The organism is Metabacillus schmidteae (genome assembly GCF_903166545.1).
GTDB classification, from domain to species: Bacteria; Bacillota; Bacilli; order Bacillales; family Bacillaceae; genus Metabacillus; species Metabacillus schmidteae.
The window spans coordinates 658,185-888,870 of sequence record NZ_CAESCH010000001.1 but is presented as its reverse complement, the minus strand read 5'-3'; the positions used below and the strand labels follow the sequence as shown (position 1 = coordinate 888,870).

General features: G+C 36.6%; 211 protein-coding genes, 16 tRNA genes, 3 rRNA genes, 2 pseudogenes and 2 riboswitches (1 of these 234 running past the window's edge). Of the genes and pseudogenes, 59 read left to right on the top strand and 173 right to left on the bottom strand.

Translation table 11 applies throughout. The annotated features are described in order from the left end of the window. Positions 1-278 precede the first annotated feature (278 nt). From HWV59_RS04370 to HWV59_RS04325, 10 genes and pseudogenes are all read right to left on the bottom strand, one after another. Positions 279-1,055 carry an AraC family transcriptional regulator gene (locus HWV59_RS04370; protein WP_175638165.1) on the bottom strand — a complete coding sequence of 259 codons (777 nt, stop codon included), beginning with the start codon at positions 1,053-1,055 and terminating at the stop codon, positions 279-281. A 17-nt stretch (positions 1,056-1,072) separates the two neighbouring features. Beyond that, entirely contained in the window at positions 1,073-1,648 is a 576-nt protein-coding gene (locus HWV59_RS04365) for a LysE family translocator (protein ID WP_175638164.1), read from the bottom strand. Between the two features lie 90 nt (positions 1,649-1,738). Continuing rightward, positions 1,739-3,238: a sodium:solute symporter family protein gene (locus tag HWV59_RS04360; RefSeq protein ID WP_175639976.1), complete on the bottom strand. Its 1,500-nt coding sequence runs from the start codon at positions 3,236-3,238 to the stop codon at positions 1,739-1,741. Beyond that, on the bottom strand, positions 3,238-3,441 hold the full coding sequence (locus tag HWV59_RS04355) for a DUF3311 domain-containing protein (protein ID WP_175638163.1): 204 nt from the start codon (positions 3,439-3,441) through the stop codon (positions 3,238-3,240). Before HWV59_RS04355 ends, HWV59_RS04360 begins: the two co-directional genes overlap by 1 nt. Positions 3,442-3,634: 193 nt before the next feature. Next, positions 3,635-3,958 carry a hypothetical protein gene (locus tag HWV59_RS04350; protein ID WP_175638162.1) on the bottom strand — a complete coding sequence of 108 codons (324 nt, stop codon included), beginning with the start codon at positions 3,956-3,958 and terminating at the stop codon, positions 3,635-3,637. Positions 3,959-4,135: 177 nt separating this feature from the next. Then, positions 4,136-4,465: a hypothetical protein gene (locus HWV59_RS04345; protein WP_175638161.1), complete on the bottom strand. Its 330-nt coding sequence runs from the start codon at positions 4,463-4,465 to the stop codon at positions 4,136-4,138. Between the two features lie 7 nt (positions 4,466-4,472). Further along, on the bottom strand, positions 4,473-5,861 hold the full coding sequence (locus HWV59_RS04340) for a hypothetical protein (RefSeq protein ID WP_175638160.1): 1,389 nt from the start codon (positions 5,859-5,861) through the stop codon (positions 4,473-4,475). A 51-nt stretch (positions 5,862-5,912) separates the two neighbouring features. Continuing rightward, a pseudogene (locus tag HWV59_RS04335) lies at positions 5,913-6,556 on the bottom strand (DUF6792 domain-containing protein); the annotation flags it as partial. Positions 6,557-6,614: 58 nt separating this feature from the next. After that, positions 6,615-7,187 (bottom strand): hypothetical protein, encoded by a 573-nt coding sequence (locus tag HWV59_RS04330; protein WP_175638158.1) that lies wholly within the window; start codon positions 7,185-7,187, stop codon positions 6,615-6,617. Positions 7,188-8,131: 944 nt separating this feature from the next. Then, the gene (locus tag HWV59_RS04325; protein ID WP_175638157.1) at positions 8,132-9,100 is read right to left on the bottom strand and encodes a tRNA dihydrouridine synthase; all 969 of its coding nucleotides are present in this window, start codon (positions 9,098-9,100) and stop codon (positions 8,132-8,134) included. A gap of 384 nt (positions 9,101-9,484) precedes the next feature. Here HWV59_RS04325 and HWV59_RS04320 point away from each other — a divergent pair, with 384 nt between their 5' ends. Continuing rightward, a complete protein-coding gene (locus tag HWV59_RS04320) occupies positions 9,485-9,763 on the top strand; it encodes a YrhK family protein (RefSeq protein WP_175638156.1) in 279 nt (92 codons plus the stop codon). A gap of 89 nt (positions 9,764-9,852) precedes the next feature. Here HWV59_RS04320 and HWV59_RS04315 read toward each other — a convergent pair whose 3' ends face one another. Beyond that, positions 9,853-11,418, bottom strand: a complete 1,566-nt coding sequence (locus HWV59_RS04315) for a bifunctional metallophosphatase/5'-nucleotidase (protein WP_102228791.1) — start codon at positions 11,416-11,418, stop codon at positions 9,853-9,855. A 966-nt stretch (positions 11,419-12,384) separates the two neighbouring features. Here HWV59_RS04315 and HWV59_RS04310 point away from each other — a divergent pair. Beyond that, the gene (locus HWV59_RS04310; protein ID WP_102228790.1) at positions 12,385-12,660 is read left to right on the top strand and encodes a hypothetical protein; all 276 of its coding nucleotides are present in this window, start codon (positions 12,385-12,387) and stop codon (positions 12,658-12,660) included. Positions 12,661-12,675: 15 nt separating this feature from the next. Next, the gene (locus HWV59_RS04305) at positions 12,676-12,897 is read left to right on the top strand and encodes a recombinase family protein (protein ID WP_268921777.1); all 222 of its coding nucleotides are present in this window, start codon (positions 12,676-12,678) and stop codon (positions 12,895-12,897) included. A gap of 722 nt (positions 12,898-13,619) precedes the next feature. Here the strand turns inward: HWV59_RS04305 and HWV59_RS04300 are convergent. The 23 genes from HWV59_RS04300 to HWV59_RS04190 form a co-directional block, all read right to left on the bottom strand. Continuing rightward, positions 13,620-14,339 (bottom strand): hypothetical protein, encoded by a 720-nt coding sequence (locus HWV59_RS04300; RefSeq protein WP_102228787.1) that lies wholly within the window; start codon positions 14,337-14,339, stop codon positions 13,620-13,622. Positions 14,340-15,054: 715 nt separating this feature from the next. Continuing rightward, the gene (locus HWV59_RS27230) at positions 15,055-15,303 is read right to left on the bottom strand and encodes a tyrosine-type recombinase/integrase (protein ID WP_268921745.1); all 249 of its coding nucleotides are present in this window, start codon (positions 15,301-15,303) and stop codon (positions 15,055-15,057) included. Positions 15,304-15,340: 37 nt separating this feature from the next. Further along, positions 15,341-15,556 carry a hypothetical protein gene (locus HWV59_RS27490; protein ID WP_407941534.1) on the bottom strand — a complete coding sequence of 72 codons (216 nt, stop codon included), beginning with the start codon at positions 15,554-15,556 and terminating at the stop codon, positions 15,341-15,343. A gap of 636 nt (positions 15,557-16,192) precedes the next feature. Further along, positions 16,193-16,274 (bottom strand) — tRNA-Leu (locus tag HWV59_RS04285). Positions 16,275-16,292: 18 nt separating this feature from the next. Then, positions 16,293-16,381 (bottom strand) — tRNA-Leu (locus HWV59_RS04280). Positions 16,382-16,394: 13 nt separating this feature from the next. Then, positions 16,395-16,468: transfer RNA gene (locus HWV59_RS04275), tRNA-Cys, on the bottom strand. An 8-nt stretch (positions 16,469-16,476) separates the two neighbouring features. Continuing rightward, positions 16,477-16,551: transfer RNA gene (locus HWV59_RS04270), tRNA-Gly, on the bottom strand. A gap of 60 nt (positions 16,552-16,611) precedes the next feature. Continuing rightward, positions 16,612-16,686: transfer RNA gene (locus HWV59_RS04265), tRNA-Gln, on the bottom strand. Positions 16,687-16,867: 181 nt separating this feature from the next. Then, positions 16,868-16,943, bottom strand: a tRNA-His gene (locus tag HWV59_RS04260). 14 nt (positions 16,944-16,957) lie between these two features. Beyond that, a tRNA-Trp gene (locus HWV59_RS04255) sits at positions 16,958-17,031 on the bottom strand. A 26-nt stretch (positions 17,032-17,057) separates the two neighbouring features. After that, positions 17,058-17,141, bottom strand: a tRNA-Tyr gene (locus HWV59_RS04250). Positions 17,142-17,153: 12 nt separating this feature from the next. After that, a tRNA-Thr gene (locus HWV59_RS04245) sits at positions 17,154-17,226 on the bottom strand. 24 nt (positions 17,227-17,250) lie between these two features. Next, positions 17,251-17,323, bottom strand: a tRNA-Phe gene (locus HWV59_RS04240). Positions 17,324-17,504: 181 nt separating this feature from the next. Continuing rightward, positions 17,505-17,581: transfer RNA gene (locus HWV59_RS04235), tRNA-Asp, on the bottom strand. Positions 17,582-17,587: 6 nt separating this feature from the next. Further along, positions 17,588-17,664 (bottom strand) — tRNA-Met (locus HWV59_RS04230). A 10-nt stretch (positions 17,665-17,674) separates the two neighbouring features. Beyond that, a tRNA-Val gene (locus tag HWV59_RS04225) sits at positions 17,675-17,750 on the bottom strand. Positions 17,751-17,758: 8 nt separating this feature from the next. Then, positions 17,759-17,833, bottom strand: a tRNA-Glu gene (locus HWV59_RS04220). An 18-nt stretch (positions 17,834-17,851) separates the two neighbouring features. After that, a tRNA-Ser gene (locus HWV59_RS04215) sits at positions 17,852-17,942 on the bottom strand. 4 nt (positions 17,943-17,946) lie between these two features. Next, positions 17,947-18,021: transfer RNA gene (locus HWV59_RS04210), tRNA-Asn, on the bottom strand. A 9-nt stretch (positions 18,022-18,030) separates the two neighbouring features. Then, positions 18,031-18,146, bottom strand: a 5S ribosomal RNA gene (rrf, locus tag HWV59_RS04205). A gap of 120 nt (positions 18,147-18,266) precedes the next feature. Next, a 23S ribosomal RNA gene (locus HWV59_RS04200) occupies positions 18,267-21,195 on the bottom strand. Between the two features lie 213 nt (positions 21,196-21,408). After that, positions 21,409-22,958, bottom strand: a 16S ribosomal RNA gene (locus HWV59_RS04195). The 16S, 23S and 5S rRNA genes sit together here with 16 tRNA genes alongside, the layout of an rRNA operon. A 266-nt stretch (positions 22,959-23,224) precedes the next feature. Further along, on the bottom strand, positions 23,225-24,097 hold the full coding sequence (locus HWV59_RS04190) for a nucleotidyltransferase-like protein (RefSeq protein ID WP_175639975.1): 873 nt from the start codon (positions 24,095-24,097) through the stop codon (positions 23,225-23,227). Between the two features lie 185 nt (positions 24,098-24,282). Between HWV59_RS04190 and HWV59_RS04185 the strand changes: the two genes are divergently transcribed. Next, positions 24,283-24,636: a YgzB family protein gene (locus HWV59_RS04185; RefSeq protein ID WP_102233033.1), complete on the top strand. Its 354-nt coding sequence runs from the start codon at positions 24,283-24,285 to the stop codon at positions 24,634-24,636. Between the two features lie 279 nt (positions 24,637-24,915). Here the strand turns inward: HWV59_RS04185 and HWV59_RS04180 are convergent, their stop codons facing one another. The 9 genes from HWV59_RS04180 to HWV59_RS04140 all read right to left on the bottom strand — a co-directional run bounded on the left by HWV59_RS04180 (position 24,916) and on the right by HWV59_RS04140 (position 33,618). Next, the gene (locus tag HWV59_RS04180) at positions 24,916-26,505 is read right to left on the bottom strand and encodes an IS1182 family transposase (RefSeq protein ID WP_175638155.1); all 1,590 of its coding nucleotides are present in this window, start codon (positions 26,503-26,505) and stop codon (positions 24,916-24,918) included. A 401-nt stretch (positions 26,506-26,906) separates the two neighbouring features. After that, positions 26,907-27,344 carry a peroxide-responsive transcriptional repressor PerR gene (perR, locus tag HWV59_RS04175; RefSeq protein WP_102233034.1) on the bottom strand — a complete coding sequence of 146 codons (438 nt, stop codon included), beginning with the start codon at positions 27,342-27,344 and terminating at the stop codon, positions 26,907-26,909. 132 nt (positions 27,345-27,476) lie between these two features. Further along, positions 27,477-28,430 (bottom strand): D-2-hydroxyacid dehydrogenase, encoded by a 954-nt coding sequence (locus tag HWV59_RS04170; protein WP_175638154.1) that lies wholly within the window; start codon positions 28,428-28,430, stop codon positions 27,477-27,479. Between the two features lie 394 nt (positions 28,431-28,824). After that, on the bottom strand, positions 28,825-29,934 hold the full coding sequence (locus tag HWV59_RS04165) for an aminopeptidase (protein ID WP_175638153.1): 1,110 nt from the start codon (positions 29,932-29,934) through the stop codon (positions 28,825-28,827). A gap of 18 nt (positions 29,935-29,952) precedes the next feature. After that, on the bottom strand, positions 29,953-30,423 hold the full coding sequence (gene bcp / locus HWV59_RS04160) for a thioredoxin-dependent thiol peroxidase (protein ID WP_102233037.1): 471 nt from the start codon (positions 30,421-30,423) through the stop codon (positions 29,953-29,955). Between the two features lie 68 nt (positions 30,424-30,491). After that, positions 30,492-30,890, bottom strand: a complete 399-nt coding sequence (locus HWV59_RS04155) for an ion channel (protein WP_102233038.1) — start codon at positions 30,888-30,890, stop codon at positions 30,492-30,494. 120 nt (positions 30,891-31,010) lie between these two features. After that, a complete protein-coding gene (locus HWV59_RS04150; protein WP_175638152.1) occupies positions 31,011-31,796 on the bottom strand; it encodes an ABC transporter permease in 786 nt (261 codons plus the stop codon). Positions 31,797-31,800: 4 nt separating this feature from the next. Continuing rightward, a complete protein-coding gene (locus HWV59_RS04145) occupies positions 31,801-32,592 on the bottom strand; it encodes an ABC transporter permease (protein ID WP_175638151.1) in 792 nt (263 codons plus the stop codon). A gap of 9 nt (positions 32,593-32,601) precedes the next feature. Continuing rightward, positions 32,602-33,618 (bottom strand): ABC transporter ATP-binding protein, encoded by a 1,017-nt coding sequence (locus HWV59_RS04140; protein ID WP_175638150.1) that lies wholly within the window; start codon positions 33,616-33,618, stop codon positions 32,602-32,604. A gap of 155 nt (positions 33,619-33,773) precedes the next feature. Between HWV59_RS04140 and HWV59_RS04135 the strand changes: the two genes are divergently transcribed. Continuing rightward, complete coding sequence (locus HWV59_RS04135) at positions 33,774-35,063, top strand: glutamate-1-semialdehyde 2,1-aminomutase (RefSeq protein ID WP_175638149.1); 1,290 nt, start codon at positions 33,774-33,776, stop codon at positions 35,061-35,063. 234 nt (positions 35,064-35,297) lie between these two features. Beyond that, on the top strand, positions 35,298-36,365 hold the full coding sequence (locus HWV59_RS04130) for an FUSC family protein (RefSeq protein WP_175638148.1): 1,068 nt from the start codon (positions 35,298-35,300) through the stop codon (positions 36,363-36,365). Positions 36,366-36,410: 45 nt separating this feature from the next. On the opposite strand, the gene HWV59_RS04125 is transcribed toward HWV59_RS04130, so the two are convergent. The 5 genes from HWV59_RS04125 to fabL all read right to left on the bottom strand — a co-directional run bounded on the left by HWV59_RS04125 (position 36,411) and on the right by fabL (position 40,816). After that, positions 36,411-38,153 carry an ABC transporter ATP-binding protein gene (locus HWV59_RS04125; protein ID WP_235991663.1) on the bottom strand — a complete coding sequence of 581 codons (1,743 nt, stop codon included), beginning with the start codon at positions 38,151-38,153 and terminating at the stop codon, positions 36,411-36,413. Positions 38,154-38,441: 288 nt separating this feature from the next. After that, complete coding sequence (ntdP, locus tag HWV59_RS04120) at positions 38,442-38,972, bottom strand: nucleoside tri-diphosphate phosphatase (protein ID WP_102233075.1); 531 nt, start codon at positions 38,970-38,972, stop codon at positions 38,442-38,444. 271 nt (positions 38,973-39,243) lie between these two features. Next, positions 39,244-39,498: a YgaB family protein gene (locus tag HWV59_RS04115; protein ID WP_175638147.1), complete on the bottom strand. Its 255-nt coding sequence runs from the start codon at positions 39,496-39,498 to the stop codon at positions 39,244-39,246. 302 nt (positions 39,499-39,800) lie between these two features. After that, positions 39,801-39,983: a gamma-type small acid-soluble spore protein gene (locus tag HWV59_RS04110; RefSeq protein ID WP_175638146.1), complete on the bottom strand. Its 183-nt coding sequence runs from the start codon at positions 39,981-39,983 to the stop codon at positions 39,801-39,803. An 80-nt stretch (positions 39,984-40,063) separates the two neighbouring features. Next, the gene (gene fabL / locus HWV59_RS04105) at positions 40,064-40,816 is read right to left on the bottom strand and encodes an enoyl-[acyl-carrier-protein] reductase FabL (protein ID WP_175638145.1); all 753 of its coding nucleotides are present in this window, start codon (positions 40,814-40,816) and stop codon (positions 40,064-40,066) included. Between the two features lie 129 nt (positions 40,817-40,945). Here fabL and HWV59_RS04100 point away from each other — a divergent pair, with 129 nt between their 5' ends. Continuing rightward, a complete protein-coding gene (locus HWV59_RS04100) occupies positions 40,946-41,170 on the top strand; it encodes a hypothetical protein (protein ID WP_102233048.1) in 225 nt (74 codons plus the stop codon). Between the two features lie 707 nt (positions 41,171-41,877). On the opposite strand, the gene mutY is transcribed toward HWV59_RS04100, so the two are convergent. Further along, positions 41,878-42,972: an A/G-specific adenine glycosylase gene (gene mutY, locus HWV59_RS04095; protein ID WP_175639973.1), complete on the bottom strand. Its 1,095-nt coding sequence runs from the start codon at positions 42,970-42,972 to the stop codon at positions 41,878-41,880. A gap of 252 nt (positions 42,973-43,224) precedes the next feature. Here mutY and HWV59_RS04090 point away from each other — a divergent pair, with 252 nt between their 5' ends. Next, complete coding sequence (locus HWV59_RS04090) at positions 43,225-44,205, top strand: metal-dependent hydrolase (RefSeq protein WP_175638144.1); 981 nt, start codon at positions 43,225-43,227, stop codon at positions 44,203-44,205. 45 nt (positions 44,206-44,250) lie between these two features. Here the strand turns inward: HWV59_RS04090 and HWV59_RS04085 are convergent, their stop codons facing one another. Further along, positions 44,251-44,520 (bottom strand): YfhJ family protein, encoded by a 270-nt coding sequence (locus HWV59_RS04085; protein WP_175638143.1) that lies wholly within the window; start codon positions 44,518-44,520, stop codon positions 44,251-44,253. 111 nt (positions 44,521-44,631) lie between these two features. Between HWV59_RS04085 and HWV59_RS04080 the strand changes: the two genes are divergently transcribed. Next, a complete protein-coding gene (locus HWV59_RS04080; protein WP_102233051.1) occupies positions 44,632-44,796 on the top strand; it encodes a small, acid-soluble spore protein K in 165 nt (54 codons plus the stop codon). 34 nt (positions 44,797-44,830) lie between these two features. After that, positions 44,831-44,992 carry a YpzG family protein gene (locus HWV59_RS04075; protein WP_175638142.1) on the top strand — a complete coding sequence of 54 codons (162 nt, stop codon included), beginning with the start codon at positions 44,831-44,833 and terminating at the stop codon, positions 44,990-44,992. 25 nt (positions 44,993-45,017) lie between these two features. Here the strand turns inward: HWV59_RS04075 and HWV59_RS04070 are convergent, their stop codons facing one another. Together HWV59_RS04070 and recX are read right to left on the bottom strand one after the other, a co-directional pair. Next, on the bottom strand, positions 45,018-45,344 hold the full coding sequence (locus HWV59_RS04070) for a YfhH family protein (RefSeq protein WP_175638141.1): 327 nt from the start codon (positions 45,342-45,344) through the stop codon (positions 45,018-45,020). A 12-nt stretch (positions 45,345-45,356) separates the two neighbouring features. Continuing rightward, complete coding sequence (recX, locus tag HWV59_RS04065; protein ID WP_175638140.1) at positions 45,357-46,160, bottom strand: recombination regulator RecX; 804 nt, start codon at positions 46,158-46,160, stop codon at positions 45,357-45,359. Between the two features lie 336 nt (positions 46,161-46,496). Between recX and HWV59_RS04060 the strand changes: the two genes are divergently transcribed. From HWV59_RS04060 to HWV59_RS26975, 7 genes and pseudogenes are all read left to right on the top strand, one after another. Beyond that, positions 46,497-47,396: a TIGR01777 family oxidoreductase gene (locus HWV59_RS04060; protein ID WP_175638139.1), complete on the top strand. Its 900-nt coding sequence runs from the start codon at positions 46,497-46,499 to the stop codon at positions 47,394-47,396. Positions 47,397-47,441: 45 nt separating this feature from the next. Continuing rightward, the gene (locus tag HWV59_RS04055; RefSeq protein WP_175638138.1) at positions 47,442-48,566 is read left to right on the top strand and encodes an amidohydrolase; all 1,125 of its coding nucleotides are present in this window, start codon (positions 47,442-47,444) and stop codon (positions 48,564-48,566) included. 415 nt (positions 48,567-48,981) lie between these two features. Next, on the top strand, positions 48,982-49,539 hold the full coding sequence (locus HWV59_RS04050) for a GNAT family N-acetyltransferase (RefSeq protein ID WP_102233056.1): 558 nt from the start codon (positions 48,982-48,984) through the stop codon (positions 49,537-49,539). A 262-nt stretch (positions 49,540-49,801) separates the two neighbouring features. Further along, positions 49,802-49,930 (top strand): YfhE family protein, encoded by a 129-nt coding sequence (locus HWV59_RS04045; protein WP_102233057.1) that lies wholly within the window; start codon positions 49,802-49,804, stop codon positions 49,928-49,930. 77 nt (positions 49,931-50,007) lie between these two features. Further along, a complete protein-coding gene (locus HWV59_RS04040; RefSeq protein WP_175638137.1) occupies positions 50,008-50,208 on the top strand; it encodes a YfhD family protein in 201 nt (66 codons plus the stop codon). 269 nt (positions 50,209-50,477) lie between these two features. Then, a pseudogene (locus HWV59_RS26980) lies at positions 50,478-50,978 on the top strand (peptidoglycan recognition protein family protein); the annotation flags it as partial. Next, on the top strand, positions 50,961-51,551 hold the full coding sequence (locus HWV59_RS26975; RefSeq protein WP_235991793.1) for a peptidoglycan-binding domain-containing protein: 591 nt from the start codon (positions 50,961-50,963) through the stop codon (positions 51,549-51,551). The pseudogene HWV59_RS26980 and the gene HWV59_RS26975, both read left to right, overlap by 18 nt. A gap of 1,043 nt (positions 51,552-52,594) precedes the next feature. On the opposite strand, the gene HWV59_RS04030 is transcribed toward HWV59_RS26975, so the two are convergent. Together HWV59_RS04030 and HWV59_RS04025 are read right to left on the bottom strand one after the other, a co-directional pair. Beyond that, complete coding sequence (locus HWV59_RS04030) at positions 52,595-53,728, bottom strand: DEAD/DEAH box helicase (protein WP_102233060.1); 1,134 nt, start codon at positions 53,726-53,728, stop codon at positions 52,595-52,597. Between the two features lie 364 nt (positions 53,729-54,092). After that, a complete protein-coding gene (locus tag HWV59_RS04025; RefSeq protein ID WP_328824183.1) occupies positions 54,093-54,614 on the bottom strand; it encodes a P-loop NTPase family protein in 522 nt (173 codons plus the stop codon). A gap of 139 nt (positions 54,615-54,753) precedes the next feature. Here HWV59_RS04025 and HWV59_RS04020 point away from each other — a divergent pair, with 139 nt between their 5' ends. Beyond that, the gene (locus tag HWV59_RS04020) at positions 54,754-54,951 is read left to right on the top strand and encodes a hypothetical protein (RefSeq protein ID WP_102233062.1); all 198 of its coding nucleotides are present in this window, start codon (positions 54,754-54,756) and stop codon (positions 54,949-54,951) included. 52 nt (positions 54,952-55,003) lie between these two features. Here the strand turns inward: HWV59_RS04020 and HWV59_RS04015 are convergent, their stop codons facing one another. From HWV59_RS04015 to HWV59_RS03970, 10 genes are all read right to left on the bottom strand, one after another. Next, entirely contained in the window at positions 55,004-56,200 is a 1,197-nt protein-coding gene (locus tag HWV59_RS04015) for a class I SAM-dependent rRNA methyltransferase (protein WP_175638134.1), read from the bottom strand. Between the two features lie 291 nt (positions 56,201-56,491). After that, a complete protein-coding gene (locus HWV59_RS04010) occupies positions 56,492-57,460 on the bottom strand; it encodes a sugar phosphate isomerase/epimerase family protein (RefSeq protein WP_175638133.1) in 969 nt (322 codons plus the stop codon). A 45-nt stretch (positions 57,461-57,505) separates the two neighbouring features. After that, a complete protein-coding gene (locus HWV59_RS04005; RefSeq protein WP_175638132.1) occupies positions 57,506-58,528 on the bottom strand; it encodes a Gfo/Idh/MocA family protein in 1,023 nt (340 codons plus the stop codon). A 5-nt stretch (positions 58,529-58,533) separates the two neighbouring features. Beyond that, complete coding sequence (locus HWV59_RS04000; protein ID WP_175638131.1) at positions 58,534-59,565, bottom strand: Gfo/Idh/MocA family protein; 1,032 nt, start codon at positions 59,563-59,565, stop codon at positions 58,534-58,536. Between the two features lie 67 nt (positions 59,566-59,632). After that, positions 59,633-60,355 carry a ThuA domain-containing protein gene (locus HWV59_RS03995; protein ID WP_102233067.1) on the bottom strand — a complete coding sequence of 241 codons (723 nt, stop codon included), beginning with the start codon at positions 60,353-60,355 and terminating at the stop codon, positions 59,633-59,635. A 101-nt stretch (positions 60,356-60,456) separates the two neighbouring features. Continuing rightward, on the bottom strand, positions 60,457-61,482 hold the full coding sequence (locus HWV59_RS03990; protein ID WP_175638130.1) for a LacI family DNA-binding transcriptional regulator: 1,026 nt from the start codon (positions 61,480-61,482) through the stop codon (positions 60,457-60,459). A 154-nt stretch (positions 61,483-61,636) separates the two neighbouring features. Beyond that, a complete protein-coding gene (locus HWV59_RS03985) occupies positions 61,637-62,668 on the bottom strand; it encodes a LacI family DNA-binding transcriptional regulator (RefSeq protein WP_175638129.1) in 1,032 nt (343 codons plus the stop codon). 418 nt (positions 62,669-63,086) lie between these two features. Then, entirely contained in the window at positions 63,087-64,205 is a 1,119-nt protein-coding gene (locus HWV59_RS03980) for an NAD(P)/FAD-dependent oxidoreductase (RefSeq protein ID WP_175638128.1), read from the bottom strand. 302 nt (positions 64,206-64,507) lie between these two features. Next, on the bottom strand, positions 64,508-65,218 hold the full coding sequence (locus HWV59_RS03975) for a VCBS repeat-containing protein (RefSeq protein ID WP_175638127.1): 711 nt from the start codon (positions 65,216-65,218) through the stop codon (positions 64,508-64,510). Between the two features lie 277 nt (positions 65,219-65,495). Beyond that, on the bottom strand, positions 65,496-66,764 hold the full coding sequence (locus tag HWV59_RS03970) for a hypothetical protein (RefSeq protein ID WP_175638126.1): 1,269 nt from the start codon (positions 66,762-66,764) through the stop codon (positions 65,496-65,498). Positions 66,765-66,872: 108 nt separating this feature from the next. On the opposite strand from HWV59_RS03970, the gene HWV59_RS03965 reads away from it, so the two are divergent. The 6 genes from HWV59_RS03965 to HWV59_RS26960 all read left to right on the top strand — a co-directional run bounded on the left by HWV59_RS03965 (position 66,873) and on the right by HWV59_RS26960 (position 69,453). After that, complete coding sequence (locus HWV59_RS03965; protein ID WP_175638125.1) at positions 66,873-67,349, top strand: hypothetical protein; 477 nt, start codon at positions 66,873-66,875, stop codon at positions 67,347-67,349. Further along, the gene (locus HWV59_RS03960; protein ID WP_175638124.1) at positions 67,346-67,828 is read left to right on the top strand and encodes a hypothetical protein; all 483 of its coding nucleotides are present in this window, start codon (positions 67,346-67,348) and stop codon (positions 67,826-67,828) included. Before HWV59_RS03965 ends, HWV59_RS03960 begins: the two co-directional genes overlap by 4 nt. Before the next feature lie 145 nt (positions 67,829-67,973). Next, positions 67,974-68,279 carry a DUF2642 domain-containing protein gene (locus HWV59_RS03955; protein ID WP_175638123.1) on the top strand — a complete coding sequence of 102 codons (306 nt, stop codon included), beginning with the start codon at positions 67,974-67,976 and terminating at the stop codon, positions 68,277-68,279. Positions 68,280-68,441: 162 nt separating this feature from the next. Further along, positions 68,442-68,642: a DUF3231 family protein gene (locus tag HWV59_RS26970; RefSeq protein WP_235991662.1), complete on the top strand. Its 201-nt coding sequence runs from the start codon at positions 68,442-68,444 to the stop codon at positions 68,640-68,642. Next, a complete protein-coding gene (locus HWV59_RS26965) occupies positions 68,563-68,967 on the top strand; it encodes a DUF3231 family protein (protein WP_328824181.1) in 405 nt (134 codons plus the stop codon). Before HWV59_RS26970 ends, HWV59_RS26965 begins: the two co-directional genes overlap by 80 nt. 54 nt (positions 68,968-69,021) lie before the next feature. Beyond that, a complete protein-coding gene (locus HWV59_RS26960) occupies positions 69,022-69,453 on the top strand; it encodes a DUF3231 family protein (protein WP_235991661.1) in 432 nt (143 codons plus the stop codon). A gap of 61 nt (positions 69,454-69,514) precedes the next feature. Here HWV59_RS26960 and ant(6) read toward each other — a convergent pair whose 3' ends face one another. From ant(6) to HWV59_RS03905, 9 genes are all read right to left on the bottom strand, one after another. Next, on the bottom strand, positions 69,515-70,390 hold the full coding sequence (gene ant(6) / locus HWV59_RS03945; protein WP_175638122.1) for an aminoglycoside 6-adenylyltransferase: 876 nt from the start codon (positions 70,388-70,390) through the stop codon (positions 69,515-69,517). 160 nt (positions 70,391-70,550) lie between these two features. Further along, the gene (locus HWV59_RS03940; protein ID WP_175638121.1) at positions 70,551-71,912 is read right to left on the bottom strand and encodes a TrkH family potassium uptake protein; all 1,362 of its coding nucleotides are present in this window, start codon (positions 71,910-71,912) and stop codon (positions 70,551-70,553) included. A 169-nt stretch (positions 71,913-72,081) separates the two neighbouring features. Beyond that, positions 72,082-72,232, bottom strand: a riboswitch (cyclic di-AMP (ydaO/yuaA leader). A 251-nt stretch (positions 72,233-72,483) separates the two neighbouring features. Continuing rightward, positions 72,484-72,801 carry a hypothetical protein gene (locus HWV59_RS03935; protein ID WP_235991660.1) on the bottom strand — a complete coding sequence of 106 codons (318 nt, stop codon included), beginning with the start codon at positions 72,799-72,801 and terminating at the stop codon, positions 72,484-72,486. Positions 72,802-73,026: 225 nt separating this feature from the next. Continuing rightward, positions 73,027-73,494 carry a GreA/GreB family elongation factor gene (locus HWV59_RS03930; protein ID WP_175638119.1) on the bottom strand — a complete coding sequence of 156 codons (468 nt, stop codon included), beginning with the start codon at positions 73,492-73,494 and terminating at the stop codon, positions 73,027-73,029. A gap of 250 nt (positions 73,495-73,744) precedes the next feature. Then, complete coding sequence (locus tag HWV59_RS03925; protein ID WP_175638118.1) at positions 73,745-74,191, bottom strand: hypothetical protein; 447 nt, start codon at positions 74,189-74,191, stop codon at positions 73,745-73,747. Beyond that, positions 74,188-74,520: a hypothetical protein gene (locus tag HWV59_RS03920; RefSeq protein WP_175638117.1), complete on the bottom strand. Its 333-nt coding sequence runs from the start codon at positions 74,518-74,520 to the stop codon at positions 74,188-74,190. The genes HWV59_RS03925 and HWV59_RS03920 overlap by 4 nt, the downstream gene beginning before the upstream one ends. Positions 74,521-74,549: 29 nt before the next feature. Then, the gene (locus tag HWV59_RS03915) at positions 74,550-74,858 is read right to left on the bottom strand and encodes a hypothetical protein (protein ID WP_235991659.1); all 309 of its coding nucleotides are present in this window, start codon (positions 74,856-74,858) and stop codon (positions 74,550-74,552) included. Between the two features lie 108 nt (positions 74,859-74,966). Next, positions 74,967-75,140 (bottom strand): hypothetical protein, encoded by a 174-nt coding sequence (locus tag HWV59_RS03910; RefSeq protein ID WP_175638115.1) that lies wholly within the window; start codon positions 75,138-75,140, stop codon positions 74,967-74,969. Further along, positions 75,133-75,516: a hypothetical protein gene (locus HWV59_RS03905; RefSeq protein WP_175638114.1), complete on the bottom strand. Its 384-nt coding sequence runs from the start codon at positions 75,514-75,516 to the stop codon at positions 75,133-75,135. Before HWV59_RS03905 ends, HWV59_RS03910 begins: the two co-directional genes overlap by 8 nt. A 928-nt stretch (positions 75,517-76,444) precedes the next feature. Here HWV59_RS03905 and HWV59_RS03900 point away from each other — a divergent pair. After that, the gene (locus HWV59_RS03900; RefSeq protein ID WP_175638113.1) at positions 76,445-77,998 is read left to right on the top strand and encodes an ABC-F family ATP-binding cassette domain-containing protein; all 1,554 of its coding nucleotides are present in this window, start codon (positions 76,445-76,447) and stop codon (positions 77,996-77,998) included. A gap of 489 nt (positions 77,999-78,487) precedes the next feature. Here HWV59_RS03900 and rlmD (HWV59_RS03895) read toward each other — a convergent pair whose 3' ends face one another. The 5 genes from rlmD (HWV59_RS03895) to HWV59_RS03875 all read right to left on the bottom strand — a co-directional run bounded on the left by rlmD (HWV59_RS03895) (position 78,488) and on the right by HWV59_RS03875 (position 83,873). Continuing rightward, on the bottom strand, positions 78,488-79,879 hold the full coding sequence (gene rlmD / locus HWV59_RS03895; protein WP_175638112.1) for a 23S rRNA (uracil(1939)-C(5))-methyltransferase RlmD: 1,392 nt from the start codon (positions 79,877-79,879) through the stop codon (positions 78,488-78,490). Positions 79,880-79,896: 17 nt separating this feature from the next. Further along, positions 79,897-80,763, bottom strand: a complete 867-nt coding sequence (locus tag HWV59_RS03890; RefSeq protein WP_175638111.1) for a DNA-3-methyladenine glycosylase family protein — start codon at positions 80,761-80,763, stop codon at positions 79,897-79,899. A gap of 89 nt (positions 80,764-80,852) precedes the next feature. Beyond that, entirely contained in the window at positions 80,853-81,653 is an 801-nt protein-coding gene (gene pdaA, locus HWV59_RS03885) for a delta-lactam-biosynthetic de-N-acetylase (protein WP_175638110.1), read from the bottom strand. Positions 81,654-81,867: 214 nt separating this feature from the next. Beyond that, on the bottom strand, positions 81,868-83,406 hold the full coding sequence (locus HWV59_RS03880; RefSeq protein ID WP_175638109.1) for a fumarate hydratase: 1,539 nt from the start codon (positions 83,404-83,406) through the stop codon (positions 81,868-81,870). A 278-nt stretch (positions 83,407-83,684) separates the two neighbouring features. Beyond that, complete coding sequence (locus HWV59_RS03875; RefSeq protein ID WP_102230948.1) at positions 83,685-83,873, bottom strand: SE1561 family protein; 189 nt, start codon at positions 83,871-83,873, stop codon at positions 83,685-83,687. A 153-nt stretch (positions 83,874-84,026) separates the two neighbouring features. On the opposite strand from HWV59_RS03875, the gene yfkAB reads away from it, so the two are divergent. The 3 genes from yfkAB to HWV59_RS03860 all read left to right on the top strand — a co-directional run bounded on the left by yfkAB (position 84,027) and on the right by HWV59_RS03860 (position 86,583). Continuing rightward, entirely contained in the window at positions 84,027-85,148 is a 1,122-nt protein-coding gene (gene yfkAB / locus HWV59_RS03870) for a radical SAM/CxCxxxxC motif protein YfkAB (protein ID WP_175638108.1), read from the top strand. Between the two features lie 9 nt (positions 85,149-85,157). Then, positions 85,158-86,006, top strand: coding sequence for a mechanosensitive ion channel family protein (locus HWV59_RS03865; RefSeq protein ID WP_175638107.1), 849 nt, complete (start codon positions 85,158-85,160; stop codon positions 86,004-86,006). A 262-nt stretch (positions 86,007-86,268) separates the two neighbouring features. Beyond that, positions 86,269-86,583, top strand: coding sequence for a hypothetical protein (locus tag HWV59_RS03860; RefSeq protein WP_175638106.1), 315 nt, complete (start codon positions 86,269-86,271; stop codon positions 86,581-86,583). Here the strand turns inward: HWV59_RS03860 and HWV59_RS03855 are convergent. From HWV59_RS03855 to HWV59_RS03830, 6 genes are all read right to left on the bottom strand, one after another. After that, the gene (locus HWV59_RS03855; protein WP_175638105.1) at positions 86,573-87,511 is read right to left on the bottom strand and encodes an IS3 family transposase; all 939 of its coding nucleotides are present in this window, start codon (positions 87,509-87,511) and stop codon (positions 86,573-86,575) included. The two genes, HWV59_RS03860 and HWV59_RS03855, sit on opposite strands and share 11 nt — an antisense overlap. After that, positions 87,454-87,912 carry an HTH domain-containing protein gene (locus HWV59_RS03850; protein ID WP_175638104.1) on the bottom strand — a complete coding sequence of 153 codons (459 nt, stop codon included), beginning with the start codon at positions 87,910-87,912 and terminating at the stop codon, positions 87,454-87,456. The genes HWV59_RS03855 and HWV59_RS03850 overlap by 58 nt, the downstream gene beginning before the upstream one ends. A gap of 149 nt (positions 87,913-88,061) precedes the next feature. After that, positions 88,062-88,856 (bottom strand): YfkD famly protein, encoded by a 795-nt coding sequence (locus tag HWV59_RS03845; protein WP_175638103.1) that lies wholly within the window; start codon positions 88,854-88,856, stop codon positions 88,062-88,064. Positions 88,857-88,995: 139 nt separating this feature from the next. Beyond that, positions 88,996-89,601, bottom strand: coding sequence for a YczE/YyaS/YitT family protein (locus tag HWV59_RS03840; RefSeq protein WP_102230952.1), 606 nt, complete (start codon positions 89,599-89,601; stop codon positions 88,996-88,998). 319 nt (positions 89,602-89,920) lie between these two features. After that, positions 89,921-90,982 carry a calcium/proton exchanger gene (cax, locus tag HWV59_RS03835; RefSeq protein ID WP_175638102.1) on the bottom strand — a complete coding sequence of 354 codons (1,062 nt, stop codon included), beginning with the start codon at positions 90,980-90,982 and terminating at the stop codon, positions 89,921-89,923. Between the two features lie 217 nt (positions 90,983-91,199). Beyond that, positions 91,200-91,583 carry an OsmC family protein gene (locus HWV59_RS03830; RefSeq protein WP_102230954.1) on the bottom strand — a complete coding sequence of 128 codons (384 nt, stop codon included), beginning with the start codon at positions 91,581-91,583 and terminating at the stop codon, positions 91,200-91,202. Positions 91,584-91,719: 136 nt separating this feature from the next. Between HWV59_RS03830 and HWV59_RS03825 the strand changes: the two genes are divergently transcribed. Both HWV59_RS03825 and HWV59_RS03820 read left to right on the top strand, forming a co-directional pair. Next, positions 91,720-92,904: an MFS transporter gene (locus HWV59_RS03825; protein WP_102230955.1), complete on the top strand. Its 1,185-nt coding sequence runs from the start codon at positions 91,720-91,722 to the stop codon at positions 92,902-92,904. A 124-nt stretch (positions 92,905-93,028) separates the two neighbouring features. Continuing rightward, positions 93,029-93,178, top strand: coding sequence for a BH0509 family protein (locus HWV59_RS03820; protein ID WP_175638101.1), 150 nt, complete (start codon positions 93,029-93,031; stop codon positions 93,176-93,178). Between the two features lie 245 nt (positions 93,179-93,423). Here HWV59_RS03820 and HWV59_RS03815 read toward each other — a convergent pair whose 3' ends face one another. The 3 genes from HWV59_RS03815 to HWV59_RS03805 are packed head-to-tail and all read right to left on the bottom strand — an operon-like array spanning position 93,424 to position 95,076. Continuing rightward, a complete protein-coding gene (locus tag HWV59_RS03815; RefSeq protein WP_407941533.1) occupies positions 93,424-94,242 on the bottom strand; it encodes a YihY/virulence factor BrkB family protein in 819 nt (272 codons plus the stop codon). Positions 94,243-94,261: 19 nt separating this feature from the next. Continuing rightward, complete coding sequence (locus HWV59_RS03810; RefSeq protein ID WP_102230958.1) at positions 94,262-94,588, bottom strand: YtxH domain-containing protein; 327 nt, start codon at positions 94,586-94,588, stop codon at positions 94,262-94,264. Between the two features lie 17 nt (positions 94,589-94,605). Next, a complete protein-coding gene (locus HWV59_RS03805) occupies positions 94,606-95,076 on the bottom strand; it encodes a low molecular weight protein-tyrosine-phosphatase (RefSeq protein ID WP_102230959.1) in 471 nt (156 codons plus the stop codon). A gap of 136 nt (positions 95,077-95,212) precedes the next feature. Here HWV59_RS03805 and HWV59_RS03800 point away from each other — a divergent pair, with 136 nt between their 5' ends. Then, on the top strand, positions 95,213-95,437 hold the full coding sequence (locus HWV59_RS03800; RefSeq protein WP_102230960.1) for a DUF1128 domain-containing protein: 225 nt from the start codon (positions 95,213-95,215) through the stop codon (positions 95,435-95,437). 59 nt (positions 95,438-95,496) lie between these two features. Continuing rightward, positions 95,497-95,646, top strand: coding sequence for a hypothetical protein (locus tag HWV59_RS03795; protein WP_175638100.1), 150 nt, complete (start codon positions 95,497-95,499; stop codon positions 95,644-95,646). Between the two features lie 61 nt (positions 95,647-95,707). Here the strand turns inward: HWV59_RS03795 and HWV59_RS03790 are convergent, their stop codons facing one another. After that, complete coding sequence (locus tag HWV59_RS03790) at positions 95,708-96,226, bottom strand: type 1 glutamine amidotransferase domain-containing protein (RefSeq protein WP_175638099.1); 519 nt, start codon at positions 96,224-96,226, stop codon at positions 95,708-95,710. Positions 96,227-96,755: 529 nt separating this feature from the next. On the opposite strand from HWV59_RS03790, the gene HWV59_RS03785 reads away from it, so the two are divergent. The 5 genes from HWV59_RS03785 (at position 96,756) to HWV59_RS03765 (ending at position 102,294) form a co-directional block, all read left to right on the top strand. After that, positions 96,756-98,558: an ABC transporter substrate-binding protein gene (locus HWV59_RS03785; protein ID WP_175638098.1), complete on the top strand. Its 1,803-nt coding sequence runs from the start codon at positions 96,756-96,758 to the stop codon at positions 98,556-98,558. Between the two features lie 81 nt (positions 98,559-98,639). Next, positions 98,640-99,650 (top strand): ABC transporter permease, encoded by a 1,011-nt coding sequence (locus HWV59_RS03780; RefSeq protein WP_102230963.1) that lies wholly within the window; start codon positions 98,640-98,642, stop codon positions 99,648-99,650. A gap of 1 nt (position 99,651) precedes the next feature. Then, positions 99,652-100,488, top strand: a complete 837-nt coding sequence (locus tag HWV59_RS03775; RefSeq protein WP_102230964.1) for an ABC transporter permease — start codon at positions 99,652-99,654, stop codon at positions 100,486-100,488. A gap of 5 nt (positions 100,489-100,493) precedes the next feature. Then, positions 100,494-101,501: an ABC transporter ATP-binding protein gene (locus HWV59_RS03770; RefSeq protein WP_175638097.1), complete on the top strand. Its 1,008-nt coding sequence runs from the start codon at positions 100,494-100,496 to the stop codon at positions 101,499-101,501. After that, positions 101,491-102,294, top strand: a complete 804-nt coding sequence (locus HWV59_RS03765) for an ABC transporter ATP-binding protein (RefSeq protein WP_102230966.1) — start codon at positions 101,491-101,493, stop codon at positions 102,292-102,294. The genes HWV59_RS03770 and HWV59_RS03765 overlap by 11 nt, the downstream gene beginning before the upstream one ends. A 400-nt stretch (positions 102,295-102,694) precedes the next feature. Here HWV59_RS03765 and HWV59_RS03760 read toward each other — a convergent pair whose 3' ends face one another. The 3 genes from HWV59_RS03760 to HWV59_RS03750 form a co-directional block, all read right to left on the bottom strand. After that, positions 102,695-103,618, bottom strand: a complete 924-nt coding sequence (locus tag HWV59_RS03760) for an alpha/beta hydrolase (RefSeq protein ID WP_102230967.1) — start codon at positions 103,616-103,618, stop codon at positions 102,695-102,697. Between the two features lie 122 nt (positions 103,619-103,740). Next, positions 103,741-104,391 carry a hypothetical protein gene (locus HWV59_RS03755; protein ID WP_102230968.1) on the bottom strand — a complete coding sequence of 217 codons (651 nt, stop codon included), beginning with the start codon at positions 104,389-104,391 and terminating at the stop codon, positions 103,741-103,743. A gap of 377 nt (positions 104,392-104,768) precedes the next feature. Beyond that, positions 104,769-105,140, bottom strand: coding sequence for a DnaJ family domain-containing protein (locus HWV59_RS03750; protein WP_102230969.1), 372 nt, complete (start codon positions 105,138-105,140; stop codon positions 104,769-104,771). 108 nt (positions 105,141-105,248) lie between these two features. On the opposite strand from HWV59_RS03750, the gene HWV59_RS03745 reads away from it, so the two are divergent. Together HWV59_RS03745 and HWV59_RS03740 are read left to right on the top strand one after the other, a co-directional pair. Then, positions 105,249-106,523 carry an MDR family MFS transporter gene (locus HWV59_RS03745; RefSeq protein ID WP_102230970.1) on the top strand — a complete coding sequence of 425 codons (1,275 nt, stop codon included), beginning with the start codon at positions 105,249-105,251 and terminating at the stop codon, positions 106,521-106,523. Positions 106,524-106,759: 236 nt separating this feature from the next. Continuing rightward, positions 106,760-106,891: a YflJ family protein gene (locus HWV59_RS03740; RefSeq protein ID WP_102230971.1), complete on the top strand. Its 132-nt coding sequence runs from the start codon at positions 106,760-106,762 to the stop codon at positions 106,889-106,891. Positions 106,892-107,014: 123 nt separating this feature from the next. On the opposite strand, the gene HWV59_RS03735 is transcribed toward HWV59_RS03740, so the two are convergent. From HWV59_RS03735 to HWV59_RS03720, 4 genes are all read right to left on the bottom strand, one after another. Beyond that, the gene (locus tag HWV59_RS03735; protein ID WP_175638096.1) at positions 107,015-108,598 is read right to left on the bottom strand and encodes an IS1182 family transposase; all 1,584 of its coding nucleotides are present in this window, start codon (positions 108,596-108,598) and stop codon (positions 107,015-107,017) included. 359 nt (positions 108,599-108,957) lie between these two features. Then, positions 108,958-110,049 (bottom strand): nitric oxide synthase oxygenase, encoded by a 1,092-nt coding sequence (locus tag HWV59_RS03730; RefSeq protein WP_175638095.1) that lies wholly within the window; start codon positions 110,047-110,049, stop codon positions 108,958-108,960. A gap of 68 nt (positions 110,050-110,117) precedes the next feature. Beyond that, complete coding sequence (locus HWV59_RS03725; protein WP_102230973.1) at positions 110,118-110,834, bottom strand: 5-formyltetrahydrofolate cyclo-ligase; 717 nt, start codon at positions 110,832-110,834, stop codon at positions 110,118-110,120. 139 nt (positions 110,835-110,973) lie between these two features. Then, positions 110,974-112,869: an ABC-F family ATP-binding cassette domain-containing protein gene (locus HWV59_RS03720; RefSeq protein ID WP_175638094.1), complete on the bottom strand. Its 1,896-nt coding sequence runs from the start codon at positions 112,867-112,869 to the stop codon at positions 110,974-110,976. A gap of 209 nt (positions 112,870-113,078) precedes the next feature. Between HWV59_RS03720 and HWV59_RS03715 the strand changes: the two genes are divergently transcribed. From HWV59_RS03715 to HWV59_RS03705, 3 genes are read left to right on the top strand one after another with little or no spacing between them, the layout of a single operon-like run. After that, positions 113,079-113,468: a GntR family transcriptional regulator gene (locus tag HWV59_RS03715; protein ID WP_175638093.1), complete on the top strand. Its 390-nt coding sequence runs from the start codon at positions 113,079-113,081 to the stop codon at positions 113,466-113,468. After that, a complete protein-coding gene (locus HWV59_RS03710; RefSeq protein WP_175638092.1) occupies positions 113,461-114,363 on the top strand; it encodes an ABC transporter ATP-binding protein in 903 nt (300 codons plus the stop codon). Before HWV59_RS03715 ends, HWV59_RS03710 begins: the two co-directional genes overlap by 8 nt. Continuing rightward, entirely contained in the window at positions 114,338-116,335 is a 1,998-nt protein-coding gene (locus HWV59_RS03705) for an ABC transporter permease subunit (RefSeq protein ID WP_175638091.1), read from the top strand. Before HWV59_RS03710 ends, HWV59_RS03705 begins: the two co-directional genes overlap by 26 nt. Positions 116,336-116,385: 50 nt before the next feature. Here the strand turns inward: HWV59_RS03705 and HWV59_RS03700 are convergent, their stop codons facing one another. The 4 genes from HWV59_RS03700 to HWV59_RS03685 all read right to left on the bottom strand — a co-directional run bounded on the left by HWV59_RS03700 (position 116,386) and on the right by HWV59_RS03685 (position 122,265). Next, entirely contained in the window at positions 116,386-116,541 is a 156-nt protein-coding gene (locus HWV59_RS03700; protein ID WP_175638090.1) for a hypothetical protein, read from the bottom strand. A gap of 113 nt (positions 116,542-116,654) precedes the next feature. Next, entirely contained in the window at positions 116,655-118,109 is a 1,455-nt protein-coding gene (locus tag HWV59_RS03695) for an alanine/glycine:cation symporter family protein (RefSeq protein WP_102230978.1), read from the bottom strand. A 618-nt stretch (positions 118,110-118,727) separates the two neighbouring features. Further along, positions 118,728-120,554, bottom strand: a complete 1,827-nt coding sequence (locus HWV59_RS03690; RefSeq protein ID WP_175638089.1) for an ABC transporter ATP-binding protein — start codon at positions 120,552-120,554, stop codon at positions 118,728-118,730. Next, complete coding sequence (locus tag HWV59_RS03685; RefSeq protein ID WP_175638088.1) at positions 120,535-122,265, bottom strand: ABC transporter ATP-binding protein; 1,731 nt, start codon at positions 122,263-122,265, stop codon at positions 120,535-120,537. The genes HWV59_RS03690 and HWV59_RS03685 overlap by 20 nt, the downstream gene beginning before the upstream one ends. Positions 122,266-122,533: 268 nt before the next feature. Between HWV59_RS03685 and HWV59_RS03680 the strand changes: the two genes are divergently transcribed. The 3 genes from HWV59_RS03680 (at position 122,534) to HWV59_RS27365 (ending at position 125,815) form a co-directional block, all read left to right on the top strand. Further along, positions 122,534-123,076 (top strand): CBO0543 family protein, encoded by a 543-nt coding sequence (locus HWV59_RS03680; protein ID WP_102230981.1) that lies wholly within the window; start codon positions 122,534-122,536, stop codon positions 123,074-123,076. Between the two features lie 131 nt (positions 123,077-123,207). Next, positions 123,208-124,449, top strand: coding sequence for an MFS transporter (locus HWV59_RS03675; protein WP_102230982.1), 1,242 nt, complete (start codon positions 123,208-123,210; stop codon positions 124,447-124,449). A 166-nt stretch (positions 124,450-124,615) separates the two neighbouring features. Beyond that, positions 124,616-125,815, top strand: coding sequence for a 3D domain-containing protein (locus tag HWV59_RS27365; protein ID WP_102230983.1), 1,200 nt, complete (start codon positions 124,616-124,618; stop codon positions 125,813-125,815). A gap of 87 nt (positions 125,816-125,902) precedes the next feature. Here HWV59_RS27365 and HWV59_RS03665 read toward each other — a convergent pair whose 3' ends face one another. From HWV59_RS03665 to HWV59_RS03655, 3 genes are all read right to left on the bottom strand, one after another. Continuing rightward, complete coding sequence (locus HWV59_RS03665; protein WP_175638087.1) at positions 125,903-126,586, bottom strand: Na-translocating system protein MpsC family protein; 684 nt, start codon at positions 126,584-126,586, stop codon at positions 125,903-125,905. Between the two features lie 47 nt (positions 126,587-126,633). Then, the gene (locus tag HWV59_RS03660) at positions 126,634-127,026 is read right to left on the bottom strand and encodes a hypothetical protein (RefSeq protein WP_102230985.1); all 393 of its coding nucleotides are present in this window, start codon (positions 127,024-127,026) and stop codon (positions 126,634-126,636) included. A 258-nt stretch (positions 127,027-127,284) separates the two neighbouring features. Then, positions 127,285-127,983 (bottom strand): Na-translocating system protein MpsC family protein, encoded by a 699-nt coding sequence (locus HWV59_RS03655; protein WP_175638086.1) that lies wholly within the window; start codon positions 127,981-127,983, stop codon positions 127,285-127,287. 324 nt (positions 127,984-128,307) lie between these two features. Between HWV59_RS03655 and HWV59_RS03650 the strand changes: the two genes are divergently transcribed. Together HWV59_RS03650 and HWV59_RS03645 are read left to right on the top strand one after the other, a co-directional pair. Beyond that, positions 128,308-128,532: a hypothetical protein gene (locus HWV59_RS03650; RefSeq protein WP_102230987.1), complete on the top strand. Its 225-nt coding sequence runs from the start codon at positions 128,308-128,310 to the stop codon at positions 128,530-128,532. A 14-nt stretch (positions 128,533-128,546) separates the two neighbouring features. After that, a complete protein-coding gene (locus HWV59_RS03645) occupies positions 128,547-128,684 on the top strand; it encodes a hypothetical protein (RefSeq protein ID WP_175638085.1) in 138 nt (45 codons plus the stop codon). A gap of 53 nt (positions 128,685-128,737) precedes the next feature. Here HWV59_RS03645 and HWV59_RS03640 read toward each other — a convergent pair whose 3' ends face one another. The 13 genes from HWV59_RS03640 to HWV59_RS27225 all read right to left on the bottom strand — a co-directional run bounded on the left by HWV59_RS03640 (position 128,738) and on the right by HWV59_RS27225 (position 142,232). Next, the gene (locus HWV59_RS03640) at positions 128,738-129,712 is read right to left on the bottom strand and encodes a carbohydrate kinase family protein (protein WP_175638084.1); all 975 of its coding nucleotides are present in this window, start codon (positions 129,710-129,712) and stop codon (positions 128,738-128,740) included. Positions 129,713-129,865: 153 nt separating this feature from the next. Continuing rightward, on the bottom strand, positions 129,866-131,227 hold the full coding sequence (locus tag HWV59_RS03635) for an aspartate kinase (RefSeq protein WP_175638083.1): 1,362 nt from the start codon (positions 131,225-131,227) through the stop codon (positions 129,866-129,868). A gap of 295 nt (positions 131,228-131,522) precedes the next feature. Then, a complete protein-coding gene (locus tag HWV59_RS03630) occupies positions 131,523-132,245 on the bottom strand; it encodes an amino acid ABC transporter ATP-binding protein (RefSeq protein WP_102230990.1) in 723 nt (240 codons plus the stop codon). Next, positions 132,242-132,898, bottom strand: coding sequence for an amino acid ABC transporter permease (locus tag HWV59_RS03625; protein WP_102230991.1), 657 nt, complete (start codon positions 132,896-132,898; stop codon positions 132,242-132,244). The genes HWV59_RS03630 and HWV59_RS03625 overlap by 4 nt, the downstream gene beginning before the upstream one ends. A 307-nt stretch (positions 132,899-133,205) precedes the next feature. Next, a complete protein-coding gene (locus HWV59_RS03620; protein WP_175638082.1) occupies positions 133,206-134,033 on the bottom strand; it encodes a basic amino acid ABC transporter substrate-binding protein in 828 nt (275 codons plus the stop codon). A gap of 400 nt (positions 134,034-134,433) precedes the next feature. Further along, on the bottom strand, positions 134,434-134,988 hold the full coding sequence (locus HWV59_RS03615) for a thioredoxin family protein (RefSeq protein ID WP_175638081.1): 555 nt from the start codon (positions 134,986-134,988) through the stop codon (positions 134,434-134,436). A 62-nt stretch (positions 134,989-135,050) separates the two neighbouring features. Next, complete coding sequence (locus tag HWV59_RS03610; RefSeq protein ID WP_102230994.1) at positions 135,051-135,758, bottom strand: ABC transporter permease; 708 nt, start codon at positions 135,756-135,758, stop codon at positions 135,051-135,053. Then, complete coding sequence (locus HWV59_RS03605) at positions 135,755-136,603, bottom strand: ABC transporter ATP-binding protein (RefSeq protein ID WP_102230995.1); 849 nt, start codon at positions 136,601-136,603, stop codon at positions 135,755-135,757. The genes HWV59_RS03610 and HWV59_RS03605 overlap by 4 nt, the downstream gene beginning before the upstream one ends. A 129-nt stretch (positions 136,604-136,732) precedes the next feature. After that, positions 136,733-137,758 carry a LytTR family transcriptional regulator DNA-binding domain-containing protein gene (locus tag HWV59_RS03600; protein WP_102230996.1) on the bottom strand — a complete coding sequence of 342 codons (1,026 nt, stop codon included), beginning with the start codon at positions 137,756-137,758 and terminating at the stop codon, positions 136,733-136,735. A 169-nt stretch (positions 137,759-137,927) separates the two neighbouring features. Then, positions 137,928-138,932 (bottom strand): ABC transporter permease, encoded by a 1,005-nt coding sequence (locus HWV59_RS03595; protein WP_102230997.1) that lies wholly within the window; start codon positions 138,930-138,932, stop codon positions 137,928-137,930. 1 nt (position 138,933) lies between these two features. Then, positions 138,934-140,439 carry a sugar ABC transporter ATP-binding protein gene (locus HWV59_RS03590; protein WP_175638080.1) on the bottom strand — a complete coding sequence of 502 codons (1,506 nt, stop codon included), beginning with the start codon at positions 140,437-140,439 and terminating at the stop codon, positions 138,934-138,936. A gap of 120 nt (positions 140,440-140,559) precedes the next feature. Then, positions 140,560-141,687, bottom strand: a complete 1,128-nt coding sequence (locus tag HWV59_RS03585; protein ID WP_175638079.1) for a sugar ABC transporter substrate-binding protein — start codon at positions 141,685-141,687, stop codon at positions 140,560-140,562. 133 nt (positions 141,688-141,820) lie between these two features. After that, positions 141,821-141,932: riboswitch (SAM riboswitch) on the bottom strand. 174 nt (positions 141,933-142,106) lie between these two features. Further along, on the bottom strand, positions 142,107-142,232 hold the full coding sequence (locus HWV59_RS27225) for a hypothetical protein (RefSeq protein ID WP_268921744.1): 126 nt from the start codon (positions 142,230-142,232) through the stop codon (positions 142,107-142,109). Positions 142,233-142,494: 262 nt separating this feature from the next. Between HWV59_RS27225 and HWV59_RS03580 the strand changes: the two genes are divergently transcribed. Beyond that, positions 142,495-144,171: a glutamine--tRNA ligase/YqeY domain fusion protein gene (locus tag HWV59_RS03580; RefSeq protein ID WP_175638078.1), complete on the top strand. Its 1,677-nt coding sequence runs from the start codon at positions 142,495-142,497 to the stop codon at positions 144,169-144,171. 40 nt (positions 144,172-144,211) lie between these two features. On the opposite strand, the gene HWV59_RS03575 is transcribed toward HWV59_RS03580, so the two are convergent. From HWV59_RS03575 to HWV59_RS03535, 9 genes are all read right to left on the bottom strand, one after another. Beyond that, positions 144,212-145,999, bottom strand: coding sequence for a sensor histidine kinase (locus HWV59_RS03575; protein ID WP_175638077.1), 1,788 nt, complete (start codon positions 145,997-145,999; stop codon positions 144,212-144,214). An 11-nt stretch (positions 146,000-146,010) separates the two neighbouring features. Further along, a complete protein-coding gene (locus tag HWV59_RS03570) occupies positions 146,011-147,024 on the bottom strand; it encodes a BMP family ABC transporter substrate-binding protein (RefSeq protein ID WP_235991658.1) in 1,014 nt (337 codons plus the stop codon). Positions 147,025-147,248: 224 nt separating this feature from the next. Continuing rightward, entirely contained in the window at positions 147,249-148,214 is a 966-nt protein-coding gene (locus HWV59_RS03565; protein WP_175638076.1) for an alpha/beta hydrolase, read from the bottom strand. Between the two features lie 84 nt (positions 148,215-148,298). Next, complete coding sequence (locus tag HWV59_RS03560) at positions 148,299-148,529, bottom strand: excisionase family DNA-binding protein (protein WP_102231003.1); 231 nt, start codon at positions 148,527-148,529, stop codon at positions 148,299-148,301. Between the two features lie 160 nt (positions 148,530-148,689). Further along, complete coding sequence (locus tag HWV59_RS03555) at positions 148,690-150,009, bottom strand: 2-hydroxycarboxylate transporter family protein (RefSeq protein WP_235991657.1); 1,320 nt, start codon at positions 150,007-150,009, stop codon at positions 148,690-148,692. A gap of 193 nt (positions 150,010-150,202) precedes the next feature. Continuing rightward, the gene (locus tag HWV59_RS03550) at positions 150,203-151,426 is read right to left on the bottom strand and encodes a Ger(x)C family spore germination protein (protein WP_175638075.1); all 1,224 of its coding nucleotides are present in this window, start codon (positions 151,424-151,426) and stop codon (positions 150,203-150,205) included. After that, positions 151,419-153,026 carry a spore germination protein gene (locus HWV59_RS03545; protein WP_102231006.1) on the bottom strand — a complete coding sequence of 536 codons (1,608 nt, stop codon included), beginning with the start codon at positions 153,024-153,026 and terminating at the stop codon, positions 151,419-151,421. Before HWV59_RS03545 ends, HWV59_RS03550 begins: the two co-directional genes overlap by 8 nt. Continuing rightward, positions 153,023-154,147, bottom strand: a complete 1,125-nt coding sequence (locus tag HWV59_RS03540) for a GerAB/ArcD/ProY family transporter (RefSeq protein ID WP_102231007.1) — start codon at positions 154,145-154,147, stop codon at positions 153,023-153,025. Before HWV59_RS03540 ends, HWV59_RS03545 begins: the two co-directional genes overlap by 4 nt. 4 nt (positions 154,148-154,151) lie before the next feature. After that, entirely contained in the window at positions 154,152-154,385 is a 234-nt protein-coding gene (locus HWV59_RS03535; protein WP_102231008.1) for a hypothetical protein, read from the bottom strand. 364 nt (positions 154,386-154,749) lie between these two features. On the opposite strand from HWV59_RS03535, the gene HWV59_RS27220 reads away from it, so the two are divergent. After that, a complete protein-coding gene (locus tag HWV59_RS27220) occupies positions 154,750-154,920 on the top strand; it encodes an aspartyl-phosphate phosphatase Spo0E family protein (protein ID WP_328824178.1) in 171 nt (56 codons plus the stop codon). 153 nt (positions 154,921-155,073) lie between these two features. Here the strand turns inward: HWV59_RS27220 and megL are convergent, their stop codons facing one another. The 3 genes from megL to HWV59_RS03515 form a co-directional block, all read right to left on the bottom strand. After that, entirely contained in the window at positions 155,074-156,258 is a 1,185-nt protein-coding gene (megL, locus tag HWV59_RS03525) for a methionine gamma-lyase (protein WP_102231009.1), read from the bottom strand. Between the two features lie 91 nt (positions 156,259-156,349). Further along, complete coding sequence (locus HWV59_RS03520; protein ID WP_102231010.1) at positions 156,350-157,159, bottom strand: Fpg/Nei family DNA glycosylase; 810 nt, start codon at positions 157,157-157,159, stop codon at positions 156,350-156,352. 83 nt (positions 157,160-157,242) lie between these two features. Further along, a complete protein-coding gene (locus tag HWV59_RS03515; RefSeq protein WP_102231011.1) occupies positions 157,243-157,860 on the bottom strand; it encodes a class I SAM-dependent methyltransferase in 618 nt (205 codons plus the stop codon). 119 nt (positions 157,861-157,979) lie between these two features. Between HWV59_RS03515 and HWV59_RS03510 the strand changes: the two genes are divergently transcribed. After that, complete coding sequence (locus HWV59_RS03510; protein WP_102231012.1) at positions 157,980-158,501, top strand: YpiB family protein; 522 nt, start codon at positions 157,980-157,982, stop codon at positions 158,499-158,501. A 31-nt stretch (positions 158,502-158,532) separates the two neighbouring features. Here HWV59_RS03510 and HWV59_RS03505 read toward each other — a convergent pair whose 3' ends face one another. From HWV59_RS03505 to HWV59_RS03450, 12 genes are all read right to left on the bottom strand, one after another. Continuing rightward, positions 158,533-159,768, bottom strand: coding sequence for an ATP-binding protein (locus tag HWV59_RS03505; RefSeq protein WP_102231013.1), 1,236 nt, complete (start codon positions 159,766-159,768; stop codon positions 158,533-158,535). 219 nt (positions 159,769-159,987) lie between these two features. After that, entirely contained in the window at positions 159,988-162,723 is a 2,736-nt protein-coding gene (locus HWV59_RS03500) for a glycosyl hydrolase 53 family protein (protein ID WP_175638074.1), read from the bottom strand. A gap of 138 nt (positions 162,724-162,861) precedes the next feature. Continuing rightward, positions 162,862-164,925, bottom strand: a complete 2,064-nt coding sequence (locus HWV59_RS03495) for a beta-galactosidase (protein WP_102231015.1) — start codon at positions 164,923-164,925, stop codon at positions 162,862-162,864. Positions 164,926-164,949: 24 nt separating this feature from the next. After that, positions 164,950-165,801, bottom strand: coding sequence for a sugar ABC transporter permease (locus HWV59_RS03490; RefSeq protein ID WP_102231016.1), 852 nt, complete (start codon positions 165,799-165,801; stop codon positions 164,950-164,952). Between the two features lie 3 nt (positions 165,802-165,804). After that, positions 165,805-167,061, bottom strand: coding sequence for a sugar ABC transporter permease (locus HWV59_RS03485; RefSeq protein WP_102231017.1), 1,257 nt, complete (start codon positions 167,059-167,061; stop codon positions 165,805-165,807). 108 nt (positions 167,062-167,169) lie between these two features. After that, a complete protein-coding gene (locus HWV59_RS03480; RefSeq protein ID WP_102231018.1) occupies positions 167,170-168,453 on the bottom strand; it encodes a sugar ABC transporter substrate-binding protein in 1,284 nt (427 codons plus the stop codon). 178 nt (positions 168,454-168,631) lie between these two features. Then, complete coding sequence (locus tag HWV59_RS03475) at positions 168,632-169,624, bottom strand: LacI family DNA-binding transcriptional regulator (protein WP_102231019.1); 993 nt, start codon at positions 169,622-169,624, stop codon at positions 168,632-168,634. Between the two features lie 294 nt (positions 169,625-169,918). Further along, positions 169,919-170,773 carry an HAD family hydrolase gene (locus HWV59_RS03470; RefSeq protein WP_175638073.1) on the bottom strand — a complete coding sequence of 285 codons (855 nt, stop codon included), beginning with the start codon at positions 170,771-170,773 and terminating at the stop codon, positions 169,919-169,921. Positions 170,774-170,895: 122 nt separating this feature from the next. Further along, positions 170,896-172,281, bottom strand: coding sequence for a 23S rRNA (uracil(1939)-C(5))-methyltransferase RlmD (rlmD, locus tag HWV59_RS03465; protein WP_175638072.1), 1,386 nt, complete (start codon positions 172,279-172,281; stop codon positions 170,896-170,898). A 186-nt stretch (positions 172,282-172,467) separates the two neighbouring features. Beyond that, entirely contained in the window at positions 172,468-173,940 is a 1,473-nt protein-coding gene (locus tag HWV59_RS03460) for a protein adenylyltransferase SelO (protein WP_175638071.1), read from the bottom strand. 102 nt (positions 173,941-174,042) lie between these two features. Continuing rightward, positions 174,043-176,415, bottom strand: coding sequence for a polyprenyl synthetase family protein (locus tag HWV59_RS03455; RefSeq protein ID WP_407941531.1), 2,373 nt, complete (start codon positions 176,413-176,415; stop codon positions 174,043-174,045). Between the two features lie 318 nt (positions 176,416-176,733). Beyond that, complete coding sequence (locus HWV59_RS03450; protein ID WP_175638069.1) at positions 176,734-178,443, bottom strand: methyl-accepting chemotaxis protein; 1,710 nt, start codon at positions 178,441-178,443, stop codon at positions 176,734-176,736. Positions 178,444-178,749: 306 nt separating this feature from the next. Here HWV59_RS03450 and sstT point away from each other — a divergent pair, with 306 nt between their 5' ends. Next, positions 178,750-179,991, top strand: a complete 1,242-nt coding sequence (gene sstT, locus HWV59_RS03445; RefSeq protein ID WP_175638068.1) for a serine/threonine transporter SstT — start codon at positions 178,750-178,752, stop codon at positions 179,989-179,991. 417 nt (positions 179,992-180,408) lie between these two features. Here the strand turns inward: sstT and HWV59_RS03440 are convergent, their stop codons facing one another. The 9 genes from HWV59_RS03440 to HWV59_RS03400 form a co-directional block, all read right to left on the bottom strand. Then, the gene (locus tag HWV59_RS03440) at positions 180,409-181,368 is read right to left on the bottom strand and encodes a sugar ABC transporter substrate-binding protein (RefSeq protein ID WP_175638067.1); all 960 of its coding nucleotides are present in this window, start codon (positions 181,366-181,368) and stop codon (positions 180,409-180,411) included. A 131-nt stretch (positions 181,369-181,499) separates the two neighbouring features. Then, the gene (locus tag HWV59_RS03435) at positions 181,500-183,503 is read right to left on the bottom strand and encodes a PAS domain S-box protein (protein WP_175638066.1); all 2,004 of its coding nucleotides are present in this window, start codon (positions 183,501-183,503) and stop codon (positions 181,500-181,502) included. Further along, complete coding sequence (locus HWV59_RS03430; RefSeq protein WP_407941610.1) at positions 183,469-184,305, bottom strand: CheR family methyltransferase; 837 nt, start codon at positions 184,303-184,305, stop codon at positions 183,469-183,471. The genes HWV59_RS03435 and HWV59_RS03430 overlap by 35 nt, the downstream gene beginning before the upstream one ends. 18 nt (positions 184,306-184,323) lie before the next feature. Continuing rightward, on the bottom strand, positions 184,324-187,074 hold the full coding sequence (locus HWV59_RS03425; protein WP_175638065.1) for an ATP-binding protein: 2,751 nt from the start codon (positions 187,072-187,074) through the stop codon (positions 184,324-184,326). A 441-nt stretch (positions 187,075-187,515) separates the two neighbouring features. Next, positions 187,516-187,752 carry a hypothetical protein gene (locus tag HWV59_RS03420; RefSeq protein WP_175638064.1) on the bottom strand — a complete coding sequence of 79 codons (237 nt, stop codon included), beginning with the start codon at positions 187,750-187,752 and terminating at the stop codon, positions 187,516-187,518. A 108-nt stretch (positions 187,753-187,860) separates the two neighbouring features. Beyond that, positions 187,861-188,388 (bottom strand): DUF3231 family protein, encoded by a 528-nt coding sequence (locus tag HWV59_RS03415; protein WP_175638063.1) that lies wholly within the window; start codon positions 188,386-188,388, stop codon positions 187,861-187,863. Positions 188,389-188,460: 72 nt separating this feature from the next. Continuing rightward, complete coding sequence (locus HWV59_RS03410) at positions 188,461-190,164, bottom strand: GMC family oxidoreductase N-terminal domain-containing protein (protein ID WP_175638062.1); 1,704 nt, start codon at positions 190,162-190,164, stop codon at positions 188,461-188,463. Next, positions 190,164-190,817, bottom strand: coding sequence for a hypothetical protein (locus HWV59_RS03405; protein ID WP_175638061.1), 654 nt, complete (start codon positions 190,815-190,817; stop codon positions 190,164-190,166). Before HWV59_RS03405 ends, HWV59_RS03410 begins: the two co-directional genes overlap by 1 nt. Before the next feature lie 225 nt (positions 190,818-191,042). Further along, a complete protein-coding gene (locus HWV59_RS03400) occupies positions 191,043-191,330 on the bottom strand; it encodes a DUF4386 domain-containing protein (protein ID WP_235991656.1) in 288 nt (95 codons plus the stop codon). Between the two features lie 514 nt (positions 191,331-191,844). Between HWV59_RS03400 and HWV59_RS03395 the strand changes: the two genes are divergently transcribed. Next, positions 191,845-193,338 (top strand): peptide MFS transporter, encoded by a 1,494-nt coding sequence (locus tag HWV59_RS03395; RefSeq protein WP_175638059.1) that lies wholly within the window; start codon positions 191,845-191,847, stop codon positions 193,336-193,338. A gap of 67 nt (positions 193,339-193,405) precedes the next feature. Here the strand turns inward: HWV59_RS03395 and HWV59_RS03390 are convergent, their stop codons facing one another. The 9 genes from HWV59_RS03390 to HWV59_RS03350 all read right to left on the bottom strand — a co-directional run bounded on the left by HWV59_RS03390 (position 193,406) and on the right by HWV59_RS03350 (position 203,725). Beyond that, positions 193,406-194,932 (bottom strand): glycine betaine uptake BCCT transporter, encoded by a 1,527-nt coding sequence (locus HWV59_RS03390; protein WP_175638058.1) that lies wholly within the window; start codon positions 194,930-194,932, stop codon positions 193,406-193,408. Positions 194,933-195,717: 785 nt separating this feature from the next. Further along, positions 195,718-198,054, bottom strand: coding sequence for an ABC transporter permease (locus tag HWV59_RS03385; RefSeq protein WP_235991790.1), 2,337 nt, complete (start codon positions 198,052-198,054; stop codon positions 195,718-195,720). A gap of 10 nt (positions 198,055-198,064) precedes the next feature. Beyond that, positions 198,065-198,826: an ABC transporter ATP-binding protein gene (locus HWV59_RS03380; RefSeq protein WP_175638057.1), complete on the bottom strand. Its 762-nt coding sequence runs from the start codon at positions 198,824-198,826 to the stop codon at positions 198,065-198,067. Between the two features lie 366 nt (positions 198,827-199,192). Continuing rightward, a complete protein-coding gene (locus HWV59_RS03375; protein ID WP_175638056.1) occupies positions 199,193-200,458 on the bottom strand; it encodes a HAMP domain-containing sensor histidine kinase in 1,266 nt (421 codons plus the stop codon). Next, positions 200,455-201,144, bottom strand: coding sequence for a response regulator transcription factor (locus HWV59_RS03370; RefSeq protein WP_175638055.1), 690 nt, complete (start codon positions 201,142-201,144; stop codon positions 200,455-200,457). Before HWV59_RS03370 ends, HWV59_RS03375 begins: the two co-directional genes overlap by 4 nt. Positions 201,145-201,512: 368 nt before the next feature. Further along, positions 201,513-202,070 (bottom strand): signal peptidase I SipW, encoded by a 558-nt coding sequence (sipW, locus tag HWV59_RS03365; RefSeq protein ID WP_321197595.1) that lies wholly within the window; start codon positions 202,068-202,070, stop codon positions 201,513-201,515. 1 nt (position 202,071) lies between these two features. After that, a complete protein-coding gene (locus HWV59_RS03360; protein ID WP_102231039.1) occupies positions 202,072-202,422 on the bottom strand; it encodes a hypothetical protein in 351 nt (116 codons plus the stop codon). A 40-nt stretch (positions 202,423-202,462) separates the two neighbouring features. Next, positions 202,463-203,029 (bottom strand): TasA family protein, encoded by a 567-nt coding sequence (locus HWV59_RS03355; RefSeq protein WP_175638054.1) that lies wholly within the window; start codon positions 203,027-203,029, stop codon positions 202,463-202,465. A 114-nt stretch (positions 203,030-203,143) separates the two neighbouring features. After that, positions 203,144-203,725, bottom strand: a complete 582-nt coding sequence (locus HWV59_RS03350) for a CalY family protein (protein ID WP_102231041.1) — start codon at positions 203,723-203,725, stop codon at positions 203,144-203,146. 870 nt (positions 203,726-204,595) lie between these two features. Here HWV59_RS03350 and HWV59_RS03345 point away from each other — a divergent pair. From HWV59_RS03345 to tatC, 3 genes are all read left to right on the top strand, one after another. Continuing rightward, positions 204,596-206,044: an alkaline phosphatase PhoX gene (locus HWV59_RS03345; protein ID WP_235991655.1), complete on the top strand. Its 1,449-nt coding sequence runs from the start codon at positions 204,596-204,598 to the stop codon at positions 206,042-206,044. Between the two features lie 29 nt (positions 206,045-206,073). Then, positions 206,074-206,313 (top strand): twin-arginine translocase TatA/TatE family subunit, encoded by a 240-nt coding sequence (locus tag HWV59_RS03340; protein ID WP_102231042.1) that lies wholly within the window; start codon positions 206,074-206,076, stop codon positions 206,311-206,313. 66 nt (positions 206,314-206,379) lie between these two features. Beyond that, on the top strand, positions 206,380-207,129 hold the full coding sequence (gene tatC / locus HWV59_RS03335; RefSeq protein WP_175638053.1) for a twin-arginine translocase subunit TatC: 750 nt from the start codon (positions 206,380-206,382) through the stop codon (positions 207,127-207,129). Positions 207,130-207,230: 101 nt separating this feature from the next. Here the strand turns inward: tatC and HWV59_RS03330 are convergent, their stop codons facing one another. The 4 genes from HWV59_RS03330 to HWV59_RS03315 all read right to left on the bottom strand — a co-directional run bounded on the left by HWV59_RS03330 (position 207,231) and on the right by HWV59_RS03315 (position 212,217). Then, the gene (locus HWV59_RS03330) at positions 207,231-207,560 is read right to left on the bottom strand and encodes a DUF2085 domain-containing protein (RefSeq protein WP_102231044.1); all 330 of its coding nucleotides are present in this window, start codon (positions 207,558-207,560) and stop codon (positions 207,231-207,233) included. Positions 207,561-207,583: 23 nt separating this feature from the next. Then, complete coding sequence (locus HWV59_RS03325; protein WP_175638052.1) at positions 207,584-207,910, bottom strand: hypothetical protein; 327 nt, start codon at positions 207,908-207,910, stop codon at positions 207,584-207,586. A gap of 2,005 nt (positions 207,911-209,915) precedes the next feature. Then, on the bottom strand, positions 209,916-210,836 hold the full coding sequence (locus HWV59_RS03320) for a nuclease-related domain-containing protein (RefSeq protein WP_175638051.1): 921 nt from the start codon (positions 210,834-210,836) through the stop codon (positions 209,916-209,918). Between the two features lie 538 nt (positions 210,837-211,374). Further along, the gene (locus HWV59_RS03315; protein WP_235991654.1) at positions 211,375-212,217 is read right to left on the bottom strand and encodes an HAD-IIB family hydrolase; all 843 of its coding nucleotides are present in this window, start codon (positions 212,215-212,217) and stop codon (positions 211,375-211,377) included. Positions 212,218-212,299: 82 nt separating this feature from the next. Between HWV59_RS03315 and HWV59_RS03310 the strand changes: the two genes are divergently transcribed. Further along, the gene (locus HWV59_RS03310; protein ID WP_175638049.1) at positions 212,300-213,292 is read left to right on the top strand and encodes a LacI family DNA-binding transcriptional regulator; all 993 of its coding nucleotides are present in this window, start codon (positions 212,300-212,302) and stop codon (positions 213,290-213,292) included. A 132-nt stretch (positions 213,293-213,424) separates the two neighbouring features. Here the strand turns inward: HWV59_RS03310 and istB are convergent, their stop codons facing one another. The 4 genes from istB to HWV59_RS03290 all read right to left on the bottom strand — a co-directional run bounded on the left by istB (position 213,425) and on the right by HWV59_RS03290 (position 218,738). Further along, the gene (istB, locus tag HWV59_RS03305) at positions 213,425-214,150 is read right to left on the bottom strand and encodes an IS21-like element helper ATPase IstB (protein ID WP_026562898.1); all 726 of its coding nucleotides are present in this window, start codon (positions 214,148-214,150) and stop codon (positions 213,425-213,427) included. Further along, positions 214,147-215,571, bottom strand: coding sequence for an IS21 family transposase (gene istA / locus HWV59_RS03300; protein ID WP_034333605.1), 1,425 nt, complete (start codon positions 215,569-215,571; stop codon positions 214,147-214,149). The genes istB and istA overlap by 4 nt, the downstream gene beginning before the upstream one ends. A 776-nt stretch (positions 215,572-216,347) precedes the next feature. Then, complete coding sequence (gene rlmD / locus HWV59_RS03295) at positions 216,348-217,736, bottom strand: 23S rRNA (uracil(1939)-C(5))-methyltransferase RlmD (protein WP_175638048.1); 1,389 nt, start codon at positions 217,734-217,736, stop codon at positions 216,348-216,350. Positions 217,737-217,826: 90 nt separating this feature from the next. After that, positions 217,827-218,738 carry a diacylglycerol kinase gene (locus HWV59_RS03290; protein WP_175638047.1) on the bottom strand — a complete coding sequence of 304 codons (912 nt, stop codon included), beginning with the start codon at positions 218,736-218,738 and terminating at the stop codon, positions 217,827-217,829. A 235-nt stretch (positions 218,739-218,973) separates the two neighbouring features. On the opposite strand from HWV59_RS03290, the gene HWV59_RS03285 reads away from it, so the two are divergent. Continuing rightward, positions 218,974-219,735 carry an AAA family ATPase gene (locus tag HWV59_RS03285; RefSeq protein ID WP_175638046.1) on the top strand — a complete coding sequence of 254 codons (762 nt, stop codon included), beginning with the start codon at positions 218,974-218,976 and terminating at the stop codon, positions 219,733-219,735. Positions 219,736-219,777: 42 nt separating this feature from the next. Here HWV59_RS03285 and gatB read toward each other — a convergent pair whose 3' ends face one another. The 3 genes from gatB to gatC are packed head-to-tail and all read right to left on the bottom strand — an operon-like array spanning position 219,778 to position 222,983. Beyond that, positions 219,778-221,208, bottom strand: coding sequence for an Asp-tRNA(Asn)/Glu-tRNA(Gln) amidotransferase subunit GatB (gene gatB, locus HWV59_RS03280; RefSeq protein WP_102231054.1), 1,431 nt, complete (start codon positions 221,206-221,208; stop codon positions 219,778-219,780). Between the two features lie 13 nt (positions 221,209-221,221). After that, positions 221,222-222,679 (bottom strand): Asp-tRNA(Asn)/Glu-tRNA(Gln) amidotransferase subunit GatA, encoded by a 1,458-nt coding sequence (gatA, locus tag HWV59_RS03275; protein ID WP_102231055.1) that lies wholly within the window; start codon positions 222,677-222,679, stop codon positions 221,222-221,224. Between the two features lie 13 nt (positions 222,680-222,692). Then, positions 222,693-222,983 carry an Asp-tRNA(Asn)/Glu-tRNA(Gln) amidotransferase subunit GatC gene (gene gatC / locus HWV59_RS03270; RefSeq protein ID WP_102231056.1) on the bottom strand — a complete coding sequence of 97 codons (291 nt, stop codon included), beginning with the start codon at positions 222,981-222,983 and terminating at the stop codon, positions 222,693-222,695. 52 nt (positions 222,984-223,035) lie between these two features. Between gatC and HWV59_RS03265 the strand changes: the two genes are divergently transcribed. Beyond that, on the top strand, positions 223,036-223,209 hold the full coding sequence (locus HWV59_RS03265) for a hypothetical protein (RefSeq protein ID WP_175638045.1): 174 nt from the start codon (positions 223,036-223,038) through the stop codon (positions 223,207-223,209). A 12-nt stretch (positions 223,210-223,221) separates the two neighbouring features. On the opposite strand, the gene HWV59_RS03260 is transcribed toward HWV59_RS03265, so the two are convergent. Continuing rightward, on the bottom strand, positions 223,222-223,602 hold the full coding sequence (locus tag HWV59_RS03260) for an Hsp20/alpha crystallin family protein (RefSeq protein ID WP_175638044.1): 381 nt from the start codon (positions 223,600-223,602) through the stop codon (positions 223,222-223,224). A 162-nt stretch (positions 223,603-223,764) separates the two neighbouring features. Beyond that, a complete protein-coding gene (gene putP, locus HWV59_RS03255; RefSeq protein WP_102231059.1) occupies positions 223,765-225,237 on the bottom strand; it encodes a sodium/proline symporter PutP in 1,473 nt (490 codons plus the stop codon). 560 nt (positions 225,238-225,797) lie between these two features. Here putP and HWV59_RS03250 point away from each other — a divergent pair. Then, on the top strand, positions 225,798-226,211 hold the full coding sequence (locus HWV59_RS03250; RefSeq protein ID WP_102231060.1) for a hypothetical protein: 414 nt from the start codon (positions 225,798-225,800) through the stop codon (positions 226,209-226,211). 58 nt (positions 226,212-226,269) lie between these two features. Here the strand turns inward: HWV59_RS03250 and HWV59_RS03245 are convergent, their stop codons facing one another. The 3 genes in view from HWV59_RS03245 to pcrA are tightly spaced (at most 51 nt apart) and all read right to left on the bottom strand, a layout consistent with a single transcriptional unit that may run on beyond the window. Then, entirely contained in the window at positions 226,270-227,454 is a 1,185-nt protein-coding gene (locus HWV59_RS03245; protein ID WP_102231061.1) for a CamS family sex pheromone protein, read from the bottom strand. A gap of 51 nt (positions 227,455-227,505) precedes the next feature. Next, positions 227,506-229,512 carry an NAD-dependent DNA ligase LigA gene (gene ligA, locus HWV59_RS03240; RefSeq protein ID WP_102231062.1) on the bottom strand — a complete coding sequence of 669 codons (2,007 nt, stop codon included), beginning with the start codon at positions 229,510-229,512 and terminating at the stop codon, positions 227,506-227,508. A gap of 34 nt (positions 229,513-229,546) precedes the next feature. After that, on the bottom strand, positions 229,547-230,686 hold the 3' portion of the coding sequence (gene pcrA / locus HWV59_RS03235; RefSeq protein ID WP_175639966.1) for a DNA helicase PcrA. It continues 1,080 nt past the right edge of the window; only the last 1,140 of its 2,220 coding nucleotides appear in the window; the start codon falls outside the window, past its right edge; its stop codon occupies positions 229,547-229,549.

Genomic DNA, 230,686 nt, shown 5'->3' with positions numbered 1-230,686 from the left:
AGCTCATAAAAGTTTTGTACTATATAGTACGTTTTTGTTAATCGAAATTAACGTTGGCACGCTTGGTTTTGTTTAGTTTTCAAAGATCATTTACTAGTCATTTGCGACTAGGTATTTATCATACCACCTACAGTTTATGAAGTCAACAACATTTTTCAAAAAATATTATTTTGAAATATCATTTCTTCCTGCTTTTTGTGGCAGAAATTTATAATAACTGATATTTACTCAACAGTCAAGCTAATTTCTTTCATATTTTTTAAAATCAGTAACGTTTCCTATTTTAAATGTGTCATATACTCAAATGCTGTCGTTCCATATACCTTTTTAAAATGCTTATTTAAATGAGCTAAGTCTACAAATCCACACTCAACTACAGCTGAATAAATATCTTTGTTTTTTTCTATCAATCTCTTTGCCCGTTCAATCTTGCAGTTAAGAAAGTATTGGTATGGAGAAATTCCCGTATGAGCCTTGAATAATCGAATAAACTTATATTTTGATAAATTCAGTTCTTTGCTAATCTCATCAAGTTTCAGTACTTGATCTAAGTTCGCGTGCAGCATATCCTTCGCTTTTTTAATGAAGGTATTATCTTTCTTATAAGATGTAGAAAGATCAGGTTGAATTAGGATATCTGTGAGGGATAAAAGCAATTCACTGCACAAATCCTCATCTTTCCCACTTAATATTGCATTAGAAAGTCTTAATATACTTTGTTCAAGTCTATGGTCATATACAATAGGACTTGAAAAACATACTATCTCCTTTTTCTCAGCAACCTCTAAAAGCATTTGCGGCTCTATATATAGCATCACATAATCCAGTCCAGTCTTATCATGAGCCATTCCATCATGTGGCTGTTCCGGATTAAAAAGCATAACACCATTTGGATATGATAATTGCAAACTGCCATCAAGTGTATATTGCTGAATACCACGCAACGTTACACCAACTGCATACTCCTGATGCGCATGCTTTTTATACGTAAAATCTATCATACTAGCTGACAACGCAGTAACACCAACCGATTTTTTATAGATAAATTTCTCCATTACATTCACCTCTTACACTACATCCAGATCATAATTCCAGAATACGCTAAAAATAATGCCATGAATACATTCACAATTTTATTATGCTTCTGCAAAAACTCCTTAAAGATTGTCCCGAATAGAACCCATGTTAAAAATGCTAAAAATCCAATGAGAGTTATTGCGAAAACACCGATTGTTACTGCAGGTATTGCCTTATAGTGAGGCATAATAAAGGTTGGTATGACAGTCATGGTAAAAAGGATCACCTTCGGATTTAAAAACTGCATGAGGAATCCTGACATGAAGGATCCATCCTTTTTTACAGTCAACTTTGATTTATCCGCTTTATAAATTTGATACGCGAGATAGAACATATACATGCTTCCGATAATTTGCATAACCATTAAAATTTTCGGTAAGACTTCCACAAGCACAGCATTCAACATAGCTGAAATAAATAGTAATAAACCAAACGCAATCGTGGCACCATACGTATATTCCATCGCCCTTTTAGTCCCCATGTTATGGACTGTGGATAAAATGACAATATTCGTCGGCCCCGGCGTGAAGGTCACTATAAAACAGTATAATAAAAAAGATATAATATTCATGAGATAACTCCTTTTTAGGTTCTTCTCATTGAATATTACATCTTAAAATTTAATTACTATAGTATATTATTGCAGCATTGCTCTTTAATGCTATGCACCTTTCTGTGTTTTCATAAGCGAGTCTTGCTGTCCCGGAAACAATTCATCAATCACAGGATTCGTTTTGTTCATTGCCTTCTTAACAAAAATAGGATTTAGAACTGCAAGTGTAATGACATTTGCGAGTAACCCCCAGAATCCTTCATAAATACCAAAAGAGTTTCCAGTTGCGTAAACAGTAAAGGTAACAATAAGTCCAATGATTAAGCCCATTATAGTTGCTTCCTTCGTTTGTTTTCTCCAGAACAAACTAAAAACAATGGCAGGGAAGATTTGAACCATTCCTGAAACACCAAGAAGCTGAAGCGATACAAGTGCAGTCGGGAAGATCATGCCAAAAACTAAGGCTAGTCCAATAACAACAAATACCATCGAACGGGTAATCAATGTTAATCTTTCCGGTTTTACCTTAGGATTAATAAAATCACGGTAGATATTATTTGCAAACAGGTTTGAAGCACCAATTGCCATGATCGAACAAGGAATAAGTGATGCCAATGCAATTGTAGAATATGCCAGTCCTTGAACCACTCCACCATAAGACATTTGAATTAAATTTAATAAAGCAAAACGTGGATCGCTTCCTTCCGGCAGTACATGAAATGCAACAAAGCCAAGGAAAATAACAAGAATCAACACAATATTATAAAACGGCAAAAAGATCGCATTTTTACGAAGTGCATCAGCACTTTTAGCAGTAAATACACCAGTTGCAGCATGAGCCCACATAAATAATGCTAATCCTGATACTAATGATGCCGTGATAAACCATGGATAACTTTTGGGTCCTGATGTAGGGATCGTTAGTAGCTGGGGAGATTCTACGACAAGTTTATCCATCATTGAACCCCAGCCTCCAAAGTGAATGATGGGAAGTGAGACAACAAGGAATAACATAATAACCCAAACCAAAATATCTTTGATGATCGCTGTATAGGTCGGTCCCTTGATACCACTAAAGAATGTATAAAGGGCTACTAATAAGAATGATAAAACAACAACAACTTTAACATTAATAAATCCTGTCCCCGCTACTGTCAGCGTATCTTGGATCCCCGCTAACTGTAAATCAATATAAGGAATTAACATTAAAACACCAACAACGGCGATTAATAATGATAAAAACTTACTATCAAATCGTTCCTTTGCATAATCCGCAAGTGTTGTTAACTTACGATTCTTCGAAACCTTCCAAAGCTTTGGAAGATAGAAATAAGACGTAAAGAAAGCAATAATTGTATAAGGAATCGCAAAAAACGCAAGGCTCCCGCCAGTATAAGCTGTACTAGTTAACCCTAAAAATGTATAAGCCGTATATAAATCCGCACCTACTAAAAGCCAAACCAGTAATGGTCCAAATCGTCTGCCACCAACAGACCACTCTTCTACAGAACTTCTACTAGCTTTATTTCGTCCTGCAATAAACCCGATTAAAACCACAGTTAAAACAATAAAACTTGTGATTAACAAAGCTGTTAAATTCCCTTGCATCATTCAATACTCCCTTCTGACTTTTGTAATCGATAAATTACATACGAACATATTGGAGTAATAATCATTCCTAAAAATAGCCAAAAATGAAAAAATGGCAACCCTAGAATAATAGGATCAATTCGATTTACAAAAGGTAATGCTCCAAGCATAAGGATAAAAGGCAAAATGACTAAGATAATAATTGTAAATTTTTTGCCCATATGTTGTCCCCTTCTTTCTTTTAGTTATTTCAGAATATTAATAATTTAATAATATTATCAGTTAATTCACAGTAATACAAGTGAGTTTTTATGAAAGTTTAAATATCAGAAAAATAAAATTGTATATAAGTGAAAACATGATAATTAAAAAAGACCTTATCGGTTTAATCGATAAAGTCTTTCCTTTGGAATATTATTCTTTCATATCAATGATATCCGGTTTTTTATCCTGACTTGCTGCATCCAAAAGAATAAATATCGCCGATAATATATGCATAATCATACCGACAATAGGGATCCATCCGATAGCTGATGTGACGATTCCAAGTATATTACCGTTCGCTTTAACTCCAACATTTTTCGCAAATATCAATACGACGATATGAAAAACCAACATAATTATTAATGGCGTCCACGCGAACCCTAATACAATACTTCCTCCTATAATCGGTATACCTAGAAGAGCTTCAAGTCCACCCGATATCCACTTTAATGTTTTGACTGTTTGTCTATTCATGTTGACCACCTTTTTTTAGGGTTTATAATTAGTTCTTCCTATTATACGTACAAATATGATATAAGTTTCAAAAATTAGAGATAATAAAGAAGCAACCTAATTTTGAGACCTAAGTACTTTATGAACCGATTTTTATGCAACATAAAAAGGACTACCTTAAGTAAGTCCCCCACGAAATTAACCTTCATCGAAAGCATTAAATGTATAATAAAGTGTCACATCCTGTGTTCGCCTGTCATTTACATAATTTGTATAGTTGTTTGCCATAGCGGTTAAGGCATCTTCACAGTGATCCAGTATAAGATTATGATTGCGATGTTGGTTGACTATTTCTTGAATAATAGCGTCGACTAGTTCTCCGTTTTCTTGTTCCATTTCTTTTTTCATAAATGTAGTAAAGTCAGTCCCTAAATGACGTATTTCTTCAATTGTACTTTTAAAAGGGGTAACTTTATAGCTCAGTTCTTTTGATTCTGCAAAGTTATGGCTTATTGTAAAAGAACCCATAAAATTGTTAACCTCCATAATGATAATCAAACATTTTAGATATTCTTTCTTCTTCTGAAAATAAATCTTCAATAGAATCTCTAATTTTTTTCACAAGCAATTTTTCTTTCTTAATTTCAGCCTCAATTGTTTCGATCATTTGCGAAAATGATTGATGAAATGTTGCCGGCAATGGCGGAAGCTGTTCATTGACATTCATTTTCGTTAATTCGTAATACCCGCCTACCGGATATGAAAAGGTCTGTGTTAATAGGTATGAATACTGTTTTGGATTCGATTCCATCATATGAATTTTTTCCATGATGTGCTGCATTCTTTCATCATAATCATCCATATATTCACTGGTAAACAACGTTTTTAATCTATTAACATTGCTTTCTTTTTCCTGAGAGATTGCTAGACCTTTTTGGTAAATACGAACCGATGAGGAAATATTGACTTTAATCTCATCACTTCCAGCAGATGACATGTACATATCATTGTTTACATAGCTGATATTTTTATCCTGTGAAAGTCCATTGACAACAGCATCAAGCCCATGTGCATGGGCACTTCCACTAAAGTGCTCCATAAAACTAGTATCTACATTTTTTAATCCTTCAAGAGCTTCTTTTATATCACTTACTTCAGCATTAATCGTTTGCAAGGCAGCAATAATCTTCGCAATCTCCTTCATTTGATTCATCGGATCCTTTGAGTTTAAAGCTGAAAGCGTTGAAGGATCTAGGAATTCATCAAGTGTTGCTTGAATGGTTTCTAAACTCGTTTCAATTTCTTTAACATAAGAAATGATCTTATCTTTTTCAACCTGACTGATAAAGCCAACATCAACAAAGGCTTGAAGAATCGGATCAAAGTTCTGGTATAACACTTTCACATTGCTAATAAGCTTAGGCAGTTTCTCAGCCATATCAATGATCATCGGAACAGCCTCAACAATTAGTCCCGTTAAGTTTCCGACTGTTTGAAAAAAGCCAGTTAGTACCTCTTTTTGAAGGTTTAGGTTTTCACCTAAGAAATCTAATGGAAGCGTCAAATATTCTTTTGTAAACGACAAAAAAGAATCCGCATTCGTTACATCAGTAAATGGCTTCTCTAACCCATCTACCGACTTCTGAATTTTTTCAACTGTTTCGGAAAATTCATTTGAAGAAGTAAGAATTGAATCAACAACAGTCGGGTTAAATCCGGTAAGACCTCTCAAAAAACCATCGATCCCTTCCGTGTTATATGTTGTTGAGTAATTTGAGAGAAACATTTGAATCGACCGTAAATCTTTATTAGGGATTTTATCAATTAACTCACGAATGCCTTTATAACGTGGATCTGTATCGAGAAAGCCATCGCGATCTCCGATTTCAAGAAAACCCCGAACACCGCTTACTCCGTATAACATATCCTCTTCAGCTGTAAGGTGGTTGATGGTTGTTTCGTCGATTTTGTTTTTGTAGTATTCTTCGGTGAAGGCTTTTAGTTCGTTTTCGGGGATGTTGTAGATGTCTTCGTCATTATCTATTTGGAATTCCGTTCTTATTATGCTCTGAATTCATTGTCTATTACTGCAAGTTGATATGCTGAAGGTGCGGCATCATTAATAGCATATACATCTTTAAATCTTAAATCATTTTCATCCCTCGACATCAGTTGTAAAATTGTTATATTATTACCTCCCAAAGAATGGCCGTATCCATACTTCTCTAAGCTAGGTAAATTATTATTTCTATTCTGAATAATACTATGAACATCATCATAAAATCTTTTTGCATCTGAATACTGATTATCAGTCCCTCCAACAAAAATGCCCATTAAATTATATGTCCAATCAATTGGCCTCCAAGTGTCCTTTTCTCCTAGTTCACTTCCCCTAGTTATTGTAATTGACTGATTAATTTTTTGCTCTTCATTTTGGAAGTGTATAATTGTTCCATCAAATCCACTATCTATCTCGTTTTTTCTTTGGTCTTCGAGGATGTCATCTGAACGATATATAGTCACATTAGTCGTTAACTTTTTCCCAGTTTCCTCATAATAAATACGCCTTATTTCACTTTCAACTTCTTTGTTAGTTAGATTTTCATATTCCAAATCCATAACCCTTGCTCTGAGAATATCAGTGTTTAGTAATTCTTCATTACTCATTTTGCTACCTCTATTCATCCTTATTGAATTTTACTGATTTCATATAATGTAAAGCCTTCTCTTCTTCTTTTTTAATATCAATATTACAATTAGACTTAGAGCTATCTATACACTCTGCTGAAAAAACATATTCTAACCCTTTCTGACTTTCTTTCGAAGTAATGTAACCAAAGAAGAAATAAATTGTTGAACCCTTATAAGTAAGTTCAGATTTTGCGTAATAAATACGAGTTTTTTCTGTTTCGATTTTTTCGTATTCGCCATTGTAACCAACTGAATCACTCAAAAGGCCTAGGCTGGAATCAATTGCACTCTCACCATATGTTGAATAGGTTGTGCTAAATGAGGCCCTATAATTTTCTTTTTCATTTCTGTCATAAAATATAATTTTTTCGAAGCTATCTTTTGTTCTCTGATAAAATGGTGGTCCGTCTGTTACCGCATTTTTAGGCCAAAGCATGAAATATCCACCTGTATCTGATTCTAATAAATAGTGACCTTCTTCGACTTCCTCAGTTGAATCTAACAAACTACTTGTAAACTCATCCTGAAACGCTGCTGTATTTGGTAATTCTTTTTCCATACTACATCCTCCTACAAATACCAGTGTAAATATTAGGGCATAGATAAGCCATGAACGCATTAGTGTGACCCCTTTCGATTTCCTTTACCACTTCATTATTATCATATATTTCCAGTAGATTAAATGATGAAATTGAATGTTTGAAAATTGAGGAGTTATTTACTATTTAGATTATAGGTATCACGTATCAAATGTGGATATTTATTACCAGTTGGGTATAAGGCAAGCTATAAGCGAATTCTCATTTAAGAATTACAGCAATCATACCGTTACATTTGACACCAATTTTTATGGCACATATCCATTCAAAGAAGATGTAAAAATGATTTAACCCTAGGAATGAACGCACCCTACAAGGTAAATATGAAGGCTAAAGAAAGGTAAAAATTGAGAGGATGATTGATGTTTCAAATATAAAAAGTCATGTGGAAAATGGCACATCATCATACAGGCAGGAGATAAGATTAGGAGGTTATAAAAAGAGGTGATTTTTTTTGGATATTGCATTTATGATCTTCATTGTGATTATGTACTTCAATTAAATATTTATTAAAGCTGAAAAAGACGACTGGAGCAGGAATATGAATTTTCTCCAATTTTCATTTTCTCCAATTTTCATTTTCTCCAATTTTCATTTTCTTCTTCTTCTTTGGATTTATAAACATAAAACCAATCCCATCAAGAAATATATATCAAAGATAATGACAATAAAGATGAATATCATTGTCCGAATTGCAAGTAGCAGGCTAAGGTTTTATGTATCAGTGTGTGCAAGAATTTGAATGTGTGAAAATGACTTCAGTTACAAACCTTGATGACCGTTTGACAACTAAGGTAGAAATTTTGGAAGGCGCATAAAACAAAAATTGGCCGGAATGAGTCTAGTTCCATACCAAACTCACACCAGCCAATTAACTCTAACTCTAGGGGTCACAGCCATCTCATTAATCTTCTTTTAACTCAAAGTTATCAAGCAATGCACGCACGTCATCTGTTGAATCTGTGTTCATCAATTGATTTCTTAACTCACCCGCTCCTCTAAATCCTTTGACATATATCTTAAAAAAGCGATGAAGAGCTTTAAACGGACGTGGCTCTAATTCTGTTGAATATTTATCATGAAGATCAAGATGCAATCTTAAGAGATCAAGCAATTCCTTACTGCTATGATCTTTCGGCTCTTTTTCAAACGCAAATGGATTTTTAAAGATACCACGCCCAATCATAACGCCATCAACACCATATTGATCAACAAGCTTCAAGCCAGCTGCACGGTCAAGAATATCCCCATTAATCGTCAAAAGTGTATCCGGTGCTATCTCGTCACGAAGTTTTTTAATCTCCGGAATCAGTTCCCAATGAGCATCTACTTGGCTCATTTCCTTTCTTGTTCGCAGATGGATAGAAAGATTAGCGATGTCTTGTTTCAATATATGTGTTAGCCAGTCCTGCCACTCGTCCACTTCTGTGTAACCAAGCCTTGTCTTCACACTTACAGGCAATCCGCCCGCTTTCGCTGCTTGTATTAGTTCTGCAGCTACTTCCGGACGAAGGATAAGACCGCTTCCCTTCCCTCTGGATGCCACATTAGGTACAGGACAGCCCATATTGATATCAATACCCTTAAACCCAAGTTCCGCCATACCAATACTCATTTGTCGGAAATACTCGGGCTTATCTCCCCATATATGTGCAACCATTGGTTGTTCATCTTCTGTAAAAGTCAAACGTCCACGCACACTTTGTTTTCCCTCTGGGTGACAATAGCTCTCCGTGTTTGTAAACTCTGTAAAAAACACATCAGGTCTAGCTGCTTCACTCACCACATGGCGAAAAACAACATCTGTCACATCTTCCATTGGAGCAAGTACAAAAAATGGTCGTGGTAAATCACGCCAGAAATTATCTATCATATTAAAATTCAATTCCTCTCTTGATGTAATACTAAGTAAAACTTCAGTCGCAAAATTAAAAGTAAAAAAATTTTTTTCTTTAACTTTTATACCATGCTTAAGCAATTTTTATCAAACTATAGAAAATTTTAAACATTATTAACCTTAAGTGCAATGAAAACAATATGGAAAAGGCAGTTTTGGTCTAGGGGAAGGTACTTATTTTCTACTTTAGATTGGTAGAAATGTATTTTTAATAAATGGAGATGAAAATACTTTGTTGTTCAAAAAGTAGATACTCCACATAAATTATTTGAAACTTGTCCCCCCTTGTAATAAGAAAGTAAATACCGATGTTTTTACGCGATTCACACCGGGAATAATCCTTACAAGGGAGTTGAAAGTGTGAAACAATTTAAAGTAGATAATGAGCCTAATTATATTGACGTACAATTTGGTCAACACGAAATTACTATTAATGAGCGTTATGAGTTCTTTTATAACATTAATGATGTTTTGATAGCCCTCTGTTTTTTAATTGGTAGTGTTCTCTTTCTTTGGAAACCATTAGAAACATATGCGATTTGGATGTTTATCGTGGGAAGTGCACTATTTTTAATTAGGCCTATGATTCAATTTATCAAGCGATTCCATTTGAAAAAAGTTCGTAATCCTGAATCATAGTTAAAAGACTCTTAAAAAACTATTTCCTATAAGACGAAGAAACCATGATAGCCAAGGTTTCTTCTTTTTGATCGCATTTTTATAAAATTCTATTTTGCAGTTCTTTGCCCCTTTATTAACTCAGCAAATGCTTCAACATCTAAAGGTCCTTCACCTATTGCTTTTCCCTCTTCAAACGATGTAAATCCATCTCCACCAAAGGACAAGTAGTCAGTTATAGCGACGGTGTATGTTTTATCAGGATCAATGATATCTCCGTTTGTTTCTTTCAATGACTTTATTTTGTTTCCAATGGGAGCCTGTTTGACATACGTATAAGAAAGACCCGAGACTTGCAATATGTTTTCTTTTTCATTTAATCTCCATTGCTGTTCAAGAACTTTTTTTATTTGTTCTCCAGTGATGGAAGTGGATACGAGTTTGTGTCCAAAAGGTAATACGGTTAGGAGATCTTCCATTTTTACTGTCCCTTTGTTAAGGCTTTCTCGCAGACCCCCTTGGTGGACAAAAGCAAAGTCTGTATTCATGCTTGCTTTGTATGAATCTGCGATCATGTAACCTAAAGGGGAAAATCCATCCTTGTTTTTCCTTTTTGAGACTGCATCAGGTAAAGTACCAACAACTTGATTTACGTAGGTATCTGTTTTTTCTTTGTATTTATGAATAAGTTCAATTGCATCTGGGTCTGGTTTGATTCGTTCGTGATCAGTAAGAATAATATTTGCTTTTTTATGAATAATGTCTTTTGAATTTTTATCGATACCTATGTTGATATGGGAGAACGCTTTTCCATATGAGTAGGCTTGAACAATAAGCTTATTGTCTACAACCGTATTTGTGTACTGATGGTTATGCGCACCAAAAAGAATATCTACTTCGTCATCAATATCAGGAGCCATTTTAGCAAGATCCTCATCTGGATTGGTGCCATCGGAATTTGACTTGGAAGATATATGACCAAGAACAACTATCGACTTAACTCCTTGTTTTTTTAAATCATCAGCTGCTTTATTGATTGCTTTTACTTCGTCGGTGATTTTTATTGAATCAAGATTTTCAGGGAGAACATATAAATTTGTTTTGGTTGTGACCACACCAATAAAGCCTATTTTAATCCCGTCAATTTCTTTAATCAAATATGGCGGAAACACATGCCTATTTGTTTTTTTATCGATGATATTAGCAGATATATAGGGGGTTTCTGATCCTGGGAAGTAGCCAGTAATTGGATGAGAACCTCCAGATAGGAGTCGTTTCATTTCATCGATACCCTCATCTAGTTCATGGTTCCCTATTGTTCCTACATCAAACTGTAAGAGATCTAAATACTCCATAGTTGGTTCATCTTGAAGAAGCGAGGAGATTGGTGGACTGCCTCCAATCATATCACCAGCATGAATAATAAGAGTATGCTCATTTTCCTGGCGATATTTATTAAGATAAGCAGCCAAATAGTCTGCTCCGCCAACCTTTTTCCCCTTGAATTGATCATATGTATCAAGGTGACCATGTAAATCATTCACACCTAATAACTGCACTTGTAGTGAATCAGTTGAATCATGATCGATCGAAGTAGCAGCATAAACAGAACCCCCTACAATAAATAATACAAATAATAAAAGAAGTAACACTTTCTTCACGTGCAATGAATACATGAATCAGTTCCCCCTTTCGAATACTTTTATCGTAGCATTTGTCCGTTAATGCAATCTTAAAGGAGGGTAAAGTTTTATTAAGGTTTTGAAAATCATATTAATTTTGCATGTATGATACTTCTTTACTTTGAAAAATAAGAGTTGGGTTTGTAGGCTTTAAAAGTGAAGATGATAAAAAAGAAGAAATAATTTATGCACAACAGTATTCGGTCACTTCAACGTCGATACTTGAGCAAAATAAAATTTATGCACAATAACCATTACATTTTTTATGGCAACTGTATTTTAAATTAGGAGATATGAAAGATTTGTTGTGCAAAATTTCTAACTACTACTAAAGATGCTTAATATTTTTTCACTTTTCTTCCTTGATAGCTTTTCTCACCCGCAATAAAAAATAATAACTATAATTTGACCTCATTAAAAGCAATATTTATTCACAACCCTCTTTATAAAATTATAACAGCCCAATTTTAATCTTTATTCAGATTTCAACACAATAATAAGACTTAGACCTACAACAAACAAAGTATTATCAAGCAATACAACCATTTATTGTTTACTTTTATGGATAATAGTTAACAACAAAAAGTGGAAAACGATAGTACAATTTAATAAAAAGGGGCGTTTATTATGGATGAGGTCATTGCATATGTCCGAGTGTCTACTGAGACTCAGGTGAAAAAAAGACAGGGCATTGAGGACCAAAAAAAGAAAATTATTGATTATTGTAAATAGAACAGATTGAAGCTGATAAGAATTTTTGAAGATGGCGGTCAATCAGGTAGAGAAGACTATGAAACGGATGATGAAGACCTATTCAAAAATAGAGAAGACCTGCATTCTATGTAAAAAGAATTAGAAAATTATAAAATCTGTATTATTTACAATACAAACAGACTGTGGAGAAATGATCTGGCTAAAGTGTACATTAAAAGAAAATTCATAAAAGCAGGGGCGAATATTTTGAGTTTGGAACAACCAAGCTACAGTGTTTATACTAAAGACCCGAATGAATTTTTAATTAATGGAATGATGGAGCTCTTGGACCAATACGACCACATGAGTATTACTAAAAAATTAGCAAATGGAAGAAGAACAAAAGTTAGAAAGGATACAATAAAGGGATGTGGTGTTGCTCCGCTTGGTTATAGGTGGCAGCATGAAGGAATGGACAAGCCTATTATTATTATTATTGAAGAATCCGAAGCTAAGATTGTAAAATATATTTTTAAGAAATAAGCAGAATTAGGCAGTATACGGAAGATACTTCGATGGATGAAGCAAGAAGGAATTAAAACTAGAAAAAGCAGAGAATTTACACCAGCTTCAATTAAAAAGATATTAAACAATTCCTTCTATACAGTAAAATTGGTTTGGGGAGACGAAGTGACTATTGGGAACCACGAACCATTAATAAATAAAGTTGCTTTTGGAAAAACACAAGCACAATTAAATAGAAATAAAAAGAGGAATTGAAACTAATATAATTAATACACGCATACCAATTATATATTAAACATCTGTAAGATAATAATATTGAAAATAGATAGTAGTATAAGCAATACTATTCTATAATTTAAACCTTCAGGATACTAAATTCAAGTAAGACAAAAAGTTATCAACTTAAAGGAAAAGATAACCCAGAATATTTAATAAATGTCCATGAAGAGCTTATGGATGAAGAAACTTAAAAAGCTACAATTAACTTGCATTCGCTACCTATTACATATTTAAAACAGGAAACGATTTCCACATCCATTAATAAAAACTTCTCTAATACTTATCAAAAAATTTTTATCTTCTCGATTAGAAAACAAGTAATTTTTATAAAATATTCTAGAATTCAAAACCAAGTATACGTTATACTTGGTTTTGATATTAAAGTTATTTGTTTCCTTCAACTTTCTTGCCAAATTTTCTGTGAATGAAAGTAAAAATAGTAATAATAGCACCTAGTCCCATTGTTACATTTAAAATAATATTCAAAGTGAAATCGTCGTTATTATATTGTAACAATATGGCCTTACCTAACAACGATACAATAAGTATTGCAAAACCTAACCACTCTAAAAACTTATGATTCAATTAAAAACAACCCCTTTCCTTACTTTTTATTATAAAGATTTCTTATTGGAAATATATGATAAAAAAGTACGAAAAAAAACAAAAGGACCGCATAGCAGCCTTTTGTCTTTTTGTTATCGCACTAACTCCGCATTTCCGTATACCATTCCAATATATCCTGTGTAGTCATGGTATTTATATACCTTCATAACCTTTCTTTTATAAAGTTTTCCATTCATATAGCGTGTCTGCACTGTAACTTTATACCAAGCTTTAGGTAAATGATAACTATAAACCGCAGAGGCAATTGTCACGATTACACCGGCAACAGGAGACAGTGAGACTACACTTGCAAAAATACCCGCAATCGCAGAAGTGTTAATTCCTTGCACTTCTTTACTCCCCTTATAAGAATAATAGTTTGCCCAAGATGTATTTTTAGGGACATTATCATATAAGCCATAATGAACCTCGATAGGTTTTCCTGTGAAGGGGTGTTTCTCGGTAGAAATATATCCAAGCTCATCATTACTCAACACTTCAGCTTTTGATAATTCTAATACAATCTCTTCTTCGGCATTAGTAACAATAACATTTTCATCATCAGAGTTTATATACAATACATTCCCGTCAGAATCAGTAGACGTATATTTATAATTTCCATTTACTAATTCACCTTCTAAGTATTCAACAGTTCCATCTTCATTTGTTATTTTTACTTTTTCATACGAATCTGTAGCTTCTAAAACCTCATATTTTGGACCGTTATTAATTGTTGTCCTCTCTGCGAATGCACCAGTAGCCCCGCTAAATAGCATAAAAACAGACATTAATAGAATCAAAGTTTTTTTCATCTTTTCCTCCTTGGATTTGTTTTTAGTACATTTAAATTCTACGTTATATAATTCTGGATTAATATAGAACAATTGGTATATATTGTAATTTTATGATAGGTATATAGTTTTGTTTTTTGAATAAACTGCAAAAAATAATTAAATGTAAAAAACAAGAATTCGCGGAAAGGTATTATTACTACTATTTTAATACTCCATTTTAAAGTGTATTGTTTATAACCCCATCCATCTATAATCTTATACAATTAATGGTATATATTGAAAAATGTGTCTCTAACGCAAAAGCAACAATCTATACGAAAATAGCCTTGTAAAAAGAAATATATAAAAGTGATTTTTATAAGTATAGTGCCTACCCTACCACTAGGGGGAGAGTTCTAAAATGTTATGTTTGCAAAAGTTGTAGTGATAAGCCTTATGGTAATATATAGTATCCAATTATAGTTTATAATGAAAAATGTGAAATAAGTATTCGTAGCTATGTTAGAGAGTTAAGAGATAGCCGATATTTTAATATAACGAGGGTCCAAAAACGTTGGTACAAGCTATGCATATTTAAGTAAAAATAGTAAGAGCATGAGAAAAAATATCGGTTTATTAATGAGTAGGTTTTATTTAGACACATAATTATTATTATTTGAAATCATACAAAAAAGAGTGAGAAAATTTCTTCCACTCCATTTTGATATTATTCATTGCAAACTTACATGATGTATTAGAATTTTCTTATCCGGCTTTTCTTCTTAGGAATTAGATTATTAAGAGGACTAGCATGTTGATGGACTTCGCGTAAATCCTGACCAGTAATATTCAGATATCTTTTAGTCATGTCCATATTTTCGTGCCCCATCACTTTCCGCAATGAAAAGGCATTTCCCCCATTTCGTAAGTACATAATCGCAAAAGCATGTCTAAGGTCATAGGGTCTTATTTTTAAAAAAATTTCCTTACTATAGCCATCCATACGTGTACTCCACTCCTTGCGATTTAAGGTTTCACCATCAACTATTACAAAAAACAGGAACGTCCTCATCCCAATCATGAGGTCGAACTCGCAACAACTTTTTCAAAACTTCAGATGTATGAGGTAGTATAGGTAACGTTCTAGCCTTTCGAGTTTTCGAGACTTCCTCAGGGATTGTAACAGAAAAACGAGGTAAATCAAAACTCAATTTGTTTAACCTTGTTGCATCACTAGGTCTTGCACAAGTATCCAAGGTAAATAATATTAATGCATAATCTCTCAGACCTCCATATGTTGGTATTTCAACAATCCTTGGGTGTGCTTTTCATTTTTTATAACCCTTTAATGGGTTTTTAAATACTAATCCTTCAGAAATACACCAATCGAAAAAAACTCTTAAATATACTAAACGAAAGTTTGTACATTGCCGGCTTAATGTCTTCTGCCATATGTGTAAGAATAGCTTGCTTTGTTTTTTCTACATTTTCCCAAAACTCTTTAGAATCTTTTAAAAAGTGATTAATGTGGTTTGAATACCCTTTTAAGGTAGTCTCACTAATACCTTGAGCTTTTTTCCAAAATAAAAAACTTTTTAATACACTCTTCCATGTTGTTTCATCTTTGTTTTAATTGCAAATGAGTCTTCTTCGGGTAACAAATCCGGAATCCTTGTTCTTGTTTTTCCTGTCTTCTTTTCTGACATAATAAAAAAATCCTCCGTTTCTTTTCAACGAAGGATAAGATGTTTCCGAGAAGTCGAGTCATCCTAAATGAAATATTTTTAGGGTGACTCGCCCATGCCAATCTGACACCGATTTTTTATGATTTTTGACCAATAAAAAAAACCGCTGTATATCAGCGATTTCCCTTGTCGTTACTGTATTTCAGATACCAGTGGTCGGGGTCGAACCGACACTCCCGAAGGAACACGATTTTGAGTCGTGCGCGTCTGCCAATTCCGCCACACTGGCAAAGGATTAAGTACATTATGGTGCCGAGGACCGGAATCGAACCGGTACGGTAGTCACCTACCGCAGGATTTTAAGTCCTGTGCGTCTGCCAGTTCCGCCACCCCGGCAAGGGTGTTAAAATGGAGGCGGCAACCGGATTTGAACCGGTGATAAAGGTTTTGCAGACCTCTGCCTTACCACTTGGCTATGCCGCCATTTTAAATGGAGCGGAAGACGGGATTCGAACCCGCGACCCCCACCTTGGCAAGGTGGTGTTCTACCACTGAACTACTTCCGCGATCTTACTTTATTTATATGATTTAGCCTATGCACTAGAACTAAAAATGTGTCAAGAAAATGGCTGGGCTAGCTGGATTCGAACCAACGCATGTCGCAGTCAAAGTGCGATGCCTTACCGCTTGGCTATAGCCCATTGAATAATCTTCATGAATAAGCTTCTTCGAGTCTTCTTCATGAAATCTCATCGCAAGAGGATATTTTGTGTTATTTCTGACAGGAAATAACGCGAAATATCGCCGACAACCAAGTGCTTTTTTTGATCTATAATTCAAGATCGACTGATCTAATGTATCCTAATTACTTAGCTATATAAATGGGGCGGCTGATGGGAATCGAACCCACGAATGTCGGAACCACAATCCGATGCGTTAACCACTTCGCCACAACCGCCACTATATTCAAATTGGCAGGGGCAGTAGGAATCGAACCCACACCAAAGGTTTTGGAGACCTCTATTCTACCGTTAAACTATGCCCCTAAATGTAGGTTTACTTTAAAAATAAATGGTGGAGGGGGGCAGATTCGAACTGCCGAACCCTAAGGAGCGGATTTACAGTCCGCCGCGTTTAGCCACTTCGCTACCCCTCCATATTTAGAGAGTGCCGGCGAGAGGACTTGAACCCCCAACCTACTGATTACAAGTCAGTTGCTCTACCAATTGAGCTACACCGGCGTATTTACTTATCAAAATAAAAGGTGGCTCGGGACGGAATCGAACCGCCGACACATGGATTTTCAGTCCATTGCTCTACCAACTGAGCTACCGAGCCAAAATAGTTTACGGCTTCCACTAAGCTTCGAATCTCTTCATCAGCTCCATCGCTCACATCCTCACGTATTAACAAACGCTCCGGTGCTCGCTCAGTCGCTTCTTCGACCTTCTCGCTTATTGAAACCCTCTTACTCTATATTCTGGCTAGAGTAAGTACTGATTTTGAATTACATATATAATGGCGGTCCGGACGGGACTCGAACCCGCGACCTCCTGCGTGACAGGCAGGCATTCTAACCAACTGAACTACCGGACCATTATTTGGTTGCGGGGACAGGATTTGAACCTGCGACCTTCGGGTTATGAGCCCGACGAGCTACCAGACTGCTCCACCCCGCGATAATATATATGGTGGAGGATGACGGGATCGAACCGCCGACCCCCTGCTTGTAAGGCAGGTGCTCTCCCAGCTGAGCTAATCCTCCGATTTAAATGGTGACCCATACGGGATTCGAACCCGTGTTACCGCCGTGAAAGGGCGGTGTCTTAACCGCTTGACCAATGGGCCATGTATGAAAAGTAAATGTGGCGGAGAGCAAGGGATTTGAACCCTTGATACGCGGTTAGCGTATACACGATTTCCAATCGTGCTCCTTCGGCCACTCGGACAGCTCTCCAAAATGGCTCCGCAGGCAGGATTCGAACCTGCGACCGATCGGTTAACAGCCGATAGCTCTACCACTGAGCTACTGCGGAATAATCACAGCCTGGCAACGTCCTACTCTCACAGGGGGAAACCCCCAACTACCATCGGCGCTGAAGAGCTTAACTTCCGTGTTCGGCATGGGAACGGGTGTGACCTCTTCGCCATCATTACCAGACATTTGTGACAAAAATTATTATACTATATTACAAGAATATTTCAAGTGTTTTTTTACTTTTATATTCCTTCAAAACTAGATAACGATTCACAATTCAATTCACTAAGCTTACGCTTTTATTAGGTTAAGTCCTCGATCGATTAGTATCAGTCAGCTCCACACGTCACCGCGCTTCCACCTCTGACCTATCAACCTGATCATCTTTCAGGGATCTTACTCACTAGTGTGATGGGAAATCTCATCTTGAGGGGGGCTTCATGCTTAGATGCTTTCAGCACTTATCCCTTCCGCACATAGCTACCCAGCTATGCCTTTGGCAAAACAACTGGTACACCAGCGGTGCGTCCATCCCGGTCCTCTCGTACTAAGGACAGCTCCTCTCAAATTTCCTACGCCCACGACGGATAGGGACCGAACTGTCTCACGACGTTCTGAACCCAGCTCGCGTACCGCTTTAATGGGCGAACAGCCCAACCCTTGGGACCGACTACAGCCCCAGGATGCGATGAGCCGACATCGAGGTGCCAAACCTCCCCGTCGATGTGGACTCTTGGGGGAGATAAGCCTGTTATCCCCGGGGTAGCTTTTATCCGTTGAGCGATGGCCCTTCCATGCGGAACCACCGGATCACTAAGCCCGACTTTCGTCCCTGCTCGACTTGTAGGTCTCGCAGTCAAGCTCCCTTGTGCCTTTACACTCTACGAATGATTTCCAACCATTCTGAGGGAACCTTTGGCCGCCTCCGTTACATTTGAGGAGGCCACCGCCCCAGTCAAACTGCCCACCTGACACTGTCTCCCAGCCCGATCAGGGCTGTGGGTTAGAATTTCAATACAGCCAGGGTAGTATCCCACCGACGCCTCCACCGAAGCTAGCGCTCCGGCTTCTCAGGCTCCTACCTATCCTGTACAAGCTGTACCAAAATTCAATATCAGGCTACAGTAAAGCTCCACGGGGTCTTTCCGTCCTGTCGCGGGTAACCTGCATCTTCACAGGTACTATAATTTCACCGAGTCTCTCGTTGAGACAGTGCCCAGATCGTTACGCCTTTCGTGCGGGTCGGAACTTACCCGACAAGGAATTTCGCTACCTTAGGACCGTTATAGTTACGGCCGCCGTTTACTGGGGCTTCGGTTCAAAGCTTCGCTTGCGCTAACCTCTCCCCTTAACCTTCCAGCACCGGGCAGGCGTCAGCCCCTATACTTCGCCTTGCGGCTTCGCAGAGACCTGTGTTTTTGCTAAACAGTCGCCTGGGCCTATTCACTGCGGCTTTTCCGGGCTATTCACCCTAAAAAGCACCCCTTCTCCCGAAGTTACGGGGTCATTTTGCCGAGTTCCTTAACGAGAGTTCTCTCGCTCACCTTAGGATTCTCTCCTCGCCTACCTGTGTCGGTTTGCGGTACGGGCACCTCTCACCTCGCTAGAGGCTTTTCTTGGCAGTGTGGAATCAGGAACTTCGGTACTATAGTTCCCTCGCCATCACAGCTCAGCTTATGTGACAACGGGATTTGCCTCGTTGTCAGCCTAACTGCTTGGACGCGCTAATCCAACAGCGCGCTTACCCTATCCTTCTGCGTCCCCCCATTGCTCAAATGGTGAGGAGGTGGTACAGGAATTTCAACCTGTTGGCCATCGCCTACGCCTTTCGGCCTCGGCTTAGGTCCCGACTAACCCTGAGCGGACGAGCCTTCCTCAGGAAACCTTAGGCATTCGGTGGAGGGGATTCTCACCCCTCTTTCGCTACTCATACCGGCATTCTCACTTCTAAGCGCTCCACGAGTCCTTCCGGTCTCGCTTCACAGCCCTTAGAACGCTCTCCTACCATTGTTCGTAAGAACAATCCACAGCTTCGGTGATACGTTTAGCCCCGGTACATTTTCGGCGCAGAGTCACTCGACCAGTGAGCTATTACGCACTCTTTAAATGGTGGCTGCTTCTAAGCCAACATCCTGGTTGTCTAAGCAACTCCACATCCTTTTCCACTTAACGTATACTTTGGGACCTTAGCTGGTGGTCTGGGCTGTTTCCCTCTTGACTACGGATCTTATCACTCGCAGTCTGACTCCTGAACATAAGTCTTTGGCATTCGGAGTTTGACTGAATTCGGTAACCCGATGGGGGCCCCTAGTCCAATCAGTGCTCTACCTCCAAGACTCTCATTTCAAGGCTAGCCCTAAAGCTATTTCGGAGAGAACCAGCTATCTCCAAGTTCGATTGGAATTTCTCCGCTACCCACACCTCATCCCCGCACTTTTCAACGTGCGTGGGTTCGGGCCTCCATTCAGTGTTACCTGAACTTCACCCTGGACATGGGTAGATCACCTGGTTTCGGGTCTACGACCACGTACTCTTTCGCCCTATTCAGACTCGCTTTCGCTGCGGCTCCGTCTTATCAACTTAACCTTGCACGGGATCGTAACTCGCCGGTTCATTCTACAAAAGGCACGCCATTACCCATTAACGGGCTTTGACTACTTGTAGGCACACGGTTTCAGGATCTCTTTCACTCCCCTTCCGGGGTGCTTTTCACCTTTCCCTCACGGTACTGGTTCACTATCGGTCACTAGGGAGTATTTAGCCTTGGGAGATGGTCCTCCCTGCTTCCGACGGGATTTCACGTGTCCCGCCGTACTCAGGATCCACTCTGGAGGGAACGAAGTTTCAACTACAGGGTTGTTACCTTCTTTGACGGGCCTTTCCAGACCTCTTCATTTACTCCGTTCCTTTGTAACTCCGTATAGAGTGTCCTACAACCCCAAGAGGCAAGCCTCTTGGTTTGGGCTAATTCCGTTTCGCTCGCCGCTACTCAGGAAATCGCGTTTGCTTTCTCTTCCTCCGGGTACTTAGATGTTTCAGTTCCCCGGGTCTGCCTTTATTACCCTATGTATTCAGGTAAAAATACTACTCCATTACGAGCAGTGGGTTCCCCCATTCGGAAATCTCCGGATCAAAGCTTACTTACAGCTCCCCGAAGCATATCGGTGTTAGTACCGTCCTTCATCGGCTCCTAGTGCCAAGGCATCCACCGTGCGCCCTTACTAACTTAACCTTCGACATCGAAGATGTCATTTACTTCATTAATAAGAGAATCACTAAACTAAGCGTTTAAACTCAGTGAATTACTTGAATTGTTATCGTTATCTAGTTTTCAAGGAACATAAAGCACAGGATATTTATATCCTATGTGTTTTATTACTTATATTGAAAGATCCAATGATCTCTCAAAACTAAACAAAATACCAAGCGTACCTCATATCCTTAGAAAGGAGGTGATCCAGCCGCACCTTCCGATACGGCTACCTTGTTACGACTTCACCCCAATCATCTGTCCCACCTTAGGCGGCTGGCTCCTTACGGTTACCCCACCGACTTCGGGTGTTACAAACTCTCGTGGTGTGACGGGCGGTGTGTACAAGGCCCGGGAACGTATTCACCGCGGCATGCTGATCCGCGATTACTAGCGATTCCGGCTTCATGCAGGCGAGTTGCAGCCTGCAATCCGAACTGAGAATGGTTTTATGGGATTGGCTTGACTTCGCAGTCTTGCAGCCCTTTGTACCATCCATTGTAGCACGTGTGTAGCCCAGGTCATAAGGGGCATGATGATTTGACGTCATCCCCACCTTCCTCCGGTTTGTCACCGGCAGTCACCTTAGAGTGCCCAACTGAATGCTGGCAACTAAGATCAAGGGTTGCGCTCGTTGCGGGACTTAACCCAACATCTCACGACACGAGCTGACGACAACCATGCACCACCTGTCACTTCGTCCCCCGAAGGGGAACCTTCTATCTCTAGAAGTAGCGAAGGATGTCAAGACCTGGTAAGGTTCTTCGCGTTGCTTCGAATTAAACCACATGCTCCACCGCTTGTGCGGGCCCCCGTCAATTCCTTTGAGTTTCAGTCTTGCGACCGTACTCCCCAGGCGGAGTGCTTAATGCGTTTGCTGCAGCACTAAAGGGCGGAAACCCTCTAACACTTAGCACTCATCGTTTACGGCGTGGACTACCAGGGTATCTAATCCTGTTCGCTCCCCACGCTTTCGCGCCTCAGCGTCAGTTACAGACCAGAGAGTCGCCTTCGCCACTGGTGTTCCTCCACATCTCTACGCATTTCACCGCTACACGTGGAATTCCACTCTCCTCTTCTGCACTCAAGTTCCCCAGTTTCCAATGACCCTCCACGGTTGAGCCGTGGGCTTTCACATCAGACTTAAGAAACCGCCTGCGCGCGCTTTACGCCCAATAATTCCGGACAACGCTTGCCACCTACGTATTACCGCGGCTGCTGGCACGTAGTTAGCCGTGGCTTTCTGGTTAGGTACCGTCAAGGTACCAGCAGTTACTCTGGTACTTGTTCTTCCCTAACAACAGAACTTTACGACCCGAAGGCCTTCATCGTTCACGCGGCGTTGCTCCGTCAGACTTTCGTCCATTGCGGAAGATTCCCTACTGCTGCCTCCCGTAGGAGTCTGGGCCGTGTCTCAGTCCCAGTGTGGCCGATCACCCTCTCAGGTCGGCTACGCATCGTCGCCTTGGTGAGCCGTTACCTCACCAACTAGCTAATGCGCCGCGGGTCCATCTGTAAGTGACAGCCGAAGCCGTCTTTCAATTTCGAACCATGCGGTTCGAAATGTTATCCGGTATTAGCTCCGGTTTCCCGGAGTTATCCCAATCTTACAGGCAGGTTACCCACGTGTTACTCACCCGTCCGCCGCTAATCGTTGGGAGCAAGCTCCCTCAGATTCGCTCGACTTGCATGTATTAGGCACGCCGCCAGCGTTCGTCCTGAGCCAGGATCAAACTCTCCAATAAAGTGTTTGATGTAGCTCATAAAATTTTGTACTATATAGTACGTTTTTTGTTAATCGAAATTAACGTTGGCACGCTTGGTTTTGTTTAGTTTTCAAAGATCATTTTTCGTCGTTTGTCATAAGCGACTTTCTTAATATATCATTTCCATCAGTGATCGTCAACAGTTTTTTAAAAACTTTTTTTGATCTAGTTGGAGACAAAATCATCGCCGCTGAGTACATAAGTAACAGCGACGAATAATAATATAACATCTACAAAAAACTAAGTCAACACTTTTTATCAACAAAATATACTCTATGAAAAACTCCTTTACCTTTTGTTTGTTGTCTTTCTATAGATACATACTTTTTCTCCACTAAGAATTCCAATAAAACACTTAAATCCACAGAGTAATGTTGCAGTTCGGGATGCTGATACAATTCATGGAAGTACCATGAGTCTCTTTCTGCCATAAGAGATAAAATATGACTTGCCCCAATTTCTGTTTTTGAATGGATGAGAAAATCGCTTGCTAAGAAAAGAAGCTCTAGTCTTTTTTCAAGAGATTCTTCTCCTTCGATTAGTTCTTTATATAACTTATAAATCTGCGGCTCAATTTGTTTAACCTGATTCCAAACTGTTACTTCAGGATAAAAGCCCCTATCAATGACTTCTAATCTGGCTAAGTGATGCAAGGCATGAACAATATGGTTGTATGTATCTAATAATTGATTTGATTCAAAAAATACTTTACCTTCCAAATAACGCCGAATGAGCTTTGCAAATTCAATCCCCATTTTCATTTTTCTTTCCGAAAACGGAAAGGTTCTTAGTCTATCAACTAATTCAGCTATGTATTCATTACGGTCAAAGAGGACCTTTCCATTTAGAATCCAATCAACCATTCTTCGATTTGTCCCTAAAAGGATGGACTTGTTTACATCATGCTTTGACATAACGGTTAATGAAGCTTTTTTATCTTCAAACTCGTAATGCTTTACATATAAAGGCTGATCTAGTTCATTCACAATAACTAGAAGAGCTACATCAAGATTATCTGTTAAAGGTGATGTTTGGTTTCTTTTTTCAATCATTACGATTGCTAATGTATTTGGGTGGCTTGCGCGTTCTTGATAAATTGGACGGAGAATATCTTCCATCATCATCATCCTCCATTATATGGGCTTTAATATTGTTTCTACATCATTCTTTAAAAACCCTCTTCAATTTGAGTGAGTTTCTATTCTTACTATTATAAAACTAGTACAAAAAAAATATCATTTCTGATACTATTAATAAGCATAGAAAGCGCTAAACTCGCTTCATCGTTATGAGGAGGTCAAAAATGGCTCGTAAATATACTAGTAAGATCAATAAAATCAGAACCTTCGCTTTAAGCTTAATTTTTGTAGGATTTATCATTATGTATATCGGTGTTTTCTTTCGCACGAATATGTGGGTTATGACGATTTTTATGATGTTGGGTATGCTGTCGATCATCGCAAGTACGGTTGTTTATTTCTGGATCGGTATGCTGTCAACAAAGGCTGTTCAAGTAACATGTCCAACTTGTGGAAAGCATACAAAGATTTTAGGGCGTGTTGATATGTGTATGTATTGCAAGGAACCTCTCACATTGGACAAGGACCTTGAAGGAAAAGAATTTGATGAGAGCTATAATAAAAAAAGCTTAAAATAACATTAGAAAAGCGTAAGCGCCTTGATCAGCCTAGGGCAAATAAGGCGATTTGGAATTGAAGGTGTTGTTTACCTTCAATTCCAAATTGACTTATGACCTCGAGGGGTAGGCGCTGGAGCTAGACACTAAAACAAAGTACAATACCTATACACTTTCTAATAACACACAGAAAAGAGGGTGACTCAAAAGGTCGTTAAATGACAACCTTTTGAGCACCCTTTTCTTATGTGTTTTTATAAGAATCCAAATAGTGGGATTTTTCAATTAAAAGGGCTATTCCTAACCCTTATTGGTATCAATTTTCCTCATTTCTTTATTTCTTTTTATCGCTTTCTGCATTTTTTTACAGTTATGTGCAACGCAAAGAAGCCCCCATTCAATCGTATTTTTTTGGAGACCCCGCATTGAAAACCGTCTGAACTGTTGATTGTGTTTTAACTGTCCAAATACACTTTCCACATCGCATTTTCGTTGACTATATAATTTCCGGCCTTCCTCACTCTGAAGACGTTCACGAATCTCTTTTCTTTGCCTTTGATTTTCTAGAGATATTGTAATTGTTTTTTGTTCTTTCCCTTTGGCACAAGTTATTTGGAATGGGCAGCCGGTACATTCAAAACAAGAATATCTTCTTTTAATTGATACATATTCATTATCTGATGTTCTTGTGGTTTCATACTGAAAAATAAGGCGTTGCTTGTTTGCACAAATAAACTCATCTACCTCCTCATCGTACTCCATATTTTCTACACGATCGATTTTCTTTTTCCAGCTCTTTTTTTGTTCTTGATCAAACGTATTATATTTTATGTATGCTGTTCGTCCTTCTCTTTCGAGAAAATCATAGTTTTCCTCACTACCATAGCCAGAATCGGCAACTATTTTTTGGGGTTTCACTCCGTGCACCTCCAAGTGTTTGAGGTGAGGGATTAAGCAACTTGGATCACCTGCTCTTTGATGAAGTGAGAAGCCCGTAATAAACTGACCTTCTGTCCCTGTTTGTACATTATATCCTGGTTTTAATTGCCCATTTCGCATATGATCTTCCTTCATTCTCATAAAGGTCGCATCAGTGTCTGTTTTCGAGAAACTGTTTCTTCCATTGAATAGTCGATTTTGTTCTTCATATTTCACTTTACGAGGAAGATAATCTTTTTTTAGTAATCGAACAACTTTTTTCGCCTCTTTATTTTTGGGTTCTGTTTCTAAATGTTTTTCTAACTTTTTAATACTATGTTCAATCTGTTCTGAAGTAATCGGTGTTTCTTTCAGCTTTTCTTCTAGCCCCGCGGAAGGGGCGGACTTTTCCTCTTCTTCAAGGATTTGCTCAATTTGGAAAGCGAGTTGACGATATTTGTCATCTAAACTTTTATCATATTTTTCTGTCGCTTTTCTCCAAACAAATGTATATTGATTTGCATTTGCTTCTATCTTAGTCCCATCAACAAAATAGTGCTCCAGCTTTACCAATCCTTTTTCACGTAGTAACTCTACAATTGAAAAGAAGACTTGATAGATAATATCTTTCATTCGCTCGGATCGAAACCGATTGATTGTACGAAAATCAGGAGTTTGACTACCACTTAACCACATAAAGTAGATATTTTCGGTTAGTAACTTTTCCATCTGTCTTCCTGAGTAAACTTTTTGTGTATAAGCATAAACGATGACTTTAAGTAACATTTTTGGATGATATGATGGGCGTCCACCACCTTTGTAGGGTTGAAATAACAATGTATCGTCTAGCTTTTCTACAGCTTCATGGACAATGGTAGATAAATGATTTTGAGGGATGAGAATTTCAAGGTCTAATGGAAGAACTAACTGATTCATGTTATAATTAACGAAAGAGATATGATCATATTTCATAAAAAATCGTTCCTTTCTTGGATAATTTGGTGTGGTAACTTAATTATACAAAATGGGGCGATTTTTTTGTTGTTTAATTACTCTTTAAAAAAGACTGTTTTCGTAGGGGTTTTGCTTCTATGAATATAATTTTAGATCGATAGTGGAATGGAGCGTAAGACACTTGACTCCTGCGGGAAGTGAGGAAAGGCTGAGACCCCACAGCCGAAGGCGAGGAGGCTCAGCTTCCTCCCCGCGGAAAGCAAGTGTCTGGAGCGCAATGGAACGTCTCGGTTTTTACGTTAACTGAATTAAAAAAATAAAAGTATGAAAAAAGGCTAACCCAAGGTCTAAAATCTAGACTTTTGGGTCGGCCCCTTTTTTACATTCATACAAAAACAAGCTATAAATTCCAGCTTGTTTTAATGTGTTTCTTTCTTTTCACAACTTGGGCACAAACCGTATATCTCCATACGGTGGTGACTAACTTTAAATCCCGTTACATGTGCAGCTAAAGCCTCAACCTCATCAAGTCCTGGATAAGAGAAATCAACAATCTTTCCACAGCCTTCACAAATGACGTGATAGTGATCAGACGTTATGAAATCAAAACGACTTGATGCATCGCCATACGTTAATTCCTTAACAAGTCCAACTTCACGAAATACCCTTAGGTTGTTATAAACAGTAGCAACACTCATATTAGGGAATTTGCCTTCTAATGCTTTATATATATCATCTGCTGTAGGGTGTGTCATGGAATCGACCAAGAATTCTAGTATAGCATGACGTTGAGGTGTAATCCGTACTCCGGTTTGCTTCAGGGTATCTAATGCATCCTTTAATTGATGTTCAGACATCCGCCATGCACCTCACTTCTATAAAAATTCTTACATTATAATGTTTATAATTAGTGTACATTGTAACTACGACTTTTGTCAAACGTTCTTTATACAATGTATTATTTACCGCAAATTTTCATTCATGCTTGTTTAGTATCTTTTGCTAAGTAAAATCTTATTTTGCATCTCTGCAAGTTCATTGTTTAAAAAATAACCTAGATTGGTTTTGGCAATCTCCATCGCTCTAGGCAAATATCTTCTTGTAATCCCGGATAAATGAGGAGTTACCGTGACATTTTCCATATCCCAAAGCGGATGCGTCTTTGGCAGTGGCTCTGTCTCAAATACATCTAAAACGGCATGCAAAGAACGGTTTGCTTTCAGAACTTCCATCAAATCCTTTTCAACAACTGCGTCACCTCTGCCAATATTGATAAACACCGCATCGTCCTTCATATTCTCGAAAAACTCTTTATTTAATAGACCTTTTGTATGATCTGTGCTTGGAAAAACAGAAATAACAAAATCAGCATGGGATAGTGGGTCTTTTACCTCACTCATTTTATAGGTACTGTCAAAATGCTTAATAGCTCTTCCATCACTGTTTACACCCGATACATTCATACCGAACGCTTTGGTTAGTTTCGCAGTCGCCGATCCTATTGCTCCTGTCCCAAGAATAAGCACTGTTTTCTCATATAATTCTTCCATTCTCACACGACGATCCCATTTATGTAACCGCTGGTGTTCAGTCAATACCTCTGCTTGTCTTGAAACCTGCAGCATCATAGCGATACAATACTCCGCCATGGGAATAGCATGCACACCTTTTGAATTTGTAACCAAAATATCACGCTTTTCAAGCGCATCAAATGGAAGCTGATTAATACCAGCAGACGTAACCATAACCCATTTTAGGTTTTTCGCTGCATTAATATGTTCCTCTGTTAAATCCTCTCCATACGTAAAGATAATATCCACCTCTGGTAACAAATCATGTGCCTCATCTATTTTCCTATCATGATAAAACGTTACATCCGGAAAAGAATGATCTATATCCTCTCTCAAATATTCTGGTAGCTTCACTGTAGATAATACCTTCATGTTTGTGTTCCCCTTTATGTAAATTCTAAGAATGATAAAAAATAGGCTGGTTAAAAGTTTCTTTTAAGTTCTAAAAAAACAATTTAGGTTGATTGAAGCGGAAGGTGCGAGACTCCTGTGGGAGTAGCGTGACAGGTGAGATCCCACAGGCGCCTGCGCCGAGGAAGCTCACCGCACGCCCCACGGAAAGCGAGCAACCTGGAGCTTCAATCAACCACCCTCTAGCCTAATTATATAGCAACTTAGTTTTCCCAAAATAAAAAGAGTGCGAACCTAAGTCCGCACTTCCAATCCGGCGCTAACATTTGAGGAGGTAATGCCTTCCCTAATAATCTACGCACAATCTATAAATTTGGCTGGACGTTTGCCTTACGTTTTAAAAATAGGCTCTAAATTACTTTAGATTATCTTGATTCAAACCTGTTAACTCTGGAAGAACAAATTGACCATCTTTTCGGACAAGAACATCGTCAAAATAAATTTCTCCTCCACCATACTCAGGTCTTTGAATTAATACCATATCCCAATGAATCGCCGATTTGTTTCCATTATTTGCTTCTTCATATGCCTCTCCAGGTGTAAAATGAAAGCTTCCGCAAATCTTTTCATCAAACAAAATATCACCAATCGGTTCTTCAATATAAGGATGGAACCCTAATGCAAATTCCCCTATATATCTTGATCCCTCATCAGTATCAAGGATTTCGTTCAGTTTTTCCGTTTGATCGGAAACAGCATCAACAATTTTGCCATTTTCGAACGTGAGCTTTACATCGCGGAACGTCATTCCGTGATATGGACATGGTGTATTGAATGAAATAGTTCCATTTACTGAATCTTTGATTGGGGCCGTAAAAACTTCTCCATCTGGCACATTCGCTTCACCTGTACAAGGAACTACTGGAATGCCTTTAATGGAAAACTGCAGATCTGTACCAGGTCCTGTAATTCTGACACGATCTGTTTTTTCCATCAATTCCTTTAACGGTTCAGCAGCACTTGCCATTTTGTCATAATCTACTGTACATACATCGAATAGATAATCTTCAAATGCACTTGTACTCATTCCCGCTTTCTGTGCCAAGCCCTTCGTTGGATAATTCAACAGCACCCACTTACGATTATTTACATAGAATTCTGAAACAGGCTTCATGATTTCTCCACGGAGCTTATGCTTTTCTGCAGGAACCTCTGCCATCTCCGCATCATTTTCTTCCCCTATAATAACGATAACAGCATCTACATCTTGATAGATTTGCATTGACCATTTTGCTTGTGTTTCCAGTTGAGCTTTTTGATAGTTTTTAGCCAAATGGAGCGTAATCTCATCATCGAGTATTTCCACATAAGGATATGCTCCTATTGCATACGTTTGATCGATAATTTCCGTTATAAGAGGTTTTGCATTTAAATGACCTCTAATTAACACTTTTTCCCCTTTTTCCACTTTCACAGAGTGATTCAATAAAACCGCAGCCAGTTTCTTTATTCTCTCATCTCTCATCAAGACACCTTCTACTCTTTAAGATTGAATTTCTTTTATGTAATTCAGAGCTTCCTCAACATGATCTTTTACTTTTACCTTTCTCCACTCCTTGATGATTTTTCCGTCAGGATCAATAATAAATGTAGATCGTTCAATTCCCATATATTCTTTTCCGAAGTTTTTCTTTAGCTTCCAAACGTCAAAAGCTTCAGCTAACTGATGTTCGTCATCAACTAATAGTTGAAAAGGTAAGTCATGTTTTTCTTTAAACTTTTGATGTTTATCCTGAGGATCAGGACTTACCCCGACGATAACCGCATTTACATCTGCAAAGCTTTGGTGCTGGTCTCGAAAATCACACGCTTCAGTTGTACAGCCTGGTGTCATATCTTTTGGGTAAAAATATAAAACAACATATTTCCCCTTATAATCAGTTAAACTCACTTTTTCTCCATTGTCTGCTACCAATTCTATAGCAGGTACCTCATTGCCAATTTCAATTGTCATATATATCCCTCCAAGCATATGTTCACTATATAAGCGTAACCAACTTTTTGTCATCCTACAACTCTGAACTATTTATCAATGCCAATGACGGTTCTCGCTAAGAAAACAGCTGGAAGTACATATCCAATTAATGATTCGATAACAGCTAAAAATCTGCCGATTCCCACTGGAACAACATCTCCATACCCTAAGGAAAACAATGTCACTGCACTAAAGTATAAAGATGTAAACAGGTTATCAAAATAGTCTCCGGTTGTGATGTTTCCGGCTTCCTGCAAAACTGGAATACTGCTCTGCATACAAATCAAATAAATGACCCCAAACCCCAAAAGCAGGGAAACATATAGATACATAATCATAATAATCGTATCAACTGACAAAAAATTCTTTTGAAAGCAAACCATCACAACATATCTAAAACTCATAAAGATACATATGACAATACATATAGCAAACAGAAGGCCCACATACACCCCACCCTATTTAAGGTTGTCCATAATCCAATATATACGGCCACATGCTCTGTTATGAAAAAATATAGAAAAAAGACTTAGCGTCAAATAGCTAAGCCTTGATAATTTTACATATTAATTCCCTGCACCTCTATACCTTTTTACCCCTTGGTTCCATAAAAACACAGAGAGTGTAAAGAACACAATTCCCATTACAGGGGTCAAAAACGAATACACATACCATTCTTCTTTATTAAGAAAATAAGCTGCCGGATACACACCAACAAATGCAAATGGCAGGATCCATGTTAAAACGAACCGAATAACCGAGTTATAAATATCAACTGGATAACGACCATAATTCCCGATATTATACATCATTGGCATGAGTGATGTACGGGCATCTGACCAGAATCCGATGCTTGCTAATGAAATGAAAATCCCTGCATATACAAGGGCCCCACTTATGACAAAAATGATAAAAAAGATAATATCAAACCAATGAAAACTTAAACCGAGTTGAACCGAAGCATATCCCATAATAATGATCCCGGTTATCGCCCCAAACAAAGATTCAAGCTCCATTCGTTCTAAAATCACTTGAAAGAGACTGTGAATCGGTCTAGTCAAGATCCTGTCCATTTCTCCTTTCACGATATACCGCTCATTAAAATCCCAAATGTTAAAAAACGCACCAAATACAGCAAAAGGAACTAAGAAAAAGCCATAAATAAAAATAATTTCATCACGAGTCCAGCCACTTAAAAACTGAGTATGACCAAACACAACAAGAATAAAGACTAAATTTGTTACTTGAAACAGCATATCTGACAGCAATTCCACAACCATATCAGCTCTGTATTGCATTCTTGTTTTCATATATTGTCCTATATATTGGGTGAACATTGAAAAATAAAACATCTCATCATCCTCCCTGAATGATCATTCGTTTTTTTGCGATAACCCATATAACCTGAATCGGGAGGAGCAGCACAATCGCCCAAAAGCCTTGTAGTAAAATGGCCTGCAGGACTTCATTCCCTTTAATTCCTTCTGTAAAAATCATACTTGGAATATAGCTGATTGCCTGGAATGGAAAATACATCATTATATCCTGAGCCCACCCCGGGTAAAAGCTAATTGGCAAAAGGAGCCCTGAAAACAAATCAATAATCACTCGTTTTGCTCTCATTAGTCCGTCATTATTAAACAAGAAGAATGTGAGCATTCCGGTAATTAAGTTGATTTGAGTATTGATGATAAAACTAAACACAAGTGAACTTGCGAATAAGAGCCATGTCAGTCCATTCGTAGAAAACTCCATCGGAAAGACAAGAGCGACAATAACCATCCCGGGAATCGAGAAAAATACTAATCGAAAAATCCCTTCACCAAAAGCCTGCATAGTTTTCATTCCAAGGTAGTTATAAGGTCTTATGAGTTCAACCGCCACTTTCCCCTCTTTAATCTCAAGGGCAATTTCACGATCAATATTGTTAAAATAAAAAGCTCTCGCCATCCATGAGACAGCTATATATGTTGTCATTTGAACAGCCGACAATCCTTCGATCGATTCTTTCCCGCCGTAAATCGCTGTCCATAAAAAATAATAGGCACCTATATTAATGCTATAAATCAAAATTCCGCTGTAATAATTCGTTCGATACGCAAGCATCATTAAAAAGCGGATTCTTATCATTTCAATATATTTATCCATGTTTTCACCTCAGCTTGAAAGGACCTCTCCTTTTTCATAAATATTACGAATGACTTCTTCAGTAGAAATTTCTTTTACGCTCAAATCAGTAATTTGATGAGTCCCTACTACTCGACCAATAAGTTCGGACATTTGTGCTTCCTTATCACTTACAAGAGCATTCCAAGTAAGCAATTTATCTCCCTTTTGCCATACAACATCAAGATCCTGCGTTAAGAAGCTAAGCTGTTCTTCAAGCACTTCCTGCTCAAATTGAAATTCTATTTGCTTTCCTTCACCCCAATGTGAACGCAGCTTCGCTAATGCTCCATCATAGATAACCTTGCCCTCATCAAGCATAATGACCCGCTCACAAAGTGCTTCAATATCAGAAAGGTCATGGGTTGTTAACAGAATCGTTGTTTTATATTTTTCATTCATTTCTTTTAGGAATTGGCGGATTTTCAGCTTTACAAGAACATCAAGACCGATCGTCGGTTCATCTAAAAATAGTAGTGGAGGATTGTGAATAAGTGCTGCAGCCAGTTCACATCTCATTCTTTGTCCAAGTGACAGCTTTCTAACAGGCTTATCTAGCAATGGACCGATATCCAGCGTTGAAATGACATGCTCCATATGCTCGTTATAATCTTTATCTGATACTTTATATACTTTTTTCAATAAACGAAATGACTCTTGTACCGCGATATCCCACCATAGCTGTGAACGCTGGCCGAAAACAACGCCTATTGATCTGACAAATTGTTCACGCTCTTTATGAGGATTCATGCCATTCACTAACACTTCACCTGAAGTGGGCGTTAAAATCCCTGTTAGCATTTTAATTGATGTTGACTTCCCTGCTCCATTTTCACCAATATACCCAACCATTTCCCCCTGACCCACAGTAAACGATACGTCATTCACAGCAGGAATCGTTTTGTATTGTCTATTTAATAAATCACGAAAAGCACCTTTTAAGCCTTGTCTGCTCGAGTATGACTTAAATTCTTTGCGCAATTGTTTTACCTCAATGATGTTTGTCATTTTTCTCCCTCCTAGTCTCGTCACAACTTACTAGTTTATCTAAAATGAGAAGATTCAACAAATGGTAAGCACCTAATTTCAAATTTTTTAGATTCACAGATTCATGTTAGAATAAACGATAGTCTATTCATGTTTTACATAGTAGGAGGATACTGATGAATTTTTCAAAATCACAACAATTACACGAAGAAGCATTACAACATATTGTAGGTGGGGTAAACTCTCCTTCCCGTTCTTATAAAGCAGTTGGCGGCGGATCACCTGTCGTGATGGAAAGAGCAAAAGGAGCCTATTTCTGGGATGTTGACGGCAATCAATATATCGATTATTTGGCTGCATACGGACCGATTATTACAGGTCATGCTCACCCGCATATTACAGAGGCCATCACGAAGGCAGCTGAAACCGGAGTTCTTTACGGTACTCCAACTCCTCATGAAATAACATTCGCAAAAATGGTAAAAGAAGCGATGCCTGCGATGGATAAAGTTCGCTTCGTAAACTCCGGTACAGAGGCTGTCATGACAACGATCCGTGTAGCACGCGCCTACACAGGCCGAACGAAAATCATTAAATTTGCAGGCTGCTACCACGGCCATTCAGATCTTGTCTTAGTTGCAGCCGGATCCGGTCCTTCTACATTAGGAACTCCTGATTCTGCTGGTGTACCAAAAAGCATCGCCCAAGAAGTAATTACTGTCCCATTTAACGAAATCGAACCATTAAAAGATGCGTTAAAGAAATGGGGAGACCAAGTAGCTGCTATCCTTGTTGAACCAATCGTTGGAAACTTCGGAATCGTTGAGCCGAAGCCAGGTTTCTTAGAGGAAGTAAATGAAGTTGTTCATCAAGCAGGGGCATTAGTTATTTATGATGAAGTTATTACAGCGTTCCGTTTCATGTATGGAGGAGCTCAAGATCTGCTAGGTGTGTATCCTGACTTAACAGCACTAGGGAAAATCATCGGCGGCGGGCTTCCAATCGGCGCTTATGGTGGTAAAAAAGAAATTATGGAGCAAGTCGCACCATTAGGACCAGCTTATCAAGCTGGAACAATGGCCGGTAACCCTGCGTCTATTCTCTCCGGAATTGCTTGTCTTGAAGTGCTAAAGCAAGAAGGTGTTTATGAAAAGCTTGATAAATTAGGTGAAATTCTTGAAGCAGGAATATTACAGCACGCTCGTACATATAATATTCCGATCACGATCAACCGCCTTAAAGGTGCGTTAACTATCTATTTTACAAACGAAAAAATATCCAACTACGAACAAGCTGAAAACACAGACGGTGAGATGTTCGCAAAATTCTTTAAGCTCATGCTTAACCAGGGAATCAACCTCGCTCCTTCCAAATATGAAGCCTGGTTCTTAACAACAGCACATACTGAAGAAGATATTCAAGTCACATTGAAAGCTGTTGAACAGGCATTCCGTCAATTACTATAATCATTCTTTTTGATATGTAATAGAAGAGGATGACTCCTTTTATGGGTACAACCCAAGAGTCATCCTCTTCCTTTTCTATACAGATATATTTTTCAGAAAATATGGACGATTTACATTTTCGTAAAATAGGGTAAATACTTCTTGTAATAGGGAATAAAAGGCTGTATAGTACGATATTGATTTTAATATTAATGAGTTGTTATTCGAAAAACGAAAGGAATGTTTTAAGCATACATGAAACTAGGTGCACGCATCCTTAAAACAGGGATAGCCATTACACTAGCTTTATTTTTAGCAATAGCATTGGAATTGCCTTCTGTTGCTTTCGCAGGTATTTCAGCGATTTTTGCCATTCAACCAACGATTTACCGCTCTTATCTTTCTATTATTGAACAGGTTCAAGCAAATGTCATTGGTGCCGCTTTAGCAATTACCTTTGGATTAATCTTTGGCTCAAATCCGATTATCATTGGTCTCACAGCCATCATCGTCATTGCCATCAATATTAAACTCAAGGCTGAAAGCACAATTCCTGTTGCTCTCGTCACGGTTATTGCCATATTAGAAAGCCCTGGTGACGACTTTGTTGAAATTGCTCTGATTCGCTTTCTTACCATCCTACTCGGTGTATTTGCAGCCTTTATCGTCAATTTAGTGTTTCTACCGCCGAAATACGAAACAAAGCTTTACAACCGAATTGCCGAAAACACAGAAGATATTATTAAATGGACCAGAGTCAATATCCGTCATGCGTCTGAGCATAATGTTTTGAAAGATGATATTGAAAAATTAAAAGAAAAAATGATCAAGCTTGATCAGCTTTATTTAAATTTTAAAGAAGAACGAAATTACTTTAAGCGGGAAAGCTACGCAAAATCGAGAAAGCTTGTTCTTTTCCGACAAATGATTGTCACAACAAATAAAGCACTGGAAACATTAAAAAAATTACATCGCTTAGAAAATGATTTAAACCAAATGCCGGAAGATTTTCAAAGAAACCTTGTGACAGAGTTAGATTATCTTCTTTATTTCCATGAAGAATCTCTGCTTCGATTTATCGGAAAAACAAAGACTCAGCCATCTACAGAGCTGGCTGAAGAAGGTAAATTCAACAAAGAACAACTGATTTCAGTGTTTATGCAATTTCATGAACAACATGAATCTGATTGCTTCTATTCACTGTTGCCGCTCATTTCATCGATCATCGATTATAGTGAGCAACTAGAGCATTTAGATACTCTTATTTACAGCTTTCATCATTATCATAAAGAGGATAATGAGATTAAGTTATCTGAGGAATAGGAAAAAGGCACATATCTCCTTTAGGAGGTATGTGCCTTGTTTGGATTAATCCAGCTGCTGAATTTGAAACAGCTTATAGTAATGACCTTCTCTTTCCATCAATTCATGATGTGTGCCTTGTTCAACTATTTTTCCGTCCTCAATTAGAACAATTTTATCAGCGTGTGTAATTGTTGAAAGGCGATGAGCCACAATAAAGGTTGTGCGATTTTTTGCAAGCTTTTCAAGCGCTTCTTGGATAAGGTGTTCACTTTCTAAATCAAGTGCTGATGTAGCTTCATCCAGAATGAGGATTGGCGGGTTTTTCAAAAATACCCTTGCAATCGATACCCTTTGCTTTTGCCCCCCTGAAAGCTTCACACCTCTTTCACCAACTCTTGTGTCATATCCATTTGGTAATTTTGTAATAAATTCATGAGCGTTTGCTGCCTTGGCTGCTTGAATAACTTCATCCTCTGTTGCATCAGGCTTTCCAATCAGAATATTCTCTCTTACCGTATTACTAAACAAAAACGTATCTTGAAGGACCATACCAATTTGCTCTCTCAAACTTTGCGCTTCATAATCACGAAGGTCTATATTATCTAATAGAATTTGACCTTCTGTTACATCATAGAAGCGAGGCAATAAGCTGACAAGTGTGGATTTTCCTCCGCCACTCATTCCTACAAGAGCAACTGTTTCTCCCCTATTTACACGCAAAGAAAGGTTTTCAATTATAAGCGACTCTTTTTCCTGGTAGCGGAATGAAATGTTTTTGAATTCAATTTCACCTTTTACATGTTCCGCTTTTTTCGCATTTGGCTTATCCTCCACTTCATATGGCACATCAATAAATTCAAATACACGGTCCATTGACGCAAAAGCCTGTGTTAATGTTGTGGATGAATTAATGAGTCTGCGAAGCGGATTGTATAGCTGCTCAATATAGGCAATAAAGGCAACCATTGTCCCAATTGTTAATTGTCCTTGAATAACCTGGTAACCCGCAAATGTAATGACAATAAGCGGCGCAATATCTGTTAATGTATTAACAATTGCAAAGGTTTTTGCATTCCAACTTGTATGATCAAGGGCTTTTCCAAGAAAATTTGAATTTTCCTTTGCAAATTGCTCTTGTTCAAAGTCTTCTGTTGCAAAACTGCGAATAACAGGCATACCCTGAACTCGCTCATGCAAATGCCCCTGTACTTCAGCAAGAGCCTGAGAGCGTACTCTTGTTAAATGTCTTAATTTCCCGTAAAAATACTTCACTGACAATCCATAGAATGGAAAAAGAACGATTGATACCAACGTCAGCTTCACATTCATCGACATCATAATACCTACAGCAATTATGATCGTAACGATATCCAGCCATACATTCATCAATCCTGTGATAACAAAGTTCTTTGTCTGCTCAACATCATTGATCACACGAGAAATAATCTCACCTGCCCGTGTATTTGCATAATAACGTAAGCTTAATTTTTGAAGATGGGTAAATAATTGATCCCGAATATCATATAAAATTTTACTTGCAGTCCACTGTGCAAAATATTGTCGGTAATATTCCACAGGTGGACGAATCACCACAAATAATACAAACATAAATCCCATAATGGTCAACAATTCTTTTGTCTTTTCAGCATCTGAACCGGTGCCGCCAATAATATTATCCACTACATGCTTAATTAACAAAGGCAATAGCAATGGAATCGAAAACTTGATGACACCAATTATAATCGTTCCTACAATTTGTAGGCGATAAGGCTTTACAAAAGCCATATATCGTCTAACTGCCCCCAAATAAATCCCTCTTTTCTGAAATGCGTAAGCGCCTTGGTCAGCCTCAACATGCATAAGACGATTTAAATTAGAAGGCGTTCTTTGCCTTCAATTCTAAATTGGCTTATGACCTCGAGAGGCTAGGCGCTGAAGCTAGACACCAACACTAAGTATAGTACAAATTGCTGTGTTTTCTATTAAAAGCCTAAGCTCCTTGGTCGTCTCTCCCTTTAATAATGTGAAAAAGGCTGACTCATCATTTACTCAACTTTGAGTAAGCACGAGAAGTCACCCTTGCCACCGGTACAATTATTTTACGTATGTTAAATAGCGTTCATACCACTCATCGATAAATTCAGGTGCAAAGGGCCCTTTCTTTTGGCGAATCCATCGGAGCAGCGTGTCCAAATTCTTCCTTAAAATAAGATCAATTACTTCAGGATAGTTCATCATTTTGCTATGAAGTTCATATTCATCTTCATCTAATATGGTATACGTCATATCAGGGTATACTTTTACATCAAGATCATAGTCAATATATTTTAGAGCTTCGTCATCCCAGACAAATGGTGAGCTAATATTACAGTAGTAATATACTCCATCTTCTCTTAGCATACCAATAATATTAAACCAATGTCTGGCATGAAAATAGCATATTGCCGGCTCTCTTGTCACCCAGGTTCTACCGTCCGATTCGGTTACAATTGTTCGGTCATTTCCACCAATAATACAATGCTGAGACCCTTTTAAAACAGTTGATTCTTCCCAGACTCTATGGATGTAGCCATTATGCTTATAACTATGAATTTGTATTTTGTCTCCTTCCCTGGGAAAGCCCACTTTTCTCCCCTTCTTTCTTCGTGAAACCTCTTTCACAAACGTATTCACCTATTATAGTTGTCCTTATTATAACGTTTGTGATTAAAAAAAGTAAAGAAAACTAGCCGACTGGCGAGACTGGAAGGGCGAAGACAAGGGCGTAGTTGCACTTATACTTAATACTTAAAAATAGCCACTACGTCGATTAATCTTCTCTGCTGCTAATTTATTATTTCATAATGTAAAAATAAAAGAGTCATTTCTAGAAGAAATGACTCTTGGTCTTGCTCATTTACGAAACCGTTTCGAATTTTTGATCCTCATAGGATTTAATCACTTCTTGTGTTTGTTTTTCAAATACCTGCTGGATCATTGTTAATTCATTTTTCATATTCTCTATTTCATCCTGAATGGATTCCAGTTTCGCTTCATCTTGTAAAATATCCAATTGACTCTTAAGATCTTGACATCTTTCAATTTCCGACTGTAAATATAATAATTTATCCATCGTTTTTAATTGCTCTCCTACCAATTGATCAAAATTCATTCTTACTCTCCTTTCCACTAAGAGAAAACAAAAGTTTGTGTTTTTATTAACATTCTCCATTTGCTGATTTGATCCTTTGACTACTTATGTAGATGAAACAGAAGTTTTGTCGTTTATGGGTCTTGGTGTTGGGGTAGACCTTGTTTGTTATGTCGTTGTTTTCAGCCAAAAAAGTCTCGCACTTTTCGCTCCAATCAACCTAAATAGTTTATGGTCAAAAGCCTTAGTAAATACCACCTTTTTAAAAAAAATAAAAAAAGACACCCTCCTGATATAGAAAGGTGTCTTTTCCGCTAAGCTAATTAAGAGTTTTGACCTTTGTTAGCTTCAGCTTGTTGGTTGTATTTTTTTACATGTTGAACATCAGTTTCGCTTGCAAACTCAGTACCAAATTGACCAGCTTGGCCAGCTTGAGCACTTTGAGCGTTTTGTTGTTTTACGTGTTGGATGTTTGTACCTGATTGTGTTTTGTTGTTTTGTGCCATTCGATATCACCTCCACGAAATATAGATTGTCCCAGAGGTGATTTTTATATCCAAAAAAATTCAAAAAAAATTTTATTTATTTAAACAAGCAAAGAACGGCCACCATCAACGATGATTGTTTGACCTCTGATCATAGAAGCTTTATCTGTTACTAAAAACTCAATCGCATTTACCATGTCTTCTATTTCAACCATTCGTCCTGCAGGCGTATTTTTCTTCGCATCCTCAAGCAGCTCTTCACGATTTGGGAAGTGCTTTAGGGCATCTGTGTCGACAGCTCCACCTGATACTGCATTTACAATGATATTTTTTGGAGAAAGCTCAACAGCTAAATATCTAGTAAGAGCTTCTAAGGCTGCTTTTGAAACGCCAACTGTTGTGTAATTTTCTAAATAACGGATAGAACCTAAAGAGCTCGTGCTAACGATAAAGCCTCCGCCATTTTTCTCCATAAGCTTTGCGGCTTCTTGTGCGCAAAACAGCAATGCTTTGCTGTTAATATTCATCGTCCAATCCCAGTGACTTTCTTCAAGCTCCATTGCAGGTTTTTGAACACCGGACGCTGCATTACTTACAAATACGTCCAGTCTCCCAAACTCTTCCTCAATTGCTGCGAAAAGCTCTTTAATTTTGTCCGGTTTTCCAACATTTGCTTTGACGGCAATTGCTTTTACGCCCAGCTTTTCAATTTGCTCCACAACCTCTAATGCAGCTGTTTTACTTCTAGCATAATTGACAACTATGTCATATCCTTTTTCAGCTAAACGAAGGGCCGCAGCTTTTCCTATTCCACGGCTGCTTCCTGTAATGAGTGCTACTTTATTTTGGGTCATTTTGTCAGCTCCTTATATGTATCTAATCGCATAGATGTCATCATTGTATCAGATAATATAGTGAAACTTCTATGTTATAGATGTTTCGGCTCTTATTATGTACAACTCGGCACTTAGAGGAGGATGTATATGTACGTAGGTCGTGATATGACAGAGTTATCAATGATGCCGAAGAACGAGTGGAAAAAGGAAGAACTCGCCTATTTCCATCACTCTCTCCAACAAATGGTTCCTTACCTTAATGTCGAGGGTCAAACCATTCACCGTGAAATCGTAAAAGAAATCACTTCCCGTGGTGGATTAAAGCGTAATGAAGCAGATTATACGCATGGTACCATGGTGACTTATGATTAATTAAAAAAGGGCGATATTAAAGGACAGAACTAATATCGTGTACTTTCGAAATGTCCTTCATTTATGGTGTGAAAGACAAAAAATGTTTCCGGCTTTTCGGAAATATCCTTCATCACTTGTATGAAGGACAAAATCAGTTTCTTGCTTTCCAAAAATGTCCTTCATCATTTGTATGAAGGACAAAAAAAGTTTCCGGCTTTTCGGAAATATCCTTCATCACTGGTATGAAGGACAAAATCAGTTTCTTGCTTTTCAAAAATGTCCCTCTTCACTTGTATGAAGGACAAAAAATGTTTCCCGCTTTTCAAAAATGTCTTCATCACTTGTATGAAGGACAAAATCAGTTTCTTGCTTTTCAAAAATGTCCCTCATCACTTGTATGAAGGACAAAAAATGTTTCCGGCTTTTCAAAAATGTCCTTCATCTCTTGTATGAAGCACAAAATCAGTTTCTTGGTTTTCAAAAATGTCCCTCATCACTTGTATGAAGGACAAAAAATGTTTCCCGCTTTTCAAAAATGTTCTTCATCACTGGTATGAAGGACAAAAAATGTTTCCGGCTTTTCAAAAATGTCCTTCATCTCTTGTATGAAGGACAAAATCAGTTTCTTGCTTTTCAAAAATGTCCTTCATCTCTAGTATGAAGGACAAAAAATGTTTCCGGCTTCTCAAAAATGTCCTTCATCACTAATGTGAAGAACTCTCATATTAACTTTCACACCCTTGGAACATTTTATAGATTTTCTGATGTGAAACAGGAAAAGCATATTTTTTCATTTCTTCTTCAGTTACAGGTAGTAAATCTTTAGTAGAGTTCTTCGTTACTTTTCCTAAAAACACAGAAATATTCCAAATCAAATGAGAAAAGACATGTTCAACAGTTCCCATTAATTCAGATATCTCAGCTTCTACTTGATACTCCTCTTTCATAAACAGTTTTACTTGTTCACGGTAAGATTCTTTCGTATCAGCTTTGATCTCCATATTAGGAAATTCCCAAAGATTTGCTAATAGTCCAGTACTTGGGCGCTTATGAATATACAGCTGCCCTTGGTCATCATAAAGAACAACTGCAGCCATTTGTAATGGTCTTGGCTTCTTTTTTTTACTTTTTACAGGAAGCTCTGCTTGTACTCCCTCCGCAAAAGCTGAACAATATTCTCGCACCGGACATAATAAGCAAGAAGGAGATGTTGGTGTACATATTAATGCACCAAGTTCCATCACAGCTTGATTAAAGGACGATGGATCTTCTTTGGATATCAGTTGATATGTTGCATCCTCAAAGGTCTTCCTTGTCTTCGGCTTGGCAATATCCTCCCAAATTGATAATATTCTCGAGAATACTCTCATAACATTTCCATCAACTGCCGGCTCCGGAATATTGTACGCTATACTTAGGATCGCACCTTTTGTATATGGTCCAACACCCTTTAATTTTGAAATTTCTTCAGGTGTATTTGGAACAATACCTCCGTAAGATTCCTCTACCTCTTTAACAGCTGAATGGAGATTTCTTACTCTAGAATAATACCCAAGTCCTTCCCAAGCTTTTAAGACTTCTTCCTCATTTGCGTTTGCAAGTGCTTCTATAGTAGGAAATTTCCCTATAAATGCATTAAAATAAGGAATAACAGTATCAACTCTTGTTTGCTGAAGCATGATTTCTGATACCCAAATTTTATATGGATCTTGGTCTTTCCGCCAAGGTAAATCTCTTTTTTCATGCTTGTACCATGATAATAAATCATGCTGAAACTCTTTGGTTGGAAAGCTTTCGAGCTTATCTTTTACTTCATTTATCATTTATTTTTTTCCTCCGGATGTTAAATTACTTTATAATCGGGAAAATATAGGAGTAAGCCGCTTTTAAAAATAGTACAAGTTCAATTACAGATAAAGACTTGATGTTTAAAAATGAACATAAATGTTCACATTGGACATTATTACATCATATATTTTCATGGAACTTAGATTATCTTTAAGAACAATTCAAACAAGCTTATATTATCACACCTTACATCCTCGATGTTATAAAACAAGGAGGTACATTCATTGGATACTGGAACACATGTGGTCATGGGCATTGCTCTAGGCGGGTTAGCAACACTCGATCCGGTTGTTGGCATTGATACTCCCACAGCAACGGCTGTAATGTTTGGCACAATTATCGGTTCACAAGCCCCTGATCTTGATACTATTTTAAAGCTAAGAAATAATGCAAAATATATACGAAATCATAGAGGGATTACTCATTCGATCCCGGCTATTATTATATGGTCGTTTTTAATTACAGGGATGCTGACCATTTTTATCCCTGAAAGCAATCTTCTTCATCTTTACCTTTGGACATTGCTAGCCATTGTTCTTCATGTATTTGTAGATATTTTTAACGCGTATGGCACGCAGGCGTTACGGCCGTTCACAAAAAAGTGGATCGCCTTAGGAATAATCAATACATTTGATCCTTTTATCTTTTTCATGCATATTATCGGAATTGCCATTTGGATATTCGGCGCTCATCCAGGATACACATTTATAGGCATTTATATCATTTTGATTGGCTATTACCTTATTCGCTTTGCTATGAAAAGAAATATCGTCAGACGTTTACACAAAATCATCCCTGATATTGAGCAGGTGATTATTTCGCCAACCATGAGATTTCGCCATTGGCATCTTGCCATTATGACTGACAAAACCTTTCATGTGGCCCGTTCTGTTAACGAGGAGATTATTCTTTTAGATGAGTTTGAGCGTGTTCCTGTTCCACAGACAGATGTCATTAGGGCTGCAGAAGAAGATGACAATATATCAGCCTTTTTATCTTTTTCTCCGGTTTATCGCTGGGAAGTTGATGAATTCAGTGATCATTATGAGGTTCGGTTTATTGACCTTCGTTATCGAAGTAAAGGGTATTATCCTTTTGTCGCCATTGTCCAATTGGACACGGACTTAAATATTGTCAGCTCTTATACAGGCTGGATTTTTAGTGAAGAAAAGCTGCGTAAGAAACTTGAGCTTATTCCGGAATAAAATATGAAAGAGGATGACTTTTGAGAAGAAGTCATCCTCTTTGTTTTAGTGTTTTAAATAGTCATCCTTATTTAGCAAGTCACGATACTTCGGATTCGTTGCAATAAAATCATGCAATTTGTCTCCATAATGGGTTATTAATTGCCTTACAACTGTCTCTGTTACTTCTTTTCCTTGATACGTATTCCCTGTTTTCGCCTGGGTTGATTCAAAGTCTTCCCAAAGCAGTTCTACCCATGTTCGGGCTTGGGCATAGGATAAACTGTTATTTTTACTAAGCAGCTCATTTGTTAATCGTTCAAAATAATCTTCCATTATTCTCACCTCTAGGCAGGATTCTCTACTTATATTTCACTCAATAGCAACCATACTATAAGTACGCTTCATTTAATGAAGCTAATAAATGATGATTTGGAGGGGATTGTGTTGCGTAACAAAGCATCAGGATTTCCAAATATGAGCAACAACAAGTTTGAAGGCGAACCAAGAGCTAAAGATGAATTTGCTTCAAAAAGAGCAAATGGGACAATTAATTCTCACCCGCAGGAGCGGATGAGGGCATCTGGTCAACGTGAAAATCCTTACTCTTAAAACGCGTTTACAAACTTGTGGAGGTGCTTAAAAAATGGGTTCACACAGTCATAAAAAATTTTACGACAATATGTACTCAAATCCATTCAATCAGCCTTGGGCTAATCCAAAGCATGCACATGCTCAAGTAAACGGGCAAACACAACAATCCCAAGACCTCATCATTTTAAAAAGACAAGTTAGAAAGCAATCGTAACAACTTAGGGTGGCTCAATAGCTCTCTATTGAGCCACCTTTTTGATTAACATAGATATCGGTAATGCTTCCTCATGATTAGGTGTTGACATACGATATCCCCACGCAAAGATGCCATTCATATAGTTAATTTTAAATGACTCACCTGGTGCTCCATCAATTTCATATACTTTCTCAGGTTTATAATCATTAGGATCCAACAAATAGGATTTCGCCATTGTAATTTTTCTTTCTAAAACTGCGAATTCATTTATTATCCCCAACTGTTCTGCTTTTCTCGCTTTTTCCTTAAGTCCTGCGATTTCATTTTTTAGTTCATATTCTGTCATTTCACTATACCGCTTTGTTTCCATGTGATATCCCCCTTATTCTTGTTCATCCAAAAACTTCTCAATTAATTCAATAGAAAATCCTTTTCTATATAGAAATTGTTTCATTTTTACTTGATATTGATAAGAATCTTCGTTTTGGTATTTTCTTTGAGCTTTTTCAGCATGCTTAACAAGGGCTGTCCATTCTTCTGATTCGTCTTGTTCGTATTGAACCTCATCAAGTACTTTAGAAATAATATCATAAGGAAAACCCTTCCTCATAAGATGCTGTTCAATTTTTTGTTTAAGTTGGACTGTGGAGATCTTGTTATTCTTTTTTAACAACTTTTCTGCATGCCGGGTAGCCTCTTGGAGCTGGTCATCATCGTTATACTCTAACAGTGCCTGCTCGATAAAATCCGGATTAATGCCCTTTCCAATTAACTCTCTTTTTAAGACGCTGGGCCCTTTTCCATTTGTTTGTTTTTGGGTCCGAACATATGCAGTAGCGAATTCCAGGTCATCAACATAGTTGTATTCTTTTAGCTTGTAGATAACATCCTGAATAATGGTATCAGTAAATTCCTTTTTTGCTAAATGTTCAGCTACTTCTTTTATTGAACGCATACGATAACTTAAGAACTCCAAAGCTTTATTATAAGCTTTTTTACTAAGATCACCATATTGGAGCTCCTGGATATCAAGTTCATCAATTTCTTTACCTTTTTGGAGGTTGTATTTGATAAGAATATCTTGATCAACACTAAACGCATATTTTTCCCCCTGGCCATCATCTAGATATATATTGAAACGTTCTATTGACTGCTTTTGGGTTGTAATTTTTGTTATGATTGCCATTCTTGTTTTCACCTACTTCTTTTTTTGTCTGTTTTTACAAACTTGTTGCTATGTAATAATATACCTGCTTAATAGGGTTGATTGGAGCTCCAGGATGCTCGCTTTCCGTGGGCGGACGGTGAGCTTCCTCGGCGCATGCGCCTGTGGGATCTCACCTGCCCCGCTGTTCCCACAGGAGTCTCGCACCTTCCGCTCCAATCAACCAATTATTCATCTCTAAAAATTAACAAGTAAAAATTTTATATTTTATAAACATAACACATTCAAAAGAGGATATTTCCAAAAGATAGGGTATTAATGAGATAAGAAATTATACAAAACAAGGATGTGTTTGTATTGAAAATTGTCATCTCAGGCGGTACCGGTTTTATTGGTAACCATTTATCACAATATTTACTAACAAAAGGTCATGATGTATATATTTTAACACGTAGCAAAAAAACTTCTTCTGAAAAGAACTTACACTTTTTACAATGGCTTACAGAAACTTCTGATCCTGCCAGATCTCTTGAGGGTATTGATGTCATTATCAATTTAGCTGGAAAATCAATTAATGACCGCTGGACTGAAGAAGCGAAAAAACAAATTTTCGAAAGCAGAGTTGAGTCAACAAAAGCGATCTATAAGATCATTCAATCTTTAAGCCAAAAACCTAAAGTATTCATTAATGCAAGTGCAATCGGTATTTACGGGACATCTGAAACAGGAACTTTTACAGAACAGTCAACTGAAATTGGGTCTGATTTTTTAGCAAAAACAGTTGATGTATGGGAAAAGGAAGCAAGCAAGGTACAGGAGCTTAATGTTCGGACTGTTTTCACTCGATTCGGGATTGTGTTGGGTGAACAAGGGGCATTATCCAAGATAGTGTTGCCGTACAAACTGTTTGCAGGTGGAAGTCTTGGATCCGGTCAACAATGGGTTTCATGGATTCATGTGATGGATCTCATTCGCCTGATTGAGCATATAATATATTCCAACATTTCAGGACCGGTCAATGCGGTTTCACCAAATCCCGTTACAATGAACGAATTCGGGAAAACAATCGGAAAGGTACTCCACCGGCCACATTGGCTTCCGGCACCTTCCTTTGCATTAAAATTGGTTTTAGGTGAGATGAGCCTGCTAATTCTTGAAGGACAAAAGGTACTACCTGAAAAAGCTTTGGAAGATGGTTTCACATTTACTTATCCACATCTGGATAAAACTTTACAAGATATTTTAACACCATCTTAAAATTATGAAAAATCTTTAAAAGTAAAAAATAAGGAGTATTGAAGGATGAAATCAACACTTTTTAAACAAGCAACCGTTTATCCTATAACCTCTCCTCCTATTTATGAGACAGATGTTCTTGTTGAAAACGGGAAAATTAAAACAATCGGAAAAAATTTAGAGCCAATTGAATCAACAGAAATAATTATATGTAAAGATAAATACCTATTCCCCGGCTTTATTGATGTTCACACACACTTAGGTCTCTATGATGAAGGAACTGGCTGGGCAGGCAATGATGCAAATGAAACAATCGAGCCCATTACCCCACACATCCGGGCACTAGATGGTGTCCATCCTCTGGACCCGGCATTTAAAGATGCTATTAAATATGGAATTACAACCGCACATGTGATGCCTGGAAGTGCAAATGTAATCGGAGGAACCACTTCTGTTATTAAGACATATGGTATTAATGTTTCAAAGATGATACTGCAGGAAACCGCAGGACTTAAAATAGCTCTTGGAGAAAATCCTAAACGGATGCATAGTCATGGTAATAAGGAATCCATTACTAGAATGGGCATAATGGGAATGCTGAGAGAGGCGTTTTACCAGGCAAAGTATTCTGATGATAAAGAGGATTTTCGTTCAATTCCTATTAAAAAAGCACTGAAGCGGGAAATTCCGGTACGAATCCATGCCCACAGAGCAGATGATATTATGAGTGCAATTCGATTGGCAGAGGAATTCAGCTTAGACTATCGAATTGAGCATTGCACAGAGGGACATCTTATTGCAGATGAATTAATAGGGAAACAAGCCAAAGTATGTGTTGGACCAACATTAACCCGCAGATCAAAGATTGAATTAAAGAATAAAACATGGGAAACCTACCAGGCCCTTTCTGAGAGAGGTGTCGAAGTCTCTATCACTACCGACCATCCTTACACTCCGATTCAATACTTAAATCTATGTGCATCTCTAGCAGTGAGAGAAGGCTTTGACGAACAAAAAGCTTTGGAAGGAATCACAATTACAGCCGCACGTAATCTGAGAATTGATGAAAGAGTTGGTAGTATCGAAGTCGGTAAGGATGCCGATCTTGTGATATGGAATTACCATCCTTTCCACTATCTAGCCAAGCCTGAATTAACCATGATTAACGGTGATATCGTGTATAGAAAGTGACAAAAAAATATTATTTTACTATCACTTTGTCTTTCGTTAAACTTCTTTAAAACTCTTTTGATTTAACGTACTAAAACCTTGTATTTTAGTATGTTTTTCTAACAGAATAATTTACCAGGCGAACAGAAAGTCCGCTAAACCAACAACTATTTTACGATAAAAAAAATATTTTTGAATTCGACAAAAAAGGAGTATCTTTTTCATTTAAAATACCGTATGATACTTCATGGAAGTAGTACTTAAAAAGACAATTTAATCTAGTAATGGGAAGGCAAATGGTGCGCCACCAGCTTTACTGGTTCTAGTGGGTTCGATTCCCACCCCGAAATTTTTTGAAGGTAAAGTTAACATAAAAAATTTCGAGGGTGGAGACGACATATCACGTGGAGTCTGCCCTCAGGTTGGAGGGATCCAGATGCTAAAAAAACGTGATATTTACGATAGTCATGCACTTTATGAACACATGGTTCACCCTGATGTCTTCCCATTTGTGCGCCATAAAGCAAATTCTTTTGAAGAATATTTATTCCTAACGAAACAAACGATTGAGGCTGAAGAACGAGGTGAATTAATTTCACGTACCATTTTAGATGAATGGGGATCTCCAATCGGTACAATCAGTTTGTTTGATATCCAGGACAAAGCCGGCTTTCTAGGCACCTGGATTGGCAAACCGTATCACGGCAAAGGCTATAATAAGCTGGCAAAAGATGCTTTCTTCAATGAACTATTCTATGAATTAGATATCGAAACCATCTTTTTACGAATTCGTAAGCAAAATGTTCGTTCAACAAAAGCAGCTGAAAAACTACCATATGTTATGAATGCAAACGAAACAAGAGCACATTTACTAGAACAAATTAACAATGGCGAAGACATCTTTAATTTGTTTGAAATTACTAGAGACCAATATACAATTTATAAATACCATAATGCCGATGAAGTTGATGATCAGCAGCTGAAAGAGGCTTAAAATTAGGAGGGATTCTGTTGAATCCCTCCTTTTTTATTTGGGCGATATAGGTTTATCGAGATTCATGTGGTTTACCTGCAATTCCTTTAGAGAGTTACCCGGATTCTTGAATATTTATCTACGATTCCTATTGTTTTATCTTCGATTCTGCTGTTTTACCCTTTCACTACATTATTTAATGAAATTCACACCCATTTGTATGAATCCCTCCCCTCTTGTCAAAACTAATTCCTGAATACTATATTTTGGAAGGATGATCATGATGGCAGCAGATAAGAAAAGAAAAGATAAATCAAAAAGTACACTTTCCAGTATGCAGGAAGTAACATATTCTAGAGAATTCAAAAATGCTGATCGTGCTGGTGGATACATAAGTAATAATAGACACTAACTTCCAACATGAAATACTAGAAATAAGCCATCCTAATATTGAACTTGAAGTTCAATATCTTTAAGGGGGCTTTTTTCATGGGCAGAGGACATCAACATAACCATAAAGCACGTGATACGAACTCAACAACTCTTCCACAAACACCTAAGAACTTAAAAAGAGACGGTGTGGATGAGGAATTCTCAAGAGAATTAGCAGATCAAGCTGATTTAGAGGCTCAAGCTAGAGCAAATGCTGCTAATCAACGACAAAGCACAAACCGTAATAGCAATTTATAGGAAGAAAGGAAGTGGACAACTCCACTTCCTTATTTTTTGTTGATAAGTATGTGGATAATTCAACGATAAAATTGTGGATAATGTGGATATACCTGTTAGTATCTCTAAAATAAGGATTATATTATCCACAACCGCGATAGTTATATTAAATCTCTCCCCTGTGTATAGTGTGGAAGCTGTTGATAACTTTCTAGGTCAACATTCCATAAAAAAAACATATAATACAGTGTATTACTTTGTATTAAAAATAGACAGGGGTGTTAACATAGATGGCTTATGAAATTACACAAGATTATATTCGTACCGGAAATTCCCGTCCAGGACAACGAATAAGTAACGTACGATTCATTGTAAGTCATGACACTGGAAACCCGGGATCTACAGCTTATGGAAATCGTAATTATTTTGATAGACAACAACCATCAGCATCTGCTCACACTTTTATTGATGATAAATATATTTTAGAAATAATCCCCTTAAATGAAATAGCCTACCATGTCCGCTCCAATGTTACAGCAGATAACAGACTTTACGGGGCAAATGCAAACAGTGCTGCTATCGGGGTAGAATTATGTCACGGCGGCAGAATAGATTTTGATGCTGCTTATGACAGATACGTTTGGTATCATGCGTATTTATGTGACAGATTTAATCTTAACCCTAACGATGATATTGTCGCTCATGCTACTCTTGATCCTTCAAGAAGAACAGATCCAATCGGCATCCTGAGAACAAACGGGATTTGCTGGTCAATGTTCATTGATGATGTCGCCGAAGCGCTTCGGAACTTTGATGGTGCAAGTCCACCTAGTCAACCAAGTGCTAGACCACAAACAGCCCCCGCACCAAAACGGGTTACAAAAGGAACTTCTGTGAAATTACCAATTGGAGAAGGTGCTTCAGGACCTTTCGTTCGGGATATTCAAAATCAACTTATTAAAGCAGGCTACAGATTACCTCGCTATGGTGCAGATGGTGTGTTTGGAGAAGAAACAGAAAATGCCGTTATGAGGTTCCAAAGAAACTATAACTTAGCAGTAGATGGTTTAGTTGGTTCAGTCACCTTATCAAAATTGCAGCAAGTGAATCAGCAACGAGTATCAGCCCCAGACTTCCCTCTGCCAAATGGAGTTTTAAGACGTGGAGATCAAGGAGAATCAGTAAGACAGCTGCAAAGAGCCCTTAAACAAATTAACTTTAATCCAGGTACTGTTGATGGGATTTACGGACCTCAGACAGAAGATGCTGTAAGGAGATTCCAGTCTATGTACGCAGCTCTCGGTGATGACGGAATATACGGTCCAAATACTAGAAAATATATACGAATGGAATTAGATGACTAGGTATCTCCAAAACCCGGTGAAATTTTTGTACTTTGTTTTATATAAAAAATGTATAACTATTCCTTCTACAACATAAAGTATTATTACATCACAGTGCTCACATCATGAAGCGAAAAAGCACGTTGCTCATATAGAGTGGCGTGTTTTTTTTTTTAAAATTCCACATCAATAACTAGACAAATATCTAATTTAGCCTCGCTATTACTGACCTCAATAAAAACCATTCGTAAATTCAAAAAGGAAGGAATAAGTCCAATAGCAACATAATTTGTAATAATTATCCAGTTGCGTATCTTTTTTATCGAGAACAGTAATAAAAGCATTCGTAAAACAGAATTGTGCATGCTTTTACTTAGATCTTCAGTTTAAAACCATTCACAAAATCCATAAAAAGGTAGAAATAAGTCCAATAGCAACATAATTTGTAATAATTATCCACGTGTGTATCTTTTATACCGTTAAATGTAATAAAAGCATTCGTAAAAACAGAATGTGCATGCTTTTACTTAAATCTTCAGTTTAAAACCATTCACAAAATCCATAAAAAGGAAGAAACAAGTCCAATAGCAACATAATTTATAATAATGATCCACGTGTGTATCTTTTATACCTTTAAATGTAATAAAAGCATTCGTAAAACAGAAATGTGCATGCGTTTACTTAGATCTTCAATTTAAAACCATTCGTAAAACTCAAAAAAGAAAGCAATTATTCCCATAGCAGTTTAAATTGATATAATTACCAACTCGTTTATCGCTTATAAGGCAAAAAGGTGATAAACGGATATATAAATTTATATGTGAATACTACACTTTTTTTTGCTAAATAAAACATTTGTAAAACACAACCTAATGTAAATTAGTCTACATTTCAGAAAAATCATCCTCAATAAACACCAAAAAGGTAATCTCCATGGTGTTTATTTTGCTACATATTTTATATATCGATGAATCAGAAAACAGACCTCTTCATAGAAAAGGTCTGTTTTCATTAAATATTTTTGAAGATTTAGTTTAGGCATTAACTAAAATTCCTTAAAAGTCTTATTTCTCAACCAATTCCCCTCTGTATAATTCATTCTTAACAAGTGTAATATCCAGCTCTTTGGCCAGTTTCTTTAATTCTCTTTCTTCCCGTTCTGTTACAATAGAAAGTACTGTACCTGCTGCCCCCTGGCGTCCTGTTCTGCCTGATCGGTGAATATATTGAGAAGCATTTGCTGGCAGGTCGTAGTGGATAACATGTGATAGCTCTGCAATATCCAAGCCTCTAGCTGCAACATCTGTTGCAAGCAAAAGTCCCTGTTTGTCTGATCGAAGGCTTTTTAAGGCTGCCTCACGTTCTTCTTTCTTTGTATCACTATGTAATAGATGAACATCGACTCCATTAAATTCAAGCTTTTCTCCTAATACAGTTAAGTTTCCGATATCCTTTACAAACCCTAAAGCTTTCATCGGAATATTTTTAACAACTCTTTCAAGGATGTGTGCTTTTTCTCTTTGTTCACAAACAAGATACACATGATCTACTTGTCCTACTGGAACTTCATCTCTGCTCACCTTAATGATTTCCGGATTCTTTTTCATAAGATCTCTGGCCCTTGATTCTGTGCTTTCATTTGAGGTAGCAGAAAACAGGACAACTTGGCGTTCGTTTAGGGTTGATTTAATGATCTCTTGTATCGTTTTTTTATGTTCCGGTGTTAGAAGTTGGTCTCCCTCATCTAATACAACGGTTTTTACAGCATGCATTTTCAGCTTTTTCATTTTAATTAGTTCTTGTATCCTTCCAGGTGTACCAAGGATTACTTGAGGACTTTTCTTTAATTTGTCTACTTGTCTTTTTATATTTGCTCCCCCAATAAAAGAGGCACTTGTGATGGGACTGCCTGCAGACCATTTTTTCACTTCTTCAAAAATTTGCATCACAAGTTCTCTTGAAGGTGCTAGGATGACGATCTGTGCTGCCTTTTTGCTAACATCAATTTTGTTTAGTAGCGGCAAAACATATGCCAGGGTTTTGCCTGTCCCTGTTGGGGATTCAGCGATAACGTCTTTTCCTTCTAGGATTGGAGGGATTGCCTTTAGCTGGATGGCGGTAGGCTCTTGAAAATTAGCGTTTTCCCAATTCGTTTGGATAAAAGGTTCTAGTTGTTGTAAAAAGTTATTTTCTGACATGTTTTTTCTCCTTCACTAACATATATTCCTGTTTAATAATTCATTTTTCTCAATGTAATTTGATATTTTCCAATTAACTAAATGTAAAAATAGGTTCGTTCCATTACGCTCCAGATACAAGACTCGCCGGGGAGGAAGCTGAGCATCCTCGGCTTCGCCTGCGGGGTCTCAGCCTTGCCTCTACTTTCCGCAGGAGTCAAGTGTCTTCCGCACATTCCACTAACGTGATTAACATAGAATTCTAAAATAACACTCTTTATGAATAGCCTTTAGCGAAGAACCTTTCTCATTACTATAGTATAGCTAATTTCCCCCAAGTGTAATATACGAATCAATAATTCGTCATATTTCCCCAGAAATAATCTTAATTCGCTATCGTTCGAAGAAAGTCCTCAATTTCCTTATCGTTCGTAAGAATAAATACTTGTTTAGTAGATTCCAGCTGATGAAGTTGTTGTCTCGTTCTTTTCTTGCGTTGAGAATAAGTTGTGCATATAAATTTGATGAAGGCCATATCTATTTTCTCGTTACAGCCAATGGCTCGGTCAGGACGGTCTTTTCCAATGTTTGTTAGCCATCGTTTGATGACCCGATATAGACAGACTGTTAATGGCTTTTCTAAATAAATAATTGTATCGGCCTTTTCTACTCTCATATCAAAGGTATTGCGGTAATTTCCTTCCATTATCCATTGTGGGTGATTGATAATAACCTTTTGTTGTCTTGACTTAAAATCTTCAAATGATGCTTCAATCCACCCAGGCTCCCAGAACATTGTGTCCAGATGGTATACATCTATTTGGAGAACTTCTGATAATTTTCTAGCAAATGTCGATTTCCCTGCACCAGCTGAAACCCCGATAACCATTATTTTTTTCAAGATCATTTTCCCCTTAGCAAAATATTATTATTTTTATGTTTACGTATGAATTTTTTAGGGTAATACCTAATTAGAATCTAAAAAGTAACATATTGTCAGCTTTCCGTATCAGATTAGAGAGACATTAGCTGAAAGGTGGTTCCCTATGGTTACGCATGTTCATATTAAGAAATTAAATGAAATTAATAATGAATTATCAGCTATTTCGAGAGAATGTGAGCGTGCATTTTCTGAGTGGGTTAAAGATAGAAGCAATACAAATTTATTAAGAGAATATAAAGCACTTCTTGGAAAACGTCAGGATATCATTAAAGAATATAAGTCCTATTTAATTATCAATTAGAGAAAAGCAAACTGAAAAGAGCTGACATTCCAAAGAGTGTCAGTCTTTTCTTTTACAGTTTCTTTATGATGACGACTTTTAAATAGTTTCCTTCTTTAAATTCCTTTATTGTTTTAAAATCTTTCGGCAAACTAAATTCTTCAAGAATTTTATACGTTTCTCCTGTTTCTTGAAATGCCTTTTCGATAAATCCTTTAAACTTTGGCATTCCGAATGTACTGCAATTAGAGGAAGCAACGATGATTCCCTGCCTCTCGGTTAGTTGAATGGCTTGTTTCAATAGCTCCGGATAATCCTTTCCCGCACTAAAAGTATGCTTCTTTGATCTAGCGAAGCTTGGAGGATCAAGGATGACCATGTCAAATGACAGCTGTTTACGAACAGCATATTTAAAATAATTAAATACATCTTCAACGATAATATCTTGTGCTTCATAATCCAGTTGATTAACGCTAAATTGTTCAATGGTTTTTGCTTTACTTCGATTCGCAAGATCAACACTTGTTGTTTTCGTTGCTCCGCCAAGGGCAGCTGCTACAGAAAAAGCCCCTGTATATGAAAATGTATTTAGCACGTTTTTGCCTTTTGCATATTTATCACGGATCGCTTTACGAACATCTTTTTGATCGAGGAAAACCCCTACCATTGCTCCGTCATTTAGGTAAACTGCAAATTTAATTCCGTTTTCCTTCACAATAAGCGGAAAGTCGGCCCTTTCCCCTATTACAAAGTCATCATCCTCTATATATGTACCCTTTACATCAAACCGTTTCTTTTCATAGATTCCTTTATAGTCTACAATATTGCTTAAGGACTTGATAATTTCTTCTTTAAAAGAGTAGATTCCTTCACTATACCAGGTTAATACATAATAACCTTCTTCATAGCAATCAATGGTTAATCCGCCAATGCCGTCTCCCTCTCCATTAAAAACACGAAATGCAGTTGTATCATTGTCTTTATAAAAGGACTGACGTGCTTCCACCGCAGCTTTTAGTTTCTTTGTAAAAAAAGCTTGATCAATCACCTCTTTTTGATTATGACTTAACACCCAGCCTCTGCCTTTATTTTGTTTTCCATAGTATCCTTTGGCTAGAAATTGATTCTTATCATCAAAAAGATCAATAATGGTTCCTTCTTGTTTAAGGACATCACTGTTTTTGATTGCCTCTTTATCGATTAGAGGATATCCTGTTTTGAATAATTTTACATAGTTTGGTTTTACTTGTATTTTGATGGAATTTGCCATCTTTTCACCTATTCTTCTTTTATTTCCGTCAAAACGAATCTATCCTCCATGATACAGATTTTTCACAAAAAAAGAAAACCCCTCTTTGCTTAGAGGGGCTCAGACTGTTGACAAACGCTCGCTTTCTTCGTTACTCACCTTGCTGCGGTGCTCATTACCAACCCCGGTAACTCCGCTCCTCACAAGGCTTCGTGCCTTGAAAGCAAGCGTTAGCAATCAGTCTGAAGGGCTAGCAATTTTACTTTGTCTTCACACACTGAACCTATCTTTACATAGAGAGGCTGACTATTCTTATACCCACCACATTTGAGATGGCTGGTCATTGATTAGTACAGTTTTTAGGTTTGTTACCGCACGTTCAAATCCTTCGTCAATCGACATGATTGGATCTTCATGCTCAATACTTACAACATAATCGTAGTTGTATGTGCGAAGGGCACTCATGATATCGTTCCATTCTGTTAAGCTGTGTCCACAGCCGACAGATCTGAAGGTCCATGCTCTTGTTTGAACTTCGCCGTATGGCTGCATGTCTGTTAATCCATACATGTTTACATTGTCTTGGTCAATGTATGTATCTTTTGCATGGAAGTGGTGAATGGCATTTGCTTTTCCTAAAATCTTAATCGCTGCTACCGGATCAATTCCCTGCCACCAAAGATGACTTGGATCTAAGTTAGCGCCGATCGCGTCACAAGTTTCTTCACGTAATTTTAGTAATGTATATGGAGTGTGAACTAAGAATCCACCGTGTAATTCCAGACCGATCTTCACATTATGCTCTTGTGCATATGCTCCGACTTCCTTCCAATAAGGAATTAGTTTTTCTTCCCATTGCCACTTTAACACATCACCATATTCATTTGGCCATGGTGTGACTGGCCAGTTTGGATATTTCGCGTCTTCACTGTCACCTGGTGTTCCTGAGAACGTGTTAACAACAGGTACATTCATTAATGAAGCTAGTTTGATTGTTTTCATGATCGTTTCATGATGGTCTTTTGCCATTTCTTTGTCAGGTGAAAGCGGGTTTCCGTGACAGCTGAATGCGCTGATGATGAGGTCACGTTCCTGAACTTTTGCTAAGTACTCATTTCGCTTTTCTTCACTTTCCAGTAATGCATCAAGATCGCAATGCGATCCCCCGGGATATCCGCCTGTTCCGATTTCTATTGCGTGAAGACCTGATGCTTTCACATGATCTAACATTTCTTCAAAGGATTTGTCATTAAAAAGTACTGTAAATACGCCTAATTTCATGGGAATTCCTCCTATAGTTTGGATTAAGGTATTAACTCAGCTAATTTACCCTTTTAATCTTTCAGCAGATCGATAGATATCATCTATAATCTGTGAAACTTGTAATGCTTCTTCTGGTTTTACGACCAATTCTGCTTCTCCACGACATGCATCAATGAAATTTTTCACTTGAGCAATTCCAGGGTTATCTTCACCTTGTACCCAAGCAGCTTGGCTATTCATTAGCATCCCATTTTTGGCTGTGTAGAGTTCAAGAGGAAATACGCTTATTCCCCCACCTGATCCTGAGATACTGACATGTTCCTGATCGTCTAGAATATTTGCTGCCCAAGATGTTTCCAATAATAGTGAAGCACCATTTTCAAACTTAATGTATGCTGTCACATGATCGTCTACATCAAAGGTTTCATGATCAAAGCTCCCCCATTGGTTTACACCATTCGGCGTTTTGCTTAACACATTATATGTGCTGCCGTTTACTTCAACATGCTTTGGACTTCCCATTAACCAAATGGCTAAGTCCAGCAGATGACAGCCATAGTCTATTAAACTTCCTCCACCTTGAAGGGATTTATTAGTAAACACACCCCAGCCAGGCACCTTTCTTCTTCTCAATGCTTGAACTCTTGTTACTAGTGGAGTTCCCACTTCTTCCATTAATTGTTTTGCGGCTTGAGAGTTTTTCATAAACCGATAGTGATAGGCAATCGCTAATACGTTGCCTGTACGCTTTGAGGCTTCAAGCATTCTTTCACATTCATCTGAAGAAAGTGCCATTGGCTTCTCACAAAGAACATGCACTCCTGCTTCTAAAGCTGCAATTGTTATTTCTGCATGAAACTTGTTTGGAGTACAGATACAGACTGCATCCACGTGTTGAAAAATTTCCCGATAGTCTTCTACTACATGTTCTATTTTGTGTGTTGTTGCAACTTCCTGTGCTCTCTCTAAATTCACATCGCTTACTGCTGTAACTACACAGTCATCAGTGAAGTTTTGAAAGGCAGGAATGTGACGGCCTTGTGCAATTCCGCCAACACCGATGATTCCGATACGTAATTTACTCATTTTTATCACTCAAATACTTTAGCAATTGTTTTTGTTTCATTTGATTTAATAGCAGCCAGGATTACAGCCAAAGACTTCATACCTTCTTCACCATTAATTGGCGGCTCTGTATTTTCAACAATTGATGTGACAAAGTTATCAATCACATGAGTTGTATTTTGGCCACCCTCATCATTCGATTGAATTTTACCTAATTCATAGTTCACAACTTCACCATTTGTGTATTGAACAACTAATGAATAAGTTGGATTATCTTCTAAGCGAAGAATTGCTTTTTCTCCATAGATAATCGTTGAGTTATCTTCTTTAGCTGTGTAAGACCAGCTTGCTGCAAGAGTTCCAATAATTCCACTTTCTGTTTTAAGTGCACAAACAGCTGTGTCATCAACATCAGCAAAATCTTTTGCCGTTGTTTCAATAAATGCACCAACCTCAACGATTTCCTCTCCAAGTAAATAGCGGAGTAAATCTGTTTTGTGAACACCTAAGTCACCCATTGCACCGATATATGCTTTTTCTTTTTCGAAGAACCAGCTTTCTCTTCCATCAACACTCCAGCCTTCTGGTCCTGGATGACCGAATGCTGTACGGAAGCTGTAGATTTTCCCAATTGTACCGCTTTCAATTATTTGGCGGGCAAGCTGGTGTGAGCGTACAAAACGTTGATTATGGGCAATCATTAGTTTTTTGTCATTCTTTTTCGCTGCTTCGATCATGGCATCTGCTTCTTCCTGTGAAGTAGCCATTGGTTTTTCACACAATACGTGAAGACCATTGTTTAATGCTTCAATTGAAATAGGTGCATGAAGGTAGTTTGGAGTACAAACACTTACTACGTCTACTTCACCGCTGCCAATAAGCTCTTTATAGTCAGTAAATGCTTTAGCACCGTATTTATTTGCGATTTCTTTTACCCGGTCTTCAACGATGTCACATACAGCTACTAATTCAACGTTCTTGTTTGCTGCATATTCCGGAAGATGACGGTATTGCGCAATACTTCCACATCCAATAACTCCAACTCGTAATTTACCCATTTTACATTCCTCCATAGAAGGGGATAACTTCCCCTTCTTATTTAATAATTTCATAGTGTTAGTAAGATTATTTCGCCGAAATTGCCTCAAGTGGTTTTGCATTTCCATACACTGGACGTTTGCGGTTGACAGGGCTTACATATTTTACGCCATTTTTAATAACAAGCTGAACTTGCTCATTATGATACGTAGGATATGTTTCATGACCAGGTCGGAAGTAGAACACCTTTCCGTTTCCACGTTTAAACACACATCCGCTTCTGAAAATTTCTCCACCTTCAAACCAGCTGGTAAAAATTAATTCGTCTGGAGCTGGTATATCAAAGTGCTCACCGTACATTTCTTCTTTTTCAAGTTCAATGTATTCTCCAACACCATCAGCAATTGGGTGGCTTGGATCAACAACCCATAGACGTTCTTTTTCATCTGCTTCACGCCATTTTAAATCACAGCTAGTACCCATCAGTTTTTTGAAAATCTTAGAGAAATGTCCTGAATGTAAGACAACAAGTCCCATTCCATCCAACACTCTTTGTTGAACCTTTTCTACGATCGAATCATCGACTTCATGATGAGCTAAATGTCCCCACCATACAAGTACATCTGTATTCTCCAGAACTTCATCAGTTAGTCCATGTTCAGGTTCGTCTAATGTTGCTGTTCTAACCTCATAATTGTCTTCTTGTAAAAATTCGGCAATCGCACCGTGAATTCCTTTAGGATAAATGTCACTTACTACTGGATTCTTTTGTTCATGTCTATTTTCATTCCATACTGTTACGTTTGTCATTTATTTCACCCTAATCAAAAGTTTTTTTGTTTATTATAGTGAACCGGTTAACTATTCATAATTACACAATGAGATTAGATGTGTTCACCTCCTTAAAATGGTTATTTTCTCTTCGTCGATCCTCTGACTACTAATTCAACAGAAAGCATAATTTCTTCTGTCTTAACAGCTTCATTTTCAATTGCATGAATGGCCGTTTCGGCTGCAACTGCACCTTTACGAAAAACATCCTGGCGAATGGTTGTTAAGCTTGGTGATGAATAGCGACTGATCATTAAATCATCAAAACCGACAATTGACAGATCATCAGGAACACTAACACCCTGATCATTCGCAGCTTTCATAATCCCTAATGCTGTAATATCTGATGAAGTGAAAACTCCTGTCATATTTTTGTTATTCACCAGTTCTTTTCCGATTAAATAACCATTTTCAAAGGAATTGTATCTTCCCTCAACTATCATATCTTCTTTAAACGGAATATTACCTTCTGCTAACGCCCGCTTAAATCCTAGAAATCTTTGACCATCTACTGCATAGTCAATTTTTCCGTTAGGAATAAAGCATATATCCCTATGGCCCAATTCTATTAAATGCTTTGTACCCAGATAACCACCCAGTTCATCATCTATTCGTATATTATGATACTGATTTGTATAATCTTCGAAAGAGTCGATAAAAACCAATGGTGTAGATAGCGTTTTCATTTCTTCGAATAAAAATAAAGGAAATTTCCCTAAGACGATTAATCCATCTAGATTTCTTTTCATAATCCAATTTTTACATTCTTCAGCCTTGGAAATGCCGGATATGACAAAATCATAACCACTTTTACGACAGATATATTCGACCCCGCTTAGAAGCTCACTAAAATAAGGATTCTCCTTAAAAATAGGTGCGAGCGTATCTCCTACGAGCGGCATAATAACACCAATCATATTAGATTTTCTTTTGGATAAACTGATCGCCGTGAAATCAGGCTGATAGTTAAGCTCACTAATAGAAAGCAGAACTCTTTCCTTCGTTTCTTCTGATACCTTATTAATTCCATTGAGAACATAGGAAACAGTCGCTGGCGAAACCCCGGCATGTTTTGCTACATCTCGTATCGTTGTTTTCTGATTCATTTTGCCTCCGGTTAAACGGTTAACTAACTTTGATGCCATTATATAATGAATGGTATAGAAGATCAAGAACAATCCTTATTTTTCCTAATAAAAACTTCTAAGAATATATGAAAGAGCCTCTAGTATTATGACGTAAGGAGGCTCTTCCATCTGTTTATTTTTTTGGTGCTGAGGAACTTTCTCTTATAACTAATTTTGTACTTAGAACCGCCTTAATCGGAATTTCTCTCCCTTTCAAACGGTCGTATAAAAGTTTTACTGCCGTTTTTCCCATTTCATCGGTGTGAATTCTAACCGTTGATAATGGAGGATTCAGAAATTCTGCTGCCTCTATGTCGTTAAAGCCAATAATAGATAGATCTTGCGTTATGTTAATATTTGCTTCATGTAGTGCTCTCATTGCCCCGATGGCCATTTGATCACTTGCACAGACTAGTGCAGTTGGGAGTGTTCCGGCTTCTATTACCTGTTTCATGAGCTGATAGCCTCCTGTTGGTCCCCATTCACCAATTTTAACCAACTCCGGCTGATACAGATTTTTTTCTCTCATGACTTTCTCATATGCTACATTTCGTATATCAAGGATTTCTCCCATCATTTGATTATCATATAATCTGTTGTACATATCGTATCCGCCGATAAAGCCAATTTTCGTATGTCCTATTTCCGTTAAATAGTTCAGGACATCTTCTGTCGCTTTATCCAAGCCTGATGCGACAACATCATATTCACCTGATTCTGGTAAATGGTTGATGAAGACAATATTATTATGGTCCTGACAATATTGTTGAACAGATGAAGGTTCTATTCCTCCAATAACGATAACACCATCTACCTGCTTTAGTTGATCAAATGAAGTGCTGTTCCCAGCATAGATCATCGTTTTTATTTTAAAAGGTAGCTTTGAACATGCCATTTCAATCCCGAGACGAATCGCCATAAAATAAGGGTCCTGAACCTCGTCCTCTTGTGAAATTGCAGAGACTATGCCAATCTCATAAAAATGCGTCTCTTCTTTATTTGTCTTTCTTCTTCGTGTTGGTTTATAGTTTAGGTTGGCTGCCGCCTCTAATACTCTCTTTCTTGTCTCTTCTCCAACAGACAAGCTTGAATCATTGTTTAAAATTCTTGAAACTGCTGCTGGTGATACTCCTGCTTTTTCTGCTATATCTTTTATCGTTGCCATGAATTCACCTGTATTTCTTTTTAGTATATTTAGCATTTTTTTGTGGTATCTTTTTCTTATTTTTCAGACTGGCTTCTTAAATTTCCGCTTGGTTATTTTACTAAATATTATACGTTTACATTGTTAATTTTACTAGTTAATCAGTAATATTTTTTCTTAATCCTATCAATCATAAAATTTTCTAGATTCTAAAAGTATAAAAAAATTTAATTTGACAATACTGCTATTATCTTACTAGATTGTGAGGGTTATATGATGATTAAAAGTATTGTACCGGCTATCTTTTTGGTTTTCTTCACATTTGTAGCGTTTAGCGTTTATTTTCTCTATCAATTAAGTATTTTCACTGTAAAAGTGATGGTTTATGCGATGTAATAAATAAGAAAAGGATGAGCATAAACTTCAGCTCATCCTTTTCTTATTCGATAGCATTTGCGATTTCATAAAGACTCAAGTCAAGATCTACTTCCTGTCCTAATGCAAGATTTGCGAGCTCCATGCCAAGGTACGGACCACTTGTTAAACCTGAAGCACCTAGTCCGTTTGCCAGAAGGAGTCCTTCAAAATCAGGTAGCGGTCCTATGACAGGTAAAAATCCTGGTGTAAATGGACGGAATCCTACTCTTGTTTCAAGATGGGTGCTTTCACGCAAGCCCGGGGCAATTTCTAATGCTTTTGTTAGGATCTCTTGAAGTCCACCTGCCGTAACACGCTCATCAAACCCTGCTTCATCTTCATGAGTTGCTCCGACCACAATTCTTCCATGTTCAAATGCCAATATATATTGATTATTTGGAGGCATGACAACAGGCCATGAGCCTGTATCTTTATTAGAGATTTCAAGATGGACAATTTGAGCTTTTTGTGGTGTTACTAAAAATTTCTTACCTAGCGGCTGAATTAATTCGTTTGACCAAGCACCGCCGGTTATAATAACCTGTTCAGCCTGCAGTGTATCGTTCTCCACCTGTACTCCAATTATGTTCTTACCTTCACGAATTAACGAAATGGCATTTTCTTCAATAAACGTTGCACCATTCTTTTTAGCTCCTTGAATTAAGGCATTTCGAAGGGCTCTCCCGTTGACTCGTGCTCCCCCGCTAACATACACAGCACCATATTCAGGTGATAGAGGAGGGAATAATTCATTTGTTTCTTCAGGAGTTAAAATAGTAATATCGCCGATTTCCGGTGCTTCTTCCCGCCGCTTTCGAGCACGCTCAGCCATTTTTTCTAACTTTTCAGGATCCTGATGTAAACTTATCGTACCTACTCGACTATATCCGGTTTCTCTTTCTCCATCTTCTTCGAGTTTTTTTATTAACTCAGGGTAGTAACGGGCACCATTTTTCACGAGATGATACCATGCTTTATTACGTCGCTGTGATAGCCATGGACAGACAATTCCAGCAGCTGCATCTGTTGCTTGTCCCCTATCCTTTCGGTCAATGACTGTAACTTGTGCACCAGCCTTTGCTAAATGATAAGCAGTAGAAGCTCCAAGAATACCCGCTCCAATGACAATAACTTTTTTCAAATTCAAACACCTTTTCTTCGTTTAACATTTGTCTTTTATTTTACTTTACATTGAAGCAGGATACAATTTATGTAACATTTAAAAAAGAGGATACTAAATCGCATCCTCTTTATGTCCGTGTCCTATTTAATATGTGAATACAGTTCTAACTGTCAAGATTATAAATGTGATAAAGCCAACTCTGGATTTTTTCATGTCAACAGCCCCTTTACCTTTTTGTTATCTTAACTATATAAAAGATAAAAGAGGTATTCTACATCCATGTTATATTTCATAACATAGTTTTTTAAAGATTCAAATTTTTAAACCCCAAATATAGCTACTTGCTGATTTTGCAACCGAAACATGTTGTTTTTCCATCCTAATGTATTCAATACATACCCTAAAGAATCTGCATTATATCTTCCGGCAATTTTTTGATAAGCGAGTAATTCATATACAGAATTATAATCAAAATCTACCGGATATAAGCCACTTAACGGGTTTACAAAACCTGTAATGGCATTTTTCAACTTTCCGTTAGCATCATATATTTCATTTAGATATTCAGGATCTCTCATCGAGATATCGATCAAATATGTTTGGTTATTTTTCTGGCTGACCACCTTAACTTTGTAATAATCCTGATACGTAACTTCGTATTTATATTCTTCATTATATTTGTTGGCATCAAAGAGGATGTTTGCCTTGTTATTTAAAAAGGAATAAAGATAATGATACATAATACCTCCACTTCCACCTGTAGCTATGCTAATGAAAATATCGGCAACACCATTTCCGGTAAAATCACCTAAAAATAAGGTAGGATTGTACCCTGCATTTGCATCTTTAGGCAGCGGAACACTTGTTACTTTACCTGATCCCCCATCTTGAACATGAAGAGTGATTTGTTGAATAAACGGACTATCAGGTGTCTTTGTTCCTGTTAAAAAGACATGATCCGGCACCTTGTCACCAGTTACATCACCTACTCTATATGCCACAACATTCTGATTCGTTCTATATACATACATGTACACCGCCCCTTTTCATGATGATCTTATATCATACATCCTATGGGCGTTTGGGAATCTTGCTACTCACTCTTTGGGAAGGTAACTTACTTATTTTTTACAAGGACATGTGGATGATGAATATTTACTTCTTCATCATGAAAGTTAACTTCATAACTCACATCCTTTCTTGTATATGGAAGTGAGTCAATTAATGGTATGAAGCTGCAGACTAAATATAAAAACCGAAGTGTAACTGATTCAGTTCAGATAACTCCGGTTTTATCCATAGAAACTATCACAAATCATTTAACGCTATCACTTCTCCTGTTGCAGCGTTTACACCGTAATCACAGTCTACTTTCCCACATAAAACATACTGTTTTTTATCAAAATCATAAACATGATAAGGTTTTAACATGAACAAATCTTTTAATTTATCAAAGGCTTCTTCTTTTTCTATCATGATTTTTTCTGGTTCTTGAAATTCGTTGAACATCTCAAGCATGAATAGGTTATCCATATAATTAACAGCGTGAAGGTGCTCAGCATCAATCATCACCATTAACTTCCTTTGAAACACACGCTTATCTTGTTTATTTGCTCTTAATGCAGCGTGGATGTACCCTTTTTCACGGTGGAGTGTTTTTAGGATCCATTTACCCGTTTCATTCGGGTATTTCTGACGTAATAAGTCTCTAACAGCTTCGATACATTTCTCTTGTTCTTCGTTTGTTATCGGAAAAGAATCAGGAGATGGCTCAGATGCATATGCTTGTTCTACCGTTACCTCTTCAGTCAGATTCAGTTCTTTTCGATCAAACGTTTGTTTAAGTGGTTCATCCCAGTGAATCGGTTGTTCTATTTTCTTATAGGAGTTTACATCAGCAAAGAATTCAAATGGAATGGTATAGGTTTGATCATTGCGAATATAAATCTCTTCTACTGCAAAAATAGGAAATAATCGTTTCTCCTCATGAGAAGGATATTCAAGCAGCTTTACTTGTTCCTTTGCTAGGTGCTTGACCTTTTCAAAGGTCAGAGAATAGTCTTCCTCTATTACCATTTCTTTAGAAGGATATTGACCGTGGTTTGAGAAATATGTCAGCTTCCCTTCTTCATTATAACGAAGCTCAATATACCCTGAGGGAGATACAGCTACTCCATCAATACATTCCATAAAATGAAGCTCTCTCTCTTCTTCCTTTCGCAGTTTGAATTGCTTTTCATAAACCAGGTCTGTTTCCTGTTCAATCCATTTTATGATTTCATTTTTAGTGGAATTTGCAAACGCTACTCCATTATGTGCATATGTCTTTCCCTTGACAAAGATAGCACTCGTAAATTTATGACTATGTATATCAATTTCAATAACCGCTGTACCGTCTGGATTGGAGCCATCTTTTTCAACAGTTTCATGATTTGGAAACCACTCCATGCATAATGTGTAAATTGTGTTGTTGAAGAAATCTCCCCTTCGAAATATATCGTGTGAATGTAAGTAGTAGTTTTCTAAACCAAATTTCTTCTCTGTAAGGTCTATTAATTCTTTTATTCTCGTATCCATTTCCTCGCCTCCCATTTCATTTTTTAAGGTTTCAGCATGAATCATCAAGGCATAATGAGATCCCTCATTGGGAATTATATACAAAAATGACCTATGGGGGTAAACAAAATGGCATTTGCAGTTTACTTTTTTATTAGCTGGCTTTGTATCATTTTATTTTTTATAAAGAAGAAAACATACTCGATTGTGGAGAATACGATCCTTTTTTTATTTTTAATGATCGTAAATATGAATTGGAGCTGGTTTATTTTTGACGAATTCCAGTTTCTCAAGTACTCTGAACATCCAATGAGCTATACAGCTTACTTAATGAATCGGAGTATCATCATTCCTATCATTGTTTTATACTGTCTTAATCTCAGTTCTTTTTCCATGTCTGTTAAGAAAATGTTCATACATATACTTGTTTCATCTTTACTATTACTGCTCCTTACCTTCCTTTCACTTACACTGAATATCATTACGAGTGAAAATTGGAATGTTATGTATGATTATCTATTTTTTGTTTTACTACATATAGCCTGTTATTTGATACATAAATGGTATCATTCCTTTGTAATTAAGACGGAGGTGCAAACAAAATGAAGGGGGTCACCAATTTTGATTTGAATGAAATCTCTCTTATTATTTTTATCGTTGCTGCCTATTTATTTGTCTTCCTAACACCCAAAAAACTTAGCCGGGAATTGACAGTCATGAGTCTGTTTTGGGGAATGACAATAGGTATGACTTTTGACTTTACAATTGGTGGCGGTTTATCGGACTTTTATAAATTAAATGATGTCAACGTTTATGAAGTTTTTGATGTTGTTTATTATACTCTTTATGCTCCATTTGGATATGCTTTTATGTATTTCTATAAAGTACTGAAAATAAATAAATATAGCTTCGCTTTTTATGTCATAGCTTGGGCTGGGCTGGGCCTTTTTGCACAATGGCTGTTTACCATCTTAAATATCGTTAAATTCCAAAATCATTATCAGCTAGCCTACTCCTTCCCCATTTTTTTACTAATTCAGACAGTTACTGGGCTTTTTTATCATTATGTTTCTACTAGGGAATGAGGGACAGTTCCTTGTCCCATCATTTAAATTAAATTTACTAACCTTATCTCATATCAAGAGGTCCCCTTGGGACAAGGTTCCTGTCCCTAGTGACACTTAGGTCATTTTGTTCATAAGTTACACTAAATAAAGGAGTGAACATGTGATGCTAAGTTATCCGTATAGAAACCAGAATTCAATCTTACCGCCTGGTAAATATGTCTATTCGAGTAATTTTCCAGTGATGATGAAACAGCTATCCCCCACTTATAATGTTCCTACTGAACCAGTTTTTATGGAGCATTTACTGATGCAAGCGGGAAAGAAGATTAAGGTTGTAACGATTCATGGCCAACAATTAGAGGGAGTCGTTACAGGAGTAGCCCTCGACCACCTGCAATTAACAATCGGTGATTCAAATTATCATATTAGATTTCCGAATATTATTTATTTCATTACACCAAGAACATAAAATTCAAAGGTTAAGACGTCTTAATGGCGTCTTTTTATCATATTTAAATATTTTCAATAAAAATGAAGGGCATTCTTTATAATAAAAATGCGACATTGAACAATACTATAGAAATAATTAGAACGTATACATAAGATTAGATGATCAATGGAGGTTATTTTTATGGACACTTTTAACCATAATGTTGAAATGACTTCATCAGAAATTGCAAATCTATGGACTCAATATATAAATGATTCTTTATCAATATGTTCTCTTACTCATTCAATTGAAAAAGCAAAAGATGAAGATGTCAAAGGAGTTTTTGAATTTGCCCTCAGCCCTTGCCGAATCGCATATAATCACACTTACAGAAACGTTTAAGAAAGAAAATCCCCCTATTCCAAAAGGATATTCAGTACAAGAAGATGTAAATATGAACGCCCCTTCCTTATTTACAGATACATTTATGTTGAGTTATTTGCATGTTATGACATTACTTGGTTTAACAGGGTACGCTGGGGCAGTGTCCACTTCTTCCCGTACAGACCAAATCAAATACTTTATTCAATGTAATAAGGAAGCAATGGAATTATATGAACGAACTGCAAATGTGATGTTGAATAAAGGGCTATACAGTAAACCGCCGAGAATCAATACTCCTACTGAAGTAGATGTTGTTAATAACCAAAGCTATTTAACAGGATGATTTGGGAAAAAAAGACCTTTAAGCACAGTTGAAATTAGTGGAATTAGTTTCAATATGGTGAAGATTATCGTGAAGGTCGTGTTAGAGGTTGGATTTGGACAAGTTTGTCAAAATGAAGATGTAAAGAAATATTTTAAAAGAGGAAAAAAACTTTGTGAAAAACAATTTAATATTCTCAGTCAAATTTTAACGAATGCTGGTTTGGCCTCACCTGCTTCATGGGTATCAGAAGTAACAAAATCAACCGTTTCCCCCTTCTCCGATAAATTAATGCTCAATCATATCGTCATTCTAATATCAGCCGCAATCGGTTATTACGGAGCTGCTATATCTGTCTCACAAAGAAGAGACTTAACTTTGGAATACGCACGCCTTATGGCAGAAGTAGGGTTATACGCAGAAGATGGAGCAGAACTACTAATAAAACACGGTTGGCTGGAAGAGCCGCCATTAGCTGAAGACCGGGAAAAATTAGCTAGTAAGTAGGGACAGGTTTCTTGTCCCACCCTTTATATACACTGTCTAGCCAAAACTCATTACCTTAACATCATGACCCGAGATCTATTGGACCAAGGTTCCTGTCCCTATGTCCCAGTGTATATTTTGTAATGGCGTCGTCATAATCCGGATAGGTAAACTTGAGAGTTTCAGCAACATCTTTGGAGTATTTTCTAAACAAATCATAGCTGGTGAATAATGCCTTCCACATGTTTTCGATGTTATCCTGACGATAAGTTGAAAGCAATGCTTTCCAATCATCTTGGGGAAGATAATGATCAATAAATTTATAGTTTTTCCCCAAGCTAAAGTTGAATCCTTGTTCAATCCCGATTTTCCATGACATCATCCTCAATAAATTTGGTCTTGCAATTTCATGTAAATGATCAATGGCAAATAGAATTTCTCCTCTGGCTAATCCTTTTACAACATATGTTGAGACCATCCAAAATTCATTACAGCAATCATCAAATTCCCTAGCCGTTGGCTCTTTTATCCAATAGTTGCGGTCACTAGGAATCACATCATTTTTAATCATGGAGTCTTTATCAAGAAGAACTTCTACCAGACCATCGCTACCTGATAAATAATCTTCCACTTCTTTTAACGGAATAAGCGTTAAGTCCACTTTATTCCCATCTTCAAAAAGGATTAGATAGGAAAACCAATTCCCCAGTTCTGGAGGAAAAAGCTCCATATCTTCCGGCTTTTGCATCATGATCTGTTTTCCAAATAGATCAAGCCATCCATCATCTTTTTTAAACGAGTTCATATCTGTTACAAAATAGGATATATCATAATCCTGAAATGAATCACGGGGAATGTTTTTATTGGTCCGTGACCCTTCTAGAGTGACCAATCGAATTCTCTCATCATTTCTTGCAAATTCAATTAACATCTTCATCATTTCGGATTCACTTCTCATTGTTCATCCCCCACTTGTCCGTCAAGGTACTATTAGCACTCCTATTATTCTACATAGTATTCAAGCAATCTAGTAAAAAAGAACAACTTTAGAAAAAGACTCTTAAGATATGGCAACTCATTACTCTTTACAAGCGAAGCTTAACGGTCTACCAAAGAGATTATCCAATGATCACTCTTTCTTTAGGATAGTGATAATTTGGCTCATGTCCATTTTTTGAAATGATGAAAATAAAAGATAGAATACCAATACGGCCTATAAACATTAATAAAATTATGATAATTTTTCCAATTGCACTTAACTCAGGTGTTATCCCCATCGATAATCCTGTAGTTCCGAACGCAGAAGTTACTTCAAATATAAGCTCCATCGTTGTAAAAGGTTCAGTAACCTTCAAGAGGATGACTGAAATAAAACATATAGATATGGCTGTATTCATTATGGCCATCGATTTAAGAATGTCATCTTGATGGATCTCCCGTTTAAATACCTTTACCGCTTTATTTCCCCTAGCTAAATTGAAAATATATAATAAATTGATTGCAAAAGTAGTGGTTCGAACTCCACCACCGACTGAACTAGGCGAAGCCCCAACAAACATTAACAAAGAAAGGATCAGAAGTGTCGGTTCAGAAAATTGACTTACATCCATTGTAGCCAAGCCGCCATTTCTTGTCGTGGCAGACTGAAAAAAAGCATAGAAGAATGATTCATGCCAGGTTTTGTCTTTGAAAAAGTGATGTGCATCAAATACTAAAATAGCTATTGTTCCAAAAAGCATTAATAAGAAAAAAGTACTCGTTGTTAATCTTGTATATAATGAAAAATTGGAAGTTCTGTAAGGCTTTTTCTTTTTAATTAACTCCTTCACTTCAATAAGAACCGGAAAACCAATCGCCCCTAGTGTTAATAGAATAATATTTATCATTTGAACGAAATAGTCGTTTGCATAGGGAATGAGTGATTGTCCTGTAATATCAAATCCTGCATTAGTAGTTGCACTAACTGACGCAAAAAACCCCTGTAAATAAGCCTCTTGCCATGTAGAATAATAGTTCAAAAAATAAGTACCTAATATTGCTCCTCCAATGATCTCGATGACAATAATAATGACTAATATATTTTTCATCAATAGTACTAAACCTGCAAGATTTGATTGATTTTGATCAGTTTTTATGAGCTGCCTCTCTTTTAAACCAATTTTTTTCCCGAACAGTAACCAAAAAAAGGTACCTAATGTCATGATTCCAATTCCACCAAATTGCAAGATAAACATAAGAATAATAATGCCGGGTATGCTGAACGTATCTGGCGTTGATACAACCGCTAAGCCTGTAACACTAATGGCACTAACTGCAGTAAAAACAACATCAATAAAGGACCATTCTACTCCTGGTTTTAAGGCGATTGGTAAACTCAGTAAGGCTACTGATATCACCACTGCAATCAAATAAAAGCAAACGATCAATTGAGATGGTGACAAATTTTCAATTTTTAATTTTATCTTAGATTTACTAAGCATTTCTAACTTATCCCTTCTATATGCCTAAAATTCCTACAATTCTTTTCCCTCAAAACATTGCATACCTTATATCTGTACTCCCTTGTCAAATCGCCTCTTTATTTACATAAAGACAAAAAAAGACCATAACAAACAGAATGGTCTTTGGGCGAAACCTTTGACCTTCTCTCGAAAAATAAAATAACGCTTACGAGGTTAGCTGTCGGATTAGGAATTGAGAGTATCCCTTCTTACTATGTAAGACTCACCCCAAGATAGGCCTATTTGCCACCTATCAAATATGTTTCCCCCGCTCACAATAGATTCAGCGAATTAAAGGTATGTGAATTTCTTGATATATTATTGTAGTTTATTTATTTTATCAGATGCTTCTTGTTAGTTAAACCCTCTTAACATTCAAACTAGCAAGCATTAGTAGCAAAAGGTTTCTTGTTCCGCCCATCCTTACTCAGCTTCTGAAATGCTCTAACAACCATAAAAGCTGGTATTCCCCACATCAAAATAAAAGGTAAAAGAGAATCTGCATTGATATTCACATAAAACTCCTCCTCTCTTCATTATCCATCGAGTTCTAAGGAGCAAAAGGAACAAAATACCGAAACATAAAAGTTATAAACGCAAAAACTGATATTGAACATACACAAGCAAAACGGAGAAGGATATACAGAATTTTGATTTTTCCTTTGATGAAAAATGAATAAATAAAGCCTAGTAAAGGATTTAAAATTAAAAAGGGTAAAGAAATAGCAATCGTTACTTTTCCTATAATATGGATAATCTTAGTATCTACTCCGGATAAGCTTAAAACAAACAGAAGCAAAACAGTTACACCAACCGTTGCGATTAAAGAAAACAATGCCACTTTATAAGGTTTTCGAATAAAGTTCATCATAAAATTCTCCTTTATTCCTAGTAGGAAATTTCCCCTGTAGTATTAACGTAACACACGCTACCACATAATTTTGAGCTTTTATAATATCAAGCTTTTCCTGTAGTTTAAAAAAGTCCCGCTTTTCCTATAAATGTCACCCAGTTATGGACACACAATGGGAAAAACAGGACTAATGATATACCACTTTTGTTTTTTAAAAGTACTAATAACTACATACTATAGTCAGGCCTCTTTTGAATTTTTTTGTCCACTTAAAAGATGTCCAACATATGATAGTTCTTTGATTCTTACCGGAAGTTCACCTGTTGGTACTTTGAGCATGATTTTTTCGCCAATTTCCTTGAGTAAGAGCTGCCTCCCTACCGGAGATAAAAACGAAATACAACCAGAATCAGGATCTGACTGCTCAGGGAAGCAGATCACAAAATCCTCTGTATCGTTTTCCTCATCGAACAATACGGTAACCCTTGTGCCGATATATACCTTCGGCAGGAAGGGTATTACGCTGTTTTTCGGATCAGTATTTAGCAACTCTTCCAATTCCAGCAGATATAGATTAAAAAAGTCTTTTAATTGCTCCTGAACAGGAGTGTGAGCGATGTAAAGTCTTGTAAGCTTCTTTATGTTTTCATCAATATAAACCATCTGCTTTACTAAGTTCTCTTTGTGTTGAGGATTGTTATGGTTCATAGTATATAACCCCCAAACTTGGATTTTGCCTCTTGCATGTTTTCAATAAATTATTCATTGTAAAACTCCTCCTATATAAAAAAATAAACCCCTTCAAAAAGACCGAGAATACCTTCTAATCTCTGCCTTCCTGTTTCCAAATAAAGAGGGTAGTCCCCTTTATTAGTCGTTAGGGTTTCAAAATAATTTTACCATATTTAAACAGAAATAACCTCATATACTTCTAACCTATCTTAAAGAGAACACTTTCCTAATCCATTGGCTTTTCATGTAATAACCACGGTATGCGAGCTTCAAAATCTAATTGCAGGATCGGACCTCGTAACTCGTCAGGTACAAACATTAACTCCTTATTGAACCCAAATGTGAAATTTTGAATTCTGGCTGTATTTGTTTCAACCCATTCCGAATCCGTACAATATTCTCCTTCTACTAATTTACCTACGATATGGTAACTGCCAATATATAAATGTAACCTGTCTTCCATTTCACCATATTCTGATAAATGGCTCGGTTTAGAAGAAGTAATTCCTAACATGGAAAAAACCTCTAAAACTGGAGAAGATAAGTGTTTAGATGCCTCCATATAATTTTTGCAGGATAAACAACCGCACAATTCATTGTCTTTATGATAAAATTCCTTTGTCTTATCAACATCAACTTCTAATAGCCACTTCTTCACCTTCAATTGTTTCATTCTACTTCCTCACTCGAAGGTTTATCTATCATCCGATAAGAATACAATACTCCCTCAACCCACTTTTGGAAGGTCTCATACGCTTCTTCATCCGTATTGACTGTGCAAATGTATCCTCCTTTAAACGTTTCATAATAATAACCGTGATTATGAAATAATTCATGGATTTCATGATCTGTTTCAAACTCATTAAAAAACAAATCCATTGAACCATCCTGCCTTACCCAAGCAATCCCTTCGATTAAAGGCTTAGATTCGTCGTTCCAATTGCCAACATGAAGGTGATCTCCTGTATAATTTTTTGAGTTGAAATATATTTCTCTATTCACATACAACTCTCCCCGGTATCAGAGTTTATCTATTTATATTTTCGTGTATACAATCTTGCACTTGTGGAAGGAAAAAATTTAATTTTATAATTATTTCCTATCTCTTGTTTTACTCTTTCTGCTAACACAACTCCTAATTTATTAAATTCCTCCTCTATTTCAATGCCCTTATTTCTCAATCTATCTTTGTCCCAATCAATCCATTCTCCATATTTTAATGCCCATTCTGACAATTCATCAGCCAATTCAACTGAAACAGGCAGGTCTTCCATATCAATATTACAGCCGCATTTATTACACCAAATTGGATCTGCACCAACATCTCCTTCAATTTTCAAATCATTTGTTTCTCCACTTTCACAACAACAATTCAAAATTCCACCTCAATCCATTCATTTTATTTTGTTCCATTGCTTTATCTCAATTGTTTATATGGCTAACTCCAACTATGTATTTGGTCCTTGGGAGATAACTGATTTTATACTTTTCATTTTCGTATATTTCCACTTCAAAATCTGTGTTGGTTTTATATTTTTCTCCATCATTACTAATATACACATAATCCGTTGCTCCACTAAACTTCCCATAATCAATAATTGCTCGATACTTTTTTTAAACAATGACCTTCTCTTCAGCACCTTTTTGATGATAGTCTATAGAATCCAATACAGAATCACTCCAACCAAGACCTAAGAAAAAGTAAGCGATATCTAAAAATATAAAGGTGAGCAGAGCGGCTGGAAATACTAACCTTTTAGGATCTGCTGCCTTTTTAGTCAATATGAAATAGATACTCCCAAGAGAAGCAATTAGCCCTGCAATTAAAAACATACCTCCCCAACTTCCAGGGAAGAATACATGATTTTTAAAAAAGAAAATGAATGGATAATCACCTTTATTCCAATCATCAACAAAATTCATTTCAACGATCATAAAACTAGAAAACGTCCATATAAAAAATAAAGCAACTCCTATTAGAATAATGTAAGTCCGCATCTCACTACCATTTTCATTACTCTTGTTGGTATTGTTGCTTCTCTTTCTAAGTTTCTTATTGTTTACCCTAATCTTCTTCTTGCTCCCCGCTCCTTATATATAATATGGTATTACGATATTTTGTCATGAAAAGTTCCCAGTCTACTTATCAAGATTTTAATATAAACAATCAGCAATTTAATAATCTATCTTTCATTACATAATTATGTGAAAGAACATGGAATTTGATCAAATTACTTTTTTACTCCCTAGTAAATGCCATGATATGAGAAAATATAAGAACAGAAGATTTATATCATTTATTTTTAATAATTTTCATTGAAAGAACCGTATGATTTTCTACTAAACTTAATTTCTATTGTTTTTTTGCTGATTTTTCTGTCTTTTTTCACAAAAATCCTGAAATAAAATAGAATTTTCCGACGCTAACAAATCAAGGAAAACCAATAATCCAGACCGGACAAGGGTTCATACTGAAAAAGACCCGGAAATCAGAAAAGTTTATTTTACCGAAAACCGAGCGGGAGTCAGATATGTTTATTTTCTTTTTACTATTTAAGCACAAACTTCGTCTTCGCGGCTGCCTCAACATGACCAGAATGTATGTGGCAACAATAGGGTATTGGTGAGTTTTCACCTGTTATACAAGTTTTAGTTTAGAACTCAACCTATCCTCTCATTTTTCGCCAATTATTCCCACATAGAAAAAACTCATATCTTACCTCAGGTTCGGTTGTATAATAGACTTTTACCCAATTGTTATACATCCAAGTAATAAAAAATTTAATAAACTCTATTAATTAATAGGGGCTAGACTTTGATTAAACCCCAAAAATGAATTGCATTTTCACAAGCAACTTAAAGATAGAAAAAGCAGCCAAAATTTAGTAAGATATCCTCATGTGACATTAGATAAGGAGTTAAAAAAATGAGCGTATTAAATGTAAAAGATTTAAGTCATGGTTTCGGTGATCGTGCAATTTTTAATAATGTGTCCTTTCGACTTTTAAAAGGAGAGCACGTTGGACTAGTTGGGGCAAATGGTGAGGGTAAGTCTACTTTCATGAATATTGTTACCGGCAAGCTACAACCCGACGAGGGAAAAGTTGAGTGGTCACGAAAAGTTCGTGTTGGTTATTTAGATCAGCATGCTGTACTTCAAAAAGGTACGACGATGCGTGAAGCATTGAGTTCTGCTTTTCAATATCTTTTTGATGCTGAATCAGAGATCAATGAACTTTATGCAAAAATGGGTGATGAAGGTGCTGATATTGATGCATTACTTGCAGAAGTTGGAGAGCTACAAGAAACTTTAGATAGTAATGATTTCTATCAAATTAATTCAAAAGTTGAGGAAGTTGCTCGGGGTCTGGGATTAGACGCGGTTGGACTCGATCGGGATGTTAATGATCTTAGCGGTGGGCAACGTACGAAGGTTTTACTAGCTAAGCTTTTGCTGGAAAAGCCTGAAATCCTATTACTAGACGAGCCTACGAACTATTTGGATGAACAGCATATCGAATGGTTGAAGCGCTATTTACAGGAATATGAGAATGCATTTATCTTGATTTCACATGATATTCCATTCTTAAACAATGTTGTTAACTTGATCTATCACATGGAAAATCAAGAGTTGAATCGCTATGTTGGTGACTATGATAACTTCTTAAATATTTATGAAATGAAGAAGCAGCAGCTGGAGTCTGCTTACAAGCGTCAACAACAAGAAATTGCAGATCTGAAGGATTTCGTTGCGCGTAACAAGGCAAGTGTTGCGACTCGTAATATGGCGATGTCTCGTCAGAAGAAGCTCGATAAAATGGAAATAATAGAATTGGGGAAAGAGAAGCCAAAACCAGAGTTTAACTTCAAAGAAGCTCGTGCAGCTAGTCGCTGGATTTTCACGGCTGAAGATCTTGTTATTGGTTACAATGAACCACTTTCCCGCCCTTTGAATTTGAAAATGGAACGCGGACAAAAAATTGCATTCGTTGGTGCAAACGGTATTGGTAAGTCTACTCTTTTAAAAAGTATTCTTGGGTTGATTAATCCCATTTCAGGTAAAGTGGAACGGGGTGAACATCAATACATCGGTTACTTCGAGCAGGAAGTTAAAGAGTCCAACTACAACACTTGTATTGAAGAGATTTGGAGTGAGTTCCCAGGTATGAATCAAGCTGAAGTGAGGGCTGCTCTTGCAAAATGCGGATTAACGACGAAACATATTGAAAGTAAGATCGAAGTTCTCTCTGGCGGCGAAAAAGCCAAAGTTAGATTGTGTAAAATACTAAACACAGAAACGAACTTACTAATTCTAGACGAACCTACCAATCACTTGGATGTTGAAGCAAAAGAAGAGTTGAAGCGTGCTTTAAAGGCATATCGCGGAAGTATCTTAATGGTTTCCCACGAACCTGAATTCTATCGTGAAATTGCGACTGAAGTTTGGAATTGTGAAGATTGGACGACAAAAGTGTTTTAAATAAAGATTAAAGGGTACCCAAAGATTAAAAAACTATTTGGGTACCCCTTTTATGTAGGAAGCCTTATCCGTAATTAAGTAATCATCAGAAGTAAAATAAGTGGAGGTTTTCCGGTTAGATGCAAATAGAGCCTTTTTGGGGGTATATTAATGGGAGGTTTTCCGATTATGCATGCGAAATCCTCCCATTTTTACGCTTTTCGATTTGATAGGCGGAATCTATCCGTCTATATAAGCTATTTTATTAATATTTTCTAATTAAGCGAAGATTTTCCGTCTATTTAACAGACAGGATGCTTAACCTGATCCCCCAACCGATTTCCTACTAGCTGATTTGACGACATAAACTCACTTTTATTATTATATCCAATTAGTTTTATAGAATATCGAATTGAGGTACCCCTTAAACATAAAAGTGCACGATTCGTTCAAAAATCAACTCCTGCTTTATCTTTACTTCATTCATCTTAAATTGGTTATTAATTCTACCTATTTTAATATTAATTTGGCAACACACTCCACATGCGCCGTATGCGGAAACATATCAACAGGCTGAAGATACTCCACCTTATAATCCTTACTCAAATAATCAATATCCTTCGCAAGTGTACTAGGGTTACAAGACACATACACAAACTTCTTCGGTTTCACCTTTTTAATCGCATCTAACAACTTACGGTCACAGCCTGTTCTTGGTGGGTCAACAACCACAACATCAGGCTTCCACCCTTCTTCCACCCATTTAGGCAACCAATGCTCAGCAGTTCCTGTAACATAAGTAGTGTTTGTAAAACCATGTTTTTGCGCATTCTCTTGCGCGTCAATAATGGCTGCTTCTATTGTATCCATACCGCGCACTTCACTAGCATCATTTGCAAGCCATAGCCCAATTGTCCCGACTCCACAATAGGCATCCGCTATTTTCTCGCGACCTGTTAAGCTGGCTGCTTTTTTGACTTCATCATAAAGCTTGACCGTTTGAACTGGATTTAATTGAAAAAATGCTCTTGCAGATAGCTCAAAACTTAAATCACCTAGTGTTTCCTGAATCACTTCTTCCCCGCTTAGATGAAGTGTTTTTTCTCCAAAAATGAGAGATGTTTTGTTTCCGTTTATGTTTTGCACGAGTGATTTAACTTCAGGAAATCGCTTTTGTATTTCTGCCATTATTAACTTTTTACGTGGGACCTCTTTTTGTGTTGTAATTAACACAACCTGTACTTCACCAGTTTGGAAACCGGCACGTGTCACGATTGTTCGTACAATCCCTTTTCTTTTTCGTTCATCATAAATAGGAACTTGAAAATCCTCTAAGATCTGTTTAACTCCCTCAGAAACCTTATTTGTTAAAGGGTGCTGAACCATACAGTTTTGGATTGGAACTAAACGGTGTGAATCAAGTCCATATAGACCTGCAATGACTTTTCCTTTTTGCTGCCCTACTTGGAATTGACTTTTGTTACGGTAATTCCACGGCTCTTCCATGCCAATCGTTGGACGTATATCAAGTTGGTTTACCTTTAATTTCGTATGACGTTCCAATGATTGAATGACAATATCCCGTTTTTCCTTTAGCTGTTGATCATAAGCCAAATGCTGAAGCTGACAGCCTCCGCATTCCTCATAAATCGGACAAGGCGGTTTTACACGGAAAGGTGAAGACTTTCGAAGTGTTTTTACCTTTCCTTCTGCAAACTTTGGTGAGATTTTCGTTGCTTCAACCAAGACTTCCTCTCCAGGTAATGCACCAGGGACAAATACGACTTGTCTTTTAAAATAGCCTACACCTTCTCCGTTAATCCCCAGTCGTTTGATCGTAAGCGGAAAGGTTTGTCCTTTCGAAATTTTAATATTACTTTCCTGCTGCTTCTTTTCTTTCATCGATATACTCTCCGTTTCTACTCAATGCTTCTCCATAAGTACAATGTTGCATAGCTTAAATAAGGTGACCATTGTTCACTATATTGATCCATCTCTAATTGTGATGGTTTTTTTTCAAGATTAAAATGATGTTGAATTGCTCGTTGTATCCCTATATCTGCTTTGGGAAAGAGGTTTTGTCGTCCAAGGCCTGAGAGTAACAGGTTTTGTACTGTCCAAGGACCGATGCCTCGAATATTAATCAGGTTTTTTAAAATTTCTTCGTCTGATTTAAATCCTAATTCAGCTAAGTTCAGTTTACCTTCAGCAATAAGCCTGGATATATCAATAAGATATTCTGCCTTTCGCCCGCTAAATTGAAGTTCTCTTAGCTCTTCGTATTGGAGTCCCGCAACGACTTCAGGTTTTGGATAAAACCAAACACCCTCTACCTCATAGCCAAATCTTTTTACAAATCTTGTTGTTAATGTATGAGCAAAAGCCAGGTTCAGCTGCTGATGAATAATACACTTCACTAAACAATTATAAAGATCAAATTCTAACACAATTGGCGTTCCTTTGTGTTGTTCAAAGATCTTAGCAATATTTGTCTGTTGAAAATGCATGACTACATCTTGAAGTGAAAAATCCCATTGAAAGATTCTTTCTATTCTTTTTAGTGCTGCTTCTTTTAAGTTCTCATCTTTTCCACTTACTTCAAAAGCAGGTTCTTGTGTCGTCCCAATTGTTTTGACCTTAATAACATTTGGCTTGTCATTGATAACTACTGGAACTTTTATCGACTTTTCTATTTTATTTAGTGATATGATTGGATCCATTGATAACCTGTCCAATACTGCGTCAAAATTGTATGGACCTTTACATCTGACCGTTTCCATCCACATATTTTTTCTTCCTTTTCACCTTTTCCTATTATTATAACATTCCATACTCTTTTCTTAGGTAAAGATGAAAAAACCCTTTGAATGAAAACTCAAAGGGAAATAAGATAAGGATGATCAATCATTCTACTGAGCATTAAATCATCAAGGCTTTTAAAAGTGTAGCCTTGTTTTCTTAATTCCACAATGGCATTATCTAATGCCTCAGCATTATCCTTTGATACGGTATGGAGTAGTAAAATGGATCCCGGATGAATTTGCTTCATGATATTGTCATAAGAATATCGCCAGCCTTTTTGATCATTTACTTTCCAATCAACAAAAGCTAATGACCAAAAAACGGATGTGTAACCAAGCTCTTTTGCATCCTTAAGTACTCTTTCACTAAAAATACCGCGTGGCGGCCGAAGATAGCTCATCCCTTTTTGATCTGTTAGTTCTTCTACTTTAATTCGGACAGATTCCAATTCTTTTTTTAACTCAGCATCACTTTGAGTTGTTAAATCCGGATGATACCATGAGTGATTTCCAACGATATGCCCTTCATCGACCATTCGCTTGACTAAGTCAGCTTCCGTATCCAGGTAATGTCCCGTTATAAAAAAGGTTGCCGGTACCTTCCGTTCTTTTAACACATCCAACACTTTTTCTGTATACCCATTTTCATATCCATTATCAAATGTTAAATAGATTTCCTTTTTTGACGTATCACCCATATAAAAGGATCCATATTTAGCAAGAAGCTCGTCTAATTCCTTCCCCGCTGAAGCCGGCTCGTGATTTTGACTCTTTTTAAATCCCCAGTGAATGGGCTTATTTGATACGGCTTGTACTGTATTTATTGATAAAAAAAGAAGACAAAAAAGAGTCAAAAGCATAGACCATTTTTTCATGACAGTTCTCTCCTTATTTCACATAATTAGTTATAGTGTTGTTTAAGAGAGAAATTCAATACTGAGAAAAAATTCCAGACAGGAACTTGGTCGAATTTCGTCGAAAAAAGTCTAATCGAAGATGAACGTCTCAAAATTACAGATAACACACAAATTGCCTGACTCAAACAAAAGAAGACCCGCAGTTTTGCAGGTCTTCCTTCTATTTAAACGTTTATTTAAAGACTGGTTCTTTGAAATTCGCCAGTTTTTCCAGTGAACTTTTATCGATATCAGCATGCAGACTGTTTCCGTGTGAATCCATTGTGACAACAGCTGTAAAGCCTTCAACTTTTAAGTGCCACATTGCTTCCGGGATACCAAATTGCATCAGATCAACACCTTCAACAGATTTAATGCAATCTGCATAATATTGTGCAGCTCCACCAATTGCGTTCAAATAAACTCCGCCATGCTCTTCTAATGCTTTTAACGTTTTTGGACCCATACCACCTTTTCCGATGACAGCGCGAATGCCAAAACGTTTCATGATATCGCCTTGATATGGCTCTTCACGAATACTTGTTGTCGGGCCTGCTGCTTTGACATGATAGTTGCCCTCTTCGTCTTTTAGCATAACAGGTCCACAGTGATAAATAATTTGTCCATTTAAATCAACTGGAGAGTCATTTTCTGAGAGATACTTATGGATCGCATCACGACCTGTGTACATCATTCCGTTTATACGAACCACATCTCCAACCTTTAGGTCTCTAATTTTTTCTTCTGTAATCGGTGCTTCAAGAACGACTTCTCTTGATTCTGAAGCTTGTTCTTCAGTTGCAGCTACTTCATCTTGTGAAAAATCGATGTCATCACCATCTTGGTATAGCCACTCATTAATTGAACCACTTTCAGGATTGATGTATACACCTAAACGGCGATATGCCCAGCAATTATAAGCAACAGATACGAAGAAGCTTGCTGGAATACGGTTTATGACACCCACTTTACATCCAAGTAGTGTTGTTTCTCCGCCAAATCCCATTGTTCCAATTCCTAGTTCGTTTGCATGTTCCATTACGTAGTCTTCCAGTTGGCGCAGCTCTTCGTGCTCATTCACATCATCTACACGTCTGAAAAGTTGATTCTTAGCAAGCTCGTATCCGCTTGTGCGATCGCCGCCAATACCGACTCCAATGAATCCTGCACTACAGCCTTGTCCTTGTGCTTGGTAGACGGAGTGCATAATACATTTACGAATACCATCTAAGTCACGACCTGCTTTTCCTAAGCCTTCAAGTTCACACGGAAGGCTGTATTGGATATTTTTATTTTCACAGCCGCCACCTTTTAAAATGAGGCGGGCATCAATATAATCTTTTTCCCATTGTTCAAATTTAATAACAGGTGTACCTTCCCCAAGGTTATCACCGCTATTACCGCCTGTGATCGAATCAACCGAGTTAGGACGAAGTTTTCCATCCTTTGTCGCCTGTTCAATCGCTCGTTTAATGTCTTTTGTCATTTCAATTTGGTTTGCACCAACAGGCACCTTTATTTTAAAAGTTGGTAAACCTGTGTCCTGGCAAATCGGAGAAATATTGTCATCTGCCATTTTTATATTATTTGCAATAGTTGCCAATGACATCGCAGAACGTGTCCCGGCACTTTCCTTTAGCTTTGCTTGAGCAATTGCTCTTCTTACGTCTTTTGGTAAATTGGTCGAAGTTTCTACAACTAATTGGTACATACTTTCATAAAAGTTTTCCATCTCGATTTCCCCCCATACGTATACGTACATTCCATCATTTTGAAATACGCAAGCACCTTCAAACCAGCTGCATAAAAAGTGCTCAGGTCCATTCTATTACTCTCAAAAACTTTCAGTCATTTCTCACAATTTTTATTATACTCGGAAGATTATTCATTGAAAAGGACACATTAAAAACGTTTTCAAGTTAATCAAAAGCGCAAGCGCCTTGGTCAGCAGCTAGAAAAGAATTTTATAATTTTCTAAACGAATAAAAAGCCGACACCCCGTGTGTCAGCTTACTCATCCCAATCCTTTTTAAATTGATTTTGTTTAAATTCAAGATCATCAAGCATTTGAATTAATCGATCGATGTCATCTACATCTGTCGATTCCGGATCCATTGAGTCCAATACTTCTAAAAACATATTTAACCGATTTTTTAAATAAGATAATTGGGAATCCTTATCATGTACTGCGTTACCCATAAACTCGCCCCTTTCAGATAAATGTATCGTAGACTATATTAAATTGTTTGACAAGTATCACATGATGTGTAAATTTCTTGTTCATGTTAAAATGAAAGGTATGCTATTTGCTTATAGCATGTTATTTCTACCTTTAAAAAGGAGCATAAACTAATGAATGCACTAAAACCGTCTAACCCAATTACAACGTCATATGATCCGTGGGAAGCTTATTTAGATATAAAGCAGTATGGGCAAATGACATTAACAAACATAGAATTTACCACAACAACACTTTGTAATATGCGTTGTGAACATTGTGCTGTTGGCTATACACTACAACCAAAGGATCCAAAGGCTCTTCCGTTAGATCTTTTATTAAAGCGATTAGACGAGGTCCCGACTCTTCGTTCCTTGAGTATTACAGGTGGAGAGCCGATGCTGTCTTTGAAATCAGTTGAAAACTATGTTGTTCCTCTTTTAAAGTATGCCCACGAACGTGGGGTTCGTACACAAATAAATTCAAATTTGACACTTGATTTGAAACGTTATGAAAAGATTATTCCTTATTTAGATGTTCTACATATCTCACATAACTGGGGCACAGTTGATGAGTTTGTTGAGGTTGGCTTTGCAGTTATGGATCGCAAACCAACTTATGAACAACGGGCAGCTCTGTTTGAGCGAATGATTGAAAACAGCCGTGCTCTTGTTAGTGCTGGGGTGATCGTTTCAGCAGAAACAATGCTTAATAAACGTACCCTTCCATATATCGAAAAGATTCACAAGCAAATAGTCCAAGAGATGCATTGTCAGCGTCATGAAATCCATCCAATGTATCCGAGCGATTTTGCAAGCACCTTGGAAACTTTGTCTCTTCCTGAAATGCGCGAGGCTATTCATCATTTGTTAGATATTAGAGATAAAGATACATGGATGCTATTTGGTACATTACCCTTCTATGCATGTAGTGAAAACACGGAAGATATTGAACTTATTCAACGGCTGAGAGAAACGAAAAATGTCACTGTGCGAAATGACCCTGACGGCCGCTCACGGTTGAATGTGAATATATTTAATGGAGATATTATCGTCACAGATTTTGGTGATACACCCGCTCTTGGAAATATAGCGGAAAACACTCTTCAGTCCGCCTATTCGAAGTGGATGGATTCAAACATAGCTAAATCGCTTAACTGTCATTGTCCTGCTGTTCAATGTCTAGGACCGAATGTACTTGTGAAGAATAGTTATTATCGTGATGTAGACTTTACGAAACGAAAATCAAACATTTAAGGTGACAATATGGATCAATTAAGAGCATTTACGGAATTAAGAGTATTTGACATTTTACTAGTTGCAGTCGTTTTATTCTTAAGTGTTGCATTGATCAATTTTATCGTTGGCAAGTTTTTTAAGAAAACGAATTTCATCGAAGAGCGAAAAGAAAAAACAATTGAAAGTTTAATCCGTTCTCTAACTAAATATACAGCCACAATCAGCTTTATCTTGTATCTCGTTTCTCAATTCGTCGAAAATTTCGGATCCATCTTGGCAGGAGCCGGTGTAGCTGGAATTATTATCGGCTTCGGTGCTCAAAGTCTCATTAAAGACATTCTTGCCGGAATGTTTATCATCTATGAAAAACAGCTTCATCAAGGTGATTTCATCACGATAAATAACACGTTCCATGGAACTGTTGAAGAAATTGGTCTAAGATCATTAAAAATTCGTGAATGGAGCGGAAAGCTTCTAACGATGAGCAATGGAGAAATAAAACAAATTCATAACTATAACATTGACAGAATGCGTGTCATTGAACGCGTAGTCATTAGCTATCGCGAGGATCCTGATACTGTTTGGAAGGTTCTTGAGCAAGCCTGTGAAAAAATCAATCAGGAATTTGAGTCCTGCTTAAAAAGAGATCATCAAAATGAGATCATTGAGCCTTTTCAATTATTCGGTATTACATCCTTAAACGGCCAATTTCGCGGCTATGAGTATACAATTATTGGTCTGGTCGATGATCAATTATACTGGAGTACAGCAAAGGGAGTACGGAGAATAATTGCCAAAACTTTATTTGATGCAAAGATAAATCTTGCAGAAGAACGTGTTCTTGTAAATCAACATGAAAAAGAGCTTTCCAATTAAAGACTGCAGTGGTCCCTATGTCAAGGACACTTTGAAAAAAAGGCCTTAAATTTTGAGAATTAATATCGTATTCTTCCGTTAAGGAGGAGATACGACAAAAGAACCAGTAACTCTTCTGCCTTTAGAAAGTTACTGGTTCTTAAATTTTATCCGTGTCTTAAAATTATTTATGAATAGATGTTTTATAAAGTCAATTGATAGCTTTCGCGTATTTATGCTGGGAGAAAGTGTTCCTTGTTACATTCAGAGGTATTGTAAACAATTGGATGACTCAAAATGGCAGTGGTTTTATGTACAGATGTCGGAACCTGTTACCTTTGTTACTGACATGGCTTATCTTTTCTACGTACTAAAATGGATCCTAAAGTATGATTTTGACGATTTATCCTATGCTGTGTACTTTCAAGATATTATGGATCCCGAAAGTAATCCTCAATCACTAATCAAAGATGAGTGGTTACCCGTTCTACGGAATCGATACGGGCAGCGCTTGAAGAAAGAATTATACGAAATCTATTATAGCTTGAATGAAGAATCGGACAATGACGTCAATGTCGATGATTCTGTCATATTTTAAGTGGATATTCACCTGTTTTCAGATATTCTGCATATTGGTTAGGGGAGAGCTTTGCTAGTTTCCATTGATACCGGTCATTATTATAATAATCTATGTAGTTATCAATCTCCTGACGGAGATCTGTATAACTACCACAGTTTATCAAATTGATTTCATCCTTCATATGCCCAAAAAATGATTCCTGCGGTGCGTTGTCCCAGCAGTTACCACGTCGGGACATGGATTGCCTAAGTTCCTTATCTTTTAACAGTTGGCGGAAAGAGATGCTTGTATAATGACATCCTTGGTCAGAATGGACAATGGCATCAGTTTCTAAGCTATCACCGTGGTTTTCTAGTAGGATTTTGATTGTTTCTAATACAAAATCGACTTCAAGTGACTCACTTGGAACGTATGCCAGCACCTGTTTCGTGAAGGCATCCTTTATGACGGAAAGATAAGCCTTACAGCCATTATTGTAATAAAGATATGTTATATCTGTAAGGAGTATTTTCCCGGCACCATGCTTTTCAAATTCCCGATTTACTATATTTTCTGATATGGTATCTGTCTTCAATGCTTTAGCCATTCTTCTGTAGGGGTTTGCTTTTCTGATTGGACAAAACAAATTGAACTTTTTCATTAGGCGGCTGATTTTCTTTTGATTCATCCTTAAGCCCATATGCAGAAGGCGCATATATATACCGCGTCTACCTTTGTCATATCCACGAAATCGATAAGCTTCCAAAATTAATTCAAAATCCTTTTTATCCTGCTCATCTTTATTTCTGCGTTTATCTGCGGACTTAAGCCAGTTGTAATAACCACTTCTAGACACACCTGCCATTTCACAAAGCCAATTGATATTAAGCTCATTATTATCTCGCAGAGTCATTTCTTCGATGAGTCTGAATTTTTCTTCTGGCGTTGCTTCTGGTTTTCCTTCCATTCTGCCTGTCTGTCTAGAAATTCTGTTTTTTTTAGAAATTCATTCTCTTGTTTTAGGTACCTTATTTGATGTTCCAAACGTTTTATTCGATCCGTATCTGATAATTCCTTAATGGAATGACGACCAGAATTTTTACCTCTCATGTCTTGATAGCCATCTATTCGTTCTGCATAATCTTTAACTCTTTGAACTAGACTGTCCTTTCTTCTTTTCCCTAAAAGAGTAGGATCAATTTCCATATCACGCAGAATAGCCGATGGCCCTTTTCCAGATTGGTATTCCTGATAAAATCGTTCTTTAAATTCTTTTGTGTAAGATATACTTGAATCACTTACTTTTTCGATGAAAGGATTGGACAGTAGCTGTTTTTGTTGTTCTTCTGAAAATTTGTTTTTCCCCATTTTACACCCTCACCTATTTGAATAATTAAAATATAACAAAAAAAAGACCCTGCAAAACAGAGTCAGTAAAAAATTCAAGGACAAGCCTCTTTTTTAAAACTGTCTATTTTATAGGGTCCATTTTAGACTTGGAAGGCTCTTTTTTGCTTTTATCTTGGTCGATCAGATGTAACAAAGCCAAATGAAGCATGATCTTGCAGAGGAATCCACGCCCCAATTCCTTGTGACGTGATATTTTTTACAACAATACTTCTCTTATTCCCCTTTAATAACAGGTACACTTCACCATACGTAACTTTTCCTTTTTCATTTATAGCTGGTGCATAGGCATAGAGGTAGCCCAGTTTTTTAGGAGGAATATTGTAAACTTGATCCTTTTTCGTCCCTGCTCCAATAATTGTTTCAAATGCAAGTGGTAAATTTGTTTTCTTCATTGCTTTAAGAAGCATCATTTTCTTAACATGCTCTGCTTCAGGAACTTTTGCTGTTAAACCGCCTTTAACCGACTTTTGTGCTTCCTGACGATAACTCATTTGGGTTTGTGATTTTCCACCACGATTATCTTGGTAATTCGTATTTATTCTTTGGTATTCCCAATTTGTCGCTGTTTCAGATGATTCATAATTTAACGCCCATTCTCCCAAATAAATGGTTGCCCGATATCCAAAAGCCAATGGTGCATCCGAAATCGTTGATTCGTTTAAAATACGGATTAAATCAGGGTTTTCAATTGGAACCTGAGCTGTATCAATTAACTGCTGTGTCAACTCACTTGGCTGTAAGTATGGTAAGTCTTGTGTTGGGTTTGGATACGTATTTTCCTTTGAAATTTCCATAACAGAGCCGGGAATTTTCGGCTTTTGAGGTTTTCCTTCTGCTAAAACAGTACTTGAAAAACTAAATGATAAAAGCAAAACGAAAGAAATGAGCAATCTTTTTTTCATTTTCTTTACTCCCTTCAACATGCTTAATCTTATTGTTTTCAAGTGTTCTACTGTTTATCCAGAAAAAGTTAGTATGGCGTTTGGAAGTTATTTCAAGCGTGTTTTTCACTTTGTTGCTATGTAATAAGTGTAGATAGGGTTATCTTTTCACTAACAAGTCATAACGCGCAGCTACAGGTTTAGTAAACAGTTGAATAAGTGGTCCAATTAAAAATGTAATAATGATAGTACCAATCCCAATCGGACCTTGAAAAATAATGGCCAAAATCAATGCAACAACTTCACCTATTGTTTTCGCAAGCATGAAGTTAAGAGAAAATCTCTCATGTAAGGAAATCATCAATTGATCAATAGGATTTGCGGGGAACTTTGTTTGCAAGTACATTGAGACTCCAAGAGCTATAAAAAAGATGCCTAATAACAATGAAATCACTTGTACAAACATTCCATCGAGAAACATGTTTTTGAATACAACCAACATCCAAAAGTCTACGAAAAAGCCAATTAGAAGGATGGTAATAATGGCTAAAAATTTCGGTTTCCCCTTCGTTATAAAGGCATTTATAAACATCAAGATAATACCGATAACGAATACCCAGCTTCCTACTGTTAACCCAATTTTGTTAGAAAGCCCTACATTCAATGCATCCCATGCTCCTGCTCCTAAATTTGCTTTTATCGTGAACGTAACACCAAGTCCCATAAAAAACAAACCAATTAAATAAAAAATGATTCTAATTTTCATGATACTGATCCTTTCCTAGTCAAAGCTATTGATAACTTAGCCCATCGCTAAATTCCTTTATTCCATATTACTATCATTTATAAGAGTTTAACCTTCTGATAGGTATACAATATGAAGACAACCTTAACTTTAAAACAAATTTAAAAATAAATAAACAGAAGATTTACAAAGCAGCATAAATGTAGTATTATTAAACCATAAGAAAAGTGTCATAACTATAACTTGACTCTTTTTGCAAGCGTTACCAATTTCTCTAGTTATCTGTTTCGTCCTACACAAATTATAAGACTCTGTGTATTTTTACACAGAGTCTCTTTTTTTAACCTGGGAGTAAATAAAACCCGATGCCCATAATAATATAAGCGGCTAGTAAGGTTAAACCTTCAAACCAGTTTGTATCTCCATCACTTGTTATTGCTATGGTTAAAAATACTGCAGTTGCCATTGAAATTAATTCAGGTAATGTAAACACAAGCGGCATTTTCTCGGTAAAGAAAAGAGAAATTAGCACCAGCAATGGGGCAACAAACATCGCTACCTGTAAGGTAGAACCGACCGCGATTTCCACTGCAATATTCATCTTGTTTTTATATGCCATCATGACAGCTGACGCATGCTCTGCCGCATTACCGACAATTGCCACAATAATAACCCCGATAAATAATTCAGACCAGCCAAACCTTTCACCAACTGTCTCAAATGTATGTACTAAGTTTTCTGAATCATAAGCAACTGCTACGGTTGAGAGTAACAGTATCGCGATTGCCTTTCCTTTTTTCCACTCCGGCTCTTCATGTTCTTCCACCACATCTGTTTTATGCTGATAAACTCCTCTATGTGTAACTAATTTAAAGAACAATGCTGCCAAATAAAGAATAATTAGGATTATTGAAATTCCTATGCTTAAAGAGATGGTCCCTGCAGGATCCATTTCCATTGTAAAAACTTCCGGGATAACAAATGCCACAATGACAGCAAATATTAATAAGCCTGAATTATGTCTTGCGTCATAAATATTAAATTCTTGACGCTTAAACTTTAATCCACCAATAAAAAAACTTAAGCCTGCAACAAGAAGTAAGTTGCCTACAACTGACCCTGTTAACGATGCAAGTACAACACCTACAAGTCCTGCCTTCAAGGCAAAAACCGATATAATGAGCTCAACAGCGTTCCCAAAGGTAGCATTTAGTAACCCTCCTATTCTTGGACCAGCTACAATCGCCAAGCTTTCTGTTGCTCTGCCCATAAATCCGGCAAGGGCAATGATTGTTAGGCAATACACAGCAAACATGAGAACAGACGGCCAGTGCATCAAACTGCCAACAATTGATAGCGGGACTCCAATTAAAACAATTATCGTGAAAATACGATTAACCATATGACTTCACCAATCCTCATCCAATTTACGGAGTATTATTACAGTATTCTTCACAAATAAGGAATTAATATCCTTCATACCCCTTGTTTTATGAATGAAAACTTCTTTATATCTACACATTAAGTTGGTGAGCTTTTCAAAAATTCGATGAGTGAAGCAGAAACTCTATCACTTTAAAAGGGGGGTTAATGGACAGTCATGCACTGTCCATTAAACCTTAGATTAATTCAAAAGTCTCTTCTATTTCAATACTCCCAACAACAGATTGGGCCATTGGACAGTTTTTACCTGCAACTACAATCGATTGGTGGATTTTCTTTTCATCTAATTTTTGCCCTTTGATTTTATAGTGGATATGTATCTTTTCAATTCTATTTGCTTTCGCTTCATTTCTTTCTACATTTGTTGTTATCGTCATATCTTCTATGTCAATTCTCTTTTTCTTTAGAATCTTCCTTAATACTCCTCCACTACACACCACAATAGATGCAACCATTAACTGGTATGGACGATATCCGTACTGTTCGTTTCCTGCCACATGAAGCTCACCAAACTCAGTTGTTGTTGTAAATCCTTCTTCTTTTTTCATTTGAAATTCCATATTATTCACCTCGGCTTTTTAGGTTATTGTATATGAAAACTGTTTTTCCATAAAGCTCTTGTTTAATTTCCTATTTCAGTATAAAGTATTACTGGCATTTGACTATATTCTTCATACGGAAATTGAGGGTTGCATGATGAATACTCACCAATTGAGATTTTGGATTTTAGTTTCAATAGTCGGCATATCTGGATTTAGCCAAGGTATGCTTTTACCACTTATAGCAGTCATTTTTGAAAACACAGGGTTGTCATCAGATCTAAACGGCTTAAATGCAACAGCACTCTATATCGGCATTTTATTAGTTTCTCCTTATATGGAGTACCCTTTAAAACGTTTTGGATACAAACCAATCATTATCCTAGGCGGACTAATTGTTGCGCTATCTCTTGCTCTGTTTCCTTTATGGCAATCTTTTTGGTTTTGGTTTTTTCTAAGGTTGCTAATCGGAATTGGTGACCATGCCTTACACTTTGCTTCACAAACATGGATTACGTCATTTTCCTCTGAAGAAAAACGTGGACGTAATATTTCTCTTTACGGTCTTTTCTTTGGTGTTGGGTTTGCAGTTGGGCCTCTTCTTGCACCATTGGTTACAATAAACAAAGCCCTTCCGTTCATTATTTCTTCAGTCCTTTGTTTTATTGGCTGGTTATTAGTATTTTTATTGAAAAATGATTTTCCTGAACAAACAATCGAAGTAAATTCGATGAAAGAGACATTTAAAAGATTTAGAAATGCATTGAAATATGGGTGGGTTGCTTTTTTACCACCATTGGGCTACGGATTTTTAGAATCTTCTCTTAATGGAAGCTTCCCTGTATACGGATTACGTATTGGCCTTGAGGTATCAAACATCTCCGTCCTCTTATTCTCTTTTGCAATAGGAGCGATTATTTTTCAACTGCCACTTGGAATTCTTAGTGACAAACTAGGCAGACGAACAGTTTTAATGTCTATTCTCTTAATTGGTTTTATAAGTTTTACAGTAGCTGGCTTTTTAGAAGAATCTCTGGTTGCTCTGACGATCTGCCTGTTTATTTCCGGAATGGTTGTAGGTTCAACATTTTCGTTGGGCATCAGCTATATGACAGATCTTATGCCTAAAAACTTACTTCCAACAGGGAATTTGTTATGCGGAATTGCATTTAGTATCGGAAGCCTAGCGGGTCCTTATCTTGGCGGACTTTTTATCGAATATACTAGTAATATTAGTTACTTTTTGATTATTAGTATAATGCTTCTTTTCATCTTTGTTGCAGTGACATTTTCAAAACCTACTAGCATACGTAATATCTCTTCTCAAAATATTTCTGGCTGACATAAGGTTACCTTTGTCAGCCTTTTTTTAATTTAGGCTAAAAATGAATTGAACATCTCACTTTATCTGTTATATAATAATACAAACAATAATATACTGTATTATAACAAAAAGGGAGATGGGAATGATGAACAGACAAGAGCGTAAGAATATGATTGAATTTATCGAAAGAATGAAGGACATTGATAAGAACTCGTTTCTTTATATGACAGATGCTGATATTGAACATATTTATAGCAGCATTTACAATGATTTAATTGAGCACGCAGAGTAAAAAAAGCTGACTAGAATTTGAATTCTAGTCAGCTTTTATCTTTAATGGTAGCCGTTTTGTCCGTTAGCGCTGCCGCTTGTTTTATGCTTCGGCTTTTGTTTAGAGTTTTGTTTATTATGGCTTCCGCCTTTTTTTGTGTGTTTTGTCATCGCAATCCCCACCTTTTAAAAAGTAAAGACATCTGTCTTCCTCTTTACTATTCCCGTGATGAGTTTTGGCTATGAACGAAAACAATTGGTAACAAATTAACGGATTGTTTTTCTTTTATATAACATTGCATTTAATTCCCCGCCTAAAATAATGATCATTCCGGATAGGTAGAACCAAATCATTAAAACAATAATTCCTCCAATGCTGCCGTATGTTGCACTATAATTAGCAAAGTTTCCTACATAATAGGAAAATGCTAACGATACGACCATCCAACCAAGTGTTGCCGCAAATGCACCAGGTAGTCCATCTTTTATATGTAATCGTTTATTGGGTGCGACAAAGTAAAGAGCCGTAAACACAATGAATAGGATGATACCACTCACAAGCCATCTAAGCGTATTCCATACCGTTAAAAATTCTTCTGAAAATCCGAAGTTAGAAAAGATAAATACCCCAATTTCCTTCCCAAACACAGGTAGTAAAAGTGCCACGATAATCACAAATACCATCCCAACCGTAAGTAAGATTGCCATTCCTCTAGCAACAATAAATGAACGGCTCTCCTCTACATCATATGCTTTATTGAAGGCACGAACAATGGCATTTATTCCATTCGATGCAGACCATAGGGTTGCAATTATACCAAAAGAGAGCAGTCCTCCATTTCGATTATTCAAAATTTCATCCAATGTAGTATTAATCAACTGCATGGATTGTCCTGGAGCAAACTCATCTATTGTATTAAGTACCTCGGTTTGTGAAATTGGAAGATACCCTAGTAGCGTGATCAGAAAGATAAGGAACGGAAATAGTGATAAAAGGAAAAAGTATGATAATTGTGCCGATAAACCTGGCACTTCATCACTTAAAAACCTTGAAACTAACTCCTTTAAAAACGATCCCTTTTTCAACAAACAATTCACCTCACGATCAATCTCGTTTTGGAATGAACCGCTCCTTTGTTTCTTGAATTAAACTCATCACTTGTGGAGTTGTTTCCTTTAACTCCTTGACTTTCTCGTTTATAAATGTAATATCCTCTGATACCTCTTGAATCGACCCTTTGACAGTTTCAAATGTTTCTTTCACTTCATTTGTCAAGAGTGCCGGATCTTCTACATACCCTTTAATTTTTGTTGATACAACTCTGCTCGTTGTCATTACATCCTCACGAGTTTTTTTGTCAAGTAATGAAATAACTCCCCCTACTAAAGCTCCCACCAACATTCCTCTTACCAGTTTATTGCTGTTTGTCATAAAACATGTCCCCCTACTTAATGTTTATGTACTTGTTTGATCTCATTTAACAAATTCACACAGCTTTTACTAACCATTTCATAAACCTCATCAAAGTTCCCTGTGTAATAAGGATCGGGTACATCAGCAACGGGAGAGTCTTCAAGGTAGTCAAGGAGCCTTTGGATTGTACCGGTTTTTTTATATCCTGCTAGACGTCTAATATTCCCTACATTTTCAGAATCCATGCCAATTAAATAGTCATATTGAGATAAGTCTTCTGCTGTTAATTGCCTCGCTTTTTGACCTTTATAAGATATGTTATAACGATCTAAAATACGACGTGTTTCTTCATGAGGTGATTTCCCTACATGCCAATTTCCTGTGCCGGCAGAGTCTATTGTTATGACGTTCTCTAAGCCTTCTTTCTTTACTAAATCTCTCATCACTGCCTCAGCCATTGGTGAACGACAGATATTTCCTAAGCATATAAATAAAACTTTTACCATGATATCCTCCTATACGTTTATCCATATTTTCTCGTATCTAAATTATAATATGTTTCAAGGAGATCATGAAGTTTTTGAATGCTCAATATCTTTTCATGTTACAATAGACAATAATTAGCTTGAAAGGATGAAAGGCATGAACCTTACTGAAAAATCGGTTGAAAATGTTGAGTTTATGATTGAACAAATTAAAGAAAAGCTAAGAGTTTTAAATTTAGGAGCCATCAAACCTTCTCACTTTGACGAAGACATGTATGAAGAGCTAAGAGATATTTACGAACATGTAATGAAACGAAACTCTTTTAGTCCAAATGAAATGCAGGCGATTGCTGAAGAGCTTGGCAACCTCCGTAAAGGATAATAAATGATTCTTACCCCTCCCCAACTTACATATGAATGTAAATAAGGAGGGGGATTTTTATGTTAACCTGGTGGTTAGGAACACTCAGTATATGTGGATTCCTCGTCGTCTCAATTGCACTTGTATTATTCGCATTAAAAAGTGCCGTAAATACAGAAGACTCCTATCGTGTTGATCCATTGCCTTCAGACGAAGAAATTGAAAAATAGCTTATTCTTTTTAGGCTGTCTCTTGAATGAGACAGCCCTTGTTCTTTCCTTAAACAAACGTTTAATTAGCTAATAGCTTCAATGATTCTCTTGTAAAAGCAGGTAAATCCTCAGGTGTACGACTTGTAACTAATTGATTTTGACATACAACAACTTCTTTATCATGGAAGTTCGCACCAGCATTTTTCAAATCAACCTGAATAGATTTATAGCCCGTAGCGTCCCGTCCATCCAATGTTTCAGCTGTAATAAGCAGCTGTGGACCATGACAAATTGCGAATACCGGTTTGTCGTCCGTCATAAACTCTTTTACAAAATTCACAAACCGATCATCTGCTCGTAAAATGTCAGGGGAGAAACCTCCTGGTATAAATAATGCATCAAATTCATTTGGCTGCACATCATCAATACCTGCATCAATTTCTACCTTTGCTTCTCCTTGTTTTCCTTCTACGGTTTTTCCCTTTTCTTTCTCAATAGTTGTCAGAGTATGACCAGCTTCTTTAAATGCTTTAGCTGGTTCGGTATACTCGGAATCCTCAAAAGAATTTGTTAACACGACAGCAATTTTTTTTGACATGCTGTTCATTCCTCCTTTATTTCTGTGTAGGCTGATTCAACTTGTTGCTCTTTAACTATTGTGGTGATGGTTGATTTCCGCTCCAGGTTGCTCGCTTTCCGTGGGGCGTGCGGTGAGCTTCCTCGGTGCAAGCACCTGCGGGATCTCACCTGTCACGCTGCTCCCACAGCAGTCTCGCACCTTCCGCTCCAATCAACCTAAGTAGTTTTTAAAACAACAATCTTTAATGAATGAGCCTTTATATACATCATCAATACCCGGACAAGCCGAGGTTAAACTTTTTGAAATTAACTTTCACTAAATTGTTTCTCTATAAAAAGGAATTTGCAGCCACATTCGTCCCATAGTGCTACAAAATGCTCCCTTTCCACTACTTAGTGTAAAAGTAGTATTGATTAGCAACAAGAAGTAGCCTCAAAAAGATTCACTTCATAAACTTTTTTATAAAAAGTAGTTCTTGTTTTCCACATCTCTAATATATTTATCATTGAAAGCGCTTTCTAACAATTGCAAGAGGGGGGAGCTAGTCATGAGATTTACGAGAGTTTTAGGATTAATTTTTGGGTTATTGATGGTTTTTGCTTTGCTTGGGGCTTGTAGTAATAATGAGGTTAAGCCACCTTCTACAACCGATACGACAACTGATAAACCCGGAACAGAAGAAGGAGATACTTCCAAGGGATCAACACCAAGAAATGAAACACTTTATGTTAATGGATTACAGTGGGGTCCACCTTCAACATTTAGCCCGTTAGGTGGGAATCCATCATTCCCAGTTGCTTACGCAAACTCAAGATCACTCGTTTATGAAAATTTGTTTATGATTAACATGCTAGATGGTGCACTGGAGCCTTTACTTGGTACAAGTTATGAATGGACAGATGATACGACTCTTCATATTGAGTTAAATCCTGATGCAAAATGGAATGACGGAGAAGCTTTTACCGCTGAAGATGTCGTGTATTCGTACGAGCTTGGAAACAAATATCCTATTTCCTGGAGTAACTTCTGGGAAGCGATTGAAAGTGTTGAAGCTGACGGTGAGAATGCCGTCAACATTCGCTTAAAGCAAGACAATCCTAATCGACTCACTGTCTTAGATAGTCTGCAGTTAGTCCCTATGATGCCAAAGCATGTGTGGGAAGCGATTGAAAAAACACATAACAATGATATAGCTGCTATTCGTGAGGAAGTAAATCCTGAGCCAGTTGGAACAGGTCCTTATAAAATGCATACATTTGACAACCAAAAAATCACGTTAATAAGAGATGATAACTATTGGGGTCAGGAGTTATTCGGAGGACTGCCGGCACCTAAATATGTAAGCCATGTTATCTATAAAGATAATGCTGCTGGTTCACTTGCGTTTAGCAAAGGTGAAGTAGATGTATCACAGCAATTTATCCCTCAAGTATGGAAGATGTGGGAAGACGGAACTCCGATTAAAACATACTTAAAAGATAAACCTTACTATTTACCAGGATCAATGCCATCGATCTTCTTTAATACAACGAAAGAAGGTCTTGATAATCCTGATGTTAGAAGAGCGATAGCTATGGCAATTGATTATGATAAGATTTCCGAATTAGCGATGAGTGGTTATTCCGGTGAAATGAAGCCATCGATTACGTTAGATACTCCTTCTGAGTCAAAATTCGTTGATCAAGAAGCGATCAAATCACTTCAATGGACAACAGACGTTGATGCTGCTAATGAATTGCTTGACAGTATCGGAGCAAAAAAAGGTGCTGACGGCATACGTGTCCTTGATGGAGTTAGACTTGGACCTTGGGAAATTGAAGCTCCATATGGTTGGTCAGATTGGAATGCATCTCTGGAAATCGTCGCCCAAAACGCTAAAGCGATCGGTATTGAAATTAGAACCAACTTCCCTGAAGCACCTGTATGGACGAATAACCGACAAACAGGAAAGTTTGATATTATCATGGATACCCCTGCCGGTGCTGTAAGCCCAAGTCAACCTTGGAACAGAGCAAGAACAATTATGTACTCTGAAGGTGTTGCTCCAATCGGTGAGATGGCGTTTTGGAACTGGGGAAGATATAAAAACGAAAGAGCAGATGAATTAATTAAAGAAATTCCGACTGTTACAGATGAAGCCAAACTAAAAGAAATGTACACAGAGCTAACTAAGATTTATTTAGAAGACGTTCCAACTATTCCACTCATGTACAGACCTTGGGTATTCCATACAGTGAACGAATCAGTGTGGGAAGGTTTTGCTACCGATGGGGATGGAAGCAATATTCCTCCGCAAATTTCAATAGACGGAGCGGGTATTAAGGATCTTTATCAAATTAAGAATAAATAGTTCCTGTATAAGAAGGAGAATTGGGGGATTTCCCCCTTTCTTCTTCAAATAAAACATTTTTAATGGGGGTGTAGAACATATATGAACGCGTATCGGAAATTTTTCTTTAAAAAGTCCCTCTGGTATTTAGTGACCTTATTTATTGCCGTAGCATTAAACTTTCTATTACCAAGACTCATCGATGGTAACCCGGTTAGTGTGATCGCAGGCCAAATGACACAAGGAATGACAGACAGTGATTCGATAAAAAAAGTGTATGATACATTTGCTGAAGAGTTCGGAATTGATAAGCCATTATGGCAGCAATTTTTTATTTATTTAGGGAATCTGATGAAGGGGGATTTAGGAACATCATTTGGTCTTTATCCAACACCAGTTACTTCCATTCTTGCATCAGCTGTACCTTGGACTTTAGCATTACAGCTGCCTGCCATTCTGGTTGGCTGGATTATCGGTAATGCACTTGGAGCTATTGCCGCTTATAAAAAAGGTGTATTCGATAAAGTACTTTTCCCAACCTTCTTATTTATTAACTCGATTCCATTTTTTATCTTAGCAATCATTATGCTGTACATCTTTGGCTTAACTCTTAATTGGTTCCCTACATCTGGTGGATATAATTATCAAATGACGCCAAACTTAAGTTTTGAATTTATCGGATCTGTGATAAGTCATCACTTCCTCCCCTTCCTATCAATTGTTTTAGTCACAATTGGTGGTCAAGCTATCGGAATGAGGGAGATGTCAATCTATGAATTAAACACAGATTATGTGCTATATAGTAAATTATTAGGAATAAAAGATTCAACGATTGCTAGATATGTATTTAAAAACGCGATGCTTCCCCAAATTACAGGTCTAGCTTTATCAATTGGTACAATGATCGGCGGATCTTTAATCACAGAAATTGTCTTTAGTTATCCCGGCATTGGAACATGGCTATTTACAGCCATTCGCCAACTGGATTACCCGCTTATCTCAGGTGCAACTCTCTTAATTGCCATTTCTGTTCTTTTAGCGAACTTTACAATTGAAATCATCTACGGCTTAGTTGATCCAAGAATTAAAGCGACACAAATGGAGGAAGAATAATATGAATAGTTCTTTTCAAATATTAATTCGCTCCCCTAAATTTCTCATTGGTGCCATTACCTTTCTTTTGATGCTTGCTTTTGTCACGATTTATCCATTAATTAATACTAGCGATCCGACAGAAATGGTGGCATTAGCGTTTCAACCTCCAAGTGCTGAATTGCTATTAGGCTCAGATAACTTTGGTAGAGACCTATTTTTGGAGCTTGTTCACGGTATTAAAACCTCCATTTTTGTAGGTTTAGTTGCCGGCTTAAGTGCAACCGTCATAGGTTTAATTATCGGATTGTCAGCAGGCTACATCGGTGGGATTGTTGATGATATTTTGACAGCGGTAACAAATATTTTCATTGTTATCCCTTCTTTTATCGTTTTAATCTTAATTTCGGTAAGCATTGACTCAAGGAGTACATTAATTACCGCAATTGTGATCGGGATTACAAGCTGGCCGTGGACAGCTCGTGCGGTAAGGGCACAAACCTCTTCCCTACGAAACAGAGACCATGTAAATATCGCTAAAATATCAGGTCACAGTACACCAAGAATTATTACTTTTGAGATTCTTCCCTATATTATGTCTTATGTTGTAATGGCATTTGTGCTGCAAACAGCATCAGGAATTCTATCAGAAGCCTCCATTTCCATGCTTGGTTTAGGACCTTATAATACGATATCCCTTGGAATTATTATGAACTGGGCTTTAACATTTGAAGCTCCTGTTTCGGGTGCATGGTGGGCGTTTATACCAGCAGCGATTTCCATTGCGATTATCACATTCTCCCTTTATTTGATGAACACAGGTATGGATGAAATCTTCAATCCTAAGATAAGGAGCTAAGATAAATGAGTAAAAATATTTTAGAAGTAAAAGATCTAAAAACCTACTATAAAACGAGATTAAAAGAGAAAGTCTTTGCTGTGGATGGCGTTGATTTTCATCTTGAGGATGGAAAAACGATCGGAATTGCCGGTGAATCAGGCTGTGGAAAGTCAACATTAGCTCTAAGTTTAATGGGATTTTATTTTCCTCCACTCCATTTTGGAAGCGGATCCATTTCCATCAATGATGTTGATATTATGAAGCTGGAAAAAGAGAAGCTTAGAAAGCAGGTATTAGGCAGGGAAATCGCATATATTCCCCAAGCAGCAATGAATGCACTAAATCCAACAATTAAAGTCATTCAATTCATCGAAGATATTATGAAAGAGCATCGCCCGGAATTATCAAAAAAACAGGTTTATGAAATGGCTGCTGAACGATTTGAGACATTAAATTTATCTTCTAAAGTGTTAAATTCGTATCCCAATGAATTATCCGGTGGTATGAAACAAAGAACGGTTATTGCGATCTCCACAATTTTAAACCCTAAGGTTCTCATTGCAGATGAACCAACCTCTGCCCTTGATGTTACGTCACAAAAAGTCGTGATCAAGCTATTAAAAGATTTATTAGATAAAAAGTTCATCCGATCATTAGTCTTTATCACACACGAACTACCATTACTTTATCATGTCACAGATGAGATCATGGTCATGTATGCAGGAGAAATTGTCGAACGCGGAAAGGCTGAAGACGTCATCTTCAATCCGATTCATCCATATACAAAAAAGCTGATGGGCTCCATCATTGTGCCTGAGTCCGGAATGAAAGAACATAAATTAGCAGCCATTCCAGGTGCACCACCGAACTTAAAAAAGAAAATACAAGGCTGCCGATTTGCAGACAGATGCTCCTACACGACCGATGAATGTAAGAGCAGCAAAGTCACTACCCAGCATGTAGGTGACCGTTTGTATCGTTGTCGAATTGACAGTGAAACATTAAAGGAGTGGTACGCAAATGAAGCCTGAACAGGAGATATTAATTAGCGGTAATAATATTACCAAAGTCTTCGGGTATGGTAAAAACAAAAATACCGCCGTTGATTCTGTCAATTTTGCCTTCCACCGCGGTGAAATTATTTCAATAGTTGGTGAAAGTGGGAGCGGAAAAACCACACTTGCTAAAATTGTTATGGGTTTATTAAAAGAAACAAGTGGAGAAATCACCTATAAAGGTCAGCCCCGCAAACTAAAAAGTCATCGTGATCGAAAAGCCTATTGGCAAGATATCCAAGCTATTTTCCAAGATCCTTTTTCATCCTTTAACTTATTTCACAAGGTTGAAAAGTTATTAAACGACTGTATAGATTTGCAAGGACTAAAGCTCTCAAAAGAAGAACGTTTCGAAAAGATGAAAGAGGCCTGTACATTCGTCAATCTTAAGTTTGAGGAATTGTATAATAAATATCCGTTTGAACTTTCCGGCGGACAAATGCAACGACTGATGATTGCGAGAATTTTTCTGCTTCACCCAAAGGTACTGCTGGCTGATGAGCCAACATCGATGGTTGATGCATGCTCCCGCTCTACCATTTTAGATATGTTACTAAAGCTAAGAGATGAAAATGATATGACGATTATTTTTATTACACATGATGTAGGATTAGCCTATTATGTAAGTGACACTCTTTACATTATGGAAAAAGGAAAAATTGTTGAGCAGGGCAATGCTGACCAGGTTCTAATAAATCCACAGCATCCATATACCCAGCAGCTCATCTCAGATGTACCGAAGCTACATGAGGAATGGAACTTGGGTTAGGCAAATAATTTTAAGCCAACTTATAATGTCTTGTCCTGAATCTAGTAACCAGCAAAAGGAAAATAAGCGGAGATTTTCCGGTTAGATGCAGAATGGAACTTGTTTAGGGGTAAATAAGGGGAGGTTTTCCGATTAAGCAAAGCAATATCTCCCTATTTTGCATTTTTCGAGTTAATAGGCGGAATCTCTCCGTCTATTTATGCTTTTTTAATAATAATTAATTAAATAAGGGGATTTTCTCCGTCTAATTACCTTATCTCCCCAACCGATTAGGCAGACCCTCTTGATCCCTCAATAAAATTGCACTAAACGTTGATAAATAAGGAAAAAGACGTATGCCAATTCATACGTCAATTCTTGTATCATTTAGTAGGAATGCACCCGAAAACGGAACCCTTTATTAACATAAGTTGGCTTTTACACCTTCTATTTCTTTAATAAAATCAATAACCCTCTTTTCATACCCTTTTGGATCAACATTAAATGCTTCTGCATGACCGGCACGTGGTACTAGGTATAGCTTTTTATTTTCCCTTTTTCGTTTAAACATATCTACAGTCATTTGCAAAGGAATAAAACGATCCTCTTTTCCGTGTATAAACAATATAGGTGTTTTGGTTTTTTCCAAGCCTTTTATAGGAGAGATTTCAGGAAAGCTCCAGCCATGTCTAAGCTTAATAATGAGGCTGACTAAATCAATAATCGGAAATAACCGTAGCTTGAAGTCCAGTTTCAGCCTTATACGTAACAGTGTTGAAAAGTCACTGAAGGCACAGTCCGCAATACAAAACTTCACACGATGATCACGTTTGCTTGCCTCCAAAGCTGAGGCCGCTCCTAGTGATTCACCTAACAACCCGATAATAACACCTTCGCCCATTCTTGAGAAAATGTAATCGATCCATGCTTTTAAGTCGTCTTTTTCATAATAACCAAATGAGGTGTATTTCCCTCCGCTTAATCCATGGAATCTATGATCACACAACAGAACACTATAGCCCCTTTTTTGGAACATTTCTACATATTTAAAACTCCCAAATAATGACCATTTTATACCATGGGCAATAATCATTACTTTCCTGCTATTTTCCACTGGAAACAGCATGCCATGGAGCTTATAACCATAATAAGATGGAATAAAAAGCTCTTCTTTTTTCTTCTCTTGAAACAAGCGATCATCTATTTCCCCTTTTTGGATGCCAAGCTTATATGTTTTTTCATAAGGTACCTTTTTTGGCGAAAGAAGCAGCCGGCTTATCAGACCAATACCAATTGAAAGTAGCAACAAAGAACCAAACACAATCCATAAGATCAAATGCCACATCAACTTCTCTTCCCTTCTAGGCTTTTTAATATTTTATTAAAAAGCCTAGAAGGTGTGAGAACTAATTATAAGTTAGACAATCAAAAAGACCCTCACACTTAGTGAAGGTCCTCGGGAGTTTATTAAATTGTCCATTGATCATGAACGACGGCAACAAGCTTCCATTCACCTGTTTGATCTTTTTCAAAGACAAGGTTTAATGCTTTCCAGTCCATATTGCCATTTTCTTCTGTTCCCTTGACGTAATATTCGACCACATGAGTATCAGGGAAAACTTCATCAATATTTTTAATTGTATTTCCCCTTGGTTCTGTTGGATTAAGTACCACTTCGTCTGCTTCAGCGTAATTAGCATCATAAATAAACTCATTGTAATATTCAATTGGTGTTAACTCAATAGGTTCTCCACTTCCATCCCGTGTGCCCCATGTCAGCTTGTCCTGGGATTTAAAAGTGTTGGCTATTTCGTCTTTCTTAACCGTGATTGCATCTTTTTCAATATGAGCGTATGGAGAGAACAACACACCTTTTTCTTGATGAACATAGTTTGTGAGTTCTTCAACATCTTTGGCTTTTATGAGGGAGATTACTTTATCAGCCGTTTCTTGTTCAAGTTCTTCCTCAGATTTTTCCTGAGTGTCTTCGTTCTTTTCTTGTTCCGGGTTTGTTTCTTTTGGCTCTTCTGCCCGTTCAGGTTGCTCTTCTGTTGTTTGTTGGCAGCCTGACATGAGAATAAGGCCAATAAGAATAAAAGCAGAAATGGTTTTTTTCATCTTAGCCCTCCTCTGTTTGTGTTGTATTGTCCATTTTGCACGACTTTTGGGAAATTTATTACCTTTTTTTTGAAAAATAGCACTGATTTCCTAAATGTTGGAGTTGTTTCAAACTAAGAAAGTCTCCTAATTACTACCTTTTTTGCTGCTAAAGTAATAAGTATGGTGCAAGGTTGATTGCAGCTCCAGGATGCTCGCTTTCCGTGGGGCGGGCGGTGAGCTTCCTCGGCGCAAGCGCCTGCGGGATCTCACCTGTCCCGCTACTCCCACAGGAGTCTCGCACCTTCCGCTTCAATCAACCTAAACATTGTTTTTCCATAGAACTTTGTTAAATACAATACCTTTTATAAACAAGTAATAAAATCCTCGCAAGGCCTTTATTTAAACCGATCCAAAATCTTATTTTTATAAAATGATGAAGCCGATGAGTTGAATGGATTTCTCTTTTTCATTAATGTCTCCACTCGTAATTGCTTTTCCCGTTTTTTCTGTTCTAAAACTTGAGTCTCTTTTAAATCATCACAGGCAAGAAGCAGGTCTTCGATGGTGCTGATTTCTTTTTTTAGTTGTTCAACATCATCAAGCATATTTGAATTTTTCAGTACTTTGTATGCTACACGTAATTCTTCAGGAATATGTGACATATCATCTAATTTCAATGGTTTTCCTTGACCGGGAAGGTTGTCAAATTCACCATCTTGAATCGCTTTTTTTATTTTATCCTCTGCAATAATTGAGAAAAGATCCATGTTTTCACTCCTTGTTTATTATTTTTGTAAAATACTAAATACTCGTTGTATTTCGTGTCCCTAAAGAGTATGATGAGAACGTATAAATAAAGAATTGAGGTTTCAAAAATGAGAATTAAAGACTGGGATACAAACCTTAAAATTCGTTTGTTTGGTGAAGCATTAATGAACATCACCTATTGGATGTTCTTTCCGTTTTTAACTATTTATTTTGCCACTGAGTTTGGTAAAGAAAAGGCTGGTCTCATTCTTATTATATCGCAGGTGTTCTCTGTTCTTGCAAACTTAATGGGTGGATACTTCGCTGATCGTTTTGGCAGAAAAACAATGATGGTCCTTGCATCGTTTGGTCAAGGAATATCATTCATTCTTTTTGCCTTCTCGAATTCTCCTTGGCTCCAATTACCACTTTTAGGTTTTATCTGTTTTACTTTTGCAGGTGTTTTCGGTGCCTTCTATTGGCCGGCCTCACAGGCAATGGTTGCTGATGTTGTGGAAGAAAAGCATCGAAGCAGTGTTTTTGCCGTCTTCTATACATCTATTAATATAGCTGTTGTCATTGGTCCTATCTTAGGAGCTATATTCTATGTTGATCATCCTTTTGAAGTATTAGTATTGTCCGGGATTGTCTGTATCATCCTTTCTCTTTTACTAGCAAAACAAACAAGAGAAACTGCCCCCGCCTACAAATCAGATGAAAATGAACAAGCAGCGAAATGGTACAGCTCGATCGTTAAACAAGTTCGAGATTATCAAATTATTTTTCGTGACAAAACATTCTTGCTCTATATCATAGCAGGAGTTCTTGTTGCTCTTACTTTTATGCAATTAGATATGATTCTACCCGTTTACATTACAGATATAATCTATCAACAAGAGTTGCTTTCAATTGGCAATTGGTCACTAACCCTTAATGGTGAGCAGGCTTTTGGTGTTATTTTATCTGAAAATGGATTCCTTGTTGCCTTATTTACTATTATCATCACAAAGTTGATGACGAAATATAAAGAAAGAAATGTATTTATCCTCTCTTCTATTGTTTATGGAATTTCTATGCTTGTTTTTGGTTTTACAGAGTCTATTTGGTTATTTATCTTTGCTATGGCGATCTTTACTCTTGCAGAGCTCATGACAGCCGGAATGCAGCAAACATTTGTGTCAAAGCTTGCTCCGGAGCATATGAGAGGGCAATATTTCGCTGCCGCGAGTCTGCGTTATACGATCGGCAGAACGATTGCACCAATTGCCATTCCAATGTCATTATGGTTTGGTTACCAAGTTACATTTATCATTTTAGGAGCATTCGCCTTCTTTAGCGGTTTTTTATATAATGTGATGTTTCAAAAGGCAGAAGCAAAAGTGAAGCAGGTTGAAGTGAGTTAAAGAGAAAATAAGTGAGTTTTCAAGAAAATTTTTTCTTCCTCAAGTCCCTCCATAGAGCGTTTTTAATATGTACGTTAAAAATCAACCCCTTTTCACAGCTTTTTATGGATGTTACAATGGCACCACAAAACTTAACATAGCTTCTGTTCCAATTTTGGAATAGAGGCTATTTTTGTCCTGATTGCTTGGGATATGGATAAGTTTTTTCTTAAAAATAAGCTGAAAGGGTGATTTCAATGCATTGCGGAAGCAAAGGATGGTATGTAAACGAACTGAAAAAGCTTGGTGTTCGCCGTCATGAAGAGAGAAAACTCGAAAGCTATAAAAAACATTTTTTAGCTAATCTACTTGAAAAACATTCCAAGTAAAATGATTGAAGAGGGTGACTCAAAAGGTCGTTAAATGACGACTTTTTGAGCACCTTCTTCTTATTTGTTTTTGAAAAGAACCAAATAGTGGGATTTTTTATAAAAAGGGGTATTCCTCCCTCCTTATTGGTATCTATTTTCCTCACTTTCTTTATTTTCCTTTATCGCTTTATGCATTTTTTTACAGTTATGTGCAACGCAAAGAAGCCCCCATTCAATCGTATTTTTTTGGAGACCACGCATTGAAAAGCGTCTGAACTGTTGATTGTGTTTTAGCTGTCCAAATACACTTTCCACATCACATTTTCGTTGACTATATAATTTTCGACCTTTTTCACTCTGAAGACGTTCACGAATTTCTTTTCGTTGTCTTTGATTTTCTAGAGATATTGTAATTGTTTTTTGATCTTTCCCTTTCGCACAAGTTATTTGGAATGGGCAGCCGGTACATTCAAAACAAGAATACCTTCTTTTAATTGAAACATATTCATTATCTGATGTTCTTGTGGTTTCATACTGGAATATAAGGCGTTGCTTGTTTGCGCAAATAAATTCATCTAGCTCCTCATCGTACTCCATATTTTCTACTCGATCGATTTTCTTTTTCCAGCTTCTTTTTTGTTCTTGATCAAACGTATTGTATTTTATATACGCAATTCGTCTTTCTCTTTCGAGAAAATCATAGTTTTCCTCACTACCATAACCAGAATCGGCAACTATTTTTTCTGGTTTCACTCCGTGCTCTTCCAAGTGTTTGAGGTGAGGGATTAAGCAACCTGGATCACCTGCTCTTTGATGAAGTGAGAAGCCCGTAATAAACTGACCTTCTGTTCCTGTTTGTACATTATATCCTGGTTTTAACTGTCCATTTCGCATATGATCTTCCTTCATTCTCATAAAGGTCGCATCAGTATCCGTTTTGGAGAAACTGTTTCTTCCCTTGAATAGGTGGGTTTGTTCTTCATATTTCAGTTTGCGAGGAAGATAATCCTTTTTTAATAATCGAACAGCTTTTTTTGCCTCTTTATCTTTGGGTTCTGTTTCTAAATGATTTTCTAACTTTTTTATGCTTTGTTCAATCTGTTCCGAAGTAATCGGTGTTTCTTTCAATTTTTCTTCCAGCCCCATGGAAGGGGCGGACTTTTCCTCTACTTCAAGGATATGCTCAATTTGTGAAGCAAGTTGACGATATTTGTCATCTAAACTTTTTTCGTATTTCTCTGTCGCTTTTCTCCAAACAAAAGTATACTGGTTAGCATTTGCTTCTATCTTAGTCCCATCTACAAAATAGTTCTCTAGCTTTACTAATCCTTTTTCACGCAGTAACTCTACAATTGAAAAGAAGACTTGATAGATAATGTCTCTCATTCGCTCGGATCGGAACCGATTGATCGTACGAAAATCAGGAGTTTGACTACCACTTAACCACATAAAGTAGATATTTTCTGTTAGTAACTTTTCCATTTGTCTTCCTGAGTAAACTTTTTGTGTATACGCATAAATGATGACTTTAAGTAACATTTTCGGATGATATGATGGGCGTCCACCACCTTTGTAGGGTTGAACCAACAAAGTATCGTCTAGCTTTTCTACAGCTTCATGAACAATGGTAGATAAATGATTTTGAGGGATGAGGATTTCAAGGTCTAATGGAAGAACTAACTGATTCATGTTATAATTAACGAAAGAGATATGATCATATTTCATAAAAAATCGTTCCTTTCTTGGATAATTTGGTGTGGTAACTTAATTATACAAAATGGGACGATTTTTTTGTTGTTTAATTATTCTTAAAAAAGACTGTTTCCGTAGGAGTGTTGCTTCTATGAATACAATTTTAGATCGATAGTGGAATGGAGCGTAAGACACTTGACTCCTGCGGGAAGTGAGGAAAGGCTGAGACCCCACAGCCGAAGGCGAGGAGGCTCAGCTTCCTCCCCGCGGAAAGCAAGTGTCTGGAGCGCAATGGAACGTCCCGGTTTTCACGTTTGTCTTAGTTAAAAGATCAAAGTATGAAAAAAGGCTAACCCAAGGTCTAAAATCTAGACTTTTGGGTCAGCCTCTTTTTAATATGGACATTTTTGATAAAAATAATTTGGCTTTACCACCTTGTTTTTATAGCTTTGATGAAAAATATGGGTAGTCGCCGGTGAGACAGGAGGGATTAACCATGTCCAATCACCAGTAAGCTCTCTACTGCTTGTTCGCTCATTTTGTTCAAACAGCTTGAATTGTTGTGCAGCTGTATGATGATCAACAATACTAACTCCTGCTGTTTTAAATGAGTGCAAAACAGCTACATTTAATTCTACTAATGCTCTGTCTTTCCAAAGTGTTGCATGTGTTCTTTTATCTAAATTCATGATCGAAGCTACCTTAGGTAACAAATTATATCGAAAAGTATCAGCTAGATTTCTTGCGCCAATTTCTGTTTCCATATACCAGCCATTAAAAGGTGCAGCCGAGTACAAAATCCCTCCTATTTCCAACACCATATCGGAGATAATTGGAACTCCATACCATTTAACATGTAAATCATTAAACCCTTCTATATCCGGATGAGTAATAGGTATTTCTAAAATATATTCTTTTTCTAGAGAAAACAATTTTGGATTATGATCATTTCGTTGAATGATTAATGGTAAAATGTCAAAATGGGTGCCTTCCCCTCTCCAACCTAGCTTTTCACATTCTCTTGTTAAATCAATAGAGGCTGGATCTCCAATTATTCCATGCTCCGTTTCATAACCTGCATAACGAATTAGCTGATGGTTCCAAATTCGTAAACAATCCTTCTTTCCACGTGAAGGCTTAAAGATTGTAATCGTCGGTCTGATTTTGCCTGAGTTTGTAGCAAAAGTGATATGATGCCGTAATGCTTTCAAAACTTCGTCTTCCTTTTCTGCTTTTCGTTCATCGAAAACGGTTAAGGAGTTCCAAAATAGTCTTCCGATGCATTTATTGCTATTTCGCCAAGCAATTTTAGCACCATGCTCCAGTTCTTCAAAGGTGTGGTCATAATATCCTGTTTCAGCAATCTGCATTTTTACATCCTGTAATCTCGTTTCTAACTCAGCATTTGGTTTTCCAAGCTCTTGATAGACGATTTCTAGAAATTCAATTGCCTCTCGTTCTAGTTGTTCTGTGTTTGTAACCAATTCGGACACCTCTTATAATCTTTCTGCTTTTGTCCTCTACATATATTTTTTACGTACAATTGTCATGCTCATTTTTTATATTTAAGATCCCAGAGTTGCTTTAACACTGGCATTTCTTCCATTTCTTCGTCTGAAACATGATCCCATTCTATCCCATTTGGCTTTTCGTATGATGAATTCGTCTTTGTTATTCCTTTCTCTGTTGCAATCCAATCAACAGTTAAATCATATGTATCTCTTGGGATATCTTCATCGACTAGTTGTGTGCTATGAATGGACGTCACAATCGGAATGGGTGGATTTCCAAGTTCTCGTACAATGGCATACTCCCGGTCTGCGTAGCCCTCTCCTTTGCCAAGTCTCCTTCCATCAGGATGGATTGCCACAGATCCAACGACCATTAAATCGATCGGAGGAATTTCGGTTAGTGGTAGTTCCTTTCCATAAGACTTTATATGACTTAAGCTTGCGGCTTTTCTTTCCTCACCTTGCGGCACCCATTCCGGTTTTACCATAATAAAACCCGCCTTCAAACGTGGAGTCGGGACAAGTAACACTTTTCCATCAATAAGGATTTGTTTTCTTAATGGAAGCTGTGGAGCATCCGGGTTTACTTTTACAACCTTTGCTTCTTTATATGTAGGTAATGAAGCAATATGTGCTGCTGCGATTTCTGCTCCTTTGAAGTTAGGAATTCGGTTCACTAACGGAAATGGGAACCGTCCATTCTTCTCGTCTGTGAGCTGTTTCCACACTTTATGTCTTATTTCATCCTTTGTTATCATTGGAATACTCCTATTCTAATGTTTATATCTAGCTCAATCTATTTTTATTATATAATTGCTATATTTAGTTAAAAGACGTCTTTATTATTCTAAAAAGAACCTAAAACAATTACAATAATTGCCTTAGGCCCTCTACTACCTATTGATTCTGCTCAATTTCTTCAACAAGAAGTGATAATTCTTCCCATCGTTCCATCGTTTCTTCTAATTTCTTTTCAACCTGCTCTTGTTCCTTATATAACTCTGTTACTTTTCCTATATCACTTCCAGCAGCTGCGATTTCCTGTTCAAGCTGCGCATTCCGTTCTTCCAGAGTAGCAATTTTGTCTTCAATTTGTTCCCATTCCTGTTGCTCTTTATAAGAAAGGCGCTTTTTCTTTTCTTTTTTATACACCGTTTTCTCTGAGGATTGGGTCTCTTTTTCCTTCATCATATCTTGAAGCTTTTTCTCTTCCATATATTCTGAATAGCTTCCTTGGAACCTTGCGATATTTCCACCATTTTCAAATGCTATTAAGTGATCCACAACTCGGTCTAGAAAATAGCGATCATGCGATACAGTTAACACAACCCCTGGAAACTGATCTAAATAATCCTCTAATACACTTAATGTTTGTGTGTCTAAATCATTTGTCGGCTCATCCAGGAAAAGAACATTCGGTTCTTCCATTAACACCTTTAATAAGTATAGCCTTCTTCTTTCACCACCAGAAAGCTTGCGAATGTACGTCCACTGAGCTGATCGTGGAAAAAGAAATCGTTCCAGCATTTGTTCAGCCGTGATAACCTGATTATCAACCGTATAAACAACCTCTGCTGTTTCTTTAATGTACTCCACAACGCGGAGATTTTCATCCATTTCTTCCTGTTCCTGTGTATAAAAACCAATTTTAACCGTTGTCCCAACATCCACTGTTCCCTCATCCGGTTTAATTCGTCCTGCCATTATGTTTAAAAGTGTGGACTTTCCTGTTCCATTAGGACCTATGATTCCAAGTCTTTCACCCTGGTTTACCAAGTAGTTGAAGTCATTAATTAATTCCCTGCCATCATATGATTTTGAAATATGCTCAAGTTCCAGCACCTTTTTCCCTAAGCGGGTTGAACCAATGGCAAAGTCTAAATCCTGCTTTGCTGCAGGTCCTTTTTGTTCCTGTAACTCTTCAACTCTGCCGATACGTGCCTTTTGCTTTGTTGTTCTAGCTTTTGCTCCTCTTCGAAGCCAAGCTAGTTCACGTCTTAATAAGTTTTGTCTTTTTTCTTCAGCTTGTTCGGCATTCAGTTCTCTTTCCGCCTTCTTTTCTAAAAATACTTCATAATTTCCTGAGTACGTGTAAAGCTGACCTTGATCTAATTCAAAGATTTGGTTTGTTACCCGGTTTAAAAAATACCTATCATGTGTTATTAGCACAATCGAACCCTTGTATTGAGCTAAAAAACCTTCCAGCCATTCTATCGTTTCATTATCAAGATGGTTTGTCGGTTCATCTAAAATCAAAATGTCAGCTGGCTGTATAAGTGCTTTTGCGATCGCTACACGTTTCTTCTGTCCACCTGATAAATATGTGACAGGCTTTTGAAAATCTGTAATCCCTAATTTTGTCAAAACCGTTTTAGCAACAGTATTAGCCTCCCAGGCATCATGCTGATCCATCTTTTGCTGCATATTCATAAGATGCTTTAGCTTCGTTTCATTTTCCGGATCCTTCTCCAACTCACTTAACGCAAGTTCGTACTCTCTCATAACCTGCATGATTGGCGCATCTCCAAAATAAATTTGTTCGAGGATTGACAAGCCTTCTGTTAGTTCAGGCTGCTGTGGCAGATACTCAATGCGAATTGAATTTGAATGAGTAATATCTCCCGAATCAGCTGACTCAAGCCCCGCAATCACCCTTAATAATGTAGATTTGCCAGTACCATTAACACCGATTAAACCAATTCGTTGTTTTTCTGCAATTGTAAAAGAAATATGATCAAATAAAACCTTCTCACCATATGTTTTATATAAATTTTCTACCTGCAATATACTCATATTATCCAGTCCTTCACAGTTTTATCTCTGTATAGAATAACAGGTAGTTTGTAATTAGAAAAGTGGAAGCGGCTGTTTGGTCATTGTGCGCAAAATAGATATTCAATTGGTAAATTTTTCTCAATTTATGATTGCATTCCTCCCAACAAACATATACTATATTAACTGTACTAACATTATTAATACAGTTAAGACAAAGGGGGTTGCAAATGTTCCAGCTTGATGTAAGAAGCCGAAAACCTATATACGAGCAGTTAGTCGACAAGATTAAGGAGCTTATTATTCACCGCATCCTTAAGCCGGATGAACAATTACCCTCGGTTAGGGTGCTATCGAGTCAATTAACAGTTAACCCAAACACCATTCAAAGAGCTTATCGGGAACTTGAAAATCAAGGATATCTGTATTCCATTAAAGGGAAAGGAAATTTTGTTGCGGCAATTGAACTAATGACAAACGATCAAAAGTTACTAGACCTTAAAATAGACATCCAAAAACTTATCGCAGAAGCAATTTATTTAGGTTTAACAAAAGAGGATCTATATGTCTTATTTGATGAAGCACATCAACAAACAAAGGGAGGAAAGAGCGATGATTAGAGTGCAATCCATAAGCAAAACGTACAACAAACAATTAGCTGTAAATGATCTAACACTCCAAGTAAAAAAAGGCTCAATTTACGGCTTACTCGGATCAAACGGTGCAGGTAAAACCTCACTCTTAAAGATGATCGCAGGCATTAATCGGCCTGATAAAGGGACGATCGAGATAAACGAACGACCTGCTTATGAAAATTTAGCTGTAAAAGAAAAAACAGTTTTTATCCCTGATGTTCTTTATTTCTTTCCTCAAGCAACTGTTGCACAGATGGCTGCACAATATGAAGAATATTATCCAGATTGGAATAAAGAACGGTTTGAGCACCTAAAATCTGCCTTTAATATTGATTTAAGTCGGAAAGTTCACCGACTGTCAAAAGGAATGAAGCGACAAGTCGCATTTTGGCTGGCATTATCTGCAATGCCTGATGTTCTTATCCTTGATGAGCCTATCGACGGCCTGGATCCGGTTATGAGACAGAAAGTAAAAAACTTACTGTTTCAAGATGTAGCCGAGAGAGAACTAACTGTCATCATTTCATCTCATAATTTACGGGAAATTGAAGATTTATGCGATCATGTCGGCATCATGCATAATGGCAAAATCATCATTGAAAAGGAAATTGATGATATAAAATCTGATACTCACAAAATACAATTAGCCTTAGCCGATCCAACCCATGAAGAGCATATATTAAATCAATTAACGATTTTACATCATGAAAAACGTGGAAGTGTTTCTCTATTAATCGTTCGAGGCAATGAAGAGAAAATCAACAAAATTATCCAATCATCCACTGTTCTCATCTATGATTTATTACCATTAACATTGGAAGAAATATTTATTTATGAAATGGAGGATGTAGGCTATGAAATCGAAAAAGTCCTTCTTTAAACGCGCAGTGATTAAACAAGATTTTAGACAGCATGGCTGGATAAGTATCGTCTACTTTCTCGGATTAGTATTCACTGTTCCTTTAGGGCTTCTACAGCTCGCTTCACAAGAATTTATTATATTTGCAGATTACGATACGTATCTAAAAATCAATACCGAGATTCAAGTATTTCTCTATTTTTCAATCCCGGTTGCAGCTGCACTATTACTTTTCCGCTATATCCAAAGTGAATCTTCTGTTGATATGATCCACAGCTTGCCAATAAGGAGAGAAACCTTATACGTTAGCCATATTATTAGCGGTCTATTATTATTAATTGTTCCAATCATCCTAACTGCCATTATTACATTTTTCGTCACAAATTCTATTGATGGTTTTGCTGGCATCCTAACGATCTCTGATTTATTAACCTGGACAGGTTTAAGTATCTTATTAACATGCATGATGTTTGCCTTTCCTGTAGCTGTTGGCTTTATAACCGGAATGACAACAGCACAAGCAATCCTGACATATGTATTTTTATTTTTGCCACTTGGCATGGTTGCACTTGTTTCATATAATCTTTCTTATTTGCTTTTTGGTTTTACACCTATTTTTATTGAAGATAAGTTAATGTATTTATCCCCTTTTGTACGCTTTATTGAAAACTGGGGAGAAAGTGATCCATACACAATGCTGGAATTAATTATCTATATAGGCATAACCATTCTTTCATTGGTATTAGGATTAATCTTCTATCGTTATAGACAACTTGAAAGAGCAACAGAAGTCCTTGCATTCTCATTTATGAAGCCAATCTTTAAGTATGGTGTCACCTTTTGTGCAATGATTCTAGGTGGATCTTATTTTTCAGCATCAGGATCATTGAACTGGAGTTGGATCATATTCGGCTATATTACCGGAGCCTTAATTGGATACACGGCAGCAGAAATGATTCTGCAAAAAACATGGCGTATTCTTAATCTTCGTTTCTTCACAGGTATTGCTATCTATAGCGTTGTGTTTATAGCCATCCTTTTTAGTATTAAAACAGATCTATTCAATTATGAAACAAAGCTTCCTAGAATGGATCAGATCGAAAAGGTTTACTTCGGTGAGTCCTACCACCTTCAAGAATTAACGAATAACAATGTGAATCCATATTCTGATTCCAAGCTTTATATACAAGATATACGTAATCTTCATGAGGAAATAATTCAACAAAGAGATTTTGTTGAGGAACAAAAAGATGCTCAAATACAAAAGCATTCGGCAGTATTTGTTTACCAATTAAATAATGGTAAAGAATTAAAACGTGAATATTTAATTCCTGTAGATGCCCTTCAGGAAAAGCTTAAACCAGTATTAGAAGCAAAGGACTATAAAGTCAATTTACCTGAGTTTTCACAGATTCAGAGGGAAGATGTTATTAATATACAGATTGTCCCTTATGGACCAAGTCATCAGTATAATCCGGTAACAATTACAGATGAAAAAGAAATTTCTGATTTTAGGAAAGCAATTGAGGCGGACATTCTTTCACAATCGTTGGAAGACATTGTTGGAACAACTGCTCCATGGGCTTACATTGAAATAGGATACAAACAAGACAATAGTGATACACCTCATATGTATGAAGGTTATTCAGTAAATTGGAAGAAATCCTTTACTTCTACTACAAAATGGTTAGAGGACCATGGTTATTTAGAAAATACGCGTATAGATGAGACCGATATTACGAATGCAGAAGTGACATATGTTCCAACCAATCCCCAAGAGGATATTTATATGCCAGAAGTAATTTATGAACGTGGTCAGAAACATGTGACAATAACAGAAAAAGAAACACTTTCTACAATCATTTATCATTTCTCAGAGTACTCTGAAGAAAATGTGTACTATGTGAAACTTACATTAACTGACGGAAATGTATGGTACGGATCTATCCCAACTGAATATGTACCAGAAGATGCAAAAAATCAGATTCAGTAATCATTAAGGACAGCTCCCCAAAATGTGAGGGCTGTCCTTTTTTTACTTAATTATTTCTTATTAACTTGTTTGCCGCTTTTCTTCTGACTTTGGTGCTGACTATTCCCTACTTGTACATCAGACCCAAACTCAACATCATTTTTTGCTTTCTGCTTTGCTAATTGCTGACTCGTTTGCTCTGCGTTCTGTTTCCCTTGCTTGGACATCATTCATCCTCCTTATTACATTCATTATGGTCACTTTATATGTTGTACACTTTTAATATTTTTACACACAGAAAAAGGGTTAACCCTGATGGTCAACCCCTTCTTTAATTTTGTCATGAAGCTTGATCTTTATCGCCTTTGTATTCAGTTTCCCAATAGTCTGCATTTTTAATTCCTAATGCTCTTGGATCAAAGACAGGGTCCTTCCCTTCCTTCTTCTGGCGCTCGTAATCTTTTAGTGCCAGTAAAGCCGGCTTAGCTAAAATTAAGATTGCAATAACATTTAGCCACACCATAATTCCTAATCCAACATCCCCTAAAGCCCAAGCTAAGCTTGCAGTTTTAACAGCGCCATAGAATGTTGCAGCTAATAAGATAAACTTAAGAATCAACATAGGAATTTTATTGTTTTTTCCACGAAGCAGGTAAGCAATATTTGTTTCAGCAATATAGTAATACGCCATAATTGTTGTAAATGCAAAGAAGAATAATGCAATGGCTACAAATCCAGCTCCAAAACCTGGAAGTACATTATCAATCGCTGCTTGTGTATATCCCGGACCAGCTTCAACACCTTCTAAATTATTCACAATAAATGTACCATCAGGTGCCTGTGTATTATATAAACCTGTGAAAAGAATCATAAATGCTGTTGCCGAACAAACAAATAATGTATCAATATATACAGAGAAAGCTTGAACTAAACCTTGCTTAGCAGGGTGTGAAACTTCCGCTGCTGCCGCCATATGAGGACCGGTACCTTGACCTGCCTCGTTAGAGTAAATTCCACGCTTTACTCCCCAGGAAATTGCCATACCGATTAAACCGCCAAAAGCGGAATCTAAAGCAAATGCACTGCGGAAAATAAGAGAAATAACTGCAGGTAACTCTGTAATATTCATTAAAATGATAACAAGTGATAAAGCTATATACCCTAATGCCATGAACGGCACAATAAGCTGTGCTGTTGTAGCAATACGTTTAACCCCACCGAAAATAATAATTGCTAATAATAAAATAACGACTAAACCAGTTGCTGCTTTTGGAATCCCAAATGCATTTTCCATACCTACAGCAATGGAATTAGCTTGAACCCCAGGCATTAAAATAGCCATCGCAATTAATGCTGCAAATGCAAAGAGAACAGCAAACCATTTCCACCCAATACCCTTTTCAATAAAGTAGGCTGGACCACCGCGATATTGCCCGTCTTGTTTAACCTTATAAATTTGTGCAAGAGTTGACTCAATGAATGCACTTGAAGCACCTATAAACGCAATTGCCCACATCCAAAATACAGCTCCAGGCCCACCAAATGCAATTGCCGTAGCAACCCCGGCGATGTTCCCTGTACCCACACGTCCGGAAAGCGCCATCGCTAATGCTTGGAATGAAGAAACCCCAGCTTCAGAGCTCTTCCCCTGGAACATAAGCGTTACCATTTCCTTAATATGCCTTACTTGCAGGAAGCGAGTTAAAATCGAAAACAACAAACCTACACCCAGTAAAATATAAATAACTGGTGTACTCCATAATACCCCATTCAACGCTGTAACAAATTCCTCCAAAAGCACAACCCCCTTTTTGAAAATACAGAATTTTCTTTCTAAGGAGATTATAATCAAATTGTCCAGAGAAAACAATACAAATGTCAGGGGATCTCACAATTTAATTTTATTGTAAAAAAATAAATTAGCTGTTCTAAAAAATAAAACAAATGTTTAATTTACCCGCTGAAACTTTATGGAATAATCAGTCATGATAACTGATGTACATGTGTTTTTTAACGCGGTGAAGTCTTTCATTGTATTGATTGTATAAACTCTTTACGGAAATCTTTGCTGATTTGCTTTTATGACAATAATAGATTGTGCAAGGAATGCTCACAATGAAGGACATGAACATGAATGCTCTTAGCAAAAACTAAACTATTAGTGATGTGCCTTGAAATAGTGATACTGTTTCTACTATGTTATATTATTATCACTAATACTGGGGACCACCGTGCCCCTATGTCGAACCGCAGAATGTTTATCTGCGATTTTTCGAGGTTTAGCTTTGATTACCAGCATTTTAGCTTCGATTTCTTTTTAGAGTTTAGCTCCGATTATGAGGATTTATCTACGATTAGACATTTTTCGACAAATTATAAGTACAAAAAAGAAGACTATATCTCTATAATCTTCTTAATTAACAGCTTGATGTTGAGCCTGTAATTCGTAATAGAATCCTTGTTTCTCTAGTAATTCATCATGTGTTCCTTTTTCAATAATCTCTCCATCTTTTAAGACAATAATTTGATCAGCATTTTGGATCGTATTTAAACGGTGTGCAATCACAAACGTTGTTCTTCCTTTCATTAACCTGGAGAGAGCTTCTTGAATACGCAATTCTGTTATTGTATCTATACTGCTCGTTGCTTCGTCTAACAAGAGAATCTTAGGATTGGCAAGCATTGCTCTTGCAATAGCTAATAATTGCTTCTGCCCATGACTTATTCCATTGCCTTCATGTTGGATTTGTGTATGATATCCATTTGGAAGCTTTTGAATAAACTTATCTGCATTCGCCAGCTTTGCCGCTTCGATAATTTCTTCGTCTGTCGCATCCAACCGTCCATAACGAATATTATCCATGACTGTTCCTTGAAAAAGAAATGTATCTTGTAAAACAAATGCCATCTGTCTACGTAATGTACTTCGTCCAATTTCGTCAATATTTATTCCATCAACGACTATCCTTCCATCATCGGGGTCATAAAAACGAGTAAGAAGGTTAATTAACGTTGTTTTTCCAGCTCCTGTTGGACCCACTAAGGCAATTACTTCACCAGGTGAAGCATGAAGAAAAACATGATTGATTGTTTGTTGATTTTCTCCCTCTTCATAGGAAAATGATACATTTTCAAAAATGACCTCACCTTGAATATCTAAAGAATCATCCTTCGATTGATCATCCTTTTCTTGTGTCTCTTCTAAAATATCAAAAACCCTTTCAGCTCCTGCAATAGCAGATAACAATGTATTAAATTGATTGGCAAGATCGTTTAGTGGACGGGTAAATTGTCTTGCATATTCTGCAAATATGACAATCACTCCAATTGTAATCATGCCATTTAAAGCAAACAAACCACCAATGCCCGCAATAACAGCGAAACTTAGGTTATTTAACATATTCATGACTTTTGGAATAAACCCTGAAATGGTTTGAGCCCAGAAACCTGAATTTTTTAATTGCTCGCCTTTAACAATAAATTCTTGTATGACCCGATCTTCCTGTGAATAAGCCTTAACCATTTTTTGGCCTGATATGACTTCTTCAATATATCCATTTAGTTCCCCTACATTTTGTTGCTGATATTTAAATAATCGCCCCGTCCGTTTCGTTATCCATTTCATACCCAAAACCATCAAAGGAATAATGAATAAAGTAATAGCTGTAAGCATCGGACTTAACAGTACCATGACTGTGACCGTACCTACGAGAGTTAGAAGACTGGAGAAAATTTGAATAACTGAGCTGTTCAATGTTGAACTAACATTTTCAATATCATTTGTTACCCTGCTCATCAATTCACCGTGCTGTTTCTTATCAAAAAAAGAAATCGGTAAGCGATGAAGATGTTGAAATAAGTCTGCCCTCATTTCATTCACCGTAAATTGAGATATTCCAATCATCCAAAAATTTTGTAAAAATAAAGAAAGTGAATGAAAGACAAAAACTAGAATCATCCATACTAGTAAAATACCAAGACCATCGGTATCCTTTGATACAATATATTCGTCAATTGCTGTCCCAATTAAATATGGACCTAATAAGGCCAAGGCAGAACTAACCAGAACCATGAACAGCACAAGAAGAAACTGTCCCTTCTTTTCAGATAAATATCTCCAGAGTTTTATAATTGTACTAAATCCTTCTTTTAGTCCAACTGTTTGCTTTCGTTTGCCGGTAACATTATTTTCTAGCTCCAGCCTTTTATATTTGAACGGTCTAGTTAGCTGCTTCAACATTCATCATCTCTCCTTTCATCTGTGATTGAGAGATTTTTTGATAGAGTGGTGAATTTTTCAATAGATCTTGATGAGTACCTTCTGCAACTAACTTCCCATCATCTACTAACAGAATTTTATCCGCTTGTTTTGCTGTACTAATTTTTTGAGTGATCAACATTGTCGTACAAGAGTAGCTTTGCAGGGCATTTAATAGTTTTCTTTCTGTTTTCACATCAAGTGCACTTGTACTATCATCCAATAGAAGAACTTTCGGTTTTCGTACTAATGCTCTCGCGACTGACAAACGCTGCTTTTGCCCACCGGAGAGGTTAACTCCTTTTTGCCCAATCTTTGTTTTATATTTTTTCGGGAGCTTTTCTATTGTTTCATGTATTTGGGCTGCTTTCGCTGCTTCCATGATTTGTGCATTTGTTGCAAGGTTATTTCCCCAAGCAATATTATTTTCTATTTCACCGGAAAAAAGAACGGCTTCCTGTGGAACAAGACCAATTTGATTTCGTAAAAATTCGATATCAAACCCATTAATTGGATGATCATCTATATAAATCCTGCCTGAATTCAATTCATAAAGCCTTGGAATGAGCTGAAAAAGAGTAGATTTTCCTGATCCGGTTCCTCCCATAACAGCTATTGTTTCACCTGCCTGGACGGTAAATGAAATATCTTTAAGCACGGTTTTATTGGTTCCCGGATAAGAAAACGTCACATTTTCAAACGTTATTTTCCCACCAGAAATCCCTGACACATCACCCTCATCCTTCACTTCTTCCTCTATATCCAGTACTTCTAATATCCTTGAAGCAGATGCACGTGATCTTGATAAAAACATAATAATGAAGGAAAACATTGATAAGGCGGATGTGACTCTAAGTCCATAATTGACAATGGCAACTACTTCACCTACCTGAACATCACCTCCAGCAACTTGTGCTTGACCTATCCACAGGATGAACAATATGCCAACATTCATAATTAATAATAAAACAGGCATCGATGTTTCAATCATTCGTAATGCAGTAACTGTATTATCCTTTAATGATGTTGACGCTTCTTTAAAACGACCTATCTCGTAATCTCTTCGAACATAAGCCTTAATCAATCTCATACCAATTAAATTTTCACGTAATACATCATTTACTTGATCTAACTTTGATTGAACGTTATGAAACAATTTACTCCCTTTCTTCATAATCCAAACAAGTATGGCAATGACAAGTGGAATAATTAATGCAAAAATGATAGCGATTTTGACATTCACAAAAAATGACATGATGACAGAACCAATAATAAGTAGAGGTGCTCTTAACATAATTCGCAGACCCATAAATAATGTATTTTGAAGCTGTGTAATATCATTTGTCATTCGTGTAACAAGAGAAGCTGCGGGGAACTTACTTAATTTTTCAAAGGTAAAGGATTGTACTCTCACAAAAATCTGTTTTCTCAAATCAAATCCAAACCCCTGGCTAACATGTGCGGCATAGAAAGAGTTAATCATCCCTGAGGCAAAAGCAACAAGCGATAACCCAATCATGATTCCACCCCAAACCATGACCACACCCATATCCTCTTGTAAAATTCCCTCATCAATAATTTTCGCCATTAATAATGGATGTAGAAGTTCGACAGTGAGTTCTATCAGCATCAATGTTAATGCAATGATGATAGATATTCGATATGGTTTTAGAATTGACCGTAATTTTATCATACTGTATCTATCCTCCAGGTTTCCATAGTTAACGAAAGGGCTTTCAAAATTGACGCTATGTACTCAATTACTAAGGTGATTTTTACTATCACCTTGAGAAGAGCTATAAAAGTAGTTTATCAATAATTATGACAAATGCCGAGTGGAATGCATCATCAATTTTATGTTTTAATTTGTTTAAGTATTAAAAAATTCATAAGGAAGATGATAATCATCAATAATAAAAATTAGAACAATAAAAATCCATTTTATTTTAATGAGGTTTATGATGAATCCTTCCATGCAAGATATTATGAAAGCTCAAGAGAAAATTTCTACATTACGGTGGTATTACTGGAAAAACGAAATTGTTTTTAGCCTTCAGTGGTGGTTTATACTCATATTTCTTTTCATCCTTTTGCTCGTCTGGCTTCGACTACTCGACCACAGCAGGATCTTCCCTATTCTTTTATATGGACTAATTACCTTTAACATCGCCAGCCTTCTTGATACTCTCGGAGGAGAGCTGCAACTTTGGGAATATCCAAAAATGGTATTACCATGGGGCCCGAGGATCATATGCATTGATTTAATGATTTCCATTTTCTTTATGCTCCTTTATCAATACTTTGTAAAATGGTCTTCATTTCTTATTGCTGCTGTCTGTTTAGCAGCCATATTCGCTTTTGTTTTCGAACCGGCAGCTATATATATGGGGATTTACTTTCCATTAAGTTGGTCAAACCTATATTCATTTCCTATCTATATCCTGTTATCTTCTTTTATTAAAGTCATAGTTGATAAAATTTGCAAATTAAGAACAGAAAGCTAAATACATGTATTTCACCTTTTTCCCGAAACTATATATTTTTTCACTTGAATTTTTTCCAACTGATGACAATAATATGAATATTAGATCTATTTCGCACATCGAAACAATTTTACAAAAGGGAGAAAAAATCCATGTCAACCGCATCCATTCAAAAAAAACCTGCTTCCTATCAACAAGAAACAGGTACTGTTTACAACATTCTATTCATTATTGGTCTCTGTCATCTTTTAAATGACAGTATTCAGTCAGTTATCCCTGCTATGTTTCCAATTCTGGAAGAATCAATGGGACTTACGTTTACACAACTTGGACTCATTGCTTTTGCCTTGAATATGGTCTCATCTGTCATGCAACCTGTCGTTGGTCTCTACACTGATAAAAAGCCGATGCCTTATGCCTTGCCAATCGGATTAACAAGCAGCATGTTGGGCGTGTTGGGCTTAGCCTTTGCTCCATCATTCTTAACGATTCTTTTATCCGTTATTTTTATTGGGTTAGGATCTGCGATATTCCATCCGGAAGGCTCTCGGGTTGCCTATTTGGCTGCAGGGAATCGAAGAGGATTAGCTCAATCGATTTACCAAGTTGGCGGAAATAGCGGGCAGGCACTTGCTCCATTAATTACAGCGTTAATACTTGTTCCTCTCGGTCAATTTGGAGCGATTTGGTTTACTGTTGTTGCTGCTCTGGCAGTTGGATTTTTATTTTATATTGCAAACTGGTATTCTCGTAAATTAAAAGTGATTGAAGCTATGAAAAAAACAAAAGTAAATAAGAATACCGGTAAAAAAGGATTATCAAAGTCAATCAGAAATGCATTAATTATTATTATCTTTTTGATTTTTGCCCGTTCATGGTATGTCAGTGCTATATCCAATTTTTATGCGTTCTTTGCGATAAATAAATACGAATTGACGATTGCCAGTTCCCAAATTTATATTTTTACTTTTTTACTGATGGGTGCTGTCGGAACGTTTCTTGGGGGGCCGTTAGCTGATCGTTTTGGAAAACGTACAGTGATCCTTATTTCCTTGCTTGCAACAGCCCCGCTTTCCATACTACTCCCCTTTGTAGGATCAACTTTATCAATTATTATTCTTGCACTAATTGGAATCATTTTGATGTCCAGCTTTTCAGTTACAGTGGTATATGCGCAAGAACTGGTGCCCGGTAAGATTGGAACAATGTCAGGCTTAACAGTAGGTTTAGCTTTCGGCATGGGAGCAATCGGTTCAGTTGCACTTGGTGCATTAATCGATTGGATCGGATTAACTACAACCATGATCGGAGTTGCTTTATTACCATTACTTGGAATACTAGCATTTCTACTACCTACAGATCATAAATTAACTGAGTGGCAACAAGCAAACTAACAAACAGTTCCAAAAAAGGACACTTTCCATAAAATATGGAAAGTGTCCTTTTTAAATTTGAAAATAGTAGTTTTACTTACATAAATTACCAGAACTTTTAATCTATTTGTAACCTACGAGACATATTTCTGTGTTATAACTAGATAGATGAGAAAGGGGTTGCTTTATGCGAGCTTTGAAACAAACCATTGCCACAATCGGAATACTTCTATTATCCTTACCTATTACATATGTGGCAAAAGCAGAATCAACAAATGACACGTTAAATCGTGCGAATGAACAGCTAGAGCAGAATCAACAAACCATTCTTCAAAAGGAAAAAGAACAGCAAGCAGTAAATGAAGAAGTGAATACCATTCAACAAAATGTACAAGCTCTTGATCAGGAAATTTCAAGCAGTGAACAGAGCCTAGCCACTGTTGAAACAAAAATAACCGATATCCAAAAATTGATCGAACAAAAGAAAGAAGAAATTGTTCTTCTCCAGGACAAGGTATATGCTCGGGAAGACATTATGGAGAAGCGTTTAGTCGCTCTTCAGCATAGTGATCGTACATCAATCGTTATTGATACTCTTGTTAATTCAGAAAGCATCGGTAACTTCTTTGAACGTGTTGGAGCAGTTGCAACAATATTAGATGCTGATCAAAATATTGTCGAACAACAACAAGCAGATATTCAGCAAATTGAAGAAGAAAAAAAAGAAATTGATAAACAGGAACAACTTCTCGTTTCCCAACAGGCTGAATTAGAAACAAAAAGAGCAGAACTTGAACAAAAGCGCGTACAAAGAAATCAGGCACTTGTTGCCTTACAAGGAAAATATCAATCACTATCAAAGGAAATTACTCTAGCAGAAAAAGAAAAATCAACAATTCAATCTAAAATAAGTACGATACAAAGTCAGATTAAAAAGGAAGAAGAAGCTGCAAAAGCAAGAGCAGTTGAATTGGCTAAAGCTAAAAAAGCAAAGGAAGAAGCTGTGGTACAACAAACAGTTGCTCCTCCACCCTCAACTTCCAAAGCTAAAAGCCAGACAAGTAACAGTAAAAAAGACACTGACACTTCTTCTAAATCCGGAAAAGAATTATATGTATCAGCGACTGCATATAGTCACGAAGATACAAAAAGTGATTTGACTTATCTCGGTTATAATATTAAAAAGAATCCAAATATGAAGCTTATCGCTGTTGATCCGGGCGTCATTCCTCTTGGCTCAAAGGTTTGGGTAGAAGGATACGGTGTTGCCATTGCAGGTGATACAGGTGGAGCTATTATTGGACATAAAATAGATGTTTTAATGCCTTCAAGTTCAAAAGCACTCCAATGGGGACGAAAAACAGTTAAAATTATTATATTGGACTAACTTTAAGTTAGTGCAACGAAGGGATAGATAAACCAGAATTCATTCTGGCTTATCTATCCTTTTGTTTATAAATAAACCTCCATCAGCTTAATGATTTAAGATAAATGCCATAAAAGATTTATCCTCTTTAAAATTCCAATCAATAAAAATATCCCTAACATTAACTTTAAAAATTTCTTCGAATTTACCATCTCGATGGAAGTAGCTTTTCTCTAATTCATCCTTTGTTATTCTCAATTCATCTGCAAAGCCCTTTTGGATAAGAGATTTCTCAATAGGGATTAAAATTCCCATTCTTTCAATTAAATAAACCGATTTAGATAATGGATATACCCGTATTTGATTTGGAACTTTTTCTACTAGAAGACTAATCCTGGCTACTTCCGATTCCAACTGCTTCAGATTTACCTTCTCTTCCGGGTTACACTCAATACCAACAGGTTCATCTAGTACAAACATGATCATTCCTGAATTGTTTGGAAAATTCCAATCATGATAATAGTCATCCACATCTCGATCCAATGATATCTCTACTACTCCTTTTAATTCCTCAATGACATGTTTAATAATAACTGTTCTAGCTTTATCAACCTGATTTCTATGTCCTTGCCCAATGAGCACTTCCTCCATAGGTGATATGAACCCTCTAATATAAACAACAAGATACCGGTCACATAAGGTGGATTGACATAATTTTGGACCTTTTCCAAAATTTTTTCTTAGGACTTTACTTGTGAAGCTGCTAATTGAATTTAATATTTCTTGATTCATTCATCTCACCTTTTTTCCTTATGATACAGTCTTAGTATATTTTATATTTATGCTATTATTTCTTTTATGATCATATGTAAATAGACTAGTCGATACTTCATTTTAAGTTGATGAGATATAGGAATGAAATCAAGCTTTCCTTGTAGTATTTCCAACTCCTTCATTATATTGCAAAGAAACTCGATAATTGAAACGACCAAATCTATTAATAGCTGTTTTTCTATTATGACATCATTTAATAACAACATGCTCTGCTCCAATAAATTATACAGATCGGAAATATTATTTTTTATTTCAATGATGTGTTTTTCTTCCTTACTATTATGATGTTGAAAGATTTCAATTATTTCTTTTAGTAGATCACAAATTTCACTTAACTTAACAGGTGTCATTTTAGTTAACACCTTTAATGACTGTGAATATTCATAACTTTGTTCCATTGCTTCACCACCCTTAGTGAACCCCCATTTAATTCCCCAAACATAAAAAGCCAAAATAGCAAAAAGAAAACGGTCTTTTTGCTATTTTGGCTTATGTTTAGCTATCTATTCTAAAGCATTACTACCAAGATCATTTAAATGTCTTCAAAAAGCTATAGTTATTTTTTATAAATAAATCGTTTTATAGAAAAGATATAGCTTCTTTTCCCTTTATCATAATGATATAGAAAATCGATGTGATTGTAAATATGTGTTTTTTTAATGTAAATAGAAAAAGATATAACTTCTGTTATCTTTGTAATCCCAAAACAAAAATAAATCCTCGACTTTTGTTTCAAAGATTGAATCAAATTTTTCCTTTTGTTGAAAATAAGCATTTTTAATATCATTTGAATGTTCTTGTAATATCTCTAGATAGCCTTTCTTATATAAGATTTTCTCCATCTTTAATATTGTGCCTCGACTTTCAACAGCATATATGTTTTGATTAATTTTAATGACTTCCATACTTGTTGGTGCCTTATAAATTTCATAACTTATCAAATTTAGACCTTCAAAAAGCTTTTCTTTTAAAGCAGGTTGTATGGCTGTAGCTGCCCAATCCTTCGAAAGGCTATTTTCAAAGATCATCATTCCCGTGTTCCTGCTAAAGTTCCAATCCTCAAAATAGGAATCAAGTCTTATTCCCAGAGATTTTTCCACCTCTTTAGTGAATTCATCAACAACTTCCTCCATTACTGCAGATCGGAATTTATAGGCCAAATTTATGTAATCTTTCTTTAATAATACTTCTTCAGAAGGAGTGATATATTTTCGTATAAAAACTATTAATCTATTTGAGTGTAAAGTGACATAGCACATCTCAGGTCCTTTTCCAAACCTTCGTTTTAATATCTTACTTAAGGTACTACTAAGGAGAAGGAGGTCTTCCTGGTAGTAACTATTTGTATTTTTCATTCATGTTCCCCCTAAAAGTAGAGCATTTTCTATTAAAAACAAAAAGGCCTAACTTCAAAAATAGAAGTTAGGCCATGGAAAGACAGACTATTTTAAGAATAGGTTCTTCCATTTACCGTAAAAGGTTTTATTTATTTATATGTATTAATTGGGAATTGTATAGTCTTTATTATATTAACTAATAACAGCAAGAAATTAGTCTTATAAATAGTAACATTATTCTAAAGACTACGCAACAATTTACTTGCAGTTCTTATAGTTCGTATAGTTCTTTCATTCAGTGAAAACATAAGATTGTACTTATTAACATATTGAGGTGATGATATGGACAGTAGGAATCAACATTCAGAAGTAACTCCACATCAAGATGGGAAACAAGAATCCATTATTAATGATTCCTTATCAACGGCTGGTTCACAGGTAGGAATAACCCTAAATGCTGACCCTGAATTTAAACAGGAAAAGAACCCTTTTGATCAAGAGATTAAGCAGGATCCCTCGATGGCAGCATTTGAAAAAATCATGAGGGGTAAAAAAATGGAAGAGTAAAAGGAGGAACCTCTATGGGTGATTGGAATGAGCAAGCAGCACCAAATAATAATATGCCGGCAAATCGGTTACGTTCTCAAAATCTAAAATTAAACAAGCAAAATAAATTTAAAGGGAAATCCATGAAAAATACAACGAATACGATTGAATAGACTTTAGGACAGTCCTATTTTATCTGGACTGTCCCACATAACAAATTATAACTTCACTTCTGCTTCTCAATGAACTTATATATTTCTTGTTTCGTCGGAATAGCAGAGATTGCTCCTTTACCTGTTGTTGTAAGGGCACCACTTGCATTTGCGTAGGATAAGATATCATCATGCTCTTGTTTTAAAAGTGATTCCAAATTAGTAATTGTTGCATTTTTTTCTAGTAATTTATATAAGAATCCGCCAATAAATGCATCACCAGCACCAGTTGTATCCTGAACAGAAACCTTGTAACCTGTTGATGCAAAACTTTCTTCCTTTATATAAAGAGTAGCCCCTTCTGGACCTTTTGTAAAAATGACCGCTTTTACTTCACCAGTAAATAATGAATGTATTGCCTCTTTTTCATCCTTAATACCTGTAACAAACTCCAGCTCTTCATCAGATATCTTCACTAAATGAGCTTGAGGAAGAAATTCTCTAATCGTCGCTTGACACTCTTTTTCACTTTCCCATAATGGCAGTCGTACATTAGGGTCAAAGCTAATGATAGCTCCCTTTTCCTTTGCCGATTTTATCGCCTTTACATGTGCCTGTTTCATTGGACTTTCGACTAAGTCAACAGAACAAAAGTGAAGAATATCTCCTTCATGAAACCAGTTATCTTCTATCTCATCCTCAGATAGCAAAAGATCTGCTGAAGGGTTACGATAAAATGAAAAATCTCTCTCCCCATCTTCTTTGAGTGATACAAAGGCAAGAGCTGTATTCGCTTTTTTCGTTCTTACAACATGCTCTGTGTTGACACCCACATTGTTCAACGTATCAATTAAGAAATCACCAAACGCATCTTCACCCAGCTTTGTTATCATTGACGCTTGTCCACCTGCTTTCGCAACTGCTGCTGCAACATTTGCAGGTGCGCCACCCGGAGCCCGCTCAAACGAAACTACATCTTTTAGTGCAACTCCTTTTTGAGCCGGAATGAAATCAATTAAAACCTCTCCAATTGAATATAATCTTGACATTTCATCTTCACCTCAAATATATATGTATAAACTATTAATGTAAGTATACACAAACTTTCTTTCTCTATAAATAATAGGCAAATCATTAAAGGGACAGTTCCAAAAGCACAGTATATATGTACTTAATAGACTATCCCTTCTCCATAAATCTTTTTAAACTGGTACCGCAACAAAGAATTCATTATATATCGCTTGAACAGCAATCTTTTCTTGAGGCTCTTTTACTCCGAACATCATGCTAACCTCTGAAGAGCCTTGATTAATCATTTCAATATTTACCCCTGCATGTGCAAGAGCTTTTGCTGCACGAGCTGTTGTTCCAACATTGTGACGCATCCCTTCACCAACAACCATAATTAATACAAGATTGTGTTCGATGATCACTTCATCTGCATGCAGTTCCGTCATAATGCGATCTGTTATTTTCGCTTCAAGTGCTTCATCCATCTGATCTTGTCGTAAAATAACTGTTACATCATCAATACCGGATGGAACATGCTCGTATGTTAAACCGTAATCCTCTAAAATTTGTAACAGTCTGCGCCCAAACCCAATCTCTCGGTTCATTAAATATTTACTTACATAAATACTGCAAAAGCCTTTATCACTTGCAATCCCAATAACAGGTCCATTAGAATTTGACCTTTCATTTACGATTCTTGTACCTGGTGCTGAAGGGTTATTCGTGTTTTTCACATTAACAGGAATGCCTGCTCTAAATGCAGGGATTAAAGCTTCATCATGGAAAACCGAAAACCCGGCGTATGAAAGTTCACGCATTTCACGGTATGTTAGTTCGCTAATCTCCTTAGGATTTTGAACAAACGTTGGATTAACTGAATATACCGCATCAACATCTGTGAAGTTTTCATACAGGTCAGCCTTGATACCGTTAGCTAAAATTGATCCTGTAATATCTGACCCGCTTCTTGAGAATGTTAATACTTCACCTTTTTTGTTGTAACCGAAGAACCCTGGGAAAACAACAATTCCTTCTTTTTCACGAAGTTTATATAAATTTTCATACGATTCAGGTAGAACCTGAGCATTTCCCGGCTCATCTGATACAAGTAAACCTGCATCTTTTGGATTCACATACTCTGCATTAAGACCGCTATGCTGGAAGAAGGCTGCAATTAACTTTGCATTATTATCCTCCCCACTGGCTTTAACTGCATCAAGATAGCTTTCAGGCTTACTTTTGTCACCTGCTAATAATGTCTTTAAGTCATTTGAAATGGTTTCAATAATGTCATAAGGAATCGATAATTCCTTTACAATACTTGCATACCTTTCAATAATGGTATCAAATACTCCGTCAGCATTTTCATTTGCTAAATGTTTTTCCGCACATTCGATAAGTAAATCTGTTACCTTTATATCATCTGAATATCGCTTTCCCGGAGCAGATACAACAACCACTTTTCGAGTTGGGTCTGACACAACGATATTCAATACTTTTTTTAGTTGTTCACCTGAAGCTAAAGAGGAACCACCGAACTTTACAACTTTCATTTCCACATCTCCTACTATTTAAAATTTTCAGTCAAATTTTAATCACTATTATCCTCTGTTTTCTTCAAATAATCAAGGGTTTTCTTTTTACAATGAACAAATGTCTCTCTTGATTAGACACTAAGATGGTCTGAATTCCATACATTATTCATAGTATAACCTCAAATCTCCTTCTCCCTGCCACCAAGAATGGCTGATGTTGATGTCTTTTTTACATACAGCCTTTAATAAAGAATAAAAGGGAGACCAAAAAGCGTCTCCCTTTTCACTATTCCAGGTATATTATTTTCGAGCATCATAATACCTTACTTAAAAAAGCCTTTGTTCTTTGATGCTGTGGATGGTCAAATAATTGCTCCGGTACATTTTCCTCCACAATATAGCCACCATCCATAAAGATAACACGATCTCCTACTTCCTTTGCAAAGCCCATTTCATGTGTAACGACTACCATTGTCATTCCCTCTCCGGCAAGCTGCTTCATTACCTCAAGCACCTCTCCGACCATTTCTGGGTCTAAGGCTGAAGTCGGTTCATCGAACAACATAATTTTAGGTTCCATGGCCAGAGCACGTGCGATCGCCACACGCTGCTTCTGCCCACCTGACAATGAACTTGGATAAGCATTAGCTTTTTCAGATAGACCTACCTTTTTAAGAAGCATTAGAGCAATATCCTTTGCAGTTTCTTCCTTCATTTTTTTCACTTTAATTGGTGCCATTGTGATATTTTCTAATACAGTTTTATGAGGAAAGAGATTGAATTGCTGAAAAACCATTCCAACTTCTTCACGAATCTTATTAAGGTTCGTCTTCTTATCTGTTAAGTCAACTCCGTCAATCATTACTTGTCCGCCTGAAACAGGTTCCAGTAGATTAAGGCAACGTAAAAATGTAGATTTACCTGATCCGGATGGACCGATAACCACTACAACTTCTTGTTGCTTAATGATAACATTGATATCCTTCAGCACTTCGTTAGCTCCAAACGATTTTTTCAATTGTTTTACTATAATCATTCTGTCTTCAACCTTCTTTCAAGCTTATTCAGTAAGAAGCTTAGTGATAATGTTAATATCAAGTAAATGACGGCTACTGTTAAATATGGCTCCCACACTCGATAGTATTGGGATGACATAGCACGACCCCAGTACATAATTTCTGGTGCTGCAACAACGGCTGCGAGAGATGATTCTTTTATTAATACGATAAACTCATTCCCAAATGGGGGGATCATTCGTTTAAATGCCTGCGGCAGAACTACATGTGTCATCGCTTGAACATGATTCATCCCAAGTGAACGAGCCGCCTCCATTTGTCCCCGATCAATTGATTGGATACCACCTCGAAAAATTTCGGCTATATACGCAGCAGCATTTAAAGAGAGGGCAATTATGGCAGCGATAATTCCGTTTGTTTCACCTGTAAAAAATGGTACTACCCCAAAATGAACTAATAAAATTTGTACAAATAGCGGTGTCCCGCGGAAAAATGTAATATACGCCTTAAAAGGAAGCGCTACCAATTGGTTGTTCACCATTTTCCCTAATCCAATTCCAAGACCAAGAATCGTCCCTAAAAGAATTCCCGCCAACGATAAACCAATGGTTAGCAATGTCCCTTTTAACAAAAAAGGTCCATATTCTATAATAATATCAAAACGAAAATCCATTTTTATCCCTCCAAACTAAGAAAAGCGCAAGGCGCTAAGCATTCAGCGACAAGCATAAGCTGAATAGGAATAGAAGGTGCTCTTTACCTTCTATTCCTATTTGCCTAGACCCTAGAGCCGATGGCGCCTGGAGCTAGACACTAAAACTACGTACAAAATTTATACTTTCTGATCTTACAAAAAAGAGGATGGCTCTTAGAGAAAAGCCCTCACACCGAATAAGTGAATACCATAAACAATCAATCTATATAGTTGCCAGCAGGACGACTCTTACGATTTTTTCCATCATCATTGAGAAATCACTTTGTTATTGCTGTGCCTTTAAATTTTCTACATCCGGATCTGAACCGAACCAATCATTATAGATCTCTCCATAAGTTCCATTATCTAAAACATTATTAATGGCTTCATCAAAATCAGCCTTTAATTCACTACCTTTTGGAAACATAAGCCCATAATATTCAGCTTCAAAACTATCCTTATCTTCTATAACAACGAGCTTTTGATCAGGATTATTTTTCACATATTCTTCAACTACCGTGTTATCAGCCACAACTGCATCTGCTCCACCGCTAGTAAGTTCCATTATCGCTAAGTTATTATTTTCAAATTGTTTCATATTCTTATTGTTTTTTCCCAAGATTCCTTCAACAGCTTCTTGACCAGTTGTTCCAGCCTGTACAGCCACCACTTTATTCTTTAAATCCTCGGCGGAACTTATATCACTGCCTTCCGGAACTAAGATTTTATTTGTCGAAAGAAAATAGGGAACGGAAAAGTCATATGTTTCTTTGCGATCATCATTGATCGTAATAGCAGAAACGCCAAAATCAGCAATTTGATCTTTTATCTCAACAAATAGTGGATCCCAACCTACATTTGTTATTTCGACCTCATAACCAGCTTCCTTTGCTACCGCTTCTACAAAGTCTATATCAAATCCAACGATTTCTCCTTTATCCTGATACTCAAATGGTGCATATGCAGCATCTGTTACTACTCGTAATGTTTTCTTTTCTTCTGTTTTACCTGACTCACTACCTTCTCCACTAGCTGTTTCCTGACTACTACCACAAGCAGATAATAATAACATAAATGCGAAAACCAACATAAAAGTTAATAAACCTTTTTTCATTTTGCTCCCCCTTAGCTATTTATCTATTAATTTTTTATGACTATGTAAAATACATAGTCATATCTAAATTTAAATATGCATATTTTTCATTTGTATATACACTCCATCATCGATGTATATAAATGCATAATCATGTATAAAATCCTTTTATTAGAATAGATTTATTTTCAAAAAAACATTAAGATCTAATATCTCTCTCTTATATTTTAAGATCCTTTATAGATCTGTCCATTGATATGTAAGATAATATTCCATAGATTAATATTCCACGTTTTAATTCTCACGTATAAAACCACTAATATTTATTCAAATAAGTATTCAAGCTTCAAAAATAATACTCAGGTTTAAGCAATTATTAAACGAAAAAAGCTGACAGAATTAAATTCTGCCAGCTTTTTTCTTATGCTGTTAATTTTTCAATAATACTTTCTGCCACTATATCCCAATAATCAGGAGTTTCCTGATAAGCGGATGTGATTTTTTTGTACATTGCAGTCTGTTTTTCAGAGAAAGACGGATCTTCTTTCGAAGGCAATTTACTTCTCTCTTCCATCACGAGCTCCTGCATTTTAGCTGCACGAGGACCCCATACTGCGATTTCCTCACCATCGCTACTTAAGAAAATAAAAATTGGAATCGCCCGAGATGTACCATTTGTTAAATATTGATCCATCAGCTCTAAATTCGAATCACGAAGGACAAACCGAACCTCCATCCCAATTTCTTCAGCTATTCTAAGTAGGACCGGATTATTCAGCATGGCATCACCACACCAGTCTTCTGTTAGGACAATTACTTTTAAACCTTTATCTCTTAATGGAGCTAAGCGACTTTTATGTGTTTCATTTAGTGAGAACTTTTCATAAATTCCCGTCATTTCTGATTTGTTCACTTGCATTCCATTTACATAAGCTTCTTTCGTCAAGCCATTATTGTACCAATCAAGCAAATCCATTCCAAAGATACCTCCTTTTTATAATCTCATTTTAGAGGCTTGCCATGCTTTTTTCAAACATCTTAATCCATCATACGTTTCTTAAAAATACGATAAGCAAGGAAAAAGATCGCCACAGTCCAAATGCTAATGACTAATAGATGGCTCCATACATCAGCAAAGCCTGCACCGGATTCTACTGTCCCGGCCAGTTCAACAAGCTGCGAATTTGGCATATACTCTACAGCCTTTAAGATAGGAAACTTTTCAACTAGTAATAAAGCATAAGAACTGAACGTAAACAGAAAGAAAAAGGGCATAATGATAACCGAAGCTTCCATGACTGATTTTGTCATCAAACCAAGGAAGGTTCCTAAACCGATGTAAAACAAAGTAGACAAACCAATTGCTACTGCGATGACCGCGATATTTTTCGGCTTGTAGTCAATTAAAAGACAGGAAACGGCAATTATAAAAATCGTCGCTAAGAATGTCAGCATCCCCTTACCAGTCAGGATTTCTACTGTACTGGCCGGTGAGAGCATTAACCCGCGTAATGTGTTCTTTTCCTTTTCTTCAGCAATAAGTGAACATTGAATAAACGCAGCAACGAGAGATAACGTCATATTAATAATGATATATTGCATATCAATCGTCATTTCCCCTTGTGAACCGTAGAGAAGTGCCATAAATAACGGGATAATTGCAGTAAAGGAAACATACATGTTTTTCGAAATATCTTTATAATCCTTTTGAAAGATAGCTAACGTTCTTTTAAATGAAAATGTCATGATAATTTCCTCCCTGTTATCTCAACAAATATGTCACCTAAGGTTGGTTCGTTTGTATTGACTGAAACTACTCTATTTTCTGACATGAATCGGTACAAAGCTTCCGCACCGTCTTCTCCTTTTGAAATAACCTCTGTTGTACCGTCCGTTAATTCAACAGTCAATGTATGATCAGAATAGCTCTTGCGCAGCTCCTTCGGCGGTCCAATTAGCTGAATGGAGCCATTATGGAGAAATGCTACACGATCACATAAAAGTTCGGCTTCATTCATATCGTGAGTTGTTAGAAAGATCGTTGTGCCATTATCCCTCAGCTCCTGTAAGCCGCGATAAATATGACGGGAATTGACAGGGTCGAGAGCGGAAGTAGGTTCATCTAAGAACAGCAGCTCCGGTTTATGAAGAAATGCACGTGCGAGCGTCACTCTCTGCAGCATTCCTTTTGAAAGCTTTGAGACTACCTTTTTACTTTCCGCCTTTAAATTAACCATCTCGAGCACTTCGTCTATTCTTGATAGGCTAACATCATAAAGCCCGCAATATAGTTTTAAATTGTCATAGATTGATAAGCGTTCATACAAACCGCTGTTGTCCGTTATAATCCCGATTTTCTTTCGATTCATCGGGTTCTTTAATTGTCCGGCTGGATTACCGAACACAAGTGCATCTCCGTCTGTTTGCGCCAGCTGTGCAGTTAAAATTTTGATTGTTGTCGTCTTCCCTGATCCGCTCGGTCCGAGAAAACCAAATACTTCTCCTTTTTTCACTCCAAATGAAACATCCTCTAGAGCACGCTGATTACCGAACAGTTTTGCCAATGACTTCACTTCGATTATATTTTCCATTGCCATCCTCCTGCATTGCATTTTGTGATTTGACTTCATCATATAGAAGGAATCTTTATGTTGCATTAAATTGTCAGTGAAAGGAGTAAATTAACCAGCATGAGGCGCATATTCACCGCGAATGGAGCACTATTTTAACCCAAGCATCCCTTTTAATTCCGCCATTTTTGTTTTGGAAAGAGGAACAGAGGATTTATTTGGGTCATTCAATATAAGTGTAAAGCTATTTCTCGTCCATGTCACAACTTCCCTAACCTTTTGCAAGTTAACAATATAGGAACGATGACAGCGGAAAAAGCCGAATGGCTGCAGGCGCTCCTCCAACTCATTCAGCGTGAACATACTTGGATAGACTTCCCCTTTAATAAAAAGCTGTGATTGACCCTCTCCACTCTCAATATAATCTATTTCAGGAGGATCAAATAAAACAATTTTATCATTCACTTTTGTTGGTATTTTTTCAAACCTCACAGGTTGAAACACTACCTCCGTCTCTACATCCTTTTCAGCTTCATCTGCAGTTACATCTAGCTTATAAAGACCTGAACCATCTAAACGGTATACGTTGTCGGTAACAGCCAATGCACTTTCCATATTCCCAGTTAACATCACAACAGCTTTTTCTTTGCTCAAAAGCTGCTGAACGATACGATTGAGAACTCTTTTCGTTTCCAAATCAGTGTTTTGATCAGGTTCCTCTAATATATAAAGAGATGCCGGTTTTAGCAGCAAATTGCCGAGGTGTACTCTTCGTTTCTCTGAAAAACTAAGCTTCCCAATTTTCGTATTCTTCTTTTCTTCCAATTGAATAGATTGTAAAATCTGTCCTAGATCAATCTTAGAATCATACAATTTTTTATAAAAAACTAGATACTCTTTTACTGTTAACCTTTCATATAAGCCATCGTTTAAAGCAACAACTCCAATATGTTGTAAGTATTGTTTTTTTGATGATGAAATATTTATATCATTTACCTTTATTGCTCCTGTCAAAATAGGAAGGTCCCCTAACAACATATCCATTAATAGTTTCTGCACACTCATATTCGTATGAATAGCAACAGCATTTCCCGCACTGACTGTCAAACTAAAGGGAGGAAAGATTACTGCATTGCCTTCATGCCTTTCCAAATCATGAATTGATAATATATTCATAGCTTCCATCCTAACTATTTCAATTATTTCCAATTATAACGCAATGCTTGTCTAAAATTCATAGAAAAATTCCTTTCCTGGGAAATATACAAATAATTTGTCGATGATTTTCACATATTTTTACACACAAAGAAAAAAGCCGCTGATTTTGAACTCAGCGGCTTTTTAACTATTTTTGTTTGTAATAAGTAAGAGCAAGTGCAAATGCCAAAACTGTTCCCTTGACAATATCCATTGCATAATAAGGTACTGACATCATGACAAGTCCGTTTTGTAAAATACCGATTAAGACAGCCCCGACAAATGTTCCAAAGGCATTTGGCTTTCCTGCCCCAAGCACAGAAAATCCAATAAATGCTGCAGCAACTGAATCCATTAAATAAGGTGCTCCAGCATTGATCTCCGCAGTCATAACTCTTGATGCCAGTACGATTCCTCCGATTGATGCAAAAAGAGCTGATAAAAGATAAGCAGCTACTTTATATTTATTTACAGGAATTCCTGATAATCTTGCCGCTTCAATATTTCCGCCAATTACATACATATAACGGCCATGCTTTGTGTACGTTAGAAAGATGTGAACTGCAATCACAACGATCACCATAATGACGATAATCCACGGTACTTGTCCAATATGCTCAAAAACCGGACTAATAAGACCTGTTGCAAATGTTCCATCAGGCATAACCATGTTTTGTGATACTGTAGCACCTTTTGTATAGGTTAGGGCAATCCCTTGAACAATAAACATTGTGGCAAGGGTTATGAGCATATCAGGAACTTTTAATTTTACAATAATAAAAGAATTTAGAACCCCAACTAATAATGACGCAATAATAGCAGAGAAAATCGCAATGAGCGTGTTCTGTGAGAACCAAACGAACATAGAAATAACAATTGCATTTGATAATGATGCGACAGATCCTACAGATAAGTCAAATCCATTTACAGAAAGAGAGATCGTAATTCCGATAGCGATAATCGTTACAATTGATATTGATCGTAGAATATTAATAATATTATTGCCTTGGATAAAACTAGGATTAGAAACTGCAAACACAATGATAAGAATAAAGATCGTTAAAATTGTTCCATATTTATACAAAAACTGAAAGAGATCAAATGATCGTTTTGCTTCTTTTGTTTGCACAGGATTAGGATTTACTTCAGTCATCTCAGTTGCCTCCTGTTGAATAAAATAATAGGTCTTCTTCGTTCGTGACATCTGTATTTACTTCTTTTACGATCTTACCGTCGTATAAAACATATAAGCGATTCGTAATTCCGATAATTTCGGCTAATTCTGAAGAGGCATAGATAATGGCCTTTCCTCTTCTTGCCAATTCACATATGAGTTCAAAAATATCCTTCTTTGCCCCTACATCTACTCCTTTTGTAGGTTCATCAAAGATATAAACATCAGCATCTGTAATCAGCCACTTACCTATAGCTATTTTCTGTTGATTTCCACCAGATAGATTCTTTACTTTTGTTTCTTCAGATGGTGTTTTTATTCCAAGACTGTTAATAAGTTCAACAGCTTGTTGCTTTTCTGCTTTTCGCTTTACAAAGCTAAGAGGACTTGTGAAGGTTCCCAAATTTGCAGCGGTTAGATTTGTTACAACCGATTCCTCTACCAGAATCCCTTCTTTACGTCTCTCTTCTGGAACCAAGGCTATACCTTGCTTAACTGCTTGATAAGGATTTGCTATCTTCAACTTTTTACCTCGAAGTCTTATTTCGCCTGATGTAAGTTTCTTCTCACCAAATAGGGTTTTACATAACTCGGTTTTACCTGCTCCTACTAAGCCTGCAATTCCGATAATTTCACCTTGTCTTATGTTCAAGGAAATATCTGTGAGTTTCTCACCATCGAAAAGGTTGTTGACCTCGAGGATGGACTCGCCCAGTTGAAATGTTCTCTCTGGAAACTGCTCCTCTAACTCTCTACCAAGCATGTTTTCGATTACTTTATTAGGAGTTGTTTCGCGAATAAGCTCATGTGTGACAAGCTTTCCATTTCTCATGATTGTAATTTCATCACAAATCTCAAAAATTTCAGGTAAACGGTGTGATATAAAGATAATCCCAACACCTTTAGCCTTTAAATCACGTACAATCCTGAACAGATCCTTTGTCTCAGCATGACTTAATGGTGCTGTTGGCTCATCTAAAATAAGAAATTTACATTCTGATGAAACTGTTCTGGCAATCAACACCATCTGTTTTTCTGCAAGAGTTAGTTCACTAACGAGTTTTTTAGATGACACTCTTATATTTAGGCTATTTAAAATCTCAGTTGCTTGTTGATGGATTTGCTTCCAGCGAATGAATTGCTTCTTCCCCATTCCACTTACTGTTTTGGTGAGCATAATGTTCTCTCCAACTGTTAAATATGGGATAAGCGCTGTATCCACTTCCTGATGTACAATTTGAATACCTTGTATTTGGGCATCCTTAGGATCTTTAATAGCCACTTCTTTATCGTCTATAACGATCTGTCCTGTATAATGATTGTAAGAACCTGATAATACCTTCATAAGAGTCGACTTCCCCGCACCATTTGCTCCTATTAATGCATGGGTTGTACCACTTTTCATCGTAAAGTGAACAGCGTCAAGTGCCTTTACTCCGGGAAACTCTATTGAAATTTCTTTCATACTTAATACAGATGTGCTCATTGTTCTTCCTCCTTCCTTTTGAATCTTATTCTTAGTTAATGGGAGTTCATATAATGAAGGTTTACTAGAGGAGAAAAGGAGAGAGGAGGATTTTTTTCATCCATCCTCTACTTTAGATTATTACTTCTTATAGTATTCTTTTAATGTTTTCATCCACTCTTCTTCAAATGCATCTGACTGACCCCAACCTTCCACAGTGTCAGCTAAATTCACCATATTAATTGGCTCATTCGATTGAAGTAACGCTTCTTGTGAAATAAGTGAAGCTTCAAGATTATATGTTTCAGGTGTTTCTTCACCAACAAGTTTTTTCGCAAGGATTCTCATATCCACTGCACCGATAAGCTTCGGATCAACTGCTGCTGTGTAATTCCATGAGCTGTCTTCATTTTGCATTTCTTGAAGATCTGCATTTGAAACATCAATACCATATATTTTAATTTCATCTCTTCCAGCTTCTTTAATAGCACGTGCAGCACCGATTGCAAATGCATCCCAAGTTGCAAAGATTGCATCAATTTCACCTTTTGGATGCTTATTAAGCATAGATGCAACAGCGTTTTGAGTTTGAACTGATGTATCTGCAGAAGCAATACCGAAGCGTTCTACCTCTTTAATTCCTGTATTATTGGTTAACACATCTTGATAAACTGCATTTCTTCTTACCATAGGAGGGAAGCCGTCAACCCATAGGTATACGATATTCGCTTCACCTTTTGTATCTTTTACTAATTGATCTAAAGCTAATTTTGCTAATGCTTCATCATCCTGTGAAGTTAATGTCACGCCATTAATTTTTGATAGTCCATCAATTGAGTCAAATGTTACTACACTTTTTCCTGCGTCAACTAATTTTTGAACGGCGTTAATTGTTGCTTCATCATCACCATGAGAAATGATAAAGCCATCATAATCTTCTTCAAGTCCTTGTGCGATCGCATCATGGAATTTTGCTGTATCACCATTTGCAGTGAATACATCAACCTGGAAGCCTAAAGCTTCCCCTTCTTCTTTAGCTCCTGCTAAAAATTGAGCTGTATGATCATCTCCGCCAATTTTACGGATTACTTTAATTTTTACCTCTTCACCATCTTTAAATCTTTCTGGTACATTGTCGAGTGATACCTCAGGATTTCCCTTTGCTTTTGTTGATTCATTTGTTCCACCATTACTAGACGCACAACCTGAAACAAATACTGTAAATACTACCGCCAAAATAAAGAATGTGTTAAAAAGTTTGTTTCTCATAGCTGCATTGCTCCCCTCATTTAATAGAATTTGCTTTACTTTTGTCCAACTCTATTTCTCTATTGTCGAGTCTTGAACAACAAAAAACCTCTCTTAAGACAGAGAGGTTTCACCACAATAATAGGAGTCTCCTCTCTTATCTTTCAAAGCTGTTATGCTTTGCAGGAATTAGCACCAATTCTATTTAAAAATAGAACGGTTGCCGGGCATCATCGGGCCAGTCCCTCTGCCACTCTTGATAAGAGATGTTTTATGCGATTAAGTAAAATAACAATACATTTACTTTAATCCCGTATAGAATGAATGTCAACTATTATTTGAATATTTATAATATCAAAATTAATTATATTATTATAAAAAAGGCTTACATTCCTGATAAATAAACAAAGGCAAGCAGCTAAGCTCGCCTCTTTAAATGATTATTTTCTTTTCTGTGCTTTCATTTTGTTGTTCGCTAACTCTTCAGCATATTCTTCCTGAGATTTACCTTGTTTTTGACTTTCAGATTCAATTTTTCTAAATTTATTATCGTTTCTATTCGGCATACTTTCACCTCCTACCAGACTTTGTTATTTTGCGACAAATGGTTGGGATGCATACACCTAATTAGTTATTCAATATAACCTTATTTACGAAATACGAAAGCAGCCTATCTTTTCAACTAATTCTTGTATACAGATTGATTCATAATGCAAATATATATACTATTACAAATAAATACACCAAGTAAATTAACCTTTTGATCATCTATTGGTATAATGAAGGGTAGAATTTATTCTTACATATAAAAGAAAGGTTTGATCTGATTTGGAACACAATTCCTCAAACTTTATTAAAAGCATTATTAAAGAGGATCTTGAGACAGGAAAACGAGACTATGTGTACACTCGCTTCCCACCGGAACCAAATGGTTATCTCCATATTGGTCATGCAAAATCGATTGTCATTAACTTTGGTTTAGCAGATGAATTTAACGGAAAAACAAATTTACGTTTTGATGATACAAATCCTTTAAAAGAAGATACAGAATATGTTGAATCAATTAAAGAAGATGTAGCTTGGTTAGGCTACGAATGGGATGGTTTATTCTTTGCTTCCAATTATTTTGAAGAAATGTACAATCGCGCTGTTTTACTTATAAAAAAAGGAAAAGCCTATGTAGATGATTTAACAGCAGATGAAATTAGAGAATATCGAGGAACCTTGACTGCGCCTGGTAAGGAAAGTCCATACCGAAATCGTTCAATTGAGGAAAACCTCGATTTATTTGAACGTATGCGTAATGGAGAATTCGGTAATGGCGAAAAAGTCCTTCGTGCAAAAATTGATATGTCATCACCTAACATCAATTTACGTGACCCTGTTATCTACCGTGTTTCACATGCATCACATCATAATACAGGTGATAAGTGGTGCATCTATCCAATGTATGCTTTTGCACATCCACTGGAAGATGCTATTGAAGGGATTACACATTCTTTATGTACAACAGAGTTTGAGGATCAACGCCCTCTTTACAACTGGGTTATTGAAGAATGTGAAATGGAGCATAAACCTCAACAAATAGAATTTGGCCGTTTAGGTATTACAAATACGGTGATGAGTAAGCGTAAGTTAAAACAACTTGTTGATGAAAAATTTGTTGATGGATGGGATGATCCTCGTATGCCAACGATATCCGGCCTACGAAGAAAAGGATATACACCAAAAGCCATTCGTGAGTTTGTAAAAGAGACTGGTGTTTCAAAAGGAGTTGCTACAGCAGATGAAGCAATGCTTGAACATTTTGTTCGTGAAGACTTAAAACTTCAAGCTCCTCGAACAATGGGAATCTTGAAGCCGTTAAAAGTTGTCATTACAAATTATCCCGAAGACCAAGTGGAAATGCTTGAGGCAGAGATTAACCCTGAAGTACCTGAGATGGGAACAAGACAAATCCCGTTCTCACGTGAAATTTACATTGAGCAAGAGGACTTTATGGAAAATCCCCCTAAAAAATATTTCCGCCTGTTTCCTGGAAATGAAGTAAGGCTAAAACACGCTTATTTCATTAAATGTGAAGATGTCATTAAAGATGAAGATGGAAATGTGATTGAGATTCATTGTACCTATGACCCGGAAACAAAAAGTGGTACCGGCTTTACAGGTCGTAAAGTAAAAGGAACATTACACTGGGTTGATGCAAAGCATGCCCTACCTGCTGAGTTTCGTTTATATGAGCCACTTATTCTTGATAAACAAGAAAACGAGGAAGTTGAGGAAGAGGTCGAATCTGAGGAAAAAACATTCCTTGATTATGTAAATGAAAACTCCCTTGAAGTTTTACAAGGCTTTATTGAACCGAATATGGAAGACGTTAAACCACAAGATAAATTCCAATTTTTCCGTCATGGTTATTTTAATGTTGATCCAAAGCATACCACTGAGGAAAAAGCGGTATTCAATAGAATTGTATCATTAAAAAGTTCTTTCAAATTAAAATAATGTCTATATAAAAAGAAGATGGCGTAAAAGCCATCTTCTTTTATGATAATGGAAGCCCAATTAAGAAAGTTGTACCGTCTGAAGATGTATCATATATTGAAATATAACCATCATGGTTTTCGACAATTCTTTTTACGATCATTAAGCCTAAGCCGGTTCCATCATCCTTCGAGCTCGTAAATGGTTCAAAAATCTTTTCCTGTAAATCAGATGGAATTCCCGGACCGCTATCTTTTAGGTAAATGTGAAAATATTTTTTTATTATTTGTGAATAGATATGTATTTCTCCTTTACCACCCATTGCTTCAATACTGTTGCGAACAAGATTATGAAAAACCTGCTTCATTTGCTTTGGATCAATCGGTATAGCCTTATCCATCAAGTTAATGTTAATTTTTATATTTTCAGAGGAATCAATAATCAATGGCAAAAACTCTTCTAATACATGCTGAAGGCTTATATCTTTTTTAATAGGAGCTCCGGGTTTGGATAATAGTAACATTTCCTCAATGATACTGTTAATCCTGTCAAGTTCCTTCATCAGCAGAGCCATATGATATTGGCCCTTTTCTTTATCTCCCAGTGATTGATTCATCAAGGATAAGAAGCCTTGAACAACAGCTAAAGGATTGCGAATTTCATGTGCAGCACCTGCGGCTATTTCTCCAACAATGGCTAACTTTTCAGATTGATATATTCTTCTTTCAAGTTCTTCTGTTTCTGTCATGTCAACAAAGTTAATAATTCTTCCAATAACCTGACATTGATGATTGCGCATTTCTGTTTGAGATACGAGCAGGACTTTGTTTTCTCTCCCCGCTTTATATGTAACCTTTCTATGGTTAAAGTTTGAATGCAGAGTTAAGCTACTCCAAAAATGTTCATTTTCATCATCACTTTGATCCGTAACCAAATTACTTATCTGGTCTTCATTATATTGTAAAATTTCAGCAGCTGCTCTATTAATTTTGAGCTCTGATAAATCATCATTCATTGTAATAATCCCAATTGGCAGAGAATTAACTATTTGCTCACGATACATCTTATCATTAAGAATTGTTGTAAATGATTCTTTCAAGCTCTTGGACATTTGATTAATAGAATTCGTCAATTCTTCAAATTCAACCTGGTTTAAAGGTGGAAGGGTTAGTCCATACTCACCATTAGCAATTTGGTCAACTTTATCGACCATTGTTTCTATTGGCTTCGTCAAATTCGCACTTATTCGATATGCTGCTATTATAGACAAACAAATAGCACCTATGGTAATTATTATTAAAAGCCAGAGGGAATTTGTAATAATGTTGGAAAACTCATTTGAATGGGCACTAAACTTTGTAAACGCTTGTTCCTTTGCTTCATTTATGTCTTCCCTTAGATCGATAAGTTGGGGTAAGTACATTAATTCCACAAACTCAGACGCCTCATCATACTCTTCAAACGCTAATAAGCCATCAATATTATTCATAACCATAAAATCAAGCAATTCAATTCCTTGCTCAATGCTAGTTAAGGAAGATGGAATATCAGGAGGATTATCAATGTTGTTAATTTGTTCTTCATTTTGATAGACTTCTACAAAATCACAGCATAGATTTTTCTCCAGATATTCACTGACAAGCTGTTCTTTTACAGCTAGTTCTTTATCCCATTGAGTAAGCCAATAGACTTCAGGGATGTTCTTCTCCTCTATTTTACTACTCACTTCTTGAACTGCTTCGATTGATTGTACAAGGATATAGGAAAAACCGCTTAATAGAAATGTTAAGATAAGAAGGATTGAGAGAAATTTCGTACGAAATGACATATGTTTCAGTAGTTTTCTCACAGTAATCCTCCTTATTTTAATGAAGGAAAGGTAATCTCTCCTTTTTTATATTTACTCATTTCACTTTCAATAAATTGTTTATCCTTATCTGATATCATTGGACCAAAAGGTGCCAGGCTATACACACCATGTTCAGCACTTAACATCACTTGACCATGTGGAATACCATCCTCACTAAAGTAATCTTCCATCATCACAACATATGCTTGTGATACATCGTTTTTCACACTCGTAATGACATGATCCTTCCCCATATACGATTGATCATCAAGGTAGCCAATGACATAAATTCCCGACTTTTTAGCTAAGTCTATAACATCTCTATTGTAGGAGTTTCCTTTGCTATAAACAACATCTACTCCCTCATCTATTAATTGTTGAAGTATTTTGGTTGCTTTTTTACCATCGTCTCTACTATCTACATATCGATAATAAAATTCAATTTCCGGTTTATAGTAAGCTAATCCTGATTCAAACTCCGGATTTTTCTCTCTTGCTTCAAAAGCGTCTATTAAACCAACTTTATTTGTTTTCGTCATTTTTGCAGCGCAAAGTGCAGCAAAGTATTCAACCTCTCCCTGGTCGAATGTATATACAGATTGATTAGGATATTGGGAAGTACCATGTAGAGTAATGAAGTGAATATCCGGATACTTTTTTGCTGCTTTTGTAAACATTTCCGAAAACTCCCGGCCATGTCCAATTATAACTTCTGTTTTGTTTTGTATCGCTGTTTCGATCGTATCTTTTATTAATTCATTTGTATTAATTTCACTATAAAGCGTCACGTCAACTGGGAAAAGCTCTTCCATTTTAAGCTTTCCTTTATATGCCAGACTTCCCCAGCTCTGATCTACAATCTTGTCATTTGTTATTATTGTCACCTTAGTTTTCACGCTGGATCCAGTTGTTACAATTTCCGAGATGATATCTTTCGTTTTAAACCCTATTATACTAATAAAGACAATTCCAACAATCACGGCCATTATCCCAATAAATCTTAGTTGTGTCGATTGTTGCATCATGCTTTTCTCTCCCTAAAGATTGTACAGTTTCCTTATATCATTATAGCGAACAATCTAACCACATGCTATACATTTATGATAAATATCTACATTATTCGACATTACTTACTCTTCTTCATTTCTTTTTAATTTTCATTTCACTATTTTATAGACCGTTGTACTTTATAAAGAACAACAGTCTATGAAAATAAGCCCAGTGCCTTATCAAACACTGAGCTTATTCACTATTTCAGGATGTTTTTTGTCAACCAATCCTTCAGTTCTTCCTTAAGTATATTATGAATCGGGTCTTTTGCTTCATTTTTGTATTGTTTTAAAAGGTTTAACATCGTTCTTTCTCCGTGAAATTCCTTTAACATGTGATCCATGTTTTGAATGATAACTGATGTTGCGTCCGGTTTTTCAAGTTGCTCGATTCTCTTTAAATTCGCCGGATTTGCCTGCACATCCTTATCACCTGTGATAGCCACAATAGGGCATTGAGAATTTTTGAGGATGTCAATAATCATTTCTGTTGAAAAAGAGTAGTGTTCTCTAAACCATCTTACCGGAATCTTTTTCAGTTGATATCTCATCGTATCACCTTGTGATTGCTCTATCTTGCTCTTTAAATCAACCGCTTGTTTTTTTATCTTTTTTTCGGTGACAAGCATTCTTAACATGATCCCTTTTAAGCCTTTTAAACTCTTTATTTCGTCAATAATTAGTTGATTTTGATAAGCCATTGGCTCTTCCAAATTACTCGCCGCTCCTGCAAGTAAAATCAAACCGGCAACTGGCATTTGTTGATGTGCAACTGTCCCGATGATACATCCTTCACTATGACCTAACAGCAATATTTTGTCACGATCTACCTTTGGATGATTTTTTAAATACTGAATATTTTCCTTCACATCACGAACTAAATCCAACATACCGGATTTGATTGGATCTCCTTCACTTTCTCCCACAGATCTTTTATCATATCTTAGTGTAATAAAGCCCAATCCAGTTAAAAAATGAGCTAATTCTTTATATAAATTTGAATGAATAGCAGGTTTCTTCATATTTCCATCACGATCCGAACCACCAGAACCATTTATTAATATAATGGCAGGGTATTTTTCCAACTCTATTGATGGAAAAGCCATAGTCCCCTTTAATGTAATATCATGAATGATCGAGATTGCTTCTTCACGAATAGTATACATACATTTATCCCCTTTATAATGTTATCATTATTGATAATGATAACATTAATCCGGAAAATTTTCATTACAATTAAAAACAAAAAATTAATCCTCGTCTTTTACATCAACATCTTCTGGAATCGGTTCCTTCATAAACTCTTCCACTAACTTTTTATATTTCTCCATTTGCTCCAGATGTGTATTAAATTGTTCTTTATTAATTAAATATTGATTTCCATCAAAGAGTGCTCTGATCTTTTTTTCCAAGATTAATTTTTTTATTTGCTCTTCTGGTAAAGATAAGTACTCTGCTGTCTCCTGCACTGTTAAATACATCAACATTCACCTTTTCTTCTTTAATTGATTTTATATTAGTAAAAATAATACTATGTTTCAATTATCGAGTTCAAATAGTATTTTATAAGCCACAATATTTGTGAAAAAAGCCATATGAAAAGCACCAGGACCAAATCACCTGATGCTTCTCCGAACTATATTATACAAGTAAAGGTATTATTAATCCTGACAGTAATAGGATTAATGCTCCACCTAGCCTTGAGGATATTTGTGCGAATGGCATTAACTCCATCCGTTTTGATGCAGATAGAACAGCAACATCGCCTGTACCTCCCATGTTTGCCATACATAATCCTGCTGTGATAGCTGCTTCGATCGGATAGAAGCCTACGAGCTTCCCTAATAATCCTGCCCCGATAATTGCCCCTAACACTACACCAAATACGGTTAAAATGTATTGGAACGATAACGCTTGTAAAACAGTATTTAAATCTGTATACGCCACTCCAATTCCAAAAAGGAGAGCGAAAGTCCAGTTACTTGCGACGAATTGATACCATTGACTAGCCCCGTCCAGAACAACTTGTGGAATAATACTAGCAATTTTTGCAACTGCTACGATAATGATCATGATTGCATAAGGATGTAACGGTAAAAAATCACCTAACAAATGACCAATTGTGAAAAACGTTAATGCTGCTAATAATCCAACACCCATTTTTCCAATATCATATTTTTGTTCACTTTTTTCATACTTAAATCCTTTAATCAATTGGCCATTCCCTGTTAAAGAAGGAAACTTATTTCCGACCATATTAAGTACACTTGCCAGTACAATAGCAAAAACATTACCTAATGCTAACGCAGGGACTAGCATTGAGATATAATAGCTCGGTTCATTCCCCAACATTTCAGAATATATTTGGCTCATCGGTACTGCGCCGGCACCCATTCCTCCACCCATAATAGGCATAGTAATAACTAGAATGGCATCTTGAAGAGAAAAACCTACTAAACTACCAAAAATAGCTGCAATGATAATAGCTCCAATTACCGCCCCAAAGATAGGAATAAAATAACGCAATCCTACCTTTACTAATATTTTTGCATTCATCCCTAAAATACTGCCTGTAATTAATGCTGCAATATAAAAATCTAAAAATCCTCCTGTTGTCATAAAATCAGTGACTGATGTTGTTATTGATTCAGGGAGTACTCCACTGTAAACCATATATGCTGAGCCAAAAATAGCTACAATGGCTCCTCCACCAAAAAACGTTTTCACAATTGGAGTACGATCTCCTAACCATCCAAAAGCTTCACCTAAAACAATCATAACTAGTAAACTGCCAATCATGCCACCTGGCAAGTTTCCTGTGTACATACTTACTATTGTAATGACTCCAAATATAACGAACCATAAAACAGGTGTATTAAAAATGTTCAATTGTGTTTTTGTTTGTACTTGTTGAATATCACTCTTAGGTTCATAGTCCATTTTTTTTGCTGTTGATTCCATTCTATTTCCCCCTTTTAATTCTCATTGAATAGTTTTCAAATTACTATAAGAACTATCTGAATTTACAGTAACCGCTTTCAATACGATACAAAGTTTACTAGAATATTCAGATATTTTATATCTTTTGAAATTATTGGTACCTTTTTGAAACTAAAAAAAGCAACCTGTACTGGCTGCCTTTTACTCTTTTTATTTACTTTGATTTATTTATATCCTCATTAAAGCTTTTACTTTTTATTCCTGCTCTTAATAACTCGATATCAACCTCAACGTCCAATTCAGCTTTTGCAAACTCTTCATCCCACCTATCCTCAACTTCTTTGTATTTTTTATGGTCCCGCCTATTGAGAGACTCTCCAAATCCAAAGATATCTACTTCATATTCCTTCTGCACTTTCTTAATAAGCTGGGATATCTCTGCTTTCACAAATTTTTCAACAAGTTGTTCATGATCTCGATACACATTAAGTTTCGTCAAGTCTTTTGGACATTGTGTTCCTTGTATCTTGGCTTCACTATTAATTTTCACTTTAATTTTTGGTCGATCATTCTCATATTTAGCATCTAATTTCACCTTTGATCTTACGACTCGAACATCTAGAAAAAATTCTTCTTTTTTTGTTGTGTTCGCATCTTCTGATTGACATGCAATACTCAGACTCGTACTTCTTAAATCTTTTGTCCAAAGAAATCCCCTAGTCTCATCTAAAGAAAGTTTCCCCACCATTTTATCACCTTTGAAAACAGCCATCCCATCAGCAAGAACCAATGCACTAGGAGCAATCTCCTTATTATTATCTACAGACTGTCCTTTCTCCGGTTCTCCTCTGATGGATATGATTCCTGCAACAGGATTGATCCCCTTTGAAATAAGGGAAGTAATGAAATCATATAACTGAACATCCGGATTTCCACCCCATTCATCCGTGAGTGTATCAATTTGAGTACTAAGCTTCAATGAAGGACTTTTTTGAACGGGATAGGTGATTTTAGTGAAATCTGAAGCAGGATAACCACTTGTGACAACAATACTAAAGTCATTTCGAAACTGTCCACTTCGATCAAGAAAATCTAAAAATCCAAAAACCCCTTCTCTTGCTAGTTCTTCACTAATATAGAGAACTCTTGTATGCGAAAATACAAGCTTACGAGTTAACCCAACATTCATTTTATTTGATAATTCCGAGAGAGAATTCCCTTCTAACGTGTATATGTTCACAGGCGCATTTCCCTGTGCACTTTGCTTACCAAATTCAGCAGAATTAATAACCTCAACTGTCATCCGATACTTCTTTTCTTCTCCTTTGTCCACTGCAATACCTGCCACAACCGCTATCTCATCAAGTTCTTCCCGATCCCAACATCCTGACAAAATTAGAAGCAATGTTAAAAAAAGTAATAAGATTTTTTTACTCATTTTCCTTTTTCCCTCCAGTTTTTCGATCTGGAGGAGATGGTTGAGATGTCTCACTTGTTTTCACCGGCGCTTTAGACATCAAATATGATGGGCGATAGCGGTCTCCCCAGATTGGCATTCGAACAAAAACATCTGTTTGATCCTTTAGTTTGAACGGAGCCACAGGAGTTAAATACGGAATTCCAAATGTTCGTAAACTTACTAGATGAATAACCATAACAATAAGAGATAGAAGAATACCATATAGACCTAATGATGCGGCCATAACGATTAGAATAAACCGAATCAATCTTGCAGCTATTGAAAAATTATAAATAGGAGACACAAAGCTTGCGATTGCAGAGAAAGCAACAACGACAACTAAAACATTCGAAACCAAACCTGCTTCAACTGCTGCTTGTCCGATAACAAGAGCACCAACAATAGATAATGTTTGGCCAACAGCCCGCGGCATTCTAATTCCTGCTTCTCTTAATACTTCAAAGGTAAGCTCCATCATTAGGATTTCAATAACTGCAGGAAATGGTACCCCTTCTCTCTGGCTTTGTATATTAATTAAAAGAGGTGTTGGCATTAACTCATGATGATAAGTTGTAATTGCCACATATAGTGATGGAAACGTCAATGTAATCAAAAAAGACATATAACGAATAATTCGAATAAAGCTGGTCATGAAAAAAGGTTGATAGTAATCTTCTGTTGACTGAAAGAAATCTGTAAAAACGGATGGAACTATCAACACAAATGGTGACCCATCAAGAAGAATGGCTATTTTCCCCTCCAAAATATTCCCGCTTATGCTATCAGGTCGTTCACTGTTATAAACTAATGGGAATAGGGTAAAGGTATTATCCGTGATAAATTCTTCTACATTTCCTGTATCAAGTAAACCTGAAGCTTTAATTTTATTTATCCTTGTCTTTACTTCACTAAGAATATCCTCATTTACAATCCCTTTCATATAGCCAATTGTAAGTTGAGTATTTGAGTCATTTCCAACAGTATAATCTTCAAAGATGAGCCGAGGATTTTTTATTTTTTTCCTAATAAGACCTATATTCGTATTAATATCCTCTACAAACCCTTCCTTTGGACCACGAATAATCGTTTGAGTACTCGGCTCTGAAATAGAACGTTTATCTGTCCCGCCAATATTTAATGCCAAAGCCTTATTGTGCTGATCAATCATCACAATGGCATACCCATTTAACATTTGCCAAACAAGTTGATGAAGTGTTTCTCCATATTCATACGAAACAGCCGGAAAAAATGCTTCTCTTATATAGTCGATATCTCTATGTGCATCTTTTTCAGATTGGTTAAACGCTTCCCTTAGTGGCTCTAAAACCTGTTTATTCAGCTCACTTTTGTTCAAGGTTGTACTTAAGTAACAAACACACCCCTTCAGATCTCCAACTTTAATACGGATTTCTTCATAATCCGATGTTTGCTGAAACACTTCTTGTATACTACCTAAATCTCGATCCAATTTCCCGTCATAATGCTTCGGTATTCCCTCTTGATCATATATCTCCTTCTCAGAGGTTCTTCCCCTATTTTTGTTTTTTCTTCTTGTAAACAAAGATGAAAAACTACTCATGAGCTAGACTCCTTTTTTTCCTTTTTTCCTTTTTTCCTTGTTTTCCATAAAATAAAAGGCAGTAGGAGCAAAGGAATACCAAATTGAAAAGGGATATGCATAAAGAATGGTACAAACACTAACCCTTCCTCAATATGCTCTACAAAGTTGTGACTAATAACAGCCGAGAAAAAAGCAATGAGCGATCCCATAAGCAGCGTCATACTTCGATATGGTTTATTTGTTATTAATTCAAGTCCCTTTAATCCGCCATAAAAAAAGATTCCCACCTTTACGATGATTCCGAACATAACGAAAAACACAATAATTAAATCTACACGCTCAATAAAATTCAATAGAGATATTTCACGTGATGCACTTAATAATGGGAAGTTTGCACGTTCCTTTAAATCAACTCCTAAAGTAGATATTTGGATGAGAGCCCCATAGGCGAGTAAGACACCACTAGTAAATACACCAGCAGCACTCACCTTTTTCACATGTTTCTTTGTGCCGATATAGGCACTTATCACCATGAAGGTCACCACTTCTCCAAAAGGAAATGTTAATAGCTGTGGAAATAGCGCGTTTACAATAGGTTTATATCCCTCGGCTAAGATCGGCCGGACGTTGCTTATTTCAAATTCCCCCGAGAACCATATGCCTAAGCCTGTCATGACAATAAACGCTACAACATATGGAAAGAAAACCTCACTTGTTCTTCCCAGCACCTCTAAGCCATGCTGAAATATATAGACAATGACAAGCATCATCGTAATAGAGATAACCTCTAATGGAGTCACCTCAAATATTGTAGAAACTAAGAGCTCACAGAAATCTCGCAAAACTCTTGCTGATATATAAAAAAAATAGATGACATACAAAAGGGTGATAAGCTTTCCTATCCACTTTCCGAAACAAAAGACTAAGAGCTCAAACAGATTTTTCTCCGGCATCTTTGAAAGGAGAAATAAATAATAAAGCATAATAGCTATTCCAAAAAACGTTCCAATAATAACAGCGATCCAAGCATCCTGCTTAGCTTCATTTCCTATTCCAACTAAAGCTGCACTACCAATCTGAAAACAAACAATGAGAATATATAACTGCCAAAGCGAAATTTTCTCTACCTGCTGCTTCATTACTCTACTTACTTCCTATGTTTTTGATTTTTTGTACTTTTTCTTTCACACTATTCCAGACAGAAGAAAGAAGCCCAACTAGTAGAAATCCGTATATCATCCATTTATTAGATCCTGGTTCATTTGCTAAAAGTATTTTTAACTGAGTGATGACATTACTGCTATAAAGATAAGCATCAATCTGGGCAATCAATACACTAAGCAGGACAAATATTGTAAGAAAAATGACAACTCTCATTCGCTACACACCTTAAACCATTTTTAAAAATATCAATATCCAACCCTACATATTGTGACAAACCTATATATTATTATTTGGAAATTTTAAGAAACAGATCAATAATACTCATCCTCACCATCTGATATAAGTTTTATTATGGACAAATATGGCTTTTTTAGTATGAAAGAACCAAAATCTTTCTGTGATTATTTTTGAAAATACCTTAATAAACGAAACTAGTAGAGAATATACAGGTAAATTATGTCTAAACCAATAAAAATTTTGTCTTTTTGATAGAATGATTGTCGAAGGCATTCCAAAATGGGGGAAAATCAATAATAATAGGTATATACGATCTGTTAAGCATAGGGAGCAATGAAAAATGATGAATAATGTAAACCAAGAACTGGGCCATAAAATAGACTTAGTTAGAAGATTAATGATCGCTACTGCCCAGGCAAAAGGACTGAATAACCCCGAAACAATTAAATACAGTCAAGAATTAGATAGACTTATACTAGAGTCTCAATTACTTTTAAGATCATGCAGTTAGTTTTTAGGGCAGATCCTCTATGCGCAATAATCAATCAAGAATATACTGTCCTCCTATTTACTTATAACTCCAAGAACTTGTCTTAAAGCCATAATCCTTGAGTCTTTAATCTAACGAATGGAATAAAAAAGACTAGTAGCATTTTGCCACTAGCTATATATACTTTAATGCTGATTGTATGTCTTCCCATATATCCTCCCAGGCTTCAAGACCTACAGAGAGACGTAGCAACATATCTGTAATCCCCATTTCCTTCCTTATATGTGCAGGAACAACAGCGTGTGTCATTGAAGCAGGATGTTGAATTAGTGTTTCTGCATCACCTAAACTTACAGCAATAGGTATTAATTTTAAATGATTCACAAATCTAACAGCATCTTCAAACGTTCCTTTTACTTCAAATGATAGTAATCCTCCACCATTATTCATTTGTTTTTTCATGATTTGGTAGTGAGAATGATCTGCATCCTTAGGGTAATAAATCGCCTTAACCTTTGGATGTCCTTTAAGCTTTAAGGCAATTTTTTCAGCATTCTCACAATGACGATCCATTCGAACAGCCAATGTTTTCAGGCCTCTAAGCAGTAACCATGCATCAAATGGAGAGATAACTCCACCTATATCTTTTTGTGTTGTTTTTTTAAAGGTATCAATGGTATGTTTGTCTCCTACTACAAGACCTGCAATAACATCCCCATGACCTCCGATATATTTTGTCCCACTATGAATAACCAGGTCACAACCTAGCATAATTGGTGTTTGTAAGTATGGAGTACAAAATGTATTATCTACAACTACCTTGATGTTTCTTTCCTTGGCAATTGTGACAACCTTTTTTAAATCAATTAAGTTCATCGTAGGATTCATAGGGGTTTCAATATAGATGCAGCTTGTCGTTTCTTTTATTTGTGAAATAATCTCCTTCTCTGAAGACATATCTGAAAATGTGTGATCGATGTTGTACTTTTCTTTTAATAGTTGTAATAACCCAAATGTACAGCCGTAAATTCCTTTTGAACAAAGAATGTGATCATTCGCTTTTGTTATACCAATTAAAACCGCAGAAACAGCAGCCATACCTGATGAAAATGCCAGGGCAGCTTCTCCACCCTCCAATTGTGCAATTCGTTCTTCTAACACTGACACCGTTGGATTACCTAATCTGGAGTAAATATACCCCTCTTCGATACCGGAAAATCTTTTTGCTCCATGCTCTACTGTAGGAAATGTAAATGTGGATGTTTGGTATATTGGTGGGGTTAAGCTATTTTGATGCTGATTTGGATCATAGCCCGCATGTATTGCCTTTGTGGCAAATTTGTACTCCTTTTCTTTCATAGGAATTCCCCCCTTGTTATAGAATATTTTAAACTGTCCGTCTTGGTTCCTATGGTTTATATCCTTAAGGGGGATTACGATTGACACTACATCATTTTTGACATTGAGGACAGAAAAATGATTTTTTGGAGGAAATTTCTTCTTTCACAATAATAGATTTACAACGAGGACAAGGCTCACCTTCCCGGTCATAAACAAAACAGTGCTCATTATACTTTCCTGTTCGTTCATCTTCTTTAAACACCGGCATCTCGATATATCCACCATAATTCAGCCCTCTATTTAAAATTGTTTGAATGGCGTGAAATAGTGAAGCTCTTTCCTGAGGGGAAAGTTCATCTCCCTTTCTCATAGGTAACAATTTTGCTTCAAAACAAATTTCATCAGAGTAATGATTTCCAATGCCGGCAATAAATTGTTGGTTAACGAGAGTGGTTTTTAATGCTCCCCGTTTCTTTTTAAGCTGTTCATCAAATGCTGATAATTGAAACCCCGGATCAAGGGGTTCAGGGCCTAAATCAAGAAATTCCTGTTCAACCTCTCGAGTGGAAAGTAGATGGAGATAACCTAATCGCAGTCCAATAAAAAACAATTGACAGTCATCAAAGGTTAGAGTAACCTGCTTTGTTCGATCAGGGCTATCATGTTCATTTCCAATATACATTAGCCCTCCAAGCATGAGATGCAGCAATAAATTCGCATCCGAATCCAATTTAAAAACTAAATGTTTTGCTCGGCGTTCAACAGCAACTAGCTTTCTCCCTTTTACTTCACCTATAAAAGCAGGAATTGATTTATTGATCGACTTCTCTCTTGTCACTTCTACTGACTGAATTATTTTTCCTACAAGCTTTTTTTCAAAAATCCTTCTGTAATTTTCCATCTCGGGTAGTTCCGGCACATGTAACACCTTCCTAACACAATTTTTTTGTTAGTATTTCATATCAAAGGTGTAAACATGTACCAATACAACAACACAACTCCTTAGTCTTCATAACTTTCCAAATGATAAATTAAAAACCTCTCATTTGGATTATGTTCATATAACCCATTTATTTTCATTTCTTCTTTTAATATGAAAGGAGTTTTATTATCCAAATAATAAAGATACTCTTCTGCTGCATAGTATAAAATCAATTCAACTTCCCGTTCCTTTTTTTCAACAGACTGTAGAATGTTTCGGATTACTTTCATGAAAATTTGAACAGAGAAAGGATTAAAGAAATAAAATCGATTGTCTGCCGGGTTTATTGGATATTCCTCGGCTAAACAATGGTGAAAAACAATTTGATTTCCATTTTTCTTTGTTTTCGTGATATACCTGTTGCGGTTCTTTACAGCAGCTTCATAAAATCGATTGTCCATTTCGACTCCTGCAACTGGTGAGTGAAATAAGTGATGCACAAAAATAGGCAATCTCCCCTTTCCACAACCAAAATCAACTAAGCGATCACTGTCTGTCAGTTTATAGTACTGAAATAATTGTTCTAACCCTTGATAAGGAGTAGGTTCATACCGGTGATAATGAAACGATTTGTGAAATCCCTTCTGTTCTTCATCTGTGTCAATATTAAGTAATTGATCATACGCCTTTTCTGTCATTCGTTTTTTCTCCTTTGCCAAAAACTATTCCGGACACAAACTTTAAAAACACCTCATCCCAATCATTTACGACAGTGTGTTATGATTAATAAAAAGATTGATAGATAAGGTGGGCTATAATGAATTGGATATCAACCACTAAAAAAGGTGAATTTCTAAAATGGTTTTTAGACCATCATCAATTAAAAAACAAGGAAGCACGGAGACTTATTGAATATATTCAAAAGAATCATCATCTCCTCAAGAATTTATCTTTTACCGAATCCGTACACCCTAAAGAACGCACCATCATGATCTCCAGTATCAGCTCAGATGAACCCGGCTTCCATTTTTATTCTAACGGTCTCAAAACCGAAGATGTTTCAAGAGCTTTTGGATCGTTAATGAGTAACCCGGCTGACAAGATATTCGTTATCCTTCACTATTTTGGAAAACATTCTGACCATCGCTATACACAGCTTGTTGAAACACAACGTATCCATTCTATCAAAAAATTTGAGCAGTCTGAAAAAGACGCAAAAGCTACAGACCTTGTTGTTGAGATTGCATTATTAAAAAGTCAAATTAACAAGGCACTCGATGACCGTAACGAAGAGCTCTTCCATGAATTGGTGAAACAACTGAAGGAATTGCAAAAATAAACGCATAGATTAAAAAATCTATGCGTTTATTTTAAACCAACTCCCTTTTTAAAAGCGGCTGTGTCATTGTCGGGATAAGAATTTCAATAGTTGTTCCTTTGTTTACTTCACTATGTATTGATAACTCTCCTTTATGTGATTCAATGATCTTATAACAAGTCATGAGTCCTAAGCCAGTTCCTTTTTCTTTCGTCGTATAAAACGGTTCTCCTAGTGTAGGGATTCGTTCAGGGGGAATTCCCACGCCTTCATCAATCACCTGAATAAGAATGGCACCTTTTTCATTTTCTTTCAGCTTCAGATGTATATTTCCTCCATCCGGCATAGCTTCAATGGCATTTTTAAACAGATTTAAAAATACTTGCTTTAACTGTGCTTCTTCACAACAAATCTGGGGTAAATTCGAGTCAAACTCTGCGAATATTTGCACATTATTTAAGATGGATTGTGTGCTCATTAATGTAATCACATCTTTGATTAACTCATTAAGATCCTTTTCAACAAATATGGAAGCACTTGGTTTTGAAAGAACAAGGAATTCTCCGACTATCGCATTTATGCGATCAAGCTCTGACAGCACAATATTATAATATTCTTCCTGAAGATGATTCGATTTAAACAGCTGAATAAATCCCTTTATTGATGTAAGAGGATTTCGAATTTCATGGGCAATTCCAGCAGCCATTTGCCCTAACAAAGCCAATTTTTCAGATTTTAGAAGAAGCTTTTCTGTTTGATGTTTCTTTTCTGTAATATCCTTACCAATTGTTAGAGTTGCCTCACTTGTTCCATATGAAATACTTATAGAAGTTCCTTCAAAGAAAAATGTTGTTCCGTCTATTCTTATTAATTCATATTCGATATTACTCAATGGAGACTTCTCTCTTTTGCTAATCTTGATTCGTTCCTCAGCACGGGCTTTGTACTTTGGAACAATAAAATCAAGGATAGATTGATCAATTAACTCTTCCTTTGTCCTGGCACCGACCATCTTCACTGTTGCATGGTTTACATAACAAACTTTATTATTCTTATGAATAATAATTGATTCCGGAAAAGTATCGACCAGCTTTTTATAGCTTTCATCCTGCAACTTTGCCTTCTTTGCATAGAACTTTGCAAGATCATACTGTCTTCCTACTAAAAAAGCAATAGAAGTAAAAATAAAAAAATCCACTGTAAAAAATGGTTCCTGTCCCACAACTGTTTGATAGGCTGTAAACAATACCGATATTAACACCAGAATAATTTGTCCTGATCGATTCATCTCGTTATCCTCTTCACCTAGATTTTTCTTTCATCATAGCATATTTGTACTAGAATTATCTCTCATCTGGAAATTTTTCATAAATGCTCTGTAAGAATATCTACCTATTTATCTATCTGGATTGGCAAGTTGAAGTACTTGATAAACACAATAATCTATTTAAAAAATAAGTATAAAGGGATAACCTTTGCAGATTATCCCTTAGAAATCTTCACTTTTTTATTTTACGAGGCCTTTTCTTCTAATTAATCCGATTGCCAATACACCTACACCAATCAAAACTACTCCTACCACAAGCATGTTAAACGCATTTGTTGCTGTTTCAGGCAGTGGCTTGCCTTTTTCATTTGTTTCAGTTTGTTTTTCTGTTTGACCAAGAGAGTTAGCTTCATTATTCTCCGATTCATTTTTATCATTATTCGGTTCTACTACGTTATCAGTATCAACGACTGGCTTAGGCTGGTTTGGAGTTGAGTTCTCTTCTTCAGGAAGAGGATCTACCTCTACCTCTGTTTCCTCTTCATAATCTCTTACTTTAGATAGATAGAAATCATCTAATGTTCCCCATGCTCCTGGGCCTGCTTCAATATTCGCTCCGATTGTTAGTGTGCCATCGGTTACTAAAATCTCCTCGATTTTAGGATTACTCCAATTCACCCAGCCATTTACAGCTGTCTCCTCACTTAAATTCTCACTACTTGTCTTAGCATAGAGATACATATTTGACTCTTCAGCATCGCCCCCCTGTATAAACATAGAGAGGTTGTAATAGCCTGGCTCCAATCCAACAATCGTTTGTTCAACTTTGAAATCAACTGCTTCATCAGAGTAAAAGTGAACAGCATATTCCCCAGACTTTGCATCTGAAGCTTTTTGCTGGTAGGTTACTCGAAGAGAGGATTCATCTTTTTGAATGAACTTCCACATGCTGCGATCCGCATCTTCAAAACTTGGATTTAAAACAAAATTTCTCGGATTGATTTGGAGATTTGCCTCTACTGTTCCTCCACCTTCAACCTCTCCTTTTATTACATACGTGCCAACACCGTTATTGATTGCTTGTGTTAATGCAGTTTGATCCCAAGTAACAGCTGCAGTTCCTTCGGTTCCATCGTTATAGGTAACAGTTACATGATCCGGTAGAGTAATCTCTTCCCCTAAAGCAGCTTGGATTGCAATGTCTTTTATCCCATCTATCTCAAGAGGTGCTTTTGCCCCTGTATTTACGTATTTAAACACATTTAATGATGGTAATGGTTTGCCTTCAAAATCAAATAATGCTTGGTTATCAACCGCACTACCTCCGTACCAGTGACCTGCATCTTCCGGATCATATTCAGCAGCATAGCTCGTAGCCCAGCCGGAACCATCTCTTTCCCATTTCATTTTATTTTGCTCCAGATTTATACCAACAGGAATCCAAGCTGGTTCCCAATAAAAAACACCAATACCCGCTTTTCCAACATTTGCGACTGCTTCAATTACATCTCGTACAGCAGCAGCTTGTCCTTGGACAGTAATTGGATAATTCAATGTTTGCCCCGAATCCTTCGGTGCCGTGTTTGCATGACCGTCTCCATCTTCAGCTGTGTACGTATACGAAGTTTCGGCCACCATTACTTTTTTGCCGTATGTTTCTGCTACATTTTTTAAAACCGATGTTAAATTATCCAACGTCCCATGCCAAAACGGATAATAAGAACTAGCGAATACATCATAATCAACATTGTTTTCATCAAGTGTTTCTGCAATCGTGCTATATCTTCCCGCCGTTTCAGGATTTGTAAAATGTAAAGCTACTAAAATAGTTGAATCCACTTCTCGAATCGCTTTACTACCTTGATTGAACAATTCACTCATGTTTGCCCAATTTGTTTCTCCAACAAACCCACCTGTTGTTTCATTTCCAACTTGAACCATTCCTACATCAATGCCTGCGTCCAATAAGGATTGAAGACTCTCCTTCGTATAGGTATAAACCGCATTCTTTTTATCTTCAAAACTTAAATTCTGCCATGCCTTTGGTGCTTGTTGCTTGGCAGGATCAGCCCAAAAATCAGAGTAATGGAAATCCACTAACAGCTTCATTCCGTTTGCTGTAGCTTTTTTTCCAATTTCAATCGCTTTATCTAAATCATTATTTCCGCCACCATAGCCACGACCTTCAGAGTCATAAGGGTCGTTCCAAATTCTTACGCGGACATAGTTCACACCAGCTTCATTCATCGTTTGAAAAATGTCCTGCTGTTCTCCAGCTTCATTTTTGAACGTCACTCCACTTTCTTCTAATGAAATAAGGCTGGAAACGTCTACGCCTTTAATGAAGTCATCGCTTAATCCATCCACTTTTTCCACAAATATATCCGCTTCGACAGGTTCGCTCGAAACATCCTGTGAGCTAAGTTGGAATTGATCTAAGTACCCCCAAGCATTCTGGGCACCTTTAATCGTAGCGCCGATTGCTACATTCTTTGTTTCCTCTGTTAATTCAAATAAGTATGTAATTGTGTCCCAATTGTTATAGCCTTTCGTTGCAACTGATTCCATCTTTTGTTCTCCTGCGAATAATGTAATATCGGCAGCTTCAGACCCTTCACCACCCATTGCACTAACAGTTAGCTTGTAGCTTCCTGCCGGTAATGAGTCAATTGATTGTTTCACTGTTAATGTTTGATCTCCTGTTGCAGTGTCTTTGATCCAATATTTAAATGCGTATTGTCCTTCTTGACTAGTAATATAGGAATCATCAGAATAAGGAAAATGGATAACCTCAGCTTGCTCCCAATCTATATGATCTACAATCCATGTGTTGCCATCCCAAATATCTGTTTCAAATCCTCCATTTTTTAAAAGATTCGGTTCCTCTGTTGCTGCGACACCTATCTGAAGGGGTAGTGTACTCAAAATCATAATAATGGCTAAAAATATTGATAACAACATTCTTTTTCTTTTCATCAATTTTCATCTCCCTATTAATCTATTAATTAATGGTAAGCGCTTCCTTTAATGTGCTCAACAATGATGAAATTAAGGCATAGAGAAGGACGAGAATGATCAAGTCATTCTCGCTCTCTTTTGTTGTTTCATTTAGTTTCACTTAGATTTTTCCAGGATTCTTACTTCATATACACCCAGAGTCAGATCACCTTTGACTTCTTCACCACTCACCAAGTCCTTAACCTTATAATCAAGACTGATAGGTTGTTTCTCTTCAGTAAAGTTCATTACAAATAGGTAATCACTTTCAGGTGCCTGCCTTACTTGCACAGATACACCTTTACCATGTTTTACTGTATGAACAGGTTTAAGCTGCAGTTCATCTATTAGCTCTTGGTAAAAATCATGATGGAATTGAGAATCTAATCTTCCTCCAATATAGTAGGATGCACCTTCACCAAACTTATGGCTTGTTACAGCAGGTGTCGTTGCATAGAAATCTTCTTCATATGTTCCATCTACTGTTGCTGTATTCACATCAATTACAGTTGCATAATCCTTCAACTCATATGACTGATTACGATATGTGACACGGTTACGATCCTTTGGATATAACGTATCTGTTTCAACAGGCTTCATTCCAAACATTTCTTGTAAATCTTTGTGCCATCCGCCTAAGTACGTGAGATCATACTCATTCACAATACCGCTAATATAGGTCATGACTAATTTGCCGCCATTTTGTACATATGTTTTCAAGCGTGAAATTGTTTCTTCACTTACTAAATAAAGCATTGGGACAATTAACAATTTATAATCAGCAAAATCCTGTTCCTTTGTAATAACATCCACAGGGATATCTTTTTCCCAGAATGAACGATAATGCTGCTGTAATGTTTGTGGATACTGCTTTGTTTTCAAGCCGTATCCTTGCGCATCATTGATGGCCCAATTACTTTCCCAATCGTAAAGGATGGCAACATCTGCCGGTCGATTTGTTCCAACTACATCAGATAGCTTTTCCAGTGTTTGCCCCACCTTAGCAACTTCTTTAAATACACGGTTTTCTGAGCTATTGTCATGATCAACAACAGCACCGTGGAATTTCTCGGATGATCCGCGCGACTTTCTCCATTGGAAATACAATACACTATCAGAACCATGTGAAATCATTTGCATAGAGGAGAGCAAGTGCATTCCTGGTCGTTTTGCTTTATTCACTTCATGCCAGTTAACACCGCTTGGCGTTGATTCCATTAATAAAAACGGTTGTTGCTTTAAGCTTCTGTATAAGTCATTAATGAAACCTACTTTCATTGCTAAATCCGCCGTGCTTTCCCAATCGTTATGCCAAGCGGGATATGCATCCCAGCTGATGACATCTAAATGTTTGGCGAACTTACTATAATCAAGTGACTGGAAAGGAATTAGATCGAATGTATCAGCCATAAAGTTCGTTGTAATTGGAATCTGAGGTGTAAGTTCTCTTAACGGCACAATTTCATTTTTATAAAAATCAATAGTTTGATCTGTTACAAATCGACGCCAATCTAAATTCAAGCCATGTACTGCACTTTCACCAATAGAAGACGGTGATTCAATTTGTGACCAATCGCTGTACGTATGACTCCAGAATGGTCCCCACCATGCATCGTTTAATGTTTTAAGGTCATTGTTATATTTCTCTTTCAGCCAATTGCGAAAAGCACGTTGACATTTGTGACAATGACATTCTCCACCAAATTCATTTGAGATATGCCACATCAACAAGCCAGGATGATTACCGTATCTTTCAGCCAACAAACGATTCATCTGCTGTGTTTTCTCACGGTAAACTTCAGAAGTAAAACAGTGATTATGTCTGCCACCATGAAGCTGTTTCACCCTGCTGCCATTCACACGTAAAACCTCAGGATATTTCTGAGACATCCACGCAGGTCGAGCTCCACTCGGAGTTGCTAAGATGAGACGACCTCCGATACCATGAATGTTTTCGAAAATTTGATCTAACCATTCAAAATTATAAACACCTTCTTCAGGCTCAAGTGCACTCCATGCAAAAATACCGACTGAAAACGTATTTGTATGTGAAAGCTTCATTAATTCTATATCATCTGCCAGAATATCAGGTCTATCTAACCATTGATCAGGATTATAATCCCCTCCATGTAGCATGAAGTTTGCTTTTGTCGTATAAGTTTTTTCAAGCTGTGACATAATACTCTCCTTTTAAAACAAATTTTCTTACCCTTTTGTTCCACCTGCTGTTAAACCTGATACAAAGTTCTTTTGTAAAAGAATAAAGATAATGGCAATTGGGATACTGATTAAAATAGCTCCAGCAGCAAACGTCGTATAGCTTGCACCCATGACATCGTTAACTAAGTTATATAGACCGATCGGTAATGTGTAAGCTTCAGGAGATCTCAAAATTGTAGAAGAAAGAACAAAATCTCCTAAAGGACCAGTGAATCCATTCATTGCAACAACTGCTATCATTGGTCTTGATAATGGCATGATGATTTGCCAGAAGATTCTTGTATTGCTCGCCCCATCGATCATGGCACTTTCATCTAAATCTCTTGGAATCGAATCCATATAGCCTTTCATCAAATACGTATTCATTGGGATTTGCCCACCAATATAAAGAAGGATTAATAACCAATGGCTATTCATCATTCCTAAAATCTGTGCAAGGACAAATAATGCAATTAACGCTGAAAATTGCGGAATCATCTGCAGTAATAGAAATAACGTTAATGCATTTTTTCTTCCTTTAAAACGAAACCGTGAAAAGGCATAAGCAGTAAACGAAACACTTAGAATTGTTCCTATCATTGTAAAGACACTAATTTTCAAGGAATTTAAATACCACTGTCCATATTGCAAGCTTTCTTTTCCTGCAAACAATTCTTTATAGTGATCCAAAGTCGGATTTTTCGGTATGATTGATGTACTAATTAAACTATTACCAGGATTGAAGCTTGCACCAACTGTCCAAAGTAAGGGATAAATGATGATAACCGCCATTAATGCTAAAATTGTGTATGAAATTAGGAGACTGATTGATTTTTTTCTCTTCATGTTTGTCAGCATCACTTAAGCCCCCTCTTTAAATGAATTGGTTCTTCTGAATTGCCATAGCGCGATCGCAATGACAAAGACTGATAAAAGAATTGTTAATGCTGCTGCTAATGAATATTGACTTGACTGCATTGTCAATTTGTAAATCCAAGAAACTAATATATCTGTTCCACCAGCTGTTGATCCAGGAACCGCAGGACCTCCGCCATTAAATAGATAAATAATATTAAAGTTATTAAAGTTAAAAGTATATTGTGTAATGATAATTGGTGCCATAGCGATTAAAATCATTGGCAATGTAATATTTTTAAATTTCGCTAGCATTGATGCTCCATCAATTGTTGCTGCTTCATATAAATCATCAGGGATTGATTGAAGGACACCAGTTGTTACGATAAAAATATAAGGGAAACCCAACCATCCCTGCATTAAGATAAGAGCTACTCTTGACCAGTTTGCATCTGTTAACCATGGAATTGCGTCGATTCCAAATGCAGCAAGAATATCATTATTCACTGCACCAAAGCTATCATTAAATAAACCGGCAAAAATGAGAATTGTCACAAATCCAGGTACGGCCCAAGGCAATACTAAGATTGTTCGGAAGAATCTTTTGAAACGAATGTCTTTTTGATTCACTAATACTGCCAAGAAAATACCTAAGCTTACCTGAAGTGTAGAAGCTACCAACGTCCAAATAATCGTCCAGGATAATACATCAAAGAACGTTGCACGCCAAATATCAACTGTGAAAATTTCAGCAAAGGTTTGTAAGCCTACCCAATCTGCTAGATTAGCAGGTGGAGAGTGATATAAGTCGTAGTTTGTAAATGCTAATGCAAAACTAAAAAGAATAGGGAAAATAACCGCAAAGATTAAGATAAACAGAGATGGACCACTAATCACATAAGGATATCCTTGTGAAATCAGATTATGGTACTGCTCTTTTAAAGAACTTAACTCTTTGTTTTCATCACGTAATTTACCATTTTTAAATGCGTCACGTAAGTTAAGATAATAAACAGCTAGACCAAAGCATGTAACAATCAATGCAATTATCCCTTCTGCCAAAAGAAACACAGAGTTATCACGCGGTACCTCTGTACCTAAAGTAAATATGCCCCAAAATCCCATATTCAGCAAATCACCGAATACAACAAAGAATGATACCCCAAGAATAAGGAACATAAGACCTTTTATCCACTGCTTATTATAGAATTGGCCAAGGCCCGGAATGATTGATAATAGTAAGGCTATTCTACGATGTTGCACTATTTTCACCTCTTTATAAGACCGGACATCAATTGATCTCACCAATCTCTGTCCTTATAGTAAATGGTGTCAAACATAAGCTCGTTTGACACCATTATTCATTTCTACTTATTTACCGCCATGCTTGGCTTGAATTTGCCCTTGAATCGTTTCAACAGCTTGATCTAATGCCTCTTTTGGTTGTGCTTTACCTGTTGCTATTGTTTGTAATGCTGCATCTGCAGGTGTCCAAACTTCATTCATTTCAGGGATGTTTGGTGTTAATTCTGCAAATTGAGATTGTTCTGCTACAGCACGTGCTGCTTCACTTTCCGCTACAACTGGATCATCTGCTAAAGCTTGTACAGCCGGAACTTCTTTTGTTACTTCAAAGCGAGTTTTTGAGTTTTCTTCGTTTGTAAGAAACTCTACAAATTCTTCAGCTAGCTCTGCATTTTGTGAATAGCTGCTCACATTGTAGCTTTTCACTCCAACAAATGAACTCATGTTTTCACCATTTGCTAACTCTGGTAATTTGGCTACTCCAAAGTTAACCCCAGCTTTTGTGAATGGATCAATATTCCAAGGACCTGAGATAATCGCAGCTGCTTTACCTTCTGTAAATAATGACTCTAATACGTTAATTCCTTGCTCACCAATAATACCTGCCGGGAATAGACCTTCTTGATAGAACTTTTGAATATATTGAGCTCCTTCGACAGAACCTTCATTATTCAAGCCAAGATCCGAACCATTAAATGAACCGTTTTCATCAGTACCAAAGATGTATCCGCCATATCCGCTCATAACGCTTTGTGCATAATAAATCTGATCGAATAATGCCAGGAATCCATATTTTTCTCCATCTGTCATTTCTTTAGATAGCTCATACCACTCATCTAAAGTTGTTGGTAATTCTTCATCTGAGACAAGATCTTTATTGTAATAAAGCATTGTTGTTTCTACTGCTTTTGGTAATCCATAAACCTTGTTATCAACTTTTTGTGATTGCATCGCAACCTCTGTATAAATTGATTGAACATCTTCAGGAACGTCCAATTCTTTAATAAGACCTTCTGTTACTGCTGTACCAATTTGATCACCAGGCATTGTTAAAACATCCGGACCTGTGCCTGCTGGACCATCTAAACGTAGGTCTTCGATTTGTTGAGCATATGCTTTTTCAACAACTTTTACTGTTACATCATGTTCTTCTTCGAACTTCGCAACAGCATCTTCAATTCCAGCCGCTTTCTCAATATCCTCCCAAACTAGTAAATCATACTCTTTATTTGTATTGGCTTCTTTCGGGGTTGAACCTTCTTGACTACTTTCCTGAGGTCCACAAGCAACAAGAGCCAAACTTAGTGCGATTGTACTAAAAATACCAGCATATTTTTTATAACTTTTCATTGAAAATCATCCTTTCAAGTAAGTTTGAATTACATAGGTGAAAGCGTTTCACAAACTTAATATATCACCGTTAAGGAAATATGTAAATAAATATTTTACTTTTAATAAGTAAAATATTTTACGAAAATAAATAAAAAGGCAATCCCATCTAGTAGATTGCCTTTTAAACTTCTTCTTATTAGTTTGTACTTTTTCTAATGATTAACTCTGCTCCAATGTACAATGTTTTCACAATCTTTCGTTTCTCCAGCACTCTTTCCAAAAGAAACTCAATGGCATTTTCGCATATTTCCTTCATATCAATATCAAATGTCGTTAAAGGTGGAGATAAATATTTCGAAACACTAATATTATTAATACTTACAACACTCACACGATTCGGAATTGCAATCCCACGTTCATTCAATGCTTGCAAACAACCAACAGCAATCGGATCACCTGCAACAAAAAACGCTGTAGGCAACCGGTCTTCAAGTTTCTCAATAGCTTGGCTCATTAGATTATACCCATTTTCAACTGAGAAGCCCCGATGACAAAAGATAAAGCGATCCTCAAGCATTCCTTTTTCAGTCATATACTGGCGAAATGTTTTTTCACGTATATCCATCTCATCTTGATCTGTGTTAGGATTATGATAGGTACCACCTACAAATCCAATTTTTTCATGACCTTTCTCAATTAAGAAATCAACTGTTCTCATCGTGATTTGAGCTAGATCAGGTCTCACAGAATCATAGTGATTTGGATCAGGTGTCGTATCCATAAACACTCCATTTGGAGTAAGCTCTCGTAAGTAGGCTAGCTCTTTCTCAGAAAATGTTCCAACAGCCAAAAAGCCTTCTATGTGATTAGGAATCGCTTTGATTCCATCTGTGATTTTGTAAGTTGTTAGCTCAATATTTTGTTTTTTCGCATACTTTTCTATTTCCAGCCTCATTGATTTAAAATATACATCTTCAAGTTCTTCTTTATCTGTTAACCAGTATAAAAAAGCAATATTTTTCACTAACGGTCTTACTGTTTTTTTGCGATAATTTAATTTTTCCGCTGCATCATAAATCTTTTCTCGCGTTTCATCCGGCACAGATAGGCTTTGATCGTTATTTAACACTCGGGAAACTGTAGAAATGGAAAACCCCGATTCTTCTGCAATATCTTTTATTTTCGCCATTCTAACCACCCCTTTCATTTCAAAGCAAAATAGATTTCACATTCCTTTAGTAAAATATTTTACTTAATTTTTACCTATTTTCCTTAAAAAGTCAAGGGGCTTTATCTTCTTATTTTTGTTTTATTATTAAAATATCATTAGTTTGACTCAAACAAGATCTCTTTAAATGATAGCGCTCTACTTTTACTCCATCTTTTTTAATCTTTTACATTAAGAATATAACAGGTCAGATAAAAAAGCAGGTTTATATCGTTTTTGGGGAAGGGCCAGTAAAACCTACTTGCCCTGTACTATTTATTCTGAAAAATGCTTATGTAGATAATGATAAACCCCATCTTCATCACATGTGAAATCAGTAACATCACGAACCATCTCTTTTATCCGATCTGGTGCATTTTTCATTGCTACCGGATAGCCAACAGATTGTAGCATATGGATATCATTATCACTATCACCAATAGCCATTACTTCATCCATCGTAAAGTTAAAAGATTTTAATATCTGTTGAATACCAGTTGCTTTATTCACATTCGCAACCATTACTTCTACATTATGCTCCGAAGATACAGACATCGTAAAATCTATTTCTCCCTTTAATCGTTCAAGCTCTTCTTTCCAGTGATGAATATGTTCCTTTGTTCTGGCAAAAAAATAAAACTTCGAAAACCTGCTTCCTGTAATTTGGGTTTGCCAGGATATCTCTTCCGCTATTGCCTTCTTACGGGAAATCCATTCATTCAATCCGACACTATCAGGCTTTGGTTCCCGAATTTCATTCATTATATACTCTTGATCCTGCAGTAATGTAATCCTGGCTGCCCGATAAGGAAAAAGTTCATAGTAGACCTTATTTTCCCTAGCTCTTTGAATGACAGTTTCTACTAATTCCTGTGAAAGTGAATGTTCAAAAACGATGTTTTCTCCTATGTAGCCTGCCATTCCATTTGAGGATACAACCCCATCTACCTGAAATCCTTCAGGAACTATTTCTCCTATTTCATCATATGATCTTCCGGTTGCAATAAAAACGTATATACCTCGCGCTCGCAACTCATCAATTATTTCTTTAGTTAAAATACTCACTTCATTGTGGTGGTTTAAAATTGTTCCATCCATATCTAAAAAGATGGCTTTCGGTCTCATTTTCAAAAAAATTCCTCCTAATAAAAGAGTCTACTAAACCAGTATATCGTTTTTAAAAAAGAAGACAATATATGTTAAAAACCCCTTAAATCTCCTGAAAACCAGGAAATTAAGGGCTTCATAACACATTATTTCAATTCTAATAATGCTACACATTCCACATGAACAGTATGCGGGAATAAATCAACCGGCTGAACCATTTTTAATTCATAACCGAATGGTTCAAGTTCTTTAATATCTGTAGCAAATGTATCAGGATTACATGATACATACACAATTCGTTCTGGCTTTGAGCGTCCAATTCTTCTCATAACTTTACCGCCGGCACCTGAACGCGGCGGATCTAGAAGAAGTAGTTCAGGATGTCCAAAGGTCTCTAACACCTGATCAATTCCTTTTCGTGCATCTTTCGCTAAAAAGTCTGTATTCGAAATGTCATTGTCTTCTGCATTTCGTTTAGCTGATTCAATTGATGTTTCAACAATTTCAATTCCAACAAGCTTCCCTACTTTATTTGCAAAAGGAAGAGAGAATGTTCCGACACCACAAAATAGATCTATCATTTTTTCTGTTTTCTGTGGTTTACCCATTTCGATCGCTAAATCAACTAATTTTTGAGCTTGAGTAGGATTTGTTTGAAAAAATGTATCAAACCAAAGACGGAATTTGTATCCATCCATTTCATCATGGATAAAATCCCGGCCAGCTAAGATATGACTCTGTTCCGCTTGGGTACGATCAGCCCAATTTGTATTTTCAAGCCACAATAAGCTTTTTACATGTGGGAACTTTTGTTCAATGCGGTTTACTAAATCACGAACTGCTTCTTGATGCTCAACCGGTGACTCTGTTGCAAAAACAGCTAGCATCATTTCACCTGTTGCAAAAGATTGTCTAACCATCAAATGGCGAAGCAGGCCTTCATGAAGGTCCTTATTATATCCCTTCAGTTGATGAATTCTTACCCAGTCTGCTACTTCCATTGCTGCCTCTACCATTTCTTTTCCTGCAATTAAGCATGTTTCAAGGGAGATAATTTTTCGGAAGTTTCCTTGTTCATGCAAACCAAGAGCACCTTCGGGAGAAAATGTGAACTCCATTTTGTTGCGATAGCGCCAAGGCTCGTCCATTCCCATCGTCTCTTTAACTAATTCCGGATCAAATCCTTGGACCTGGATTGCATGCTGAACATGCTTTGTTTTCTCTCTTAGTTGAGCCGAATAGCTCCAATGCTGCCATACACACCCTCCACATTTATCAAAATGTGGACACGGTGGTGCTGTTCGATCCTGATGTGCCTCTACAATCTCATCCGGCATCGCTTTTCTTCTTTTTCTTTCAGGTTGATCAACTGTTACACGTACTTTCTCTCCTGGAAGAGTCATTGGAATAGTCAGCTTTAATTTCTTTGGATTACCTAATTCATTTTTCCGCCAAACCTCTGCTCTACCTGAGCCCTTGTCATCTAGATGGCTAATTTCAGCCACCATTATTTCCCCTTTAGTAATGGTCAATTGTAATCCTCCTTATTTCTTTTCATCTATAAAAATAGCGAAATCGCCATTTACCTTCATAAATACATACTTACCTAGTATAAAGGACTCTCACCGAATATGGAATCTATTCATCTCTAGAATAATTTAACAAGAAAAAATGCTACCTTGTAGTAAAGAGTAGCATTTTTTATTATACTTCGTATGTCACGTTCCACAGTATGTTCGATACGTACCATCTGGATTTGCAGGAACAGAACAATATTTAGACTGATGGGGTGAATGGGCATAAGGATTTGATAAAGCTTCAAGCAGCTGATCCATCACCTGATAGTCATCCTTCTCAACAGCAGCTTCCAACGCTTCTTCCACCCGGTGATTTCTAGGGATAACCGCTGGATTACTGCGTTTCATCAACTCTACTGATTCTGTCTTTGATTCCTTCTGTCTACCTTGCCTTTCCTTCCACTGATCATACCACTTTTTGAATTCTTCTTTATCCGCTAAAGCAATCTCATCCGTATTATCAAATGTCAACGCTCTAAACGTGTTTGTATAATCTGCACGGTATTTCTCCATTATATTTAACAAATTTTCTACAAGAGCAAGATCTTCTGCCTCTTCATTATAAATCCCTAATTTAGATCTCATTCCATTAAGCCAGTAAGAGTCATACAAATCAAGGAACCCGGAAATAACATCTTGGGCAATCTTGACAGCTTCTTCTATATCATCATGTAAAAGAGGCAATAATGTTTCAGCAAAACGGGCGAGATTCCAACCGGCAATATTCGGTTGGTTACCATATGCATAGCGACCTTGTACATCAATAGAACTGAACACTGTCGCAGGATCATATGTATCCATAAATGCACATGGCCCATAATCGATCGTTTCCCCACTAATTGTCATGTTATCCGTGTTCATTACTCCGTGGATAAATCCAACCAGCTGCCATTTTGATATAAGCAATGCTTGTCGGTTTACCACAGCCTTCAAAAAGGAAAGATAGCGATTCTCCTCTGATGGTAAATCTGAATAATGTCGGTCAATAGTATAATCAGCTAACTCTCTTAATTCCTCTTCTGTTCCCCATTGAGCTGCAAATTGAAATGTCCCCACACGTATATGACTGGCTGCTGTACGTGTCAAAATAGCTCCAGGCAGTTTTGTTTCCCGTAAAATGGATTCCCCTGTTGTAACAACAGCCAAACTTCGGGTTGTCGGAATCCCAAGTCCATGCATAGCTTCACTAATGATATATTCGCGAAGCATCGGACCAAGAGCCGCTCGGCCATCTCCTCCACGCGAGTAAGGTGTTCGCCCTGATCCTTTTAATTGAATATCAATCCGTTCATGCTCTGAATTGAGCTGTTCACCTAGCAGGACAGCACGACCGTCCCCTAACATATTAAAATGTCCAAATTGATGACCAGCATATGCTTGTGCTAGAGGTGTTGCTCCTTCAGGAATTCGGTTACCCGCAAAAACAGCTAGACTTTCCTCACTTTTCAGTTCCTGAACATTTAACCCAAGAGATTCAGCTAATGACTCATTAAGCTTTATAAGTCCTGGTGAGTTTACAGGAGTTGGGTTTTGTTGACTATACATTTTTTTAGGAAGACGAGAATAGCTATTATCTAAATTCCATCCGGCTTCTTCTACTTTTCCATTTGTCATTTGGATGGATCTCCTTTTCCATTTGTTTTTTATCCAAACTCGTTCACTTTAGTCTTTCTTTTGATCTTTCTATTATACCAATCAATCGAACAGTTTCTAACTCTAACGGTCTCTGCTTACAAAATAAGATAGTAAATGCTTTAAAAAGGGAATGTGACGAGGCATCTCCTGCAGTGCATCCATAGCTAAACAGTAATGTTCCCACATTTCTTTTTTTGCATCTCCAACACCTAAAACAGAAACAAATGTTGAACTATCATTTTCCGTATCTATGCCCGCTAACTTTCCTAGTTGTTTGGATTCACCCTCAAAATCAAGTAAATCATCTTTAATTTGAAATGCAATGCCTGCATGATACGCAAACGTTTTTAAGTCATCCATCTCCTTTTCATCTGCATGAGCAAGGATGGCCGGCATAATCAGGCAAGCCTCGAAAGCAAGACCTGTTTTATAAAAGCACATTTCATTTAATTGCTCTAACGTCAGCTTCTTTCCTTTTGACTCTAGATCCAACGCCTGTCCTTTACACATATCTGCTGTCATTTGAGCTGAGTATTGGATTAATTTGAGGACTGTCACCGGATTGAACCTGTCTAAAGATGCTTGTTCCTTCACTGCTTTTTGAGTAAGAAAAAGTCCCGTTAGCTCTGCTGTAGCAGTTGAATACACCTGATGAAGAGTAGGACGCCCCCGACGAATTGGAGCATTATCCTGAGTTGGGAGATCATCGAAAATGAGAGAAGCCGTGTGCATATATTCCAAGGACTTTAATAACGGCTTAATGGCCGACATATCCAATCCATAGACATCCACTCCAATTACCCATGTCATAATGGGTCTTAATCGTTTCCCATCCCCTTTTAAACTATAATTCGCTGCCTCAACAATAGAATTCTCGCGGATTGGCGTAGAAGTTTCATAAGGAAGATGTAATATTGGATTTATCAGGTTTCTGACTTCACGAATGGTCTCGATGAATTTATCTTGCTCTACCCGGTCATTCTTAATGATTGTAATAATATGATCTCTAAGCAACTTATCAAAAAAGTCTACATCAGTCGCTTTTTCTACTAATTGCTGAATCATACAATTGAATTCAGGGAAACCGGAAGTAAAAATATTCATTACCTCGTTGTATTTTTTCACTCCAATTCGCTGCTTAAACCTTTTCAGACCATTTATCGCCCGATCAAGCATGACTTCACATGTCATTGGATCAGAATCGTAAATATGATGAAGCAAATGAGAGATTACAGTCCAATACAATTCAAATGGATTAATAAGATCTTCCCGTTTATCATGATAAGTTAAATAGTATGTGTATGGGGTAACCGCACCAGCCTTCAAGTCATCAAACATATCTGCAAAGTCATCTGCCAATTGATTATAAATGCCATAATAGAAGGTTCGACTTTCAAATCCTTCATCTTCTGGCGTGTTCAATACAGACCGAACGATTAGACGAGATGAAGCAGATTTTAATATAACCGGGATAAACAATTCTTCATTCGTATAACTTTCATTGTCAAGATCCTTCAAACGATCCTCTTCCTGAGATTGAAAAAACACATATGACTGTTCCAAGAAGGAGGCCATTTTTTCCGGACTCTGATAGGTCTTTATATAATCAAATGCCTGCTGAAGTTCAGAGTAGATAAATGTCATTAATTCATGATTGTCACCTGTCCACTCTTCTAAGTCAGGAACTGAGCCTGTAACAAGAGTTGTCCGAATTAGCTTCGTATACTGGCTTTTCTCATATTCTGATAAAACCTTGGAATCCAAAAGGTCATCAATGAAAGGGTAGGTTAGACCATAAGCATACCCTAGCCGAATTGCCTCTTTAAGCTTTTTAGACCGATTCTCTGGCAATAGGTCTGCCTCCATCTCCTCAATAGCATGCATAACTACACCGGCAATGATTTTAATTAATTTCCGCTGAGCATGTGTCGCATCCATTCCCTCAGGAATATGCGAAGATACACCTTTTAGCTTATTGATTAGCCAAATGAAGGTTAATTCAATCCCTTCCTTCTTAGCCCACCTGTATAATGAAGCCATATTAAACGAATCATCCAGTGAGTCAGAAGTCTGTGTAAGATGAGATTTTAATGATTGAACAACATGCTGAATCCTGGACTTTGTCTTTGGATCATACAATGCCTTTCCCAGATCCCTCATATAAATATAGGAAACACTTCTTTCCAGATACGGATCAAGCTTTCCTTTCTTCTCCATCCATTGAATATACCTGCGATAATCACGTGAATCATTATTTTCGTCTCCACGATAAAAAAAAGACAATAACCTATTTGGACCTAAATGATGTTGTTTCCACGACTTAAAATCCTCTGTTAGCGATGCTACATATGTCTTCTTCACAACCTGATTATATAATGATAAAAAATAACGAGATGCTTGCTGTTCAGCTAATAAATAACCTTCATCTGCATTTTTACTTAACACTTTATTCATAGTGAACATTCCTCTACTTCTTTATTGCTAAAGCACGAAACACTTGATACTTCAAAAAATTATACCAGAGTATAGTGAAATATAAGCGAAAACTGATCTAGTTATTCTCATTTATTGATAACTTTCTAGATAAAAGTTCATGTAAAGTTTTTACCACTGACACGCCCTGCGCAGAAGTTTTACTTATCTACCTCCAACAAACATTTGTTTAACTTTTATTATAAAATTCATCTTTACAAAAACAGTCTTACAAAAAAATATATATAAAAAGCACATCAAAATTATGATGCGCCTTTTCCATACAATGTTTTTATTCTTTTAAGCTTTAAATTTTCCGACCATTACTTGTAATTCTTCAGCAATTGATGCTAATGAATCAGCGGAAGAAGAAATTTCCTCCATTGAAGCTAATTGCTCTTCTGTCGTCGCTGATACATTCTGAGTTCCTGCTGTTACAGTCTCTGTTACATTTTGAATGAAATCGAATGCACTAACTATTTTATGTGTTCCTGCTTCGACTTCCTGCATTGCCTTTTTAACCAATTGAATTTTTCCATTTACATTGTTTATGGAAGCATCAATCTCCCCAAACGTATTTCCTGCGAAGTGGACAACTTCAATGCCTTGTGAAACTTCATTAGAAGTAGATTCCATCGAGGCAACTGCTTCATGAGTTTCATGTTGGATTTTCTCAATAAGATTCCTAATCTGCATGGCAGAATTTGAAGATTCCTCTGCCAATTTACGAACTTCATCTGCAACGACAGCAAATCCTCTTCCATGCTCTCCTGCACGAGCGGCTTCAATTGCTGCATTGAGTGCTAATAGATTTGTTTGATCCGCAATCATTGTAATAGAATTAATAATGTCTCCTATTTCATTTGAACGTTCCCCAAGACCATGTATTGTTTTAGATAACACATTAAATTTAGAATGGATTGATTCCATTTGATTAATTGTTTTCGAAATGGCTTCTTTTCCATCAACAGCCTTTTTACTCGTTTCATTCACAACAGCCGATACTTGTTCAGTATTTTGTGTTGCCTGTTCAACACCATTTGACAGCTCTGTTACCACAGTGGCCGTTTCAGACACCTCATGTAATTGTTTCTCAGTACTGACGGAAATTTCCTCCATCGTCACTACAACCGTTTCTGTTCCTTTTAATGTTTCCTGTGAATTAGCATGAAGCTGTTCAGCGGCAGCAGCTACTTCTCCACCTGAAGTCGAGATTCGCAGTACAACATCTTGAATACTTTCCAGCATTGTATTGAAAGATTTATTTAATTGACTAATTTCATCACGAGCCTCATATGATCCACGTACAGTTAAGTCTCCTGTTTCAGCTTCTTTCATGACTGATTGTAACTGTCTGATCGGCTTAACAAGGCTTCTGCTTATCATTATAATTAAAAGAATAGATAAAATTAGTGCAATCGCAACGATACTAAGCGTAACACCTTTAGCAAGCTTTGTATCCTGCTGATTTTCCTGATTTAGTTCTTTTGCCCGATCAGAATTTTCCTTTGATAATTCCCTAGCATAATTAACAAATTCTTCCCTATCAACAGCTACCTTAGTTACATACAAATTATATGCTTCATCATTTTTATTTTGTGAAGCTAATTCTCCTACTTCTAAAACGCCTTTCAAATACGTTTCAAAAAGTTTCTCTGTTTCTAATGCTTCTTCATGTAATTCAGTAATATCCTGAGATACATCTTTAAACTGCTGTATATTTGTTTTTGCCATATCTACTCGTTCAGTTATTAAGTTCGAAAGTTCTTCATTTCTAGTCCGATCCGTTGTTAACATATATTCTAACGTATAAGAATCAATCGCCCGGTTATCTGTTCGAATATTTCCGATTGTTTGCACAACCAATAAATTAGCTCCATACATGACCTCTGATTTCTTCGCCATATCCTGCATAGAATAATATGAAACTGTACTAACAGCCAGGATAAGTATGACTAAACTAACACCTAGAATTCCTAGCTTTTGATTAATATTGAATTTCCTTAACAAGTTAATTCCCCCTACTAAATAACAGATCTTATTACCTACTATATCGACAGCTATCTACATAAGCTTTATAAGTATATGAAACTTTTCAATTAACAAAAAAAGGCATATTTCAAAACATGAATCATTAATTTACAGAATATCAACTCAATCTTCTATTTTTCTCAAAATTCCAAAACAATTTTTCCCATTCATTCACAATCGACATAATTCGTGGTAAACTAACATCTATGTATGATTATACGTATTAATGTATCAACGCAATGAAGCACTTCTAAGACTTCAACATAGAATCGGAGGAACACAAAAATGAAGAGTTTATTACACAAATGGAACCAACTCAGCTTGGTAACTCGAATTGTTGTGGGGATTATCATCGGTGTTATCCTTGCTTTATCAGTTCCTGAAGGAGCAAAATGGGTTACTATCTTTGGTTCTTTATTTGTAGGTGCACTTAAAGCCGTTGCACCAGTATTGGTTTTATTTTTGGTCATGCACGCCATCTCTAAGCATAAAAGCGGACAGCAGACAAACATGAAATCTATTATTATACTTTATGGAATTAGTACGTTCCTTGCAGGACTTGTCGCAGTAGTTGCAAGCTTTATCTTCCCTGTAACCTTAACACTAAAGACAGGAGCAGAAGGCTTTGAACCACCTAGCGGCATTACCGAAGTACTTCAAACATTGCTCTTTAACATTGTCGACAATCCTGTTAATGCACTAATAAGTTCTAACTATATCGGTATTCTGGCTTGGGCTGTTCTTCTCGGAATTGCCTTAAGAAATGCACCTGATTCTACGAAAGATATGCTTGCCAGTTTTTCAGATGCCATCTCTCAACTTGTTAAATGGATCATTAATTTAGCTCCGCTTGGTATTATGGGACTAGTATTTGAAGCTCTTGTCACAAATGGACTGTCAGCATTGCTTGATTACGGAAAATTATTATTAGTTTTACTTGGCTGTATGTTCTTTATTGCACTTGTAGTAAATCCTATTATCGTATTCATTAACATTCGCAAAAATCCATATCCACTTGTCTTTAAATGTTTAAAAGAAAGTGGAATTACCGCATTCTTCACACGTAGTTCAGCAGCAAACATACCGGTTAATATGAATCTATGTGAAAAACTCGGTTTAGATAAAGATACGTATTCTGTCTCAATTCCATTAGGAGCAACAATTAATATGGCTGGTGCAGCCGTGACAATTTCAGTCTTAACACTTGCTGCTGTAAATACTCTTGGTATTGAAGTTGATATGGGAACAGCACTAATCCTTAGCATTTTATCAGCTATCTCTGCTTGTGGTGCTTCAGGTGTTGCCGGAGGATCACTCTTACTCATTCCTTTAGCATCAAGCTTATTCGGAATTTCAAACGACGTCGCCATGCAAGTTGTAGCTATAGGCTTCATAATCGGTGTTTTACAAGACTCATGTGAAACAGCCCTTAACTCCTCATCAGACGTCCTTTACACAGCAACTGCAGAATACGCTAAAAAGCGCAAAGAAGGAAAATGGTACGGAGGTTCATTGTCCCCAAAATAAGCAATTTAGACTTAATCACATAAGAAAAGTGCAATCGCCTTGATCAGCCTAGGGCAAATAAGCCGAATTAGAATAGAAGGCGTTCTTTGCCTTCAACTCTAAATCGGCTTATGACCTCGAGCGACGTCAATCTCTACGACTGCACTTACACGTCCTGTACTTCTAGGCTGGAGCTGGACACTAAAACTAAGTGCAAATTTATATGCTTTCTTATCTTAAAAAGAACTATAAAAGTATTATTGCTAAACTAAAAACCCCCTTCACTGAATTATAAATTTGTGAAGGGGGTTTTTTCTATTAAACTACTTAACGTTCCCACTGTCAGTAAGTGAAATTGCAGCAATGATCCCCCTTGCAAACCATTCTCGAATCCAAAAGGAAAGTGGATAATTATTCAAGAAATAATAAGGCATCTTTTCATTTACCTAACACATCTTTTAGAAAATTCAATCTCTGTGCTGCATTCCCTTTAACAATAATATCAACGCCACTATCTATGTTTTTTTCAACCTTTTCACCTTTTATAGCTTTCGCTGCAGCTTCAACACTTAAATACCCCATATCATAGGGATTTTGAGAAACGGAACCTGATAACGTTCCATCTTCTATTAACTCTAGCATATCAGTTATTCCATCCGCTCCAGTTACAGGAATACTAAGTCCATGTTTTTTTAGAACCTCTTGTACATGTAAGGCTACTGTGTCAGTAACAGCCATCACCCCTTTAAGGTCAGGATGCTCTTGTAACAATTCCTCCATGCCCTTTTTTACAAGTTTTTCTTCATTATCATAATCACTTACATTTATTGTGGTCACAACATCAATTCCTGCTTCTTTTAAGCTATTTTCAGCCCCTTCTATTCGCTCACTTATTAATCTTACTCCGACATCTCCCCCAAACAAAGCTACTTTATCTCCCGGTTGTAACTGGGAAGCTAATAATTGGCCCGCTCTTTTCCCAAGCTCCATATTATCAGTACCAATATAAGAAGTCTTTTTCTCCCAAGGATCATCAGTGTCTACTAACAAAGTTGGCACTCCTTTTTCAACAAACCTATTTAAAATCGGAATGACTCTATCTGGTACAATAGGAGAAACAATTAATACATCTGGATTTTCCTTTACCTTTCTTTCCAATAATAAGAGCTGTTCTTCTGTCGTTCCATTTTTAGGCGCAATAACTTCACCCTCTATTCCAAAGTCTCGAAAGGCCCTTTCACTTCCTGCTTTAATAATCTTCCAATATTCAGAGTTTACTTCTTTTAGAACCACTACAACCTTCGGCTTCTCATCTGCAAATGATTTAGAAATGATACCTACAGTCCCGATAATAATGAAACTTACAATGATGAGATAAATTTTTCTTTTTTGATTCAAAGATCTCCACCCTCCTCACTCTTAAATATATTGAAGATAACCTCTATTTATAATAATAATAAGTTCTCTACGTTCTTTGTCGTTATTCTTTTACATTAAGGAGCAAGACCAAGTCTGCTTAACTTTGTTCTTTATTCATTCACTTTAAAATGAATGGAAAACGTTGTCCCACTGTCACCTGTGTGTATATTTATATCGGCATTATGACGTTCTGCAACACTATAACAAATAGCTAACCCCAAGCCTGTACCAGTTTCTTTTGTAGTGAAAAATGGAGTTCCTATTTTCTCTAGTACTTCCGAGCTAATTCCCATACCTTGATCACTGATTTCTAAGATGACCTCACCCCTTTTTTCATAGGTTTTTATCGTGAGCTGCCCTCCTGAATCCATCGCATCAAGTCCATTTAAGGCAATATTTAATATCATTTGCCTTATTTCCTTTTGATCAATGAAAATATGACTGCATTTATTTAATTCAAAGATAGTGAGTTTACTAGAGCGCAATGCCTCAGCCTGGATTAAAGGAGATAGGGCATTTATTATTTTATTTATACTTTGTTTCTTTTTAAGACTAACCTTATTTTTAGCTAGATTTAGAAATTCAGTAATAATTGTATTAGCTCTATTTAGTTCCTCAAGCATTAAATCAAGAATTTCTTTTGATAAACCACTGCTATTTTTTGTTAATTGTAAAAAACCATGGACTGTTGTCATTGGGTTTCGGATTTCATGAGCAATACCAGCAGCCATTTCTCCTATTAAATTTAAGCGATCTAATCGATACATTTCCTTTTCCAAATGAAGTCTTTCTGTTATATCTGTTACGACAATTAGCGTACATGGTTCATCTTGTATTTCTATCATTTCCGTGGACATTAATCCATAACGAACATCACCATTTTTGGTCTTGTAGCATATCTTTTCGTTTCGGAACGTTAGCTCTAGATCAATTTGATTTTTTTCAGAATCAACGACATAATCTAAGCCTTTGGTTTTCATTATCTCATCAAGAGAATAGCCAGTGAACATCACCCAGTTTGTATTAACATCAAGAATCGATCTGAATTTCAACGAGTAAATAGCCATTAAGCAAGGGCTGGATTCAAAGATCTTCTGGAATCTATCTTGAGAAAGATATAAATCATCCGCTATCTTTTTTCGTTCCTTGATTTCTTTTTCTAACTCTTTATTTGCTTTAATAAGTTCCAATGTACGTTTTTCTACGATGTGTTCCATATAGTTAAATTCTTGCTCTTTCAATTTTTCCATTTGCTTTCTCTCAGTAACATCACGTATTGTACATACAAATATTAGTTGATTTTCCACTATTGTTTTCCCAATTTGAATATCAGCAGGAAAGGAACAGCTATCCTTACGTATGGCATCTACCTCTATAACTTTTCCCATTGAAACTTTTATAGAAGAAAGCTTAGACTTGATAGACTCATCTTCAATCTGAAAAAGCATCATTGTATTTTTTCCAATTAATTCATTGGGGTAATACCCAAACATATTCTCTACAGCTGGGTTTACTGATAAAATATACCCCTCTTCATCAAATGTAATAATTGTGTCTAGTATTGTTTCACCTATTACTTTTGATAAAGCCTCAGATCTTTGTAAATTTATTTTCACCTGGTCTAATCTGTTATGAACTTCATTCATTTCAGCCTTTTGTTTCTTTTCATTTTCGACTATTGTTTCTTCATGATTTTGATGAAGCTGAACAAATTGTTCAATTTTCTGTCTTAGCGTTTCTGGATGAAAAGGCTTAAAAATATAATCAATTGCACCGACAGAATAGCCTTGTTTTACATGCTCTACTTCCTGACTTATAGCTGTGACGAAAATGATCGGTATATTTCTTGTTTTCTCTCGTGATTTTATAAGCTTTGCCGTTTCAAAACCGTTTAAACCAGGCATTTGAACATCTAGTAAGATAACAGCAAAATCCTGTTTCAGCATACATCTTAAGGCCTCTTTGCCTGAAGTTGCACTGACTAAATGATAGTTTGGAGATGTTAGTACTGCTTCCAATGCCAGTAGATTCTCGGGATGATCATCCACCATTAAAATATTAACCTTTCTACTAGGTTTATTATTTATATTTTCGATACAGTTTTTGCTGTCCATCAAATTCTCCGTAACAGTTCTCATAACTTGTAAATTTAATCCCCTCTCTTTTACCTAAACCAAGAAATCCCGAAACGCTCAGGCTATCATAAATCAGTTTGTGGACATCATTTTGAAGACGTTTATTAAAATAGATTAGGACATTTCGACAAATAATAATATCAAACTCGTTAAATGAATGATCCGTTACTAAATTATGCTGTGCGAACACTACATTTTTAAGAAGAAAGGGGTGAAAAAAGACCTGATCATCAACTGCCTTATAGTATTCAGAAAATGATCTTTTTCCACCTGCTTCAAAGTAATTTTTTGTATAGAGCTGCATTCCACCTATTGAAAAAATGCCGCTTTTTGCTTTCTCTAAAACATGAACATTTATATCTGTAGCAAAAATCCTCGTCTTATCATATAGTCCTTCCTCTTGTAACAAGATTGCCATTGAATAAACTTCCTCACCCGAAGAACACCCCACATGCCAGATCCGTATTTTAGGTAAATTCTTTACAATTGGGATTACATTTCTTCGGAAGCTGCTAAAAAATTGGGGATCTCTGAACATTTCTGTTACATTTATGGAAAAATCCCCGATTAGATCTTCCATCGCCTTTTTGTCTCGAAGTACACTTTCTTGTAATGCGGATATACTACTCAAATTTTCCTTTTTCACTCGTTGCACGATTCTCCTTTGAATAAAGGGAAAGGCATAGTTCCTGAAATCATAACCACAATAACGAAAAACAGCTTCTAATAGTAAATCTATTTCTATCTTCTCGACCTCATCAACCAGTAAGTTATTTTGTATTCCATTTCCTAAAATCTCCTACCCCTCCTTGCTGTACAACCATACATGCATTAACGAGAATAATTGATCTAGGTTAATCGGCTTACTAATATAATCCGTCGCTCCAACCTCTAAGCATTGCTCTCTGCTATGTTTCATCGCCTTTGCCGTTAATGCAATGATTGGTATATGATTAAATTTTTCAATTTTCCTGATCTCTCTCATTGCCTGAAACCCATCCATCTCTGGCATCATAATGTCCATTAGAACCAAATCCACATCCGGGTTATTAAGTAACTCTTCAATTCCTTCTTTTCCATTTTCCGCAATAACAATTTCCAGCTCATATTTTTCTAACGCTACTGTTAACGCATATACATTTCGAATATCATCATCAACTATAAGGATTTTCTTACCCTTTAGTAATGATTTTCCCTGTTCCTCTATATGATGGTCCATATCCCTACTCCCGTTGTTATTTACAACCATCGAGTAGTTTTCCTCACGTGTCACTGCAGCCTCTTCTCTCGAGGAACGATCAATCATCGTGTTTTTCTGTTCTTCATAAGGTAAGTATAACGTGAAGGTACTACCTTTTCCTTTCTTACTGTTCACCTCTAAAAATCCACCTAATAAGTCAGCAATATTTTTACTTATTGAAAGTCCCAGTCCAGTACCACCATATTGCCTACTCGTTGTTCCATCCGCTTGTTTAAACGCCTCAAAAATTACTTCTTGTTTTTCTTCATCAATCCCAATTCCAGTGTCAGTGACAGAAAAAGCAATCATCGATGTTACTTGGTTACTTCCTATATTAAATTGCTTTAAACTTTCTTTATTTACTTTTTGAACAGATAATAAAATGCTTCCATGCTCAGTAAATTTAAATGCATTTGATAAAAGGTTTTTTAGAATTTGATGTAATCTTTGTTCATCTGTTAAAAGAATTTCTGGTAAATCAGCATGAAACTGAATTTTAAAGTCTACGTTATTTTGACGAGAAATCGGAGAGAATTGCCCAATAATAAATTCTTTTATTGTTTGCAGTTTTACCTCCTTAGGTATCACCTCTAACTTTCCAGATTCAACTTTTGCTAAATCTAAAATGTCGTTAATGAGTTTCAATAAATCATTACCTGAGGAGAAAATCGTACGAATATACTCTTGTTGTTTAAAAGTAAGGTTACCATCACTATTTTCTGATAAGATTTTTGCTAATATTAATAAACTATTAAGTGGCGTTCTTAATTCGTGAGACATATTCGCCAAAAACTCAGATTTATATTGCGAGCTTATCTCTAGTTGTTGAGCTTTTTCTTCAAGTGCCTCTCGAATCCTTTCAACTTCTTGTTTCTTCTGCTCAGAAGTTTCATACTGTTCCTCAAGCTTTTCATTTGTCGTTCTTAATTCTTCTTGTTGTACCTGTAATTCTTCAGATTGCGCTTGGAGCTCTTCTGTAAGTGCTTGTGACTCTTGTAACAATTGATCTACTTTCATCCTGTTCATAATACTATTAATTGTAATGCCTATATTACTACTCACTTCTTCTAGAAGTTTAATATGAGAACTACTAAATACATCAAATGAGGCAACCTCTATAACTGCTAACACATTACCTTCAAATTGAACAGGCAGGATCATTATATTTTTAGGTGTTCCCTTTCCCAAACCCGAGTGTACATTTATATAATGCTCTGGAATACTCTTAAGTAAAATTGGTCGTTTTTCAGCTGCACTTTGTCCAATAAGCCCCTCTCCGAAACGAAAATACTCAAATTTATTATTTTCATCTAACAAGGCATATGAAGCCATTTTCTTTAAATACTTGTCACTATTTTTCACTTCCTTAACATAAAAAACACCTAAACTTCCTCCTACCATAGGAACAAGCTTTGTTATCAACCTTTCTGATAACATCTTGATATTTTCTACTTCAGGATACATCGTAGCTATTTCGGCAAACTTCGTTTTAAGCCAGCTATTTTCCTCTGCTTCTTCCTTTAATTTCTTTTCGAGCTTACTATGATTCTCTAAGGCAATGGCCATTTTATTAAACGCAATGGCTATTTCACCAATTTCCCCTTTTTGAGTTATTTCAATTCTAGGTAAATGATCAAAATGACTGTTTGTAGCACTTTTCATTACTGATGTAACATGATTAAGATTATTTGTCATCCGCTTGATAATCCAAATCGTGTATCCTACTCCAATAAGTAAGCCAATTGCTAAAAATATATAAATGTTTTTAACAGCCCAATTATATGTATCTCTGGATCTTAAAAGTTCATTTTTCATTTCTTGTTCTTGCAGTCCTTGAAGAAGTTCCGCAATCTGTATCATTCTCTTTCTTATAAGCTCTGCTTCATTCCATAGCGAGGAATTGACATCAGTATTTTGTGTTGATAAAAGTTGCTGAACAATCGTTAAATAAGACTCTTGTAATGTTTTATACTTTACAATTAATTCTTTGGATTTCGCTTGAGTATCTTTATCTTCAAGTTCCTCCAACGACTGCTTTAAGTTCGTCTGCGACTCTTCCCAAGCATTAAGTACTTCTCTATTGCTTGTGGATGACTGATTAATCGCAGTAAGTTCCCTTAAATGTCTACCAATATTTGCAGTCTCGTACTTAATATTTGTAGCCAAATTTATTCTATTATTTAAATCATTTACAACTACATTCATATTAACAGTTGAATTCTCAAGCATGCCCATTAATATCACAACAATGATTGAAATGAGCAGCAGTAATGACCCTATGCTCATATAAAGCTTTGTTTTAAACTTCATGTGACCTCCGATATGATTAGAAAAAATAAGATTTGAATTATTCAGATAATAACCTTTGCACTCTTACATATTTTGTTATAATCATACTTTATATGATGAAATTTCGTCTAGTGAATCTTCGAAAATTATTATATTATAGATAGCTTTTTTCTATTAAAGTATTTTTAATATTACTTTTATTTATTTCAAAATATTAATATAGCAGCTCATGAAACAAGAATGAATTCATTATTTGTTCATATAAGTTTAAAAACTTTCCTTACTTTGCTTCTATCAACAGAGTATTTATCTAACTAACCACTTACCAAAAAATTATATAAAAATAGTTAATTGAAATAATTTGTAATTTTTTACAAAAGCGGTAAAAACACTCTGTAATCCTTCAAATAATCTTAGCGACCAAATAAACACCCCCTTTTCGTAAGGGGGTGTTCTTCTCTCTTAAACTACCTGACGCTCCCAATGCCGTTGAACCGAAACAGCTTTTATAAACTCCTTGGCAAACCATTCCATATCATCTGACATCACACCACCAGCAGCATCACCTATATTAATGACTTCCAACCATTTCTTTCCTTCATGTGTAGTACCAATCGTCTTATAGTGAAAAAATGCTTCAAAGATAAAATGTGCTGCCTGAACATTGGACGATTTATTTTTCCGGCTTCCTCTTACCATATAAACCGCTTCAAGTAATACTGACTTTTTCGTCAATAAGTTATGGTAAACAGCAAAATCGTACGAGAGCCCAGCTTCTTCTACAAATACTAATTAATCGAGATGGGCTTACGCATTATAATAAGGTGGAATACGAAGCCATTCCCGCTGATCCAAATACTGTTTGACAACTAAACCTGCCATGGTCTTTTTGTAAATGATTTTTGAGAAAATCAAACCAACATCGGCACGGATTGACTCTGAAAGTCCTTTAGCTGCGACAGTTACCCCTTGGGCAAGATTGTAGGACATTAAATTAGCCAATTCTTCATCGTTTAATTTTGCCCCCTCTGGTATATTCCGAAATTCGCCTATTGGTTTTTCTGAAGTTGAATTAGGTAGTGGGACACCTTCCTTCCTTAAAAACTCACTAAGTTCGTCTCTAAGCGGGATATGTACCGTTTCTCTTGTATCCTTCAATATTCTTTTCAATTCAGGATCTTGAGCTAAGTTAATACCCAGCTCTTCGTTGCGTAATGTTGTTTCAGTACCTAAAAGAAAAAACCAAAGATTTGATACTTCCATCACATTCAATGGTCTTTTTTCTCCGTCCAAAAAAGGTTCAAATGCATCATGAATCACTTCAAAAAATCTCATATATAAAATCTCCACCAATCCATGGATATAATTCGATATGGTGGTATTTTTTCCAATTTATTAGAAAAAATGCTAATAAAAATAACTTTCTACTATTTTTTCAGCAGTCCGTACAGCTAATGCTTGTGTTGTAAGAGTTGGATTTGCTCCACCCAAACCATTGAAATGGACACTGTTATCCGCAATATATAACTGTTTCACTTGCAAAGCTTCACAATTATCATCAACTACATATCCTATTCTCATCGTACTTTCTATATGAATCATCATGCCGGGCGGCCAATCTGACCATATTATTTTTTTGGCACCTGCTTTTCTTAAAAGGTCAGCTGATAATTTCATTAACTCTTTACGCCTTTTGCTAGATCTTTTAGTCGGAATGTATTTTACTATAGGGATTGGTCCATTTTCATCACTAATCGCCGGATTTACAGTAACTCCGTTTTGCTGATCCACATCATCGTCAGTAGATACCAAAATACTTAAGGATCTAGGGTAGGCTTCCATCCACTCTTTTATTTCAAACCCGAAAGGAACCCCCTTCACATCCCATGGATCACCAGGTTTAGGAGTATGTAAAAAGGAGTATCCAGATTCACTTATTCCATAAAAAGATGCAGTTAAACCCGGACTCATCCCTACCGACTGCAATGCTCCCAATCCGGGATAGTCCACCCTTGCCCCACATGTATTTCCCACAAAAGGATTAAGATCTGTCTGGCCAACAATAGAAATTAAATCTCTTTCATCAAAGATTCCCGTTACCCAGTCCATATAATGATTGACTAACCCCCTCCCTACCCAGGGATTTTCCGGCAACCCTGAATTTATCCAAAGACGCGGACTTTCAATACTTCCGGAAGCCATGACGACGATTTTCGCTCTTACTATTTCCTGTTCACCCGTCCACGTGTTCCTTACTATTACACCATTGACCCTAATTCCATAGGTACTATCCTTTTCCGTTAAAATTTTAACTGCAAATGCATTAGGACGTATCCTAACATTCCCTGTTTTTAAAGCTAATGGAACATAGCTGACATTGGTTGACCGTTTTGCTATCTTTTCCACGGATGGCCCGTGTGGACAGCCGTTGATACAGTGCCCTGCAAGTGTACACCCTTCCATCCAAGATAGATGTTCATCAGAAATGTTGGGATTATTTATATGTTCATTTGGAGGTAAAATGGCATTAGGCTGTGGTCTATACCCAGGAATTGTCACATCTAGCGTAGGATTCATTGGCAATCCCAGCTTTTGTGCTCCATAATAAAATAGTTCCTCTTTGGCAGTTACAGCAGCGAAATTTACCGGCAACTCAGCCTCAACCTTTTCATAATATGGAATAAGTTCACGATAAGAAAGAGGCCACCTATCATCAACTGCGATCGGATATGCCCTAGGACAATTAGCCGTATAGGTTTGTGTCGTTCCCCCGACACCAGCACATTGCCAAATCATCCCCTTCTGTTTCGAACTCCTAAACCATTGTGAACGATTTCGGTCAGCAGGACCCCAACGAAATCTTCCAGACACCAAATCGTTCATATTCATTTCATACCTATCTATCAATTGCTTATATAAAACTACATCCAAATCAGTTGCTGTAGAGCTATCTGTATCTCCGGGTGCTCCATTCGGATTGGACCACTTTTTGTTCCCGTACCAAGGACCCGCCTCCAGAACTAAAACTTTTAACCCTTTCCCCCCCAATTCTTTTGCAATAACAGCCCCACCACCACCTGCTCCAATAACAATCACATCTTGATAGTCCATTATTCAATCTCCTTTTTATGTGTCATATACGCTAGGAAACCACGAAAATCACGGTATGCAAAAGATGGTCCAGGATATTTGGTCAGCATCCATCCAGGCGGAAAATATTCTAACCTTCTCAGATTTGGAGGACATTGACTTGTTGTTCCGTACCCTGTCCATTCTGAATAGAAGCCAAACATTGTAAGTTGATTTAGTACATCGACCATTTGGCGAATGAGATCCGGATTATTATGATAAGGCGGGCTTAAATTGTTACCATTAATTTCAAGATTCTCAATAAGGGTAAGTGTTTTAATTCGGTCAAAGGGCGATAACTTGGAGAACAGTCCGCCATGAGGGAAGCTTATAAGATTTAGGGGGTATACATTTTGACAGGTTTGAATCAATTGAAATGCTCCAAGATCCAATAACTCAGCGGTAGATAGTGCCATTGATCTCACATCCAAATTCTTTTTTACAGGATAAGATATAGAATGGTTCAATATCCAAATGACATATTTGTAAACTTTATATTCCATTGCTCCGGGTGTTTGAACAGATCCTAATAAACGTATCATATAAGATGTTGATGGAATAATCGCCTGCACAAGTGCCTGAAATGTGGATTTTATATAACAATTAATAATTCTCTCACTTCCTTTATTCCTCATTGTGCACCCCTTTTCAATGATTCCTTACCACCTAAATATTATTTCTAACTTCATTTATCTATGTCAGGAGTTTTTATGTTTTTTCCTTTAAAGGCTACTTTAATAAGAAAAAAGACGCTCGACTATCAACGCTACAGAAAAGGTTAAATTATTAACAGCTATGTTGAACTTTTGCATAAAAGTCAAAAGGACCCCTATTTTTATTAAAAAGGTCCTTTTTTATCTTCATTTTCCCAGCTGTTTTAAGAGGCTATTCACTTTTAATGCTTCAAGCTCTTGTTTATGAAATCCCTTCACAATTAACCAGAGCGCTAAACTCATCTCATATATAACCACAGGTAGTGCGATAATCCCTTTTGCTGTAGATAAGGGTTCTACCACACCAAACATTTCCAATAATCCAGCTGTGAATACTGAAACAGAGGTCATCATGCCAAAAGCAGCTAAAGGTTTAGGCACTAGATTGGTTTTAAAAAATAAATAACTATACATAAATGTATTTAAGCCTAACATAAGATTTGGACCTAACATAAAATGCTTTAATCTATATTGAAAACAATATACAACAACCTATATCATTGGAATCTGTATCTAACCTTCAATTTGTCCAAATACTATTTTCATAGACTGTTTTCTGCCATGATGTAATTATAAAACCAGCTTATTAACCAACCCTTTTGGCAAAATCTTAATTTTCCCATATGGACAAAAAAGCACCTTTTCTAAGATGCTTTTTCTTACTCAGAAAACATCATATAATTGATTTCCTACTCCAGGTCCATTTATTTTTCCTCCAATGCCTTTTCACCTCTCAATCAGGAAAAAAGTAATACTAATCCAATCTACTATTAAGTTTTATAGGCATTTTTCCCCACTTTTAATGGTATCGCTTTCATTAAATACCCTCATATTTTACTAGAATAATATTCTTTATAATTAGAATTTCCCCCATTTTATAAAAATTCAGTTTTTTGACAAAACAAGACCATGAAATATATTATATTAATAGAACAAAGGAGGTAGTAAAATGTCAGACCTAAATAAACAGAAAATTGTGGAAAGTGTCCCGCAAAAAGGATTCTTTGGACATCCTAAAGGACTATTCACTCTTTTCTTTACAGAGTTCTGGGAGCGTTTCTCTTATTATGGAATGAGAGCTATTCTCGTTTTCTATATGTACTATGAAGTGTCAAAAGGCGGATTAGGCCTTGAAGAAAGCACCGCTTTAGCAATTATGTCTATTTATGGATCACTTGTTTATATGTCAGGAATTATTGGCGGATGGCTTGCTGACCGGATATTCGGAACATCAAAAGCCATTTTTTACGGTGGAATATTCATTATGCTTGGCCATATTGCATTAGCAATACCTGGAAGTTTATCTATGTTCTTCGTTTCCATGGTCTTAATTGTAATTGGTACAGGCCTATTAAAGCCAAATGTTTCAAGTGTTGTTGGTGATATTTACAGCGAAACTGATAATCGTCGTGATGCCGGTTTTAGTATTTTTTACATGGGTATTAACTTTGGAGGATTCCTGGCTCCACTAATTGTTGGTGAAGTTGGAATGAAGCATGACTTCCACTTAGGTTTCGGAATAGCAGCAGTTGGTATGTTCTTTGGATTACTATTGTTTGTTTTGACAAAGAAGAAGAACCTCGGTTTGGCTGGTACAGTTGTTCCTAACCCTCTGTCACCAAATGAAAAGAAAAAAGTTTTTACAACGATAGGATTAGGTGCTGTTATATTAGCTATTCTCATTGCTGTCACAATTTCAATGGGTATCCTTACAATTGATACATTTGTTGCTCTTATTGGTATTTTAGGGATTCTAATTCCAACAATCTATTTCATTGTGATGTACCGCAGTCCTAAAACTACAGCTACTGAGCGTTCTAGAATTATCGCTTATATTCCTTTATTTATTGCGGCTGTTATGTTCTGGGCTATCCAGGAACAAGGATCAACTATTCTTGCACATTATGCAGATAAACGTACTAATTTAGAGTTTTTAGGATTCACGATTTCACCAGCTTGGTTTCAATCATTAAATCCATTATTTATTATCATTTTGGCACCAGTTTTCGCCGGACTATGGGTAAAGCTTGGGGATCGCCAGCCAACAGTTTCTCAAAAATTCTCTCTTGGGTTATTGTTTGCCGGTTTATCCTTTATTGTCATCCTTGTACCAGGAGCTTTAACTGGGGAAGGTGAATTAGTTAGCCCATTATGGCTTGTTCTAAGTTATTTCATTGTTGTACTAGGTGAGCTTTGCTTATCACCTGTAGGGCTGTCAGCTACTACAAAATTAGCTCCTAATGCCTTTTCAGCACAGACGATGAGTTTATGGTTCTTATCAAGTGCAGCGGCTCAAGCCATCAACGCACAAATTGTAGGTTTCTATACACCTGAAACAGAGAACCTTTACTTTGGTACGATTGGAGGAGCTGCAATCGTTCTTGCCATCATCCTTTTCCTCCTCTCGCCAAAAATTCAGGTATTTATGAAAGGCGTACGTTAATTGTTGAAATGAACTATTAAAAACTAAAACAGGGTGCAGCTCTCAATGAACTGCACCCCTGTTTTAGTTATTTACTTTGTTGTTGAGTTTTGCGTGGTTTTGGCTTGAAATATAAACCAAGCTCTTTTTTCTCTTTAGTTAAAGAACGATACAGAGAAACCACCATTAAAACCATAATAATTGAAAACGGAAAGGCCGCAATAACTAATGAATTTTGTAGTGCTTGTAAACCACCGCTATATAAAAGAATTAATGCTACAGTAGATTGAGCAACTCCCCATGTTAATTTGACTGAATTTGGCGGAGTTAGTGAACCATTCGTTGTTTGCATTCCAAGCACAAATGTTGCCGAGTCTGCAGATGTGATAAAAAACGTACAAACCAGAGCTATTGCTACAACTGAAAGAACCGTTGACCATGGCATCTGACTAAATATCGCAAATAAGACTTCTTCAGTAGCAAAACTTGTTAAATCAATATCCCCTGCATTTTGAATTTCAATTGCTGAAGATCCAAAAACCGCAAACCATATAAAGCTTACAAGTGCTGGCGCTAATAAAACTCCAATAATAAATTCTCGAATTGTTCTCCCTCTCGATACTCGAGCAATAAAGATTCCCACAAAAGGAGACCATGAGATCCACCATGCCCAATAGAAGATCGTCCAACCATTAATCCAAGAGCGATGATCCTCATTTAAAGGAGCAATTCTAAAACTCATCTGTACTATATTTTGTATATATCCGCCAATTGTGTCAGTGAACATGTTTAATATAAGGATTGTCGGACCTACAATGAACATTAAAATAAATAATGCAATCGCTAAAATCATATTTGTGTTACTTAGGTATTTTATTCCTTTTCCTAAACCAGACCATGCTGATACCATAAAAAGGACTGTAACAACCGAAATGATTATAAATTGAACGGTGAAATTATTAGGTATTCCCCATAAGAAAGATAAACCACCATTAATTTGAGCAGCCCCAAACCCTAAGGTTGTTGCAACTCCAACAACTGTTGCAAAAACGGCAAGTACGTCTACAACTGTTCCCCATGGTCCTTCCATGCTTTTCCCTAAAACCGGCTTTAACGTTGCCGAAATGAGACCAGGTTCATTTTTACGAAATTGAAAGTAAGCTAAAGCAAGAGCTACTATTGCATAAATGGCCCAAGCATGAATACCCCAGTGAAAAAAGGTGTATCTCATTGCCTCTTTATGAGCTTCAGCTGTCCCACCCTCAGCTAATGGAGGGTTCATAAAGTGTGATAGAGGTTCTGCAGCTCCCCAGAATACAAGACCAATCCCCATACCAGCACTAAATAGCATGGCAAACCAGGTGCCATTTGAAAACTCTGGTTTCTCATCAGGTTTTCCCAGTTTAATTGTTCCAACAGGACTAAAAATAAGAAATAGACAAAATACAACAATGATTGTCACTAAAATTAAATAATACCATCCAAAGGCTGTAGTCATAAAAGACTGGATATTGGCAGTAGCTTCTTCAAAAGTTTCTGGTGCTGACACACCAAATATAACTGCTGCAAAGACAATGGCGACAGTTATCCAAAAGACGTTTGATACATTTTTCATCGAATGTTCCTTTCTTCTTAAAGGAATCTTTTATCAAGGCTGTTTTCACAAACTTTGTTGCTTTGTAATAAGTATTTGTTTTAAGTTTTTTGTTATAAATGTTGAGAATATTAGTTCAAGTTCTAGTATGTTTGTCTCCACCGATGTGCTCACCACATCACATACATATATAACCTGTTTCACCAATTTCATAGTAGGCTTGTTCTATCTATTCAAATCAACCGGATAATTATTTGTTCAAAGAACTTATTAAAAAACAACAAATCTTCAAGAAAAGTACTTTCATCAAAGTAATTTCTCTAAGCAATTCTGATTACAAATCATGACGAAAACTACCCTATAACAAAATTCCTTTCCTTTTTATTTTTTTGCTGTCTGATTTGCCGAAAATGAAGCAAGACACATAGTGTGATAGGATTTGCCTTACATGTTTACTAGAATAATTTATTCTAAAATCCTTAACACTCTACATTAAAAAAATCCTACATTTGTCGACAAATATTACTTGACTAATTTATTTTACCATAAATCGAATGTTTTTTCTGCTTTAAACTGCTTTAAATACAAATTGGATTCAATCCATAATGATTTCGACTACACAAACTACGCTCAATTTTAAAAGTCCTCTTCGACTTTAATAGCTTCTGATTACCCTTTTAACAGCAAAAAATAGTAATAAACAGTACCTCAGATTACAAGACACTTCCTATGAATATATATAAAAATGGAGGGACGGTTCTTATGTTTCATCTTCGAAATTGAAACATAGAACCGCCCCTTTACCACTATTCTGTAATTAAACCATAAGCAGAAATTTTCTTGATTCTACGAGATACCAACATCGAGACAATATAGGCTAAAATAAGGATGCCTGCACAAGGCATTAGAATAATTGGTAAATGAATAATAAAATCCAAACGTTTAACACCTGCGCTTGATAGTAAAACGGAGAGCATAGGGTTAGTGAAATAAAATCCCAGCACACCACCAATTGCAACACCTGTAATGATCACAGGTAGAAAACTGATAGATATTTGATTCATCAGTTGAAACGTTGAATAACCGATTGCTCTCATGACCCCAAATTCTTTATTGCGTTTAATAATCATCGTCTTAATAACCAGATACAAAATCATCACAACAACTAAAACTGTAATGGTCAGGACCATCATCATAACTGCAAACACAGCAGCTGTATACATACCTGTTTGGCTCGCGATATTTTCATCAATATCTAACATTTCAACTATTGAACCCCCGTATTGATTCTGGGCAATTTCAATAAAGTCATTGTTCGATATACCATCTAAATAAACATAAAGAGACGTAGCTTTATAGTCTGGTTGTAACTGTTGAATTCCATCCATTGTTACCGCGGCTACCTGCCCCAAGTTACCAATCGATTGACTTAGACCAGTAACCAAATACCTGCTTGTTTCATTTCCATATGCGACCTCAACTGTATCACCAATTCCTTTATTGATTCTACTTGATACAACCCATGAGATGGATATTTCATTTTCATGCTTTGGTTGCCGCCCTTCATAGACAATATTATTTTCTAATTGATTATAATGATCTGTAACGTTTGTATATACGGTTTGATCATCAATTTTTGTTTCGATTAAGTCGAATATATTGACCTTCCTTACATGATCCATTTGTTCAATGTCACTTAAGAGTTTTCTTACATCTGCATCAGGCATAACAGTAACCATTACATTTGCCGGTTCTGAGCCGAATAAGTTAACAAATGCGGTTTTGTCGGAAGCAATGTTGTAATACAATACTGCTGAAAAGACGGAAGCAAAAGTGATTGCAACAATAATGAAAAGAATCATCATATTTTGTTTTGCATTTACAAGCATCGATTTCATTGAAAGTAAGAAATGAAGGCCACCTCTCGCTTTCTCCAAAGGAAAGTGATTTTTCCTAAAGCTGTGAGTTTGAATACCTCCACGAAGTGCTGAAACAGGCAGAATTTTACGAACACGAAAGGCAGATAGCAAGGTAACGATAACAACACAAAAAACAACAATGATGATACTAACTAAATTGATGATGATATCAAATCTTTGAACCCATATTAAACCCGAAAAGGATGAAATAATACCTCCAAACAATGGCATTAGTACATATGACAAGGCAATTCCTGCACCACTCGCACAAAGAACGATGAAGATAAACTGCAGAATAATAGATAAGAGAATTTGCCAACTTGTATAGCCAATTGCCTTCAGAATTCCGATATTGGCCATTCCATCTTCTATGCTATTTGAAACTCGGAATCGAATGACAATTAATGATACAAGGACGATAATGGCTGCAAATGCTACTAATATAGTAGCTATAAAGTTAATGGTCAAGGTACTTACATTTTTCACTAATTCTATATCTAATCCCATAATATAAGAAGCTGTATTATTTACTTGTGATTGCTGAACTTCCTGTATGAAATCATTGTTTAGCTTCGAAGATTGTGTTTTATCTTCCATAATGGCAGATAATATCGACGCTTTTGATCGATTATCTAACTCTTCTTTTAATTTCTGGTAGGTGTTTTCAGGTAACATAAATTTCATAACTCCAACATTATTCGTCCCCATCATCGTAGTTTCAAAGAATCCGGAAATTCGATATTCATAGTCCTGATCCCGATATGTGAGGGTAATGTGATCCCCTAGCTTATACCCCCCATTTGTTTTAAAACTGTAAGGAACAAAAATATCATTGTTGCTTGATTTATTTAGTTTTTCAATCAAATTTAACGGTCCAATTGTACGCTTTGCATCGGCATTAAAAATAACCGCACCACTAGTTAATTCACCATTCCCAAATTTAATATTAGCAATGTCCATATGGATAACATTTTCTACTTCTGTCTCAATTACCCCGGGATAGTCTTCTAAAAACTCCCCATATGCTGGTTGATAACTATCCTGATCCATGACAAATGTGGCATGCGAGTCATGTAATTGTTCGTTTTTTTGATCAAAAAATGTACTTAATTGAGTAATAACCATTAGTCCTATATTAAGTAAAAGCGAAGCAATTAAAATAAAGATAAATAATGAAACCGTAGCAGATTTACTTTTTCTAATGTTCGCCATAGCCAGATTCATTATCTTCACCTTACCACCCCATTTCCGCAAGGAAGTGTTTGAGCTTTTCATGGCGCTCAACATTCTCATTCTCACTGTAGACACCTAGCTGCAAGTCACCGCAAATGATGCCATCTTTCAAATAGATGACTCGATTTCCCCGCAATGCAGTTTTCACATCATGAGTTACCAAAACAATACTTTGCCCATTATGATTTACATTCGTAAATACATCTAAAACTCGATCACTTGATGAGGAGTTTAGCGCTCCAGTTGGTTCATCTGCAAATACTACTTTTGGGCTGTTCATGATCGCTCTAACAATCCCAACTCGTTGTGCCTCACCACCGGAAAGCTGTGTTGGAAATTTGGACCAAGAGCTTTCTTCGATTTCTACTTTTAGTAATAGGTCTTTCGCCTTTTTAACGAGTTCCCCCTTATTTTTATTTACTAAGAGACCACTTGCCAGCACATTATCAAGTACGCTCATATTGTCCAGTAAATAAATTTGTTGAAAGACAAATCCACAATGATTTCTTCTAAAAATCGCTAGTTGATCGTTGTTTAATTTAGATATATTTTTCCCATCAAAGTCAATTTCACCTAATGTTGGTTTATCCATCCCACTAATGGCGTAAAGGAGAGTGGATTTCCCAGATCCTGAACTCCCCATTATGATGGTAAAATCCCCTTCGACTAAACTGATATCCATGTTTTTTAAAACATGCTGCTGAATTCCACCGCTGGAGAAGGTTTTACACAGTTTCTCCGTTCTAATAATTGTTTTTGTCATATTTGTTGGCAACTCCCTTTATTTCAAGTTTTTTAGGCTGTTTTCGCATACTTTGTTGTTTTTAATGCAGTGTTATAGTTGAAAATTAGTTCGTTCCATTGCGCTGCAGACACTCGATGCACCGGGGAGGAAGCCGAGCCTCCTCAGCTTCGCCTGCGGGGTCTCGCCCTTTCCTCACTTCCCGCAGGAGTCGAGTGTCTTCCGCTCCATTCCACTATAGAGTTTAAATATTATTCAAAAGCAACAATCTTTTAGGAAACAACCTTTTTTTAAAAATAGAAAAAAGACTGTAAAGAAGCTTACAGTCTTATCATACAAAATGAGTTCTTATTAAATCTTTGTGCAATTCTTAACCAATTCTTAAATTTAAGCTAGCTTGTTTTTCAAGACTACTGTAAAACCATCTTTTCGGTTGTAACAGCTAATTTGGCCATGCATATTTTCCATGAAGTACTTTGAAATATATAGCCCAAGTCCTGAACCATTCATGCCTTTCACATTTTTCCCTCGATAATATTTATTGAACAGCAGAGGTAATTCTTCTTCACTAATTCCTAATCCGTAGTCTATGATATGAAGTTCAAGAAAATCCTGATAGATTTGAGACTTAATCGTGATCTTTGTGCCTGCATATTTATATGAATTACTTATAATATTGTCTATTACCTGCTGAATACGTAAAGGATCCGTTAAAATCATACATTGTGGAATTGGATCATAGACAATTTGATCATTATAATTAACATTCTCAATCATATCATCAAGTACTTTGCTCGACACTTCGGTTACCGCTAATTTTAATTGTTGCAGTTCTTCTAATGTAGCATGAAACATATCCGTAACAAGTAAATCAATTTGCTCTGCTTTCGAGAAGATAGTATTTACTTGCTTTATCACCTTATCGTCTTTTGCCTGCATGAGCATTAATTCGCTAATCGCTTTGATCGAAGCGACTGGTGTTTTAATATCATGACTTAAAGTGGCCACAAGCTCTTTCTTACTACGATTGGATTCATATTCTCTTTGGCGCGCACTCCCTAGTTCATCACGCAATAAATCAAAACTTTCCGTGAACGCACCAAAGTTATTATTCTTATCCATATTCAAAGGAATATCCAAATTACCTCTAGCCACATTCGCTGCAAAATGTTGAAGCTGCTGAAACGGCTTTAAAATCGTTCTATATAGATAAAGAATATAAAGAATACTAGCGATCATTAATATACCCAATATCAAACTTACGGATATGACCAGTTCAGTTTTCATTTGTTGCACGATTTCCTGCTCGTTATTGTAGATAATTATTTTCCCTGTAATCTCATTATTTTGCTTCAAATCTATAATTGTATCTTTATTTTTAATGGACTCATATAAATCGATAAAATGATTACCTGGTGTTTGATAAATCAAGTTTCCCGAATGATCAATAATAGAAAACGGTTGTTTTATATCACTGTCTTTAAACGTTTCTTCACTAATTTGTCCCCAATTTTTCTCGACCATTTTAACTACGTCATTTATGGCAACAAGGTCTACTTCTACTATATGTTTATTTGTAATAACAATAACGGAGAGAACAATACTTGCACTAAAAGCAACCAGAATTGTTACAATTAGTAATTTCAATCTCATTGGTTGCTATCCTCTAAAACATATCCGGTTCCCCATATGGTTTTAATTAATTGCGGGTTCTTTGGATTATTTTCAATTTTTTCACGTAAATGCCGAATATGTACATTTAGGGTTCCATCTCCTACAAAAGAATCTCCCCAAACATTTTGAAACAGTTCATCTTTTGTGATAATTCGATTTTTATTCTTTACCAAATAAGACAGAAGTTTATATTCCATTGCTTTTAATTGAATAACAGTACCATTTACTCGTACACGGTGCAGCTTTGTGTCAATATGGATCTGTCCAAACTCAAGCATTTCTTGTTGGTTGCTAGAACCACTTCCAACTCTTTTGAGTACTGCTTTTACTTTTGCCAGTAAGATACTTAATGTATAGGGCTTTTGAATGTAATCATCTCCACCAATATTTAGTGCAATCAAAACATCGTCATCACTGGAGCGGGCACTTATAAATATAATCGGAACCTGTGTTGTGCGGCGCAATTTTTTACATAATTCAAATCCGGAAGAATCCCCAAGATTAATATCAAGAAGAATCAATGATGGTTTGTGTTCCTCCAGAAAATGTTCACACTCTTCCGCACTTGTCACAAAAGCCGTTTTGACTTCAAACATATTAAAATACTCACAAGTTGTTTCAGCTAAAGCAAGCTCATCATCAACAATCAAGCAATCTAATTTCATCTTAAATCTCCTAGAAAAAGATTTTCCTAGTTCGTTAACAGGATAGTTAAATTATACATTATATTATAGAAATAAGTGTAAATTCTTGGAATAGCCGAGTGGATGTCCATAATTAAACCAGCTAAAGAGCTTTTATTTTTTATTCATAGTTTCCTAACCGCAAAACCCCAATCTTATATTTAGATTGGGGTTTCAGACTGTTGACAAACGCTCGCTTTCTTCGTTACTCACCTTGCTGCGGTGCTCATTACCAATCCCGGTAACTCCGCTCCTCACAAGTCTTCGTGCCTCGAAAGGCAAGCGTTAGCAATCAGTCTGAGGGGCTAGAAATTTTACTTTGTCTACAAGGTGAAACCCCAATCTAATATTTAGATTGGGGTTTTTTTATATTCATCTTCTAACTGCCTCAATGTTTTCCATATAGTCAATATAGAGTACCCCAGTAACAAGATTCCAGGTAAGATCATAAATAAAAAACTCCCATTAGTAGACTGAGCAAAATTAATAAAATAACCCAAATGGGGAATAGTAAATCCATCGTAAGCCGCTTTGACATTGTCAGCTAAAACAGGGTTTGAATCTGGCGTATTGTTATTATCCCCCTTGGTTATATATTGAATATGACTGCCTGTCTTTTTAACCTCCAGGATGCGGTGGGTAACTAGTCTATCCTCTTCTAAAAATGTAATCACATCACCCTTTTGAAATTTTTCCCGTTCATCCTCGTCAACTGACTTCACAGCAATAATTGATCCTGTTTGAATATTAGGTTCCATTGACCCTGATAGAACCGTTTTTAATTGATAACCAAATACCTCTGGTTCACCATTCGTAAGTTTAGTGGACAGCACAATTCCAGCTACACTCACTAGCAATATAATTAATATCCCTGTAACAATCCGATTCACCCATTTTAATAAATTCAACTTAATCTCCTTCCTGTTCATCAGCGCTCCCTGACTGCACGTTTTGTTTTTCATAATTATCCTTTATAGTCTCTTCTTCTTTTTCATTTAATTGAGAAGACGTTGATTTCTGCTCAGCTTTAGCAACCTGTTTATCCATTTCATTATCTTTTTTTGAACTTCCATTCGTTATATCTTCCTTTTGGTGTACCTTTTCTTCACTTTCCCAAGTACCAATGGTCATGCTTCCGCTCGCAGGCTTATGATCACTGTAGTATGCAACAGTGCTTGTCGTTAAAAATCCAACTGACACTATTAGTAAATACCAAATAAGCATTATTTTTATGATTATTATCGTGCGGTACCTCTCCAAAACGATCTCCACCTTACTTCATTCAAACTCAGTTGCTCATTTATTGCAGATCAGGATCCCCATCTCTTTGTGTTGCCTCAAAATTCCAACTAAGTATTAATTCATCCTCTTGAAAGTGATTTTGATTTTCACCGTTATCTATAAATTGAAATTGAACGGCAAACTTTGCTTCATTACTTCCAACCGGAAATTCCTTCATAATTTGTTGAGGGTTATCCTTTAATTCAGATAACGTTTTTTCGACCACAACTCTTTCCCTATTTTTCACATTATATAAATACTTTACTTCTATATAATCTCCTAAATCATCATCCTGATTTGACATCCCCTTATCAATTACTTCATAAGAAGACTGTAAAATAATTTCTTTAATATTTACTGTTCCATCATTCGTAAGGACAAAATTACCATGCATTGTGTCCCCCGGCACGATGTCTGCCACTTGGATAATGCTCTCTTTATTAATCCCGAGCTCTAAAAGTCCAGTTGTAAAAGTATTTTTTGCTGACTCTATATCATTAAAATAAGCAACAGTGCCTCCAGATATAAAAATTAAACCGAGTGCTGCTGTTGCGAAACTTAATGCTAAATTTCTTTTAATACTCATTTCAATTCCTCCACACATAAGACTTTCATTTTTTAATCTCATGATGAATAATATTCTTAGGAAAAATAGATAGAAGAGAGAGAAAAAATCTTCTCTCTCTACTTAAATAAAAAATTATCTAGCTTCAAAAGACCAATTAAGTTTTAATTTGTCTCCCTGAAATTGATTTTGGTCTTCTCCGTTATCAACAAATTCGAATTCAACAAACATTGTGTCTTTCGTACCAGCCGGTAATCCACTACCCTCATTTTCAAATCCAACAATGTTCTTCTCAACAGCATCTGGAGTCATTTGTTGTAAGTCATATAAAGTAGTTGAATAAATAATATCATTAGGACCATAATCTTCACTCTTATCACTGTTTTCAAGGAAATTCACGCGTATATGTTTACCAAAATCATCTGTATTATCACCTTTTGCATCTTCGACTTCATAGCTTGTCGATAAAAGAACTTCAGAGACGTCAAGTGATCCATTGTTTACTAGATCAAACGCACGAATCATCCAATCCCCCGGACTTAAGTCTTCCACATCAATAATTACTTCCGGATCTACCGCCAGGTCTAACGTACCTGCTGCAAAAGTGTTACTAGCTTCAGCTGAATCACTAAAATAAGCAAACGTACCTCCACCGATCAATCCCATCCCTAAAACTGCTGTTGCTACACCTAAACCTAATTTACTCTTAATACTCATCTTCATTTTCCTCCTCGTAATAGATTAAGAATTCCAAAGACTTGATCAGATCTACGGTTTCCATTTCAACTAATTAACATTTGCCTTTTCCCTAACGAATCTAAAACAGTGAGTGAGCTCCCTTCCTCTTGATAACTATTAGTGAACCGTCGTTCTTTTCTAAGAAAAAACAGAACTCAATAAAGAACAACACATTTGCCATTATAAGAAAAATTTTTTTCAATTGAAAAACCTCAAAAATTGACAATTATTTATGTTAGAGACAAGTTTCTCCTATTTCCTCCTATTTTCTTCAAATTGCATAATATGTCCCATTTCATGTTAATTTTTAGTAAACGATATTTACGTTAAATTTACTTTTAAATATAATCGTACTTTCCTGAATTACAAGGCAGGTATTGAAACGAAAATATCACTAGATTAGTAATTCCATTACATTTTTCTTTTAATTCAGTTTCTAAAGTGAAACGTTATCTATCAGGTTCTAAAAACTCCAGTATACATAGAAACGATTACTACTCTATCTAAATCCCCCTTGACAATATTCATACGGAATTTACATTTTTAATAAATCATTAATATTTTAAAAGGGTCATTTTGGCAATCCTATACTAAATGCTTAGTACTTCATCCCTCTCTTAATTCCCACTAGTGTGCGTTTTAACAAACAGACATTACTTCATTATGACTAAATGACTATTAAAAAATTCTATTATATCCCTAATCAATACTTACTTTAGGAACATGTTCATAGTTTTTTAGGAAATTACATTAAATTAACATACCCTTTATAATTACCTGTTAACTTTTCTACTAGAGCTAGTTTCATAGAATATGGCACCTTCAAAAAATAGTAAGGAGGAACATGTGGTGAATTTGGGGAAAAACGAACTAAACAGGCGTGATTTCTTAAAAGTCGGTGGAATGAGTACTGTCGCTTTAACACTAGGAGCAACCGGGGTATTGTCGTTAACAGGAGGAAATGAGAGTTTAGCAGCAAGCAATTCAAGAAAAGTATCTAGTGGATTTAGAGGTTATGGTCCTCTAGTAAAGGATCCTAATGGAATTCTTGATCTTCCAAGAGGGTTTCAATATCGGATCATTTCAAAAACAGGCGATCCAATGCCTAACGGAGACTTAGTTCCTGCTATGCTTGATGGAATGGCAGCATTTAAAGGTGATAAAAATACGACCATCCTTGTACGTAATCATGAAAATAGTACAAATTCCCAATATCCTGTAAATGGTAAAAACCCTTGGAGCAATGGGGCTGCTGGTGGTACGACAGCCCTTATTGTTGGACCTGACCGGAATTTAATTGATGAGTATGTTACTAGTTCAGGAACGATCCGCAATTGTGCAGGAGGGCCTACAACTTGGGGCACTTGGTTAACTTGTGAAGAAACACGTAACATGGGACATGGCTTTGTGTTTGAAGTAAATCCGCTTGACCCGGAAAATGAAATGTCAAAAACACCTATTCGCGATATGGGTTACTTTTCACATGAAGCATGTGCGGTTGATCCCTCAAATGGTATTTGGTATTTAACTGAAGATGACAACCCGAGCTTCCTTTACCGCTTTACACCACATGATCGAAGCCAAAAACTTGGTTCCCTTCAAAAAGGCGGTATTCTCGAAGCTGCTGCTATTGATGAAATCTCAACTACAACTTCAAATCAATTAAACAGCTCACAAAAATTCGGCATTGTTTGGAAGCAGCTTAACCCTGAGCGAGCACAACAAGATGCAAAAGATTTGGGATGCATTCAATTTAGCCGTTTAGAAGGAGCTTGGTTTTCTGCCGGAACATTTTGGTTTGATGATACAAGTGCAGGCTCAAAGGACCTTGGCCGAGTTTACCGCTACTTCCCAGCTACAAATACATTAGAGCTCTTCTATGAATCTACAGATAAAAATGATTTAGAAATGCCTGATAATATTACGATCACACCATGGGGAGATCTTTGGATTGCAGAAGATGGAGGCGGAAATGACCGCATTATCGGTATGACACCAGAAGGAGTTGTTTATCCGTTCGCAGAGAATCAGTTTAACGGTTCAGAATTTGCCGGACCAGTATTCTCTCCAGATGGAAATACGTTTTTCGTAAATATGCAAACACCTGGTTTGACTTTTGCTATTTGGGGTCCTTTCGCCCGCAGAAATGCTGCCCGCCAACGCGCAATGGGACATGCAGCTCCTCCTGCTGATCTAGCACCTGCTGTTTCTAACAAACTTACAGCCTTTGCTGAAGAACAGGGGATGTCGATCTTAGAAGCTGCAGCATTAGAACGTCATGGAATGCCAATCCTTTAATCAGATACAATTCTTCCGGAGGTGAAAAAATGTTATCAAACATTGGAATACCGGGCCTTATTCTCATACTTGTCATCGCTTTAATTATTTTCGGTCCTTCCAAACTACCTGAAATCGGACGAGCTTTTGGAAGCACTCTAAAAGAATTTAAAAAAGCAACCAATGATCTGGTAAACGGTGATGATCAAGAGCAAAAGAAGTCTACTAAAGAAAAAGAAAAAAATAAGTTAGTCGGTATTGAGAAAACAGACAGTAAGACTGGAAGCTAAACAACAGAACGATGTAGGCAATATCAGAACCTGCCTACATCGTTCATTTGTAAAAGGAGTTTATTTATGGAAGAAACGAAAATGAAATTAATTGACCATTTAGATGAATTACGTAAACGCCTTATTATCACAAGTATTTCTTTGATCCTTTTTTTCATAGTAGCTTTTATTTTTGTGAAGGATATTTATCAATTTTTAGTTATGGATCTTGACGGTAAATTAGCTTTACTGGGTCCGGGAGATATCATCTGGATTTATATGATGATTGCAGGGGTAATGGCTATTGCTGCCACGATTCCGATTGCTGCATTTCAAATATGGCAGTTCGTCAAACCTGCTCTGACAAAGGAAGAGCAAAAGCACTCTTTAGCTTTTATTCCAGGCTTATTTTTCCTATTTCTTATCGGAATTTCATTTGGTTACTTTATCCTTTTTCCGATTGTCCTCTCATTTTTAACAGGACTTATAGATGATCAATTTGCAACTTTCTTTACAGCTGAAAAATACTTTAGGTTTATGTTCAACCTGACAATACCTTTTGGTTTTTTATTTGAAATGCCTGCTGTTATTATGTTTTTAACAAAGTTAGGAATTATCAATCCAAAAAAACTAGTAAAGGCGCGGAAAATCTCCTACTTTATTCTAATAGTTGTTTCGATTTTAATTACTCCTCCCGATTTTATATCAGATGTTCTCGTTATCATTCCTCTACTGCTTTTGTATGAATTAAGTGTTAGCTTAAGCAAATTCGTTTTTCGAAAAAGACTATCTTCAGAATCGATTGTCTCTCAGAATGATACGGCTTATAAAGTGTAACTCCTTCAGCTGGGGAACTTCCCCCACTGATGGTTGATTAGACTTTTACGTCTTTAGAAGCACCTTCCTGCTAGGATGCTTATTAGCACAAAATAATTTATTCAATTAACAAAATTGACAATAGTCCAAACTATAGTTGATATTAGAATTGATTGTCCAATACCAAATAGTATTCCGGTAATAAAACGAATTGAGTTTGAACTTTGCCTCCAACCCCATCTTTGTGTAAATCCATCAATCAATAGCGGTATCGCCATAATGATTGAAATCCAAAAAGGAACGACTATATTGATAGCTAAAGCAATCGGGGTGCACATATAACCAAGCAGCATTGCAAAGCATCTTGTACATAGGTTCATAGGTTTCCCGTTAAAATGAATACATCTTTCAGGTATACGATGACACGGGATCAAATTCAAAATTTCACTCATTTCTTCTCCCTCTTGGCTGGTAATTAATTTGGGCTACAGTCACAGTCAAAGCCCTTATCTCCATCACAATCGCAATCCATTTTTTTCATTAAGGAAAAATCCGGACAATTCATTGGTGCAGCGTTACAGTCAAAACAGTCAGTCCAACTACTCTTTTCTTTCTTATCCTTTCTTTTTCGGTAATACTGTGTTACGTAAATTAATAAAATAATGCCTAATCCCAATAAAATACTTCCGATTAAATAAGAAGCCTCTACAATGAGAATAATTCCAGATAAAATTAATATTAGGAAGACAGTAAGTCCAATAAAAAACATATTTTCCTCCAATTCTCTTACTCTTGTACTCAAATAAACTCTACATGATAGAGAAAAATCATAGTGACTTTATTACGATGAATCCGTCTAATAATTCTTTACTTCTATTATAAAAAAATTTGAAATATTTAACAGTATTAAATTTCGGGTAAGAATATAAAGGCAACAACCGGAATAAAGGGTTAATTGCCTTCGTTTCAAATAAGTTGCGCTACACACATTTCACAGTCCAGAGTTTAGATGGTAACACATGAGATGCCGGTAATCATTACCTAGATAGTCCGTTCTGTATAACGGCTTTTTCACCTAGACAACATACATTGTTTGATATTAGAATTTTTACTGCTATACATTTAAACTGGATTTTGCGTACGGTTTTATAGTACTTATCTATGTAAGAGCATTTATATTCCTTGTTTACGTATGCTTTTGTCTCTGTTTCACGTGGATATGATACACAATTGGTTAATACTTGTAATTGTTGTTTCTTTCGGGGTGGTTTTTTCCTTTTTTTGGACTTTGCGAATGACTATATACCGCCTACCTATATTAAAGCATTCATATTTCTTTTTTACGTATGCTTTTTGTCTTTGTTTCACTTGGAAATGATGCAAAATTGGTTAATACTTGCAATTATTGTTTCTTTCAGGGGTGGTTTTTTCCTTTTTCTGTATTTTACGAATGACTTTATACCGGCTACCTATATCAAAGCATTCACATTCCTTTTTTACGTATGCTTTTTGTCTCTGTTTCATTTGGAAAAGATACACAATTGGTTAATACTTACAATTATTGTTTCTTTCAGGGGTGGTTTTTTCCTTTTTCTGTATTTTATGAATGACTTTATACCGGCTACCTATATCAAAGCATTCACATTCCTTTTTTACGTATGCTTTTTGTCTCTGTTTCATTTGGAAAAGATACACAATTGGTTAATACTTGCAATTATTGTTTCTTTCAGGGGTGGTTTTTTCCTTTTTCTGTATTTTACGAATGACTTTATACCGGCTACCTATATCAAAGCATTCACATTCCTTTTTTACGTATGCTTTTGTCTCTGTTTCATTTGGAAAAGATACACAATTGGTTAATACTTACAATTATTGTTTCTTTCGGTGCCTTTTTTTCCTTTTTTTGGACTTTGCGAATGAATTTATACCGCCTGCCTATATCAAAGTATTCATATTCCTTTTTTACGTATGCTTTTGTCTCTGTTTCATTTGGAAATGATACACAATTGGTTAATACTTGTAATTATTGTTTCTTTCGGGTTCGTTGTTTCCTTTTTCTGGATTATACGAATGACTTTATACCGGCTACCTATATCAAAGCATTCACATTCCTTTTTTACGTATGCTTTTGTCTCTGTTTCATTTGGAAATGATGCAAAATTGGTTAATACTTGTAATTATTGTTTCTTTCAGGGGTGGTTTTTCCTTTTTCTGGATTTTACGAATAACTTTATACCGGCTACCTATATCAAAGCATTCACATTCCTTTTTTACGTATGCTTTTTGTCTCTGTTTCATTTGGAAAAGATACACAATTGGTTAATACTTACAATTATTGTTTCTTTCGGGGCCATTTTTTCCTTTTTTTGGACTTTACGAATGAATTTATACCGCCTGCCTATATCAAAGTATTCATATTCCTTTTTTACGTATGCTTTTGTCTCTGTTTCATTTGGAAAATGATACAAAATTGGTTAATACTTGTAATTATTGTTTCATTCGGGTTCGTTGTTTCCTTTTTTTTGGACTTTGCGAATGAATTTATACCGCCTGCCTATATCAAAGCATTCAGATTCCTTTTTTACGTATGCTTTTGTCTCTGTTTCACGTGGAAACGATACACAATTGGTTAATACTTACAATTATTGTTTCTTTCGGGGCCGTTTTATCCTTTTTCTGGACTTTGCGAATGACTCTACACTGCCTACCTATACTAAAGCATTCATATTCTTTTTTTACGTATGCTTTTGTCACTCCTTATACTAAAAACATTTCGCAAATCAAAATTTTACACAATTCAGCAATTTTTACTTAAAGTCGTAGTACGTAGACTTTCCGCCCTTAACCATCACAAGGTGCTCTTTCAATATTTTTTGCATTCTAAGCCTATTCATGTCAAGCCTACACCAATCATTAGCGGCGGAAACTGTGATTTGCCTTCTGGGAAAAAGAACTCTATATTCTTCAATCGTCCTCATAATACCGGGATGTAAACCCTCACTTGCCCCGCACCTCTCACACCTAAGGTCTCTTCCATTTAAGCGAACCGAAAGTGACTCACAATCCAAGCATGAAATACCCTTTTTCAAAGATTCATAGGTATATTCAGGAGTATACTTACCATCGAGAGGGGAATTTTTAATATGAAGCGAGGCTAATTTTTTTGCTAAATCTATCAAATTTCCGCTTGAATGCATAGAAACCGATCCTAACTTTTTTATAAAAAAATTAATCTGTGTAGGTAATATGATTGGGAGTTGTCTATTTGCCTGAAAAAGTGTGAAGTTGGGATTAACAAAAATGACAATTGCTTCAATGGGTAGATTAAAACCTAGAGATTGAACTAGTGGTCTAAGAAGGGATTCAGAGCGCTGCAATTGTTGGATAGGATCTTTCACCTCATACCCAGATGAAAAGTACCATCGATTACCTTCGATATAAAATTCTCCTTCAAAATTTTTGATATCGAAAAGATAAATTTTGTACGGTGAAATGAGAAGTGAATCAATTTGAAAAGTTGTGTTTCGCCATTCAAGTAGAAGATCATTTAACTGAAGATAAGTGGAGACGGGGGATGAATTAATTAGTTCATCAAATCGGCACTCACCTTCGTAGCCTTTCTCGTCAGCTTGTAACTTTTTTAGTTCTCCATCGTTAAACGACATTCGGGGCTTTAAGTAGCGCCGCAATTGTAGGTGAGCAGGTATCTTTCTTAGTTTAAGAATCATCTTATAGCCATCCTTATACTATAATAGTTGTTTTCATGCTTTAAGGCTTTTCAGGTGTAAAATGCAAATAAGAAATAGAAGCAATGCGAGGCTGTCTTTATAGTTCCATGATTTACTAATTTTGTCAACAGTCAATAATTTATCAAAGTTCTAAGGCTTTATTAATAACCTTATAAGAACAAAAAAAGGCAACGTCCCAAAGGGTTAGTAGCCTTCGTTCTGTACAATCAAAATAAACAAAACTTTTCCCTTCCTCCATCAATCCCCATTCCACCTTTCGAGTTAAAATAAAGTTTTCCGACCGAACCCCCATTTTGAAGGATTTTTGATTCGAAAACACTCAATTTCTTCCCTCTAATATGCCTGTTTTTTCACCTTTTTTCTGTTTTAAAATAAGTTTTTCGAGAATGTTGCGTAATGGAAACACGAGAAAACCGAGACAAGACAAGGGTTCGGGTTGTGGAAATTACTGCAAGTGTTATATCTAATGCCTAAGTTGCCTCCTAAATTTGATAACATAAACATGGTTTTCCATTTTTTATCCTTTAAAAAAGTTTATAAGAACTTCTAGTATCCCACTAGAATAATGAGATATTGTTACTTTATCATGTAACCCCTTGGCTTCTTCGGTGGCATTTCCTAATAAATATCCATGTTTTACTGCTTTTAACATCTCTATATCATTCCCACTATCTCCAAAAGCAATTGTGTTAGCTAAAGGAACTTGATAATAGTTCATCATAAACCTTACTATTTCCTTTTTTCCTGTATGAAGAGGAATAAAGTCAACATCAAATGCACCTTCAGGATCTCCTGCTTTTGGATTGCACCGGTTTATATTTATTCCTATACCATTTATTTTAGCTAAGTGGCTAATTATTTTTAAATCATATTGACTTTGCGGTTTGGATTTTTCAAAATAGTAGTAGTTATATTTATAACGTTTTTGCCCAAATTGCGTTTGCTCTACTAGTTTTATTTGATATACATTGTGCAATTCACTAATAAGTTCTTTCACTTTGTCGTTCGAGAAATTAGCTTTCGTGAATCTCCTTTCCCATTCCTTATTAACTAGCAATTCTCCATTTTCTCTTACATGATGTAGTTCAGTACCTAAGTTACTAGCTATAAAATGAGGGCTATAGGAAATATTTGCCTGATTCATTTTATGTACTACTTGATTTAGATCACTTCCTGTAACCCAGCCAATTTTAACAAATCGTTCAGGAACGAGATTATTAAGGTACTCTTCCAGTTCATGTAAATTACTCAACAATTCATCCGTACAATCATGAGGAAAATAAGTTTCATCAAAATCAAAAAAGATCAGATAGTTTACCTCATGAGAAATTGAAAAAGACTTATTAATCTTATAATTCACGATTAACCACCCCATTGTTTTACTTTGTTATAATATAATTCCTGGGATTGGTCCCATGTCAATACTTTTTTAGAGGTGCAAAATGGTAACTATATATGATATTGCTCGACTAAGTGGTGTGTCTAAATCAACAGTTTCCCGGGTTATCTCAAATCAATCTTATGTATCAGCTGAAACAAAAAACAAAGTAATAAAAGTTATGCAAGAGCATAATTATGTTCCAAATTCTCTTGCTAAACAATTTCGTCAAAAGCAAACAAAGTGTCTAGCTATTCTCATCCCTGATCTACATCATCCTTATTTTAGTGAATTGGTTAGATACATATCTGCTGAATCTTATAAAAGTGGATTTAAAACTGTTGTTCATCAAACATTTTCAGACGAAAATGTAGAGCGAGAGGTATACACTCAGCTTCAGAGAAAGGAATTTGATGCCCTCATTTTAACTTCCTCTGCATTATCAGAGGAGGAAATCGCTGAATGTACAGGAGATAATTTAGTTGTTGCTTGTAATGAAAATTATGATGGAGGCTATTTTGACGTTTTTTGTTTAAATGAGGAAGAGGTAACGATGAAAGCAACATCACACCTCCTAAGTAAAGGGTTTACGAAATTAGGTTTTTGTTCAGACAACATTTCTTCCCCTTTACAACAAGCAAGATTGAAGGGTTTTATTTTAGCTCACAATAAAAAAGGCTTAAATCATAACATAGACTTTATCTTTAATGAAATATCAACTATAGAAGATGGAATCATATTAGGTGAGAGGCTTTTTAATGATAATTTAGAACTAGAAGGTATTCTTGCTGGCAGTGACTTCGTTGCCGCTGGATTAATAAGATCAGCTGTTAAAAACAACATTCAAATACCTCAACAGTTATCAATAGTTGGTTTTGATAATCATCCAATCTCACTAGTTACTAATCCACAAATTTCTACCATCAGTAATCGCCTTCAAGATATGGCTAATGACCTAGTACATCACATAGTAACTAAGATTAATGGTGTAAAACAAACTCCAATTAAAAAGGTGTATAACGGAGAATTTATTAATAGAGATTCTAGTTATGTTTGAACTCAGAAAGATCAACTAGTTCCGCTATTTTTCGTAACAAATTTAGTTATAAGGTTAGGTGTATTTTGCAATAGAAAAGTGCAGAAAAATGCAAAGAAAAGTACAGAGGTTTGTCACCCGAATTACTTTTCTTTATTTTCTTTTAGATAATGCATTCGTTAAGCGATAACTCTCTCCTTGATACGAGATGATATGTGCATGATGAATCAACCGGTCTACCAATGCTGCGGTCAACCTAGAGTCTGTGAATATCCTGTTCCATTGACTGAACTCTAAATTTGACGTGATTATTAAACTTTTTTGCTCGTAGAATTCAGAGATAAGTTGGAAGAGAAGCTCAGATCCCTCTTTACTAAACGGCAGGTAGCCCATTTCATCTAGGATGATTAAATCTACCTTTTCCAATTTCTTACGAAATGCTGAGAGCTTATTCAATCTTAAGGATTGCTCCAATTCTTCTACTAAATGAGCTACACGGTAGAATCGAACCTCATATCCATTTTCACAAGCCTTCCTTCCCAACCCTGTTGCTAGATGTGTTTTCCCAGTGCCAGGAGAACCTACTAGTACAACGTTTTCTCCTTTTTCAATAAAACTCAAACTGCATATTTCCTCTTTAGATGTATGAGGTGGAAACCGAATCTGTTCTGTCCATTCATAAGTGTGAAGAGTCTTCTTGTCCAAAAACTTTGCCTTTTTTATTAATCTTATAGATTTTGTTTGTTCTCTTAACTTATGTTCCTCGTCAAATAAGTCATTAAGATATTGCTCCTTATTCTCGAAGGGAATTTGATCATAAATTTCTGCTATATGGGCCAAACGCAGAGTCTTACACTTACTTCGTAATTGATCACTCATTTGCTGGCCTCCTCAATTGGAGTGAGGGCATCATATTGGTTCCAATCCACTTCATAAGGATTGATATCGCCATTTAAACGATCTTTCTCAATTAAGTCATAAAACTCTTCATTAATTCGTTTCATATCATATGTAACTAAGAGTGTAGAGAGGGCCTCTAAACGTTTTCGCCGAATGAGCAAATTGTCCGTTAGTAGAAACTCCTTTACTCTTCCCGGAAGGTAGTCACAATATCGAGAATAGTTTAGAACCCTTGGTTTATAGATCCATGTTTTTATAATAGATAACCACGGGAGTGCTTTTCGCTTGTTCATATAAGGACGGAAGTCCTCCAACAGAATTTCACCGTCTGGTGAAACAACTTTAAATTGATCCCAGCTAAGGAGTAGGTGCAATTGGCTATAGTTAAATGCACGTGGCACATGTATAAGGGAATTGTCAATTTTCACTTCATTGTACTTATTTACCTTTGCCAGGTCTTTTTTGAATACTGGATATTCCTTCTCAGGCAAAGCTAGTAAGTACTTGGTCTCTTGCTCCCATAACTCTTGGATTAGAACTTCTTTCTCATAATGCAGCCTCTTACGATCTTCCTCCAGTTTTTCCTTTAACTGTAAGGTTAGATCTTCAAAGCTTTTCATCACAGGTGCCTTAGTGAAAAAGTTATATCGAATATAGCCCACCTTATTTTCTACATTTCCTTTCTCATGGCCACTTCTAGGATTACAAACTTGAACTTCAAAGCCATAATGGTTCTGAAATTGCATAAATTCATCTGTTAGTTTTGCCTCTTCCATTTTTGATCGGGTTTGTTTTACTGCAGGTGTAAGGTTGTCAATTCTTAATGACTTTGGCACTCCACCAGCTTGAATGAACAGTTCCTGCAATCCATGCAAAAAACATTCTTGATTCTCAGATGGAAGAGGTATTGCAAAGCCTGCGTTGCTATAAGGCATAGACATGATCAATGCTCGAACATCTACTAGATCCCCATCTTGAACAGCTTCCATTACTCCAAAATCCACTTGTGCTTCACCCGGAGGGTGCGCTAATCTTTCATGTCCTTTATCACGTTCTTCTTGATGACTGCTTTTCCACTCTTTTACAAAATTGCATACAGTTCTATATGAGCCAGTAAATCCATATTTAATCAATTCGTTATGTAACTCTTTATTTGTCCTTCTAGATTTTCTTTTTAATCTTTGATCTTCGAACAACCAATCGGCAACCATTTCTCCCCATTTTTCCTCATACATCATTCCTTTTCTAGCTTTGAGGGTTTCTTTAGGAATCTGGTCATCATCAGCGTATTTCTTTGCAGTACGCCAGTTAACTCCCACTATTTTCTGTATTTGGGAGATTGATAGTCCTTTGTTGTTTCTTAAATTTTTGATACAATTAATATCAGACATTGCTAGCATCCTTCCGTAACCTCCATGTATTGATTCGACACCATTACATTAGAGGGACTTGGGGTGACTGGCAAGTCTTTTTTTATGCCCTTATTAAAATAAGTGCAGGACTCTGCATTTTTCTGTTGCAAAGGTCTGCACTTCTATTTTGCAATAAACATTAGGGAGGCATCTAGGAAGAGAGGGGAATTTGCTTGCGTCCCTACTGACATGCGGGGTCGAAGTGATTGAACAATTGATAAAAACTGGACCGTTTATGATCCAGCCTGATTTCTTATTTAATTGAGATCGTTAAACCTTTACATACATATTATTTTCTGGCTGTCTTCGTAACGAGCAAGAGTTTATATTAAATTAGACACTCTCTATATAAACAATAAAACTTTATTTAGATTAGGTGATTTACTTTTTAATTAGACACTTTCTGTACAATTAATATAAACATAACTTTTCCCTTCCCCATCAATCCCCATTCCACCGTTCGAGTTTAAAAAAGTTTTCCGATCGAACCCTCATTTTGAAGGATTTTTGATTCGAAAACACTCAATTTCTTCCCTCTAATATGCATGTTTTTTCACCTTTTTTTGTTTTAAAATAAAGTTTTCCGAGAATGTTGCGTAATGGAAACACGAGAAAACCGAGACAAGACAAGGGATGAGCATGAAAAAGACACTAAAATCGGAAATGTTTATTTTCACGAAATCGGGGTCTTAATCGGATATGTTTATTTTCACGAAATCGGGGTCTTAATCGGATATGTTTATTTTCATTGTCAGGGGTTTAGTTTAAAAAGACACGTTCAAATTGAGTTGTGCTACACACTCCACATGTGTCGTATGCGGAAACATATCCACCGGCTGTACCTCAACAGTCTTATATCCACCTAACTCAAGCACCTGCAAATCCCTTGCCAACGTCCCGGGATTACAAGACACATAAACCACACGCTTTGGCTTCATATCTAAAATAGTCTTCAGCAGTGCTTCATCACAGCCCTTACGAGGAGGATCAACTACAATGACATCTGCCTTATTTCCTTGCTTGTACCACTCAGGAATAACAACCTCCGCTTCACCAACAGCAAACTCAGCATTGGTTATTGCATTCAGTTCAGCATTTCGTTTCGCATCTTCAATTGCTTCAGGTACGATTTCGACACCAAAAACCCGCTTAGCTTTTTGAGCTAAAAACAACGAAATTGTCCCAATTCCACAGTATGCATCGATGACAGATTCTTCACCGGATAGACCTGCATATTCAAGTGCTTTGTCATATAAGACTTTTGTTTGTTCAGGGTTTACTTGATAAAAAGATCGAGCAGAGATCGCGAATTTCACATCACCGATTTTATCGTATATATATTCTTCTCCCCACAACACCTTTGTCTCATCACCAAAAATAACATTCGTTCGTTTATTATTGATGTTTTGCACGATTGATTTAACTTGAGGTAATTGATTTGTCATTTCTTTTATGATGTCATCCTTATGAGGGAAATCTGATGTTTTTGTAACAAATACAACCATAATTTCCTTTGTAACAAGGCCATAGCGGACCATGATATGACGCAGCCAGCCTTTGTGCTTTTCTTCGTTATAAGCACGGATTCCATAAGTTTCACATATTTTCTTTACTGCTTGTACAACATCATCGTTTTCAGCTTGTTGAATGAGACATCTTTCCATATCGATAATGTCATGGCTTCTTTTCTGATAGAATCCTGCAACAAGCCCTCCTTCACGTTCTCCGACTGGGACCTGTGCTTTATTTCGGTAGTTCCAGGGATCACTCATTCCTAATGTAGGATGTACGGTAACTTTTGTTAAATCCAGCTTTCCAATTCTGGTTAGAACCTGCTCTACTTGCTTTTTCTTGAAGTCGAGTTGTCCTTCATAACTTAGATGCTGAATCTGACATCCGCCACATTGTGAATAAATTGGACAAGGTGCATTAATCCGGTTTTTACTTTGTTCATAAATCTCAATTAGTCGACCGAAGGCAAAGCCTTTTTTCACCTTAATAACCTTTATTTTCGCTCGTTCATCCGGAAGAGCATTTTCAACAAAGATGGGAAAGCCGTCAACTTTGGCTACGCCTGCGCCTTCATGTGTTAAATCCTCAAAGGTAACATCGTAATATTCATTTTTCGCAACAGGTACTTGAATTTTTGACATGTAGTTCTTCCTTTACGTACATTAATGTTGGTTATTTTACCATAGGCTAGTGAAAGTAAAAAACCTGGCTGTTACCTCATGCCAAGTTTCTTATTCTTCCATCTGCTTTACTTTTTCAGCTGACATAATGATATCGATGTGCTGATACATATTAACAAATTCGCCAGGCAACAAACCACCGTATTCACCATCTAAATTCAATTGCATTTTATCTTTCGTATGAACCTTAACTCGGTTTGCCTTAGTATAGATAAGATGCTCATCATTAATATGCTCGCCTCTTAATGCAAGACTTGCGATTCGAATAAATTCTGCCAAGTTGGTCTTTTTTAAAATTAATAAATCAAACATTCCGTCATCTAATCTTGAATCAGGTGCAAGCTTTTCGAAGCCGCCAACTGAGTTTGTAAGAGAAACTAAAAATAACATAATTTCTCCTTGATAAAGCTTACCATCATATTCAATTTCCACCTCGGTGGGACGAATAGACGGAAGCATCTCCATCCCTTTTAAATAATAAGCGAGCTGGCCTACCATCGTTTTAAGCTTACTTGGTACCTCATAGGTAAGCTCTGTTAGGCGACCACCACCAGCAATATTGATAAAGTAATGATCATTCACTTTTCCAATATCGATCTTTTTCGCCTTTCCGGCTAGTATGACTTCAACTGCTTGTACTACATTATTTAATGGAATCCCAATTGCTCTTGCAAAATCATTTGTTGTTCCTACAGGAATAACCGCAAGTGTTGGACGATTTACTTGTTCAGCCATACCATTCACAACCTCATTGATCGTTCCATCTCCACCGGCTGCAACAATCAAATCAAAGTCACGTTCACATGCTGCTATCGCCGCCTTTGTAGCATCTCCCTCACAGGTTGTGGCATGGCAGGAGGTTTCATAGCCAGCTTGTTCAAATTTTTGCAGTACCTCGGGAAGATTCTTTTTAAAAAGCTCACGTCCTGAGGTTGGATTATAAATAATTCTAGCTCTTTTCATACTCATCATCCTATTATTAATGAAATGACATTTACGTCTTAATTAATATAATTTTAATGCTACTATCATTGTCTCCCAATTTGATGGGTACAAAACATTTTAACCCAACTACCATTATCACCATGTTTTATAATAAAAGTAAAGTTTTTCATGACATTTTCTATGCAGCAAAGTATGAACACGTTCGCATTTTTGTTACAATTATTAGCAAATCATGAAGAAAGCAGGTATTCATATGGATGAGTTGAATGACCAATACTTTAGGCGTATTCAGCTATTAAGAGATTCTGTTCCTTCTTTTCACCAATATCCGTTTAATCTGCCAAGTATAAAGTTTCTTGATGAATTATCTCTTCATCCAAATGTTACGTTTCTGGTTGGAGAAAACGGAATGGGTAAGTCGACATTATTAGAAGCTATCGCACTTGCAATAGGGTTTAATCCTGAAGGCGGTTCACTTAATTTTGCATTTTCCACTTATGATTCACACTCAAACCTTGATCAATACCTGAGACTAATTAAAGGAACCATTAGGCCTAAGGATGGATTCTTCTTAAGAGCTGAAAGCTTTTATAATGTTGCATCAAATATTGAAGAATTGGACAAGGAAGGTAGAGGTCCTCGGGTCATTGATGGATTTGGCGGAGTATCCTTACATGAACAATCACATGGTGAGTCTTTTTTTGCTGCCATTAAGAACAGGTTTCGTGGACATGGCATTTATTTATTAGATGAACCTGAGGCGGCTCTTTCACCACTACGTCAGCTGTCAATGCTATCTAGAATTGATGAACTTGTTCATGAGAATTCACAATTTATTATCGCAACTCATTCACCAATAATTATGGCTTATCCTTCAGCAAAAATCTATGAGTTAACAGAAGACGGAATCCATGAAACAAAACTAGAGGATACAAATCATTATCAATTGATGAAACAGTTCTTTGATGACAAAGATCGTCTTATTCATCATTTATTACAACATGACACCATGTAAAAGAGAGATCTACAAACTGAGTAGATCTCTCTTTATTTACTTTTATCTTTTCTGAATCTCTTCCATCAACAGCTTGTTCACCATCGGTGGATTTGCTTGTCCTTTTGTCGCCTTCATAATTTGACCAACTAAGAAGCCAATTGCTTTTTGTTTACCATTCTTGAAGTCATCTACAGATTGTGGATTTGCATCGATTGCTTCGTTAACAAATTTACGTAATGTTTCATCATCTGAAATTTGAACTAAGCCCTTTTCTTTTACAATTTTTTCAGGATCTCCACCATTTTCGATAAGCTCTTTGAATACTTGCTTCGCAATTTTTGAAGAAATTGTTCCTTTTTCAATAAGCTTAATCATCCCTGCTAAACCTTCTGCAGTGAGAGCGACATCACTTAGCTCTTTTCCTTCGGCATTCAGATATGCAGAAACCTCACCCATAATCCAGTTAGAAGCTTGTTTTGCTTCGGCACCTGCTGTAAGGGTAGCTTCAAAGAAATCAGACATTTCCTTCGTCATCGTCAATACCTGAGCATCGTACGCCGGTAATCCAAGCTCATCAATATATCGTTTGCGGCGTGCATCAGGAAGCTCTGGAATTGACTCGCGAATTCTATCTTTCCATTCATCATCAATATAAAGCTCAACAAGGTCCGGCTCAGGGAAGTAACGGTAATCATCAGATCCTTCTTTCACACGCATAAGAATCGTTTTCTTCGTTGCTTCGTCATAGCGACGAGTTTCCTGGTCAATCACTCCACCGGAACGAAGAACTTTTTCCTGACGTTTTTCCTCATATTCCAGTCCCTTTTGAACAAATGCAAAAGAGTTTAAGTTTTTAAGCTCTGTTTTAGTTCCGAACTCTTCTTGTCCTACAGGACGTAAAGAGATGTTCGCATCACAACGCAGTGAGCCTTCTTCCATTTTGCAATCTGATACCTCAGTATATTGGATGATCGCTTTAAGTTTTTCTAAATAAGCATAAGCTTCTTCAGGTGTACGGATATCCGGCTCAGATACGATTTCAATTAGAGGTGTACCTTGACGGTTTAAGTCCACTAAAGAGTAACCGTCATTTGAATGAATTAATTTACCTGCATCCTCTTCCATATGAATACGTGTGATGCCGATACGTTTTGTTTCACCGTTCACTTCAATATCAATCCAGCCATTTTCTCCAATAGGTTTATCAAATTGAGAAATCTGGTATGCTTTCGGATTATCAGGATAAAAGTAGTTTTTACGATCAAATTTTGTTTCAGTTGCCACTTCACAGTTCAAGGCCATACATGCTTTCATCGCAAAATCAACGACTTTTTTATTCAATACAGGTAATACACCCGGATAGCCAAGCTCAACTACAGTTGTATTTGTGTTCGGTTCTGCTCCAAAGTGGTTTGGTGCACTTGAAAAGATTTTTGATTCTGTTTTTAACTCAACATGGACTTCAAGTCCTATGACCGTTTCATATTCCATTGTTTTTCACCCCTCACAATTCAGGTTTTGCTTTATGATGATCTGTTGCTTGCTCAAATGCATGGGCAACACGGTAGATGGTGCTTTCGTCGAAATGCTTTCCGATAATTTGTAATCCAAGTGGCAGTCCATTTGATAAGCCACAAGGTACAGAAATCCCCGGTACACCTGCCAGGTTAACTGGGATGGTTAAAATATCGTTTGCATACATTGTTAATGGATCCTTTACATTTTCACCGATTTTAAAGGCAGGTGTTGGTGTAGTCGGTCCAATAATGACATCGTACTTCTCAAACACATCTTCAAAGTCTTTTTTGATTAATGTACGTACTTTTTGTGCCTTTTTATAATAAGCATCATAGTACCCGGAGCTTAATGCAAATGTTCCAAGCATGATACGACGCTTCACTTCATCACCGAAGCCCTCAGCACGACTTTGCTTGTACAACTCAATAAGATTTTCAGCATTATCTGATCGATAGCCGTAGCGAACACCATCAAAACGAGACAGGTTTGCAGAAGCTTCAGATGAAGATAATAAATAATAAGTTGCAAGAGCATATTTAGAGTGTGGTAATGAGACCTCTTCCCATGTTGCTCCTTGTCCTTCCAACACTTTTAATGCATCAAGAACAGACTGCTTTACTTCTTCATTCACACCTTCACCAAGGTATTCTTTTGGTACAGCAATTTTTAACCCTTTCACATCACCAGTTAATGAAGAAAGGAAATCCGGTACTTCCACATTTGCAGAAGTTGAGTCCATTTCATCTACACCCGAGATAGCTTGTAATAGGAAAGCATTATCTTCAACCGTACGTGTAATTGGTCCAATTTGATCTAAAGAGGACGCAAAGGCAACCAATCCAAAACGTGAAACACGTCCGTATGTAGGCTTTAATCCAACAACTCCACAGAAGGAAGCCGGCTGACGAATGGATCCGCCTGTATCTGACCCTAGTGAAAAAGGAACTTCACCAGCAGCAACAGCAGCAGCAGATCCACCACTTGAACCACCCGGTACAGTCTCTAAATTCCAAGGATTACGAGTCGGTTTAAAACCGGAGTTCTCAGTTGATGAACCCATCGCAAATTCGTCCATATTTAATTTCCCGATCGTAACAGCTTCAGCATTTTGAAGATGTTTGACAACGGTAGCATCATAAATTGGATCAAAGTTTTCTAAAATCTTACTCGCACAAGTTGTACGTAAACCTTTTGTGACAATATTATCTTTGACCCCGATCGGCATACCAAATAATAGCCCAAATTCATTACGGCTATCTAATGCCTCATCTAATTCTTTTGCATATGTACGTGCTTGCTCTTCATTTAATGCTAAAAACGCTCCAACTTTATCGTCTACCGCTTGAATGCGTTTGAAGGATTCATCTACTAAATCAGAAACGGTAACTTCCTTCTTATGTAAAAGTTCTTTTAATTCTGATATTTTATGATCAAATAATGCCATGCTTGTCCCTCCTTTATTCTAAAATCGATGGTACACGAATATATCCATCAGCATGATCTGGTGCATTTTTGACAACTTCTTCATTGTCCAATCCTTTTTTAGGAACATCTTCTCTCATCACATTTTTCATATCTAATACATGTGAAGTAGGCTTTACATTTTCTGTATCAACTTCATTTAATTGCTCTGCAAACGTAATAATTGCATCTAATTGTTTAGTAAAAAGCTCAGCATCTTCTTCTGTTATAGATAAACGCGCTAAGTTCGCAACGTGTTTTACTTGGTCAATTGAAATTCTAGACATCTAACACTCACCTCCACAAAATCGTACAATCACAATACTCTGATGATACCAAATGAACATATATTTAATCAACAATTGTAGAGAAAAGCAGATTGAAATGATTTTATCTGAGGATTTTATCTACGATTATTTTATTTTATCTCCGATTACAGCTATTTATCTTCGATTTTCTCAATTTATCGATTATTCGACGAAAATCTACAACAAACCGCTAGCTCTATACTAGCGGTCCCCACTCCTACTCAATCTCAATTTTCTTTGGCTTCTTTTTATTTAGCTGAACCTCAAGTAACCCATGTTTGTACACAGCCTTCATATTTTGCCTCAGTACATAATGAGGCAGAGAAACACTTTTGACTCCACTGATTCTTCGGCTTTCGTGACGTTGCTCCTTCACCGTAATGACCACAGCATCATCACGCAATTCAACTTGAATATCTTCTTTCGGGACACCTGGGAGTTCAGCAATAATAATAAAGTGATTTTTTGTTTCTTTTACATCCAAAGAAAAATTAGCTGCGGAATTTGACTTTCTAAACGCTTCATCAATAGAATCCAGCAATGTTCGCTTTGGTCGACTTTGAAAAAAGTCATTGATCTGCTTCATTGGATCATTCATTCTTTATGCCCTCCATTTTCGTTTCAATAGTATATCCTATGAAGCTAATCAGTTTTTGCCTATTAGAAAAACTCGGCTTTACACCCAGATATAAAGGAAGTAGATGGATTTTCCTTAAAAAAAATAACATCCCCTAAATCTAAAAAGGGGATGTTATGGCTATTAAGACTTTCGTAATTCAGTTTTAAACGTATCGAACTCATTTTGAACTTCTTCTGAAGGCGCCTTTCCTAATAAACTCACGACCATAATGGCGATCCACGCAAATACAAAACCAGGTGCCAATTCATACAGGTCGAAAATACCGCCAGTTATTTGTTTCCACACAATAACTGTTACAGCCCCAACGATAATTCCTGCTAATGCACCATTTCGCGTCATACGCTTCCAGAACAAGCTCAAGATTATAACAGGACCAAATGCTGCTCCAAATCCTGCCCAAGCATAACTTACTAGTTCTAAAACTTTACTTTCTCGATCGTAACCAAGTAAGATAGCAATTACTGCAATTACTAATACGGCAATTCTTCCAACAAACATTTCTTCTTTTTGGCTAGCTTCTTTTCTAAAAATAGCTTTATAGAAGTCCTGTGCTAAGGCACTTGAAGAAACAAGTAATTGTGAATCAACTGTACTCATAATCGCTGATAAAATAGCTGCAAGCAAGAATCCTGCTACCCACGGATTGAATAATACCTGCGAGAACATAATAAAGACTGTTTCCGAGTTCTCCAGCGGTGAATCGGCAAAGTAAGCAATACCGGTGAACCCAATAAAAATGGCTCCGAAAAGAGAAACGATCATCCAAGTCATACCAATTAATCTTGCCTTTGGTATTTCTTTTGTTGACTTAATTCCCATAAAACGAACGATAATATGCGGTTGACCAAAGTATCCTAAACCCCAAGCCAGTAAAGAAACAACACCAATAAAAGTTGCACCTGTTGTAATGTCTAAATAGGATGGATCAATGTTTCCAACCTTTTGCAATGTTTCATTCCATCCACCAAGTTCATAAACAACGACTATTGGAATAATGATAAGTGCTAAAAACATTAGTATACCTTGTATAAAGTCGGTCCAACTTGCAGCTAAAAAGCCTCCAAAGAATGTATAGGATAAGATAACTGCTGCACCAACCCATAAAGCCAATCTATAATCCATGCCAAATGAGCTTTCTAATAATATTGCTCCACCGACAAGACTTGATGAAGTATAGAATGTAAAGAATACTAGAATAACAATTGCTGAGATGACTCTTAAAATCTTTGAATTGTCTCGAAAACGATTCTCAAAAAAATCAGGCACTGTTATTGAATCATTTGCAACTTCTGTGTACACCCTAAATGGTTTTGCAATAAATTGCCAATTCAAGTATGCACCGATTGCCAATCCAATTGCAATCCAGGCTCCTCCCATACCACTCACATACATGGCACCAGGTAAACCCAGCATTAGCCAGCCACTCATATCTGATGATCCGGCACTTAATGCAGCAACACCCGCTGTTAATCGTCGGCCACCTAAGACATAGTCAGATAGATTACTAGTCATTCTAGCTGCTACAATCCCTACAAATAGCATTCCGACTAGATAGATAATGATTGCTATTAATGTTGGTAAATTAATTTCCATTATTCATTTCCTCTCCTTTCAGTAAAGTAAGTTACTAATGAAAGTACAATTAGCAAAGGCATTGGTACTAACAACCAAAACCATGTAGCTCCTGTTAGTGCGTGTTCCATCGATTGCTCACCTCCTAAATCAGCTATCACCAAATCCTTATGCAAGTTTATGCAATTTCATGATGAATGATATAAATAGTTTACTAGGATGACAATAGGCAGAACTCGTTAAACATCGTAACACAATTTGACAAAGCAAACAAATTTTCGTGTTGGACTTAAATAACAAAATGAATATTTATGCATTAAAACGCATTAAATAGGCAGTATATCCTATAATAGATTATATCTATTCATTAAAATTCATAAAATTAAGTTCGCAAAAAACGTGCTTTCCCAAACACTTTTTGGTGAATTTTGTCTTTATGTAACTAGAATTTCATGATATAACATTTCACTTTTCCCTTAATTTACTTGCTTGAAACGTCTTTTACATCTTCAAGATTCTGGAGACATTTCTAGATTTATGGTAAAATTGGACAAGAATCATTCTTGTCAGGAGTGGTAAAATTGAAAAAATTTTTAATTGGATTTGGTGGTTTCTTAATCCTTCTAGGTATTGGTGGATTAATCAATCATATATCGATGACTGTTAAAGCTGCTGAAGCAGAAAGAGAAATGTATGGTGGTTCAATCGAATTTATGTTACTTCAAATGGCTGGTTCACTTGGACCTTATTTATTTGCGTTGATAGGTGGAGGGATCATTATTGCCCTTGCAGCCTTTTTAACCGCATATGAAAAAAGAAATGACCTCACAGCACAGTTAATTCACGCATTACCGAACAAAGGTTTAGATGAAAAAATAAACCCACCTCATCCACTGCCACAACAAAAAGAAAATACACCACTGCAGGAATCAATTTCGGATGAAACTCCGCAATATGACCAACCTCACAATGAGCGGCTATACTGGAATGGTTAATGAAATCCCAATTTACTTTAGTTAATAGAAAAAACGCTTGGAAATCCAAGCGTTTTTGTTATTTATATATATGAACCGTTGGCTCTTCTTGATTTGGTTCTCTCAAAATAAGTGCTTCTTGACCAGATGTTGACATAATATTGACTTCTACATTCATGTAATCTGGAAAGTATTCCATTACCTTACCCGTAACAAATTGAGTAAATGCAACAACCTCTGATTTTCCATAAAACTGCATTGGAATTTCAATATCTAAATAGTTAAGTTCATCGTTTTTATAGAACGCTTTTCCTATTACCCCAGTGTAATTTGGGAAAAATTCCTCGATATCCTGCTTAAAGCGATTAAACATTTGGGCATCATCTCTATAGTCTTTTGTTGCTTCAGATGATGGAAAGAAGTAATAATCCTCATTTATGTCTTCCCATTTCCCTAACGTGTTTGTCCCTTGTTTTACTGTTGTTTTAGCAATAAAATTACCCGGTACAATAGAGGATCTTTTTTCTTGTTCATATAACGCAATTACAATTGGCACATTTTCTAAACCATTTGTTTTTCTAACACGTTTAATAACTTCCTGTGCAATCTCATTTCCTTTTGAAAGAATTTCACTTCTACTAATATTATGCTCTCTGGCATAACCTTTCTCTTGTTTAAAGTAGTGAACAGAATTCATAGCTAACCCGATCACAACACCGCCAAGCTTGGCAGTATTACCTTCCTGGATTAAATAGTTATGCTCAAGCATATGTGCTAAATAGATAGGGTTTTCTGCATTCTGTTGTTCTAATCCACCTTTACCGGACAGTGCAGGATTTAATCCTAACTCTACATATTCCTCTTTATTTTCCTTTGCCTCTGCTTGTGCTTGTTCTAGGTTCTCTCCTGTTTTCTTTCTGCTTAACCAGCTTGTAATCACATCACCTGTTAAATATTGCCCTTCCTGATAAAGATATTTATCTGTTGAAAAGGTATCTTGTGCAATTCTCATTAAACCTGTTTCAAACTCATCAATATCAAGCCTTGTATTTAATTGCTCTGAAACTAAACCTCTTGCTTCCCCTTGCTTAAATGGTAAGACCATTTTGTAATATGAATCTGAAATATTATACTTTGGAATAATCGCTGTTTCCTTTGATTCATCCTCGGTTTCCTGAACGATTTCATCTTGCTCTCCGAAATTAGGTGCACATGCCGTTAAAAATAGTAAGCCTGTTAGCACCATAACTAGTTTCTTTTTCAATGTAAGTCCACACCTCTTATTTTTCTCAATTTCGCTAGGACTGGTTGACGATTATTTATTTAATTCTTCTATTAGTTGAGCTTCATTCCATACTTCAATATTTAACTCTTCAGCTTTTTTCAGTTTACTTCCTGCAGCCTCACCAGCTATGACAAGATCAGTACTTTTGCTAACACTTCCAGTAACCTTTCCTCCCAGAGCTTCAATACCTTCTTTCGCTTCATTCCGTGACAATTGTTCAAGCTTTCCCGTTAAGACAATGGTTTTGCCGGCAAAATAAGAATTGCTATCCTCTGCTTTTACAAGCTTCGGACCTTTATACATTGTGTTAACACCTAATGCTTTTAAATCACTCACAAGATGTTGTACATCCGGGTTTAAGAAATAAGTTGTAATTGCATCTGCCATTTTTCCGCCAATTTCATCAATAGCTATTAACTCTTCCTCTGTACTCCTCTGAAGATTTTCAATTGATTCAAAATGTTGAGCCAATGTTTTAGCTGCTTTTGCCCCAACATGACGGATTCCTAAACCAAAAAGAAGTCTTTCAAGTGAATTTTCCTTTGATTGCTCAATCGCTTGTAATAGGTTATCTGTCGACTTTTCACCCATTCTCTCAAGCCCTAGAAGCTGTTCTCTTGTTAACCGATAGAGATCTGCCACATCTTTAATTAATCCTGCATGGAATAGCTGAGAAACAACTCTTTCCCCAAGACCATCTATATTCATCGCATTTCTTGAGACAAAATGAATGAGACCTTCTTGAATTTGAGCCGGACATTGCGGATTAATACATCGTAATGCTACTTCCCCTTCAATCCTTACCAGCTCACTTTCACATGCAGGGCAATGTGTTGGCATTGAAAATTCCTGTTCCTCACCTGTTCTATGCTCCACTAAAACATTGACAACCTCAGGAATGATGTCACCCGCTTTTTTCACGACAACGGTGTCTCCGAGTTTAATATCTTTTTCTCTAATCAAATCTTCATTATGTAGTGATGCACGCTGAACAGTTGTGCCTGCAACTCTTACCGGCTCTAAAATAGCTGTTGGTGTGATAACACCTGTTCTACCTACACTTAATTCAATTTTAAGCAGCTTTGTCATCACTTCTTCAGCAGGAAATTTATAAGCAATTGCCCAACGGGGACTTTTTGCCGTAAACCCCAACTCTTCCTGTTGAGCTAAGGAGTCTACCTTAATGACAATCCCATCAATATCATACGGAAGTGTTGCACGTTTTTCCTGCAGGTTTTCAACTAGTGTGATTACCTCATCAATATTTTCACATTTTCTACGTTCCTTATTAGTTTTAAAGCTTTCTTTTTCGAGAAAATCCAGTGCTTCACTATGTCTTTGAATACCTGTAGCACCTAAATCTGCGATACTATAAACAAAAATATCCAGATTTCTCTTTGCTGCAATCTTTGGGTCTAGCTGTCTAATTGAACCCGCAGCAGCATTTCTGGGATTTGCAAATGGCTCTTCCTCAGCAGCTAGTCGAAGTTCATTTAACTTTTCAAAAGATTTCCCCGGCATAAACACTTCGCCGCGTACTTCAAAGGACACATCGGATTTTAACTTTAGTGGAATAGAGCGAACAGTTTTTAAATTTTCCGTAATATCTTCTCCTGTTGTTCCATCACCACGTGTTGCTCCTTGAACAAAATAACCATTTTCATACCGTAGAGATACAGCCAATCCATCTATTTTTAATTCAACAACATATTGTACGTCGTCTCCAACCGCTTGTCTGACTCTTCTATCAAAATCTCTCAGGTCCTGTTCATTAAATGCATTTCCGAGACTTAGCATTGGTGTTCTATGTACAACCTTTTGAAAAGCCTCTAACACAACCCCTCCAACCCTTTGGGTCGGAGAGTCTTGTGTTTTAAATTCAGGAAATTCTTGTTCAAGCTTTATAAGTTCCTGCATGAGACGATCATATTCTGCATCAGGGACACTTGGCTGATCTAAAACATGATATTCATAGTTGTAAGTGTTTAGTAGCTCATGCAGCTCTTGAACTCGTTTTGTTGCTGATTGTTTATCCATTCAGATGTCCAATCCTTTCTACCGAAACTTTAGTTTAGACACGATTAATAGGAGCAAATTTAGCTAATAGACGTTTAATCCCTACTGGACTAGGAAACGCAATATCTAATTCCTTTCCTTCTCCTGCTCCTTTTACACTCACAACCGTACCAATGCCCCACTTTTTATGTTCAGCCTTATCTCCAACTGCCCACGGAAGTTCATCTCCACCAGTAGTTGATGCCATAACAACAGGTCTTGATACCGGGGATCTCTTTTCCTGTCTACGGGCAGCACTAAATGAAGATGCAGCTTTTTTTGCTTGTTCATTCAAGTTCTCAATTAATTCACTTGGAATTTCGGATATAAATCGTGATTCCGGATTCATACTCGTCCTACCAAATAATGTACGCATTTGGGCATTTGTTAGGAATAATTCCTGCTCAGCCCTTGTAATACCTACATATGCCAGGCGGCGTTCTTCCTCCATCTCATCTTCTTCCATTAAGGAACGGCTATGTGGGAAAACCCCTTCTTCAAGTCCGATTAAAAAGACAACCGGGAACTCTAATCCTTTTGCAGAGTGAAGCGTCATTAAAACGAGTGCATCACTTTGTTCCTGCTCATCTTCATCAAGCTTGTCAATATCTGATACAAGAGCTAAGTCTGTTAAAAAGGCAACAAGACTCTTGTCTTCACTTTGTTTTTCAAATGTTTGCGTAACAGATAAAAACTCATCAATATTTTCTAAACGGCTTTGAGCTTCTAGTGTCTTTTCTTGCTTTAACATATCTCGATATCCTGATTTTTCAATAATCTCTTCTGCCAATTCTGTAACAGAAAGATAATCCTGCATATTGCCAAGATTTCTGATTAATTCCCGAAACTCTACCATAGCATTAACAACTCTAGCACTTACTCCAATATGTTCAATTTCATCTAGTGCCCGGAATATAGAGATATCTTGATCGATTGCGTAATTGGCAATCCTATCGAAAGATGTTGAACCAACCCCACGCTTCGGTACATTGATTACACGGGCTAGGCTAATATCGTCATCCGGATTAGCAATTAACCGAAGATACGCTAGTAAATCCTTAATCTCTTTTCGATCGTAGAACTTAATGCCTCCGACAATTGTGTAATTCAAGTTTGATTTTAATAATACTTCCTCAATGATACGCGACTGTGCATT

Excerpts from the sequence above, each read along its gene's own strand:
- HWV59_RS04370 (WP_175638165.1), bottom strand. The coding sequence starts at position 1,055 with ATGGAGAAATTTATCTATAAAAAATCGGTTGGTGTTACTGCGTTGTCA.
- HWV59_RS04365 (WP_175638164.1), bottom strand. The coding sequence starts at position 1,648 with ATGAATATTATATCTTTTTTATTATACTGTTTTATAGTGACCTTCACG.
- HWV59_RS04360 (WP_175639976.1), bottom strand. The coding sequence starts at position 3,238 with ATGCAAGGGAATTTAACAGCTTTGTTAATCACAAGTTTTATTGTTTTA.
- HWV59_RS04355 (WP_175638163.1), bottom strand. The coding sequence starts at position 3,441 with ATGGGCAAAAAATTTACAATTATTATCTTAGTCATTTTGCCTTTTATC.
- HWV59_RS04350 (WP_175638162.1), bottom strand. The coding sequence starts at position 3,958 with ATGAATAGACAAACAGTCAAAACATTAAAGTGGATATCGGGTGGACTT.
- HWV59_RS04345 (WP_175638161.1), bottom strand. The coding sequence starts at position 4,465 with ATGGGTTCTTTTACAATAAGCCATAACTTTGCAGAATCAAAAGAACTG.
- HWV59_RS04340 (WP_175638160.1), bottom strand. The coding sequence starts at position 5,861 with ATGTTATACGGAGTAAGCGGTGTTCGGGGTTTTCTTGAAATCGGAGAT.
- HWV59_RS04330 (WP_175638158.1), bottom strand. The coding sequence starts at position 7,187 with ATGGAAAAAGAATTACCAAATACAGCAGCGTTTCAGGATGAGTTTACA.
- HWV59_RS04325 (WP_175638157.1), bottom strand. The coding sequence starts at position 9,100 with ATGATAGATAATTTCTGGCGTGATTTACCACGACCATTTTTTGTACTT.
- HWV59_RS04315 (WP_102228791.1), bottom strand. The coding sequence starts at position 11,418 with ATGTATTCATTGCACGTGAAGAAAGTGTTACTTCTTTTATTATTTGTA.
- HWV59_RS04300 (WP_102228787.1), bottom strand. The coding sequence starts at position 14,339 with ATGAAAAAAACTTTGATTCTATTAATGTCTGTTTTTATGCTATTTAGC.
- HWV59_RS27230 (WP_268921745.1), bottom strand. The coding sequence starts at position 15,303 with ATGGATGGCTATAGTAAGGAAATTTTTTTAAAAATAAGACCCTATGAC.
- HWV59_RS04190 (WP_175639975.1), bottom strand. The coding sequence starts at position 24,097 with ATGGAAGATATTCTCCGTCCAATTTATCAAGAACGCGCAAGCCACCCA.
- HWV59_RS04185 (WP_102233033.1), top strand. The coding sequence starts at position 24,283 with ATGGCTCGTAAATATACTAGTAAGATCAATAAAATCAGAACCTTCGCT.
- HWV59_RS04180 (WP_175638155.1), bottom strand. The coding sequence starts at position 26,505 with ATGAAATATGATCATATCTCTTTCGTTAATTATAACATGAATCAGTTA.
- perR (WP_102233034.1), bottom strand. The coding sequence starts at position 27,344 with ATGTCTGAACATCAATTAAAGGATGCATTAGATACCCTGAAGCAAACC.
- HWV59_RS04170 (WP_175638154.1), bottom strand. The coding sequence starts at position 28,430 with ATGAAGGTATTATCTACAGTGAAGCTACCAGAATATTTGAGAGAGGAT.
- HWV59_RS04165 (WP_175638153.1), bottom strand. The coding sequence starts at position 29,934 with ATGAGAGATGAGAGAATAAAGAAACTGGCTGCGGTTTTATTGAATCAC.
- bcp (WP_102233037.1), bottom strand. The coding sequence starts at position 30,423 with ATGACAATTGAAATTGGCAATGAGGTACCTGCTATAGAATTGGTAGCA.
- HWV59_RS04150 (WP_175638152.1), bottom strand. The coding sequence starts at position 31,796 with ATGTTTTATTTTTCAATGTTCACCCAATATATAGGACAATATATGAAA.
- HWV59_RS04145 (WP_175638151.1), bottom strand. The coding sequence starts at position 32,592 with ATGGATAAATATATTGAAATGATAAGAATCCGCTTTTTAATGATGCTT.
- HWV59_RS04140 (WP_175638150.1), bottom strand. The coding sequence starts at position 33,618 with ATGACAAACATCATTGAGGTAAAACAATTGCGCAAAGAATTTAAGTCA.
- HWV59_RS04135 (WP_175638149.1), top strand. The coding sequence starts at position 33,774 with ATGAATTTTTCAAAATCACAACAATTACACGAAGAAGCATTACAACAT.
- HWV59_RS04130 (WP_175638148.1), top strand. The coding sequence starts at position 35,298 with ATGAAACTAGGTGCACGCATCCTTAAAACAGGGATAGCCATTACACTA.
- HWV59_RS04115 (WP_175638147.1), bottom strand. The coding sequence starts at position 39,498 with ATGAATTTTGATCAATTGGTAGGAGAGCAATTAAAAACGATGGATAAA.
- HWV59_RS04110 (WP_175638146.1), bottom strand. The coding sequence starts at position 39,983 with ATGGCACAAAACAACAAAACACAATCAGGTACAAACATCCAACACGTA.
- fabL (WP_175638145.1), bottom strand. The coding sequence starts at position 40,816 with ATGACCCAAAATAAAGTAGCACTCATTACAGGAAGCAGCCGTGGAATA.
- HWV59_RS04100 (WP_102233048.1), top strand. The coding sequence starts at position 40,946 with ATGTACGTAGGTCGTGATATGACAGAGTTATCAATGATGCCGAAGAAC.
- HWV59_RS04085 (WP_175638143.1), bottom strand. The coding sequence starts at position 44,520 with ATGGAAGATTATTTTGAACGATTAACAAATGAGCTGCTTAGTAAAAAT.
- HWV59_RS04075 (WP_175638142.1), top strand. The coding sequence starts at position 44,831 with ATGGGTTCACACAGTCATAAAAAATTTTACGACAATATGTACTCAAAT.
- HWV59_RS04070 (WP_175638141.1), bottom strand. The coding sequence starts at position 45,344 with ATGGAAACAAAGCGGTATAGTGAAATGACAGAATATGAACTAAAAAAT.
- recX (WP_175638140.1), bottom strand. The coding sequence starts at position 46,160 with ATGGCAATCATAACAAAAATTACAACCCAAAAGCAGTCAATAGAACGT.
- HWV59_RS04055 (WP_175638138.1), top strand. The coding sequence starts at position 47,442 with ATGAAATCAACACTTTTTAAACAAGCAACCGTTTATCCTATAACCTCT.
- HWV59_RS04050 (WP_102233056.1), top strand. The coding sequence starts at position 48,982 with ATGCTAAAAAAACGTGATATTTACGATAGTCATGCACTTTATGAACAC.
- HWV59_RS04045 (WP_102233057.1), top strand. The coding sequence starts at position 49,802 with ATGGCAGCAGATAAGAAAAGAAAAGATAAATCAAAAAGTACACTTTCC.
- HWV59_RS04040 (WP_175638137.1), top strand. The coding sequence starts at position 50,008 with ATGGGCAGAGGACATCAACATAACCATAAAGCACGTGATACGAACTCA.
- HWV59_RS26975 (WP_235991793.1), top strand. The coding sequence starts at position 50,961 with ATGTTCATTGATGATGTCGCCGAAGCGCTTCGGAACTTTGATGGTGCA.
- HWV59_RS04030 (WP_102233060.1), bottom strand. The coding sequence starts at position 53,728 with ATGTCAGAAAATAACTTTTTACAACAACTAGAACCTTTTATCCAAACG.
- HWV59_RS04025 (WP_328824183.1), bottom strand. The coding sequence starts at position 54,614 with ATGATCTTGAAAAAAATAATGGTTATCGGGGTTTCAGCTGGTGCAGGG.
- HWV59_RS04020 (WP_102233062.1), top strand. The coding sequence starts at position 54,754 with ATGGTTACGCATGTTCATATTAAGAAATTAAATGAAATTAATAATGAA.
- HWV59_RS04015 (WP_175638134.1), bottom strand. The coding sequence starts at position 56,200 with ATGGCAAATTCCATCAAAATACAAGTAAAACCAAACTATGTAAAATTA.
- HWV59_RS04010 (WP_175638133.1), bottom strand. The coding sequence starts at position 57,460 with ATGAAATTAGGCGTATTTACAGTACTTTTTAATGACAAATCCTTTGAA.
- HWV59_RS04005 (WP_175638132.1), bottom strand. The coding sequence starts at position 58,528 with ATGAGTAAATTACGTATCGGAATCATCGGTGTTGGCGGAATTGCACAA.
- HWV59_RS04000 (WP_175638131.1), bottom strand. The coding sequence starts at position 59,565 with ATGGGTAAATTACGAGTTGGAGTTATTGGATGTGGAAGTATTGCGCAA.
- HWV59_RS03995 (WP_102233067.1), bottom strand. The coding sequence starts at position 60,355 with ATGACAAACGTAACAGTATGGAATGAAAATAGACATGAACAAAAGAAT.
- HWV59_RS03990 (WP_175638130.1), bottom strand. The coding sequence starts at position 61,482 with ATGAATCAGAAAACAACGATACGAGATGTAGCAAAACATGCCGGGGTT.
- HWV59_RS03985 (WP_175638129.1), bottom strand. The coding sequence starts at position 62,668 with ATGGCAACGATAAAAGATATAGCAGAAAAAGCAGGAGTATCACCAGCA.
- HWV59_RS03975 (WP_175638127.1), bottom strand. The coding sequence starts at position 65,218 with ATGTATGTATATAGAACGAATCAGAATGTTGTGGCATATAGAGTAGGT.
- HWV59_RS03970 (WP_175638126.1), bottom strand. The coding sequence starts at position 66,764 with ATGGATACGAGAATAAAAGAATTAATAGACCTTACAGAGAAGAAATTT.
- HWV59_RS03965 (WP_175638125.1), top strand. The coding sequence starts at position 66,873 with ATGGCATTTGCAGTTTACTTTTTTATTAGCTGGCTTTGTATCATTTTA.
- HWV59_RS03960 (WP_175638124.1), top strand. The coding sequence starts at position 67,346 with ATGAAGGGGGTCACCAATTTTGATTTGAATGAAATCTCTCTTATTATT.
- HWV59_RS03955 (WP_175638123.1), top strand. The coding sequence starts at position 67,974 with ATGCTAAGTTATCCGTATAGAAACCAGAATTCAATCTTACCGCCTGGT.
- HWV59_RS26970 (WP_235991662.1), top strand. The coding sequence starts at position 68,442 with ATGGACACTTTTAACCATAATGTTGAAATGACTTCATCAGAAATTGCA.
- HWV59_RS26965 (WP_328824181.1), top strand. The coding sequence starts at position 68,563 with ATGAAGATGTCAAAGGAGTTTTTGAATTTGCCCTCAGCCCTTGCCGAA.
- HWV59_RS26960 (WP_235991661.1), top strand. The coding sequence starts at position 69,022 with ATGGTGAAGATTATCGTGAAGGTCGTGTTAGAGGTTGGATTTGGACAA.
- HWV59_RS03940 (WP_175638121.1), bottom strand. The coding sequence starts at position 71,912 with ATGCTTAGTAAATCTAAGATAAAATTAAAAATTGAAAATTTGTCACCA.
- HWV59_RS03935 (WP_235991660.1), bottom strand. The coding sequence starts at position 72,801 with ATGAACTTTATTCGAAAACCTTATAAAGTGGCATTGTTTTCTTTAATC.
- HWV59_RS03930 (WP_175638119.1), bottom strand. The coding sequence starts at position 73,494 with ATGAACCATAACAATCCTCAACACAAAGAGAACTTAGTAAAGCAGATG.
- HWV59_RS03925 (WP_175638118.1), bottom strand. The coding sequence starts at position 74,191 with ATGAAACAATTGAAGGTGAAGAAGTGGCTATTAGAAGTTGATGTTGAT.
- HWV59_RS03905 (WP_175638114.1), bottom strand. The coding sequence starts at position 75,516 with ATGCGGACTTACATTATTCTAATAGGAGTTGCTTTATTTTTTATATGG.
- HWV59_RS03900 (WP_175638113.1), top strand. The coding sequence starts at position 76,445 with ATGAGCGTATTAAATGTAAAAGATTTAAGTCATGGTTTCGGTGATCGT.
- rlmD (WP_175638112.1), bottom strand. The coding sequence starts at position 79,879 with ATGAAAGAAAAGAAGCAGCAGGAAAGTAATATTAAAATTTCGAAAGGA.
- HWV59_RS03890 (WP_175638111.1), bottom strand. The coding sequence starts at position 80,763 with ATGTGGATGGAAACGGTCAGATGTAAAGGTCCATACAATTTTGACGCA.
- pdaA (WP_175638110.1), bottom strand. The coding sequence starts at position 81,653 with ATGAAAAAATGGTCTATGCTTTTGACTCTTTTTTGTCTTCTTTTTTTA.
- HWV59_RS03880 (WP_175638109.1), bottom strand. The coding sequence starts at position 83,406 with ATGGAAAACTTTTATGAAAGTATGTACCAATTAGTTGTAGAAACTTCG.
- HWV59_RS03875 (WP_102230948.1), bottom strand. The coding sequence starts at position 83,873 with ATGGGTAACGCAGTACATGATAAGGATTCCCAATTATCTTATTTAAAA.
- yfkAB (WP_175638108.1), top strand. The coding sequence starts at position 84,027 with ATGAATGCACTAAAACCGTCTAACCCAATTACAACGTCATATGATCCG.
- HWV59_RS03865 (WP_175638107.1), top strand. The coding sequence starts at position 85,158 with ATGGATCAATTAAGAGCATTTACGGAATTAAGAGTATTTGACATTTTA.
- HWV59_RS03855 (WP_175638105.1), bottom strand. The coding sequence starts at position 87,511 with ATGGAAGGAAAACCAGAAGCAACGCCAGAAGAAAAATTCAGACTCATC.
- HWV59_RS03850 (WP_175638104.1), bottom strand. The coding sequence starts at position 87,912 with ATGGGGAAAAACAAATTTTCAGAAGAACAACAAAAACAGCTACTGTCC.
- HWV59_RS03845 (WP_175638103.1), bottom strand. The coding sequence starts at position 88,856 with ATGAAAAAAAGATTGCTCATTTCTTTCGTTTTGCTTTTATCATTTAGT.
- HWV59_RS03840 (WP_102230952.1), bottom strand. The coding sequence starts at position 89,601 with ATGAAAATTAGAATCATTTTTTATTTAATTGGTTTGTTTTTTATGGGA.
- cax (WP_175638102.1), bottom strand. The coding sequence starts at position 90,982 with ATGGTTAATCGTATTTTCACGATAATTGTTTTAATTGGAGTCCCGCTA.
- HWV59_RS03830 (WP_102230954.1), bottom strand. The coding sequence starts at position 91,583 with ATGGAATTTCAAATGAAAAAAGAAGAAGGATTTACAACAACAACTGAG.
- HWV59_RS03825 (WP_102230955.1), top strand. The coding sequence starts at position 91,720 with ATGAATACTCACCAATTGAGATTTTGGATTTTAGTTTCAATAGTCGGC.
- HWV59_RS03820 (WP_175638101.1), top strand. The coding sequence starts at position 93,029 with ATGATGAACAGACAAGAGCGTAAGAATATGATTGAATTTATCGAAAGA.
- HWV59_RS03810 (WP_102230958.1), bottom strand. The coding sequence starts at position 94,588 with ATGACAAACAGCAATAAACTGGTAAGAGGAATGTTGGTGGGAGCTTTA.
- HWV59_RS03805 (WP_102230959.1), bottom strand. The coding sequence starts at position 95,076 with ATGGTAAAAGTTTTATTTATATGCTTAGGAAATATCTGTCGTTCACCA.
- HWV59_RS03800 (WP_102230960.1), top strand. The coding sequence starts at position 95,213 with ATGAACCTTACTGAAAAATCGGTTGAAAATGTTGAGTTTATGATTGAA.
- HWV59_RS03795 (WP_175638100.1), top strand. The coding sequence starts at position 95,497 with ATGTTAACCTGGTGGTTAGGAACACTCAGTATATGTGGATTCCTCGTC.
- HWV59_RS03790 (WP_175638099.1), bottom strand. The coding sequence starts at position 96,226 with ATGTCAAAAAAAATTGCTGTCGTGTTAACAAATTCTTTTGAGGATTCC.
- HWV59_RS03785 (WP_175638098.1), top strand. The coding sequence starts at position 96,756 with ATGAGATTTACGAGAGTTTTAGGATTAATTTTTGGGTTATTGATGGTT.
- HWV59_RS03780 (WP_102230963.1), top strand. The coding sequence starts at position 98,640 with ATGAACGCGTATCGGAAATTTTTCTTTAAAAAGTCCCTCTGGTATTTA.
- HWV59_RS03775 (WP_102230964.1), top strand. The coding sequence starts at position 99,652 with ATGAATAGTTCTTTTCAAATATTAATTCGCTCCCCTAAATTTCTCATT.
- HWV59_RS03770 (WP_175638097.1), top strand. The coding sequence starts at position 100,494 with ATGAGTAAAAATATTTTAGAAGTAAAAGATCTAAAAACCTACTATAAA.
- HWV59_RS03765 (WP_102230966.1), top strand. The coding sequence starts at position 101,491 with ATGAAGCCTGAACAGGAGATATTAATTAGCGGTAATAATATTACCAAA.
- HWV59_RS03760 (WP_102230967.1), bottom strand. The coding sequence starts at position 103,618 with ATGTGGCATTTGATCTTATGGATTGTGTTTGGTTCTTTGTTGCTACTT.
- HWV59_RS03755 (WP_102230968.1), bottom strand. The coding sequence starts at position 104,391 with ATGAAAAAAACCATTTCTGCTTTTATTCTTATTGGCCTTATTCTCATG.
- HWV59_RS03750 (WP_102230969.1), bottom strand. The coding sequence starts at position 105,140 with ATGGATCTTTTCTCAATTATTGCAGAGGATAAAATAAAAAAAGCGATT.
- HWV59_RS03745 (WP_102230970.1), top strand. The coding sequence starts at position 105,249 with ATGAGAATTAAAGACTGGGATACAAACCTTAAAATTCGTTTGTTTGGT.
- HWV59_RS03740 (WP_102230971.1), top strand. The coding sequence starts at position 106,760 with ATGCATTGCGGAAGCAAAGGATGGTATGTAAACGAACTGAAAAAGCTT.
- HWV59_RS03735 (WP_175638096.1), bottom strand. The coding sequence starts at position 108,598 with ATGAAATATGATCATATCTCTTTCGTTAATTATAACATGAATCAGTTA.
- HWV59_RS03725 (WP_102230973.1), bottom strand. The coding sequence starts at position 110,834 with ATGATAACAAAGGATGAAATAAGACATAAAGTGTGGAAACAGCTCACA.
- HWV59_RS03720 (WP_175638094.1), bottom strand. The coding sequence starts at position 112,869 with ATGAGTATATTGCAGGTAGAAAATTTATATAAAACATATGGTGAGAAG.
- HWV59_RS03715 (WP_175638093.1), top strand. The coding sequence starts at position 113,079 with ATGTTCCAGCTTGATGTAAGAAGCCGAAAACCTATATACGAGCAGTTA.
- HWV59_RS03710 (WP_175638092.1), top strand. The coding sequence starts at position 113,461 with ATGATTAGAGTGCAATCCATAAGCAAAACGTACAACAAACAATTAGCT.
- HWV59_RS03705 (WP_175638091.1), top strand. The coding sequence starts at position 114,338 with ATGAAATCGAAAAAGTCCTTCTTTAAACGCGCAGTGATTAAACAAGAT.
- HWV59_RS03700 (WP_175638090.1), bottom strand. The coding sequence starts at position 116,541 with ATGTCCAAGCAAGGGAAACAGAACGCAGAGCAAACGAGTCAGCAATTA.
- HWV59_RS03690 (WP_175638089.1), bottom strand. The coding sequence starts at position 120,554 with ATGTTGAAGCAGCTAACTAGACCGTTCAAATATAAAAGGCTGGAGCTA.
- HWV59_RS03685 (WP_175638088.1), bottom strand. The coding sequence starts at position 122,265 with ATGATAAAATTACGGTCAATTCTAAAACCATATCGAATATCTATCATC.
- HWV59_RS03680 (WP_102230981.1), top strand. The coding sequence starts at position 122,534 with ATGAATCCTTCCATGCAAGATATTATGAAAGCTCAAGAGAAAATTTCT.
- HWV59_RS03675 (WP_102230982.1), top strand. The coding sequence starts at position 123,208 with ATGTCAACCGCATCCATTCAAAAAAAACCTGCTTCCTATCAACAAGAA.
- HWV59_RS27365 (WP_102230983.1), top strand. The coding sequence starts at position 124,616 with ATGCGAGCTTTGAAACAAACCATTGCCACAATCGGAATACTTCTATTA.
- HWV59_RS03665 (WP_175638087.1), bottom strand. The coding sequence starts at position 126,586 with ATGAATCAAGAAATATTAAATTCAATTAGCAGCTTCACAAGTAAAGTC.
- HWV59_RS03660 (WP_102230985.1), bottom strand. The coding sequence starts at position 127,026 with ATGGAACAAAGTTATGAATATTCACAGTCATTAAAGGTGTTAACTAAA.
- HWV59_RS03655 (WP_175638086.1), bottom strand. The coding sequence starts at position 127,983 with ATGAAAAATACAAATAGTTACTACCAGGAAGACCTCCTTCTCCTTAGT.
- HWV59_RS03650 (WP_102230987.1), top strand. The coding sequence starts at position 128,308 with ATGGACAGTAGGAATCAACATTCAGAAGTAACTCCACATCAAGATGGG.
- HWV59_RS03645 (WP_175638085.1), top strand. The coding sequence starts at position 128,547 with ATGGGTGATTGGAATGAGCAAGCAGCACCAAATAATAATATGCCGGCA.
- HWV59_RS03640 (WP_175638084.1), bottom strand. The coding sequence starts at position 129,712 with ATGTCAAGATTATATTCAATTGGAGAGGTTTTAATTGATTTCATTCCG.
- HWV59_RS03635 (WP_175638083.1), bottom strand. The coding sequence starts at position 131,227 with ATGAAAGTTGTAAAGTTCGGTGGTTCCTCTTTAGCTTCAGGTGAACAA.
- HWV59_RS03630 (WP_102230990.1), bottom strand. The coding sequence starts at position 132,245 with ATGATTATAGTAAAACAATTGAAAAAATCGTTTGGAGCTAACGAAGTG.
- HWV59_RS03625 (WP_102230991.1), bottom strand. The coding sequence starts at position 132,898 with ATGGATTTTCGTTTTGATATTATTATAGAATATGGACCTTTTTTGTTA.
- HWV59_RS03620 (WP_175638082.1), bottom strand. The coding sequence starts at position 134,033 with ATGAAAAAAGGTTTATTAACTTTTATGTTGGTTTTCGCATTTATGTTA.
- HWV59_RS03615 (WP_175638081.1), bottom strand. The coding sequence starts at position 134,988 with ATGGATTTGCTTGATTGGTACAATAATGGCTTGACGAAAGAAGCTTAT.
- HWV59_RS03610 (WP_102230994.1), bottom strand. The coding sequence starts at position 135,758 with ATGACATTTTCATTTAAAAGAACGTTAGCTATCTTTCAAAAGGATTAT.
- HWV59_RS03605 (WP_102230995.1), bottom strand. The coding sequence starts at position 136,603 with ATGGAAAATATAATCGAAGTGAAGTCATTGGCAAAACTGTTCGGTAAT.
- HWV59_RS03600 (WP_102230996.1), bottom strand. The coding sequence starts at position 137,758 with ATGAATATATTATCAATTCATGATTTGGAAAGGCATGAAGGCAATGCA.
- HWV59_RS03595 (WP_102230997.1), bottom strand. The coding sequence starts at position 138,932 with ATGACTGAAGTAAATCCTAATCCTGTGCAAACAAAAGAAGCAAAACGA.
- HWV59_RS03590 (WP_175638080.1), bottom strand. The coding sequence starts at position 140,439 with ATGAGCACATCTGTATTAAGTATGAAAGAAATTTCAATAGAGTTTCCC.
- HWV59_RS03585 (WP_175638079.1), bottom strand. The coding sequence starts at position 141,687 with ATGAGAAACAAACTTTTTAACACATTCTTTATTTTGGCGGTAGTATTT.
- HWV59_RS27225 (WP_268921744.1), bottom strand. The coding sequence starts at position 142,232 with ATGCCGAATAGAAACGATAATAAATTTAGAAAAATTGAATCTGAAAGT.
- HWV59_RS03570 (WP_235991658.1), bottom strand. The coding sequence starts at position 147,024 with ATGATGCAACAATCGACACAACTAAGATTTATTGGGATAATGGCCGTG.
- HWV59_RS03565 (WP_175638076.1), bottom strand. The coding sequence starts at position 148,214 with ATGTATACTATTCGTGAAGAAGCAATCTCGATCATTCATGATATTACA.
- HWV59_RS03560 (WP_102231003.1), bottom strand. The coding sequence starts at position 148,529 with ATGTATTTAACAGTGCAGGAGACAGCAGAGTACTTATCTTTACCAGAA.
- HWV59_RS03555 (WP_235991657.1), bottom strand. The coding sequence starts at position 150,009 with ATGGAATCAACAGCAAAAAAAATGGACTATGAACCTAAGAGTGATATT.
- HWV59_RS03550 (WP_175638075.1), bottom strand. The coding sequence starts at position 151,426 with ATGAGTAAAAAAATCTTATTACTTTTTTTAACATTGCTTCTAATTTTG.
- HWV59_RS03545 (WP_102231006.1), bottom strand. The coding sequence starts at position 153,026 with ATGAGTAGTTTTTCATCTTTGTTTACAAGAAGAAAAAACAAAAATAGG.
- HWV59_RS03540 (WP_102231007.1), bottom strand. The coding sequence starts at position 154,147 with ATGAAGCAGCAGGTAGAGAAAATTTCGCTTTGGCAGTTATATATTCTC.
- HWV59_RS03535 (WP_102231008.1), bottom strand. The coding sequence starts at position 154,385 with ATGAGAGTTGTCATTTTTCTTACAATATTTGTCCTGCTTAGTGTATTG.
- HWV59_RS27220 (WP_328824178.1), top strand. The coding sequence starts at position 154,750 with ATGATGAATAATGTAAACCAAGAACTGGGCCATAAAATAGACTTAGTT.
- megL (WP_102231009.1), bottom strand. The coding sequence starts at position 156,258 with ATGAAAGAAAAGGAGTACAAATTTGCCACAAAGGCAATACATGCGGGC.
- HWV59_RS03515 (WP_102231011.1), bottom strand. The coding sequence starts at position 157,860 with ATGACAGAAAAGGCGTATGATCAATTACTTAATATTGACACAGATGAA.
- HWV59_RS03510 (WP_102231012.1), top strand. The coding sequence starts at position 157,980 with ATGAATTGGATATCAACCACTAAAAAAGGTGAATTTCTAAAATGGTTT.
- HWV59_RS03505 (WP_102231013.1), bottom strand. The coding sequence starts at position 159,768 with ATGAATCGATCAGGACAAATTATTCTGGTGTTAATATCGGTATTGTTT.
- HWV59_RS03500 (WP_175638074.1), bottom strand. The coding sequence starts at position 162,723 with ATGAAAAGAAAAAGAATGTTGTTATCAATATTTTTAGCCATTATTATG.
- HWV59_RS03490 (WP_102231016.1), bottom strand. The coding sequence starts at position 165,801 with ATGCTGACAAACATGAAGAGAAAAAAATCAATCAGTCTCCTAATTTCA.
- HWV59_RS03480 (WP_102231018.1), bottom strand. The coding sequence starts at position 168,453 with ATGAAAAGTTATAAAAAATATGCTGGTATTTTTAGTACAATCGCACTA.
- HWV59_RS03475 (WP_102231019.1), bottom strand. The coding sequence starts at position 169,624 with ATGGCGAAAATAAAAGATATTGCAGAAGAATCGGGGTTTTCCATTTCT.
- HWV59_RS03460 (WP_175638071.1), bottom strand. The coding sequence starts at position 173,940 with ATGACAAATGGAAAAGTAGAAGAAGCCGGATGGAATTTAGATAATAGC.
- HWV59_RS03455 (WP_407941531.1), bottom strand. The coding sequence starts at position 176,415 with ATGAATAAAGTGTTAAGTAAAAATGCAGATGAAGGTTATTTATTAGCT.
- sstT (WP_175638068.1), top strand. The coding sequence starts at position 178,750 with ATGAAGAGTTTATTACACAAATGGAACCAACTCAGCTTGGTAACTCGA.
- HWV59_RS03435 (WP_175638066.1), bottom strand. The coding sequence starts at position 183,503 with ATGGACAGCAAAAACTGTATCGAAAATATAAATAATAAACCTAGTAGA.
- HWV59_RS03425 (WP_175638065.1), bottom strand. The coding sequence starts at position 187,074 with ATGAAGTTTAAAACAAAGCTTTATATGAGCATAGGGTCATTACTGCTG.
- HWV59_RS03420 (WP_175638064.1), bottom strand. The coding sequence starts at position 187,752 with ATGGTAAGAGGAAGCCGGAAAAATAAATCGTCCAATGTTCAGGCAGCA.
- HWV59_RS03415 (WP_175638063.1), bottom strand. The coding sequence starts at position 188,388 with ATGAGATTTTTTGAAGTGATTCATGATGCATTTGAACCTTTTTTGGAC.
- HWV59_RS03410 (WP_175638062.1), bottom strand. The coding sequence starts at position 190,164 with ATGGACTATCAAGATGTGATTGTTATTGGAGCAGGTGGTGGTGGGGCT.
- HWV59_RS03405 (WP_175638061.1), bottom strand. The coding sequence starts at position 190,817 with ATGAGGAATAAAGGAAGTGAGAGAATTATTAATTGTTATATAAAATCC.
- HWV59_RS03400 (WP_235991656.1), bottom strand. The coding sequence starts at position 191,330 with ATGTTAGGCTTAAATACATTTATGTATAGTTATTTATTTTTTAAAACC.
- HWV59_RS03395 (WP_175638059.1), top strand. The coding sequence starts at position 191,845 with ATGTCAGACCTAAATAAACAGAAAATTGTGGAAAGTGTCCCGCAAAAA.
- HWV59_RS03390 (WP_175638058.1), bottom strand. The coding sequence starts at position 194,932 with ATGAAAAATGTATCAAACGTCTTTTGGATAACTGTCGCCATTGTCTTT.
- HWV59_RS03385 (WP_235991790.1), bottom strand. The coding sequence starts at position 198,054 with ATGAATCTGGCTATGGCGAACATTAGAAAAAGTAAATCTGCTACGGTT.
- HWV59_RS03380 (WP_175638057.1), bottom strand. The coding sequence starts at position 198,826 with ATGACAAAAACAATTATTAGAACGGAGAAACTGTGTAAAACCTTCTCC.
- HWV59_RS03375 (WP_175638056.1), bottom strand. The coding sequence starts at position 200,458 with ATGAGATTGAAATTACTAATTGTAACAATTCTGGTTGCTTTTAGTGCA.
- HWV59_RS03370 (WP_175638055.1), bottom strand. The coding sequence starts at position 201,144 with ATGAAATTAGATTGCTTGATTGTTGATGATGAGCTTGCTTTAGCTGAA.
- HWV59_RS03355 (WP_175638054.1), bottom strand. The coding sequence starts at position 203,029 with ATGAGTATTAAAAGAAATTTAGCATTAAGTTTCGCAACAGCAGCACTC.
- HWV59_RS03350 (WP_102231041.1), bottom strand. The coding sequence starts at position 203,725 with ATGAGTATTAAGAGTAAATTAGGTTTAGGTGTAGCAACAGCAGTTTTA.
- HWV59_RS03340 (WP_102231042.1), top strand. The coding sequence starts at position 206,074 with ATGTTATCAAACATTGGAATACCGGGCCTTATTCTCATACTTGTCATC.
- tatC (WP_175638053.1), top strand. The coding sequence starts at position 206,380 with ATGGAAGAAACGAAAATGAAATTAATTGACCATTTAGATGAATTACGT.
- HWV59_RS03330 (WP_102231044.1), bottom strand. The coding sequence starts at position 207,560 with ATGAGTGAAATTTTGAATTTGATCCCGTGTCATCGTATACCTGAAAGA.
- HWV59_RS03320 (WP_175638051.1), bottom strand. The coding sequence starts at position 210,836 with ATGATTCTTAAACTAAGAAAGATACCTGCTCACCTACAATTGCGGCGC.
- HWV59_RS03310 (WP_175638049.1), top strand. The coding sequence starts at position 212,300 with ATGGTAACTATATATGATATTGCTCGACTAAGTGGTGTGTCTAAATCA.
- istB (WP_026562898.1), bottom strand. The coding sequence starts at position 214,150 with ATGAGTGATCAATTACGAAGTAAGTGTAAGACTCTGCGTTTGGCCCAT.
- istA (WP_034333605.1), bottom strand. The coding sequence starts at position 215,571 with ATGCTAGCAATGTCTGATATTAATTGTATCAAAAATTTAAGAAACAAC.
- rlmD (WP_175638048.1), bottom strand. The coding sequence starts at position 217,736 with ATGTCAAAAATTCAAGTACCTGTTGCGAAAAATGAATATTACGATGTT.
- HWV59_RS03290 (WP_175638047.1), bottom strand. The coding sequence starts at position 218,738 with ATGAAAAGAGCTAGAATTATTTATAATCCAACCTCAGGACGTGAGCTT.
- HWV59_RS03285 (WP_175638046.1), top strand. The coding sequence starts at position 218,974 with ATGGATGAGTTGAATGACCAATACTTTAGGCGTATTCAGCTATTAAGA.
- gatB (WP_102231054.1), bottom strand. The coding sequence starts at position 221,208 with ATGGAATATGAAACGGTCATAGGACTTGAAGTCCATGTTGAGTTAAAA.
- gatA (WP_102231055.1), bottom strand. The coding sequence starts at position 222,679 with ATGGCATTATTTGATCATAAAATATCAGAATTAAAAGAACTTTTACAT.
- gatC (WP_102231056.1), bottom strand. The coding sequence starts at position 222,983 with ATGTCTAGAATTTCAATTGACCAAGTAAAACACGTTGCGAACTTAGCG.
- HWV59_RS03265 (WP_175638045.1), top strand. The coding sequence starts at position 223,036 with ATGAACATATATTTAATCAACAATTGTAGAGAAAAGCAGATTGAAATG.
- HWV59_RS03260 (WP_175638044.1), bottom strand. The coding sequence starts at position 223,602 with ATGAATGATCCAATGAAGCAGATCAATGACTTTTTTCAAAGTCGACCA.
- putP (WP_102231059.1), bottom strand. The coding sequence starts at position 225,237 with ATGGAAATTAATTTACCAACATTAATAGCAATCATTATCTATCTAGTC.
- ligA (WP_102231062.1), bottom strand. The coding sequence starts at position 229,512 with ATGGATAAACAATCAGCAACAAAACGAGTTCAAGAGCTGCATGAGCTA.